Origin of the sequence: Pedobacter terrestris (genome assembly GCF_052343045.1) — a bacterium.
Taxonomy (GTDB): Bacteria; Bacteroidota; Bacteroidia; order Sphingobacteriales; family Sphingobacteriaceae; genus Pedobacter.
In genome coordinates, this window is record NZ_CP180264.1 from 344168 (window position 1) to 574853 (window position 230686).

171 protein-coding genes, 5 tRNA genes, 3 rRNA genes and 1 riboswitch (2 of these 180 cut by a window edge) are annotated in these 230686 nt (G+C 38.9%); of the genes, 123 read left to right on the forward strand and 56 right to left on the reverse strand.

Features of this window, described 5'->3' with window-relative positions:
* The 18 genes from ACJVDH_RS01675 to ACJVDH_RS01760 form a co-directional block, all read left to right on the forward strand.
* Positions 1-302: the 3' end of a TAT-variant-translocated molybdopterin oxidoreductase gene (locus ACJVDH_RS01675; RefSeq protein WP_443945842.1), read on the forward strand. Its footprint begins 2731 nt before the window's first position; the window shows 302 of its 3033 coding nt (coding positions 2732-3033); the start codon falls outside the window, past its left edge; the stop codon is at positions 300-302.
* A gap of 26 nt (positions 303-328) precedes the next feature.
* Positions 329-1801 carry an NrfD/PsrC family molybdoenzyme membrane anchor subunit gene (gene nrfD, locus ACJVDH_RS01680; RefSeq protein ID WP_443945843.1) on the forward strand — a complete coding sequence of 491 codons (1473 nt, stop codon included), beginning with the start codon at positions 329-331 and terminating at the stop codon, positions 1799-1801.
* Positions 1802-1803: 2 nt separating this feature from the next.
* The gene (locus ACJVDH_RS01685) at positions 1804-2340 is read left to right on the forward strand and encodes a DUF3341 domain-containing protein (RefSeq protein WP_443945844.1); all 537 of its coding nucleotides are present in this window, start codon (positions 1804-1806) and stop codon (positions 2338-2340) included.
* Positions 2312-2935, forward strand: a complete 624-nt coding sequence (locus tag ACJVDH_RS01690) for a c-type cytochrome (RefSeq protein ID WP_443945845.1) — start codon at positions 2312-2314, stop codon at positions 2933-2935. The genes ACJVDH_RS01685 and ACJVDH_RS01690 overlap by 29 nt, the downstream gene beginning before the upstream one ends.
* A gap of 16 nt (positions 2936-2951) precedes the next feature.
* Positions 2952-4205, forward strand: a complete 1254-nt coding sequence (locus ACJVDH_RS01695) for a quinol:cytochrome C oxidoreductase (RefSeq protein WP_443945846.1) — start codon at positions 2952-2954, stop codon at positions 4203-4205.
* A 70-nt stretch (positions 4206-4275) separates the two neighbouring features.
* Positions 4276-5511 (forward strand): cytochrome c oxidase subunit II, encoded by a 1236-nt coding sequence (locus tag ACJVDH_RS01700; protein WP_443945847.1) that lies wholly within the window; start codon positions 4276-4278, stop codon positions 5509-5511.
* Between the two features lie 117 nt (positions 5512-5628).
* Positions 5629-7416, forward strand: coding sequence for a cytochrome c oxidase subunit I (locus ACJVDH_RS01705; RefSeq protein ID WP_443947591.1), 1788 nt, complete (start codon positions 5629-5631; stop codon positions 7414-7416).
* Between the two features lie 82 nt (positions 7417-7498).
* Positions 7499-8557, forward strand: coding sequence for a COX15/CtaA family protein (locus tag ACJVDH_RS01710; RefSeq protein ID WP_443945848.1), 1059 nt, complete (start codon positions 7499-7501; stop codon positions 8555-8557).
* 10 nt (positions 8558-8567) lie between these two features.
* Positions 8568-9476, forward strand: coding sequence for a heme o synthase (gene cyoE / locus ACJVDH_RS01715; protein ID WP_443945849.1), 909 nt, complete (start codon positions 8568-8570; stop codon positions 9474-9476).
* A 17-nt stretch (positions 9477-9493) separates the two neighbouring features.
* Complete coding sequence (locus ACJVDH_RS01720) at positions 9494-10060, forward strand: cytochrome c oxidase subunit 3 (RefSeq protein ID WP_443945850.1); 567 nt, start codon at positions 9494-9496, stop codon at positions 10058-10060.
* 31 nt (positions 10061-10091) lie between these two features.
* Positions 10092-10799 carry a cytochrome c oxidase subunit 3 gene (locus ACJVDH_RS01725; RefSeq protein WP_443945851.1) on the forward strand — a complete coding sequence of 236 codons (708 nt, stop codon included), beginning with the start codon at positions 10092-10094 and terminating at the stop codon, positions 10797-10799.
* 24 nt (positions 10800-10823) lie between these two features.
* Positions 10824-11180, forward strand: a complete 357-nt coding sequence (locus ACJVDH_RS01730; RefSeq protein ID WP_443945852.1) for a cytochrome C oxidase subunit IV family protein — start codon at positions 10824-10826, stop codon at positions 11178-11180.
* A gap of 77 nt (positions 11181-11257) precedes the next feature.
* On the forward strand, positions 11258-11875 hold the full coding sequence (locus ACJVDH_RS01735) for an SCO family protein (protein ID WP_443945853.1): 618 nt from the start codon (positions 11258-11260) through the stop codon (positions 11873-11875).
* 41 nt (positions 11876-11916) lie between these two features.
* The gene (locus ACJVDH_RS01740; RefSeq protein ID WP_443945854.1) at positions 11917-12450 is read left to right on the forward strand and encodes a DUF420 domain-containing protein; all 534 of its coding nucleotides are present in this window, start codon (positions 11917-11919) and stop codon (positions 12448-12450) included.
* A gap of 327 nt (positions 12451-12777) precedes the next feature.
* A complete protein-coding gene (locus tag ACJVDH_RS01745) occupies positions 12778-13050 on the forward strand; it encodes a hypothetical protein (RefSeq protein WP_443945855.1) in 273 nt (90 codons plus the stop codon).
* A gap of 4 nt (positions 13051-13054) precedes the next feature.
* Entirely contained in the window at positions 13055-13450 is a 396-nt protein-coding gene (locus ACJVDH_RS01750) for a DUF983 domain-containing protein (RefSeq protein ID WP_443945856.1), read from the forward strand.
* A 35-nt stretch (positions 13451-13485) separates the two neighbouring features.
* Entirely contained in the window at positions 13486-14148 is a 663-nt protein-coding gene (locus ACJVDH_RS01755; protein WP_443945857.1) for a DUF2461 domain-containing protein, read from the forward strand.
* Positions 14149-14190: 42 nt separating this feature from the next.
* The gene (locus ACJVDH_RS01760; protein ID WP_443947592.1) at positions 14191-15030 is read left to right on the forward strand and encodes an OmpA family protein; all 840 of its coding nucleotides are present in this window, start codon (positions 14191-14193) and stop codon (positions 15028-15030) included.
* Positions 15031-15048: 18 nt separating this feature from the next.
* Here the strand turns inward: ACJVDH_RS01760 and ACJVDH_RS01765 are convergent, their stop codons facing one another.
* Entirely contained in the window at positions 15049-17634 is a 2586-nt protein-coding gene (locus ACJVDH_RS01765) for a hypothetical protein (RefSeq protein WP_443945858.1), read from the reverse strand.
* Between the two features lie 230 nt (positions 17635-17864).
* Between ACJVDH_RS01765 and ACJVDH_RS01770 the strand changes: the two genes are divergently transcribed.
* The 4 genes from ACJVDH_RS01770 (at position 17865) to ACJVDH_RS01785 (ending at position 37336) form a co-directional block, all read left to right on the forward strand.
* Positions 17865-31355 carry an Ig-like domain-containing protein gene (locus ACJVDH_RS01770; RefSeq protein WP_443945859.1) on the forward strand — a complete coding sequence of 4497 codons (13491 nt, stop codon included), beginning with the start codon at positions 17865-17867 and terminating at the stop codon, positions 31353-31355.
* A 40-nt stretch (positions 31356-31395) separates the two neighbouring features.
* Positions 31396-32397, forward strand: coding sequence for a PorP/SprF family type IX secretion system membrane protein (locus ACJVDH_RS01775; protein ID WP_443945860.1), 1002 nt, complete (start codon positions 31396-31398; stop codon positions 32395-32397).
* A gap of 12 nt (positions 32398-32409) precedes the next feature.
* Positions 32410-34413, forward strand: coding sequence for an OmpA family protein (locus ACJVDH_RS01780; protein WP_443945861.1), 2004 nt, complete (start codon positions 32410-32412; stop codon positions 34411-34413).
* Positions 34414-34531: 118 nt separating this feature from the next.
* Positions 34532-37336: a thiopeptide-type bacteriocin biosynthesis protein gene (locus ACJVDH_RS01785; RefSeq protein WP_443945862.1), complete on the forward strand. Its 2805-nt coding sequence runs from the start codon at positions 34532-34534 to the stop codon at positions 37334-37336.
* Here ACJVDH_RS01785 and ACJVDH_RS01790 read toward each other — a convergent pair.
* Both ACJVDH_RS01790 and ACJVDH_RS01795 read right to left on the reverse strand, forming a co-directional pair.
* Complete coding sequence (locus ACJVDH_RS01790; protein ID WP_443945863.1) at positions 37325-38242, reverse strand: sensor histidine kinase; 918 nt, start codon at positions 38240-38242, stop codon at positions 37325-37327. The genes ACJVDH_RS01785 and ACJVDH_RS01790 overlap by 12 nt on opposite strands.
* Positions 38243-38720: 478 nt before the next feature.
* A complete protein-coding gene (locus ACJVDH_RS01795; RefSeq protein ID WP_443945864.1) occupies positions 38721-39461 on the reverse strand; it encodes a LytR/AlgR family response regulator transcription factor in 741 nt (246 codons plus the stop codon).
* Between the two features lie 364 nt (positions 39462-39825).
* Between ACJVDH_RS01795 and ACJVDH_RS01800 the strand changes: the two genes are divergently transcribed.
* Entirely contained in the window at positions 39826-40197 is a 372-nt protein-coding gene (locus ACJVDH_RS01800; protein WP_443945865.1) for a hypothetical protein, read from the forward strand.
* Between the two features lie 12 nt (positions 40198-40209).
* Entirely contained in the window at positions 40210-40698 is a 489-nt protein-coding gene (locus tag ACJVDH_RS01805; RefSeq protein WP_443945866.1) for a type I restriction enzyme HsdR N-terminal domain-containing protein, read from the forward strand.
* A gap of 116 nt (positions 40699-40814) precedes the next feature.
* Here ACJVDH_RS01805 and htpG read toward each other — a convergent pair whose 3' ends face one another.
* The 6 genes from htpG to ACJVDH_RS01835 form a co-directional block, all read right to left on the reverse strand.
* Positions 40815-42701 (reverse strand): molecular chaperone HtpG, encoded by a 1887-nt coding sequence (gene htpG, locus ACJVDH_RS01810; RefSeq protein ID WP_443945867.1) that lies wholly within the window; start codon positions 42699-42701, stop codon positions 40815-40817.
* A gap of 152 nt (positions 42702-42853) precedes the next feature.
* Complete coding sequence (locus ACJVDH_RS01815) at positions 42854-43246, reverse strand: response regulator (protein ID WP_443945868.1); 393 nt, start codon at positions 43244-43246, stop codon at positions 42854-42856.
* 106 nt (positions 43247-43352) lie between these two features.
* Positions 43353-44216 carry an N-acetylglucosamine kinase gene (locus ACJVDH_RS01820; protein WP_443945869.1) on the reverse strand — a complete coding sequence of 288 codons (864 nt, stop codon included), beginning with the start codon at positions 44214-44216 and terminating at the stop codon, positions 43353-43355.
* 17 nt (positions 44217-44233) lie between these two features.
* A complete protein-coding gene (locus ACJVDH_RS01825; RefSeq protein ID WP_443945870.1) occupies positions 44234-45538 on the reverse strand; it encodes a TolC family protein in 1305 nt (434 codons plus the stop codon).
* 7 nt (positions 45539-45545) lie between these two features.
* Entirely contained in the window at positions 45546-48656 is a 3111-nt protein-coding gene (locus ACJVDH_RS01830; RefSeq protein WP_443945871.1) for an efflux RND transporter permease subunit, read from the reverse strand.
* A gap of 2 nt (positions 48657-48658) precedes the next feature.
* Positions 48659-49747, reverse strand: a complete 1089-nt coding sequence (locus ACJVDH_RS01835) for an efflux RND transporter periplasmic adaptor subunit (RefSeq protein ID WP_443945872.1) — start codon at positions 49745-49747, stop codon at positions 48659-48661.
* A gap of 265 nt (positions 49748-50012) precedes the next feature.
* Here ACJVDH_RS01835 and ACJVDH_RS01840 point away from each other — a divergent pair, with 265 nt between their 5' ends.
* Positions 50013-51845 (forward strand): M61 family metallopeptidase, encoded by a 1833-nt coding sequence (locus tag ACJVDH_RS01840; RefSeq protein ID WP_443945873.1) that lies wholly within the window; start codon positions 50013-50015, stop codon positions 51843-51845.
* A gap of 72 nt (positions 51846-51917) precedes the next feature.
* Here ACJVDH_RS01840 and ACJVDH_RS01845 read toward each other — a convergent pair whose 3' ends face one another.
* Positions 51918-52397 (reverse strand): hypothetical protein, encoded by a 480-nt coding sequence (locus tag ACJVDH_RS01845; protein WP_443945874.1) that lies wholly within the window; start codon positions 52395-52397, stop codon positions 51918-51920.
* Between the two features lie 252 nt (positions 52398-52649).
* Between ACJVDH_RS01845 and ACJVDH_RS01850 the strand changes: the two genes are divergently transcribed.
* From ACJVDH_RS01850 to ACJVDH_RS01890, 9 genes are all read left to right on the forward strand, one after another.
* Entirely contained in the window at positions 52650-54425 is a 1776-nt protein-coding gene (locus ACJVDH_RS01850; protein ID WP_443945875.1) for an AMP-dependent synthetase/ligase, read from the forward strand.
* Positions 54397-56118, forward strand: coding sequence for a gamma-glutamyltransferase (gene ggt, locus ACJVDH_RS01855; protein WP_443945876.1), 1722 nt, complete (start codon positions 54397-54399; stop codon positions 56116-56118). Before ACJVDH_RS01850 ends, ggt begins: the two co-directional genes overlap by 29 nt.
* A gap of 87 nt (positions 56119-56205) precedes the next feature.
* Positions 56206-57531: a DUF6089 family protein gene (locus tag ACJVDH_RS01860; RefSeq protein ID WP_443945877.1), complete on the forward strand. Its 1326-nt coding sequence runs from the start codon at positions 56206-56208 to the stop codon at positions 57529-57531.
* 202 nt (positions 57532-57733) lie between these two features.
* The gene (locus ACJVDH_RS01865; RefSeq protein WP_443945878.1) at positions 57734-58165 is read left to right on the forward strand and encodes a MarR family winged helix-turn-helix transcriptional regulator; all 432 of its coding nucleotides are present in this window, start codon (positions 57734-57736) and stop codon (positions 58163-58165) included.
* A 76-nt stretch (positions 58166-58241) separates the two neighbouring features.
* The gene (locus ACJVDH_RS01870) at positions 58242-60647 is read left to right on the forward strand and encodes a 3-hydroxyacyl-CoA dehydrogenase/enoyl-CoA hydratase family protein (RefSeq protein ID WP_443945879.1); all 2406 of its coding nucleotides are present in this window, start codon (positions 58242-58244) and stop codon (positions 60645-60647) included.
* 133 nt (positions 60648-60780) lie between these two features.
* Entirely contained in the window at positions 60781-61956 is a 1176-nt protein-coding gene (locus ACJVDH_RS01875; protein ID WP_443945880.1) for an acetyl-CoA C-acyltransferase, read from the forward strand.
* A 266-nt stretch (positions 61957-62222) separates the two neighbouring features.
* Complete coding sequence (locus tag ACJVDH_RS01880) at positions 62223-64016, forward strand: acyl-CoA dehydrogenase family protein (protein ID WP_443945881.1); 1794 nt, start codon at positions 62223-62225, stop codon at positions 64014-64016.
* A 100-nt stretch (positions 64017-64116) separates the two neighbouring features.
* Positions 64117-64593, forward strand: coding sequence for an FKBP-type peptidyl-prolyl cis-trans isomerase (locus ACJVDH_RS01885; RefSeq protein WP_443945882.1), 477 nt, complete (start codon positions 64117-64119; stop codon positions 64591-64593).
* Positions 64594-64773: 180 nt separating this feature from the next.
* Positions 64774-65667 carry an FKBP-type peptidyl-prolyl cis-trans isomerase gene (locus ACJVDH_RS01890; RefSeq protein WP_443945883.1) on the forward strand — a complete coding sequence of 298 codons (894 nt, stop codon included), beginning with the start codon at positions 64774-64776 and terminating at the stop codon, positions 65665-65667.
* On the opposite strand, the gene ACJVDH_RS01895 is transcribed toward ACJVDH_RS01890, so the two are convergent.
* The 3 genes from ACJVDH_RS01895 to ACJVDH_RS01905 are packed head-to-tail and all read right to left on the reverse strand — an operon-like array spanning position 65664 to position 69556.
* Positions 65664-66962 carry a cryptochrome/photolyase family protein gene (locus tag ACJVDH_RS01895; RefSeq protein WP_443945884.1) on the reverse strand — a complete coding sequence of 433 codons (1299 nt, stop codon included), beginning with the start codon at positions 66960-66962 and terminating at the stop codon, positions 65664-65666. The two genes, ACJVDH_RS01890 and ACJVDH_RS01895, sit on opposite strands and share 4 nt — an antisense overlap.
* Positions 66963-66995: 33 nt before the next feature.
* Entirely contained in the window at positions 66996-67901 is a 906-nt protein-coding gene (locus ACJVDH_RS01900) for a TIGR01777 family oxidoreductase (RefSeq protein ID WP_443945885.1), read from the reverse strand.
* Positions 67902-67939: 38 nt separating this feature from the next.
* Entirely contained in the window at positions 67940-69556 is a 1617-nt protein-coding gene (locus ACJVDH_RS01905; protein WP_443945886.1) for a DUF4139 domain-containing protein, read from the reverse strand.
* Positions 69557-69737: 181 nt separating this feature from the next.
* Here ACJVDH_RS01905 and ACJVDH_RS01910 point away from each other — a divergent pair, with 181 nt between their 5' ends.
* From ACJVDH_RS01910 to odhB, 3 genes are all read left to right on the forward strand, one after another.
* Positions 69738-71012, forward strand: coding sequence for a DASH family cryptochrome (locus ACJVDH_RS01910; RefSeq protein ID WP_443945887.1), 1275 nt, complete (start codon positions 69738-69740; stop codon positions 71010-71012).
* A gap of 206 nt (positions 71013-71218) precedes the next feature.
* Positions 71219-74014, forward strand: coding sequence for a 2-oxoglutarate dehydrogenase E1 component (locus tag ACJVDH_RS01915; RefSeq protein ID WP_443945888.1), 2796 nt, complete (start codon positions 71219-71221; stop codon positions 74012-74014).
* Positions 74015-74110: 96 nt separating this feature from the next.
* Positions 74111-75337: a 2-oxoglutarate dehydrogenase complex dihydrolipoyllysine-residue succinyltransferase gene (gene odhB, locus ACJVDH_RS01920; RefSeq protein WP_443945889.1), complete on the forward strand. Its 1227-nt coding sequence runs from the start codon at positions 74111-74113 to the stop codon at positions 75335-75337.
* A 232-nt stretch (positions 75338-75569) separates the two neighbouring features.
* Here the strand turns inward: odhB and ACJVDH_RS01925 are convergent, their stop codons facing one another.
* The 4 genes from ACJVDH_RS01925 to ileS form a co-directional block, all read right to left on the reverse strand.
* On the reverse strand, positions 75570-76085 hold the full coding sequence (locus ACJVDH_RS01925) for a DUF4269 domain-containing protein (protein WP_443945890.1): 516 nt from the start codon (positions 76083-76085) through the stop codon (positions 75570-75572).
* 116 nt (positions 76086-76201) lie between these two features.
* Positions 76202-76804, reverse strand: a complete 603-nt coding sequence (locus tag ACJVDH_RS01930; RefSeq protein ID WP_443945891.1) for a lipoprotein signal peptidase — start codon at positions 76802-76804, stop codon at positions 76202-76204.
* A complete protein-coding gene (locus ACJVDH_RS01935) occupies positions 76804-77187 on the reverse strand; it encodes a TraR/DksA family transcriptional regulator (RefSeq protein ID WP_443945892.1) in 384 nt (127 codons plus the stop codon). Before ACJVDH_RS01935 ends, ACJVDH_RS01930 begins: the two co-directional genes overlap by 1 nt.
* A 33-nt stretch (positions 77188-77220) precedes the next feature.
* Positions 77221-80622 (reverse strand): isoleucine--tRNA ligase, encoded by a 3402-nt coding sequence (ileS, locus tag ACJVDH_RS01940; RefSeq protein WP_443945893.1) that lies wholly within the window; start codon positions 80620-80622, stop codon positions 77221-77223.
* Positions 80623-80891: 269 nt separating this feature from the next.
* Between ileS and ACJVDH_RS01945 the strand changes: the two genes are divergently transcribed.
* The 7 genes from ACJVDH_RS01945 (at position 80892) to ACJVDH_RS01975 (ending at position 84999) form a co-directional block, all read left to right on the forward strand.
* Positions 80892-81161 (forward strand): isoleucyl-tRNA synthetase, encoded by a 270-nt coding sequence (locus ACJVDH_RS01945; protein ID WP_443945894.1) that lies wholly within the window; start codon positions 80892-80894, stop codon positions 81159-81161.
* Between the two features lie 176 nt (positions 81162-81337).
* The gene (gene recO, locus ACJVDH_RS01950) at positions 81338-82063 is read left to right on the forward strand and encodes a DNA repair protein RecO (RefSeq protein WP_443945895.1); all 726 of its coding nucleotides are present in this window, start codon (positions 81338-81340) and stop codon (positions 82061-82063) included.
* A 66-nt stretch (positions 82064-82129) separates the two neighbouring features.
* Positions 82130-82207, forward strand: a tRNA-Val gene (locus tag ACJVDH_RS01955).
* Positions 82208-82253: 46 nt separating this feature from the next.
* Positions 82254-82328: transfer RNA gene (locus ACJVDH_RS01960), tRNA-Val, on the forward strand.
* 147 nt (positions 82329-82475) lie between these two features.
* Positions 82476-83384, forward strand: a complete 909-nt coding sequence (locus ACJVDH_RS01965; RefSeq protein ID WP_443945896.1) for a hypothetical protein — start codon at positions 82476-82478, stop codon at positions 83382-83384.
* Positions 83385-83406: 22 nt separating this feature from the next.
* Positions 83407-84033, forward strand: coding sequence for a class I SAM-dependent methyltransferase (locus ACJVDH_RS01970; protein WP_443945897.1), 627 nt, complete (start codon positions 83407-83409; stop codon positions 84031-84033).
* 69 nt (positions 84034-84102) lie between these two features.
* A complete protein-coding gene (locus ACJVDH_RS01975; RefSeq protein WP_443945898.1) occupies positions 84103-84999 on the forward strand; it encodes an NAD(P)/FAD-dependent oxidoreductase in 897 nt (298 codons plus the stop codon).
* A 12-nt stretch (positions 85000-85011) separates the two neighbouring features.
* Here the strand turns inward: ACJVDH_RS01975 and ACJVDH_RS01980 are convergent, their stop codons facing one another.
* Complete coding sequence (locus tag ACJVDH_RS01980) at positions 85012-85176, reverse strand: hypothetical protein (RefSeq protein WP_443945899.1); 165 nt, start codon at positions 85174-85176, stop codon at positions 85012-85014.
* 213 nt (positions 85177-85389) lie between these two features.
* Positions 85390-86835 (reverse strand): amino acid permease, encoded by a 1446-nt coding sequence (locus tag ACJVDH_RS01985; RefSeq protein WP_443945900.1) that lies wholly within the window; start codon positions 86833-86835, stop codon positions 85390-85392.
* Between the two features lie 212 nt (positions 86836-87047).
* Between ACJVDH_RS01985 and ACJVDH_RS01990 the strand changes: the two genes are divergently transcribed.
* From ACJVDH_RS01990 to ACJVDH_RS02005, 4 genes are all read left to right on the forward strand, one after another.
* Positions 87048-87383 (forward strand): PadR family transcriptional regulator, encoded by a 336-nt coding sequence (locus tag ACJVDH_RS01990; RefSeq protein ID WP_443945901.1) that lies wholly within the window; start codon positions 87048-87050, stop codon positions 87381-87383.
* A gap of 10 nt (positions 87384-87393) precedes the next feature.
* Positions 87394-89010 (forward strand): PspC domain-containing protein, encoded by a 1617-nt coding sequence (locus tag ACJVDH_RS01995; protein WP_443945902.1) that lies wholly within the window; start codon positions 87394-87396, stop codon positions 89008-89010.
* 61 nt (positions 89011-89071) lie between these two features.
* Positions 89072-91522 (forward strand): TonB-dependent receptor domain-containing protein, encoded by a 2451-nt coding sequence (locus tag ACJVDH_RS02000; RefSeq protein ID WP_443945903.1) that lies wholly within the window; start codon positions 89072-89074, stop codon positions 91520-91522.
* A gap of 18 nt (positions 91523-91540) precedes the next feature.
* Positions 91541-91900 carry a hypothetical protein gene (locus ACJVDH_RS02005; RefSeq protein ID WP_443945904.1) on the forward strand — a complete coding sequence of 120 codons (360 nt, stop codon included), beginning with the start codon at positions 91541-91543 and terminating at the stop codon, positions 91898-91900.
* Between the two features lie 62 nt (positions 91901-91962).
* On the opposite strand, the gene ACJVDH_RS02010 is transcribed toward ACJVDH_RS02005, so the two are convergent.
* A complete protein-coding gene (locus tag ACJVDH_RS02010) occupies positions 91963-93501 on the reverse strand; it encodes an ABC-F family ATP-binding cassette domain-containing protein (RefSeq protein WP_443945905.1) in 1539 nt (512 codons plus the stop codon).
* Positions 93502-93638: 137 nt separating this feature from the next.
* Positions 93639-94103, reverse strand: coding sequence for a MepB family protein (locus ACJVDH_RS02015; RefSeq protein ID WP_443945906.1), 465 nt, complete (start codon positions 94101-94103; stop codon positions 93639-93641).
* Positions 94104-94443: 340 nt separating this feature from the next.
* Here ACJVDH_RS02015 and ACJVDH_RS02020 point away from each other — a divergent pair, with 340 nt between their 5' ends.
* Positions 94444-94638 (forward strand): 5' nucleotidase, NT5C type, encoded by a 195-nt coding sequence (locus ACJVDH_RS02020; protein WP_443947593.1) that lies wholly within the window; start codon positions 94444-94446, stop codon positions 94636-94638.
* 55 nt (positions 94639-94693) lie between these two features.
* Here ACJVDH_RS02020 and ACJVDH_RS02025 read toward each other — a convergent pair whose 3' ends face one another.
* On the reverse strand, positions 94694-95197 hold the full coding sequence (locus ACJVDH_RS02025) for a PH domain-containing protein (protein WP_443945907.1): 504 nt from the start codon (positions 95195-95197) through the stop codon (positions 94694-94696).
* A 133-nt stretch (positions 95198-95330) separates the two neighbouring features.
* The gene (locus ACJVDH_RS02030; protein ID WP_443945908.1) at positions 95331-95666 is read right to left on the reverse strand and encodes a hypothetical protein; all 336 of its coding nucleotides are present in this window, start codon (positions 95664-95666) and stop codon (positions 95331-95333) included.
* A gap of 501 nt (positions 95667-96167) precedes the next feature.
* Between ACJVDH_RS02030 and ACJVDH_RS02035 the strand changes: the two genes are divergently transcribed.
* From ACJVDH_RS02035 to ACJVDH_RS02050, 4 genes are all read left to right on the forward strand, one after another.
* Complete coding sequence (locus ACJVDH_RS02035) at positions 96168-98069, forward strand: MGH1-like glycoside hydrolase domain-containing protein (RefSeq protein WP_443945909.1); 1902 nt, start codon at positions 96168-96170, stop codon at positions 98067-98069.
* 259 nt (positions 98070-98328) lie between these two features.
* Positions 98329-101613: a SusC/RagA family TonB-linked outer membrane protein gene (locus tag ACJVDH_RS02040; RefSeq protein ID WP_443945910.1), complete on the forward strand. Its 3285-nt coding sequence runs from the start codon at positions 98329-98331 to the stop codon at positions 101611-101613.
* Between the two features lie 4 nt (positions 101614-101617).
* The gene (locus tag ACJVDH_RS02045) at positions 101618-103075 is read left to right on the forward strand and encodes a RagB/SusD family nutrient uptake outer membrane protein (RefSeq protein ID WP_443945911.1); all 1458 of its coding nucleotides are present in this window, start codon (positions 101618-101620) and stop codon (positions 103073-103075) included.
* Positions 103076-103088: 13 nt separating this feature from the next.
* The gene (locus tag ACJVDH_RS02050) at positions 103089-104144 is read left to right on the forward strand and encodes a LamG domain-containing protein (RefSeq protein ID WP_443945912.1); all 1056 of its coding nucleotides are present in this window, start codon (positions 103089-103091) and stop codon (positions 104142-104144) included.
* A gap of 80 nt (positions 104145-104224) precedes the next feature.
* Here ACJVDH_RS02050 and ACJVDH_RS02055 read toward each other — a convergent pair whose 3' ends face one another.
* The gene (locus ACJVDH_RS02055) at positions 104225-105028 is read right to left on the reverse strand and encodes a class I SAM-dependent methyltransferase (RefSeq protein WP_443945913.1); all 804 of its coding nucleotides are present in this window, start codon (positions 105026-105028) and stop codon (positions 104225-104227) included.
* A 133-nt stretch (positions 105029-105161) separates the two neighbouring features.
* A riboswitch (SAM riboswitch) is annotated at positions 105162-105261 on the forward strand.
* 43 nt (positions 105262-105304) lie between these two features.
* Between ACJVDH_RS02055 and ACJVDH_RS02060 the strand changes: the two genes are divergently transcribed.
* The 7 genes from ACJVDH_RS02060 (at position 105305) to ACJVDH_RS02090 (ending at position 111406) form a co-directional block, all read left to right on the forward strand.
* Positions 105305-106462: a cysteine desulfurase family protein gene (locus ACJVDH_RS02060; protein WP_443945914.1), complete on the forward strand. Its 1158-nt coding sequence runs from the start codon at positions 105305-105307 to the stop codon at positions 106460-106462.
* 302 nt (positions 106463-106764) lie between these two features.
* Positions 106765-107787 carry a methionine ABC transporter ATP-binding protein MetN gene (gene metN, locus ACJVDH_RS02065; RefSeq protein WP_443945915.1) on the forward strand — a complete coding sequence of 341 codons (1023 nt, stop codon included), beginning with the start codon at positions 106765-106767 and terminating at the stop codon, positions 107785-107787.
* A complete protein-coding gene (metI, locus tag ACJVDH_RS02070; protein WP_443945916.1) occupies positions 107780-108436 on the forward strand; it encodes a methionine ABC transporter permease MetI in 657 nt (218 codons plus the stop codon). Before metN ends, metI begins: the two co-directional genes overlap by 8 nt.
* 17 nt (positions 108437-108453) lie before the next feature.
* A complete protein-coding gene (gene metQ / locus ACJVDH_RS02075; RefSeq protein ID WP_443945917.1) occupies positions 108454-109266 on the forward strand; it encodes a methionine ABC transporter substrate-binding lipoprotein MetQ in 813 nt (270 codons plus the stop codon).
* Positions 109267-109301: 35 nt separating this feature from the next.
* Positions 109302-110738: an amino acid permease gene (locus tag ACJVDH_RS02080; protein WP_443945918.1), complete on the forward strand. Its 1437-nt coding sequence runs from the start codon at positions 109302-109304 to the stop codon at positions 110736-110738.
* Between the two features lie 8 nt (positions 110739-110746).
* Positions 110747-111055: an RNA polymerase sigma factor gene (locus ACJVDH_RS02085; RefSeq protein ID WP_443945919.1), complete on the forward strand. Its 309-nt coding sequence runs from the start codon at positions 110747-110749 to the stop codon at positions 111053-111055.
* Positions 111056-111175: 120 nt separating this feature from the next.
* Positions 111176-111406, forward strand: coding sequence for a hypothetical protein (locus ACJVDH_RS02090; RefSeq protein WP_443945920.1), 231 nt, complete (start codon positions 111176-111178; stop codon positions 111404-111406).
* A gap of 113 nt (positions 111407-111519) precedes the next feature.
* Here ACJVDH_RS02090 and ACJVDH_RS02095 read toward each other — a convergent pair whose 3' ends face one another.
* The 6 genes from ACJVDH_RS02095 to ACJVDH_RS02120 all read right to left on the reverse strand — a co-directional run bounded on the left by ACJVDH_RS02095 (position 111520) and on the right by ACJVDH_RS02120 (position 122253).
* Positions 111520-112791 carry an alkaline phosphatase family protein gene (locus ACJVDH_RS02095; protein ID WP_443945921.1) on the reverse strand — a complete coding sequence of 424 codons (1272 nt, stop codon included), beginning with the start codon at positions 112789-112791 and terminating at the stop codon, positions 111520-111522.
* A 233-nt stretch (positions 112792-113024) separates the two neighbouring features.
* The gene (locus ACJVDH_RS02100; RefSeq protein ID WP_443945922.1) at positions 113025-115466 is read right to left on the reverse strand and encodes an outer membrane beta-barrel family protein; all 2442 of its coding nucleotides are present in this window, start codon (positions 115464-115466) and stop codon (positions 113025-113027) included.
* Between the two features lie 160 nt (positions 115467-115626).
* Positions 115627-117138, reverse strand: a complete 1512-nt coding sequence (locus ACJVDH_RS02105) for an ArnT family glycosyltransferase (RefSeq protein ID WP_443945923.1) — start codon at positions 117136-117138, stop codon at positions 115627-115629.
* Complete coding sequence (locus ACJVDH_RS02110; RefSeq protein ID WP_443945924.1) at positions 117131-117736, reverse strand: phosphatase PAP2 family protein; 606 nt, start codon at positions 117734-117736, stop codon at positions 117131-117133. The genes ACJVDH_RS02105 and ACJVDH_RS02110 overlap by 8 nt, the downstream gene beginning before the upstream one ends.
* A 225-nt stretch (positions 117737-117961) precedes the next feature.
* Entirely contained in the window at positions 117962-121195 is a 3234-nt protein-coding gene (locus ACJVDH_RS02115) for a carboxypeptidase regulatory-like domain-containing protein (RefSeq protein ID WP_443945925.1), read from the reverse strand.
* 353 nt (positions 121196-121548) lie between these two features.
* On the reverse strand, positions 121549-122253 hold the full coding sequence (locus ACJVDH_RS02120; protein WP_443945926.1) for a head GIN domain-containing protein: 705 nt from the start codon (positions 122251-122253) through the stop codon (positions 121549-121551).
* A gap of 179 nt (positions 122254-122432) precedes the next feature.
* On the opposite strand from ACJVDH_RS02120, the gene ACJVDH_RS02125 reads away from it, so the two are divergent.
* From ACJVDH_RS02125 to ACJVDH_RS02165, 9 genes are all read left to right on the forward strand, one after another.
* Entirely contained in the window at positions 122433-122942 is a 510-nt protein-coding gene (locus tag ACJVDH_RS02125; protein ID WP_443945927.1) for a phosphoribosyltransferase family protein, read from the forward strand.
* A gap of 1704 nt (positions 122943-124646) precedes the next feature.
* Positions 124647-125267: a lysophospholipid acyltransferase family protein gene (locus ACJVDH_RS02130; RefSeq protein WP_443945928.1), complete on the forward strand. Its 621-nt coding sequence runs from the start codon at positions 124647-124649 to the stop codon at positions 125265-125267.
* Positions 125264-126361: a glycosyltransferase gene (locus tag ACJVDH_RS02135; protein ID WP_443945929.1), complete on the forward strand. Its 1098-nt coding sequence runs from the start codon at positions 125264-125266 to the stop codon at positions 126359-126361. Before ACJVDH_RS02130 ends, ACJVDH_RS02135 begins: the two co-directional genes overlap by 4 nt.
* Positions 126331-126987: a carotenoid biosynthesis protein gene (locus ACJVDH_RS02140; protein ID WP_443945930.1), complete on the forward strand. Its 657-nt coding sequence runs from the start codon at positions 126331-126333 to the stop codon at positions 126985-126987. Before ACJVDH_RS02135 ends, ACJVDH_RS02140 begins: the two co-directional genes overlap by 31 nt.
* A gap of 30 nt (positions 126988-127017) precedes the next feature.
* Positions 127018-127866, forward strand: coding sequence for a 4-hydroxy-3-methylbut-2-enyl diphosphate reductase (locus ACJVDH_RS02145; protein WP_443945931.1), 849 nt, complete (start codon positions 127018-127020; stop codon positions 127864-127866).
* A 73-nt stretch (positions 127867-127939) separates the two neighbouring features.
* Positions 127940-128611 (forward strand): fatty acid desaturase, encoded by a 672-nt coding sequence (locus ACJVDH_RS02150; RefSeq protein ID WP_443945932.1) that lies wholly within the window; start codon positions 127940-127942, stop codon positions 128609-128611.
* Positions 128612-128750: 139 nt separating this feature from the next.
* Positions 128751-129764, forward strand: a complete 1014-nt coding sequence (gene hemH / locus ACJVDH_RS02155; RefSeq protein ID WP_443945933.1) for a ferrochelatase — start codon at positions 128751-128753, stop codon at positions 129762-129764.
* Entirely contained in the window at positions 129761-130279 is a 519-nt protein-coding gene (locus ACJVDH_RS02160; RefSeq protein ID WP_443945934.1) for a gluconokinase, read from the forward strand. The genes hemH and ACJVDH_RS02160 overlap by 4 nt, the downstream gene beginning before the upstream one ends.
* A complete protein-coding gene (locus ACJVDH_RS02165) occupies positions 130276-130884 on the forward strand; it encodes an HAD family hydrolase (RefSeq protein WP_443945935.1) in 609 nt (202 codons plus the stop codon). Before ACJVDH_RS02160 ends, ACJVDH_RS02165 begins: the two co-directional genes overlap by 4 nt.
* Before the next feature lie 163 nt (positions 130885-131047).
* Here ACJVDH_RS02165 and ACJVDH_RS02170 read toward each other — a convergent pair whose 3' ends face one another.
* Positions 131048-132256 carry a 3-deoxy-D-manno-octulosonic acid transferase gene (locus ACJVDH_RS02170; protein WP_443945936.1) on the reverse strand — a complete coding sequence of 403 codons (1209 nt, stop codon included), beginning with the start codon at positions 132254-132256 and terminating at the stop codon, positions 131048-131050.
* Positions 132257-132319: 63 nt separating this feature from the next.
* On the opposite strand from ACJVDH_RS02170, the gene ACJVDH_RS02175 reads away from it, so the two are divergent.
* The 5 genes from ACJVDH_RS02175 to ACJVDH_RS02195 all read left to right on the forward strand — a co-directional run bounded on the left by ACJVDH_RS02175 (position 132320) and on the right by ACJVDH_RS02195 (position 136954).
* Positions 132320-133630, forward strand: a complete 1311-nt coding sequence (locus ACJVDH_RS02175) for a UDP-glucose dehydrogenase family protein (RefSeq protein ID WP_443945937.1) — start codon at positions 132320-132322, stop codon at positions 133628-133630.
* Position 133631: 1 nt separating this feature from the next.
* Complete coding sequence (locus tag ACJVDH_RS02180; RefSeq protein WP_443945938.1) at positions 133632-134621, forward strand: UDP-glucuronic acid decarboxylase family protein; 990 nt, start codon at positions 133632-133634, stop codon at positions 134619-134621.
* A gap of 1 nt (position 134622) precedes the next feature.
* On the forward strand, positions 134623-135645 hold the full coding sequence (gene galE / locus ACJVDH_RS02185; RefSeq protein WP_443945939.1) for a UDP-glucose 4-epimerase GalE: 1023 nt from the start codon (positions 134623-134625) through the stop codon (positions 135643-135645).
* Positions 135646-136206: a hypothetical protein gene (locus ACJVDH_RS02190; RefSeq protein WP_443945940.1), complete on the forward strand. Its 561-nt coding sequence runs from the start codon at positions 135646-135648 to the stop codon at positions 136204-136206.
* 76 nt (positions 136207-136282) lie between these two features.
* Positions 136283-136954 (forward strand): tyrosine-protein phosphatase, encoded by a 672-nt coding sequence (locus ACJVDH_RS02195; RefSeq protein WP_443945941.1) that lies wholly within the window; start codon positions 136283-136285, stop codon positions 136952-136954.
* Between the two features lie 25 nt (positions 136955-136979).
* Here the strand turns inward: ACJVDH_RS02195 and ACJVDH_RS02200 are convergent, their stop codons facing one another.
* From ACJVDH_RS02200 to ACJVDH_RS02215, 4 genes are all read right to left on the reverse strand, one after another.
* Entirely contained in the window at positions 136980-138209 is a 1230-nt protein-coding gene (locus ACJVDH_RS02200) for an ABC transporter permease (RefSeq protein ID WP_443945942.1), read from the reverse strand.
* Positions 138210-138272: 63 nt separating this feature from the next.
* Positions 138273-139043: an ethanolamine ammonia-lyase subunit EutC gene (gene eutC / locus ACJVDH_RS02205; RefSeq protein WP_443945943.1), complete on the reverse strand. Its 771-nt coding sequence runs from the start codon at positions 139041-139043 to the stop codon at positions 138273-138275.
* Positions 139036-140427 (reverse strand): ethanolamine ammonia-lyase subunit EutB, encoded by a 1392-nt coding sequence (locus tag ACJVDH_RS02210; protein ID WP_443945944.1) that lies wholly within the window; start codon positions 140425-140427, stop codon positions 139036-139038. Before ACJVDH_RS02210 ends, eutC begins: the two co-directional genes overlap by 8 nt.
* A 328-nt stretch (positions 140428-140755) precedes the next feature.
* Positions 140756-141109 carry a HesB/IscA family protein gene (locus ACJVDH_RS02215; protein WP_443945945.1) on the reverse strand — a complete coding sequence of 118 codons (354 nt, stop codon included), beginning with the start codon at positions 141107-141109 and terminating at the stop codon, positions 140756-140758.
* A 90-nt stretch (positions 141110-141199) separates the two neighbouring features.
* On the opposite strand from ACJVDH_RS02215, the gene ACJVDH_RS02220 reads away from it, so the two are divergent.
* From ACJVDH_RS02220 to dnaA, 3 genes are all read left to right on the forward strand, one after another.
* A complete protein-coding gene (locus ACJVDH_RS02220; RefSeq protein ID WP_443945946.1) occupies positions 141200-141730 on the forward strand; it encodes a DUF7935 family protein in 531 nt (176 codons plus the stop codon).
* Positions 141731-141793: 63 nt separating this feature from the next.
* The gene (locus ACJVDH_RS02225; protein WP_443945947.1) at positions 141794-143341 is read left to right on the forward strand and encodes an acyl-CoA mutase large subunit family protein; all 1548 of its coding nucleotides are present in this window, start codon (positions 141794-141796) and stop codon (positions 143339-143341) included.
* 451 nt (positions 143342-143792) lie between these two features.
* Positions 143793-145223, forward strand: a complete 1431-nt coding sequence (gene dnaA / locus ACJVDH_RS02230) for a chromosomal replication initiator protein DnaA (RefSeq protein WP_443945948.1) — start codon at positions 143793-143795, stop codon at positions 145221-145223.
* Positions 145224-145304: 81 nt separating this feature from the next.
* Here dnaA and ACJVDH_RS02235 read toward each other — a convergent pair whose 3' ends face one another.
* From ACJVDH_RS02235 to ACJVDH_RS02255, 5 genes are all read right to left on the reverse strand, one after another.
* A complete protein-coding gene (locus ACJVDH_RS02235; RefSeq protein ID WP_443945949.1) occupies positions 145305-145856 on the reverse strand; it encodes an NUDIX hydrolase in 552 nt (183 codons plus the stop codon).
* A 34-nt stretch (positions 145857-145890) separates the two neighbouring features.
* The gene (locus ACJVDH_RS02240; protein WP_443945950.1) at positions 145891-146277 is read right to left on the reverse strand and encodes a hypothetical protein; all 387 of its coding nucleotides are present in this window, start codon (positions 146275-146277) and stop codon (positions 145891-145893) included.
* Between the two features lie 149 nt (positions 146278-146426).
* Positions 146427-147206: a TPM domain-containing protein gene (locus tag ACJVDH_RS02245; RefSeq protein ID WP_443945951.1), complete on the reverse strand. Its 780-nt coding sequence runs from the start codon at positions 147204-147206 to the stop codon at positions 146427-146429.
* Between the two features lie 81 nt (positions 147207-147287).
* Positions 147288-147731, reverse strand: coding sequence for a TPM domain-containing protein (locus tag ACJVDH_RS02250; protein WP_443945952.1), 444 nt, complete (start codon positions 147729-147731; stop codon positions 147288-147290).
* Positions 147732-147807: 76 nt separating this feature from the next.
* Positions 147808-148389 carry a LemA family protein gene (locus ACJVDH_RS02255; protein WP_443945953.1) on the reverse strand — a complete coding sequence of 194 codons (582 nt, stop codon included), beginning with the start codon at positions 148387-148389 and terminating at the stop codon, positions 147808-147810.
* Positions 148390-148610: 221 nt separating this feature from the next.
* On the opposite strand from ACJVDH_RS02255, the gene ACJVDH_RS02260 reads away from it, so the two are divergent.
* The 9 genes from ACJVDH_RS02260 (at position 148611) to ACJVDH_RS02300 (ending at position 159825) form a co-directional block, all read left to right on the forward strand.
* Positions 148611-150152: an NAD(P)/FAD-dependent oxidoreductase gene (locus tag ACJVDH_RS02260; protein ID WP_443945954.1), complete on the forward strand. Its 1542-nt coding sequence runs from the start codon at positions 148611-148613 to the stop codon at positions 150150-150152.
* 33 nt (positions 150153-150185) lie between these two features.
* Positions 150186-150653 carry a DinB family protein gene (locus tag ACJVDH_RS02265; protein ID WP_443945955.1) on the forward strand — a complete coding sequence of 156 codons (468 nt, stop codon included), beginning with the start codon at positions 150186-150188 and terminating at the stop codon, positions 150651-150653.
* A gap of 15 nt (positions 150654-150668) precedes the next feature.
* Positions 150669-151028, forward strand: coding sequence for a CoA-binding protein (locus ACJVDH_RS02270; RefSeq protein WP_443945956.1), 360 nt, complete (start codon positions 150669-150671; stop codon positions 151026-151028).
* A gap of 1376 nt (positions 151029-152404) precedes the next feature.
* A 16S ribosomal RNA gene (locus ACJVDH_RS02275) occupies positions 152405-153924 on the forward strand.
* A 208-nt stretch (positions 153925-154132) separates the two neighbouring features.
* A tRNA-Ile gene (locus ACJVDH_RS02280) sits at positions 154133-154207 on the forward strand.
* Positions 154208-154218: 11 nt separating this feature from the next.
* A tRNA-Ala gene (locus tag ACJVDH_RS02285) sits at positions 154219-154292 on the forward strand.
* Between the two features lie 388 nt (positions 154293-154680).
* Positions 154681-157556 (forward strand): 23S ribosomal RNA (locus tag ACJVDH_RS02290).
* 141 nt (positions 157557-157697) lie between these two features.
* Positions 157698-157809, forward strand: a 5S ribosomal RNA gene (gene rrf / locus ACJVDH_RS02295).
* The 16S, 23S and 5S rRNA genes sit together here with 2 tRNA genes alongside, the layout of an rRNA operon.
* A gap of 249 nt (positions 157810-158058) precedes the next feature.
* Positions 158059-159825: a S8 family peptidase gene (locus tag ACJVDH_RS02300; RefSeq protein WP_443945957.1), complete on the forward strand. Its 1767-nt coding sequence runs from the start codon at positions 158059-158061 to the stop codon at positions 159823-159825.
* On the opposite strand, the gene ACJVDH_RS02305 is transcribed toward ACJVDH_RS02300, so the two are convergent.
* The 4 genes from ACJVDH_RS02305 to ACJVDH_RS02320 form a co-directional block, all read right to left on the reverse strand.
* Positions 159826-160599, reverse strand: coding sequence for a polysaccharide deacetylase family protein (locus ACJVDH_RS02305; protein ID WP_443945958.1), 774 nt, complete (start codon positions 160597-160599; stop codon positions 159826-159828).
* Positions 160599-161531, reverse strand: coding sequence for a glycosyltransferase family 2 protein (locus ACJVDH_RS02310; protein WP_443945959.1), 933 nt, complete (start codon positions 161529-161531; stop codon positions 160599-160601). The genes ACJVDH_RS02305 and ACJVDH_RS02310 overlap by 1 nt, the downstream gene beginning before the upstream one ends.
* Positions 161524-162714, reverse strand: coding sequence for a glycosyltransferase family 87 protein (locus ACJVDH_RS02315; RefSeq protein WP_443945960.1), 1191 nt, complete (start codon positions 162712-162714; stop codon positions 161524-161526). Before ACJVDH_RS02315 ends, ACJVDH_RS02310 begins: the two co-directional genes overlap by 8 nt.
* Before the next feature lie 316 nt (positions 162715-163030).
* On the reverse strand, positions 163031-165595 hold the full coding sequence (locus ACJVDH_RS02320) for a M1 family metallopeptidase (RefSeq protein WP_443945961.1): 2565 nt from the start codon (positions 165593-165595) through the stop codon (positions 163031-163033).
* A 121-nt stretch (positions 165596-165716) separates the two neighbouring features.
* Here ACJVDH_RS02320 and pxpB point away from each other — a divergent pair, with 121 nt between their 5' ends.
* The 14 genes from pxpB to ACJVDH_RS02390 all read left to right on the forward strand — a co-directional run bounded on the left by pxpB (position 165717) and on the right by ACJVDH_RS02390 (position 184497).
* A complete protein-coding gene (pxpB, locus tag ACJVDH_RS02325) occupies positions 165717-166424 on the forward strand; it encodes a 5-oxoprolinase subunit PxpB (protein WP_443945962.1) in 708 nt (235 codons plus the stop codon).
* On the forward strand, positions 166414-167382 hold the full coding sequence (locus tag ACJVDH_RS02330; protein WP_443945963.1) for a biotin-dependent carboxyltransferase family protein: 969 nt from the start codon (positions 166414-166416) through the stop codon (positions 167380-167382). The genes pxpB and ACJVDH_RS02330 overlap by 11 nt, the downstream gene beginning before the upstream one ends.
* Complete coding sequence (locus ACJVDH_RS02335; RefSeq protein ID WP_443945964.1) at positions 167372-168139, forward strand: LamB/YcsF family protein; 768 nt, start codon at positions 167372-167374, stop codon at positions 168137-168139. Before ACJVDH_RS02330 ends, ACJVDH_RS02335 begins: the two co-directional genes overlap by 11 nt.
* 4 nt (positions 168140-168143) lie before the next feature.
* On the forward strand, positions 168144-169319 hold the full coding sequence (locus ACJVDH_RS02340; RefSeq protein ID WP_443945965.1) for an NRAMP family divalent metal transporter: 1176 nt from the start codon (positions 168144-168146) through the stop codon (positions 169317-169319).
* A 158-nt stretch (positions 169320-169477) separates the two neighbouring features.
* A complete protein-coding gene (locus ACJVDH_RS02345; RefSeq protein ID WP_443945966.1) occupies positions 169478-170026 on the forward strand; it encodes a YciE/YciF ferroxidase family protein in 549 nt (182 codons plus the stop codon).
* A 143-nt stretch (positions 170027-170169) separates the two neighbouring features.
* Positions 170170-170436 carry a hypothetical protein gene (locus ACJVDH_RS02350; protein WP_443945967.1) on the forward strand — a complete coding sequence of 89 codons (267 nt, stop codon included), beginning with the start codon at positions 170170-170172 and terminating at the stop codon, positions 170434-170436.
* 2 nt (positions 170437-170438) lie between these two features.
* Positions 170439-170945, forward strand: coding sequence for an inorganic diphosphatase (locus tag ACJVDH_RS02355; protein ID WP_443945968.1), 507 nt, complete (start codon positions 170439-170441; stop codon positions 170943-170945).
* Positions 170942-172774, forward strand: coding sequence for a malto-oligosyltrehalose trehalohydrolase (gene treZ / locus ACJVDH_RS02360; protein ID WP_443945969.1), 1833 nt, complete (start codon positions 170942-170944; stop codon positions 172772-172774). Before ACJVDH_RS02355 ends, treZ begins: the two co-directional genes overlap by 4 nt.
* Positions 172761-176804: a malto-oligosyltrehalose synthase gene (gene treY / locus ACJVDH_RS02365; RefSeq protein WP_443945970.1), complete on the forward strand. Its 4044-nt coding sequence runs from the start codon at positions 172761-172763 to the stop codon at positions 176802-176804. Before treZ ends, treY begins: the two co-directional genes overlap by 14 nt.
* 124 nt (positions 176805-176928) lie before the next feature.
* Entirely contained in the window at positions 176929-177294 is a 366-nt protein-coding gene (locus ACJVDH_RS02370; protein ID WP_443945971.1) for a hypothetical protein, read from the forward strand.
* A gap of 318 nt (positions 177295-177612) precedes the next feature.
* Positions 177613-177987 (forward strand): hypothetical protein, encoded by a 375-nt coding sequence (locus tag ACJVDH_RS02375; protein WP_443945972.1) that lies wholly within the window; start codon positions 177613-177615, stop codon positions 177985-177987.
* 80 nt (positions 177988-178067) lie between these two features.
* Positions 178068-182426: a CusA/CzcA family heavy metal efflux RND transporter gene (locus ACJVDH_RS02380; protein ID WP_443945973.1), complete on the forward strand. Its 4359-nt coding sequence runs from the start codon at positions 178068-178070 to the stop codon at positions 182424-182426.
* A gap of 7 nt (positions 182427-182433) precedes the next feature.
* Complete coding sequence (locus ACJVDH_RS02385; RefSeq protein WP_443945974.1) at positions 182434-183576, forward strand: efflux RND transporter periplasmic adaptor subunit; 1143 nt, start codon at positions 182434-182436, stop codon at positions 183574-183576.
* Positions 183577-183597: 21 nt separating this feature from the next.
* The gene (locus ACJVDH_RS02390) at positions 183598-184497 is read left to right on the forward strand and encodes a cation diffusion facilitator family transporter (RefSeq protein WP_443945975.1); all 900 of its coding nucleotides are present in this window, start codon (positions 183598-183600) and stop codon (positions 184495-184497) included.
* Positions 184498-184588: 91 nt separating this feature from the next.
* On the opposite strand, the gene ACJVDH_RS02395 is transcribed toward ACJVDH_RS02390, so the two are convergent.
* From ACJVDH_RS02395 to ACJVDH_RS02410, 4 genes are all read right to left on the reverse strand, one after another.
* A complete protein-coding gene (locus ACJVDH_RS02395; RefSeq protein WP_443945976.1) occupies positions 184589-184957 on the reverse strand; it encodes a response regulator in 369 nt (122 codons plus the stop codon).
* Between the two features lie 3 nt (positions 184958-184960).
* Positions 184961-185269 (reverse strand): hypothetical protein, encoded by a 309-nt coding sequence (locus ACJVDH_RS02400; RefSeq protein WP_443945977.1) that lies wholly within the window; start codon positions 185267-185269, stop codon positions 184961-184963.
* A 413-nt stretch (positions 185270-185682) separates the two neighbouring features.
* Positions 185683-187290, reverse strand: coding sequence for a 7TM diverse intracellular signaling domain-containing protein (locus tag ACJVDH_RS02405; RefSeq protein WP_443945978.1), 1608 nt, complete (start codon positions 187288-187290; stop codon positions 185683-185685).
* A gap of 138 nt (positions 187291-187428) precedes the next feature.
* Entirely contained in the window at positions 187429-187599 is a 171-nt protein-coding gene (locus tag ACJVDH_RS02410) for a hypothetical protein (RefSeq protein WP_443945979.1), read from the reverse strand.
* A 310-nt stretch (positions 187600-187909) separates the two neighbouring features.
* Here ACJVDH_RS02410 and nhaA point away from each other — a divergent pair, with 310 nt between their 5' ends.
* The 10 genes from nhaA (at position 187910) to ACJVDH_RS02460 (ending at position 204905) form a co-directional block, all read left to right on the forward strand.
* Complete coding sequence (gene nhaA, locus ACJVDH_RS02415) at positions 187910-189244, forward strand: Na+/H+ antiporter NhaA (protein ID WP_443945980.1); 1335 nt, start codon at positions 187910-187912, stop codon at positions 189242-189244.
* 242 nt (positions 189245-189486) lie between these two features.
* Positions 189487-189654, forward strand: a complete 168-nt coding sequence (locus ACJVDH_RS02420; RefSeq protein WP_443945981.1) for a hypothetical protein — start codon at positions 189487-189489, stop codon at positions 189652-189654.
* A gap of 245 nt (positions 189655-189899) precedes the next feature.
* On the forward strand, positions 189900-190469 hold the full coding sequence (gene infC, locus ACJVDH_RS02425) for a translation initiation factor IF-3 (protein ID WP_443945982.1): 570 nt from the start codon (positions 189900-189902) through the stop codon (positions 190467-190469).
* Between the two features lie 404 nt (positions 190470-190873).
* Positions 190874-194989: a hybrid sensor histidine kinase/response regulator transcription factor gene (locus ACJVDH_RS02430; protein WP_443945983.1), complete on the forward strand. Its 4116-nt coding sequence runs from the start codon at positions 190874-190876 to the stop codon at positions 194987-194989.
* Positions 194990-195221: 232 nt separating this feature from the next.
* Positions 195222-198404, forward strand: a complete 3183-nt coding sequence (locus ACJVDH_RS02435) for a SusC/RagA family TonB-linked outer membrane protein (protein WP_443945984.1) — start codon at positions 195222-195224, stop codon at positions 198402-198404.
* A gap of 4 nt (positions 198405-198408) precedes the next feature.
* Positions 198409-200103: a RagB/SusD family nutrient uptake outer membrane protein gene (locus tag ACJVDH_RS02440; RefSeq protein ID WP_443945985.1), complete on the forward strand. Its 1695-nt coding sequence runs from the start codon at positions 198409-198411 to the stop codon at positions 200101-200103.
* Positions 200104-200155: 52 nt separating this feature from the next.
* On the forward strand, positions 200156-201670 hold the full coding sequence (locus tag ACJVDH_RS02445; RefSeq protein WP_443945986.1) for a glycoside hydrolase: 1515 nt from the start codon (positions 200156-200158) through the stop codon (positions 201668-201670).
* A 36-nt stretch (positions 201671-201706) separates the two neighbouring features.
* Positions 201707-203554 carry a beta-galactosidase gene (locus ACJVDH_RS02450; protein WP_443945987.1) on the forward strand — a complete coding sequence of 616 codons (1848 nt, stop codon included), beginning with the start codon at positions 201707-201709 and terminating at the stop codon, positions 203552-203554.
* Positions 203555-203647: 93 nt separating this feature from the next.
* Positions 203648-204661 (forward strand): cellulase family glycosylhydrolase, encoded by a 1014-nt coding sequence (locus tag ACJVDH_RS02455; RefSeq protein ID WP_443945988.1) that lies wholly within the window; start codon positions 203648-203650, stop codon positions 204659-204661.
* Between the two features lie 156 nt (positions 204662-204817).
* Positions 204818-204905 (forward strand) — tRNA-Ser (locus ACJVDH_RS02460).
* 90 nt (positions 204906-204995) lie between these two features.
* On the opposite strand, the gene ACJVDH_RS02465 is transcribed toward ACJVDH_RS02460, so the two are convergent.
* A complete protein-coding gene (locus ACJVDH_RS02465; RefSeq protein WP_443945989.1) occupies positions 204996-205385 on the reverse strand; it encodes a hypothetical protein in 390 nt (129 codons plus the stop codon).
* 171 nt (positions 205386-205556) lie between these two features.
* Complete coding sequence (locus ACJVDH_RS02470; RefSeq protein WP_443945990.1) at positions 205557-206465, reverse strand: helix-turn-helix domain-containing protein; 909 nt, start codon at positions 206463-206465, stop codon at positions 205557-205559.
* Positions 206466-206655: 190 nt separating this feature from the next.
* Between ACJVDH_RS02470 and ACJVDH_RS02475 the strand changes: the two genes are divergently transcribed.
* Positions 206656-206826 (forward strand): Sec-independent protein translocase subunit TatA/TatB, encoded by a 171-nt coding sequence (locus tag ACJVDH_RS02475; RefSeq protein ID WP_443945991.1) that lies wholly within the window; start codon positions 206656-206658, stop codon positions 206824-206826.
* An 80-nt stretch (positions 206827-206906) separates the two neighbouring features.
* Here the strand turns inward: ACJVDH_RS02475 and ACJVDH_RS02480 are convergent, their stop codons facing one another.
* The 4 genes from ACJVDH_RS02480 to ACJVDH_RS02495 all read right to left on the reverse strand — a co-directional run bounded on the left by ACJVDH_RS02480 (position 206907) and on the right by ACJVDH_RS02495 (position 210706).
* Entirely contained in the window at positions 206907-207728 is an 822-nt protein-coding gene (locus ACJVDH_RS02480) for a universal stress protein (RefSeq protein WP_443945992.1), read from the reverse strand.
* A gap of 33 nt (positions 207729-207761) precedes the next feature.
* A complete protein-coding gene (locus tag ACJVDH_RS02485) occupies positions 207762-209180 on the reverse strand; it encodes an inorganic phosphate transporter (RefSeq protein ID WP_443945993.1) in 1419 nt (472 codons plus the stop codon).
* 145 nt (positions 209181-209325) lie between these two features.
* Positions 209326-210054: an esterase family protein gene (locus ACJVDH_RS02490; RefSeq protein WP_443945994.1), complete on the reverse strand. Its 729-nt coding sequence runs from the start codon at positions 210052-210054 to the stop codon at positions 209326-209328.
* Positions 210055-210112: 58 nt separating this feature from the next.
* The gene (locus tag ACJVDH_RS02495; RefSeq protein WP_443945995.1) at positions 210113-210706 is read right to left on the reverse strand and encodes a GDSL-type esterase/lipase family protein; all 594 of its coding nucleotides are present in this window, start codon (positions 210704-210706) and stop codon (positions 210113-210115) included.
* A gap of 157 nt (positions 210707-210863) precedes the next feature.
* Between ACJVDH_RS02495 and ACJVDH_RS02500 the strand changes: the two genes are divergently transcribed.
* The 4 genes from ACJVDH_RS02500 (at position 210864) to ACJVDH_RS02515 (ending at position 214221) form a co-directional block, all read left to right on the forward strand.
* Positions 210864-211463, forward strand: coding sequence for an FMN-dependent NADH-azoreductase (locus ACJVDH_RS02500; protein ID WP_443945996.1), 600 nt, complete (start codon positions 210864-210866; stop codon positions 211461-211463).
* A gap of 164 nt (positions 211464-211627) precedes the next feature.
* The gene (locus ACJVDH_RS02505) at positions 211628-212983 is read left to right on the forward strand and encodes an alkaline phosphatase family protein (protein WP_443945997.1); all 1356 of its coding nucleotides are present in this window, start codon (positions 211628-211630) and stop codon (positions 212981-212983) included.
* Positions 212984-213168: 185 nt separating this feature from the next.
* Complete coding sequence (locus tag ACJVDH_RS02510) at positions 213169-213630, forward strand: PA2169 family four-helix-bundle protein (protein ID WP_443945998.1); 462 nt, start codon at positions 213169-213171, stop codon at positions 213628-213630.
* Positions 213631-213834: 204 nt separating this feature from the next.
* Complete coding sequence (locus ACJVDH_RS02515) at positions 213835-214221, forward strand: response regulator transcription factor (protein ID WP_443945999.1); 387 nt, start codon at positions 213835-213837, stop codon at positions 214219-214221.
* Positions 214222-214643: 422 nt separating this feature from the next.
* Here ACJVDH_RS02515 and ACJVDH_RS02520 read toward each other — a convergent pair whose 3' ends face one another.
* Positions 214644-215018, reverse strand: a complete 375-nt coding sequence (locus tag ACJVDH_RS02520; protein WP_443946000.1) for a hypothetical protein — start codon at positions 215016-215018, stop codon at positions 214644-214646.
* A gap of 190 nt (positions 215019-215208) precedes the next feature.
* On the opposite strand from ACJVDH_RS02520, the gene ACJVDH_RS02525 reads away from it, so the two are divergent.
* The 6 genes from ACJVDH_RS02525 (at position 215209) to ACJVDH_RS02550 (ending at position 224135) form a co-directional block, all read left to right on the forward strand.
* A complete protein-coding gene (locus ACJVDH_RS02525; RefSeq protein WP_443946001.1) occupies positions 215209-215871 on the forward strand; it encodes an energy transducer TonB in 663 nt (220 codons plus the stop codon).
* Positions 215872-215930: 59 nt separating this feature from the next.
* Positions 215931-217022, forward strand: coding sequence for a S1/P1 nuclease (locus ACJVDH_RS02530; RefSeq protein WP_443946002.1), 1092 nt, complete (start codon positions 215931-215933; stop codon positions 217020-217022).
* A gap of 121 nt (positions 217023-217143) precedes the next feature.
* Complete coding sequence (locus ACJVDH_RS02535) at positions 217144-218748, forward strand: tetratricopeptide repeat protein (protein ID WP_443946003.1); 1605 nt, start codon at positions 217144-217146, stop codon at positions 218746-218748.
* A 249-nt stretch (positions 218749-218997) separates the two neighbouring features.
* Entirely contained in the window at positions 218998-221775 is a 2778-nt protein-coding gene (locus ACJVDH_RS02540; RefSeq protein WP_443946004.1) for a TonB-dependent receptor domain-containing protein, read from the forward strand.
* Between the two features lie 29 nt (positions 221776-221804).
* Complete coding sequence (locus tag ACJVDH_RS02545) at positions 221805-223064, forward strand: right-handed parallel beta-helix repeat-containing protein (RefSeq protein ID WP_443946005.1); 1260 nt, start codon at positions 221805-221807, stop codon at positions 223062-223064.
* A 15-nt stretch (positions 223065-223079) separates the two neighbouring features.
* The gene (locus tag ACJVDH_RS02550; RefSeq protein WP_443946006.1) at positions 223080-224135 is read left to right on the forward strand and encodes a phytase; all 1056 of its coding nucleotides are present in this window, start codon (positions 223080-223082) and stop codon (positions 224133-224135) included.
* A 270-nt stretch (positions 224136-224405) separates the two neighbouring features.
* Here the strand turns inward: ACJVDH_RS02550 and ACJVDH_RS02555 are convergent, their stop codons facing one another.
* Positions 224406-225596, reverse strand: a complete 1191-nt coding sequence (locus ACJVDH_RS02555; protein WP_443946007.1) for an MFS transporter — start codon at positions 225594-225596, stop codon at positions 224406-224408.
* A 2120-nt stretch (positions 225597-227716) separates the two neighbouring features.
* Between ACJVDH_RS02555 and ACJVDH_RS02560 the strand changes: the two genes are divergently transcribed.
* The gene (locus ACJVDH_RS02560) at positions 227717-228943 is read left to right on the forward strand and encodes a hypothetical protein (protein ID WP_443946008.1); all 1227 of its coding nucleotides are present in this window, start codon (positions 227717-227719) and stop codon (positions 228941-228943) included.
* Positions 228924-230686, forward strand: partial view of an ATP-binding protein gene (locus ACJVDH_RS02565; RefSeq protein WP_443946009.1) — the 5' portion only. The gene runs 130 nt beyond the window's last position; 1763 of the gene's 1893 nt are visible here — the first part of the coding sequence; the start codon lies at positions 228924-228926; the stop codon falls past the right edge of the window. The genes ACJVDH_RS02560 and ACJVDH_RS02565 overlap by 20 nt, the downstream gene beginning before the upstream one ends.

Genomic DNA, 230686 nt, shown 5'->3' on the forward strand with positions numbered 1-230686 from the left:
TAACTACCCGTTCACGTGGTGTTATGGAGAAATGCTCAATGTGTGTACAACGTATTCAGGCTGGTAAACTGGAAGCTAAAATGGAAAAACGCCCATTGAAAGATGGCGATATCAAAATGGCTTGTCAAGAAGCTTGTTCAGCAAATGCAATCATCTTTGGTGATGCAAACGATCCAAATTCAGAAGTTTCAAAAGCGTTGCGTTCAGAGCGTATTTATTATGTTCTTGAAGAAATCAATGTGAAACCAGGTATTGGATATATGACAAAGATTAGAAACACAGACACAACAGTACAAGCGTAAGCTTTGGTATAAAGAAAATACAAATTATGTCAGGACATAACGAATCAATACTTAGAGAACCCTTAATTACCGGAAACGATATCACGTATGCAAAAATTACGAATGATATCCTGATGCCGGTAGAGAATAAGCCAAATAAGGCATGGTGGATCGGTTTCATCGTAGCTTCATTGGGTGCATTACTTTGGGTTGTTGCTGTGAGCTATACCTTTTGGAATGGTATTGGCGCATGGGGATTAAATAAAACAGTTGGATGGGCTTGGGATATTACCGGTTTCGTTTGGTGGGTAGGTATCGGTCACGCAGGAACGTTGATTTCTGCAGTACTTTTACTCTTCCGTCAAAACTGGCGTAACTCCATTAACCGTTCAGCAGAGGCGATGACTATTTTCGCGGTTATTTGTGCGGCAACATATGTTGTATCACACATGGGCCGCCCCTGGTTGGCGTATTGGGTACTTCCTTTACCAAATCAGTTTGGTTCACTTTGGGTAAACTTTAACTCACCATTGGTATGGGATATGTTTGCAATCTCTACGTATTTCTCTGTATCCTTATTATTCTGGTATACAGGTCTGCTTCCGGATATTGCAACCATCCGTGACCGCGCTACAGGTATGCGTAGAAAAATATATTCAATCTTTTCTTTCGGATGGTCTGGTAGTGTAAAAACCTGGCAACGTTTTGAGGCTGTGTCCTTAATTCTTGCAGGTATCTCTACTCCACTGGTACTTTCGGTACACACGATTGTATCTATGGACTTTGCAACTTCGGTAATTCCGGGGTGGCACACAACAATCTTTCCTCCTTACTTCGTAGCCGGAGCGATTTTCTCAGGTTTTGCAATGGTACTAACACTTTTGTTGGTTGCCCGCAAAGTATTGGGACTTGAGAACTACATCACCATGTTCCACATTGAGTCGATGAATAAGATCATCATCTTAACAGGTTCAATCGTAGGTGTAGCTTATTTAACTGAGTTCTTCATTGCATGGTATTCAGGTTCTGAATATGAGCAATATGCATTTATCAACCGTTCTACCGGTCCTTACTGGTGGTCATACTGGATGATGATGACTTGTAACGTGATTTCACCGCAGTTGTTGTGGTTCAAGAAAATTCGTTTGAGCATCAAAGCAACGTGGATCTTATCTATTGTTGTAAACATCGGTATGTGGTTTGAACGTTTCGTAATTATCGTAACCTCATTACACCGCGATTATATTCCATCAAGTTGGGCAATGTTTTATCCTACTTGGGTTGATATCAGTGTCTTTGTTGGTTCAATCGGGTTGTTCTTTACTTTATTCCTTTTATTCTTACGTGTATTGCCATCTATTGCAATTGCCGAGGTGAAAATCATCTTGAAATCTGCGTCTGAGCAAGCGAAGAAAAAAATTATTGCTGAAGGACACGAGAATAAGGAATACGTTAACGAGTATATCGAGTCGTTAGAAAAATTTGATAGTGTTAAACAAGAAGAATACGCAAAAATATAACAATGAGTAATATCAAATATATTTTAGGCAGCTTTGGCGATCCTGATGAGTTGATGCACGGCATCGACAAGCTTCAGGAAAATAACATCAGTATTTATGATGTATATACCCCAATGCCTATACACGGAATAGAGGCCAAATTAGGAGTTAAAAGATCAAGAATTGATATCGCTGCATTTTGCTTTGGTATTACCGGTACCTGTGCTGCATTCTCTTTAATTTACTATTGTGCAGTTATAGACTGGAGAGTGAATATTGGTGGTAAGCCATCATTTGCATTACCGGATTTCATTCCGATAATGTTCGAATTAACAGTATTGTTCTGTGCATTCGGTATGGTGTTGTCTTATTATGCATCAACACACCTTTTCCCGGGTCGCGCACCACGGGTTATGGATCTACGTGCTACAGACGATCGTTTTGTAATTGCAATTGATGCAAAAGACAATACAGAGCATACGGTAATTGATGGTTTATTAAAAGATGCTGGTGCTTTAGAAGTAAAGTATAATGAAAGGAAGTACATTAGCTATGAATAAGAAAAAATTTGTTTTTGCCGCGTTTCTAGCTATTGCATTCGCAGTTAGTTTTACGGCTTGTAGAGATAAACGCAGTACTGGTCTGGAGTATGCCAGAAACATGTATGATGCATTAGCTCCAAATCCTGATCAGCCACTTTCGACAACGAATCCGGATCTGGCTAGTTTTAACGGTCATACTGCACAAGTGCCACCAGCACATACGAAACCTGTAGGTTTTAAAGAATATGATGAATATCCGAATACAAAAGAAGGATATGAAGCGGCAGGTGTAAGCATGGTTAATCCATTGCCTGTTGATACCGTAAACCTTGCACAGGGTAAACATCTTTTTCAGGTGTTTTGCAGCCCTTGTCATGGTGATAAAGGAGATGGACAAGGCCACCTGGTTAAAATTGAGAAATTTAGTGGCGTGCCTTCTTATTTCGCAGGTGCATCTTCAAGAGGTGGAAACATGGCTGATCTTACTGCCGGTAAAATCTATCACACCATTACATATGGTGTAAATAACATGGGCTCGCATGCCTCACAAATTTCGCCAACAGATCGTTGGAAAGTGGTGATGTATGTTCAACAATTACAAAAAGGACAATAAGTAAAGCAGAATATAAATGGGAACTCACAATTATAATTTTAGTGAACAGTTTGAGTTTACAGGTAAAGTAAAGACCTTAAGTATGGTTGGTATCGTTTTAGGTATCGCTGCTATTGCTTATGGTTTCGTAAGTGGGCACCAAGAGCGCACTTTTGCAAACTTGTTGCTTATGGGGTATTATTTTGCATGCGTATGTATGTCTGCATCATTTTTCCTGGCTGTTCAATATGTAGCACAAGCAGGTTGGTCTGCAGCAATTTTGCGTGTACCACAAGCCATGGCTAGAACATTACCTATTGCTTCGGTTATTTTAATCGTAATCGCAGGTTCTGGATTATTGTTACATCATGACATTATAGAACACGGTCAAACGGTTAGTGCGCCGTTTCTATACAAACACTGGGCAACACCTGGTTTAGCGGAAGCTGGCTCTGAGCATTATGATGCTATTATTGCCGGTAAATCTGTTTTCCTTAATGTACCGTTCTTCTTAGGTAGAATGGTTATCTTCTTAGGAATCTACAGTTTCTTTGCTATTAAATTTGTAAATCTATCCTACAATGAAGATTTGGCAGGTGGTTTAAATTCTTACAGAAGCAGTTTTAAAAACGCTTGTATCTTCCTTGTAATTTATGGTTTTACTACACCTATCTTTGCATTTGATACGGTGATGTCATTAGAAGCACACTGGTTCTCTACAATGTTCGGTTGGTACAACTTTGCTGCAATGTGGGTAAGTAGTTTAGCTGCAATTTCAATCATCGTTATTTTATTAAGAAGAGCAGGGTATATGCAATGGGTTAGCAATAGCCACTTGCACAACTTAGGTCAGATGGTATTTGGATTCTCTATTTTCTGGACTTACGTTTGGTTTGCTCAATTCTTGTTGATCTATTATGCGAACATGCCAGAGGAGACGGTATATTTCTATAAACGTTTTGAATACTACAAATTCTGGTTTTTCTTAAATCTTGCAATGAACTTCCTGGCACCAGTATTATTACTGATGGATCGGGATAACAAACGCAGCGATAAAAAACTATTTTTTGTAGCTATAGTGGTATTGTTGGGGCATTGGGTAGATTACTACCAAATGATTATGCCAGGTACAGTAGAAGACGGACACAATGGTTTTGGAGTTATTGAGATTGGTACTGCCTTAGGTTTCGTAGGATTGTTTACCTTTACCGTTTTAACATCGCTAAGTAAAAAACCTTTGGTTGCAAAAAACCATCCGTTTTTACAGGAAAGTTTGCATCATCAACTCTAAGTGTTGATTAAAATAGCGAATATTTAATTTTTAAAATAATTAGCAGTACATCAGTACTACTTTTAAGAAAATGAGTTTAAGAAAGTTTATCACGAATAAAACGACCGCAGCTTTAGCAGTTCTATTAACTGTTTTTGCTCATACGAGTGTATTTGCTCAAGATGCGGCAGCAGGAGCTGCAGCGGCACCGAAAGTTGATATGGGTGAAGTCTACAAATCAGTAATCTTTTATGTACTGATTTTCCTGGCTGTTTGTTTGTTCATCTCCATTATCGGAAAATCAATCAGGGTTTATGAACTTAGCCGTGAGGCACAAGGTAAACCAGTAGGTATAAACTGGAACAGAGTTCATGCAAGTTTATTTGCATTGTTCTTAGTTTTGGGTTTGTATGGTGTATATTGGGAATACACGGTGCATGGCGCTATGTTATTGCCTGATGCGGCTTCGATTCATGGAGAACGTATAGATAACATGTTTAATTTAACATTGATCATTACTACGATCGTGTTTATTGCAACACATATCTTATTATTCGGATTTGCTTATATCTATAAGTATTCAGCAAAAAGAAAGGCATATTACTATCCACACAACAATACAATTGAAAAGATCTGGACAATTGTTCCTGCGTTGGTTTTAACTGTTTTGGTGTTGATGGGTTTCTTAACCTGGAGATCAATTTTCTTTAAGGAAGAAGATCCAAACAATAAACCTTTGCAAGTTGAAGTAACTTCAGAACAGTTCAAATGGACCATCCGTTACCCGGGAGCTGATGGTGTTGTAGGTAAAAGAAATTATAAATTAACGACTGCAAGCAACGTATTGGGTATCGATTTCAAAGATCTTAAGTCACGTGATGATTTAATGGCTGATGAAATGGTTATTCCTGTAAACAAACCAGTAAAATTGCTTTTAAATAGTAAAGACGTTATTCACAGTTTTTACATGCCGCATTTCAGGGTTCAGTTAAATACTGTACCGGGTATGCAGACTGTATTTGAGTTTACGCCAACCAAAACTACTCAGCAGATGCAAGAGGAAACGAATGATCCTAATTTCGCATTCCTTTTCTATTGCGCAAAGATTTGCGGATCTGGTCACTATAACATGCAGAAAGTAGTACGTGTTGTTTCTGAGAAAGAATACGAAGAATGGTTGACAGAACAAAAACCATTTTTGAACGACGATTTGAGAAAAGAATTTAATTTGCCAGGTGCCCCTGCTGCGCCAGTTAAGTCTGTAGCAGATTCTTCAGCAACTGATTCAGCTGCTGCGAAAACTAACCAAGTGGCTTTAAATAAATAATATTACTGCAGAGCGAAAAGAATTATGTCAACAATAGCATTACAAGACAACCACACACACGATCACGACGATCATGGACACCATAAGGAGACTTTGATTTCAAAGTACATCTTCAGTATGGACCACAAGATGATCGCGAAGCAATTTCTAGTTACGGGTATTATTATGGCCGTAATCGCGATGATTTTGTCTATCTTATTCCGTATTCAATTGGCATGGCCGGATAAATCTTTCCCTTTCCTTGAGACATTTTTAGGAAAATGGGCTGAAGGTGGTCGTATCAAATCTGATTTCTACCTTGCACTGGTAACCATACACGGTACCATTATGGTATTCTTCGTATTAACAGCTGGATTGAGCGGTACATTTAGTAACTTACTTATCCCATTGCAATTGGGCGCAAGAGATATGGCCTCGCCATTTCTAAATATGCTTTCTTACTGGTTCTTCTTTACAGCGAGTGTAGTTATGATGGCTTCATTCTTTGTACAAACCGGACCAGCAGCAGCAGGTTGGACAATTTATCCGCCACTTTCTGCACTTCCAACAGCCATTCCGGGATCTGGAATGGGGATGACGCTTTGGTTGGTGAGTATGGTGTTGTTCGTTGCTTCTCAGATTATGGGCGGTATCAACTATGTAAGTACAATCCTTAACATGCGTACTAAAGGTATGGACCTTTGGAAAATGCCTTTAACCATCTGGGCTTTCTTCTTGACTGCTATTCTGGGATTATTATCTTTCCCGGTATTGGTAGCAGGAGTTGTGTTATTGATCTTTGACCGAAGTTTCGGTACAAGTTTCTACTTGTCTGATATTGTTATGGGAACCAATATTTTACCAAATGAAGGTGGTTCGCCAATTTTGTGGCAACATTTATTCTGGTTCCTGGGCCACCCTGAGGTATACATTGTAATTATGCCAGCGTTGGGTATTTCATCAGAAGTAATTTCTGTAAATGCACGTAAACCAATCTTCGGTTACCATGCGATGGTGTATTCATTAATTGGTATCACTGTTCTTTCGTTCATTGTATGGGGTCACCACATGTTTGTTACGGGTATGAACCCGTTACTTGGCGGTGTGTTCATGATTACCACATTGATTATTGCGGTTCCATCGGCAGTAAAAACCTTTAATTATCTGGCTACTCTATGGAGAGGTAACATCCGTTTTACGCCAGCAATGTTATTCGCTATCGGTTTGGTATCTTTCTTCATCTCTGGTGGTTTAACCGGTATCTTCTTAGGGAATGCATCATTGGATATTAACTTACACGATACTTACTTCGTAGTTGCCCACTTCCACTTGGTAATGGGATCTGCAGCTATCTTCGGTATGCTTGCAGGTGTTTACCACTGGTATCCTAAAATGTTCGGTAGAATGATGAACGCTAAATTGGGTTATTTACACTTCTGGTTAACTTTTATCGCAGCGTACCTGGTGTTCTTCCCGCTTCACTTTTTAGGTTTGGATGGTGTACCTCGTCGTTATTATGCTTTCACTGAGTTTGAGTTCATGAAAAAATGGTTAACAGTAAACGTATTTGTTACCTGGGCTGCTATTATGGCTGCGTTGGCACAGATTGCCTTTTTGTTTAACTTTTTCTACTCTATTTATAAAGGTAAAAAAGCGACTCAAAATCCTTGGGAATCTAATACTTTGGAATGGACAACTCCAGTTGAGCACATCCACGGAAACTGGCCAGGAGAAATCCCTACGGTTTACAGATGGCCATATGATTATAGCAAACCAGGACATGATGCTGATTTTATCCCTCAGGATGTTCCTTTCTCAAAAACCATGAGTTCTAACTTGCCTCACGATTTTGAAGGAAATGAAGAAGCAGAGAAAATTCAGCAACAGTGGGAACTTGCTAATCCTGTAGAAGCGAACAAAGGCTAAGCATTAAGCTTTAATATAATTTTGGAGGGGTATCTGATTAAGTTTCTGCTTATCCGATACCCCTTCTCTTTTTAAAAAATATATGGTCAGCAGATCAGAGAATAGATTTATCAGAATTAATTTTATAACGATTATCGTTACATTACTGGTTGTTTTAGCTGGTGGTATCGTCAGAAGTACGGGGTCTGGTATGGGCTGTCCGGACTGGCCAAAGTGTTTCGATCAATACGTTCCACCTACTGATATTTCTCAGCTTCCTGCCAACTACAAAGAGAAATATGTAGCCGGCCGGATAAAAAAGAATGAGCGTTTTGCCAAAGTGTTGGAGCGGATGGGCAAAACAGAATTGGCAGATAGTATTCGTCATGATAAAAGCATTCTCGTTCCGGAAGAGTTTAATCCGGCAAGAACCTGGACAGAATATTTGAACCGTTTAGCGGGCGTACTGGCAGGGATATTTTTACTGCTTACAGCGGTTTACTCATTTACCTATCGTAAAACGGCAAAGCGTATTGTAGTATTAAGCATATTGAATATTTTTGTTGTGGGTTATCAGGCTTGGTTAGGTTCTATCGTAGTCTCTACTAATCTTGCACAATGGGTTGTTACGGTGCACATGCTTTTAGCACTTGTGTTGCTGGCAATTTCCATTTACACTTACAACTATGCTAAGCAATTGCATAAAGAACCATCGGTGATTATGTATCGGATTTTGTGGCTAAAAGGTTTTCTGTTCTTTACTGTACTATTGAGTATTGCACAGATTGTAATCGGTACTGACGTTCGGGAAGCAGTAGATCTTATAGCGAAATCTTTGGGAGACGGAAGTAAGCATCTCTGGATTTCTAAAATTGGGTCTATTTTTTCATACCACCGCGACATGGCAATTGCTGTAGTTGTTGCCAACGGCATTGTGTATAAAATGGTTATAGATCGGTTCAGTGGAAAAGCTGCGCCGTTAATTACTGCTCAGGCGATTCTAGTAGCCTTGTTTGTTCAGTTGCTTAGTGGATTTGCACTCGCCTATATTTCATTTCCGCCACTTGCCCAAGCATCGCATATATTATTTTCGACCGTGTTATTCAGTTTACAATTTTATCTGTACCTGCTGGTTTACCGCACACGTACTTATAAACAATAATTATACAGATTTGAAAAACTATCTTTCGGATTTCTCAAAACTCATCAAATTCAGACTCACCTTTACGGTGGTGTTTTCTGCGTCGATCTCTTTTTTGATCGGACAGAAGATGCAGATTGGTCGGGGTAACATTCCATCGATTGAGTGGGGAAACTGGTTCATCCTTATTGCTGGTGGCTTTTTCGTTACTGCTGCTGCAAACTGTTTTAATGAGATTATTGAAAAAGATCTGGATAAGCTGATGGCGCGTACAAAAGACAGACCAATGCCTGCCGGCAGAATGACGACCGGACAAGGTTTGATTATGGGGATTTTTATGGGCTTTTTAGGAACCTGGTTGCTTGGACAATTAAACCTTGAAACCGGATTGCTTTCTGTTTTTTCAATTTTACTCTATGCTTTTGCATATACACCTATGAAACGTAAAAGTCCGATTGCTGTTTTTGTTGGTGCGATTCCCGGTGCATTACCACCACTAATTGGTTATATGGCTGCATTTGGTAGCTTAAAAGCCGAATATTTTCATGAAGTAGATTATCTGATTGCCGTAGTACTTTTTTTCATACAGTTTGTATGGCAGTTCCCACATTTTTGGGCCATTGCATGGGTTTTGGATGACGATTACAAAAAAGCAGGCTTTCGCTTATTGCCGTCAAAGAAGAGAGATACCGTTTCTGCGGCGTTTACCTTCCTTGGAACGTTGATTCTGATTCCTGTGAGCCTTCTGCCAACTATTTACGGTTTTGGTGGTTATTACATTGCTGGAGTCTCTATAATTGCCGGTTTGGTTTTCGCCTGGTTGGGGCTTAAACTGTTACAAAACAAAGAAATTGCCGATGCCAGAAAAGTTATGTTCTGCTCGTTTTTTTATATACCACTGGTACAGCTGGTGTTGTTGTTTGATTTTATCGCTAAATAATTTTTATGGTTTTAACAATGGAGAATATTCCTACTACGTTTGATGCGAAACCAAAAAAGTTCATCGTTTGGCTATTTGTTGTTTCGTCAACAATTATGTTTGGTGGATTTACGAGTTACTACTTGGTATTCGCAGCCTCTAAAGGCAAAGGTCATGGACTGGTTTTACCAGATGCCTTTATGTACAGTACTGCTGTTATTATTTTAAGCAGTATAACTTTATTTTTAGCCAGTCGGGCTTTAAAGAAATTGCAATTTTCTACGCAACGTAGCTTGCTCTGGGTAACAATGATTTTGGCGCTAATTTTTGCCTATATTCAGTTTGACGCCTGGGGAAGTATGGTGCGCACAGGCGCTACGCTTGTTGGAAACAACGCCGCTATTTCTTTTATATACATTGTTTCTGGTATACACCTTTTGCACATTGTTGCGGGTTTAGGATTTATTATCAGCGGATTAGTGGGTAGCTACCGTAATATTCCATTGGCGAAAAGCCAGTTCCGTATGGAGGTAGCTTCTATTTTTTGGCATTTTATAGATATATTATGGATATATCTGTATGTTTTTTTACTTTTGAACCGTTAAATTTGTTAACAAACTATTATACTTTTTCCAAATGAATTCAGTATCACAATTAGATCAAGTTAAAACAGGACCATGGAATGGTGGTCGTTCGCCCTGGTCGGTAGAATATGGCAAAATCATGATTTGGTTCTTTCTCTTAGGAGATGCTTTTACCTTTTCATCTTTATTGATTTACTATGGCGCACAGCGTTTCTCAAAATTAACCTGGCCAGATCCGGATTTGGTTTTCCAATCTATCCCTGGAGTGGTAGACAGCGGCGCACCTTTGGTTTTCGTGGGTATCATGACTTTTATCTTGATCATGAGTTCTGTTACAATGGTATTGGCCGTAGAAGCTGGTCACAGACGTTCTAAAAAAGAAGTTATTGGCTGGATGATTGCGACCATCATCGGTGGATTCATGTTCTTAGGGTGTCAGGCTTTAGAGTGGACACATTTACACCACGAAGGTTTCTGGTGGGCACATATCCCATCTGCAGAAGAATTGAAACACTTCTTCAATGGCGAGGTATCATTAGTTGCAGCGCAACAATTTGCAAACTTATTCTTCACCATTACTGGTTTCCACGGTTTCCACGTATTCAGTGGTGTTATCATCAATATCATCATCCTTATAATGACCATCAATGGTACATTTGAGAAAAGAGGTCATTATCTGATGGTAGAAAAAGTTGGTTTATACTGGCACTTCGTAGATTTAGTATGGGTGTTTGTATTTACATTCTTCTATTTGGTTTAATTTATAGTTTATAAAAATATTGTCATGTCAGAACATCACACACATACAACAGACGGGCACGATCATGAAGAACATGCGGGCCTAACAAAAGGAAAAATTTGGCAGGTTTTCGGCATCTTGTTGCTGATCACAGTTGTCGAGTTTATTATCGCACTTTGGGTATTGCCACATGGCTATATGTCTCACGGTGTAGGTAACTTCGTTTACATTGCATTAACTTTATTAAAAGCATTTTATATCGTTGCGTATTTCATGCACTTGAAATATGAGAAGCTGGGCTTACAGCTTTCGTTAACGGTGTCATTTATCTTCATCATTTACTTTATTGTATTGATGTTGATTGAAGGGGGACATTTGAACCTGAATATGATTAACCATTAATGAAACGAATCCCGATAAAAAAGGTATCAATCCTGGTATGCATACTTGCTATACCGGGATTTTTATTTTTCTACTTATTGCCAAAGTTTGCAAAAAACCGGTATAAGTCTCTTCCGATTTTCGGTGAAAAATTTGTTGCTAAAACCACTCATACAGTTAGAGGTAAACAAATTCCCGATACCATTTATCATCAGGTTCCGGATTTACAATTTGTAAATCAGAAAGGCGATCGTTTATCCTGGAAAAATTATCAAGGTAAGATTATCGTGATCAATTTGTTTTATACCAAAAGCCCGATTACCCAAGTAAATGCGAGCATTGCAGATTTGGCCGAATATTATAAGAAAAATGCATTGGTCCATTTTATCAGTTTAAACATTGATCCAAAAGACAGTTTAGCTCAAATTTCAGCTTTCGCCGATCAACAAAAGGCAAAAGCCGGAAAATGGGATTTGGTTACTGCAGATACTGCGATGAGTTATCCTTTTATACGTAAAGGATTGCTTTTAGATGTTGTGGCTGTAAAAGGTGAACAAAGCAAGTTTATTTACGGAAACCAGATTTTGTTGTTAGACAATCAGCACCGAATACGCGGATTTTATGAAGCAACCAATGCTGAGGCTGTTGCTAAACTAGACGATGAGATTAAAGTCTTAATTGCAGAAGACTTGCGCAACATCAAAGACGGGCGCTAAAATTAAAGCCCATTTATCACAATATTAGAACTTCATTCAATATGAGCAACTCAAGCCCATTAGAGAAAAAATATAAAGTCTGGATTATTTTGTTGTCCATTGTAATCCCAATAGCTGTAGCGGTTTTATTTGTGGTGAAAATACCTAACGCGACGCCATTAGCAATGTTACCGCCAATTTATGCCACGATAAACGGAATAACTGCTATTCTGCTTGTTTTGGCTGTAAGGGCAATCAAGAATGGTAAAATACAGCAACATCAAAATCTGATGAAAATCGCCATCGGTTGTTCTTTAGTCTTTTTACTGATGTACATTGCTTATCATATGACTACGCCATCTACAAAATTTGGCGGAGATGGGCCATTAAAATATGTTTACTTTTTTATTCTGATTACACACATACTGCTTTCAATCGTAATTATTCCATTGGTAATGATCAGTTATGTACGTGCATTGGCAGAGCGCTTTGATGCACACCGTAAAATTGCCAGAATTACGTACCCATTGTGGTTGTATGTGGCAGTTACCGGCGTTGTGGTATATCTCATGGTTTCACCTTACTACGTGTACTAAATTAGAAATACCTCATTTTCAAACCCTCATTTCGAGGGTTTTTTGTTTCTGAAGGATTTTGCGCTTTTAAAAAGCTAAATTTCATCTGTAACTGGTTTCGTTTTCATAGACTTTTATGGGAAAATGACCAATGTTGAAGACCCTTCAATTGTAATATCTTTTAGGCTGCAGTAAATTTGTATTTCATATTTAAATCTACTGAAATAGTTCAACTCGTCTTTGATCTCCAGATTGGATCAAACCTGGAACGGTTGTGTACTTGTTCAAGGTTTTTTATGACATAATTTTTAGACCGCCCGGAGCGTTAAATCCTTATATTTGTTTCTTATGAAAAAGAAAATTGTATTCACATTATTCTTGGTGCTTTTAAGCTTTGCCATAATGCCAAGTGTTTATGCACAATGCGCTATGTGTAGCATTAATGCAGAACAGGGTGTTAAAAATGGCAACACCGTTTCTGCGGGTTTAAATACGGGTGTATTGTATTTACTTGCAGTGCCATATTTAATGGCGATGATTGTTGGAGTTATCTGGTATAAAAAATACCGTAAAAAGAACATTCAGCTTAACATGAAAAAAAATCCTTTCAACTTGAACTAAGTTAATGACTGGAAAAACGTCGAAGTTTTCTGCAATTGTACATGCAAAATGTCCGCATTGCCGTCGAGGTGATGTTTTTACAGGTAGCATGTACGGTTTTAACATTCAGCATACCAAAGAAATTTGCGGCCATTGCGGCCAGCGTATAGAAATTGAACCCGGTTATTTTTATGCAGCCATGTACGTAAGTTACGCAATGAATGTTGCAGAAATGCTAACCGTAAGCTTTCTGACGTATTTTGCTGTAGGGCCACTTACAGACGATACGTTCTGGACTTACCTCATTGCCATTTTTACCGGATGTTTTATTCTATATCCATTTAATTATCGCTATTCCAGGATAATATTGCTTCATGTTTTATCCCCAAATATAAAATATAAGCCCTATTACGATCAATAATTGCCGCGCATCAGCGCCAATCATTCCCGTTAATTATGCTAAAAAAAGAAACACTCCAATTTATAAAAGACGTTGCCGAGAACAACAATAGAGAATGGTTTGCAGAACACAAAGATACTTATGAAGAATCTAAAGCCGATATTCTGAAACTTGTTGCAGAATTAATTCCTGAACTTGCAAAAGTTGATCCTTTGATTCCGGCAACGCTCGATCCCAAAAAATGCCTGTTGCGCATTTATCGCGATGTTCGGTTCAGCAAAAATAAAGATCCTTATAAAAACAATTACGGCATTTGGTTTTCGAGCAAAAGTAAAGGCGGTAATGAACCAGGTTACTATGTACATATCCAACCGGGAAAAAGTTTTGTTGCCGGTGGATATTGGATGCCTGAAGCCGAACATGTAAAACTCATCCGCCAGGAAATAGACTATAATATCGGAGATTTTAAAGAAGTGATCAACCAGGAGGCTTTTAAGAAAAACTTTGTTCTTGGCAGAGAGAACGCGCTTAAAACTGCACCGAAAGGTTACGATGCCGATGATCCGAACATCGAATTTCTGAAACTGAAAAGTTTTGAAGCGACAATGAAAATAGATGACGCCAGTTTTTTAAAATCTACACTGGTGGATAAGTTGATAAGTTCTTTTAGAACCGTACAACCTTTAGTCGCATTTTTACGGAATGCAATCAATCCATAGCCTTGTCTATCGGATTTTAATATACCATACAAATTTTAGATGATGAAAAATATCTTTTTAGGCTTTGCCGTTTTGCTGTTTCTTACCGCTTTTAGCTCTTGTGTTGTTCTTTCTCCAAAAAAGTACAAAGCCTTATTGGGCACCAAAGATTCTCTTTATACCGCTTTTAACGAAGGTTTAATTAAAATTGAAAACCTGGAAAAAGAAGTTGCGAAACTGAAAAAAGATACTGCGATGATGGGAGAGGAGCTACGTGATATTCAAAACAGTTACAATACAGTAGATGCAAACTATAAAAAGTTGAAAAGCAACTCATCAACAGAAATTACTAAACTATCCGGCGATTTAGCCGCAAGAGAAAAAAGGCTAAAAGAGGTTGAAGAAGTGTTGCGCAAACGCGATGAAGCAACCAACTCTTTAAAAGAAAAATTACAACAGGCATTGCTAGGTTTTACCAAAAGTGGTTTAACTGTAGAAATAAAAAACGGAAAAGTTTATGTATCATTAACGGATAAACTCTTGTTCCCTTCCGGAAGTATTATCATTGATGAAAAAGGAAAACAGGCACTAACGCAATTGGCAAATGTTTTAAAACAACAACCAGAAATTAATATTGCAGTAGAAGGCCATACAGACAATCAGAAAATAAACAATCTTGGCCAAATTAAAGACAATTGGGATCTGAGTGTACTAAGAGCTACCTCTGTTGTACGTTATTTAACGGATAATGAGAAGGTAGAAAGCGTAAGGATGACAGCAACCGGAAAAGGAGAATTTCAGCCTTTAGGTCCTAACGCAACCCCAGATGGAAGAAGTAAAAACAGAAGAATAGAAATTGTACTTTCTCCAAAACTGGATGAATTGTACGATCTGATAAAATAATCGCCTTTATCGCATTTTTTAAGCGGGCCGGCGGTATGACTTTAATATTTTAAACGTATGCTCAAATTCCAGTCCGCTTAAATTTGCATAATCTGGCATTGATATTTTATTGGTGCTGAGAAAGCTCAGCAGATCTTTTATAGATGTTGATACTTCTTCAGAAGTTTCACTCGCCTTCAAGGCTTCAATTTTAATTAATGTTAAGGTAATTTCGAGCGATTTGAAATTACCGTCACGGCAAATCCTTAAGCCAGCCTCTACTTCCCTTAAGGTTTCTCCGTAATTTTGTGTGTAATTGAAGAAATTCGCTTTTAGTAAACTTAATCCCGCCAGTACGAAACGCGTGTGATAGGTATAATCGCTTTTGATAATCTTTTCCAGAAACTGGATAATGCGTAATGCCTTTTTCAGGTAGTTTAATTTCAGGTAGGTTTGCGCCAGATGCATCAGTAAGAATGGGGAGAAAACCGAATGCCTGATAAAGAAAATGTTAGGATATTTATTTAAAACAGCCATAATAAAACGGTGGCATTCTGCGTAATTTTTTTTAGAAAAAAGCGTTTGTAAAACCATTCTGTAACACAATACTTCATGGCTGCTTAACTCGTCATTCCGTAGCGGTCTGCTTCTGTCAATATCGTGGCAAAGTTTAATAATCTTATCATCAAGTACCTTACTTTCTGTAGGTTTGTTGGTAAGGTTGTTATAGAAGTACAACAACAAATCGTAAGGATTAATCGGGAACAGTTCGCCCAAACGTTTATAAGAACGTTTCAGGTTTTGCATAACATTGGCCAGTGCAATTTTATCAATATCTACCAGGTAAATATTGGCTTCAATAATGTGCAGCATGATCTGGATGTCTTCATTCAGTACATGATCAGAAATGGTGCGTATGGTTTCCTTATACAAACCACTCATGGTTCTGCCGCCAGCCATAATGTCTATAAAATCCATATTTATAGATTGTTTATTAAAGCTTGAGCCGGATCTGTTCAGTTCATATTTAGATACGCTGCAGATAAAATCAAACGATTTGTTTTTCTCTTCATTAGAGAATGAAAGTTTGAAAATATGTTTAAGTGCAGCAACCTCGTTTTTGTTGATGCAATAACGTATAGACCAATTTAAAATCGTATCACGCAGGGTTTTATCGTCTTCTAGTTTGCGTAATATGTACAGAAAGAAATCCTCGCAGGGCTGATAATCAAATTTTTCAGTAATCTGTACAAAAAGGAAATACGCATAAATATCAGTATTCAGAAAACGAACATATTCTTTAGGTATTGATGTATTGATTGTTTTTTCTTCAACAATAATTCCATTCAGTACCAAATCATCGTAAGTAGAGCCGTAGGTATTGATCGTATCCAGAATCTCTTCCTTGTCAATTCTAAAATCCTTATTGCGCTCCAAAATCAGATTGCTGATTTTTTTAAGAATAGATATTTTTTCGGTACTTTTTTTAGACTGGAAAATTTTCTTCTGAAGGAAATAATGAATAAGCTCGTAACACAACAGCGGATTGCTGAGTTCTAAGGATTCATATTCATCTTTAATTTTGAAATAAACCTGCAACCAGAATGGCGATTTGAATTGCGCCAACAGTTCTGGTGATATATCCTCAACGCAAATGGTTTTTCCTTCTATAACTGTGAGCGTATGAAGAATTTCTTCTGTATTTAATGAGGGAACATTACTAAGCGAATCTGAATCATAAAATAAACCTTTGTACCAGGCATTTGCTAAAAATGCAGAACCGTTAATTACAGGTTGCATGTTAGACCAGGTAATGGTTCTTAACCCCAAAACAATTTTTATAAAACTGGATTCTTCTATACCGTACAGAAAATCTATAAAAGTATTGAAATAAGAGGTTTTATTCAGTATTTCATCTATACCATCAATAATGACAACAAAACGGCCTTCGCGCTGTTCGGGGTTCTTCTTGAAAAAAGAAATGAGTTCGCTTAAACTTCCAAATTTAAACTCTTTTAAAAACCAATCTTTAAGCGTTAATCCGTTTTGGATCATCGAGTTTAATACGGTTGCATTAATCAATAAAACGATATCATTTTTATAAACGGCGTTTTCAGAATAAAAAAAATGCTCAACCATGTGTGCAATCAGAATTGATTTTCCGTTGCCAGGTTGCGTACTAATGGTCGTAAATTGATAATCGTTTCTTAAAAAATAATCAAAATCAGGATAGAAGAAAGAGCGGTTTGCCGTAGCATTGAAGGGCACACCGGAATTATTTTTTTTAGCTATAAGCGAAACATCTGTAATGGCGTGGGTTTTAAGGCGAAGATCTTGCCAGACACTGGAAGCCGAGATGACCTGGGTTTCTTTATCCTTACAAAAGGAATCCCAATCCGCAAAACCAATGTATTGCGATAAGCTGTTCAGAGTGAAGAGTGAGAACTTATGCAGCGTATTAGCAAAACCAAAGAAGCGTTTGATAGTGGTCTCGCTGACATAATTTTTCGTCTCTTTAAATACATACTCAGAAATAACCTTACAATGCGACGGATCAATATTGCGTAATCCCGATTTTATCAGTACAAACTTCCTGAGTTCAATAAGGAGTTCGTTAGCGTTCATTAAACTATATAGATGAAGACTGTGCTAATGTCATTAAAATTTAACAATTGCCGAAATCATTTTTAGCTAAAGCCATTCTATGAACAAAATGAACGTGGCGAACAGCGGCGATAATGAATAGTAATGGATATAAGACAGGTTAGATGTAAATGTAGATTTGTCATAATTATCTAATTGGATAATAGTACAAAGCAACAAGCTGCCTATAAGTCACCCTAATTAACGCTGACATGATGAAAACTTTTACCTCTCGTTCACTCAAACGATCTCTAAGCAACACCTACTGTGCTGCCCTCATCATTGTATTAACGCTCTTATCTTCTTTTTCGTATGCACAAACTAAAGTTTATGCTACTAACGCTACAACGACAACACCAACGCATGTGGCGAACTTAGGTAATGCGGCTACTACAGATGACAATACTTTTGCTACGCTATCCTCAAGCGGAGGTGCAGCACTCGGTCTTGGGGCATACACCGGAGACATCACCTTACAATTTCCAACCGCAGTTCCTGCAAATAAGACCACTTATATCAGGATAAATTCCAGTCAGCAATTGCTGAATGCATTGTTAGGTGGAACATTAGGAGGGACTTTAGGGAATCTGCTCCAGGGCGTTGCATTAGGGGCGCATCAAGTAGCAGTTGGGGCCAGAAATGGAACAACCGATGTTCTCGTAAACGATGGAACAACCGGTTTCGACAATTCATCAAACAATAATGGCAATGGAACTATACGGCTTGTTAAAGACAAAAACGGTTTCACTTATGTAGCAATTACCCCGACGAGAACTTACGATCGGGTTTTTGTTGTTGATAGAACACTTGCTTTATTGCTGAGTACAGTAAATACAACTGAAGTTTATTACGCTTTCCATATAGACGGTGCAGACAATTGCGATGCAAATGTTTTTGCCAATTTTGATGCTACCGGAATTTCTCTTGATGCTTTGAACCTTGGATCAAGCGAAACCAATAACTTTCAAAACCTGATTGATAATGATCCAACGAATTTTTACAATTTAAGTACCGGAGTAGTTGGTGTAGCTGCATCTAAAACCATTAATATTTATTATCCAAACTTATCCGCCACTGCAGATAATATTAACCTTCGTTTAAGGATACCACCAGCGGTTGCAAACGTAGGTTTATTAAGTAATTTAACACTTCGGGCTTTTAACGGGACCGCCGAAGTATATTCGATAAGTGGTTCAAGCATACTTGGACTAGATTTGCTTGGTTTGCTGAATAGCGGTCAGGTTGCGACAATTCCAATTGCACCAGGTGTAGCTTTTGATCGAGTGAGTTTAACTTTAAGTAATTTGGTGAGCGCAAATGTTGCGCAAACCTTAGAAGTTTACGGAATTACAAGAAGTTCTGCATTCCCAACTTTCGTTGCACCGGCATCAAATACTGTCAATATCTGTTACAATACAACGGCAAGTTTGACTGCAACAACTGCATCTACCAATCAATTGGTTTGGTATGATGTATCCGACGGCGGAACTGCTCTGGCAACAACAGCTTATAATGCGGCTTATCAAACAGCTGCTTTAACTGCAAATAAAACCTATTATGTAGCTTCAAGAAAAATCGGGTGTACGTCAGAATCTGTACGTGTGCCGGTTAATGTTGTGGTAAATCCGGCGATCATTTTTACCGGTTCTACTTTAACTAACGCTACTGTAGCTTCAATTTATTCTAAACAACTGGCCGTTGCCACAGGTGGTACACCAGGATATACGTATACTTTGGCATCAGGAAGTACCTTGCCAGCCGGATTAACGCTCTCCACCTCTGGTGTACTCTCTGGAACGCCAACTGTTGCAAATACTTATACCTTCTCGGTACTGGTTACAGATACGAAAGGTTGTACCGCAACGGCAGCATATACCATAACCGTAACTGCAGCATTGGTACTTACACCAGCTGCACTTCCAGAAGGAACAACAGGTGTGGTTTATCCTACACAAACCATTCCGGCAGCAACTGGCGGAACCGGGCCTTATACATATTTTGCTCAGGCCTTGCCTCCTGGATTATCTTTTGATCCGGTTACAAGACAAATTACAGGTACACCGACTCAGGTTGGAAATTACACGATTCCGGTTACTGTGACTGATGCCAACGGAAATTCTATTACCTCCAATTATACAATAAAAGTTGTTGACCCATTTTTATTGCCATCGGCAACTTTGGCAAATGGAACTACCGGTACAGTATATACGCCTCAAATTATCCCATCTGCAACAGGAGGTTCAACACCTTACACGTATTCTGCTACAGGATTGCCTCCGGGTTTAACATTTAATCCTACAACCCGTGCCATTACAGGAACACCAACTGTAGCCGGTCCGTATACCGTAGCGGTAACTGCTAGCGATGCAGATGGAAAAACGGTAACCACCAATTACGCGATTACAATTAATAATCCGCTGGTATTGCCAAATACTACATTGCCAAGTGGTACAGAGAACGTGGTTTATGCTGCACAAACTCTTCCTGCTGCAACTGGCGGCGTAGGACCATATACCTATGTAGCGAGTAACCTACCTGCCGGAATTACATACGATGCAACAACCAGACAAATTGCTGGTACACCAACAACTGCGGGTAATTATTCTATCGGAATTACAGTTACAGACAGTCAAGGCGCAACCGCTAGCAATACCTATGCATTAAGAGTTGCCGGTACATTAAGCTTACCAACACAAACGCTTCCTAACGGAGTTGTGAACAGTACGTACACACCAGTAACTTTACCTGCGGTAAGTGGCGGAACAGCACCTTATACATATGCTGCAACAAATCTTCCTCCGGGAATTGTTTTTGATCCTATAACACGGATCATCAGCGGAACGCCAACTCAAGGTGGAACCTTTAATATTTCAGTTACCGCCAGAGATGCAAATGGAAATAGCGCAACAACAATTTATCCTTTAACAGTAACCGTTACGGCTCCAATTGTAGCTTCTGTTACAGTTTGTTCAGGAAGCCCGGCAACTTTAACCGTAAACAACAGACAGGATAACATCACTTATAATTTATACGGATCTACCGGAAGTACGCCAATCGCTTCAAATACAACTGGTGTATTTACGACTCCGGCCGCAACATCATCAACAGTATTTTATGTAGAAGCCGTTTCAGGAACTGCCGTAAGTACAAAAACTTCGGTAAATGTTTCTGTTAATCCACCGGCAACTCTTGCTACTGTAACTACAAACAGCCAAACCATCAGCTCTGGTCAGACTGCAACGTTAACTGCAACCGCAGATGCCGGCAATACAATTGCCTGGTTTGATGCGGCCAGCGGGGGTACTCAAGTTGCAACAGGAGGTAGTTTCACTACACCTGCTTTAACAGCTACAACAACTTACTACATTGAGACCACAAGCAGTAACGGATGTAAAAGTGCTACCCGCGTTCCGGTTACAGTAAATGTAACTCCAGGTGGCGGTGCAGCTTGTAATGCAGCAAGCGCTCAGGTAAGCGGTATTAACGGTGTATGTTTATTGTGCGGAATTACAGGCGCAGGGAACTCAACCGATGCGGATGCCAGCAATTTCACCAGAATTAATCTGGCTGTAGGTGTGGGTGCAACAGGTTTCCAACAATTAATTTTCCCTACCACTGGTGTAGCTACAGATAGTATCCGTTTAGATTTGGGATTACCAAGCGGACTTGCAGATGTAGGTTTGCTAAACAATATTACTGTTACCGTATTAAATGGAACAACAGTTGTAAGAACTGTTCAAATCAGTGGTTCTGTTTTAAATTTAAGTTTACTTGGAGGCAACCGCTTCGCTGCAACAGTTGTTGCAGGTGGTGCTTACACCAGCGTTCGGGTTAGCTTCGGAGCAGTAGTTTCTGCGCTGAGCAGCTTGGATGTTTATGGTGCAACAGTTGTTTATCCAAATCCAACAATAACTGCCGGCGCGCAAACAGTATGTTCTGGCGTTCCTGCAACTTTAAGTGCAACTGCAAATGGAGGCACAACACTTACCTGGTTTGACGCACCTACAGGTGGCAACCAGGTTGGTAGTGGTTTAACCTTTACTACACCAGCATTAACAGCGACAACAACTTATTATATTCAGGTAAGTAAAGGAACTTGTAGTAATGTAACACGTGTTCCGGTTACTGTAACGGTAAATCCGGCAATCGTTTTCAACGGTGCAACTTTAACAAATGCAACTCTTGCTTCTGCATACAGTCGCCAATTGCCTGTTGCTACAGGTGGCACACCAGCGTTCACTTACGCAGTTGCTGCAGGAAGTGCATTGCCAGCTGGTTTGACCATGTCGGCTTCTGGATTAATTACCGGAACACCAACAGCAACAAGTAACGGCAGCTTCTCTGTGGTTGTTACAGACAGCAGAAATTGTACGGCAACAGCAGTATTCAACTTAACTGTAACACCTGCGTTAGCATTATCACCTGGTGCATTGCCAGACGGCGTTACCGGAACACCATATACTACGAATGGTATTCCAGCTGCAACTGGCGGAACAGGTCCATATACATATTCAGCAATAGGTCTTCCTCCGGGATTAACCTTCAATCCGGCTACAAGAGAAATTTCAGGTACGCCAACTCAGATTGGAAATTATACCATTCCGGTAACCGTTACCGATGCCAATGGCAATACCATTACATCTAACTTTACAATTCGCGTAACCGATCCATTGGTATTACCAGCTGCAACTTTAGCAAATGGAATCACAGGAACGGTATATACGCCACAAACCATACCATCTGCGGTAGGCGGAACAACTCCTTATACGTATTCGGCAACAGGTCTTCCTCCGGGATTAACTTTTGATCCGGCAACTCGTACTATTTCAGGAACGCCTACTCAATCTGGCCCATACAATGTAACGGTTACAGCGACAGATGCTACTGGTAAAACCGCGACAAACACTTACGCAATTTTGGTGGTTGATCCTTTAACTTTACCAAACGCAACTTTACCAGATGGAACTGAAGGTACTGTATATGCAACGCAAACTTTGCCATCGGCAGTTGGTGGTGTTGGTCCGTATACATATGCTGCAACAGGCATTCCAGCCGGATTAATTTTTGATCCTGCAACCAGACAGGTTTCTGGAACGCCAACTCAAGCTGGTAATTATTCAATCACATTAACGGCAACAGATGCAGAAAATAAAACTGCAACAAACAATTACGCACTTCGTGTAATTGGTGTATTAACATTGCCTTCTGCAACTTTACCAAATGGTACAGTAGGTGTAACCTATCCAACGCAAACTTTACCAGCCGTAACAGGTGGTACAGCACCATATACTTATCTGGCAACAGGTCTTCCTCCGGGATTAAATTTCAATACTGCAACTCGCGAAATTACCGGAACGCCAACACTTGGTGGTACATTCGCGGTTTCTGTAACTGCTACAGATGCATCCGGAAATAAAGCCACAACAACGTATAGCATTACGGTAAATGTAAGTGCACCGGTTGTTGCGAATGCAACAGTATGTTCTGGCAGTACGGCAACTCTATCTGTAAGTAATTTACAGGCAGGTGTTACCTACAATTGGTATGCAGCTACAGGAAGTACGCCTTTGGCAACCAGTAATACTGGCGTATTTATCACCCCTACAGTGACTTCATCAACAGTATTTTATGTTGAGGCGGTTTCCGGAACAGCTGTAAGTTCTAGAACAGCGGTGAATGTTTCGGTTAATCCTCCGGCAACACTTGCTACAGTTACCACAAACAACCAGGTAATCAGTTCAGGTCAAACGACAACTTTACAAGCAACAGCAGATACAGGCAATACAATTGCCTGGTTTGATGCAGCAACAGCAGGCAATCAGGTTGCTACAGGCGCATCTTTCACAACTCCGGCTTTAACAGCTACAACAACATATTATGTAGAAACTACAAATAGTAATGGTTGTAAAAGCGCTACACGGGTTCCGGTTACAGTTACCGTATTGCCAAATAGTGGTGGGCCAACTTGTAATGCAGCAAATGCACAAAACTCTGGAATAACCGGGATTTGTTTACTGTGTGGAATTACCGGTGCAGGAAATTCTACAGATGCCGATGCCAACAACTTCACCAGAATTACATTGGCAGTTGGTGTAGGATCTACTGGTTTTCAACAATTGATTTTCCCTAGTGCAGGTTCAGTTGAAGATAGTATTCGCTTAGATCTGGCTTTGCCAGGCGGTTTAGCGGATGTTGGTTTACTAAGCAACGTAACTGTAAACGTGATGAACGGTGCTACAGTTGTCAGAACTGTTCAGTTAAATTCATCATTGCTAAACCTACAACTTCTTTCTGGTAACCGCTTCGCTGCAACAGTTGCCGCAGGAGGTATTTACGATCGAGTTCAAATCAGCTTCGGTGGGGTTGTAAGTGCATTAACAAGTTTAGATGTTTACGGTGCCACTGTACTTTATAGAAACCCGACAATTACTGCAGGTAACCAAACCATTTGTTCTGGAAGTACAGCCAGTTTGGCTGCAACAGCCACTACGGGTACATCTTTAACCTGGTATGACGCTGCAACTGGCGGAAATCAAGTGGCTACTGGCGGAACTTTTACTACACCAGCTTTAACCACTACAACAACTTATTATATTGAAGTAAGCAGAGCAAACTGCCCGAACCCAACAAGAATCCCGGTTACAGTTACCGTAACGCCAGCGCTTAATACACCGGTATTGGCAACAATTCCAACAGTTTGTTCTGGTTCTACTGCGACTTTATCTGTTGCAAATCCAGACGCAGCAGTAACTTACAGATGGTATGATGCGGCTACAAGCGGCAACCTGTTATTTACAGGTTCGGCATTTGTTACGCCGGCACTTAATGCAAATGCAACCTATTATGTAGAAGCTGCGCAAGGTAACTGTGTAAGTGCAACACGCACAGCCGCGACAATAACGGTAAATCCTCGTCCGGCATTGCCAACAGTGAGTGCAAATGCCTCAACGGTAAATCCTGGTCAAACCGCGATTATTACCGCAAGTTCTGCAGATGCAACTAACACTTTTAACTGGTATGCTACTGCAGATGCAACTTCACCAATCTTTGTAGGCGCAACTTATGTTACACCTCCTTTATTGGCAACAACAAGCTATTATGTTGAAGCAGTTTCTACGAATGGATGTGCTTCTTCAAGCAGAGTACAAATTACAATCACTGTTGATGGCAATGGATCGCCAAATCCGGTACCTTGCGAAGCGGCAACAACACAAACCAGTGGTGTAACCGGTATTGCAGTATTGGGCGGCGTATATAACCAAACTTTGGCCATTGATAATGATACGCAAACTGCGTCTTCATTAGTCATTCCGGTTGGGTTACTAAATGCATCCGTTTATCAACGTGTAGGTTTTGGTTCACTATCTAAAGTAGGCGATACTGTACGTGTATTGGTATCTGCTCCAGGTAAATTATTATCTCTGGATTTATTAGGAAGTGCACAAATCACTACATACGCAGGATCTGCCAGCAATGGAGATTCAAGATTTTTAAATAACAATACCTTAAATATTCAATTGTTGAGTGGTAGCTCACAAGCCTTAATCACATATGTTCCAACAGCGCCATTTGATGGAGTTGAAGTGAGGTTAAATTCAGGTGTTGTAGGTGCCTTAACATCAATTGATTTCAATTATGCACAACGTATTTTGGTGGCGCCAACTGTAGTATCTCCAAATGTTACGGCTTGTGTTGGCTCAACAGCACTATTACAAGTAAGCAATCCATCATCTGGACTTACATACAGATGGTACGATGCTGCCGGTGCTTATCAAACCGGAAAAGATGGCATAACCTTCACCACTCCGGTATTAACAGGAGATACCAGGTTCTTCGTAGCAGCGGTTTCTCCAACAGGTTGTGTGAGTTATAGAACTGCAGTAAATGTGACTACAAGTCCGGCAGCAGTTCCACCGACTTTACTTTCATCAAACGTTACGACTTGCCCGAATACCGCGGTTACTTTACAGGTAAGCAATCCGACAGCCGGAAATACCTATAACTGGTACGAGTCTGCAACATCTACAGATATTCTGTTTGTAGGAACATCATTTACTACGCCGGTAATCACTGGCGCAAGAAGTTATTTTGTAGCGGCGGTTAATGCTTGTGGTATTGAATCTACAAGAACAGAAGCAACAATTACTGTAGGCGCAATCGGTGTTCCGATTTTAACGCCGCCGGCCATTACGATCACCTCAGGTTCTGTTGCAACTTTACAAGCAACATCTAATACTGCAGGCGCAGTAATTACCTGGTACGATGCTCCAACAAATGGAACGCTATTATTTACAGGTGAAAACTTTATTACACCACCATTAACCACTACAACAACTTACTATGTTGAAGCGAATGTGCCAGGCGGTTGTACTGCAACAAGCAGAGCTTCTGTTACGGTAACTGTAGTGCCTAACGGCGGTCCGGTGCCAACACCTTGCGGTGCAGCAACAATTGATGCGGCCAGCGGTATCAACGGTATAGTTGTGGCGGGCGGCGTATTCAATACAGGTCTTGCGGTAGATAACGACATCAATACCGGATCAAGTCTGGTTATTCCTGTTGGCCTATTGGGATCATCTGTTTACCATCGTGTAGGCTTTACTGCACTGTCTAGCGTTGGCGATACATTAAGGATCAAAATCACCAATCCAGCTGTGCTTCTTTCGGTAGCGTTATTACAAAACTTAACGGTTACTACTTATCAAGGCACAACCAGCAATGGCGATGCAGTTTCTATATCCAATCCATTAATCACATTGAACTTATTGGGATCGGCCAATTCTGCCATCCTAACCTATGTGCCAACGAATAGATTCGATGGTGTTGAATTGAGATTAAACTCTGGTTTATTGGGCGCATTAACATCGGTAAATTTTGATTATGCACAGCGTGTAATTACTAAACCGGTTGTTAACTCGGCAACAGCATCTGTTTGTCAGGGTTCTTCTACGAATTTAAGTGTACAAAATCCTAGGACAGGCGTAACGTACAAATGGTATTTAGGAACAACTTATCAAACAGGTAAAGACGGCGTGACTTTCGCTACCGATCCTACACTAGCTGCCGGAACTTATACTTATTCTGTAACTGCGAGTTTTGAAGGTTGCGAAACATTAGGAACTGACGTTGTTGTAACGGTATTATCTCCGCCAGCAGCACCAATTCCGGCTACTACAAATCCAGCAACAACCTGTATCAACAGCCCGGTTACGTTAAGCGTTCAGGCAGTTGCAGGTGTAACCAACAATTGGTATGATGCGGCAACTGGCGGTAACATGCTGGTAAACAATAACAGCAGCCTAACCACTTCGGCATCTCTTGCACCGGGTATATACAATTATTATGTTGAGGCTGTAAATGCGACTTCGTGTTCAAATCCAGCACGTACACTTGTTTCCATAATAGTACTTCCACCTTCAGTAGCTGTAGACATTACTGTAGCAGGTGCAACATCAATTTGTGCACCTGGAGTAGCCACCTTAACGGCTAGCACAACAACAGTAACAGATCCTGTTTTTACCTGGTACAATGATGCAGCTTTAACATCTGTAGCTTTTACAGGTGCAAGTTTCACTACACCAACGCTTAATGCAACTACTACATATTATGTTACTGTAAGCGGATCAAATAAATGTGCGAATCTTCCGGGAACCGCTGCAAGTGCAACCATTATGGTTAATCCGACAGCAACCGCCGCAGATCTTAGTGTTTCTGGTACGGGTACAATCTGTTCTGGTAACGCCGTAAGCCTTACCGCAACCAGCACAACGGTAACTAATCCGGTATTCATGTGGTACAGAGATGCCGCTCGTACAGATTTAGCTTTCACAGGTGCAACATTTAACATTGCATCGCTTACAGCAACAACAACTTTCTACGTTACCGTTAAAGGCGACAATAAATGTGAAAACGCAGCTGCAGATGCACGTACGGTAACCATCACGGTTAATCCGAGTGCAACTGATGCAGATGTTTCACTAAGCGGCTTGACGACCATTTGCAGAGGTTCGCAGACTTTATTGTCGGCATCAACAGCAACAGTAATTAATCCTGTGTTCAACTGGTACACTGATGCAAATTTATCCACTCCACCAGTTTTCACAGGCGCCAATTTCCAAACGCCGGTTCTTAATGCCACAACAACGTATTATGTTACGGTAAGAGGAGACAATAAATGCGAAAGTACAGCAACGCCTAAATCAATTACGGTAACAGTTAATGAATTTGCTACTGCTGCTGATATTACAGTTGCCGATGCACAAATTTGTTCGGGAAGCAGTGTATTGTTAACAGCATCGAGCCTTACGGTAACTCAACCCGTATTTACGTGGTACAATGATGCTTCATTAACTAGTGTAGCTTTTGTAGGTCCAATCTTCAACGTTAGTGGATTGACTGCTACAACTACTTTCTATGTAACCGTAAAAGGAGCCAACAGATGTGAAAATGCAGCTGCTGATGCTAAAACAGTCACCGTAACTGTAAATCCTCTGGCTACCACAACAGATATTATTCTGAGCGGAGGAACAGAAGCTTGTGCAGGTTCTGGTACAGTATTAACAGCAACATCTCCAACAGTTACCAATCCGGTATTTACCTGGTATTCTGATGCTGATCTAACGAATATCAGTTTCATCGGAGCTGTTTTCACAACACCAGCTTTAAATACAACCACAACTTATTATGTGACTGTTAAAGGCGATAATAAGTGTGAAAATGCAAAAGGTACAGCAAGAGTAATTACGATTACAGTAAAACCGGTTTCTACGGATGCGGACATCAACGTAGCTGATGCTACAGTTTGCGCCGGTTCTGGAACAACTTTGGTTGCCACTAGTACAACAGTGACCAATCCGGTATTTACCTGGTATAGCGATGCCACTTTAACAACATTTGTTTTCAGTGGCTCATCATTTAATACTGGTGCACTTTCTGCAACAACCAAATATTATGTGACCGTTAAAGGCGATAACAAATGCGATAATTCTGCATTAACTGCCAAAGTGGTTACGGTTACGGTAAATCCATCAGCAACCGCTGCAGATATTACTTTAACAACACCAAGTGTAGTGTGTGGAACAGGTGCAGCAGTTATTTCTGCAAGTTCTACAACGGTTACTGCTCCGGTATTTACCTGGTACAACGATGCATCACTAACCAGTGTAGCATTTGTTGGCCCGATATTTACCACGCCAACTTTAACTGCTACAACCACTTATTATGTAACCGTTCAAGGAACAAATAAATGTGCCAATGGCGTTGCCGATGCAAAACAGGTAACCATTGTAGTAAACCCAATTGCGGTAGCCGCAGATATTATTGTAAACAGCTCTACAAGTATTTGTGGAGGTACAGCTGCGGTGCTTACAGCAAGCTCTACTACTGTTACAAATCCGGTGTTCACTTGGTATACAGATGCAGCATTAACAAATGTGGCCTTCGTTGGCGCAACATTTACCACTCCGGTATTGAATGCAAATGCAACTTATTATGTTACTGTTAAAGGCGATAACAAATGTGAAAACTCTGCAGCAACAGCAAAATCTGTTAATGTAGTTGTAAATCCGGTAGCTACTGCCGATGATGTTACCGCTACTGACGCAACCGTTTGTGCAGGGAACACCACAATATTAACCGCTACTAGTACAACTGTTACCAATCCAATATTTACCTGGTACAGTGATGCTCAATTAACAACTCCGGTTCATACTGGCACATCATTCACAACACCTGTATTAACTGCAACAACTACATATTATGTTACTGTAAAAGGTGACAACAGATGTGAAAGTTCTGCAGCAACCGCGAGAGCAGTTACGGTAACTGTAAATCCGGTAGCAACCGCTGCAGACATTAACTTGTCTACACCGCCAGTAATCTGTAACACAGGTACCGCAGTAATTTCAGCAAGTTCAACCACTGTTACAGCGCCGGTATTCACTTGGTACAGTGATGCATCATTAACAAGTGTAGCATTTGTTGGCCCAACATTTACTACGCCAACGCTTACTACAACAACTACGTATTATGTTACTGTAAAAGGTACAAACAGATGTGAAAATAGTGCCGCGGATGCTAAACAAGTTACAGTGATCGTAAATCCAATTGCTTCTGCAACAGATGTTACGGTGACAGGGGGTACAACTACATGTGCAAACAGTACAGTTACCTTAACGGCAAGCAGCACAACTGTAACTAATCCAGTATTTACCTGGTACAGCGATGCTTCATTAAGTACAGTTGTCTTTACCGGAAATGTGTTCATTACGCCAGCACTAAATGCAAATACCACATACTACGTAACCGTTAGAGGAGACAATAGATGTGAAAGCAATGCCGCTTCAGCAAAAGTTGTTGCCATAACAGTTAATCCGGCACCGATAAATCCGGTAGTAGCATCCGTAGGAACAAATATTTGCTCTGGCGATGCAACAACACTAAACATCAGCAATGCGCAAACAGGCGTAACATATGAATGGTATAATGCAGCTGTTGCTGGCAATTTATTATTCACTGGTACAAGTTTTACTACTCCGGTATTAACCACCAATACTACTTACTATGTATTGGCAGTTGGAACAGGAGGATGTAACAACGCAGGTGGCCGAGTAATGGTAACCGTAACCGTAAATGCACGTCCGCAAACACCAACTGTTGCATCATCAACTGTAAATGTATGTACTGGAAATGCAGCGATACTTTCAGTTACCAACGCAGTGGGCACAGCAACATACAACTGGTATACCACGGCAATGGGCGGAACCCCGGTAGGTAGTGGAAGTACATTTACCACGCCAGCTGTAACTGCAAATATTACTTATTATGTAGAAGCCGCTTCAGGATCTTGTATCTCAACAGTCAGAACCGCATTAAATGTAATTGCACTTCCGGTTCCTGTAGCTCCGGCATCGGCAACTCCTGATAACGGAATCCTTTGTGCAGGCAGTACAGCTGTATTAACGGTTAATAATCCGGTTACGGGCTTAATTTACAGATGGTACGATTCAAATACATCAAGTACAGTATTGGCAGAAGGTATAACCTTTAGAACACCAGTGTTAACATCAACCAGAAGTTATTTTGTAGAAAGTGTAGCGGTAGGCGGTTGTGCAAGTCCAACGAGAACTCAGGTTACCATCACCGTATTGCCAATTCTTTCTGCGCCAATTGTTGCAGTGCAAACCACAACGTCTAACAGTGTAACGTTTGCATGGCCAGCAGTAGCCGGCGCTACAGCTTATGAAGTTTCTTTAGATAATGGATTAACCTGGATAGCACCTACAAATGGCCCAACAGGAACAAGTTACACCGTAATAGGTCTTAAACCAGATCAATCGGTAACCTTAATTGCCCGTGCAAAAGGTCAGTTAGATTGCCAACGCAGTGCAAACTCTAATCCGGTTGTTGGAAAAGCACAAAATCCTTTGGGTAACGAAGTATATATTCCAAATGCATTTACACCAAACAACGATGGCAAGAATGATTTCTTCCTGATCTATGGAAATACAATCCAAAGTGCACGTATGAATGTATACACACAATGGGGCCAATTGATTTTCCAATCTGATAATGTAACCAGAGGTTGGGATGGAACATATAAAGGCGTAAATCAGCCAATCGGAGTATACGTGTACATGGTAGAAATACAATTTAACGATGGAACAAGTACGATGAAAAAAGGTACAATAACACTCCTACGATAATATGAACCGATTAATTAGTAAACAGATAAAATCAAATACCATGAAATTAACATCATCAATAAAAATATTTGTTGCTGTATTAGTAGCGTTAATTTATTCGGGGAAGGTAAATGCACAAACAGACCCACACTTCTCCCAATATTACGCATATCCGCTGTGGCTTAATCCTGCGTTAACGGGTGTAATTGATGGTGATTATCGTGCATCTTTAAATATTAAACAACAATGGAGCGCCTTAAATAATTCCTTCTTAACAGGAGGCGCTTCATTTGATGTTGCACCGAAGAAAAACTTCGCCTTTGGTGCAACTATTTTGAACCAACGAGCGGGTGATTTGAATTTCAATTACCTTACGGCTTTGGTTTCCGGATCGTACAGACTTCGTTTCGGATCTACTGGTTTGCAAACCTTGAGTTTTGGTTTACAGGCAGGTATCATAAACCGTAGTTTCGACCTTTCATCCGCTCGTTTTGGCAATCAGTTTGATCCACTTACGGGTTACAACGGTGGTTTAATGAGCAATGAAACATTTTCTGGCCAATCTACACTAGTGCCAGATGTAAATGCCGGAATCATGTACTTTGATGGAAATCCCGATCAGGCAGTAAACGTTTTCTTGGGTGCAAGTGCAGCACATTTGAATCGCCCTAACGATCGCTTTTCCGGAACAAATTCTAAAATCCCGGTTCGTATAACCGGTCATGGTGGTGCAAGAGTTCGTGCATCAGAATTGCTGGATATTGTTCCCAACGCCTTGGTGATGTACCAGGGAAATACCCGCGAGATTTCTGTTGGAGCCTATGCTCAGCTTAATGTTAATCCATCCTCAAACATCCTTTTTGGTGGTAATTACCGGGTTAAAGATGCTGCAATAGCCTTTGTAGGTCTTCAACTTAAAAACATGGTTTTTGGATTAAGTTATGATGTCAACACCTCAACTTTCAATCGTGCATCAAACAGCAATGGAGGCTTGGAACTATCCATTTCACTGATTGGTCGTAACGGAATCATTGGCCCGAACTTCTTTTGTCCACGCTTATAATTAACATTCAAAATGAGAAGAATTTTACTTTTTTTATTGCTCATATCCGCCAGCTTCGCACAAGCTCAATACGTAGCGAATTATAAGAGGGTTGCAGATACGTATTTCGAAAATAAAGATTACTATGCTGCGGCAACTTTTTATAAAAAAGCGCTGAAGATTACCGCGGATACTGCGCAAGCCATTCTACCTTATGGAAAAGAAAGAAAATCTGTTGGAGATACCAAAAAACTCGAAGACGATTATGAAGAAGCCGTGTACAACCTTGCCGAATCCAGCAGATTGTACCGCGAATTCTATGATGCCGAACGGTATTATAAAATAGCAGCAGCATTTGGCAATACGCGTTATTACAAATCTTTGTTCTATTATGCAGAAGCTTTAAGAGCCAATAAAAAATACAATCAAGCTATCGATGCATTTGAACGCTTTATTGCTGCGAACCCGGGAGATAGTTTGGTAACAGATGCTAAGAAAGAAGTTGCTTCATCTAAATTTGCTCTGGAAGAAATGCGATACTCGCGAATGGTGCAAGTTAAAAAAGTACCAATGGGCATTAATGGACTTGGTTCTAACTACGCGCCAGTGAAATTTAAGTACGAGCTTTATTTCACTTCGTCCAGGCCAGTAAATGTTGCCGGTAAAAAAGATGTTGTATCTACAGAAACTGGTCAAATACAAGTCGCAACTAAAGCAAATCCCTTCATAAATAATATTTACGTAGCGAACGGAAGTCTTACTTTGCCAGAAGTTGTAGTGAGGAAAATAGATTTTGGTTTGCCGAAAGATATGGAAATTGCTGCTTTAAGTTTCAATCCAAGCGGAACGACAGTTTATTTTACTGCCTGGAAAGAGAAAGAAAAATACGGCATTTACAGTTCAAAACGTATGGGGGAGGGCTGGTCTGCACCACAGTTGTTGGGTTTGCAGGTAAACAGTAAAGATTTTAATGCGACTCAACCTTTTGTTACAGCCGATGGAAAATACCTTCTTTTCTCTTCTGACCGAGAAGGTGGATATGGAAAATATGATTTGTGGTTTTGCGTAATCCGTGAAGACGGATCTTTAGGCGAAGCCGTGAATATGGGTTCTACCATCAACACTGAAGACGATGAACGCGCACCTTACTACAATACGGCAACTAAAAAATTGTTGTTTAGTACAGACGGAAGAATAGGATTAGGCGGACTGGATTTTTTTGAATCTGAAGGTGATTTGGTTGACTGGACAAAACCCAAAAATATGGGTTATCCATTCAATTCTTCTAAAGATGATGTTTACTTTACACCAACAGATAGTTGGGGAAATACAGGTTACATTAGTTCAGATCGCGAATCATCTTGCTGTTTAGAAGTGTTTTCTGTTAAGAAAGAGTTTTTTACCATTTCTGGTACAGTACTTAATTGTAAAACAAAAGCACCATTAGACAGCGTGAAAGTTACACTTACAACTGCAGAAGGTATTCAAAAAATGACTACAGGCGTCAATGGAAAATATATGTTTAAAGTGGATTCAAGAAGGCCGGTTAAGTTGTTGCTAGCCAAAGACAATTTCTTCTCTATCACAAAAACATATGCCTATGAAGAGATGGCAAAAGCCGATACTTTAATCGACAAAGATTATTGTTTAAGTCCGTTTAAATTGGGTATTCCAATTGCGCTGGATAATGTTTACTACGAATTTAACAGCGCGGAACTTACAGAGCCATCTAAAAAAATTCTCGATGCGTTGATTCCAATTATGGAAGATAATCCTGAAATGGAAATAGAACTTGGTGCCCATACCGATGATATTGGTACAGATGAATACAATTTGGATCTTTCTAACAGACGTGCGCAATCTTGCGTAGATTATCTGGTAAGCAAAGGAATTGCTGCATCTAGAATGACGTCAAAAGGTTATGGCGAATCTATGCCAATTGCACCAAACAGCATTGGAAAAGGTAAAAGGAAAAAAGACAACCCAGAAGGGCGTGCGAAAAACAGACGTACAGAGTTTAAAGTCACCAAAAAATAATAACAAATCAACTAACCAAATGTATAAGGGCCACTTCAAGCATTGAAGCGGCCCTATTTGTTTTCCTTACCTCTGCTTTTATCATATATCTTTGTAATTTTCAGCAATTATTCGATCTATGAAACTGAGCATTCACCCAACCGTATTATTCCGTACACCAAAGTTTCCTGTTCATGCAGCATTAAAAGATTGTTGGGACGAACTGAAAGCTGCTATAGCAATTTCATCTTCTGCCTTTTATGAAACCATTAAAGATGTGTCTGCAGAAGAATTAGATGGTTTGGATAGCAAGGTTTCCTTCACCATCTGGAAATATTTCAATCGCGCAAAATACCGCGCAACACCTTACGGCACATTTGCCAGTTTTGGTTTGATCGAAAATACATTTTCAAACGCGGAATCAGAGGTCAGGATTAAAAAAGAACAAATAGAACATACTTTCGCAGATTGGCCTTACAAAAATGATATTGTTTTTGATTTCAGTAAGGCTATAGCCAACAATTCAGTTCTTTTTAGCAATACCAGTTTTTATTATGTTGGCGACAACATCAGATACATTTCCTGCGCAAATGGAATGTTCGAGCTTTCTGAGATCGGTTTCCACGAACAGGTAGATCAAATATTGAAAGTGTGCAGCTCACCGATTCCAATTGCCTCGCTGATCGAAATATTAGAAATTCCGAATGATGAATTGGAAGATTTATATGCATTGCTGACCGATATGCATGAGTTGCAAATGCTCTTCACAGAATCTGATCCCAATATTATCGGAGAAGATTATTTTACAAGAATTGGAGCAGCGCAAACTTCCTTCAACAATAAGTATTACATTTCCGAACGTTCTTTTTTGTCGGGGCAAATTAACCAAAAACTTCTTCAGCATATACCTGCATTAATTTCAATTATGCACGGTTTTTTGCCAAAAGCCGAACGTAAAGGCTTAAAAACATTTGCTGATAAATTTACAAGTAAGTTTGAACAACAAGAAGTTCCATTGCTGGTTGCTTTAGATCCTGAGTTGGGCGTCGGTTATGAAAATTTGGAACAAGCTGGTTCTGGTGGAGATTTTGTGCAACAATTTATAGAGAAACAACCGAAAAAAAATCAGCTTGATTTAAAGTCGATTCTTAAGGATCATCTAAACCATGCCTCGTTTAAACGTGACGAAACAATTCATTTAAATAAACTGCCACTGAATTTTCAGCCAACTGAGGTGGCCTTGCCCAATACGTTCAATATGCTAATGTCTGTTATTGACGATTGCATTAAAATTGAATCGATAGGCGGGGCAACAGCAAATAGTTTGATGGGGCGTTTCAGTTTGGCCAGCCAAGCTGTAGAACAGTATTGCAAAGAGAATGCGCGGTTTGAAAGTGACGCGAATCCGGATGTATTCTTTTTTGATGTTGCCTATATGGTCGAAAATTCTGTTGACAATGTCAACAGAAGAAAAAACATTTATGCCCACCAGTTGTCTATCCTGAATTTAGATACTTCAGAAAATCCACTTTCATTTGAGGATATTCTGGTTTCCGTAGTGAACGGTAGAATTGTTTTGCGTTCTAAAAAGCTAAACAAAAGATTGGTTCCGCGCATGGCATCTGCATATAATTATACCCGTTCGGATTTATCGGTGTTTAGGTTGCTGTGCGATTTACAGCATCAGGAATTACAAACTGCTCTTTCGTTTTCATTAGATACGGTTTTTGAGGATTTGGATTATTATCCGCGTTTGCAATTTCACAACATCATTCTAAACTTTCAAAAGTGGAAAATTAGAAAAGTTGATTTTCTTGCTCCAAAATCTAAAGAGCTTGAATTGGAGATGTGTATGCAAAAGCTAAATGAAATAGGAGTGAGCCAGTATTTTAAAACCGGAAACGGTGATCAAACATTATGTTTTAATCAAAAAAGTGAATGGGATATGCGGTGTTTTCTTGAATTTCTGAGCAAAAAAGGGGAGATGCTGTTAGAGGAAGTTGTGATGCCAGAGAAAAGTTTAGTTATTGATGAACATGATGCACAATATCTTTCTCAGTTTATCCTGAACTTAAATCATAACCAACAGATTTTTAAAGCTGCCAGAAAGGATGAAAATACAATCTCCGTTAAACGCAGTTTTCTGCCTGGTTCAGAATGGATATACTTTGAGATATTTTGCCATCAACATCGCGCAGATCAAATTTTGATAGAACGAATTGCTTTGTTTTTACAGGAAGAGACACCACATATTGAAAAGTGGTTTTTTATTCGTTATAATGAAAACGGGAATCATCTGCGATTCAGGATTCTGGTGAAAGATTTGAGTGTTGTACAAAAATTGACCCAATCTTTATTGAAAAACCTTTCCGGAAATATTGAGAAAGGTTTGATCTCTGATATACAAATTCGAACGTACAAAAGAGAAATCGAGCGGTATGGTGCAGATTTGATTGAGTTTCTTGAAGGTCATTTTAGCTACGATAGCAACTTCGTTTTAACCTTACTGCAAACCGGTGCAAATGATTTTCAAAAATACAGTATTTGCCGTGTGCTTGTTCTACAAATTATCAAGTCAAAGATTTTTCAGGTTGATTCTTTAATTAAATTAATAGGAAAAATTTCCGATAATTTTAATAAAGAACACCATTTAGAACCTGCTGACTTTAAGAAACTCAATATAGAATACGTGGAGTTTGCAAAGTTTGAAGATCTAATATTAAATGAAGATCAGCGTAAGGCCATTGTTCCTTTCTTTCAATCTTTTTACCAAGCATTGCAAATGTGCAGTGAAGACCGCCGGTCCAGGTTATTTGGAGATTTAATCCATATGCATATAAACCGCCTGTTTAACAGCAACCAGCGTACACATGAAATGATTATCTATTATTTTATTTTTAAAGATCTTCAGCGCAAGAAAGCTACGGGTTTGTTAACGGTTTAAATTTAATAATGGGTTGTTAATCTGTACTTTAATTTCTGTAATGTAACGGTTGGAGGGATCTTTAAAATAATCGAAGGTTGCATCATCACCATAAAATGTATGCAGTCGTTTTGATACATTTTCGATGCCGACATGATGACTGTCGGTGCTTTTACTTGCAACTTCATTGACCATGTTAATGGTGTAAACATTAAGATTGCTGCCTGTATAAGTTATTTTTACTAACGCTTCTTGAGCAGAATGAGATATATTTCCATGTTTAAACATATTTTCAACCAGTGTCAGTAAGATTAAAGGAGGAAAGCGCACACCAAATAGGTCTCCATTAACAGTTAGTTTCATATTAATAGTATTACCTGTCCTTAGGCGATGGAGGTTTATCAAGTGTTCAATTTGTTCAACTTCTTCACTTAAAGGCACCATTTCTGCCGCTTCAGGTCGTTTTAAGGCATATCGCATCATCTCAGAAAGATTCATAATGGCATCCGCAGCCATTGGAGCCTTCTTTCTGGCATCATTATAGATAAAATTCAACGTGTTAAATAAGAAATGGGGATTAATTTGGCTGCGCAGATAATTGTTTTGCGATTCAACCAGATCATTTTCCAATGCCTGTTTTTCTAATTGGGTAACAAGTCCCTGACGTTCAAGTTCTTCTATCTTTTTTCTTTCTTCAAATGATTTAATAATATAAACGTAACCTGTAGAGAAACCGATGAAATACAGCGCTCTGTAAATACAGGCGAAAACAAATTCGAGATTCAAAGTAACACGAGTTACTGTAAGCGGAAACAAAAGATTCAAAGCATATCGTATAAACAGAAAAAGCAGAATATAACCGAGTATTTCACATATAGTGATAATGGTAATCAACAGCGTTCTACCTATAGAAAATCTCTTTTTCAAGGTTTTACGGAATAAAAAAGCATGAACATAAAAAACACAAATATTCATGATGTAGGGTACGATGTAGCTTATAGGTTTATTGAAGTTATTGTCCATAAAACCAACAATAACTACTTCGTAGATTATAAAAATACACCATGTGAAAAGATGTATTTTATACTTGTTATAAAATTTAGAAAGAATCATTTTTTTTATTTTACAAATCAAATTAAAGATTTGTCTGCTAAAAAGCCCTGTTTGGTGTAAAAAAATATCTGCGATAGTAAAATCTATGCAACTTTGGTCAACAAATCAATAATCAGAATAAGTACAAAAGACATTTAAATTTATATATCATGAGAGCTAAATTGACAAAAAAAACCGTTTTCGTTTATAAAACTACAAGCAACCAGAATTTCGTTGATATTTTTCAATTAGGCAATGAGACAGGGCTTCCACAAGGAACATCTCTAGTACTTACTGGTATGTAATTTTTGCTCTACTGTCCTCGACTAGATTTCAGTAAACTACCTTGTACATATGTGAAGAATGCATCTTTGTAACCTTCACCAATTTGTATCATTTCATTATTATTAAGCCGGATAATATTTCCATCTACCTTTTTGATTGCTGATTTAGCAACAATGTTAGATTTATTTACCCGAATAAATTGATGGTTTTCTAAAGCCTTTTCAATTTCTTTCAAGGTAAGATATGTAGTGTGGGTTTCGCTCTTAGTAATAATCTGAATATAATTCTGCAATGCTTTGATGTAAAGTATTTCATCAATTGCAATGTTTGAAAATGCGTACTTATGATCTCCCTTAATATAAAGTGCCGAAATCTGTTCGGTCTCTTTAGGAGCAGAAGCCGCTGCCGCCTCCTTTTTTAGAATTCTGTCTATTCCTAAAGCAAATTTCGCAAATGAAATTGGTTTTAGAAGATACTGGTCAGACTGTACGTCAAATGCCTGTAGCGCATAGTCGGGATGTGCAGTCGTAAATACAAGATATTTTGCTTTTTCGCGAATGTTTTTGGCTAATTCCAATCCATTTATTCCAGGCATATCAATGTCCATAAACAGGATGTCAATCTCGTCTTCAATACTAATTTCTGTAAGCGCTTGTACCGGACTGGTAAATGTTTTAAAAATAGTAAGTCCCGGCATCTCTGAAATGTGATCCGTCAATACTTCGATTGCATGTTGCTCGTCATCGATAACAACGCATTTTAAATTCATGTTTTTATATTGATAAGTGTGTTTGGAATGAATTGACGCAAGTTAAATAAAAAGAATGACTTGAGTTACCGTCTACAAAAAAATGTTTTTGGTAGATTTTCATCTACTAAAATTGTGGTTTCGTGTAATAAAACGTGGGTGTTCGTGTAAAAAAATCACGGAATTCCGTTTCTTTTTCAATCTTTATACTGTTTGCCAAAAACAAATAATCAAGTCTTATTGTTACGACAATAGTTTGATGAAAACATCTACCTGCCCCGATTTGTGTAGCCTGGAAAAAGCAAAACAGGCCATACAAATGAGGGTTTAAAATTTACGGAACGAAAAACAAAAACTCTCTACACCAACTAAAAATTACCTGACGATGAAGCTCAACGATTACGAATATCTTTTGAATAAAATTTATCAAAATGGTGTTTATCAAGCCAGTGATATTGATGCCGATTTCTATAAGAAAATGCAGATGGAATACAAAAACCTGAATGTCGGTTCGCTTGGAGTGAACCAGATGGAAGGGGAATTTGCCTTCAGAAAATCTTTTCTTATCGTGCGTAATTATGTTCAAAAAGCCATTCAAGATGGTTTAAGAAATTTCAAATACACTATGAATGCTGCCGATATCAATAAATTATCTTATATGGTAGCATTATTAAATCGGAACTTCTTCGATAAAAGAGGTTTAGATCAGATCATCTCTACAGCAAATACAGTTTTCAGTCAGTATAACGTTAACTAAATATTTTTAGATATGGAACTTAAAGATGAAATCGGCCAGTTCGCCGCCAGAATTAAAAAGATGCTTCCACAGGTTCAGTCTGAAGATTTGACCCGTAATGCGTTGGTAATGCCATTTATCCAGATTCTAGGATTCGACCCATCTGAAGTTCAAACTGAGGCAGTTTTAGATTTTGGTGTGAAGAAAAGCAAGAAAGTAGATTATACCATTATGAAAGATGGTGAGCCAACTATCCTGGTAGAATGCAAACACCACGATGATAAATTGGATATTCATGATTCTCGTTTATCAAAATATTTCCGCAAAACTAAAGCGAAATATGGATTATTAACCAATGGACTGGAATATCGTTTTTATACAGAGAAAATGGTTCGCAGTAAGAAAAATCAAGAACCTGATTTTGAATTTAAAATCACAGATACTAAAGCGGCAACAATTGCAAAATTGATTGAAGAGCACAAAGATTATTTCAAAGTTGACCAAAAGGAAACTGAAGCATAAGACATCTTTCTAACCCAATATAAAGAAAGCCTTCAATTTTTAAATTGAAGGCTTTCTTGTTATAAAGCATTTTTATTTATTTTCCCCTTCAACAATTGCGAAGGGGAAATCTAAAGTTAAATTAGTTCTACACTTCTGCTTACAAATGCAGTTAGCTCTGCACCAGTAAGCATACCTTGCGCCAATAGTGCTAAATCAACAGCTTGCTTCGCCAATGTAGCTTGTTCGGCTTCATCAGCTTTTAAGATCTTACTGATCAGTTTGTGGTTTCCATTAATGGCAACTTTATAGTTATCTGGCATTTGGCCATAAAAACCCATTCCGCCACCCATTGCGGCCATTTCTTTCATCCTACGCATAAACTCGTCCATGGTAATGGTAACAGGTAATTCTTCGGGGTGAAGTGCTACAACCTCGACCTGCATTCCAGCTTTAGTTATCGCTTTTTCGAAAATTCCGGTTACTTCTTTTACCTGCTCATCATTTAGAATATGCTCATTTTGCTCTTCTTTTTCAATGAGCTTATCTACAACACTAGAATCAACACGTTTAATTGTTGTTTTTTCAAGTTTCTGTTCCAATTGGTTAATAAAGTGATTGTCAATTGGCGAGTCTAAAACCAAAACATCATAATCCTTTTTATTCGCAGATTGAATGAATGCATCTTGTTTAGCAACATCATTCGTATAGATATAGACTACGTTTCCATTTTTGTCGGTTTGAACTGGCGATACTTTGTCTTTGTATTCGGTTAAAGTAAAAAGCTCATTTTTAGTATTTCCAACAAGGGCAAAGTCTTTTGCTTTGTCGTAAAACTTCTCTTCGCTAATCATACCGTATTTTACAAATAAGCCAATATCTTTCCATTTGTCTTCAAAAGCTTTTCTGTCTTTATTAAACAATTCGGCCAATTTATCTGCAACTTTTTTAGTAATGTAGTTATTGATTTTTTTAACGTTACTATCGGCTTGCAAGAAGCTTCTAGATACGTTAAGTGGAATATCCGGTGAATCGATAACGCCATGCAACAGCATTAAAAATTCTGGTACAATGTCTTTAACTTCGTCTGTAATAAATACCTGACGGGAAAACAATTTAATTTTGTTGCGTTGCATCTCGAAATCGTTTTTCAATTTCGGGAAATATAAAACACCGGTTAAATTAAATGGATAATCTACATTTAGGTGAATCCAAAATAAGGGTTCTTCACTAAAAGGGTACAGTTCTCTGTAAAAATTCAAATAATCCTCGTCTGACAATTCTGCAGGCGCTTTAGTCCAGATCGGATGTGTGGTATTGATAATATTATCTACCTCAACATCTTTATATTTTTTCTTGCCTTCTTCATCTTCACCATCTTCAATACTCTCGTTTTTGACACCAAACTTAATTGGTACGGGTAAAAATTTCGCGTATTTATCTAAGATGCCTTGCAGTTTACTTTCTTCTAAAAATTCTTCAGAATCTTTATTTACATGTAAAATGATATCTGTACCGCGGGTAGTTCTTGTTCCTTCAGTAATTTCAAACGTTGTACTGCCATCGCAAACCCATCTTGCAGGCTCAGAACCATCCTGATAAGATAAGGTTTGAATTTCCACAAGATCTGCAACCATAAATGCAGAATAGAAACCTAATCCAAATTTACCGATAATCTCATTTGCATCTTTCGCATCTTTAAATTTCTCAACAAATTCACTCGCTCCGGAAAACGCAACCTGGTTGATGTATTTTTTAATTTCTTCGGCAGTCATCCCTAAACCATTATCACTAATGGTGATGGTTTTTGCCTCTTTGTCAACAGATACCTGAACGAGTGGATTTCCAACCTCTCCATTAAATTGACCCAGAGATCCTAATCTTTTGATTTTCTGTACGGCATCAACTGCGTTTGAAACCAACTCACGAAGAAAAATTTCGTTGTCTGAGTATAAAAACTTCTTAATTATCGGGAAGATATTTTCGGTGTGTATGGAGATATTTCCCTTTTCCTGTATGCTCATATATAAAAATGTTTAATCCGGTATAGTCTTAACAAGGTGCGTTCCAATTGCTTTTGTTTGACAAATTGACAGAATTGTTGGTGCTTTTAAGAAAATTGGGAAAAAGAAAAAGCCAGAATGTTAATTCTGGCTTTATATGCTTTAAGTTTTAGTTAGTTAACCAAAAAGCTGGGTTTATCTTCTTCCAGAGAAAGTATTTTTGTAATTTTCTTTAACAGTACATCCATTTGGAATGGTTTAGAAAGAAAATCGTCTTGTCCGTAGTTCAATGTTGTAAAATCTTTCGGATCATATAAGCCGGAGATTAAAAGAATTGGAATTTTTGCGGTGCTTTCTATGGATTTTAGCTGTTCGCAAAGTACTCTGCCATCAATATGGCCTAGAGAAATATCCAATAAAATTAAATCGGGATGAAAATTTTCTATACGGTTAAATACTTCTTCACCATCATTCAAGGCAGAAACCTTAAATCCCCCAATTTCCAATATCAATTGTATGGTTTCTAAAACCTCAATATCATCGTCAACTACCAGTATTTTCTTCATATTCGCGTGCAATTATATGCTGTTAAAATTTACAACAAAAAGGATGTGGTAAAGTTTACAATCTTAAGAATATTTTAACAATAAATTTACACCTCAGTTAAATATATCAAACTGACGTATTTTCAATATTTTCTTTTTGAATGATGTATTTAAAAAGGTCTTCTATAGGCTTTTGGAGAATTTTTCCGGCTTGGATTCCATTTGCCGCCAATACCGTACGCAATTCTTCCTGATAATAATATGCAATTGAGCCTACGAAATGGCAGGGAACATCGGTATATCTTGGATAATCTTTTACGTTGGTATCTATAAATTCCTGAAAACCTTTGGTCAGTATTTCCTGAATAAAAGGGTGAGATTTGTGGTTGGCCATAAATCGGCTAAAACCCGCTAAATAAATGTTGGGGAAAGGTTTCTGGTAAACGTTCGTGATGATGGATTCCTTTTCTGATGGGTAGGCTTTCTTAAATTCTGAAGCCAAATCAGACGGCATTTTTTTATACAGGTAGCTTAGCAGTACTTTTTTACCGAAAAAGGTGCCAGAACCTTCATCGCCCAGCACATATCCCAAACCATGATGGCCATCGTGAATTTTCTTTCCGTCAAAGTAACAGATGTTGGAACCCGTGCCCAATATACAGTTTAAACCTTCTGCGTTACCACATGTTGCATATACAGAACCTAAAAGATCGTGATCTACAGAAATGAAAGCATTTTTAAAAATTGCAGATAAACCGTTTGATACAACCTCATGTTTGTCTGGAGATGAACAACCTGCACCAAAAAAATAAATTTCTTTTACCTCATCTGCATATTGCAAAATCGTTTCATTTTTAGAAATCAGTTTACTAATATCCTGCTCACTTAAAAAATATGGGTTTATGCCTGGCGTATTAAAAGTAAGGGTTTCTCCATTGTGATAACCCATCCAATCCGTTTTTGATGAGCCACTATCTGCAACTAATATCATGGCTTTAAATATAAAAATTAATTGGATAAATTTATAGTACCACTGATTTCTTTTAACATAATTTCAGACAGTTTAGCTTGGTATTTCATCTCGATAAATCGATTTTGTGCATCAATTGCATTACGTTGTGCTTCTCTAAGTTCTAAGGGTGCAATGCTGCCCAATTTGTACTTAGCCAGGGTTATATCGAGGTTGTCATTTGCAATATCTACATTCCTTTGCTCAAGCTTTACCAAATCAAGATAAGTTGCATAGTTTTGATAAGCAGTGAGCAGCTGTGCGTTAACATCCAGCTTAGTTTTACTCAGGTTTAACGTTGCATTATCAATATCAACCTTCGCATTGCGTTCTTGCTGGCGTTGTAAAAAACCGTTAAATATATTTAAGCTTGCTGTTACTCCATAGGTAAATCCATTTGCAGAATATTTCTGATTGAAACCAGTAGGTGTTGTACTATTTGATCTACTGTAACCAGAATTGAGGCTTACAGACGGATATCTTGCGCCTTTAACCGATTTTAAATTGAGCTGCGCCACTTTTTGATTGATGAATGCATTCTGTACATTTGGATTTTGTTTTTGAGCCAAATCTGTCAATTCTGTAAGCAGCAAACCTGTATTTACATCCAACACTTCGCTCACTGAAAAAGGGATGCCAATGTCTCTGACCATTAGCTGGTTAAGGCGAACTTTTGCAACTTGCAATGAATTTTTTACCTGGAGAAAGTTTGATGTATCGGTATTGTAATCAACTTGCGCGGTTAGTACATCAAGTTTAGAACCTTTTCCCAGCTGAAGCTTTGTTTTTGCAATGGTTGTTCGCAGTACGGAGACATCCATTGCACTATCTGCGGCGATAAGCAATTGTTGTTGGCGTACAACATCATAATAGGCGGCAATAACATCAGAAACGGTTGTCATAATCGCAAGTTGGGCATTTACTTCGCCCTGTTTTTGTAATTCCTGCAATCTGTCATAATTTGCAAACATGCTAAAACCGTCAAAGATTGTCCAATTCAGGTCTACCCCGTAACTCTGGTTGTTGCTTCGCGCTCCGCGGATTACGCGATCATCGCCAATAGCGGGCGTTTGTCTCGTATTCTGTCGGCTGCCTCCGTAAGAGTAGTTTCCTTCTAAAACCGGAAGCATGCCTGCATTGCCAATATTAGCATTGTTCTCTGCAATTTTGGTGTTGTTTTTGCTGATTTTGATGTCGTAGTTGTTTTTCAATGCTAGGCCAATTGCCTCTCGTAAATCCAGGCGTTCTTGTGCCGATACGCTTAATGCCGACAAGCAAAGCAGCAGGAATATTTTAAATTTCATTTCCATTTTATTCAGCGTTTTCCATGGCTTCTTTCTCAAAACGTGCGGCATCTTTCAATTGTGCATTTGGCTTGTAAGGTTTAGCCCAGTATGAGTAAATTGCAGGAATAACAAATAGGGTTAAGATTAACGAAAACAATGTTCCGCCGACGATTACGGTTCCCATACTCATTCTACTTTTTGCTGCAGCACCCAACGCCAGTGCAATTGGTAGGGCGCCAATCGCGATAGCCAAACTCGTCATTAAAATTGGACGCAAACGGGAAACAGAGGCTTCGCGGATTGCTTCGGGAATTGCAATGCCTTTTTCTTTTAACTGGTTGGCAAATTCTACAATCAAAATGCCGTTTTTCGTTACCAATCCAATAAGCATAATGGTTCCAATCTGACTGAAAATATTCCAGCTTTGGCCACACAACCATAACGATAAAAATGCACCTGCAACAGCCATCGGTACAGTTAATATGATGATAATAGGGTCTTTAAAACTTTCAAACTGAGCGGAAAGAATAAGATAAACCAGTAAAAGTGCCAAACCAAAAGCGAAAAACGTATTGGAAGAACTTTCTTTGAAATCTCTCGATTCGCCACTTAAATCTGTTGAAAAAGTTTCATCAAGAACTTTTTTAGAAATCGCATCCATCGCGTCTATACCCTCACCAATACTTTTACCTGGCGCCAATCCGGCAGATACAGTTGCCGCGATAAAACGGTTGTTTCTGTATAACTGCGGCGGGCTGCTTTCTTCTTTTGCTGTAACCACATTATCCAGCTGAATCAATTCGCCTTTGTTATTTCGTACATAAGCCGAACTTAAATCAAGCGGCGCTTTTCGATCGCTTCGGTCAAACTGTCCAATTACCTGATATTGTTTTCCATTCATAAAGAAATAGGCAAAACGTTGACCGCTTAAACCTAGATTTAAGGTTTGGGCAATATCTGCGATAGACACACCGAGATTTTTTGCTTTTTCGCGATCGATGGTCAAATTGATTTCTGGTTTATTGAATTTCAGGTTGACATCCGATACCGTAAAGGTTGGATCTTTTGCCACCTCATCCATAAACAAAGGAACTTTTTCGCGCAGTTTTTCAAAATTCTGTGCCTGTATAATATAACTAATTGGTAAACCACCGCGCCGCCCAACAGATATTGTTGGTTGTTGGCTCACAATGGTTTTTGCTTCGGTATACTTTTTTGTAATTTTTGTTAAGGCGTCTGCAATTTCTTTTTGAGACCGCTCGCGCTGATCGGGTTCTACAAGTCCCATTCTGACCAAACCAGAATTTACTGATCCTGAACCGCCAAAACTTGGCGAAGTAATAGTGATATTCACATTTTTCTCGGGAACAGAATCAATAACCAATTGATTCAACTTCATTATAAATTTATCGGTTGATGTAAACGAAGTTCCTTCTGGCAGCGTTGCATTTATATTTATTGCACTTCTGTCATCGTAAGGTGCGGTTTCTTTAGGTAAAAGCTTCCAGAATAAGAAAATCAAGCCCATACAAACCACAATAATCGGAATGGAGAGCCAGCGTTTTTGAAGAAATTTATTGAGGTTTTCTGCGTAAGAATCGTTCAGTTTTACGAAATAAGGTTCTGTCCAATTGTAGAATTTGGAAGGTTTGTGTCCGCCTTTTTTCATCAGATATGCATTTAACATCGGCGTAAGTGTTAACGATACAAATGCAGAAATTAGAACGGCTGCGCCAATTACAATCCCAAACTCGCGGAATAAACGGCCAACAAAGCCTTGTAAAAAGATAACGGGCAAAAATACTGCTGCCAATGTAATAGAAATGGAAATAACGGCGAAAAAGATTTCGTTTGAACCTTTAATTGCCGCTTCAAAAGGTGTCATTCCTTCTTCTACTTTTTTGAAAATATTTTCGGTCACTACAATTCCATCATCAACAACCAATCCTGTGGCCAATACAATTGCTAGTAAACTGAGCACATTAATAGAGAAACCAAAGGCATACATAATAAAAAACGTAAAAACCAAAGAAACCGGAATATCAATTAACGGCCTGAAAGCGATTGCCCAATCTCTAAAAAAGAGGTAAATAATTAAAATTACCAATACTAAAGAAAGGCCTATCGTTTCAGCCACTTCGGTTACAGATCGTTTTATAAATAAAGTATTGTCCAAAGCAACTTTTAACTGGATGTCTTTGGGCATATCGGCTTTCAGTTTGTCAAACCTGTTGTAAAATTCTTTACTAATATCAAGATAGTTTGCGCCTGGCTGAGGGATAATTGCTACGGCAACCATCGGTTTTCCAGATTCGCGCAACACTGTTTCTTCATTTTCTGAACCGATTACGGCATAACCAACATCTTTCAGCTTCACAACCTGGTTGCTGTCGGTTTTAAGAATCAGATTGTTAAATTCATCTTCGCTGGATAATTTTCCTAGTGTTTTAACCGTAAGTTCTGTTGTTTCGCCGGTTATTTTTCCCGATGGAAGTTCTACGTTTTCATTGTCTAAAGCGGTAACAATATCTTGTGCTGTTAAACCATATGCACTTAATTTATTCGGATCCATCCAAATGCGCATAGAATACTTTCTTTGTCCCTGAATCTGTACACTGCTCACACCCGGAATTGTTTGTATCCTATCTGCAATTACATTTTCTGCAAAGTCAGATAGCTGCATTGTATTGCGCTTATCGCTTTGAATTGTCATCGATAAAATGGCATCAGAGTTTGCATCGGCTTTGCTTACAATTGGCAAACCATCAATATCCCGCGGAAGCGTACGCGCGGCTTGAGAAACTTTATCACGCACATCGTTCGCAGCTTCTTCAATATTTTTATCGAGGTTAAATTCTATGGTAATATTGCTTGCACCTTGATTGCTGGATGAAGAAATATTTCGGATTCCATCTATTGCATTTATCGATTTTTCGAGTGGTTCTGTAATCTGAGATTCGATAATATCCGCATTTGCACCGGGATAAGATGTACGTACAGAAACAACTGTCGGGTCGATAGAAGGATATTCCCGCACACCCAGAAAATTATAGCCAATAATCCCGAAAAGAACGATGAGCAGGTTCATTACAATGGCTAAAACCGGCCGTTTTATACTCGTGGTTGAAATGCTCATAATTAGTCTTTATCCAATTGTACTTTAACCGGACTACCTTTTTTTAGCGACATAGAACCCGATGTTAAAACGGTATCGCCAATTTTTAGTCCGGATGTAATCACGATGTTTTCATCCGTTCGCGTTCCCGCCTGGACCATAACTTCTTCCGCTTTTCCATTCTTCTGGATGTATACCATTTTGCCCTTCAATACCGGAACAATAGCTTCATTAGGAACAAGAATTGCATCCTCTACACTACTTAAAGCCAGTTTTATGGTGGCGAAAGCACCCGGTAAAAGCGATTGATTTTCGTTTGGCGCAAGCGCACGAATTTGTAATGTGCGGGTTGCTGTATTTATTCCAGGTTCAATCGCATATACTTTGCCAATGTTTATTTTAGCAGAACCATCCGTCGTAAACGAAATTTCTGAACCTATTTTTACTTGTCCGGCATACTTTTCAGGGATAGAAAACGTGATTTTGACCGGATTGGTACTCACCACGTTGGCAATTACGGTATTTGGAGTTAAATAAGTGCCCTCAGAAATGCTGCGTAAACCAACACGCCCAGAAAATGGTGCACGGATGGTAGTTTTCGCCAATTGAGCGCGGATTAATTGAGATTGTGCCTGTAAAGATTTCAGATCTGCAAGTGCGATATCATATTCTTCCTGACTGATCGCGCCTTTTGCCAACAATTGTTTTGCACGACTTTCATTAGTAGATGATAATTTTTGTTTGGTCAAAGCATCTTCCAATTGTGCCTGTATATCTCTGTCGTTCACCTTCACGAGTGTACTGCCTTTGCTCACCGTAGACCCTTCTTTAAAGAAAATGCCTGTAACCAAACCAGAAACCTCGCTGCGCAGTACTACAGATTCATTTGCTTCAATTGCACCACTTATTTCGAGGTTTGTATCGAACCTGGTTGACTTAACAACAATGCCGTCTACAACCATTGCAGAACCACCTTTATTGTCTTTTCCACCTTTGCCAGATGCAGCGCCACCGCCGTTGCCAGATACCTTTTTATTTTCGCTGATTCTGTAATAAACAAGATATGCCAGGCCAAGGGCAAGCACAATGTATACGATATACCTTTTTTTCATGTGTCAGGGAATAACTATCCGTTGTAATAGTTTTGATTAGATTTTCCGAATAGTTTGTAAAAATATTCAATTCTATTGTCGTTAAACCGTTGTATTAAGGATGTTACAGCACATCTTACTGAATGTTACAATGTCAGAAGTTTGTTATCAATCACTGGCAATATGCAGAAGTTACCCTTGCTCACAACTATTTTACAGCCATTTTTTTGAATTTAATTTTTATCCGACCCGATTAAATATATTTTTGTGGCAAAACAACTCAAGTATGTTTAATAAAAAAGCAATTTTAAGTTTAGTTGTATTACTAACAGCGGTTATGGCGGCAAAATCTCAGGTAAAAATAGGATTTGAGGTATCATTTACAGAACCACAGGCACATTACGCCGAGGTGCAAATGGATATTTCTGGATTAACAAAGGAATATGTAGATGTGAAAATGCCGGTTTGGACACCGGGCTCTTATTTGATACGTGAATTTGAAAAAAGTGTTGAAGAATTTAAAGCAACTGCATCGGGCAAAACCCTGCGTGTAGAAAAAGTTAGAAAAAATGCCTGGAGAATTTTTACCAATAAGGCGGCTAGCGTTAAAATAAACTATCGGGTTTATGCTTTTGAAATCTCTGTACGTACCCCTTTTATTGATGAATCACATGCATTTCTTTCGCCAACAGGCATTTTTATGCATCCCGATGGGATGATCAAATCGCCAAGTACGGTAAAAATAATTCCTTTCAGTACATGGAGTAAAGTTTCTACAGGTTTAACACCTGTAGCTGGCAAACCGTTTACCTACCAGGCAACAGATTTTGATATTCTGTATGATAGCCCGATTGAGGTTGGTAATCAAGATGTTTTTGAATTTATGGCGGCTGGCGTACGGCATGAAGTTGCCATGTACGGCGGTGGCAATTACGATAAAGAAAAATTAAAAGTGGATATGGCCAAGATTGTTGAAGAGCCAACAGCAGTTTATGGTGAGAATCCGAACAAACACTACGTATTTATTGTACACAACTTTAATCGTGGAGGCGGCGGTTTAGAACATTTAAACTCTACAACTTTAGGCGCTTCAAGAAATGCTTATAATACGGAGAGTGGTTATAAGGGCTTTTTGGCATTGGTTGCACATGAATATCATCACTTATGGAATGTGAAACGATTGCGTCCGGTAGCTTTAGGCCCATTTGATTATGATAATGAAAATTACACCACAAACTTATGGGTTGCAGAAGGTTTTACTTCTTATTATGAAAATAAATACATGCACAGAGCGGGCTTTAATGATGCCAATATTTTTGTAAATGATCTTGCTGGTGCAATCGGAACGGTTGTAAATACACCCGGAGCTAAATACCAGTCTGCTGCTTCAGCAAGTTATGATGCCTGGATTATTGGTTACCGACCTAATGAAAATTCAAAAAATAATTCCATTTCCTATTATAATAAAGGAGAGGTTGTTGGAATTTTGATGGATCTGGAAATTATCAATGCTACAAAAGGCATGAAAAGTTTGGATGATGTAATGAAAGCAATGTATCTGCAATGTAAAACCTTAAAACGCGGATATACTGATGCAGAATTTAAAGCGATGGTTGAGAAGGTTTCTGGAATCAGTTTTACTGATTTCTGGGCAAAATACGTTAATGGTGTGCATGATGTTGAATACGAAAAATATTTCGCCTATGCTGGTGTCAACGTAGTAACCGAGAATGCTACTCCGGGTAAACCTGTAAGCGGTGTAAACGGGCAGCTAACAAACAACGGAACAATTTCTGTAAGCTCAATTTTAAGAAATTCTGCGGCTTGGGTTGCTGGTTTAAATGTGAATGATGAAATTCTTTCTTTAGATGGTGTTACGGTGAATGATGCGTTGACAAACATTCGTTTAAAAAGCCCGGTATTATCACTGGAAACCTTGCCCTTAGTTGCACAGAAAAATATTGGCGATGTGCTAAAATTAAAAATCAAACGCGATGGATTGGAAAAGGAAATCAATTTAACTTTGAAAGAAAACCCGAACGTAAGATTAAAGGTTGCCATAAATGAAAATGCAACAGCAGCACAAAAAGCAGTTTTTGCAAAATGGACTGGTAAATAATTGAAAAAACTGAGCCATAAAAAATCCCGAAAGATATATCTTTCGGGATTTTTTATGCTATAAATTTTTGAATTATAGTGTGAATTTGAATCCGAAACCGAAACGACCAGCAGCAAAATCGCTGTCATTATCGCCAATATAGATGGTTGGTCTCCAATCAAACGCAAATGCAATTGGCGCACCAGGGATTTTAAAATCTAAACCAGTCATTGGTTTTAAAGCGAAAGTGGTGTTGTTGTATCCGTTAAAGCTAAAGAAGTTTAATGATGGACCACCACCAACAAACCATTTTAGACCAGAAGCGCCTTTAATGTTGCCATGATATTGATAAAAAGCATTAATGGTAGTTAGGTGAGAGCCAAATAAAACCTCTGCTTGTCCAGCATCATTTGCGGTAAAAAAGTGTTTAACAGATGGGCCAACTAACGTAGTTCCATCGCCAAAATCTAAGCCAAGGCCAAGCGCAGTTTTATAATTCTGTGCCTTAACAGCAGTTGTGCTCAATGCGAATAATGCCACGCAACCAAAAATTTTAAGGAATGATTTTTTCATAATAAGATTTTTAATGTTTTTAAAATTATTACCTCCTAAGCAACTATAATGCCGAAGATGTTTTTTACATAAAAGTAACAGGACGTAAAAAACAATGCTTGCATAGTAATGTTGTTATTGGTAAGTTTATTCCCATCAATAAGTCTGGAGAAGTTTGAGGAGAAAAAAAACGGTAAAAATATTTGATTTAAGCCGTATAAATCTCAAATCTTTAGGTTTGTTTTTTTAACTTAACCAAATATATCTAATCTTATGGCTGCAGAAATTAAAAGGGTTTTTGACCTCTTAAAATATAGCATGGAACGCCCACAACAACAATTCATCAACGGAAAGGTGAATGGAAAGTGGATAAATTATAGTACAGAAGCATTTTGTGAAGCTGTTGATAATTTAAGTCGTGGATTAATCAAATCTGGTGTTGCAAGAGAAAGTCGTGTTGGCGTAATGTCGCACAATAGGCCAGAATGGAACATTTCAGATTTTGCAATCAGCCAGATTGGTGCGTATCAAATCCCTCTATATCCAACACTTGCTGAGCATGATATAGAGTTCATTCTTAAAGACGCGGATATATCTTTCATATTCGTAGCCGATGAGGAGTTGTATAAAAAAATCAAACCTTGTGCAGAAAAGGTAAACTCAGAAATCAAGATTTATTCATTTAATGAAATCGCTGGTATAGAACATTGGTTGAAGTTGGTAGAACTAGGGAAAGGTGCTACAGACATTAATCTTGATGCTTTACGAAATGAAGTGCAGCCAGATGATATCCTTACCTTAATATATACGTCTGGCACAACAGGTACACCTAAAGGCGTAATGTTAACCCACAATAATCTCGTTTGTAATTTTGTAAAATCATCCGTTGTTATTCCGGAAGGACTGGCAAAAGGTTTAAGTTTCTTGCCTTTATCGCATATTTTCGAAAGGATGATTATTTATCTGTATCTCTTCAATCGAACTGCGGTGTACTATGCAGAAAGTATGGATACTATTGTTGCCGATATACAATCTGTTAAACCAAATGCTTTTTCTACAGTTCCGCGTTTGCTGGAGAAAGTGTATGATAAGATTATGGAAAAAGGCAAAGCACTTACCGGTGTTAAAAAAGCAATTTTCTTTTGGTCTGTAGCGCTTGCAGAGAAGTATACAACAGATGCCGGTTGGTGGTACAATTTTAAGCTCGGCATAGCCCGCAAGCTTGTCTTTAAAAAATGGCAAGAAGCACTTGGCGGTGAAATTGTTGTAATCGTATCCGGAGGTGCAGCACTAAATCCACGTTTGGCCAGAATATTTTGGGCAGCGGGAATGCCGGTTTTTGAAGGTTATGGTTTAACAGAAACTTCTCCCGTAATTACGGTTAACCATTTTGGAGGTACGATGTTTGGCACCGTTGGAGAAGTAATAGAAGGAGCTGAAGTGAAAATTGCTCAGGATGGAGAAGTATTGACGCGCGGGCATCAAGTAATGAAAGGATATTATAACCGCCCGGATTTAACAGCAGAAGCGATTGATAAAGATGGATGGTTCCATACCGGAGATATTGGTGAACTGGTAGATAATCGGTTTTTACGCATAACTGATCGGAAGAAAGAAATGTTCAAAACTGCCGGAGGTAAGTATGTAGCTCCGCAAATTTTGGAAAATAAATACAAGGAATCTATCTTTATAGAACAGATTATGATTTTGGGTGAAAATCGAAAATTTCCATCAGCGCTAATTGTTCCGAATTTCGAGACACTGAAAAGTTGGGCGGCCAAAAAAGGAATCTCATCATCAAGCAACGAAGAGCTGATAAAAAATGATCAGGTTTTAGCAAAGTTTGATGAAGTTATCCGTGCAGCAAGTACCGAATTTGGCAAATGGGAACAGGTAAAACGTTTCGCACTTTTACCAAAAGAATGGAGTATTGATGGAGGAGAACTTACTCCAAAACTCAGTTTGAAACGTAAGATAATTTTAGAGAAAAATAACGAAATCATAGAAAAAATCTATAAGGATGCCGAAAACTATAAAGCCACTGAATAAGTTTAGAAAAATATCTGTTTACCTTTTGTCGGCGGTAATCTTTGCAGGTTGTGCCAGCGGGCAATTGGGTAAAAATAATAGTGGCGAATATAGAAATGGGATGGTTGTTTCTGCCCATCCTGAAGCATCACAGGTTGGTATAAATATTCTTAAAAAAGGCGGCAACGCGATAGATGCTGCTGTAGCTGTACAATTTGCTTTAGCGGTAGTATACCCAAATGCGGGCAATATTGGCGGTGGTGGTTTTATGGTTTATCGGGCTGCCTCCGGCGAAATAAATACACTCGATTACAGAGAGAAAGCTGCACAAGCATCATCAAGAGATATGTATTTAGATACTTTGGGCAACCCGATTGTTGATAAAAGTCTTTATGGGCATCTCGCCGCAGGCGTTCCGGGAAGTGTTGATGGAATGGTAGAGGCGCACAAAAAATATGGTAAACTAAAATGGTCTGATGTATTGCAGCCAGCTATAGAACTGGCAGAAAATGGTTTCAAAATTACCGCTCGCCAGGCTGCAGAATTAAATAGTCTACACCGTAAATTCATGGATTTTAATCCTGACGGAACCGCCTTTGTAAATCTGGAACACACTTGGGCAGCAAATGATTTACTGGTTCAAAAAGAACTTGCCAACACACTAAAAAATATTCAAGAAAAAGGCCGAGCTGGTTTTTACGAAGGTACAGTGGCTGATGCTATTATTGCTGAAATGAAACGCGGAAAGGGATTGATCACAAAAGAAGACCTTTCTAATTATCATGCAAAGTGGCGTCCGCCTGTTACGGGCAACTACCGTGGATATAAAATGATCACAATGCCACCAACATCAAGCGGAGGAATTGCTTTAATCCAATTGTTACAATCTGTAGAACCTTACCCGTTAAAACGCTGGGGCTACAATACAGATTCTACTATCCAGGTAATAGTAGAAGCAGAGCGTCGTGTATATGCCGATCGGGCAACTCACCTTGGCGATCCTGATTTCTATAATGTTCCACAAAATGAATTGCTCAATCCGAGTTACAACAAACAACGAATGGGGAATTTCAGCTTTGCGCGGGCAACGCCAAGCAGTGCAGTTCTTGCCGGAGATATCAAAGGCAAAGAGCATGAAGAGACTACTCATTTTTCTATAGTAGATAAATCGGGCAATGCAGTTTCGATAACGACGACGCTAAATGGATCCTATGGTTCGTTAGTTGCCGTAAAAGGCGCAGGCTTTTTACTGAACAATGAAATGGATGATTTTTCTGTAAAACCCGGTGCCCCAAATATGTATGGTTTAGTAGGCGGAGAAGCTAATGCAATTGCGCCGAATAAAAGGATGCTCAGTTCTATGACGCCAACAATTGTGGAAAAAGATGGTAAGTTGTTTATGGTTGTTGGTACACCCGGCGGATCAACAATTATCACTTCTGTTTTTCAAACCATTATCAACGTAATTGATTTTGATATGGGTATGCAGCAGGCGGTTGCCGCCAAAAAGTTTCATCACCAGTGGTTGCCAGACGAAGTGTATGTGGAAAAGGACGCAATTGACACAATAACACTGCATAAGCTGGAAGTTAAAGGATATAAAATCAAAAACAGATCTGCTATTGGAAGGGTAGACGCCATACTCCGGACAAAGTGGGGTTTTTATCAAGGTGGAGCAGATCCAAGAGGCGACGATCAGGCCATTGGGTATTAATTGTTAATAAATATTTTTTAGAATAAACAATTTTGGTATGCGCATTGTCTTAATAGGCTAAACGCTTATTCTGTTAATCTAAAAAGTATGAAAACAAAACTATTAGGAGCAATTCCGGCTGTTCTCGCTGGTATTTTAATGGGTTCAGTTGCACAGGCACAGGAATCCACACCAACAACATCATCCACAACTTTCCGTACCTGGTCTATAGGTGTTAATGCCGGAGCAATGACTGCGGTTTCTCCTCTGGGTGGAAAAAACGATTTCAGTAACAATAAAGCTGGTTTTGGTTATGGTTTGTACGTTAAAAAGCAATTTACACCTTATTTCTCTCTTCGTTTAGACGGAGTGCGTGGAAAACTTAAGGGAGACAATTCAGAGCCTTATGAAAGTGGCCTGGTAAGCAGTTCACCCGTTCGCGCATATGACACGCAGTTGTCTTACTCAGCAACTTTAAGTGCTGTTGTGAATATGTTTAATATAGACATGTTTAAAAAAGAAAACGTTCTTCAGATTTATGCTTCTGCGGGTGCGGGTTTGGCCGGTTATAAACCAACCATTACTACTGCTGCCGGTACTGCGCCGTTTGGCAATGGAAATAACATTAGCGAATTGGTAATTCCTGTAGGTTTAGGTGCGAAATTCAAAATTACCGATGCGGTAAACTTTGATTTGGGTTGGACTATTAATTACGTAGATGGAGATAACCTTGATGGTTATTACAAAGCAGGTAACGATAAATTCAATTACGCATATGCTGGTTTAGAATTTGCTTTGGGTAAAGGTAAACAATTGGCTTACCACAATCCAGTTGCCTTGACGTATGACGAAGCCGTTAAAGCAAGACAAACAGCTGATGCTTTAAAATCTGATCTTGACGCTCAAAAAGCAGAAAATGCGAAATTGCGTGAAGAAATGTCTGATTTGTTGAAAGATACAGATGGAGATGGGGTTGCAGATAAATTAGATAAATGTCCGGGTACACCAGCAGGAACAGTTGTAGACGGTTCTGGCTGTCCATTAAAAGTACCTGCACCAGTTGTAGAAAAAGTAATCATCACAGACGAAGATCGTAAAGTTGTAAACGAAGCCATTAAAAATCTTGAGTTTGATTTAGGCAAAGCAACTATCCGTTCAAAATCATTTACATCACTTAACCGTGTTGCTGCGTTATTGATTCAGAAAAACTTTAGCTTGAAATTGGCTGGTCACACAGATAACACAGGCTCAAAAGAATTGAATCTGCGTTTATCTAAAGAAAGAGCAGAATCGGTTAAAGCATATTTAGTTTCTCAAGGTGCAAATGCATCAAGAATTGAAGCTACAGGTTATGGAATGGGACAACCAATTGCAACAAATAAAACTGCAGCTGGCCGTCAGAAAAACCGTCGTGTAGAGTTCACTTTATATTAATAGAAATATAAAAAAGTATGGAAGCGCCCAGATTACGATCTGGGCGCTTTTTTTTGTTCAAAAATGTAATATAGAGTGCAAAATGTGTTGATGTTGCCATTTATCAAAAGGCGGAAATAATTGACAATTTTTTGAAATTTCTGCTTGCATTAACAAAATACATTCATTAGCTTTGTTATGCAAGCATAATAATTTTAGCCAAATGAAACATCAGACCCTAGATTATCATATCAAATTCGCCTGGCAAAATATTTTTAATAAATACAACCAAATGGCCTCAAGTTTTGGGATTACCCAAGCCATAGGTTATATGCTGATTAACATAGATGATGAAGAAGGGACGGCTGTTTCAAACCTGGCCGGACTTCTCGGTGTTAAAGCAACAAGTTTATCCCGAATGTTAAATAATATGGAAGAAATGAGCCTGATTTACAGGCAGACTTCTGTTGGTGACAAAAGATCTGTGAAGGTTTTTCTAAGCGATTTTGGAAAAGAAAAAAAACAATTGGCAAAAGGCGTAGTTCGTAAATTCAATGAATACCTTGATGAGCATTTTACCAAAAAAGAAAAAGAAACATTTATTGGGCTGTTAATTAAGCTGAATGATGTAACGATGGCGTATACCATCGATTAATATGAGGTTACAGTAAGGACTTTTAAAAACCAAGTATAAGTGTCCTTACATCACTTAAAACGAAAAATATATTCTGATGAAACGAAGCATTAATAAAGTTGCTGTTTTGGGTTCGGGAATTATGGGTTCGCGTATTGCATGTCACTTCGCCAATATTGGTGTAGAGGTCTTGCTTTTAGATATTGCGCCCAAAGAACTCGCACCCGATGAACAGGCAAAAGGATTGTCGTTAGATCATCCATCGGTAAAAAACCGTATTGTTAACACCGCTTTGCAAACCGCCATTAAGAGTAATCCTTCGCCGGTATATTCTAAAAAGGTTGTGAATAAAATTAAAACCGGAAACTTCGATGATGATATGTCGAAAATTTCTGGATTTGATTGGGTAATAGAAGTGGTTGTTGAAAATCTGGACGTTAAGAAGACTGTTTTTGAACAGGTAGAACAATTTAGAAAACCTGGAACACTTATTACATCAAATACATCAGGTATTCCGATTCATTTGATGGCCGAAGGCCGGAGCGAAGACTTTAAAGCACATTTCTGTGGGACGCACTTTTTTAATCCACCTCGTTATTTAAAGTTACTGGAGATTATTCCAACGCCGCATACACAACCAGAAATTGTTGATTTTCTAATGCATTACGGTGATAAATTTTTAGGTAAAACCACCGTTTTATGTAAAGATACTCCAGCGTTTATTGCAAACCGCGTAGGGGTTTATTCGATGATGGCGCTCCTTCATCTGGTTGAAAAACTGGATCTGACTGTAGAAGAAGTAGATAAATTTACTGGCCCAGCTTTAGGTAGGCCAAAATCTGCAACTTTCAGAACATCAGATGTTGTCGGCTTGGATACCATGATTAAAGTTGCCAAAGGTTTGTACGACAACTGTCCGGATGATAAAGCACACGATTTGTTTCAACTTCCGGATTACGTTCAGAAAATGGAAGCCAATAAATGGCTTGGCGATAAAACAAAACAAGGTTTTTACAAGAAAACCAAAACACCAGAAGGAAAAACAGAAATTCTGGCTTTGGATTTAAAAACGCTGGAATACAAGCCTCAGCAAAAAGTTAAATCTGCAACTCTAGAACAAACTAAACCTATTGAAAATCTTCGCGAAAGAATGAAGGTTTTTGCGAAGGGAAAAGATAAAGCCGGAGAATTGTTTCGCCATTCTTCTTTCGGATTATTTGAATATGTATCAGATCGGATTCCGGAAATTTCTGATGAATTGTATCGGATAGATGATGCACTTCGTGCTGGTTTTGGTTGGGAACTTGGGCCATTTGAACTTTGGGATGCAGTTGGTGTTGCAGAAGCAATAGAAGGAATGGTGAAATATGGCAATAAAGCCGCAGACTGGGTTCTGGAAATGCTTGCTGCCGGCAACACTTCATTCTATAAAGTAGAAGATGGCGTTAAGAAATATTACGATATTCCTTCAAAATCATACAAGGCACTTCCCGGAACAGATGAATTTATCATTCTGGATAACATTCGCGAAAACAAAACCCTTTGGAAAAATTCTGGTGTATCTATCATTGATCTTGGTGATGGTATACTTAATGTTGAGTTTCACACCAAAATGAATACCATTGGCGGTGATGTTATTTCGGGGATTAACAAAGCGATAGATATGGCCGAAAAAGATTACCGTGGATTGGTAATCGGAAACGATGGTGCAAATTTTTCTGCCGGTGCCAATGTCGGGATGATTTTTATGATGGCGGTAGAACAAGAATGGGATGAGTTGAATATGGCTATTCGCATGTTCCAAAACACATCAATGCGTATTCGCTATTCTTCTATTCCAGTAGTTGTTGCACCGCATAACCTAACACTAGGTGGCGGCTGCGAGTTTAGTTTACATGCAGATCACGTTCAGCTTTCGGCAGAAACCTACATGGGATTGGTTGAGTTTGGTGTGGGCGTAATTCCGGGTGGCGGCGGAACAAAGGAATTTGCTTTGCGTGCTTCGGATGAATTTAAAGATGATCAGATTGTACAGAACGCACTCAAAGAACGGTTTCTGACAATCGGAATGGCGAAAGTTTCCACCTCTGGATACGAAGCTTTTGAATTGGGTTATCTCCAAAAAGATAAATTTTCTATTTCAATGAATCGCAATCGTTTATTGGCTGATGCCAAAGCGAAAGCAATCGAATTGGCTGATGCGGGTTACACTAAGCCTGTTCAACGTACAGATATTAAAGTATTGGGAAAACAAGGTCTGGGAATTGTTTATGCAGGTGCAAATAGCATGTACGCAGGTCATTTCATTTCAGAGCACGATAAGAAAATTTCTGAAAAATTGGGTTATGTGATGTGCGGCGGTGATTTGTCTTACCCAACAGAAGTAAGTGAGCAATATCTGCTTGATCTGGAGAGAGAAGCTTTCTTGTCATTAGCCGGAGAACGGAAATCTTTAGAACGGATTCAATCAATCATCACCAAAGGAAAACCTTTGAGGAATTAACGTAATCGTCATTTCAAGGTAGCAAGCATCTTACATAAGCGCTTACACTGAGAGATGCTGAAAAAAATCAGCATGACGATGCGAAAGTTTAAAACGATAATATTGGCCTTAGGCCTTAAGAAATCTTAAAACAATGGAAGCATACATTATAGCCGGATACCGTACTGCAGTTGGCAAAGCGCCACGCGGTGTATTCCGTTTTACTAGAGCTGATGATTTAGCTGCAGAAGTGATTAGAGCATTGGTGGCATCGGTTCCGAATTTAGATAAAGAACAGATTGATGATGTTATTGTAGGCAATGCCACACCAGAAGCAGAACAGGGTTTAAACATTGCCCGGATGATTTCATTAATGGGCTTGGATACAGACAAAGTTCCGGGTGTTACGGTAAATCGTTACTGCGCATCTGGTTTGGATACTATTGCTACAGCAGTTGCAAAAATAAAAGCCGGAATGGCAGATTGTATTATCGCTGGCGGTGTTGAAGTGATGAGCGGAATGCCTTTTGGCGGATGGAAACTGGTGCCAAATGCCGAAGTGGCGAAAAACAATCCGGATTGGTATTGGGGAATGGGTTTAACCGCAGAAGCAGTAGCTAAAGAATACAATGTGAGTAGAGAAGATCAGGATGCTTTTTCATTAAAATCGCACGAAAAAGCCATTCATGCAATTAAAAACGGTCATTTAAAAGATGGCGTTTTGCCCATTACTGTAAATGAAAACTATCTTGATGCAAACCTGAAAAAGAAAACCCGCTCTTATGTTGTAAATACAGATGAAGGGCCACGTGCTGATACCACGCTTGATAAACTGGCAAAATTAAAACCGGTATTTGATGCTGTTGGAAGTGTTACTGCCGGAAATTCTTCACAAACATCAGACGGTGCAGCCTTTGTTTTGGTGGTTTCTGAAAAGAAAATGAAAGAGCTGAATGCAGAACCTATTGCCAGATTGGTAAGTTATGGGGTTGCCGGCGTACCGCCGCGGATTATGGGAATTGGTCCGATAGAAGCGATTCCAAAAGCTTTAAAACAAGCTGGTTTGAAACAAGATGATATTGACCTGATAGAATTAAATGAGGCTTTCGCTTCACAATCGCTGGCGATTATCAGAACGCTTGATCTAAATCCGGAGATCATCAACGTAAATGGTGGAGCAATAGCATTAGGTCATCCTTTAGGTTGCACAGGCGCGAAACTTTCTGTACAAATGATGAATGAGCTTAAAAGGCAAAATAAAAAATATGGTATGGTTACCATGTGCGTAGGAACAGGCCAGGGCGCAGCCGGGATTTTTGAATTGCTGTAAGTATTCGGCCTATCGTCATTCTGAGGTACGAAGCAATCTATTTTGCTAGAAAGATTGCTTCGTGCCTCGCAATGACGACCGTATTAACCCTCATGCGTTAACCAACCATCACCCTGAATCAATTCAGGATCTTAATTGCAAAACGGCTTCGGCGTAAAAGATGCTGAAATAAATATAGCATGTACGGCAAATTGGGATCTAAAAATAAAAGTATTATGATTTGAATTTGAGCATGTCTCAAATCTCATTTCTCAAATCTTAGAAGAATGGAAACAACTGAAAAAAACACAATTAAAGGCGGCGAATTTTTAATCAAAGAAACCGTTTACCAGGATGTATTTATTCCTGAAGAATTTGACGAAGAACAACAAATGATTGCGCAAACATGCCGTGATTTTCTTGAAGCTGAAGTTTATCCGAATTTAGATAAAATAGACAAACAGGAAGATCCGGAATTAATGCCAACACTTCTAACCAAAGCTGGCGAATTGGGTATTCTTGGTGTTTCTGTACCGGAGGAATATGGAGGTTTTGGAAAAAACTTCAATACCTCAATGCTGGTTGCTGATGTTATAGGTGCTGGCCATTCTTTTGCCGTTGCACTTTCTGCACATACCGGAATCGGAACCTTGCCAATTTTATATTATGGAAATGAAGAACAGAAAGCTAAATATATTCCCAAATTAGGTTCAGGAGAATGGAAAGCCGCGTATTGCCTTACAGAACCAAACTCCGGGTCTGATGCAAATTCTGGAAAAACAAAAGCTAAGCTAAGCGATGATGGAAAACATTACATCATTAACGGGCAAAAAATGTGGATTACAAATGGCGGTTTTGCAGATGTATTTATCGTTTTCGCAAAGATCGATGACGATAAAAACCTAACAGCATTTATTGTAGAAAAAGAATTTGGTGGGATTACCATGAATCCTGAAGAACATAAAATGGGAATCAAGGGATCGTCAACACGGCAAGTTTTCTTCAATGATTGTACAGTTCCTGTAGAAAATATGCTGAGCGATCGTGAAAATGGATTTAAAATCGCGGTTAATATTCTCAATATTGGTCGTATAAAACTATCTGCGGCTGCAATTGGCGCATCAAAAGCAACGTTAAATACCGCGATTAATTATTCTAATGAGCGAATTCAGTTCGATCGTCCAATTTCAAAGTATGGCGCAATCCGGTATAAAATTGCCGAAATGGCCTCTAAAATTTACGCAGTAGATGCTGCAAATTATCGCGCCGGACAAAACATCGACGATACGTATGACGCTTTAGTGGCCGGCGGAATGGAATCTGGAAAAGCAAGGTTAAAATCTGTTGAGCAATTTGCAGTTGAATGTGCAATTTTGAAAGTCTGGGGTTCAGAAGTATTGGATTATACAGTTGATGAAGGTGTGCAAATTTACGGCGGGATGGGATTTAGTGCAGATGCACCAATGGATCGTGCATACAGAGATGCCAGAATTAACCGGATTTTTGAAGGAACAAACGAAATTAACCGTTTGCTAACAGTAGATATGATGCTAAAACGCGCCATGAAAGGCGAATTGGATCTGATGACTCCTGCAACAGCTGTTGCGGCGGAGTTAATGAGTATTCCGGATTTTGGCGAAGAAGACACTACATTATTTGTTGCCGAGAAAAAAGTGCTCGCGAACTTAAAAAAAGCAACTTTGATGGTTGCTGGCGCTGCGGTTCAGAAACTGATGATGACATTAAGTAAAGAGCAGGAAATTCTGATGAACATCGCCGATATGGCCGGTTATGTTTATGTACTTGAATCTGCCTTATTGAGAACGGAGAAATTGGTCAGTCTAAAAGGAGAAGAAGCTACGGCAACGCAACTTGATTTGTTAAGGATTTATTTGGTTGAGACTGTAGACGCCGTTAACAAAGCTGGTAAAGAAGCACTTTGGGCTTTCGCAGATGGCGATGAACAACGGATGATGCTGGTTGGATTACGTAGGTTTACTAAAGTTGAACCTTTTAACGTTAAAGATGCCAGACAACGCGTTGCTCAAAAGCTAATCGAAGCAAATAAATTTATTTTTTAAAATTCAGTAGAATTTTGTTGTAAAAACAACCTGATTTTACATAGCTAAAGGTTTAAAGAGGCGAAAATTTAATTTCGTTACTTTAAACCTTTTCTATTTGGTGAAAAGTAAAGAAAAAGTATTTTTGGGGATGACTAATTTCAAATATCTATCCGCCATTTTATTATTCGTCACTATTTTTTCTTCATGTAAAAAAGACAGCGACCCCGAAAAAGAAATTACTGATTTTATTGCCAACAATAATATCAACGCAGTTAAAGACAATTCGGGATTGTATTATCAGATTGTTAATCCTGGATCAGGAAACTTTACTTATCCTGCAAATACGAAAATCACCATTACTTATGAAGGCCGGTTATTGAACGGTAATGTATTTGATAATGGAGGAGGGAAATCGCAGACATTTAACCTGGCCGATTTGATCGAAGGTTGGAGAATTGGAATACCGAAAATCCAGAAAGGCGGTGAGATCAGATTAATTGTTCCACCTAACCTTGGTTATGGAAGTAGAGCAATAGGAAGTATTCCGGAAAATTCCGTTCTCGATTTCACAATCAAATTAAGCAATACACAATAAAAAAGAATTTTACTGTCCCAAAACTACGCGTTTTGGGATTTTTGGTTTTTCGCCCTTACACGCTCAAAAAGCATGTGTTAAAATAGGTTAAAAATTGTAGCATCCGTATTAAAAGCTTATTTTTGCGAACTGTGGCGTTGTTTGAAATTGCCATTGTAGACTCAAACACAATAATTTATAATGAAAAACTATACTCTAGCTTTATTTTCACTTCTGATTTCGGCTACTTTATTCAATTCCTGTAAAAAGGAATATGAAACTATTGAAAGTGTAGACGATGGTAAAATACAAGCTTACATCGCGAAGAACAATTTAACGATGACGAAGGATGCGAGCGGTGCTTATTATCAAGTATTAGAACAAGGCACAGGCGATTTATTGGTTAACCGTGATTCTGTACTTTTTACCTATACAATGGTTGGAATGGAAGACGGAGTTACTTACTATACAACACCTTCATATTCTAATTTAGGTACTTATTTCGGTTATCTGGGTTCTTATTACAACGAAGCCTGGGCTTCTGCATTTGCAGGGCAGCGCCATGGCGCAAAAGTGAGAATGCTTATTCCTTCGTATCTGGCTTTTGGAAAAAATGGAAGTACAACCTACAACATTCCATCAAATGCAGTTTTGGATACTTACGTGACTACATATAGCACCAACAAACAGTGGCAAATTGATGATCAGCGAATTCAAACCTATTTAACATCAAAAGGTTTATCCGCAGTAAAAGATGCTTCGAGAATTTACTATATTAATAATACCCCAGGTACAGGTGCAGACGTGATTACTCAATCCAGTACAGTGGTTTATAAATATACTGCTAGATTTTTAGATGGAACTGTATTTGATTCTAGCACTGATGGAACATATTCTACAACGTTAGCAAGCGTTATTGTTGGCTGGCAAAAAATTATACCAAATTACAAAGCCGGAGCAAAGTTTAGAATTTTTATTCCATCAGATTTGGGGTATGGAACTGGCGGTTCTGTAAATTCTACTACAGGCGCTACTGTGGTTCCTGCGAATGCAGTTTTAGATTTTGATATTGAAATTGTAAGCGTTACCAACTAAGCCAACGCTTCTTTAAAAACTTTTAAAACCCTTTCTCTTGCAAAAGTATGCTCAACTATTGGTTGGGCATATTTTTTTGTGCCAAATTCTGGTACCCACTTTTTAATATATTCAAACTTTGGGTCAAATTTTTTGGTCTGTAGTTCGGGGTTAAAAACCCTAAAATATGGAGCAGCATCATTACCAGAACCGGCTGCCCATTGCCATCCGCCCACATTACTGGCCATTTCATAGTCCAATAATTTTTCGGCAAAATATGCTTCCCCCCAACGCCAATCAATCAGTAAATGTTTGCTTAAAAAACTTGCTACCACCATCCTCACACGGTTGTGCATCCATCCGGTTTCATTCAGCTGGCGCATGCCTGCATCTACAATTGGATACCCAGTTTCGCCCTTACACCAGGCCTTAAATTCATCTTCATTATTTCTCCACTTAATTTTATCGTACTGTTTTTTAAATGAATCGAAAGCGGCATAAGGAAAATGCCAGATAATGGTCATGTAAAACTCTCGCCAGGCCAATTCTGAAAGCCAAACCAAACTTTTATTTTCAATGGCATCTGCTGCGGCTTTTCTGACGCTTAATGTTCCAAATCTTAAATGTAAGCCAATGTGTGTGGTGCTGTCTAATGCAGGAAAATCACGTTCTTTAGCATAGTTGTCCAATTTGCTTTTGTAGCTTATTTTCGGAAAATCTACCGCACTGTTTTCGAAATGCATTTCTTTTAAAGTAGGGCAGGGAAGGTGTTTTGTTTGGAAAATATTCTTTATGTATTTTTTTGTTGGATAAGGTTTAAGGTAAAAGTCGTTCAGTTTTGCATGCCATTGTTTGTAAAATGGAGTGAAAACCGTATAAGGAGTTTTATCGGCTTTTAAAATTTCTCCTTTTTCAAAGATCACCTGATCTTTAAATGTTTTGAATGTGATGCGTTCACTACTTAAAAATTCGGACATGGCATCATCGCGCTCTCGTCCGTAAGGTTCATAATCGTGATTGGTAAAAACTGCTTCTACCTGATATTCTTTTAAGATTTCTTGCCAGATTTTTTCGGGTTTTCCATATTTAATTAACACATCTGAGCCTAACTTGCGAAACTTTTCTTTTAGGGTTTGAATTGTTTCGTAAATGAATGTAACCCGTGCATCATCTTTGGGCAATTTATCTAAAATATTCCGATCAAAAATGAAAAGTGGCAAGACTGGATTTTCAGACTTCAAAGCATGGTAAAGACCAGCGTTGTCTTCAATTCTTAAATCGCGGCGGAACCAGAAAATACTAATTTTTTTATCCATTGATTACAATATAAAGCATCGGCTAAAGTACATCTATTTTTTGTAGAGATGCATTAGAGCATCGTCGAGATGTGTAAACTGAAATTTAAAACCTGCATCAAGAATCTTTTGAGCAGAGGTATTATTGCTCATTAAAACAGCCTCAGCACGTTCGCCCAGCAACAGTTCAATTGCCTTTTTTGGAACTTTTACGGGCCAAAACGGCCGATGTAGATGTTTGGCTATAGCTTTGGTTAAACCTTCATTTGTTACCGGGAAAGGTGCACAGGCGTTGTACTCGCCTTCCATTTTAGTATTTTCGATGGCATGAATGTACATCTCTACCATATCATTAAGATGTAGCCAAGGTGTCCACTGTTTGCCGGTGCCCAATGCAGCACCTGCAAATAAGCGCACTGGTTTATCTAGCTGCGGCAAAGCGCCACCATCATTGCTCAACACAATTCCGGTTCTCAGTTTCACTACACGTAAACTTAATTTTTTGGCTTGATCTGCGGCATCTTCCCAAAGCTGACAACAATCGGCAAGAAAGCCGAAACCCTTATTGCTTTCTTCAGTTAAAATTTCATCAACGCAATCGCCATAAAAACCGACGGCAGAAGCGGAAATAAAAGATTTAATCTGGTTTTTTGGATTGGTAGCGATGGCTTTGAGCAAGAGTTCTGTAGATTTTACCCGGCTATCTATAATCTGCTTTTTACGTTCATTTGTCCATTTTTTATCTGCTACGGGCTCACCAGCTAAGTGAATAACCGCATCAACTTCATCTACACAATGTTCATCTATATTCTGTTTATATACATCCCAAGTAAAGGTATTGGGCGCGTTACTTGGAGTCCTGGATAAGACATTTACCAGAAATCCTTTCTCCAGTAAACGCTTTTTAATTGCGGTGCCAACCAAACCGGTGGCACCACTAATCAGAATTTTCTTCGCCATATTTTACAAACACAGAAGGCGGTAAAGGGTTTTAAAATCTACAATCCCGCGAGCGGTTTGTTTTTTGGAGATTTAACCGAATAGCTCAGTTTAATGGTTTTTGTTTCATTTGGTGCCAATTTAATTTGCCAGATTAACATCGCTAATTCTTTGTTAATTTCTGCACCACTGTGATCAAGCAACTCAATTTCGATATCGCTGGCTGTAGATAAAGGATACTGATCTTTCAAAGTTACTTCTATAGCTTCCTTTTTTGTGTTTCTAATTTTTATCAAATAGGTAAAAATCTGTTTTTTATTGGTGCCAATAAACTTAGTACTGCTGAAATCTTCCTGTTTCTCTTTGGTTACAATAATTTTTCTGTCTTTACCCAAACTTAGACTCAATGTATCTGATGTATTTGTCGGATTGATATAAGATTTTCCTGTATAGGTGCCTTCAAAAATGATATTTGCATTTCCGGCTTGCAGGTTTAGCTTTTCCCAATCGGTAACATCTGCAAGCAAATATGCATCTGAGCTTAATTTTGGTGCGATGTAATACTTGTATTTCGCCGGAACAGAATATTCTTTGAAGGCAATGGTATGTGGTTTATTGTCGCTATTGATGTCATATGGAATGTCTATGTCAAAAGTTACGCCCAACTGACTTTCATTTACCGATGTATAATTGTTTACGGTAGATGGTGCCGCAATTTTAGCCTTGGCGCTGGAGTAACCTACAACAACCACTTCATTTAGAGCCTGTGCACTTTCTGAAATTTGTAAACCAGCAACCCGGCCTTGTAACTCATTCCGAACCTTTGGGTTGCTGGAAACAAACCAAGGGTTCAAGGTTGGAACTGAAATGTCATAACTCGGATTTCCTGTAGAAAGGGAAAGTTTGACTTTTTTCCAGTCTAATCCGGTATTTTGCTTAATCGCTGCTTTGTATACAAAAGCCAGCGGCGTAGAAATATTTGCCGCTTTGACATCGTAACTTGCAGTCCAGTTTGCTGCGGACGTAACATAAGAAATATTGTAACTGACATCTGTTTTTTCTTTAGACATGAGTTGAAGTACCAATTGTCCCAATTGTTGATTTGGATTGTTACGAAGCTCTGCAATCTGATTGTTTAGCCCAGCCAGCTTCAGGTTTTGTTTTTCTTCAGTTTCTGTAAGTGAAGCAATCGCGTTGCGTACTTCTACATTCTTTGTTCGGTAATAATCAGTCAATTTGGCCAGTTCTACAACGCTGGTTCCCGTTGTCGTTCCTCCAGATTTTCGGTTTTCATCCAATAAAGCTAAAGTCTGCTCTTCAATTGTTTTTGCATTTTTGGTTTTGATAAGAGCATTTAACACGCGTTTTACACTATCGTTTAACTTTATTATCGCGGGGTTCAAGTCCTCTTTGGTTAAGAAATCGCGGTTAAACTGCACAGCCAGAATGGTTACACCTGCAGAAACGCTCACTTGTATAGAGCTTTCATTTACTTGTCCGGCAATGTTCTCGATAACAACTTCAGAAGTACCGCTTGGTAACGCAACTTTTCCACTGTGTGAAAGTTGAGCGCCGCTATTGTAAACGGTAACCTGTTGTAAACTCGCTTTAGATTTTATTTGCTGCTGTGCAAATAAGGTAAATGGAAAGAGTAATGCGCAAATTAGTGTTTTCATATTATTTTCTTATACTAGATAAATGAATATTCATTTCACAAGTAGATGGAATGTTTCATGCATTTCCATAAATTATTCGCTTTTTTGTTGCCTGTATGTAAAGAAAGAGTGCTGTTTTTGATGCCTTAGAAAAATTAAGATAGATTTGTGTTGGTGTTATTTACGCTTTTTTCCATAAAAGATGTCCAAAAAAATTTTAGTCTGGTTTAGAAATGATCTCCGTTTGCATGACAATGAAATGCTTGTGGAGGCAATTTTGAAATCGGATTCTATTCTTCCGGTTTATATACTTGATCCGCGGATTTTTGGAGATACAAAATATGGAACACTAAAAACCGGTAATATCCGGACCAAATTTATTTTCGAAAGCGTAGAATCTTTGCGCAATTCTTTAAAGCAAATTGGCGGGAATTTATTGATCGCCAATGGCCAACCAGAGGAAATTATTCCGGCATTGGTAGAAGAATATGAAATTACCGAAGTTTACCACCATCGCGAAGTAGCGAAAGAAGAAACTCATATCTCTTCGCTGGTCGAAAATGCATTGTGGAAACTCCGCATTAATCTAAAACATTTTATAGGTCATACCTTATATAATAAGGAAGATTTACCTTTTCCGATTAAAGATATTCCTGATGCCTTTAATCAATTCAAGAAAAAAATAGAGCGCGATTCTATTATTAAACCTTGCTTTGCCGCACCCGATCGGGTAAATGTAGCAGAGGTAATTGACTGGGGCAACCTTATTTCTCTCGAAGATTTTGGTTTAGAACACCCGGAGCAGGATAAACGCTCGGATTTTGAATTTTTTGGGGGCGAAGCGGAAGGTTTAGCGCATTTGCAAAAAGTAATTGCAGCCATGCAACAAGCGGCCACAACTAAAAATTTAATTCTGGCATCCAAGCTTTCTGCGTGGCTGGCAATGGGTAGCTTATCACCCAGAAAAGTATACTGGGAAATCAAAAAGATGGAATCTACTCCAAATGCGAAAGCCATGTACAACCATGTATTGCTGGGTTTATTGTGGAGAGATTACTTCCGTTTTATGTTTAAAAAATATGGAAATATTTTTTTCGATCCCGATGGTTTCGGAAGCCAGGGAATAGTAGATGTAGCGCACCAGGACGAAAACTTCGCGAAGTGGAAAAATGCCCAAACTGGTTTTGCCGTTGTTGATGCAGTGATGAATGAGCTGAATCAAACCGGTTACATTTCTAATATTGCCAGACAAACTGCGGCTTTATATCTGATTAACAATCTGGAAGTAAGTTGGGTTTTTGGCGCCGCATATTTTGAAGAGAAATTAATAGATTACAATCCCGCAAGCAATTGGGGCAACTGGGCAAATGTTGCAGGAGTTGGAAATGATCAAAAATCAAAAAGTGTTTTTGATCTGGATAAAAATATTAAAAATTTAGATCCGAAAGGCAACTATGCAACAACCTGGGCATCATAATTGTGAGGATTGCTGTGTGAATAAATTTTGAATGTTTGAATATCGAATTAGCTGCACATTTCCAATATCTGAAATGTACTCGTGATCATCCCCATTTTCATCATCCACTCGATCCAAAATTTTAAATAAGTTCATTCATATTTTAATCGAAATTTTTGCCTTTTTTACAAGGTAAAAACCTAATTTTGTATAGTAAAAAGTTAATAATGGATAGATTATCTTATCTCAATGGCGCGAACGCCGAATATATAGAGTCATTATATCAGTCGTATCAACAAGATCCTGAGTCAGTAGAATTTGGCTGGCAGAAATTTTTTGAAGGTTTTGATTTTGGAAGAAATTCTGAAGCTCCTGCAGCCTCAGTAGAAACTCCGGAACAGTTTCTGAAAGAAGTAAATGTATTGAATTTAATTGATGGCTACCGTACGCGTGGCCATTTGTTTACGCACACAAATCCTGTGCGGGAACGCCGCAAACATTTACCAACTTTAGAATTGTCTAATTTCGGTTTGTCTGATTCTGATTTGGAAACTGTATTTAATGCCGGCGTTGAGATTGGCATTGGTGCAGCAAAACTGAAAGATATTGTTGAAGTTTTAAAACTTACCTATACAGGTTCTATTGGTGCAGAATTTAAGTTTTTGCGTACACCGGAGGTTTTAAACTGGATTCAACAAAAAATGGAAAGCGCACGCAACAAAGCAAGCTTTTCTATTGATGAGAAAAAACGTATCCTTAAAAAATTAAATGAAGCAGTAAGTTTCGAAAACTTTTTAGGTACCAAATTTTTAGGTCAAAAACGTTTTTCTTTAGAAGGTGCAGAAGCACTAATTCCGGCTTTAGATTCTGTTATCGAAAAAGGAGCGGAACTAGGAATTGAAGAATTTGTAATTGGTATGGCGCACCGCGGAAGACTAAACGTGTTGGCCAACATCATGCAAAAAACATATAAAGATATTTTTGCTGAGTTTGAAGGCAAAAGTTACAATGCAGATACACCTTACGGAGGAGATGTTAAATATCACTTAGGGTATTCTACAGATGTTACCACCAATTCCGGTAAAAATGTACACTTGAGCTTATGTCCAAATCCATCACACTTAGAAACGGTTGATGGAGTGGTTGAAGGCATGAGCCGTTCAAAAATTGATTTTAAATACGCAGGTGATAATAGTCGTTTAGCACCAATATTGATTCACGGGGATGCATCTGTTGCCGGACAAGGAATTGTTTACGAAGTGATTCAAATGGCTGGACTTGAAGGTTACAAAACCGGCGGAACCATTCATTTGGTTATTAATAACCAAATTGGTTTTACAACCAATTATAAAGATGCCCGTACAAGTACTTATTGTACAGATATTGCCAAAGTAACATTATCGCCGGTATTTCACGTAAATGGTGATGACCCTGAAGCTTTAGTATATGCAATTAATCTGGCAATGGAATATCGTCAGAAATACCGTAACGATGTTTTTATTGATATTCTGTGCTATCGCCGTTTTGGACACAATGAATCTGATGAGCCAAAATTCACTCAGCCATTGCTATATAAAACCATTGAAAAACACCCAAATCCGAGAGAAATCTATGTGAAACAATTGACCGAAGAAGGTAAATTGGAAGCTGGTTTGGCAAAAGAAATGGAAAAAGAATTCAGAGGGATTTTACAAGAACGCCTAAATGAAGCTAAAGAATATGTAGCGCCAAATAGTGAGGTTAAATTTGGTGGTGCATGGGCAGATTTGCGTATGGCTACTCCAAAAGATTTTGAAACCTCGCCAGTTACGGCAGTTAAAAAATCGACTTTACTTGAGATTGGCAAACGCATTACTACGCTTCCATCAAATAAAAAATTCTTCAAAAAAATTGAGAAATTGTTTGACGAACGTCGGAAAATGGTAAATGATACCAATGTTTTCGATTGGGCTATGGGCGAACAATTGGCTTATGGAACATTATTATCTGAAGGGAAACGCGTTCGTTTAAGCGGACAAGATGTAGAACGCGGTACGTTTTCCCATCGCCATGCGGTATTGACGCTTGAAGATAGCGAAGAAGAATATGTACCGTTGGCAAATATTTCAGACCAACAAGCGCCTTTCGATATTTACAATTCACATTTGTCAGAATATGGTGTTTTAGGTTTTGAGTATGGATATGCAATGGCAAATCCTAATGCATTAACCATTTGGGAAGCTCAATTTGGCGATTTCTTTAACGGTGCTCAAATTGTTGTAGATCAGTATATTGCTAGTGCGGAAACGAAGTGGCAGCGCGAAAATGGTTTGGTTATGCTGTTGCCTCATGGTTACGAAGGCCAGGGTCCTGAACATTCGTCAGCACGTATTGAGCGTTTCATGGAACTTTGTGCAGATTATAACATGCAAATCGCAAATTGTACTACACCAGCAAACTTTTTCCATGTTTTGCGTCGCCAGTTTAAACGCGATTTCCGTAAACCATTGGTTGTCTTTTCACCGAAAAGTTTATTACGCCACCCAATGTGCGTATCTAAACTGGAAGATTTTACAGAAGGCGGTTTTAAAGAGGTGATTGACGATGAAAATGTAAAGGTAGCTGATGTAACACGTGTTGTTTTCTGTAGTGGAAAAATTTATTATGAGTTACTTGAAAAACAGCAGGCAGACAAAAATACAAATGTTGCAGTAGTGCGGGTAGAGCAACTTTATCCAACACCTATCGATCAAATGGAAGCTATTCAAAAGAAATATAAAAATGCAAAAGATATTTTCTGGGTGCAGGAAGAACCTGAGAATATGGGTGCATGGCCATATTTATTCCGCAGATTGTACAAAACTGCGTTGAAAGGTATTGATGTAATTTCGAGAAAAGAAAGCAGCAGTACGGCAACAGGTTTTGCAAAACAGCATGCCACACAACAGGCTTATATTTTAGCTAAAGCTTTCGATACAGCTGTAACCGAAGAGGTGAAAGAAATTGCAAAGAAAGCAACCAAAAAATTAGTCCAAGTAGATTAAAATTTAATATGGTCAGGTTTATGGTTGGGGAATAATCTCAAAAAATAACCTGACCATACGCATATAACGACAAAAAAACATAACGTTACAAATATTATGAGTTTAGAAATAAAAGTTCCGGCGGTTGGAGAATCTATAACCGAAGTTGTTTTATCCCAATGGTTAAAAAACGATGGCGATTTTGTTGAAATGGATGAAGTTATTGCTGAGTTAGAATCAGACAAAGCAACTTTTGAGTTAACAGCAGAACAAGCAGGAACTTTAAAAACTATTGCCGCTGAAGGTGATACTTTAGCCATTGGCGCGGTGGTTTGTCAGATTGAAGATGGCGGTGCTGCTGCACCAAAAGCAGAAGCACCGAAAGAAGAGGCTGCAGCTGCTGCACCAGTTGCTGAAGCACCGAAAGCAGAAGCATCTTCAAAAGATTCTTATGCTACCGGAACACCTTCACCTGCAGCAGGTAAAATTCTTGCCGAAAAAGGCGTTGACGCCGGAGCTGTAAAAGGTACAGGTGTTGATGGTCGTATTACCAAAGAAGATGCGTTAAAAGCAGAATCTGGAAAAGCTACTAAAGAAGATTCACCAAAAGCAGCTCCAGCTGCACCAGCTGTGCCTGCAGGTCCACGTTCTGAGCGTCGCGAAAAAATGTCTCCATTAAGAAAGACAGTCGCAAAACGTTTGGTTGCTGTTAAAAACGAAACAGCTATGTTAACCACATTTAATGAAGTTAATATGAAACCAATCATGGATTTGAGAGCCAAATACAAGGATTCTTTCAAAGAAAAACATGGTGTTGGTTTAGGTTTTATGAGTTTCTTCACTAAAGCGGTTACTGAAGCCTTAAAAGATTTTCCTGCGGTAAATGCACGTATAGAAGGCGAAGAACTTGTTTACAATAACTTTGCAGATATTTCTATCGCAGTTTCTGCTCCAAAAGGTTTGGTTGTTCCGGTTATTCGCAATGCTGAAAGCATGAGCTTAGCCGAAATTGAAAAATCTGTTTTGGCTTTGGCTTTAAAAGCACGTGATGGTAAATTAACTCTTGAAGAAATGACAGGTGGTACATTTACAATTACAAATGGTGGTGTATTCGGATCTATGATGTCTACGCCGATTATTAATGCACCTCAATCTGCAATTTTAGGTATGCACAACATCGTTGAGCGTCCAATTGCTGAAAAAGGAGAAGTTGTAATTCGTCCGATGATGTATCTTGCATTATCATATGATCACAGAATCATTGACGGACGTGAATCTGTAAGTTTCCTCGTTCGTGTAAAACAATTATTGGAAGATCCTGCTAGATTATTATTAGGTGTATAATCTCCAATCAAATAAAAACAAGACCTCGGCATTAGTCGGGGTTTTTTTATGTACAAACTTTGTTGGTGTTATTTTTTCGCAATACAATTGCGATGCTATGTTTGCTCTCGTTAGAAACGGGCGCAAGTGAATTTCGCAATTTTAATATCCATCCCCGCATTATCCAATCGTTTTCAACAATCAGCAATATTGGCGAAGAACGTATTGCGAAATTTTATCTATCGTCACGCTATTACGGCAGAGATAACAGTACCTCGTAAGGATTACCAATAAGGCCAAGTAGCCTGGCAAATGCGGGCTCTGTTTTATACCCTGATCTTTTAAGTTCAATAATTTTATGGCGAAATTCAGTGCCTTTTTGATTTAATAATTGATATTCAATCACCATATGTCTGTAGCCATTTTGTTCTGTTGTTGGAATCGCTTGTCCAAAAATTTCAAATTCCTGCCCATCGATCATGAAATTAGCCTTAACAGCATCAAGCCTTTCAATATGATCAAGTTTAAAAAGATCTAAATGAGAGAAATTTTGTTTCAGGATCGCTGAAAACTTCTCCTGATCGGTGACATAACAAATAATATCAAGGTCGCTGTTTTCAAGGTCGATCTCAATCGGGATGGTGCCAACGAGAATAGGATCATATTGCTCCAATACATCCATCATTCTGTGCTTCTTAAGCAAATTATAAGTGAGTTTTTGCCTTTCGTTTCCTGTACGTAAATATGTGATGTCTTGAAAATTGATCATCGGTTAATATTAGTTGGTTTACCTTTTTTCTATTAAGCAGAAAGAAGATAACGAATTCATAAAAAAACCTCACTTCCCGAAAGGAAATGAGGTTTTAATGACTTAACTGGTTTAAGCTAATCTTCTACAATTTCGCTGTTTATGCTTACTTCATCTTTTACATCTTCCTTAAAGTAGTTTTTTTGGAAGATTAATATTAGAATAACGCCAACGGATATTGCGGCATCAGCCAGGTTAAAAACTGGTCTGAAGAAGACAAATTCTTCTCCACCCCAAATTGGTAACCAAGTTGGGAAATGTCCTTCAGCGATTGGAAAATACAACATGTCAACTACACGACCATGAAACCAGTTTTCGTATCCATAAATTTTTCCATAAAAAACAGAATCGATAATATTACCTAGAGCGCCAGAAAATATAAGCGCAACGTTAAGGATTAAACCCCGATGGTATTTATTTTTTATCAGATAATGTAAACCGTAACCAATTCCGCCAACGGCAACAATTCTGAAGAGGGATAAGGCAAGTTTTCCAAACTCCCCGCCAAATTCCATACCAAAGGCCATTCCATTGTTTTCTGTAAAATGGATAATAAACCATTTGCCCAGAATATTAAATTCCTGGCCAATGTACATGTGTGTTTTAATCCAGGTTTTCAAGACCTGATCGGCCAGTAAAACCAAAAATATTAGAAGTAAAGGTTTTGTATAGCCTTTCATTAACCTTGCTTTAATTTTGCTTCCATGCTTAATGTTGCATGTGGTACTGCACGTAAACGTTCTTTTTGAATCAGTTTTCCGGTTTCACGACAAATGCCATAAGTTTTATTTTCAATCCGCACCAATGCATTTTCAAGATTGTCAATAAATTTCTTTTGACGGGCTGCCAACTGATTAATTTGTTCTTTTTCCATCGTTGCAGAACCATCTTCCAATGTTTTGTATGCACCAGAAGTATCTTCAGTTCCGTTTGCATTAGGGTTGCTTAAAGATGCTGTTAAAGCATTAAGCTCCTCTTTTGCCATGCGTAATTTATCTAGGATTAAATCTTTGAATTCTTGAAGTTCACTGTCTGAGTAGCGTGTTTTATTGCTGTTTTCCATTTTATTTATCTAATTTTCTAATGTATGGATTCTTTATATTTTTTCCACTAAAATGCTTAACTCAACATCGTCAATAACAATTTTGTTTGCATTTTCTATAGCTTCTGTTAATTCAAATTGATCAGCCAATATCTCCGCGCAAATGTAGGCCTTGTTGGCAGCGTAAGCATCTGCTACCAAGATATCATTTTGTAATGAAACTTTAATCCTGTCGGTTACTTCAAAATTAAGTTCTTTACGTAAATTCTGAATCCGATTTACCAGCTCACGCGAGATTCCTTCTTGTTTTAGTGCTTCTGTTATCGTTACATCTAAGGCTACGGTTAAATTGCCAAGATTTGTAACCTGCCATCCCGGAATGTCTTCTGCAAAAACTTCTACATCAGTGTTTAGCTCAATCGTATAAATCGCATCATTGCTTCCGGTAACTGCAATAGAACCTTCGGTTTCTAAATGCTGGATGTCTTCCTGATTTGCTTTTTCCAGTGCATCTTTTACCAGACTCATGTCTTTACCAACTTTTTTGCCTAACGACTTAAAATTTGGTTTAAGTTTTTTCTTAACGATGCCTAGCGTATCCGTAATAAATTCAATGTGTTTAACATTGGTTTCAGAAAGAATGTAATCTGCAACTTTAGCGATTTTCTGTTCAAATTCTGCATTTAACGTCGGGATTAGAATTTTTTCTAATGGCTGACGAACATTGATGCCAGATTTTTTACGCAATGACAATACCATTGAAGAAATATTTTGTGCGTAAAGCATCCTTTCATTCAAATCGTTATCAATTAAGTTGCTATCCGCATCTTGCCATAAGGTTAAATGAACAGATTGTTCTGCGTGCTGATCTGTAACCGTCAGGTTTTTGTACAACCAATCTGCAAAGAAAGGCGCCACCGGACTCATCAGCTGTGCTAAGGTTTCTAAACACGTATAAAGCGTTTCATATGCGGCACGTTTATCATCTGTCATTTCGCCTTTCCAGAAACGGCGGCGGCTTAAACGAATATACCAGTTGCTTAGGTGTTCGTCTACAAATGATTGGATAATACGCGTTGCTTTTGTTGGCTCGTATGTGTTGTAAGCCTCATCAACTTCGTTAATCAGGTTTTGCAACAAAGATAAAATCCAGCGGTCTAATTCGGATCTGTCTTCAACTTTGCTCAGATTATTTTTATCAATTTCGAATTTATCGATATTGGCATATAGCGCAAAAAACGCATAAGTATTGTACAGTGTACCGAAGAATTTCCGACGAACTTCAGCAATTCCCTCAATATCGAACTTTAGATTGTCCCAAGGATTGGCATTGGAAATCATGTACCAACGTGTAGCATCGGCACCATATTCATTTATTGTTTGGAACGGATCTGCAGCATTGCCTAAACGTTTAGACATTTTCTGGCCGTTTTTATCCAGCACCAAACCGTTAGACACGACATTTTTGTATGCAACCTTGTCAAACACAAGTGTAGAGATGGCGTGTAACGTATAAAACCAACCGCGGGTTTGGTCTACACCTTCAGCAATAAAATCTGCAGGGAAATCCTGGTTTTGATCGATAGTGTCTTTGTTTTCAAACGGGTAATGCCATTGTGCATAAGGCATAGATCCAGAATCAAACCAAACATCAATCAAATCGCTTTCGCGGCGCATTGGTTTGCCTGAAGGAGAAACAAGCGTAATTTCATCTACAACATTTTTGTGCAGATCAATCAGATCGTAATTTTCTTCAGACATATTCCCGATTTCAAATCCTTTAAATGGATTTTCTTTCTGGAAGCCAGCGGCGATAGATTTTTCTATACCATAATACAATTCCTCAACAGACCCGATTAAAACTTCTTCTTTTTTATCTTCCGTTCTCCAGATTGGTAGAGGAATACCCCAATATCTTGAGCGGGATAAATTCCAGTCGTTCGCATTTTTAAGCCAGTTTCCGAATCGACCTTCGCCTGTAGATTTTGGTTTCCAGTTGATGGTTTCATTCAAATCGAACATTCTGTCTTTAACATCCGTTACTTTGATGAACCAAGAATCTAAAGGATAATATAAAAGTGGTTCATCTGTTCTCCAGCTGTGCGGATAACTGTGAACATATTTTTCAACTTTAAAAGCTTTATTTTCTTCTTTAAGAAGGATTGCAATTTCTACATCTACAGATTTTTCTGGAGCTTCGCCAGCAGCATAATATTCGTTTTTAACATATTTACCAGCAAAAGGGCCAACATGTTTTGTAAATTTGCCTTGTAAATCTACCAGTGGAACCGGAATGTCATTGTCGTCTAAAACCAACATTGGAGGGATTTCTGGTACAGCTTCTTTAGAAACTTTCGCATCATCGGCACCAAAAGTTGGCGCTGTATGCACAATACCAGTACCATCTTCGGTGGTTACAAAATCTCCAGAGATTACACGGAATGCATTTTCTGGGTTTTGATAAGGTAAAGCATAAGTCAGAAGTTGCTCGTATCTGATTTCAACCAAATCCGTTCCTTTACATTCTGCAAGAATCTGGTAAGGAATCTTTTTATCTCCGGATTTGAAATTTGTAAAGTCTTCAGCTTCGCTGCTTTCAAAAAATATTTTGCTGAATTGTTTTCCAACCAGGTTTTTCGCCAGAATTACATTTGTTGGCAAAAAAGTATATTGATTGAAGGTTTTAACTAAAACGTAATCGATTTTCGGACCAACAGTTAACGCAGTATTGGAAGGTAAAGTCCATGGTGTTGTAGTCCATGCCAATAGATAGATCTCTCCGAAAGAATCTAAAAATGACGGAAGACTTGATGGCAATGCTTTAAACTGGGCAACAATTGTTGTATCGGTCACATCTCTGTATGCGCCTGGTTGGTTCACTTCATGAGAACTTAAACCTGTTCCGGCTTTTGGAGAATAAGGTTGGATGGTGTAACCTTTGTAAATAAGGCCTTTATCGTAAATTTGTTTCAATAACCACCAAACCGATTCCATGTATTTCGATTTGTAGGTAATGTATGGATCGTCCATATCTACCCAATAGCCCATTTTTTCTGTCAGATCGTTCCACACATCTGTGTAGCGCATTACGGTCTTTTTACAGGCTTCATTATAGTCCTCAATGGAAATGGTTTTGCCAATGTCATCTTTGGTAATACCGAGCTCTTTCTCAGTACCCAATTCAACAGGTAAACCATGCGTATCCCAGCCTGCTTTTCTTTTAACCTGAAAACCTTTAATTGTTTTATATCGGCAAAAAATATCTTTGATAGCACGCGCCATTACATGGTGTATGCCTGGCATTCCATTTGCAGACGGCGGCCCTTCATAAAAAGTAAACGGATTTGACTTTGGACGAGAGGAAATGCTCTTTTCAAAGATATTTTCTTCTTTCCAAAAATCCAGTATTTCTTGCCCTATTTTCGCAAGATCCAATTGTTTAAATTCCCTATACATCAATCAAGTACCTTCAAAAAAATTAAGGTTGCAAAGTTAAAGTTTTTCGTCCAAATTTGGTAGTTTTGATGTAAATACTTTAGGATGAAAATATTTAATAGCGGGCTTGCCATGATGGTTATTGCTGTAATTGCCTTGCCCGTAGTCGCACTCATAAATCCAGCCAACAGAGATTTCGTTTTGTACAGCTTTTATTTTTGTGGTCTGTTAGAACTAATCGGACTTATCTTTGTTTTATTTCATATCATCTCATTAAAAAGAAAGAACCCATGATTAGGCTGTTAAAGTTACAGAACGCTGTGATTGTGATCATTGCCGGAATATTATGTTTTGTTGCATATAAAGTATTGGATAATAGTCACGTTAAAGGAGCAATTTATCTTCAAATGCTGGCTGGTGCCCTTTTAATTATTGGCGCGTTCTGGTTTTTATATCCCATTATTTTTGCAAAAAAAGATGCTGATGGCAATGCTGAAATTTTGACCGATCCGACAGTAGAAGTGCCAGAAGAGGATGAAAGCAAAGTTACAGAAGGATAGCAAAAATATATTTCAAGCTTTCTAAAAAGCAATTCATTTTTTTCTGGTTATCTCTAAATCTATTCCTATACAGCTTAATTTAACTGCGTTAACGTGTTGTTTTTATTAAAATTCTGAAATGTGCCGTTTGAGCATAATTTAGATAAATACAGTAATTTTGATCAAAAAAAGATTGCATGTTGCACAAGGTTAGGGGAATTGTTTTAAAAACTACAAATTACAGCGAAAGTAGTGTGGTGGTTCAGGTCTTTACGGATAAGTTTGGAATGCAATCTTATCTGATAAATGGCGTGAAGAAGCCAAAGGCAAAAATCAAAATGAACATGCTGCAATCTTTACACCTGTTGGATATGGTGGTTTATCATAAAACCAATAGCAGTATACAGCGGGTTTCTGAGCTGCGACAGACGCCCGTTTTTAAAAGCATTCCGTACGATGTGGTGAAAAGCAGTATCGTAATTTTTCTGAATGAAGTACTGTATAAAAGCATCCGGCAGCAATCTACTGATGAAGGTCTGTTTGATTATATCTACAATTCAATTGCCTGGTTTGATGAACATCAAGATGTTTATCCTAATTTTCATTTGTCTTTTTTGTTAAAACTTACCCGTTTTCTAGGTTTTTCGCCTAATGAACAGCGAAGATCTGATCAGATTTTCTTCGATTTGCAAGAAGGTGAGTTTCTTTCAAGGCAGCCTGTACACGCAAATTTTTTGCGCTTAGACGATGCTTTATGCTTTATTTCACTCTTTAATTCTCCGCTAGAAAAAATTTCTGAAATAAAATTAAGCAATATTCAACGTCGGTTCCTTTTAGATAAGATATTGGTATTCTACACCTTACATACGGCGTCTTTTGGCGAAGTGCAGTCGCATAAAATCCTGGAAACTTTATTGAGCTAAAAAAAATAAAAAAAGATTTGGAGAACAGTTTTATAGCGCTATATTTGCATTCCCAAACGAAGGAAGGGGAAATTAGCTCAGCTGGTTCAGAGCATCTCGTTTACACCGAGAGGGTCGGGGGTTCGAATCCCTCATTTCCCACCAACCTTTCAACTGATGTTGATTGGAATTTTGAAATACTTTTACCCCAGGGAAATTAGCTCAGCTGGTTCAGAGCATCTCGTTTACACCGAGGGGGTCGGGGGTTCGAATCCCTCATTTCCCACAAAAAACCTTTTATTGAAAAATAAAAGGTTTTTTTGTTTACGCAGTTTTCTGTTTTCGTATCTATTTAAAAATAAAAATTCAGCAGATATTACTTTTCTCGATTTCAATTTTATATGCGAAATTGCCAAAGGAAAATCAACCATAAATGCTCGGTAAAATTATCAGGTTTATATTCTTTGGGAACTACTTTGTGGGGATTTTGGCGGTTGCACTTACTGTAGAAGCTACACAGCAATTGCGTTTACCTTACAATTCGCTCAATTATTACCTCCTTCTTTTTCTTGCGCCAACCATTTATTATACTTACGCGTACCACAAGGTTTCTAACAATCCCGCATCCACAAATCCGCGAAACCGCTGGTACTATAAGCATAAAAACTTTATCAATATTAGTCAGGCTGTACTGTGTATTGCGTGTTTTGCGTTGGCAGTCAATCTGCTTTATCATAATTTTAGTAATATATTACATCTCCCAATAAGCTATTGGGTTGCAATTATCATCATTATTATTGCTGGCGCACTATATTATGGTTTATTGCCTAAATCATTTCTGAAATTCAACTTGCGCAACACGGGCTGGTTTAAAGCTTTTGTAATTGGTTTTGTTTGGGCGTGTTGTGCAAATGTATTGCCGCTAATTATGCTGAAAATAGAAACCGGCATTGGTTACCACGATTCTGTACTGTGGACTTGGCTCTTCATAAAAAACTGGATGTTCTGCACTGTTAATGCCATTATTTTTGACATTAAAGATTACCCTACAGATGCAAATAAGCACCTCCGCACTTTTGTGGTACGATATGGATTGAGAAGAACAATTTTCAATATCCTGATTCCACTGTTGATTGTAGGTTTGTGTTCGCTTGCTGTATTTGCTTATTTTAAGGGCTTCGGACTTCCGCAAGTATTGTTTAATGTTTTGCCGTTTATTTTAACCATTTATATTGCATATTCCATGCATCGCCGTCAGAATATACTATATTATCTTATGGTGATTGATGGTTTGATTTTATTCAAAGCAATATGCGGAATTACCGGTATGCAGTTTGTCTGATGTAAATTTAATTGCTAGAAAAATGCTGAATAACTACGATAAAATTGCGAAATCTTATGATGCGCTTAGTCGGCTGGTGTATTTTAAAGCACAAGTAAATGCACAAATCAACCAATTGCACATTATTCCAGAAAATGCCCATATTCTAATTGTTGGCGGTGGCACCGGATGGATTTTGGAAGAAATTGCTAAAATCCGCCCTTCAGGTTTAAAAATTACCTACATCGAAATTTCAGATCAAATGATTCAACTTTCTAAAAAGCGAAAATCCGGGTTGAACCTGGTTTCTTTTTTAAGCATTGGAATTGAAGATTTTCAGGCAACAGAAAAATTTGATGTCATACTTACACCTTTTCTTTTTGATAATTTCAACAAAAAACGAGTAGAAACTGTTTTCAACCATTTAAACGCACTATTAGAGCCAACCGGACTCTGGTTTCACGTAGATTTCTGCTTAGATAAGCGCTACGGTAAATGGTGGAAATTGCTGCTGCTAAAATCTATGTATAAATTTTTTAAATGGATGGGAAATGTCGAAGCTACAGAGCTAATTGATTTAGTACCGTATTTTCTAACAAATAAATACAGCCTGATCAAAAAGCAATATTATTACGGGCATTTCATCAAAGCAAGTATCTACCAAAAATGACATTCATTAAATGCAATGATGTTGCGTTTGATAAATTTGTTCTGTTTTTTTGTAGAAAAATTAAACGTTATGGATTTTGATATCATTATTGTTGGTGGAAGCTACGCTGGATTGTCTGCTGGTCTGGCGCTAGGCCGCTCGCTCCGCAAAGTACTCATTGTAGATGCCAACCAACCTTGCAATGCGCAAACACCGCATTCGCATAATTTTTTAACACACGATGGAGATACACCTGCACAGATTGCTGAAAAGGCACGGGTAGAAGTGCTTAAATATCCAACAGTTCAGCTCGTAAATGATACCGTGGTGTCTGCCAAAAAAAACGGCCAAGATTTTATTGTACAGCTAAAAAACGGAGACGTATTTTCTTCAAGGCGGGTAATTTTGGCAACAGGAATGAGAGATGTTTTACCTGACATAAAAGGTTTTGTAAATTGCTGGGCCATTTCAATTATTCACTGTCCATATTGCCACGGATATGAAGTAAGTGGAGAAAAAGTTGCCTTGTTTATGAACGGTGAAATGGCTTTTGAAATGGCAAAAATGATCAGCCATTGGAACAAAGATTTAAGCATAATAACAAACGGTCCAGCAGATTTTACAGCAGAACAAAAACTAAAGTTGGAATCGAAAGGTATTCAGGTTATTGAAGATGAGATTATTGAGTTTGAACATGAATATGGAAAACTGAAAGCGGTTTTGTTTCGCAATGGAAAACGCATTGAATGGGTTGCGGTCTATGCGAAGCCAAAAATGGAACAAAACCAAATGCTTTATAGTCAGTTAGGTTGTACGTTAAATGAGAATGGGTTGATAGAAGTTGATGCACAACATGAAACAACGAGCAAAGGTGTTTATGCTGCAGGAGATTGTACACTTCCTTACCGCGGATTATCTGCAGTCGCTGCGTCAGGAACAATGGCAGCTGTAATGTTAAATCGAGAAATGATTTCAGAAGATTTTTGAGTAATCATCCGGTTAGAATAAAATTGCACCGATTATCGTTGCAACAAACATTGCTGCCATAACAATCCTATCTGCGTTAATCCATTGTGCTCTGGTTAAAGGAGTTGCGCTTTTTTTAACGGTTTCAGTTTTGGTGCGGTCAATTCTAAAGGCGGTGCTGTCTAATTTAATAATCATAAGAAAATTTTTTATACGTCCGCATAGATTTGGGCAAATCCCAAGCCAAACCAATTAAAAAATGTGAAATTGTGGATAACTTACATTTTTATGTTAAATAACTGATAGATATACAAGTGTAAACGTATTTATACGGTGTGTATACACGTACAAAAGGGTGTTCTTTTCTATCGACACCCTTTTGTATCTTGTTGATAATCAATTTTGTGAATGCTATAGCGGAGTTGCTTCTTTTCTGATTTTGCTGTGCTTTTTTCCGTAAAAAAAGTAAATCGCCAGTCCAATGATTAACCATATTGCTAAACGCAACCAGGTTTCCCAAGGTAAGAAAACCATCATGGCAATACAGGTCAAAATACCTAGGATCGGAATTAGGGGAACCAATGGAACTTTGAATGGTCGTTTGGCCTCTGGATCAGTTTTGCGTAAGATTAAAATGCCTACGCAAACCATCAAGAAAGCAAGTAATGTACCAATGCTAGTCATTTCTCCAACAACATTCATCGGTACAAATGCAGCAAAAAGGCCAATGAAAAGGCACAGTAATACATTAGATTTCCATGGCGTTTTATATTTAGGATGAACATCAGAAAACATTTTCGGCAATAACCCATCACGGCTAATCGAGTAAAACATTCTGGACTGTGCCATTAAATCGATTAGTATTACTGATGTGTAACCCACTAAAATGGCTAAAATAATAGCCTGACTTAACCAACCATAAGGTGTTTTGGCAATGGCAATCGCAACCGGAGCACCGCTATTCGTAAATTCGCGATAATTCGCCAATCCGGTCATAACATGGCCAAACAATCCGAATAAAACTGTACAAACGACAAGCGAGCCAATAATACCGATGGGCAAATCGCGCGCAGGGTTTTTGGTTTCCTGGGCAGAAGCGGCAACCGCATCAAATCCGATAAAAACAAAAAATACCAATCCCGCGCCACGTAAAACGCCGCTCCATCCAAACTGACCAAAGGTTCCGGTATTCTCCGGAATGTAAGGGTGGTAATTTGCCGGATCAATATATTTCCAACCTAAAGCGATAAAAACCAAAACCACGCCAACCTTTAAGAAAACAATAATGCCGTTAACAATGGCCGAGCCTTTTGTACCTCTAATTAAGATTGCGGTCATTAAAACCACAATCAATGCTGCTGGTATATTTATAATGCCGCTTACGGTAGTGCCATCTGCAAGTTTCGCATGTTCAAACGGAGAAAGTGTAAGTTGCGCGGGCAGAAAAATATTGTAGTTGGCTAAAAATTTTGTGAGATATTGCGACCAGCTGATGGCAACTGTTGCGCAACCAACTGAATATTCCAGTACCAAATCCCAACCAATTATCCAGGCAAAAAGTTCGCCCATCGTTGCATAAGAATAGGTGTACGCACTTCCGGAAACCGGAATCATAGATGCGAATTCGGCGTAACAAAGTGCTGCAAAACCACAACCTAAAGCCGCAATAACAAATGAAAGCGTTACCGCAGGACCAGAATGATTTGCAGCCGCCAATCCGGTAATAGAAAACAAACCAGCGCCCAAAGTTAGACCAATTCCGATCAAAATCAGGTTAACCGGACCAAGTGTTCTTTTCAACGAACCCTTATCACTCTGGTTCGCCTCGGCCACAATACTGGCTAAAGATTTTTTCATAAAATGAATAATTTATTGGCAAAAGTACCAAAATTATTAAGCAATTATTTAAAGATATCTACACCTTTTAGAGCGTAAATATTCAAAAATCACAGATTAAAATTTTTTGACGAAAAATTATTCAATTGATTATTAGTTGTTTACATGTTTGTTTTGAATTATTTTAGTACTATGTATTGCATAGTACATTATAAAGCATATATCTTTGTAATATGATAGCAGAAAACACGCAAACACAAATGCGGAAGGGAATTCTGGAATACTGTGTATTGTCCATCATCGCCAGGGGAGAGATTTATGCCTCTGATATTATTGCCGAATTAAGGACGGCAAAATTGCTGGTGGTTGAAGGTACATTGTATCCATTATTAACCAGGCTTAAAAACAATGGTTTGTTAAGCTACAACTGGGTAGAATCTACCTCAGGCCCGCCCCGTAAATATTATTCTCTTACCGAGGTTGGTAAGGAAATATTGGCTCAATTAGATCAAACCTGGCAAGAACTGGCTTACGCCGTTGGCGTATCGCAAAAAGGTACCAACGCATAAAACTAAAGAAATGGAAAAGACCATCATCATAAATATAGGCAATACCATCATCCATATTGAGGAAAGTGCCTACGAACTCTTAAAAATTTACCTTATAGAGGTGAAACAATATTTTGCTAACCACGCAGACGATTTTGAAATTGTAACTGATATAGAAAACCGGATTGCAGAATTGCTTACTGAGCAATTGGAAGAACAGAAAAAACAAGTAGTAGACTCTGCAAATGTAAATTTTGTTATTGCACAAATGGGCAGAGTTCAGGATTTTGATACTGCAGAAGAAGGAGCTGAAGAAACTTTTGATCAAGCGCATGCTTCATTTCAGCCGGCAGAGAAAAAATTGTACCGCGATATGGACGAGCGCGTGGTTGCTGGTATTTGTGCCGGTATAGGCCATTACATTAATATCGAAGCAAAATGGGTTAGACTTATTGCAATATTGAGCATTTTTCTTGGCGGGTCTGGATTTTTAGTCTACGCACTTTTGTGGATTATTATGCCCAAAGCAAAATCACGTGTAGAAAAAATGGAAATGAAAGGCGAACCCGCAAACTTACATGGCTTTCAGAAAAACCTTTATGAAGAACTTCAGGCGGTAAAAGAACGTCTTTCGGAAGTAAACAGAAGTGCACAACCCTTATTTGCCCGGTTTGGGATTTTTATTGGCGAATTTTTTGAATGGTTAGCGCAGTTTATCGGCGGTACAGGTAAAGTTATTTTTAAAGCAGTAGCAGGTTTTATCGTAATTATGGGCATAATGATTTTGTTGGGGTTGCTCATTTCTTACGCTGCATTTATGGGTTTTGTAGATTCTACTGTGTACGAATCTTTTCCATTAAATATCCTCAGCGATAGCAATAGAGGAATTTTAATGTTCGGCGCATTTTTGGTTCTCTTTATACCTGTGCTGGCTTTGGTTTTATTTTCTATCCGCGTGGCATTTAATAAACAAGCCATTAATAAAGTATTCTCATTTGCATTATTAATTATTTGGCTGGTAGGTGTATCGATCACCGGATATAAGGCGGCAAAAATATCAACCGAATTTAAAGAGCATGCAGAGCTGACACAAACTTCAGAGCTTAAACCAGGCAAAACGTATATCATAGATATTGATAAAAGTAAATTTTTTAGCAAAGAAGATAGTGTTGCATACCATATAGACAGCGATTTTAAAAACCAGATTGTTGTAGATGATTTTGAAGATCATCCATTTCGTACGCCTACTTATGCACGTATTAATATTCAGAAAAGTGACGGAGGTACATCCATCACACAAACGTATGAATCGCAAGGAAAAACCTATCAAATGGCATTGCAAAATGCTCAGAATATCAGTTATAATTATGCGGTAAAAGATTCATTGTTGTTGTTTAGTCCACGGTTTCAACTTCGCAGAGGAACAAATTGGCGAAATCAGGAAGTCTGGATAACATTAAAAGTTCCGGTTGGTACAAAGCTGATTTTAAAACAAGATTCTTATCGTTACATCAGCAATTACTATGGTTGGAGTTGCAACAATAACGAAAGATACAGTGAAGATTCCAGTATCTGGATTATGACTGATGATGGTTTGAAATGCAAGTACGAGTTGGATCATCCCGAAGAAAATAATCAAAACCACTAATCATACGCAAATCCGGAAAACAATCAGTACTGTTTTTTCCGAAACTCTAAATTAAAAAAACATGAAAATCTTCTTAGTGCTAATGGCATGCTTTTTAGCGTGGGGGAATACTTTTGCTCAAAAAACAGGTAAATTATCCTCAAAAATTGTTGATGAAAAACATCAACCGGTACCATTTGCAATTGTGCAATTGCTGTACAACACAGATTCGGTTACTTTACATAAAACGGCTGCAGATGTAGATGGAAATTTCAGCTTCGCCAAAATTACGCAGGGCGATTATCGTCTGAAAATTTCTATGGTTGGCTTCGCAACGAAATTGACCGCTCCTTTTAAAATACAAGATGATACCATTTTGGATGCAATTGCCATTCAAGCCGCTGTTCAAGATTTGAAAGAAGTAAATGTACAAGCCAAAAAACCTTATATAGAACACCAGATTGATAAGACCGTTCTGAACGTAGAAAATAGCGTTTTGGCTACAGGCAGCACTGCATTAGAACTGCTTGAAAAAGCTCCGGGCGTGCAGATTGACCGCCAAAGTGATCAAATCCGGCTGAACAACAAATCCGGGATTACGGTAATGATTGATGGCAAAACAAATTTCCTTTCTGGCGCTGATGTGACAACTTTATTGAGCAATATGACCAGCGATCAGATTGCATCGATAGAATTAATTACCAATCCATCTTCTAAATATGATGCATCTGGAAATGCCGGAATCATCAATATCAAATTGAAAAGAAATAAATCGTTCGGAACAAATGGCGTAATTACCTATAACGGCGGACAAGCATTTATGCCGAACTCGCCAAGAAATGTAAACCGCACAGGTTTTAATCTTAACCTGAACCATCGCGAAGGGAAGTGGAATATTTTTGGAAATGCTGCGTTCGCGAATAAAGCAAATTTTAATAATATTGTAGTAGACCGGACAACCGCATCTGCGGGAATAAACAGTACGCTGAATCAGAACTTTGATCGTTACAGTCGTGGGAATGGTTTTCAAGGAAAAATCGGAGCCGATTACTATGCTTCAGAAAAAACTGTTTTCGGTGTAATGATTGATGCCAATACCGTAAAAACCAATCTGACCAATACCAGTAGAACCAATATTAACGAAGTGCAAAATGGTTCATCAGCTTCTAGCGCCATTGTTCAGGATGCAGGTTCTGTATCGCCTGTTGGCAACCTCACTGCAAACTTCAACATCAAACACGATTATGATAAAAAAGGAAAAAGCCTAACTTTTGACGCTGATTATTCTGGATTTAGCAATAAAAGAGATGAATTATTTCTAGCAAATTACCTGAATAGTGCGGGTAATTCTACCAACAATACCAGTTTGCGCAACAACACCGAGGCAAAAATTAACGTTTATGCCGCAAAAACAGACTTCACTTTGCCATTTACAGAGAAATCAAAAATGGAAGCGGGCTTAAAAATCAGTTATGTTGTTACCAATAATGATTTCTTATCAGAGCAATTTTTAAATGGCGCCTGGCAAAATGATTTGGGCAAATCCAATTACTTTGTGTACAAAGAAAATATTAATGCGGCTTATGTAAACTACTCGCAAGAGTGGGAGAAATGGCAATTGCAATTGGGTTTGCGTGCAGAACACACACATTCTAACGGAAATTCTGTAACCGATAATAAAGAAGTTGACCGAAATTATCTTTCGTTGTTTCCAACCATTTTTATCAATCAGAAAATTAGTAAAGATCAAAATATTCGGTATTCGTATGGCAGACGTGTAGATCGGCCAAATTATCAGCAGCTCAATCCATTTGTTTTTTATATGGATCCATTGGCTGTAGATCAGGGAAATCCATATCTGAAACCACAATTTACAGACAATTTTGAAATAGGTTATAGTTTTAAAGAAGCATCCCTTACGCTGAATTATTCCGATACACGCGATATGATTACGCAGATTAGTCAGCAAGATGATGTTACACGAATCATTCGCGTTATCCGCGAAAATCTTGGACGTGCGCAAACCTATTCTGCCAGTTTATACGTTCCTGTAAAATTTGCCAAGTGGTGGAATATGCAGAACAATGCAAGTGTGTATTACAGTAAATTTAATGACGGAAACCTTGAAGGTGCAGCCTATAGCGCAGGTAAAGTTGCTTTTAATATTTATGTAAACAACAACATTAGCCTGCCGGCCAACTTTAGTTTGGAAGTAAGTTTCTGGCTTAATAGTCCGCGCATAAATGGTGTAGAGCAAACTACAATTACGCAATATGCGCTAAATGCGGGCGTGCAGAAAACAATGCTGGATAAAAAATTAAAATTTAGATTGAGCATGGACGACATCTTTTTAACCAATAGATGGGAAGGGAAATTGGTGTACCAAAATTTGAATATGACAGTCGCTAACCGATACACGAGCAGACGAGGAAATGTTAGTATCAGTTATGCTTTCGGAAATCAGAATGTAAAGTCGGCTCGGAGCAGAGATACCGCAACAGACGATATTAAAAACCGCGCCGGTGGAAACTAAACTTAAAACTTTACGATTATGAAAACAATTTTTTATACGTTTCTTATTTTACTAAATGCCATCACTTTTGGATGCAACTCAAAAAGCGGGCATCTTTCTTTAGCCACAATAGATAATACGGAGCAATATACTTTTGAGGCCAGTTATTCAAAAGAGAAATTGCCACAGCTAAAAAATTATCTGGATAAAGAATGGCCGGCTAAAATTTCGTTAAACCAAGATGTAGATCTGATTTTGCTGTTAAACACTAAAGATAAACTGCATTTTAATGCCAGCCCCGGCAAATTAAAATTGGTGTTCGACAAAAAAGACAATTCCATTCAAGGGTATTTAAAGGCGAAGAAGCTGGCATCAGGAATTTCTGGCGCATTAAAATAAAACAAATTACTTCTCATCTGTTGTTTCTGTCGGATGAGAAGTAGTCTATGCATTATTATTTGTCAACCAATCCAAATTTCTGATTCTATGTTGATTTCTGAAAGGAACTGAATGTCATGAGAAACAACGATTAAAGTTCCCTGATATTCGTTAATTGCAGCAGTGAGGATTTCAATATTCTGAATGTCTAAATTGTTGGTCGGTTCATCCAGAATCAAAATATCTGGTGTTTGTTCGGCAATGGTTAAACAACAAAGAGAGAGACGCATTTTCTCGCCTCCACTTAATGCGTTGCAAGGTTTATCCCAATCTTCTTTTCCAAATAAAAACCGGTTTAACCTCGTTTTGATTTCATGTTCAAACAATCCGGCGGCATTAAATTTCTGCGCCTGCTCATAAACACTGAGTTCATTATTAATAAATGAATATTCCTGATCGATATAAATTGCTTTTTGTGTAGCACGGAAAATTTCACCAGATTCTACAGGCAAATCGCCCAAAATAAGTTTAATCAAAGTGGTTTTTCCCGATCCGTTGTTTCCCTTCAAGGTTAAACGGCTTCCGCTGTAAATAATTTGGTTGATGTTTTCAGTCCATAGTTTTATTTCATTATAGCTGAAATTAACTTCAGACAATTTAACTACAATTTTGCCACGGTGTAATGAAGGTGGATTAAAACCAAATTTCATTTGGTCTGCATCAGGGATTGATGCTCTCAAATCGGTTAATCCCGCAGTTAGGTTTTCAATTTTCTCCGTGTGGATGCCTTTTAGTTTTGATGTGCTATTTTCTGCATTATTTCTTAAAGTATTAATCATAATACGTGCTACACCCGCTTTTTCTTGTTTTTTCTTGCCACGCGCATCAAGCCGTTGTTGCCTTTCTGCAGTTTCTCTTTCTTTCTCTTTGGCCTTTTTAAGTGCTTTTTCTTTGCTGTGTATATCTTGGTTTAAAGCTTGCCTGGCGAGGCTTTTTTGTTCCTGGTAGAAATCATAATTGCCGCCATACACTAAAATTCCGGCAGATGTAAGTTCATGGATTTTTGGAAATAAATTAAGCAAATATCGATCATGACTTACAATCAGCAAACTGCATTTACAGGAATCAATCCATTGATAAAGCAATTTGCGTGATGCATTGTCTAAGTGATTGCTTGGCTCATCCATTAAAACCAATTCTGGTTTATGTATATCTAAGCCCGCCAGAAAAACCTTGGTTTTTTGTCCGCCGCTTAAATTGGCCATTTTGTTATTTAATGATATACTATGTAAGTCCCATTGGTCTAAAGCTTCGCGGCAACGTTCTTCAATAGACCAATCGTCACCAACGGAATCCATATTTGTCTCATTTGCATTACCTTCCAATATTTGGTGCAGCGCATTAATTTTCTCAGCAACATTTAAAGCTTCGGCAACGCTTAGATGGTTGTATTGACCAAATATTTGAGGAATGTAATATGGATTTGCATTCAGCTTAATTTCGCCATCTGTTAACATCAGTTTTCCGGCCAGCAATTTTAGTAGCGTAGATTTTCCGGAACCATTATGGCCGATTAAAGCAATTTTTTCGTTTTTATGTATACTGAGGCTGATGTTACTCATCAACACCTCTTTATTTGGAAGTATATATTGGAGATTTTGTACAAGAAGCATAATTTCTTTCTTTAAAGATGAATGGAATAGGCTTAACCGTTGGGTTTGCCTTCTTTAAAATCGAAAAGAAATTGAATCTTACATGCTTAAATACTTGTTGGCTGCAAATATAGAGAAAAATATTGCACTTGCCATTGCTGAATTTTCTGTGCTTGTTTGTTTGGTGCATTATCCCAAGGTGGATAAACTCTTATTCCGCGTTTGCCATCCCGTTTTTCATCAGAAAGAATTTTCTGTTGATGAAGAATATCTGATGGAAAGATAAAGAAACCCAACTGATCTTCTTTGCGCGCCGCAATAACGTAAAATTCTGTTGCGTCGTGTACACTACAAGGTTCTGTTATACCTTGTGCACTTCGTTTCCAAATGGTTACAAACTGGCCAGTTTTGGTGGGCGTTATTTTTGCTTTCCGGTATTTAGCCTGGTAACCATTTAGCACAACCGTATGCGCATCATACTCCAAACTTTCAGTTTCAGGGTTTACATCTGTTATACCGGTTTTTCCCTGTTGTTTTAGCAACTGATGCAGTAAAGTCAAATCTGTAGTCATAAGATTTTATAGGGTTAAAAAGTGAATACATGCTAAACAACTTCAATGCCCAATTTCTGATAGGCCTGCAACAAAGGGTTTTCTGGTGTCGTTTCAGTCACAATACATCAATGTCTGTAACCGGGCAAACGTAAAACGGTTCTACAGTATTTATTTTTTCTGATGATGAAAGTGAATTGTTTTTTGTGCCTGGTTTATCATCACCGCATTAATGGATGGTGCTGTAGAAGCTGTTAAAATTTTGATGGAAAAATACGATGTGTTTATCGTTCCGGTTTCATTATTTGAAAAAAGATAGTGTCTTGCAGAGCATTTTCCATTTATTTCTTGACACAATATTATTTTTTGTGGTGATAAAAGTATCATCGATACAGATTATCTGATTGATGACCATTGTAAAAACCTCGATGTTTGTAAAGGAAAAGCATTAATGTTTACCGCTTTTCACAATGTAAACAAAGATCATCACCAAGGGATCAGTCACTGGACTGAGATTCATGATGTTTTGGATAACTTAGAACGAGATGTAGCTTAATTGTTATGCTATACGAGATTTAGGACGAACGAAGGATTTTTTTATTGTTGGCGCGCTACTGTTTTAGATGTGAAATATGTTCCAGTGCTTTTAAGAATTGATCCGGATTATCCGGGCTGACTACAATTTTTTTTCCCTGAAATGTTTCAATCAACACCACCTGATCTTTTCTCGTGGCGTACCAGGTCATTTGGCCAAATTTTGCATTTGTGAAGTATCCATAAAAACCGAAAAGTCCGCCTACGCCAAAAGTCCGCATTACCCATCCCATCGTTTTGCGGTCTAAAACCGTTGCTCTTTTAATTTGCTGGGGGTTGATGGTTACATTAACCACAGGGCGGCGGATGAGCAGTGCAGTTTGTGTAAGTTCGTAATGTACAGGGCGAAAAATGTAGGCGCCTGCATATATTGAGATTAAACCAACAACTATAGGAATTTGAAAATTTGAATAGTGGCTTTTGCTGTCTATAAATTTCCAGCAGATGATTGCTGCAAAAAGAAAAGTTACAGCTAATGTGATGATTTTAGCCGTTTTATCGAGAGACGCTTTATAGATCATATGTTTAAATTCAACGTTTGAAGTATTGACAATTTATTGATAAAACTGCTGAAAAGCAAACTAACCTACTGAAAAGTGCGCGTTCTACAGTTTTGTACGTCAATATTTTACTATAAACAAAACGCTGTTGTAGTTATTTCGACTGCTTTTTCTGCAACTCTACAAGCTCCTGAATTTTTTTTATTCGATAATTGAATAGCTCAAGCGTATCTGCCGGTGGCAAGGTTTTATACAAAGCTTTATAACTGGCCATTATCTGCCTAACTTTCATCGTCACTTTTTCTGGAGCCATTTTATGTGTAATTCCGCTGGCAACAGTACTGTTCGCGTAATCCAATAACAATTTAGCAGAATCTAGCCTGTTTAAAGCAATTTGATTGCTCAAACTATCTGTTACTTTTTCGGTTTTCTTTTCCGTTTTGCAGGATAAAAATGCAATTGCAATACAAATTGGGATGAACTTTTTCATTGCCTAAAGGTAGTAAAAATAGGTTTAGGGCATTTATTTGCCGATTGAAAGTGAATATAAAAATCTTTACACTTCTGATATTGAGCGAATTGAGTTTTTATGCAATTGACAAAATTCTAAGCAAAACATGTAGTTTAGTCCAAATCATTTTCAGTTCCCATTTTTAATTTTCAGTCCGATTTTAATATGAGCCATATTTTAAAATGGATATTAATTATCCTTGCATTCTTATTGGTTGTACTTGGTTTATTTTATAGTCAAATGGATCATCTTATTGATATTGGAAACAAACACGGAGCGAAAGGTGTGATTGTAAAATAAAATGAAAACGTTTGGGTTTAAATTTCTCAGCTATTTTCTCAGGTAGGGTAGATAAACCGCTCCGTGGTGCCTGATCATAATAATAAAAATACGTGTATAACAAAGATCATACTATGTCGTCATTTCGAAGGAAGTGAGAAATCTATGTTTTGAAGTGTGAGAAACCTGCGCTCGCTTCCTTTGCAGTTCATCATAATTTTTTTAGTTTTAAGTATTCTAATTGATAAACTAAAACCATTTATCAATCAGAAATCTTATATGATCAACATTTCTATAACCAAATTAAACTTCGGGTTTTTTCTACTTTGTTTCATTGTATTTACCTCTTGTGCGGGCAGGAAAAATCAGGCATACACTACAGAACTTAATCGTTTACAGGAAAATGCCCGGCAGCAGTTTTCTGGTCAGATAGATGAATTTAATGCATACAAAAACAGGCCAGAGCCAGATGGCCCGTTTAACGGCAGCAACAATAAAAGTTTCCTGTTAAACAATGTGCCTTTGTTTAGCACTTCAGATCATCAAATTAATAAAGTGTACAATTACCGTTGGTGGATGATGAGTAAACACCTTAAAGAATATGAAGATCCTTATGACAATAAGAAGTATTGGGTAGTGACGGAGTTTTTCGGAGTGAAACCATGGGGATCTTTAAGTGGCGCAATTACTTGCCCGGCCGGACAACAATTTTATGATGTTCGTTGGTTGAGAGACGATAAATTTCTAAAATCATATGCCGATTATTTTATGCGTGGTTCGGCATCCAAACTACAACAAAGAGAGAATGGCAACTTCTTAACTTATTTAAGCAGACCAGAAAGTCATCATTTTTCCAGCTGGATGATTGATGGAATAGATGCTTTTCTAAAAGTTCATCCCGATAGGAAATGGACGCAAAAGATGTTACCCTATATGGAAAAACATCAGCAGGTTTGGGACAGTTTGTTTACCGTACATATACCCACTGCAAAAACTGCTGGTATGTATAAAATTCTGGATTTGTATGATGGCATGGAATTTAGCTTATCAGCTGTGATGGGATTAATCAATAGCAGTGGCGCATATAGTTTGTATACTGAAAACAATTGGAAGAAATATTATCTTGGTTGGGAAACCACAGGAAATGCGGCAGCAAGTGCTCAGGCTAAAGAATATGAGAAAGCTTTTCGAAAGGGTTATCCGGATTTTTATCTTGTTCGCCCTTCAGTAAATAGTTACGCTTACGGCAATTTACAAGCGCTTTCTGATTTATATCATTTAGAACCTGATGGAAAACAAAAATCTGAGACTTATGCAAAACGCGCAAAAGCGGTTCAATTGAAAACATTGAATGTACTGTGGAACTCGGAAGACCATTTTTTTAATACCTACAGTGCGGGCGATAACGAATATGGTGCAAAAGATTTTGAAGCCCGCGTGCGCGAGTCTGTTGGTTTTACGCCTTGGTATTTCAATATGGTGCCAATAAATGAGTATCAAAAATATGAAAGTGCTTGGGCCATGTTTGCTTCAGAGAAGGGTTTCAGGAATAATGCTGGTATGACTACTGCTGAACGCCAACATCCTTATTATAATGAAAAAGCTTATGCCTGGAACGGCCGTGGCTGGCCTTTCGAAAACTCTGTTGTGTATAAAGGTTACGCAAATTATTTACGAAACTATAAGAAAAACAGCAGCAAAGCAGAGAAAGATCTTTTGTATCAATATATTGATCAGTTGGCCAAATTACACGGTGCTCAGCCTAATATTGGCGAATGGTATATTCCTAGCAATGGTAAAACCTTTGGTGGAGAATCTGATTATTTTCACTCCACTTTCCCAGATATTATTATCGAAGATTTACTGGGATTTAAAGCGATACATGAGAATGGGTTTTCTGTTGCACCTTTATTGCCTGAAGATAAGTGGGACTATTTTTACCTCGGTAATTTGCGTTACCACAATCACGATATAGATTTGATTTGGAAAAAAGATTGGGATACCGAAAAACCGGGTTTACAGAGTAAGCTTTGCATTTGGGTAGATGGTAAGCTGATCGCACATACTGCAAAACTTAACGATAAAATTCATGTCAATTTCTAATTTGAAAGCTGCGTAAAAATAGAGTTTAGGCTAAGCTTATTTACTTGTTTTTAGAAGATAAGTAGCAAATGATTAGGTGGTTAGCTTTTTACCTGAATATATTGGGATTGTAAACGATTAAAATGTATTTACTATAGAAAAAGAGATATTTTCCACAGTTAAAGTTATCCGAATGGCTTACACGGAAAAATATCAACTTCAACAAAACATTTAGTTGGTGATTTTTGTATTGTACTTACCATCATTTTTATCGTACCCTATGAAGTTACCGTTACCAAGGAAATTTTTTTTCTTAGCAATGCTTCTCCTGGCGGCAAATGTCCAGGGCCAAACTGTTCCAGATACTGTAAAGCGACAGACTGAGCAGCCCGACAGTGTTCGAAGGCCAGTTAATCCATTAAAGCCCAGTCCGCCACCACAAAGTAACCCCAATCCCGTTCCACAGAACGCACCCAATTCTCCCTCAAAACTTCCTGCAGAAACGGCAACACCGGCACCAGCAGGTAAAAGTCCCTTAAATTCTTCAAAATCTTCGTCAGATAGCACCGGCCTATTGCTAAAAGGTCTGGTAAAGGACGAGAAAGGTTTGCCTGTGCCAGGTGCAGCAATTTTGGTTGTTGGTGGGCAGGCGAAAGCTACTACTGACAGTGTTGGTCGGTTTAGTATTAAATTACCGAATGCGACCGCTTCTATCCGTGTAATGTTTGTGGGCTATACCACAACAACTGTTCGCCCAGGTACCCAAAGAGATATAACGGTAAGTATTGTGCCCTCCAGTCAAAGATTGGATGATGTAGTCATTACAGGTTATTCTACACAACAGAAAAAAGACTTAACAGGCTCTGTTTCACAGATTCGGGCATCAGATATAGACAATATGCCAGTTGGCGGAGTTGATCAGGTATTACAAGGCAAGGCGGCCGGCGTATCGGTCACGCAGGCCACAGGAGCGCCGGGCGAAGGGATTGCAGTACGCATCCGTGGTGTGGGTACAATCAACAACAACAACCCATTATACGTAATAGATGGTGTACCCAGCACAACGGGTATCAACCAAATTTCGCCAAATGATATAGAAAGCATTACGGTTTTAAAAGATGCATCATCGGCTTCAATTTATGGCGCGCGGGCATCAAACGGAGTAGTGGTGGTAACCACAAAAAAAGGAAAGTCAGGCCGTGCCAAATTAAGCCTCAATCAATATACTGGTGTGCAGGTACATGGAGATTTGATCGATATGGCCAATACTCAACAATATGTTACTGCGTACAATATTGCCGCAGCTGCGGATGGCAGAACGCAAATCCCTGCCGACCTTGCTTCAACCTTACCAGATGTTAACTGGCAAGAAGAAATACTAAAGCCAGCAATAATAAACAATACCAATATTTCTGTAAATGGTGGTACTGAAACCAGCGATTATATGGTTTCTGCAAACTATTTTAAACAAGATGGTTTAATTAATAATAGTGGTTATGATCGTTTTAACTTGCGTACGGCGGTAAATTCCAAGCTTTCAAAAATATTTTCTACTGGTGTAAACTTAAACCTTTCCTATTCAAAAACCCGCCAGGTTGGCGCCTCAGGTGATGGTTTTGGAGATGGAAACCAAGGCGCCAGTGTTATGCGTTATGCTCTTTTCCGCACACCTGCAACGCCGGTTTATCAGGCAAACGGAGATTATGTAGATTTACCTTCTAATACCGCATTTTTCGGTGATGGATTAAATCCGGTTGGTTATGCAGATAACTTTGATCGGAATTATAGTGCTTACAGTGTATTGGGAAGTGCGTATGTAGAAGCTAAAATTACTGATGCCTTAAAATTTCGTACTACGTTAGGTGGAAACCTGGTGATCACAGATTTCAAGCAATTTTTTGCCATATGGGGAAGCGACAGATCGCTCAATTCACCAGGAAGTTTGGCCAGATCAAATGCCAATCAATTTGATTACAACTGGACCAACACATTAACGTATAACCTTAAACTTGGCGAAAAACAAAGTCTGAATCTTCTTGCCGGAACAGAAGCAATTCAAAGCCGTACCAATGGTTTATCTGCCTCGCGTTCTATTTTTCCAAATCAATCCCCAGATTTTCAATATCTCGATAACGGAATTGGCGTTCAGCAGAATGGAGAAAATGAATCGAGATGGGCATTATTTTCACTTTTCGGCCGTGCCGATTATCAATATGCCGATAAATATCTGGCCAGTTTTACTGTTCGCCGGGATGGATCATCTAGGTTAAATCCAGAAAATAGATACGGCAATTTTTATTCGGGTTCTATTGGCTGGCGCCTGGATCAGGAAGAATTTTTAAAAGGCTTCAAGGATTTATCGATGCTAAAACTTAGAGCAAGTATCGGGCAAACCGGTAATCAGGAAATCAGCAATTATGCATACACAACATTAAATTCTTTTGTAGGTTTTTATCCTTTCGGCGGTACATCTGTAATCGGAAATTCACTTACCTCCAGAGGAAATAGCAACATTACCTGGGAAACAAGTACACAAACCAATTTTGGTTTAGATGTAGGTTTTTTTAACGACAGGCTTCAATTAACTGCCGATTACTTTATCAGAGACAATTCTAATATTCTTTTTGCGAATCCGCTTCCACCAAGTGCAGGCGGTGGTGCAAGTCCATATATCAACGCCGGTAAAGTACGGAACAAAGGATTAGAACTTCAACTTTCTTATCGTGGAAACATTTCTGAAGACTGGAGTTTTGACGTAAGTGGCAATATTGCCACATTAAAAAATGAGGTACTTTCACTTGCGGGTTCTCCAATTGTAGGTGGAAGAATCGACAATGAATATTACGCTACACGTACAGCCGTTGGGCAACCAATTGGATCATTCTACCTTTTGCCAATGGAAGGTATATTTCAGAATGATTTAGAGATTTTTACCAGCGCTTACCAGGGCGAAGGTATACAGCCGGGAGATGTAAAATATAAAGATACCAACGGCGACGGTGTGATTGATGAAAATGACCGCGAATTTGCAGGCAGCCCAATACCTAAATTTACTTATGGGTTTACCGGAAACCTAAAATGGAAACAATTTGATTTAAGCATATTTTTTCAAGGTGCTTATGGAAATAAATTATACAATCAGATCGCAACAGATAGTGAAGGGTTCTATCGCGCATTCAACATCACCGAACGGGTTGCTACTGGAAGTTGGAATGGCGAAGGCAGCACAAATCAGTTTCCGAGGTTAACGTGGAGCTCTGCTTCATCTACCAACAACAAAAGACCATCTACCCGTTTTCTTGAAGATGGTTCTTACCTGAGGCTAAAAAATGTCCAAATCGGATATACGTTTAGTCCTAAGGTGCTCACTGCGCTAAAAATTGCTTCTATGCGTGTGTATGCAAGTGGCCAAAATTTATTAACGTTTACCAAATACACAGGTTTAGATCCGGAGATCTATACCAGCAGCAATAGCCAGGGCGATGGCGTAAGAGCAGTTGGTATAGATTGGGGAACATATCCATCTGCAAGGGTATACACACTTGGTTTAAACCTAAACTTCTAATCTGATGAAAAAACATTATATATTATTCGCGCTGATTTGCATTGTATCGGCCAGTAGTTGCAAAAAATTTCTGGATCAGCCTGCCCTAGGTTATTATTCTAATGAAGATTTGTTTAGTAACGATGCAACTGCAGAAACAGCCGTAAATGCGGCCTATATTCCACTTACCTTTACAGATGGCGCTGCAAATCCACTTTGGGTACTTGGAGATGTAGCAACAGATGATGTAATTATTGGAGGCAATGCCGGAGAACAGGCAGATTACACTGCAATAGATTTATACAATGTTTTGCCCGGAAATGCTGCGGTACAATCTCTTTGGAGTCGGTATTATGATGGGATTAATCGATGTAATGTAATAACAGATGGCTTAACAGAAAGCAATGCCAATGTAACCGAAGCTGTGCGCACACAGATTTTAGGACAGGCGAAATTTCTTCGGGCATATTATTATTTTATATTAACGAATTTCTATGGAAATATACCATTGCGGCTTGCCGTGACCACCTCTGCAGAGGCTGGTTTGGCTGCATCAACACAGGCGCAGGTTTACACTCAAATAGAAAAAGACCTTACCGAAGCTGCAACAGCGTTGCCAGAGCGATGGACAGATGCGTCCGATAACGGCAGAGCAACAAAAGGTGCCGCGCTGGCACTTTTGGCAAAAGCATCGCTTTTTCAGAAAAAATATACAGAGGCAGTTCAATATGTACAACAGGTAGAAGCTTTGGGTTATTCGCTAACAGCAAATTACATAGACAACTTTAATGCCTCAGCCAAAACCAATAGTGAGGTTATTTTTACTGTTTGGCATATCCGGGGCGCGCAACCGTTGCAGGGCAATTCACTAAATTATTGGTTTGCACCACGTGCTTTGAATGGTGCCGGGGTATATTATCCAACACAAAGTTTGGTAGATAATTTTGAAAGTAATGACCCGCGCTTAAATTTGACGATTGCCAAAGCTGGTGATGCATATTTCGATAATACTTTTGATGCCTCATGGTCTACAACCGGTTATTTATCAAAAAAACATGTTCAATCTACCAGTGAAGTGCCCACAACAACGAAGAACGATGGAAGTTTAAATTACGAAGCAATTCGCCTGGCCGACCTTTTATTGGTGAAAGCTGAAGCTTTAAATGAATCTGGCCAGGGCGCAGCCGCTTTGATTCCTTTGAATACGGTAAGAACACGTGCAAGAAACAATTATAGTGGTACGGCACCTGCCGGATTGTTGCCTGCAATTACGGTTACCGATCAGACTCAATTGCGCGATTTAATTCGCCGCGAACGCCGATCAGAACTAGCACTAGAATTTCAACGCTTTTTCGATGTAATGCGCTATGGACAAACCTACGCAGAAACTGCGATACGGCCAGGCGCACCAAACTTTAATTTTACCAATAACAGATTTTTCCCGATACCACAAACGGAATTAAATTCCAATAATAAACTTTAATGCAAATTGGATCATGAAGAAAAAAGAAAACAAAACAGTAGTTAAATATTTTCTCATCGTGGTTGCACTTATTGCATTTGCGGCTTGCAAAAACAATGAAATACAACCAGATTACGGTTCAAACAAAACTTCTTTAAGCCAGTTGGTAGATTCTGTCAATACCGTTTATCAGAACAGTGCAGAAGGAAATGACATTGGTCAGTTTCCGCGCCAAGCAAGAGTAGATTTGAAAACTGCAATAGATTTAGCTACAACAGTTACTTCCGGGCAATTTACACAAGCAGAAGTTAATAATGCCATTGCAAGTTTAAGGCGCGCAGCGCTTGCATTTGACGAAAGAGAGATACAAGAAGTTGCACCAGAAAGTTTAGTAGCCAAATGGTTATTTAACGGAAATGCAAAAGATGCAACAGTAAATGGCCATAATGGTACATTAATGAGTGGAATTATTGGAACCGAAACCAACCATTCTGATGGTGGCGTATTGCCTGTTGCCACAACAGATCGTTTCGGGCAATCTGGTAATGCTTACGACTTTGATAATGGCGCATATGTAGAAGTGCCTTATAGCCCAGCGCTTAATCCGGCAGTATTGAGTATTAGTTTGTGGGTTAAACCCAAATCCTCTGCAGCCGATAATTATATGCTTTCTTTAAACAAATGGAATGGATTCAAATTTCAGCTTCAGGCGGATAATTTTTTATTTATGACATTGAAGACAAATGCTGCAACTTACGATCGCGATAGCAATCCAGGTAAAATGGTGGTTGGCGAATGGCACCATGCAGTAGTAACCGCCGGAAACGGTGCGATAACATTTTATGTAGATGGCGTTCAAACCCGTACAGAAACTGCAGCGGGTTCTGCTTTCGCATTAGAAACGCCGGTGAATTTAGCCATCGGGCAGATTCTGCCAAAAGCGATCTTGAATTTTACAGATAGCAGCAGTCCGTTTTATTATTCTGGTGCCGCGTATTTCAGAGGTGCGTTAGATGATATCCGCTTTTACAATAAAGCTTTATCAACTGATGAAGTAACGCAGATTTACAACAACGAAAGGCCAGATTAGGTATCTAAAATTGTTTGGAAATATAAAAGCCGGGCAACCTTTTAAGGTTGTCCGGCTTTATTGGTTAAAAATACCAGAGGTTATAACAGCGGCGCCAGAAATAATTTAGCATCATATTCCAGTTTTACAAAGCCATTGCGCTGGTGGCGTTCAAAAATTTCTTCCAGTTCCTGAACCAGCGTTGGGTAATCTTCGTCTCCTTGCAGCGGAGCGTAAGATGCTGATCTAAAATAACCCAGTAATCCATCTTTATCCAGTTGCCTGCTGTGGTAAACCTCTTGTTCAATCCGTAGTTTAGGATCCAAAAACTGGTCGATCACCGAAATGTTTATTTTCTCCTGATAAGGTTTTTTGCTGGTGTATTTATCTTTTAAACGCTGATAATCTTGTAAAAATGAACTTCTCTGTTGCAAGATATTCCAAATGAGTAAAAGGTGTGCGCCAGGCTTTGCAATTCTTTTAAATTCTTGCCGCGTTTGCTCCGGATGAAACCAATGAAAAGATTGTGCAACAGCAATTAAATCTACACTATTATCTGCCAGTGTTGTTTGCTCTGCACTTGCATTAACGCTTGTTAAGCCGGTGTAAGAAGCAAGTTTATTCTCGGCTTTTGCCCGCATTTCTGCATTTGGCTCTATCGCCGTTACCCGGTAATTTTTCTTTAACAAAAGTTCGGTAAAAATTCCCGTTCCGGAGCCTACATCAGCAATCGATTTTTCTCGGTTTAACGAAATGTTTTGCTCCAGATAAGTCAGGATTGCTTCGGGATATCCCGGCCGATATTTTTCATAGTCGTCAGAATGCCTGGAATAGCTCGATATAAAATGTTGATTCATGCTGTATATCAGATTTTTATCCGCAGTTGCGGAAATTGTATTGGACATTATTAAAACGTAAAACCGTCTTCACGGTTGTTCAAAGGCCGAATTTGTAATTCCTAAAATCCAAAAGTAAAATTTAACATATAAAATCTATAGGAATAGTAGTTTAATTTTTTAATTTTACGCTTGTTATACATACTTATCCAGAAAGACTGAGGGAAAGGCCCGTTGACGTCTAAGCAACCTGTTGCCAAATAAGGTGCTAAATCCTTCCCTGAAAATGGGATAGATAAGAGAGGAAGCTGTTTCTGCGTAAGTGTTTGCACTAAAGTTTAAGCAATGAGCATATATTTGGACAATGCGGCTACAACGCCATTATCTGCAGAAGTGTTTGCAGAAATGAAACCTTACTTTTTTCACGAATTTGCAAATCCATCATCTGCACATGCCGCAGGAAGGCATGCGCGGCAAGCAATTGAACAATCCAGAAGTCAAATTGCCGATTGGTTGAATACATCTCCAGAACATATTTTTTTCACCTCTGGCGGTACCGAAGCAGACAATATGGCCATACTTTCTGCAATTTATACGCAAAAAATAAGAGTGGTTATTACTTCGCGCTTAGAGCATCATGCGGTTTTAAATACATTAAAAAGAGCCGAACGCGATGGGTTAATTAAACTCGTTTTTTTATCCAATGATGAAAAGGGAAATCTGTCTTTAAAAGAACTGGATCGTTTGCTGGATGCACAAGCAGAGCAAGTGCTGATTTCGCTGATGCATGGTAATAATGAAATTGCAAACCTCAATCCAATTTATGAAATAGCCGACCTGGCAGAACATTACGGCGCGGTTTTCCATTGCGATACCATTCAAACTATGGGGCATTTTAGGTATGATGTAAGGCAAATGACACCAGATTTTCTGGTCGGCTCGGCACATAAATTTCACGGCCCAAAAGGAACAGGTTTTTTGTATAGCCGATTGCCAAAGCAATTAACAACCTTAATAACCGGCGGCGCTCAGGAAAATGGGAAACGCGCCGGAACGGAAAATGTAGCCGGAATTTTGGGGATGGCTGCTGCTTTTCAGGAAGCGTATTTGAAATTGGATGAATACGAACAGCATTTAAAACATTTGAAAGCAAAATTAATTGCCGGTTTATCTGCTTACGGTGAATTTTCATTTAATGGAAATTCTGCTGAGATAGATAAAAGTCTTTCTACAGTATTGAGTATTTCGGTACCGGATGGGGTAAGTAATGGCAATTTACTACAGCATTTAGATCTCTCCGATATTTATGCTTCTGGCGGAAGCGCTTGCTCTGGTAATGGCCTCTCTCATGTAATTTCTGCATTGCAAGCACAAAATAAACGCAATACCATTCGGTTTTCTTTTAGCCGATACAATACCGAACATGAAATTGATCAAGTACTTGCTGTAATTCAGCAATATGCACGTCAGCAGGATTTTGAATCGATTTTGCGGTCTGCTTAGTTTTATTAAAATATTTCTCGTAACCATTAACTAGACTAATACCACCAAACCAACTGCTAAGCGGCGATGAATTTCGTCGCTTAGTTTTTAACTGGCAGAAATGTAGCATGTGGGCATTGTAATGGCATTTCAACTTTTTTTATCTGTTGAAACTTTGCAAATAAAGTAACCAGAGTACGCAAAAACGAATATCTTACAAGATTAAGACTACTTTTCCTGTAGGGATTGTATATATTTGCCGATTCTTTGCCAGCACGTTCAAGACGTAAAAATTTTTAACTGGTAAAAGAAATGAATTAAAGATGATCAGACTACAAAACATTACGAAAACTTTTGGGGAAGGGAGCAAGCAGGTTACTGCACTTTCTGATATTTCGCTCCATGTAAAGCAAGGTCAGATCACAGGCGTAATTGGTGCATCAGGAGCAGGCAAAAGTACTTTAATCCGCTGTGCGAATTTATTAGAAATACCAACTTCTGGCGAGGTAATTATTGATGGACAAAACCTTTTGAAGTTAACCAGAACAGAATTGGCAATTGCCAGACGGCAGATTGGGATGATTTTCCAACATTTTAATCTGTTATCATCCAGAACGGTTTCTGATAACATTGCTTTTCCGCTTGAACTAGCTGGTACACCAAAATCAAAAATTAAGGAAAGGGTTTCAGAGTTACTGCAATTTGTAGATTTAGAAGCCAAACAAAACGATTATCCTGCAAGCCTTTCTGGCGGGCAAAAGCAACGTGTAGCCATCGCCAGAACTCTGGCTGTGCGTCCGAAAGTGTTGCTTTGCGATGAAGCCACAAGTGCACTTGATCCAGAAACGACCACGTCTATACTCAATTTGCTAAAAGCCGTAAACGAACGTTTCGGAATTACCATTTTACTGATTACACATGAAATGCATGTAGTTAAATCTATTTGCGATGAAGTGGCCATTATTAGCAATGGTAAACTGATTGAACAAGGCAGTGTAGCCGATATTTTTAGTCACCCCAAAACTGCACTTGCACAGAAGTTTATCGCATCGTCTATCCAGGTTTCTCTTCCGGAAGAATACCGTATAAAGCTCAAATCAGAAGGTGAAAATCCGTTATTGCAGCTCAATTTTAATGGAGATTCTGCAGGTGCTGCTGCACTATCTGAAGTGACCAGACTGTATGGCATTACAAATCACATCTTGTCTGCACAGCTGGAAAATGCAGGTTCAGTTCAGTACGGAACAATTTTGCTCAGGGCGGAGGGAAGCGCACAGGCGCATGAACAAGCGCTTACCTATTATAAAAACCATCATATAAAAACGGAGGTTTTGGGTTATGTCTAATTCTATGATTAATTTATTGCTCTACGGCACGTTGGAAACTTTGGTGATGACTGTTTTTGCCGGCTTGTTCGGTTTCATATTGGGGCTGCCAACCGGTGTGCTGCTTTTCATTACCCGTAAAGGAGAGATTTTAGCACACCGAACAGCCAATCGGGTTTTATCTGTATTGGTTAATATTTTCAGATCTATTCCGTTTATTATTCTAATTGTCTGGATGATTCCTTTTACGCGCGCCATTGTAGGTACATCAATAGGTGTAAAAGCAGCTTTGGTTCCATTAAGTATTGGCGCGGCGCCATTTATTGCGCGAATGGTAGAAAATAGCCTGCTCGAAATTCCGCACGGGTTAATCGAAGCCGCACGTGCACTTGGTGCAAAACCTATGCAAATAATTCTTAAAGTACTCTTGCCAGAAGCTTTACCTGCAATTGTGAATAGCGCTTCTATTACGCTAATTACTTTGGTTGGCTATTCTGCAATGGGCGGCGCAGTTGGTGCTGGCGGACTTGGCCAAATCGGATATCAATACGGATATATTGGTTATGATGGTTTAGTCATGAATACGGTTTTGGTGCTGTTGGTAATGATTGTTTTTCTGATTCAGTTTATCGGCGATCGATTATCAAAACACTACGACCACAGAAAATAACATAAAAAATAATGAAAATGAAAAATACAATAATGCTGAGCACGGTGATTTTGGCTATAGCCATGTTGATTGGCGCTTGCGGAAACGATCGTAAAAATGATCCAAACCATTTATTAGTTGGCGTAGAAACAGGTCCGGAATATACTGTTGCACAGGTTGCCCAACGCGTTGCAAAAGAGAAATACAACCTCGAGGTAAAACTTGTCCAGTTTAGTGATTATGTGATGCCAAATGAATCTTTAAGTCAGGGCGATATTGATGTAAACGCTTTTCAAAATAAACCTTATCTGGATGTTCAGGCGAAACAACGCGGTTACAAATTTGCCATTGTAGGCAATACATTTGTTTACCCAATTGCAGCGTACTCTAAAAAAATTAAAAAACTAGATGAGCTGAAAGCAGAGAGTACCATAATTATTCCTAACGATCCAACCAACAGCGGACGTTCGTTACTGTTGCTGCAATCTGCCGGTTTAATAAAACTTAAAGCAGATGTAGGTTTATTGCCAACACTAAATGACGTGGTAGAAAACCCTAAAAAACTGAAAATTCTGGAGCTGGAAGCGCCACAATTACCAAGAGCTTTAGATGATGCAAATGTAACTATTGCGGTAATCAACAATACTTTTGCGGCTCCGGTAGGTCTAATTTCTACACGCGATGGTCTTTTTGTAGAAGATGCAAATTCTCCTTATGTAAATGCAATTGTTGCGAGAGAAGACAATAAAAACGAAGAGAAGGTGAAGAAATTTGTGAAAGCGTATCAATCTGCAGAGGTAGAACAAGCGGCAAAAGAAGCATTTAAAGGAAGTGCAATAAAAGGTTGGTAATCCGCATTAACGGATAATCAGAAAATACAGAATACATGTTTAATAAAAAATCAATTTCATCGCTGATAGAAGAACAGCAATCTACACAAAATGGCTCCTTGAAACGCAGTCTTGGCCCAATACAACTTGTTGCATTGGGTATAGGCGCAATTGTTGGGGCCGGTATATTTTCCTTAACAGGTATTGTCGCTTCAGAAAATGCTGGTCCGGCGGTAATTTTATCGTTTACACTTGCTGCGGTAGCCTGCGCTTTTTGTGCCTTATGTTATGCAGAATTTGCCTCCATGATTCCGGTTGCCGGTTCTGCTTATACATATACATATGCCACTTTAGGCGAATTTATGGCCTGGATTATTGGTTGGGATTTGGTTTTGGAATATGCACTCGCTTCGGCCACAGTTGCCGTAAGCTGGTCTAGTTATGCCAATAAATTACTCGCACAGTTTCACATTCATTTGCCTCCAGAATTAACGGCTTCGCCATTTGACGCGGTAAAACTTGCTGATGGGACAATGGCCCAGGTTGGTATAATTAACCTTCCAGCGGTTATTATTGTAAGTTTACTCTCCTTAATTTTAGCTAAAGGAACAAAAGAATCATCAGGTTTAAATACTATTCTAGTGATAGTGAAGATCAGTGTAATTTTATTGTTTATCGCCCTTGGCTGGTCGTTCATTAATCCTTCAAATTATAATCCCTTTATCCCGGAAAACACCGGAGAGTTTGGCCATTTTGGTTGGTCCGGTATTGTTCGTGGAGCCGCTGTTGTATTCTTTGGCTTTATTGGTTTTGATGCCGTTTCTACTGCTGCGCAGGAAGCAAAAAGACCGCAACGCGATATGCCAATCGGGATTATCGGTTCGTTATTGGTGGCAACGTTACTATACGTTGTATTTGCCCATGTGATGACTGGTCTTGTTCCTTACACAGCGTTTAAAGGCGATGCAAGTCCGGCTGCAACAGCATTTGCTGTAACCGGATACAGTTTTTTGAATAGCGCGTTAATTATTGCCATTCTTGCCGGTTACACGTCGGTAATTTTAGTGATGCTAATGGGACAATCGCGGGTATTTTACAGCATGTCTAAAGATGGATTATTGCCTGCATTTTTTAGCGATATTCATTCCAAGTTCAAAACACCCTATAAAAGCAATTTATTCTTCTTGGTTTTTGTTAGCGCATTAGCGGGTTTCGTGCCAATTTCCGATTTGGGCCACATGGTGAGCATCGGTACACTCTTTGCTTTTTCTTTAGTTGCATTAGGTGTAATTATTTTGAGGTACAAAAAGCCAGAACTTGCGCGTCCTTTTAAAGTTCCGGGTGTACCTTTTGTACCGATTTTAGGTATTGGCGTCTGCGTTTTTCTGATGACAGGTTTGCCACTAGAAAGTTGGATCAGACTGTTTATCTGGATGGCAATCGGTATTGCTTTTTACTTTGCATATGGTCGCCGGCACAGCAAGTTGAAATAATGCATTAGATGGCTGCTAAAGACAAACATTTAGATCCTGAATTAATTCTTTTGCTGAAAAAAGGAGAGGAGTCTGCTTTTGAAGAAATTTACGAACGCTATTGGGAAAAAATGGCCAGTTGCGCGTATAAGCTTACAAAGTCTGAAAGGCATGTGTATGATCTTCTATCTGATGTGTTTATTTCTCTTTGGAGAAATCGCGAGCGTTTGGGAAATATTGTTTTGGAAGATTTTTTGGTGCAGGCAACTATTAGAAAAAGTTTGGAGGTTGTTGTTAAAAAGCTGGAAGATCTGGAGACAGGCGAGAAAGCTTTTTAACGTTTTTTTGTTTCATTAATGGCTCTGCCGTTTTGCACATTTCTTGATAACTTAACATGATCTGGCATTTAAGTTAAAACGTTTTGTTTTGCTTTGCAGCATAACAAAGAACGATCTAATATGGAAAATAATCCAACCAAGATTAGTACAGACTTGCAACTATTTATAGACAAGTTTGAACCCAGCAAATTTAAGTTAATGGCGCGCGGAATCGAAATTCGAGGCATGAATGACATTCACCGCAACATTGCTTATGCCAAAGAAATTATAGAGAGAATGAAGCTTAACCTTACTGTATCGCACAATGCAGAAATGTTGTCTTACCGCGGTTTCGAGGTAAACAATGCCTAATTCGTTTTAATCATCATCCCCAAACTATACCAACATTCAGTCATTTGAAAATCCGTTCCTCCGTATTTTAGACATTAAAAAGGCCACATTTCTGTGGCCTTTTACATTTTCGATTATTTTTTCAATATCGGCGCCAGCACTTCGTGCTTTCCGTCAATACTTTCTTCATCAGTCAGTCCGAGAATATCAGCAACCAGCGGATATACATTAACATTCTCAAAAGCTGGTATTTTCTGATGTGTTTTAAATGCCGGCCCCCAAGCCAAAAATGTTGCATTCATATCTTTTACAACTGAAGGATCAAATCCGTGATGGCCAATTCCTGGTTTTCTGTTTGAGAAAACTTTAGGCCATTCCGGTACCAGTAAAATATCGCCAATTCTATTCATGCGATCATCTGTTGCATTATAATGAAAATGCGCAGGCATATTGGTTTTCAGGTAAACTTTGTAGTCTTTTTCGTCTTTTTTCAATTCTTCATACAAAGGCAATATATCTGCTTTATTTTTTGCATGAACATCCATCAGTGTACCAGAAGCGGCGATGATGTATTTTGCAGTATCAATCGCATTCGGTGTCGCAATCGGATGTTCGCGGTCTACAGCCGTCATACCGTGATCGGCTACAAAAACAAAATTAACCGGAAGTTTAGTTTCTTTTACGGCTTTAGTCAATTCAAAAATCACTGAATCTACCAGTTTTACCGCTCTTTCAGTTTCCGGTGCATCGGGGCCAAAACTGTGTCCGGCGTGGTCAGGTTCTGAAAGATAAAAGGTAATTAAGTGTGGTCTTTTTTCTTTCGGCAGGTTTAGCCAATCTTTCACAATCTGGATTCTTTTTCCGTAAGAAATCTGCTCAGAATAATTGTAATAATACGTTGGGCGAAAGCCTTTAATTTCGGCTTCAGAACCTACCCAAAACATAGAAGCAGCCAACATTTGGTGTTGTTCTGCCAATACCCATAAAGGTGTTCCGCCGTACCATTTGCCGTCTCTAACTTTATCTTTTGCGCCCATTGAGTAACGCTGGTTTTCTTGCTCATCCAAAAAGTTATTGTTGACCAAACCGTGGTGCGAAGGATACATGCCCGTAACAATTGTGTAATGGTTTGGAAATGTTACCGATGGATAACTCGGAATCATCGCTTGCGCCTGTACACCATTCTCACTCAGTTTCAGTAATTGATCTGCGTGGTATTTCCTGGCATAATCATGCCTAAAACCATCTGCAGAAATCAATATCAGATAAGGTTTTTTCTGTTGTTCAGGAGAATTTATTCTCGATGTATTGATGTGCTGTGTTGTATCTGCCTGTGCAAATACCATTTGCCTTCGGGCTGTAAAAAGCAAAGTTAAACCAAAATAAACTAGGAATTTTATGCGCATTCTGTATAATTTCTAAAGCGCAAATGTAAAATTCCAACTTTGTGTTAAAGTTAAGAAAGAAAGTTTTTACAGATGGATGGTTTTTGGATAGCTTAACATTTCGATGCACAGATACGTTTTAGCATATTGAATTTGCGGGAATCTGCGAGAAGAGAAATGGTATTTTCGCCCGCAGATTTCCGCAAATAAATGAACTATCAGAAAAGAATCAACGTGGAAAAGTTTCTGTTTCTCTAACTTCCCGATTGGCCGCCGCTGCTTTTCACATCATCATTATTGATGCTTCTTTGGCTTTTCTTAATCGAATCTTTTAGTTTTCCGAATTTCCAGTTCAGGCTTAAACTTACAGATCGGTTGTAATTTGCGCTGTTGTAACGTTGCGTAAAGTTCGATCCTTCAGTATAGGTTCTGTAATATCTGTATTTGGCGAATGGATTATTCACGTTTGCAGATAGCGTAAGTTTGTCTTTAACAATCGCTTTGCTTCCACCAAATGACATATAAAAATACTCGCCGGAGCGGCCTTGCAATAAAACATCTGCAGCACTATAACTCGCACTTGCATTTACTTTCCACTCTTTTTCGAATTTGTAATTGGTATTTATATAGGCGTAGCCCATAAAGCCTTTATTTGATGTAAGTACACCATTAATGGTGCCCTGCAACCAGGTGTAGCCAATATTTCCACTCAGGCTTGCGTTCCATTTTGCCGTTATCGGATAGTTTATATTTAAGTTACTTACCAAGCTTTTATCGCGTCCAATGTTGGCAAAAGTAGTTCGGGTAATTTTATCTACTTCATTATACACAGAAATATTTTGAACGGTATTGTTCGCGAAATTATAACTCAAACCGATATTGATTGATCCTTTTTTAAACCTACTGTAATTCAATTCAAAATTGTTGCTCAATACCGCTTCAAGATCAGGATTACCTGTCGATTCGAAATTAGGAATAGAACGGTCTACAAAAGGATTTAAGTTGTCAATTCCTGGGCGTTGGATACGCTGCGTAAAACCCAAACTTAAACTGCTTTGGTTTTCAAATTTCTTGCTTAATGATACCGATGGAATTACATTGAAATAATCTGATTTTACATTAGAACCGGAGCTAATGAAATCTGCACGTACAAAAGTTTTTTCTGCACGTACGCCAGCTTTAAAACCCCAGCTTTTTAATTTTAAATTGTAAGAATTGTATGCGCCAATTACATTTTGATCGTTGTTAAAACGGTTTGTACGTAATGGATCAATCTGGTAATCGTTCGTTGATGCATTAAAAGCACTGTATTCAAAATTACTATCGTTGGCGCGTAAAATTCCTTTAATACCGCCTTCTATATTTAGGTTTTTAAGCGGGTGCACATAATCTACCTGTATGGTTTGTTCGCGTGCTTTGCTGTCATTTTGCTGAATGTAATTGGGATCGGTAAAATTCTGGCGGTTTTCAAAACGCAAATCGTTCAATTGCGGATTACTGCCATCATTATACTTGTATGAAAAAGTAAGGAGTCTTTCTTTACTGCTTTTAAAACCAAGCTGATAATTTAACGTCATGTCTAAACCTTTCCATTCAAATCTATTGTTGCCAAACAAATCGTAATTGCTTTGTTGCCCGGCGCTGTTTAGTCTGAACATTTGGCTGGTATTGGATTTATTGTAGCCGCTGTAAGGATTGAATTCTGCAGTGATGAGGTTCAGACTATCAATTTCATAACTGATTTCTGCGCCGCCATAACGATAATTGTTGTTGAATTTTCTTTTACCGAGCACAAGTAATTCTGAAGGATTGGCACCTGTGGAGATTCTGGAATTGGTATTTTCTGTTTCAGGAGAACTAAAAAAACCTGTTCCGCCATAAGCTGTTATACCGAGTTTTCCTTGTTTAATGGTAAAGAAACCGCCAATACTTGGTCCGCCAATTGGAAATTGATGGCGCATGGTTAAACTTCCGTTATACCCATTGTCTATTTTTTTATTGGTGATGATATTGATAATTCCGGCAAGGCCTTCACTATCGTATTTTGCCGGCGGAGTGGTAATGACTTCAATTTTTTGAATGGATGAAGCAGGCATACTGCGCAATACATCTTTCGGGCTGCTCGCAATCATTCCGGAAGGTTTTCCATTGATCAATATTTTGTAATTGCCGCTGCCTTTCAGTTTAATATTGTCGTCTGCATCTAAAGAAAGCAAAGGAACTTTACGCATCATATCCAACGCAGTTAATGATTTGCTTTCCGGATCGGCTTGTATATCGTAACTGATTCGGTCAGATTCCTGAACGATAACCGGGCGCATTGCGTTTACAGAAACTTCACTCAGCGTATTCACTTGCGAATGCAAAGCAATTGTTCCTGTATTAAAGGCCGGGTTTTTCGCAGAAATTTCTATCGGAATATTTTTTGCCGTATATCCCACGGCGATTGCCGTAAGTGTATATTTCCCATGTGGAATTTTAAGTAAGGAAAATTGGCCGTTTTGAGGTGTTACAACGGTTTTAATAACCTGGTTATCTTTTTTTAGCGCAACAGTAATAAACTCAAGTGGTTCTTTACTTAGCGAGTCTGTAATTTTTCCGCTAATGGCGCCGCTATCGTCTTGGGCGTTTACAAAAAAGGGAAATAGTAGAAGTAAGCTGAAGAATGAGAGAAGTGCGTAGATTTTGGTTTTCATGAATTTGAGCTGATGCTTAGATAGGAGATGTTTTATTAGTTGCTCATAAGACGCGATATATTTTTTTATGTTGCAGCGAAATTGAATTTATTTTGCAAGTGCATTGTTTGTGAGTGTTTTAAAATGATTGAACACATTTAACCATTTCAATTCTGAATATTTACTTTCGATCATAAAGTTTGTAAATCAACACGTTTTTGCATTTTCTCCCATTTCTGTAAATAGGTGTGATGCGTGCTAATGAACAGCTTTTGAATTTAGATTGTATTGTTGCCAAAACATCTGCATTGAAGAGATTAGACGGAACAATGTAATATGCATTGTCGCCTTTTAATAAAGCTTTTTTGTTGTTATTGCTCCAATAATATTCATGTAAATCAAATATTTCTCCGATGCCAAATGTATACAGATGCGCATTAGGGCAAACATAAAAATCGAGATGTGCAGCAGGAAACCATTTGTCTATTACAACAATATCTGAAAATTGATTTCCATCTTTAAGGTGTTGCCTTTTTACAATTTCACCGGTTTCTGGCCAGCCGTACAAATCTAAAGTTGGATCGCCGGCACCAAAATGTAAATTGTCTTTTTCTGGTGCTAAACTTCCTGGATAAAAATGCACAGCATTTAGGCCAATCACAATGATGAAAAATACCAATGCCAATGCAGAAAATGCCAGTCGTTTCGCCTTGAATTGGTTTTCCATTTCTTCCAGTTTTATCGCTGCAAGAAAAATGAGCAAACTGTAAGCCGGGCCAGACCAATGCGGTAAAGTATCGCGGAAAAGGGCGAAAGTAATGAGTGTAGCAATTAATGGAATAGAACAGCATAAAATAACACGGTGTTCAGTTTTTAGTCTTTTTTGTTTTTTCGTGATGCAAGAGAATACTGCCCACCAGGCTAAGCAAAATACAATTGGATTGTTATAAAGAAACTCGCCACTAATTTCTCTAAAAAAAGAAATTGGATTAATTCCTGAACGTACAAAACTAACGCGCTTACTGTGATAGGTATATGTAATAAAATGATTGTTGAAATTCCAGAAAATTACCGGCGAAAAAAGCAACAAAGTAATTCCTGCTGAGACATAAATTCCTTTTCGAGAAAGCGTTTGTTTAATTTTTGGCAATGTGACCAACAATGCGCCAAACCACAGAAAAACACCATGTATTTTGCATAACATACATAAACCGCAAGCCAAACCAAACCAGCACCAAGTGGTGAAATGAGGCTGCCGATTAATTTTTAACAGCAAGAAAAAGCCCCAGAGCCAGAAGACCATTTGCGGACTATCGGGCAAAATAAATGTTCCGGAAATTATGCTGCAATAGAGAGATGCGGTGTATAAAAAAACTGCATACCAGGCCAGTTTGTTGCCGGATAAGAAACTGCCGATTTGAAAAACCAAAATGGTGCAGATTGAAGAAGACAGAATCGCACCAAAACGTACGGCAATCTCATTGTGCAGCGATAGATTTAAAGTACTGAAGCGAATTAGCCAGGCAATAAACGGAGGATGATCAAAATAGTTCCACTTCAGGTTTAGTGCATAAGTCCAATAATAAACTTCATCATTTCCGAAATCAATAGAGACGGCAACTATCAGTTTTATTGTGCTAACAATGGCGATAAAAACCCAAAGAGATTTGGGTAAAAACTCCCTGTTACCCAAGGCTTACTGCGTTTTTTGCACGGAGTTTCATAAACCTTTTATACCGTTTGGAAACCTTCGCCGATCTGAACATTTTTTGAATATACACTTGTCTGTAGCTGATTAATGCACAACTAACACCCAATGTAGCGCCTGCAACTACGTCCACAAGGAAATGTTGTGCAAGGTAAATTCTGGAATAACCCACCAGCAGCGCTAGAATTACGCAAGGAATAGAGATTTTGTTTTTCTTAAAAACCAACACTAAAACTGTTGATAACGCAAATATTGTTGCTGTATGGCCAGAAGGAAAAGAGTTGTGGTTGTATAAGTTTACACCATCTACAAAATGATTGTATTGAAAAGCAGTTTGTTCAAAAAAATATTTAGGCCGCGGTGAATGGAAAAATTGTTTAAGCACTTGGCATAAGATACCTGAATAGGCGTAGGCTAAAGTTAAGGTCATGGCTTTTTTCTTTTTTTTAGCCAGGATAAATGCCGCAATCAAAAGTAATGTACCTGTTCCATCGCCTAGAAAAGTAATTCCTTTAAATGCACTGTCCAGAAATTTTGGATGATAAGCATTTAGTAAAACAAAGCTTTCAGTTTTGTTAAACATCAAGATTAAAACAATTGCGGCGACCAGTAAACACAATTGGGGAATAAAAAAATAAGGTAGTTTTTTAATTCGTTTAATCATCGCTTTTGGTTTGTTATACCACAAAATTAAAAGGCGAATATATTGTTAAAGTTAAGGTTGTGTCATGTTATTGTCATGCGTCGCCAAATAAAAAGGCCTTTCTCAAATATTGAGAAAGGCCTTAAAAACGTGTTTTGTTAATGTTTAGAAACTGTATCTCAAGCCCAGTTGCATTTGGTAACGTGATCCAAAGAAATCTTTTGAATAAGAGGTTACATCACTTTGGCTAAATGAATACACCGGGTAAGTTGTTGCTGTTCCTGGAGTTGCAACTTTTACACCTACACTGGCCATTGAGTTGAACGTATTTGGAGAGAAATATTGTACGCCCCAGTTTTTGTTTACCAGATTAGTTAAATTCACAATATCATAAGTTAAGGTTAAAACATGTGGATGCTTGCCTTTTGCTACCTGAATATCTTGTGCAAAGCGGAAATCTGCTTGTACATTCCACGGTGTACGTGCACCGTTGCGTTCTGTAAACTGTCCGCGGCGGGTGCTCAAATATTTATCGCCATTTATGTAAGCATCAAATGCTGCCGCCTGTGCAATACCTGCGGTTGTAGTTGGGAAAAACTTAGTGGTTTCACCAACTGCCGGGATATACAATAAACTTACTGTTTGTCCGGTTCCGTTGATTCTTGTATTTACCAAACCTAATGAATATGGAGATCCTGATTGTCCGCTAAAGAACAATGAGAAGCTCGATACATATTTGCCGTTTTTAGCCCAATCAATTCTGTAATTCGCTGTAGATACAATTCGGTTGCGGATATCAAAGTTAGAATAAGCCAAACTTGCATTATTCGGACTTAAACTTTGATTCAACTGCCAGTTAGATTCCATTGAATTTCGGATACCGTTAGAGATATCTTTCGATTGGCCATAAGTATAACCGACCATCAAATCTAATCCCATTGGGAATGATTTATTGACTTGTGCAGTTAAGCTGTATTTATAACCTTTATCCGTGTTCGATAATAAATACGCATTGGTATATAATGGATTAATTTTTGCGCCAGAATAAATGGGTTGTTGTTTCTGCGTTTCATAAACCATATAAGTTGGATTATCTACGTAATTAATTTGCTGAAACTGGATGTCTTTAATGACTTTACTGTAAATCCCTTCAATCGTAAATTTCCATTGATCTGCAGTTTTATAATCGAAAGCAAGATTGCTTCTCCAGGCTTTTGGCATTTTAAAATTGTTATCAACCAAATCTACTTGTGTTGCACCAGAAGCATCGTTCACATTTACATTTTGTCTGCTCACATATCCAGCTTCTCCGTTTCCGGTAAGTGCATCTCTTATTGGGTCTGTACCTGCAACCTGAGAGGTTGTGGTATTGTTGTAACTTCTGTCAAATGCACCGTAGTTAACCCCATTATTATAATAAGCATAACCAATCCAGGCGAAAGGAATCCGACTGGTAAAAAATCCGGTTCCACCGCGTACAATTAAACTTTGATCTCCAAGGGCATCAAAATTGAAACCAATACGTGGAGAAACTTGAATTTTGTTCAGGAATTTGCCTGTTATTGCCGATGGTTGTGTATATGTATACGTTGTGCCATAGTTCGGATCAACTGGCGAGTTTGTCGTTTTTGAACTTAACGTTGGCATATCCGGAAGGTTTGCCATATCGAAACGTAAACCCGGCGTTAATTTTAAACGATCGCCGATTCGAATTTCATCTTGTCCGTACACGCTGTACATGTTTACGTTAAATGCTGCAGTTGGGTTATCAAGAATATAATCGCGGCTGTTGTTGTCATAGTTGTAGCTGGCGCGAACACGGTTTGGTTTGTTGGCCAGAAAATCTGCAATGCTGCTATATGCTACACGTCCATTCCATGAGTTTACAAAACCGTAATTAATTTTATAAAACTCGTTGTGCGTACCTATCGTAAATGTGTGGTTTCCTTTGCTGAATACGTAATTGTCTGTAAACTCGAACGTGTTTTGCTTCATATTGAAGATACTCGCCTCGCGATCTGTACCTAAAAAGATTGTTCCACCATTTGATGCAATTTCAATTTGCGGCAAAGCCGGATTGGATAGCGGATTGCGGTAATCGTGAACGCTAGAATATCCGAGAATCAAATTGTTTGTAGCCGAGTTTCCGAAACGTGTTTTTAAATCTGCAACAGTAGATGATTGGTTGTTATTTTGCTGAAAATCTATACTTCCAAAACGAAAGTTAGATTGATCGCGCTCTAAGTTTGTCGCTTTAGAAATAATGGTATTATTCCGGATAGTTAACTGATTGTTTTCATTAATATTCCAATCTAAACGATTGAAAAATTTGTTCGATTGAGAATAGATGTTGTAATTGCCATAAGCACCAGCATCTACACCATAATTAGATTTCATGTAGTCAGAAATCTGTTGTGCCTGCGCTGCTGTTAACAATGTCATGTCTGATGAACCTGCACCCAAAATTACAGGATCTTGCCTACGCGTGATTTCTTCATTGGTGAAGAAAAACAATTTGTCTTTAATAATTGGGAAACCAACGCGGAAACCTGTCTGATAATCATGGAATGATGATGGCAATTTTGAGTTATCACCAGTTTTATTGCGGCCAATTAATGAAGCGTTGCGTCCATATCCGTAAACAGATCCGGTAACATCATTTGTTCCGCTGCGCGTTACGGCATTGATACTTCCGCCTAAAAAGTTCCCGACTTTAACATCGTAAGGAGAAAGTAAAACAGTTACATCCTGAATGGCATCTAAAGAAACCGGATTGGTACGTGTACTGCTGCCCGGCATACCTGAACTTCCGCTTTGTCCGCCCAATGACGGACTAAACCCGATTGCATCATTATTGATTGCACCATCAATGGTTACGTTATTGTACCTAAAGTTTGTACCACCAAAAGTATTGTCTTTACTACCTTGTGGTGTAACGCGGGTTACATCTTGTAAACTGCGGTTAAGCGTTGGAAGCGCTTTAATTTGTGCCTCATTAATGCTGGTTCCTGCGCCAGACTTTGTGCCGCCTTTCTGGCCTTTTACACTTACTTCTGCAAGTTGGTTGCCTTGTTCCTCAATATCAAGATCTAATCGTACATCGTTACCTAATGTTAAATAAATGTTTTCTTTAACGAGTGGACTGTAACCTACGTAAGATACGGTGACTTTGTACGGCCCGCCAGGGTTTAAGTTTCCAATGCGGTATAAACCATTTTCGTTAGAAGATACCTTAGAAACTGTTCCGGTAGGCACATGCACCATAACAATGGTTGCTCCTGGAATAATGCCTTTGGCATCTTTTACTTTTCCGTTAATGCTTGCCGTGGTCACTTGCGCCTCAGCTGTAGCAAAGAACAGTGTTAGAATACTAAATAGTAATAGTACACGTGTTTTCATTTCTGTTGATTTGTTTGTTACAAAACAACATCGATATTGTTAATTAAATGTTAAATATAAATTAACTTTAATGTTAAATTAATGTAATGGTTATTGATTTTTAATAATTTGGAAATAGAAAAGCAATGCCGGATCATTATGACGGATAGAGCGGGTTTGGGGATAGAAAAACTGACTTTTTCAGTTGATTAAAATTGGCAATCAATTATGAAGAATGGATGAAGATTTGCATAAAGCTTTTTGATGTTGAGTTTGATATGATTCGTGAGCGCTAAAGATATGTAGTGCTGTAAACGCAACAAGCCCGACCAATTATAGTCAGGCTTATTACTAAAAGGATTTTTTAGAATTTTTTAATCTGAATGTCTCACACTGCCACTTTTAGAATTCGAGGTCTTACGTAAGCCTGCGCTTCCTTTGTATGTGATGTCACTGCCACCACTTGCACCTGCTTCAATTCCTTTTTCTACATTAACATTTACATCAGAGCCACCAGAACTTTCTACTTTTGCATATTGTGCTACCAGGTTAAATGCATCAACATCGCTGCCACCACTTGAATGAATAACCAGGTTCTGAACTCTACCACTTAAGTCAAGGTCGCTGCCACCGCTGGAAGAGATAGACAGGTCTCCACAAATCAAATCAAGCTTCAAATCAGAACCACCAGAAGAATTAATGGTCAGCTTATCTGTTTTGATTGGGTTTTGACCATACACATCAGAACCTCCAGAGGCATTTAATCCACTTAAACTCTTAACATTTACATAGGCTTTAATCGATCGATTCTTAAAGGCACGACTCCAGCTAAAACCATCTTTGAATTTAATTCTAATGCTTTGACCTTCCTGTTCAACAACAACAGAAGCCATAGTTTCTGCATCTGTTTTGATATTTACACTTTCTGAGCTGCCCTGAGTAAGGTATAAATCTATTCCACTGCTAACAGAAATGGTGTTAAATGATTTTACTGTGAAATTCTTACTGCTTTGCGCGCTTACGCTAAGTACGCCAATAGTCAACATAAGTAAGATAATCGCGTGAAATGTTTTTTTCATTTGGTTTAGGTTTGGTTTTAAATTTTGATCGGCTTTTAAGCAATTGTAAAAAATCTCTTTTCAACCTTTCTAAATTAGACGCTACAAATTTCAAAACGTTGCAATAGCTTTAAATTTTTTTTCAAATAGTTTGATTATCACCCTTAAAATCGTTCTTTTTGTATTCAACCTTTAATACCATGGCCGATTCACAATTACTGATATTAAATAAAAAGCAAATTCAACAAAAGATAGATCGTATCGCTTATCAAATTCTGGAAGATAATCTGAACGAGAAAGAAATTGTACTAGCGGGCATTTGGGATAGGGGATATAAACTGGCCATTAGATTAGAAAAAGTACTGAAAAAAATCTCTGGAATGAAAATTACACTTCTACGTGTTGATTTGCAAAAAGAGAGCAGTAAACTGGTTGCAACTACAAATCTTGATGAAAGCCATTGGAAAAATAAAGTGATCATTATCGTAGATGATGTTTTAAATAGTGGCAAAACGCTGGCTTATGGATTAGGCGTTTTCTTAAATACACCGCACAAAAAAATCAGAACTGTGGTTTTGGTAGATCGAAGTCATAAAATTTTCCCAATCGCTACAGATTTTGTCGGACTTGAGCTCGCTACAATTCTAAAAGAACATGTAGATGTGGTTATGGATGTTGATGGCGAAGAAGATCGCGTGTATATTTCTTAAGGTTTATTTCTTTTTACACCCCATCATGCGAACTGAAGCGTTGGTGGTATGATTGGCGTGAAGCAATCTATTCGACACATTTTTTACTATCTGCGTTTATCCACGTCTCGTCATTGCGAACTGAAGCGTTGGTGGTATGATTGGCGTGAAGCAATCTCTCCAACAATTTCCCCTTCTTCCATGGCAAATGTTTGCGTCTTTATGGTTTGTGTTTTTCAGCTCACCGCCGCTTGGGCTCGATCTTTTTGACAGTAAAAAGAACCAAAAACTGCCGGCTGCTATTTTTTATGAAAGTTTGTGGTTGTGCAAGATCAGTGTAATCCAAAAAATAGCTAGGCTGGTAAAAGCAGAACGTAGAGACAGTGGTTTGGCTTTAGAAAGCGCTAGATGCAAATGAATAAAGTCTTGATTTTTCGTTTTTGTTTCTGCGTTTATCTACGTTTCGTCATTGCGAACTGAAGCGTTGGTTGTATGATTGGCGTGAAGCAATCTCTCCAACAATTTCCCCTTCTTCCGTGGCAAATGTTGCGTTTTTATGGTTTGTGTTTTTCAGCTCACCGCCGCTTGGGCTCGTTCTTTTTGACAGCAAAAAGAACCAAAAACTGCCGGCTGCTATTTTTTTATGAAAGTTTGTGGTTGGGCAAGATCAGTGTAATCCAAAAAATAGCTAGGCCGGTAAGAGCAGAACGTAGAGACAGTGGTTTGGCTTTAGAAAGCGTTAAATGCAAATGAGTAAAGTCTTGATCTTCCATTTGTGTTTCTGCGTTTATCTACGTCTCGTCATTGCGAACTGAAGCGTTGGTTGTATGATTGGCGTGAAGCAATCTCTCCAACAATTTTCCCCTTCTTCCGTGGCAAATGTTTGCGTCTTTATGGGTCGTGTTTTTCAGCTCACCGCCGCTTGAACTCGATCTTTTTGACAGCAAAAAGAACCAAAAACTGCCGGCTGCTATTTTTTTATGAAAGTTTGTGGTTGGGCAAGATCAGTGTAATCCAAAAAATAGCTAGGCCGGTAAAAGCAGAACGTAGAGACAGTGGTTTGGCTTTAGAAAGCGTTAAATGCAAATGAGTAAAGTATTGATCTTCCATTTGTGTCTCTGCGTTTATCTACGTCTCGTCATTGCGAACTGAAGCCAGGCTTTTCGTGTGTTTGCGTGAAGCAATCTCTCCAACAATTTCCCCTTCTTCCGTGGCAAATGTTTGTATCTTTATGGTTTGTGTTTTTCAGCTCACCGCCGCTTGGGCTCGTTCTTTTTGACAGCAAAAAGAACCAAAAACTGCCGGCTGCTATTTTTTTATGAAAGTTTGTGGTTAGGCAAGATCAGTATAATCCAAAAAATAGCTAGGCCGGTAAAAGCAGAACGTAGAGACAATGGTTTGGCTTTAGAAAGCGTTAAATGCAAATGAGTAAAGTCTTGATCTTCCATTTGTGTTTCTGCGTTTATCTACGTCTCGTCATTGCGAACTGAAGCGTTGATTGTATGATTGGCGTGAAGCAATCTCTCCAATAATTTTCCTTTTCTTCCCTTCTTCCGTGGCAAATGTTTGCTTCTTATGGGTTGTGTTTTTCAGCTCACCGCCGCTTGGGCTTTATAAGTTGTTCTATGCATTTCTTTTTACTATCGGTATGTTCTGTAACGATAGCAAACCGTATTTCTTTCGTGCTTTGTTGCAAATCAGGGCAATTTTTCGCAACTTTCACCCATGTACCATCCGCGGCAAAACTCATTTATTTTTAGTTTTTTTTCATGGTATATCTCATTCATCCTGAAAAGAGATTTTAAAGCCCTGCATTTCAATCGAATTGATGTAGATCAGAAAGCTGGTTTATTGGTGCTTGCCAACCATTTTAGCTGGTGGGATGGTTTCATTCTCTTTCAGCTCAATAAACTATCGTTTAGAAAGCATTTTCACATTTTAGTCAATACAGAAAACTATCAAAATGTAGGGTTTTTGAAATACCTTGGTGCTTTTGCACCTCAAAGTAAAGGTAAAGATATTTTAAAAACAATAGAATATGCAGCAGCTTTGCTAAGCAATCCGAACAATATGGTTGTGATTTTCCCGCAAGGAAAACTTAAATCTAACCATCAGGCAGAAATCGTTTTTGAACAAGGTGTTGCAAAAATTATTGAAAAATGCGCGATAAAACCTCAAACGCTGTTTATAGCAAATTTTATAGATTATTTCTCTAATAGAAAGCCATCTATCTACAGTTATTTATCAACTGAACATTCTGCATATCTCAATTTAAGAATACTTAATGCAGCTTACAATAAACATTATCAGCAATCGCTTGTTACACAGAATCAACTTATTAAATGACGATTTTCATCTACACGGTACTGATATTTCTGGTTATTAGGTTTTCGGTAACGGTTTTTAATTTTCTTTCTAACCCAAAATTACCGAGAGTGGTGAAACATTACCACGATCGTGTCTCCATCTTGATTCCGGCAAGAAATGAGCGAAATAACATTTTGCCTTTATTACAATCTATTCTCAATCAGGACTATAAAGAATATGAAGTAATTATCCTCGATGACAATAGCGAAGACAATACTTTTGAACTTGTTGCCAGTTTCTGCAATCAACATCCACAGTTTAAAATTGTAAAAGGCGCAGAGCTGCCTTCTGGCTGGCTCGGTAAAAATTTCGCCTGTCATCAATTGTCTTTACTTGCAAGTGGAATGTATTTCTTTTTTGTAGACGCTGATGAAACAATAGAACGTGGCCTCATTAATGCAATGATTCAGCGTATGGAAGCCGGAAATTTATCTTTGCTGAGTATCTTTACCAATCAGAAGATGTTGGGCTTTGGTGAAAAACTAACCGTGCCACTTATGCATTTTATTTTGCTTAATTTATTGCCACTTCGGTTGGTTAGAATTTCTAAAAATCCGGCCTTTTCTGCTGCAAGCGGGCAGTGCATGTTTTTCAGCGCAAACCAGTACCGTTTACACCAATGGCATGAGAGGGTAAAAGGCCATATTGTAGAAGATATTGAGATCATGAAAATTGTAAAACAAGAAAAATACAATAGCGAAGCGCTTCTGGGCAACGGATTGATACATTGCAGGATGTACCATAATCTAAGTGAAAGCGTGCAGGGTTTTGCCAAGAATTTATTAGCAGGCTTTGGCAATAATATATTTATATTGTTAATTTACCAGCTTTTGGTTATTGTGGGACCTGTAGTTTTGATATTTAATTTTGATTTAAACCTACTTGTTTTGCCCATAATGTTAATCATATTTAGCAGAATGATGATTTCATATTTATCTGGTCAAAACGTAATTGTAAACCTCGTTTTGCATCCGTTACAAATGTTCTTTTTTCTGTTGATTTCAATAATTTCTATACAAAAACACCTATTCAAATCCAATACATGGAAGGGCAGAACGATCAAAACGACCTAAGGATAAAATATGCCAGCGTAACGGTCATCATCATCTTTCATCTGGTAGGCCTAATTGGCTTTTTACTGCCGGTAAGTCAGCCTTATTTTATTAAACTTGTGCCTTTTCATTTGTTGCTCATGTTTGCAATAATCATTTTTGCTTACAACGGTAACGTAAAACGATTACTCCTTTTTGTTTCAGGCGTTTTCTTATGCGGATTTCTCGTTGAGGTTTTGGGCGTGCACACAGGTAAAATTTTTGGCAGTTATTATTATGGGAATACACTTGGATATAAAATTGCCGCAGTTCCGTTGTTGATGGGCGTAAACTGGGTAATATTGATATTTAGTGTAGGGCAAACAATGAAAGCCCTTAAAATTCGCAATAGCATTTTGGCCTCGTTACTTGGCGCGGTAATGTTGGTTATTTTCGATTTTTTTCTGGAACCTGTAGCCATGAAATTCAATTACTGGCAGTGGGACTGGCATGAAATTCCGGTCCAGAATTTTATTGCCTGGTTAATGGTCTCCGTTATTTTGCTGAAGTTTTACTATGCACTAGACCTAAAACAACAAAAATATATTGGCCCAACCATGTTCATTGCGCAGTTCCTGTTTTTTGTTGGCTTATATATGACCACCTGATCAGATAATTTTGCTTAATTTTGCAATCAAATGAGTTACAATCTAAAAGTCAGTATCGATAAATCATCAGGATTTTGTTTCGGCGTAGTTTACGCGATAGAAATGGCAGAAGATATTCTGGATCAGGAAGGATACTTGTATTGCCTTGGCGATATTGTTCATAATGATGAAGAGGTAGAACGATTAACCAATAGAGGATTAAAGATCATAGATCATGACGTGCTAAAAGGACTAAAAAATGAAAAAGTTTTAATCCGTGCGCATGGCGAAGCACCATCAACTTATCAATTGGCACTTGAGAATAACTTAACGCTTATTGATGCATCGTGTCCGGTTGTACTAAAATTGCAAAACCGCATTAAAAATTCTCATGACGATGAAGAACAAGTGCTCATTTTTGGTAAGCACGGTCATGCAGAGGTAATTGGTTTGCAAGGACAAACAGATGGAAAGGCAATAGTTTTTCAGGATCTGGCAGAACTGGATAACGTAGAATTGCCCGCTAAATTTACGCTCTACAGTCAAACCACAAAAAGTACCGATAAATTTTATCACATAAAGGATCAACTTATTGGTAGGGGATATGAGGTAAAAGCAAACGACACCATTTGCAGGCAGGTTTCTAACCGCTACGAAGAACTGGAAGAATTTGTAGCGCATTATGATAAAATAATTTTTGTTTCAGGGAAAAAATCTTCCAATGGGAAAGTTTTGTACGATGTATGCAAAAAGCATAACCATAATTCTTATTTCATTTCCAATGTAGAAGAGCTGGATAAAAACTGGTTTATCGAAAATGATCGTGTGGGCATTTGCGGTGCGACATCTACACCAATGTGGTTAATGGAAAAAGTAAAAGCAGCATTAGAACAATACTAAGTAATTTCGGTTTTTATTCAACCAATCTTTGCCATATTATGTTTATGGAACGAACTTGCAGAAAAACCGCCAATTGAAAATTAAACAGCACCATACCGGAGTTTTAGTAGCCTGCACAGTTATTTGCTGTTGGTTTTCACTGCTATATTTCCTTTTGCGCTGGGATTTTTCTTTTGCAAATCCACTGGTGTACTTTTTCATTATCGTGCAAATGCATTTGTTTACCGGTTTGTTTATTACCGCGCACGATGCTATGCATGGCACCATTTCCTCAAATAAAAAACTAAATACCAGTTTCGGCTACATAGCAGTTTTCCTTTACGCAGGTTTCTCGTACAAACATCTCTATCGGAAACACCATCAACACCATAAACATGTGCATACACATGAAGATCCGGATTATGCTGAAGGTGGTTTCTGGAAGTGGTATTTCCGCTTTATGCGCAACTATGTAAGCATCGTCCAAATTATAATTATGGCTGTAGCTTATAACCTGTTAAAAATTTGGGTTAGCGAAATCAATTTACTTTTATTTTGGGTGTTGCCTGCACTGCTGTCTACTTTTCAGTTGTTTTATTTCGGTACATATTTGCCACATAAAGGAGAGCATAACAATGCGCACCATTCTAATACGCAAAAGAGAAATCATCTGTTTGCTTTCTTGAGTTGCTACTTTTTTGGTTATCATTTAGAGCATCATGAACAGCCACATTTGCCTTGGTGGCAACTGTATAAAACAAAATAGCGTCTGATACCGTTTAGGGCGTAATTAGAAGCCACAAACGTGATGGAAATTTGACCAAAAAATGTTCTGTGTCACATTTTTCAGATAGGTATAAAACAATAAAAAGGCGATATTTGTCGCATAAAATAGAATATTTTAAATGAGCAAAAAGGGAATTTTACTGGTAAATTTAGGAACACCAGATAGTCCATCTGTACCGGATGTAAAGAAATATTTAGATCAGTTTTTGATGGATGAGCGGGTAATCGATATTCCAAAATTTAATAGAACCCTATTGGTAAAAGGTGCAATTGTACCTTTTCGTAGTCCGAAAACCGCTAAACTTTACTCAGAAATCTGGGATGAGAACGGTTCTCCTTTACTTCATTACAGTAAGCTACAAGCCAAAATGTTGCAGGAAAAACTTGGCGATGAATACCATGTTGAGTTGGCCATGCGTTATCAAAATCCTTCCGTTTCAGCAGCTTTAGCAAACTTAAAAGCGGGTTTAGTAGAAAGTATTCAGGTTATTCCGCTTTTCCCACAATATGCTTCTGCGAGTACGGGATCGGTAATTCAGCTCGTTATGGAATTGGTAGGTAAATGGCCAACTGTACCTCCAATTTCCTTCGTTAACTCTTTTCATGATAATGAATTGATGATTAAAATTTTCGCTGAAAATGCGAGAAAATATAATATTGCAAGTTTTGATCATGTTTTATTTAGTTTCCACGGACTGCCAGAACGCCAGCTGTTGAAGTGTGACCATACCGGCAGTTACTGTTTAAAAAGTGCAGATTGTTGCCAGACGCTCAATGATACCAACAAATTTTGTTATTCTGCACAAGGACATGATACTGCAAGGTTAATTGCAAAAGAATTGAACTTAACACGAGAACAATATACGGTTTGTTTCCAATCCCGTTTGGGTAAAGAACCTTGGGTGCAACCTTATACTACAGATGTATTGAAAAAACTGGCGGGAGAAGGTAAAAAACGCTTATTGGTATTTAGTCCGGCTTTTGTAGCCGATTGCCTGGAAACGCTCTATGAAATTACTGTAGAATACCACGAAGAGTTTAGAGAATTGGGCGGAGAACACGTACAATTGGTAGAAAGTTTAAATGATAATCCATTATTTATTGAAGCATTGGAAGGAATGATAAAAGGATGAAACAAAGAACCTGCATTATAGTAATGGGTGTTTCCGGAAGCGGAAAAACGGTAATTGGTGAAAAAATTGCTGAGCAACTGGACGCAGAATTTATGGATGCAGACGATTTTCATCCTCAAACCAATATTCAGAAAATGAGTTCCGGTATTCCTCTCACAGACGAAGATCGTTTCCCATGGCTCGAAAATGTAGGGCATATGGTTTCTGAACATCTTAAAGCAGAAAAAACAGTTGTTGTAGCTTGTTCTGCGCTGAAGAAAATATATCGCGATATGCTTCGGAAAGAAATATCCGGAGAAACAAAATTTCTATATCTAAAATCTTCCTTCGCAGACATTATCGATCGGCTTGAAAAGCGAAAAGGACACTTTATGCCACCAACTTTATTGAGAAGCCAATTTGATACTTTAGAAGAGCCTACCACGCAAGAAACAGATAGTTTTAATATCGATGGATCTCAGTCTATTGACGATGTTGTACAAAGCAGCATCACAACTTTGAATAAATTAATATGAAAACCGAAATAGAAAAGCTTAACCTGTTAACCGAACGCACCAATCGCAATTACGAAGCATTTTTGTACGATTGCGACGGAACGCTTGCGGATAACATGGGCTTGCACAAGCTATCATACCAAACTGTAGCAAATCGCTATGGTGTGGATTTAGATACTGCAATTATTGATGAACTTGCCGGTTGGCCCACTGCAGTGGTTGTGCAAGAAATTGGTAAGCGTTATGGTGTAAGTTTTCCGGATACATTTGTGGCCGAAAAATATGCTGCTTTTTTCGAAGATTATATTGATCAAACGCAGCCAATTGAATTTGTAGCTCAGCATTTAAAACAACATGCGGGTAAAGTACGTATAGCAGTAGTTTCTGGAAGCGGAAGACCAAGTGTAGAAAGAACGCTTAACTTACTCGGACTTTTACCATTTGTAGAAGTTTTGGTTTGTGCCGGAGAAACTGAGCGCGGAAAACCTTTTCCCGATCCTTTTTTAGCTGCCGCAGAAAAATTAGGTGTAGATCCATCAAAATGTCTGGTTTTTGAAGATGGCCAGCCCGGTGTAGATTCTGCAGTTGCTGCCGGAATGGATTGGGTACGCGTAGATAAGATTTAGCGGAGAGCGGTTAGCGTGAAACGCAGAGCAATTGACAGGTAAGGGTTAGCGTTGAGGCGGGGATTTTATCAAAAGTACATTGCCGCTATTTTATTCTGCAAATTTCGTACTGATTACTCGCTTTTTTTACCAACAACCTGGTGCTGACTACTTGCCACTCACTCTATTCAATCTCTTTCAAAATCATATCTGTAGCACCTTTTTTTTCCTCAACATAATCTCTTGCTTTACTGCTGGCATCATTCGAGATAAAATATCTAAATGCCTCAAGTAATTCATCAGCAGACGAAATACTTTTTGCAGCGCCAACTTGCAGCAAATCTTTAGCTTCTTGAAATTTATCATAATTCGGCCCAAAAATAACAGGCAAACCAAAGGCTGCAGCCTCTAAAGTGTTGTGTATTCCGGTCCCGAAACCGCCGCCAATATAAGCGACTTTTCCGTAGCTGTACAATGCAGATAACATACCGATGTTATCAATAATCAAGATGTTTTGATCGCTACTTGGTTCTGGTTTTACTTTCCAGTCAGAAAATCTTACCGCTTTAGGGAAGAGTTTTTCTATTTCTGAAATATGCGTGCCATGAATTTCATGTGGCGCAATAATAAATTTCCATTCCGGAAATTGTGCAGGAAGCACTGTTAAAATCTTTTCATCATCCGGCCAGGTACTGCCGCACACCAGGCAATTGCGCGTTCCAACAAAAGCTTCAATTTCAGCTATGCTGCGCGGCGCCATTGCATTTTCGTACACGCGGTCAAAACGGGTATCTCCGCTAATGCTTACCTCAGAAATGCCAATCGCATTTAACAGCGTTTTGCTTTCTGTATTTTGAACAAAAAAATGGGTTACGCAGTGCAAAATATTTCTGTAAAACTGCCCATACCATTTAAAGAAAGCCTGCTTTGGTCTAAAAATTCCGGAGATTACATATAAAGGAATTTGCCTTTTTTTAAGCTCTCTGAAATAGAAATACCAAAATTCGTACTTCGTAAAAATAACCAGTTCTGGATTTATCAGATCCAGAAAGGTTGCTGCATTCCGTGCAGAATCCATTGGGAGGTAAAAAACATCCGCCAGTGCATAATTTTTACGAATTTCATATCCCGAAGGAGAGAAAAAAGTAACGATGATTTTTTTTTCCGGATGTTGTGCTTTCAGCCTTTCCAGAACAGGTCGGCCTTGTTCAAATTCGCCCAATGATGCAAAATGAAACCAAACGTGTTTATCGTTTCGGTTAATTGCCTTTGCAATCGTTTCAAAAATGTCTTTCCGGCCGTCACAGAACAGTTTCGCTTTTTTATTAAAAAAAGAAAATATCCAAATTATAAAATTGTAGAGCCTAATTCCTGAAATGTAAAGTAAAAGCATTGACGTAAATTCCTATCTTCGTGACCAAGATAAAACGAATATATTTAAAAAGCTTAAAAATATATGAAGATAGCCGTTATTGGTACCGGATATGTAGGTTTGGTTACCGGAACCTGTTTAGCCGAAACAGGAAACGATGTGATATGTGTAGATATTAATGAGGCAAAAGTTAATAAAATGCAGAATGGTGAAGTGCCGATTTATGAACCGGGATTAGACCTTCTTTTTCACCGAAATATTGAGCAGGGAAGACTTGTTTTTACAACTAAACTTGCTGATGCAGTTAAGGAATCGCAAATCATTTTTATGGCTTTGCCAACGCCTCCGGGTGGAGATGGCGCAGCAGACCTTTCTTACATTTTGGGCGCTGCAAAAGACATTTCAAAACTGATTACGGAATATAAAATTATCGTCAACAAATCTACTGTTCCGGTAGGTACTGCAGACAAGGTTAAAGCCGTGTTTACAGAAAACACAACTGTAGAGGTTGATGTGGTTTCTAACCCGGAGTTTTTGCGCGAAGGTGTTGCTGTTGATGATTTTATGAAACCAGACCGTGTGGTGTTGGGCACAAGAAGCGAAAAAGCTAAAAAAATAATGGGCGAATTGTATGGCCCTTATGTGCGCCAGGGAAACCCGATTCTGTTTATGGATGAGCGTTCTTCTGAACTCACAAAATATGCAGCTAATTCATTTCTGGCTACAAAAATTACCTTTATGAATGAAATTGCCAACCTTTGCGAACTTGTAGGTGCAGATGTTGATGCGGTACGTAGAGGAATTGGATCTGATGACCGTATTGGCAAAAGATTCTTGTTTCCGGGTGTGGGTTACGGAGGTTCTTGTTTCCCGAAAGATGTACAGGCTTTGGTGAAATCTTCTGATGATTATGCGTATGATTTCCAGATTCTAAAATCGGTGATGGAAGTCAATGAAAAACAGAAAACCATTCTGGTTGATAAAGTTTCTAAATACTATAAATACAATTTAAAAGGCAAACATTTTGCCCTTTGGGGTTTGGCTTTTAAACCAGAAACGGATGATATCCGCGAAGCGCCAGCTTTATATATTATTGACAATTTGCTTAAACACGGAGCAACTGTAACTGTTTTTGATCCTGAGGCAATGGAAAATGTTAAAGCCTTAATTGGCGATAACGTTAACTATGCGAAAAACCAGTATGAGGCGTTAGAAAATGCAGATGCGCTCCTGATCGCAACAGAATGGTCGGTTTTCCGCAATCCCGATTTCGATAAAATTGATAAAATTCTGAAAAATAAGGTCATTTTTGATGGACGTAATCTTTACGATCTGCAGAAAATGATAGACCTTGGATATTATTACAACAGTATTGGAAGAAAGTTGATAGATTAAAATGGGAAGAAAAAGGATATTAATTACCGGTGCAGCAGGTTTTTTAGGCTCGCATCTTTGCGATCGTTTTATCAAGGAAGACTACCATGTAATTGGAATGGATAATCTGATTACCGGAGATTTAGCCAATATTGAACATCTTTTCAAACTGGAAAATTTTGAGTTTTACAATCATGATGTGTCCAAGTTTGTTCATGTTCCGGGCAAATTAGATTATATTTTACATTTTGCTTCGCCTGCCAGTCCGATAGATTATCTTAAAATCCCAATTCAAACACTAAAAGTAGGTTCTTTAGGCACACACAACTTGTTGGGATTAGCCAGAAATAAAGGTGCCAGAATGCTCATCGCATCTACATCTGAAGTCTACGGAGATCCGAATGTAAATCCACAGCCCGAAGAATATTGGGGAAATGTAAATCCGGTTGGTCCGCGTGGTGTTTATGACGAAGCAAAACGTTTTCAGGAAGCGATTACCATGGCTTACCATACTTTTCACGGAGTAGAAACCCGCATTGTACGTATATTTAATACCTACGGACCAAGAATGCGATTGAATGACGGACGAGTATTGCCTGCCTTTATTGGTCAGGCTTTGCGCGGTGAAGACTTAACCGTTTTCGGCGATGGCAGCCAAACGCGTTCATTTTGTTATGTAGACGATTTGATTGAAGGGATTTACCGTTTGTTGATGAGCGATTATGCAAGTCCGGTGAATATTGGCAATCCGGATGAAATTACCATCAAACAATTCTGTGAAGAGATTATTAAGCTTACAGGTACTTCACAAAAAATTGTATACAAAGAACTTCCTCAGGATGATCCAAAACAGCGCCGGCCAGATATTACAAAAGCACAGGAATTGTTGGGTTGGGCACCAAAAGTTGGGCGCGCAGCAGGATTAAAAATTACTTATGAATATTTCAAATCACTTTCTGCAGAGGCATTATCAAAAATAGAACATAAAGATTTTACCACATATAACCGATAAGATGAGCAAAATTTTAGTTACCGGCGGAACCGGATACATAGGTTCGCATACCGTAGTTGAGCTGCACAATGCAGGTTACGAGGTTGTAATTGTTGATAACCTTTCCAACTCTAACGTCAAAATTATAGATCAGCTGCACACCATCACCGATAAATGGTTTGATTTTGTGGAGATTGATTTACAAGATGAACAGTCTGTTCAGGATTTTGCAGATGCAAATCCGGATGTTACCGGGATTATTCATTTTGCTGCATCTAAAGCTGTTGGCGAATCGGTAGAAAAACCGCTAAAATATTATAAAAACAATTTTTATGGTTTAATAAACCTCTTAACGGCATTTAACCGTAAAATTGATTTTGTTTTCTCTTCTTCTTGTACGGTTTATGGCCAGCCAGATCAGCTTCCGGTAACAGAAGCTGCGCCGGTAAAGAAAGCCGAATCGCCTTATGGCAATACCAAACAAATTGCTGAAGAGATTTTAGCCGACACTGCTGCGGTAACGCCAGATCTGAATGTGATCGCTTTGCGTTATTTCAATCCGGTAGGCGCGCACAAAACTGCATTAATTGGCGAATTGCCAAATGGAGTTCCTGCAAACCTGGTTCCTTTTATCACACAATCTGCCATCGGAAAACGTGGCCCAATTACTGTTTACGGTGATGATTATGAAACGCCAGACGGATCAGCAATCCGCGATTATATCCATGTTGTAGATCTGGCTAAAGCGCACGTTGCAGCAATAAAAAGATTGGAAGAAGGAAAATCGACTTCAAATTACGATGTATTTAATATCGGCACTGGGAAAGGATCATCAGTTTTAGAAATTATTAAAGCTTTTGAGCAATCGACCGGAGCGAAGTTAGATTACAAAATTGGACCGCGCCGCGTTGGCGATATTGTTCAGATTTATGGTGATGTAGCAAAATCCAATACAGAATTGGGATGGAAAGCAGAACTGGATATCAATGAAATGATGCGATCTGCCTGGGAGTGGGAACAATACATCAAAGCAAATCCATTTTAAATGAAACTTTCAGAGCATAAAAACTTAAAATCGGCAATTACAGATTTACCTCCGAAAGAGAAGGATAAATTATTATTGCGCCTGATTGCCAAAGATAAAGTGCTCACAGAACACCTTCATTTTAAATTGCTTGAAGATGAAAGTGATTTGGACGATCGGAAAGAACAGATAAAATCCGATGTAAGAGATCAGATTTCTGCATTAAAAACGCTTAATGCAAAGGAAGCACTGGCTATTGTGCGGAAAATGATCACATCTGTAAATCATTTTTATAAGGTTACCAAAGATCCGCTTGGAGAAGTAGAACTTAAAATATTTGTGCTTAATGCCATTCCGGTAGAGTATAAACGTTCTATTTTTGGTTACCGCGATTACCTTTTTTTGTTTTATGCATATTATATAAAAACAGCAAAGGTAACGATGACTAAATTTAAGAAACTGCATGAAGATCTTCAGTTTGATCTGAGTGCAGATTTTAATACACTGCTAAAAAAAATCTATTCATCAAAACTGGCAATATCGGCAGAAGCCGAAAATTTGCCGAAAGAAATTGGCCAATAATACGCATCTTATGTTCGGATTATTCAAAAAGAAAAAGATAGCCCCCGAATTTGATTACTCTGTTATAAAAACAGATATGCACTCGCATATTCTGCCGGGAATTGATGATGGCGCACAAAACTTAAACGATTCTATTTTGCTTGCAAAACGCTTTAGGGCGCTGGGTTTTGAACGTCTTTTTGCAACACCGCACGTAATGGCCGATTTTTTTCGCAATACACCGGATACCATAAACCGTGCATTAGATGTTTTGCGTAAAGGTTTGCTGGATGCAGAAATTGATTTGGAAGTGAATGCCGCCGCAGAATATTATTTAGATGAAACTTTAGAAAAAAAAGTGCGAGAGAAAGAAGTGCTCACATTTGGCAAAAACTATCTTTTGTTTGAACTTTCTTTTGTAAATGCACCACAAAACCTATTTGATTTTATCCGGAAAATACAAGACGCCGGTTATCAGCCTGTATTGGCACATCCCGAGCGTTATCCATATTACTACAGCTCGATGGAATATTACCAGCAGATTAAAGAAACAGGTTGTTTGTTGCAGTTAAATTCTATTGCCTTAACGGGATATTATGGTTCTGGTGCAAAACGTGTGGCTGAAGAAATGGCAGAAAGCCATATGGTAGATTTTATCGGTACAGATATGCATCACCTGAAACACGCAGCTGCGCTGGAAAATAGCTTGTCTACGCCTTTAATGCAGCAACTGCTTAGTCAGCATCAATTGTACAACACAATTATCTAATCTTTTTTACTATCCAATCTACAAATTACTCGTATCGTAAGGCTTCTACCGGATCAAGCTTAGAGGCTTTTTTTGCAGGGTAATATCCAGATCCTATACCAACCAGCACGCAAAGGATAAAGCCAAGAATAATAAATAACCAAGGGATAATAAATGCGCCGCCCATGGCCAAAGAAATGATGTTTCCAAGTACTATACCCAGAAAAATTCCTAAAGCACCGCCCATCAAACAAATCACTACGGCTTCAATTAAAAACTGTCGGCGAATAACTGAAGGATTTGCACCGATAGCTTTACGGATACCAATTTCGCGCGTCCGTTCTGTTACTGAAACCAGCATAATATTCATCAAACCAATCGACGCACCAATTAAAGTAATAATCCCGATTAAAATACCGCCGATAGCTACAGCCGCAAGCTGTTCAAACAAGGTTTGTGCAACAGCATCACTTTTGGTAATCTCGAAATTATTGGGTTGTGTAACTTTTACTTTTCTGATGTTTCTGAATAATGATGTAGACTCTCCAATTACATTATCCATCATATTGTTGTCCTGAACAGAAACGGTAATGGTATAAGAAGGATTTGCATTTGAATTGATTTGTTTTGCCTTAATTAACGGAACATATACAGCTCTATCTCCACTAAAACCAATACTTGATCCTTTTTTGGCTAAAACACCAATAATTCTGAAGCGGTTGTTCCCAACGTTAATCAGTTTTTCTAAGGGTTCTTCATCTTTAAAAAGTTTGCTCACTACTTCGCCACCAACAATACAGACATTGTTGCCACTTTGAATTTCAGATTTGCTAAAGTTTCTTCCATCAGATAGATTTAGTCCTTGTGCACCTAAACCATTCTCGTCTATGCCTTGTACACTGATGTTGGGATTGGTTTTGGTACTGCCGTATTTTACAGTAGATGCTCCACTGGCTACCACGCTCACCGCAACAGTACCGGGTGCATTCAGGTTTTCCTTAAATTTTACAGCATCTTCATATCGGATAGATTCAAAAGGTTTTGGTCGCTTTCCAGAGCCAATACGTATTCCTGTACCCCGATTTCTGATCGTAAATGCATTCGCGCCCATGCTGCTAAAGGCATCTGTCATACTTTTTTTAACCGCATCTAGCGTAGTTAAAATACCAACTAAAGCCATCAAACCAATTGCAATGATAAGCGCAGTAAGCATAGTACGAAGTCTGTTGCTTTTTATAGATTCAAGCGCAAGTCTGATGTTTTCTGTATAGTTCATTTAGCAGCAAGATAGTAAACCTCTGGCGGTTTTCGGATTAAGACAACAGCACTTGCCAATTTGTTACAGACGGTTTTCTTTTTCTATACATTTAACGGCAGACAAATCTTTAAGTTTAACACCGCTGAGTTTCAGATTAAAGGATTGACGCGTTAGATACATGATTTTTTCTACGGCTTGATGAATGTCTAAACCTTTGCTTCTAATGTTACTTACACAATTCCTGGATTCGTCAGTGGTGCCGATAATAGGTTTGTATGTGATATAACAACCTACACTATCTGCAGCTGTAAGCCCTGGTCTTTCACCAATAAATAGTATGGTAAGATCTGCGTTCAGCAAGGAACCAATTTCATCGCCAAGCGCAACACGTGCCTGTTCTGCCAGTACAACAGGACTTAAAGAAAAACCAGATTGTTTAATCTGAGGGATTAGAATCGATAAAATTTCTGAGATATATGTATTTATTCCAATTGCCGAAAGGCCATCGGCCAACACAATACATATGTTTGATGGGCGACAATGCAGTTCGGTTAGTAACCTAACAGATTCTGGATGTAATCTTCTTCCTAAATCTGGTCTTTGCAAATACACATCTCTGGTGCTTGCCTGGCTTGTAACCGATAAATAGGCTTGAGATTTTGCTTCCAGCGAATCTGCAATTGCTTGGCTACTTTGTACAGAATAGACCGCATCTTTAGCATGTGCATGCGCAAGTTTAAATTCCAGAAGTGCCTTTGTGGGCAAAGAAACGCCAGTTCTACCTAAAGCTACGCGAGCATCTGTAAGTTGCTTTAGTATTGCCCAATCATCGGTTTTTTGTAAATCAGCCATGTTGTTGGAATAAATATTGTTTGAGCTCTGCAGTTAACGATGGATTCCTAATCCTGTTTAAAGTTTGATCCATCAAACCTTGTTGTTCCATCCAGATAGAAAATTCTGGTGCAGGTTTTAGCTGCAGTACTTGGCGGAGATACAAAGCATCGTGAAAGGATGTAGATTGATAATTGAGCATAATGTCATCAGCTCCTGGCACGCCCATTATAAAATTAATTCCGGCTACGCCCAATAAAGTGAGCAAGTTGTCCATATCATCCTGATCGGCCTGCGCATGGTTGGTGTAGCAAATATCCATTCCCATTGGGATGCCCATCAGCTTTGCACAAAAATGATCTTCCAAGCCAGCGCGCGTTATTTGTTTGCCATCAAAAAGATATTCTGGCCCAATAAAACCAACAACAGAATTTACCATGAAAGGCTTGTATTTTCTGGCAAGCGCATAAGCACGGGTTTCACAAGTTTGCTGATCAACGCCGTGGTGTGCATTTGCCGAAAGAGCGCTTCCCTGGCCGGTTTCGAAATACATGAAGTTTTGGCCAATGCTTCCACGATTTAACGTGCTTCCGGCAGCATAGGCTTCATCCAGTAATTTCATGTCAATGCCAAAACTTTTGTTTGCTTTTTCTGTACCGGCGATGGATTGAAAAATCAAATCAACAGGTACGTTTTTTTCGATCAGATTTAATGTAGTGGTTAAATGACTTAGTACACAGCTTTGCGTTGGAATAGAAAGATTGTGAATCAATTCATCGAGCATATGTAGAAGTCGGCCGGTATTGTTCGGGTCGTCGGTAACGGGATTAATTCCAATAACGGCATCTCCGCTTCCATACAATAATCCGTCTATAATGCTGGCTGCAATTCCTTTTGCGTCATCTGTAGGGTGGTTGGGTTGTAAGCGTACACTCATATGGCCTTTTAAGCCCAGTGTATTTCTAAATTTTGTAATTGTGCTACATTTTTTCGCTACCAAAATAAGATCCTGATTGCGCATAATTTTAGAAACTGCAGCAACCATTTCTGGCGTAAGTCCGCTTGCAACCAGCGCTAATGTTTCTGTATCTGCCTCATCACTGAGAAGCCAGTCGCGGAAACTGCCAACAGTCAGATGTTTTATTTTAAAAAAAGCGTTTGCACTGTGGGAATCTACAATCAAACGACTTACTTCGTCTTCTTCGTACGGAACCACCAGATCATTTAAAAAATCTTTAAGCGGAACATCAGCCAATGCAATTTGTGCAGCTATGCGTTCTTCATAACTTTGTGCGGCCAGTCCTGCCAATGCATCGCCAGACCGAAAGGGACTTGCTTTGGCCAATAAGGTTTTGAGGTCTTCAAATTGATATGTGAAACTGGAAATGGTATACTGGTAACTCATTATTTTTCGGTTGAAGAAGTTCTCATTTTCGTGTTTTTATAACTGTCGTACCTGCAACGCTTCATCCATAATTCCACCCAAAATATTCGCCACTAGCAACCAATCCAATGCCAATTGCCCATAAATGCAGGCTTCCGAACATTTTTTTAAAGTTTTCGGATTGTTTTCCATCAAAGGCCGGATTTTTTTAGTAAGCTAAGCTAAAATACCTGAACATCTTGGTAAAAACAAGAATGAAATGACTGGAAAGTACTTTTTTTTAGTCTGCAAAAAAAAACGTTCCTGAAAATATCAGAAACGTTTAATGTTTTATAGAGTAATCTAGATTTTATGCCGAGAAACTGGTTCCGCAACCGCAAGTGCTGGTTGCATTTGGATTGATGAAAGTGAAACCACGAGAATTTAAGCCGTCTTGCCAATCAATCATCATGCCCATAAGGTACATTTGGTGTGCTTTATTCATGAAAACTTTAATGCCCTCGATGAAAAATTCCTGATCACCATCTTTTTTCTGATCAAACCCAAGAATATAATTCATACCTGCACAACCGCCGCCTTCAACACCAACCCTTAGGCCGTAATCTTCGCCAATCTCTTGCTGATCTCTTAATTTATGCAGCTCTCTTGAGGCACCTTCCGAAAAACTTACTGGAGCAAATGATGTTTCAACTGTTGTACTCATGATTTTAAATTTTAACTATCACAAATATAAATAATAATACACATTTTTGTTTTTTGGGGGATACAAAATTACCTTACTTAAACAAAATATATGAACATCCAACAGGTTATTACCGAGGTCGTAATTTTATTTTTAGGCTTATTTGCTGCCTTAATTGCCATTTATTTCGTTATCAATAAAGATCTTCAACATTTTTTTAGTCTCCGGAAATTAGAATTCCTCAATCAGAATAAAAAAGAATTGCTGCCTTTGCGGTTACAGGCGCATGAACGATTAATTTTGTTTATAGATCGCTTAAATCCGGCAAATCTACTGCTGCGTTTGCACCAGCAAGGCATTAAACTTTCTGTGTTGCAGGCCGCCGTTATTCAAGAAATTCGTACAGAATATCAGCATAATATTACGCAACAATTGTATGTTGGCAGTGAAACGTGGGCTGTGGTCAGAAAGTTAAAAGAAGATACCATTGCCATGGTAAACAATGCCGCACAAAGTTTGCCGGCTGAAGCAAACGGAGTTGATTTAAGTAAGCTGATTCTTCAGCATATGGCATCGATAAATGATAATCCATACGATTTAACGATGGAGTTGGTGAAAAAAGATATTCAGGCTTTGTTTTAAAACGTTAATATCGCATATTGATGAAATTGAACAACGACTTTCATCTGCCACATATAAAACGTTATGACCGCCAAAAAACACAGTACAAGTTCTGGAATAGAAATAAAAGAAATTTATACATCGGCAAAGCCGATAACAGAAAAACCCGGCGAGTTCCCGTTTACGCGCGGCATACAAAAAGATATGTATCGCGGGCGCTTATGGACGATGCGCCAGTATGCCGGTTTTTCTACGGCCGAAGAATCCAATAAACGTTATCATTATTTGTTAAGTCAGGGCACAATGGGACTTTCTGTTGCGTTTGATTTGCCTACGCAGATTGGTTACGATTCTGATCACGAAATGGCAGATGGAGAAGTTGGAAAAGTTGGTGTGGCAATAGATTCTTTAAAAGACATGGAAGTGCTTTTTGAGGGAATATCTCTTGAAAAAATTACTACTTCTATGACGATAAATGCTACAGCCTCTATTTTACTTGCCATGTATATTGCTTTGGCTAAAAAGCAAGGTGCAGATTTAAAACAAATTTCTGGAACGATACAGAACGATATTCTTAAAGAGTACGCTGCCCGCGGAACCTATATTTATCCGCCAAAGGCATCAATGCGGCTAATAACCGATATTTTTGAATATTGCAGTTTGGAAATTCCAAAATGGAATACCATTTCCATTTCTGGATACCACATTCGTGAAGCAGGTTCTACAGCAGTTCAGGAATTGGCATTTACGCTGGCTAACGGTAAAGCATATTTGCAGGCGGCTTTGAGCAAAAACTTGAATATAGATGTATTTGCCAAACGGCTTTCATTCTTTTTCAATTGCCACAATAATTTTTTTGAAGAGATTGCCAAATTCAGAGCTGCGCGGCGTATGTGGGCTAAAATTACCCAACAGCTGGGCGCAACAGATCCTAAAGCACAAATGTTGCGTTTCCATACACAAACCGGAGGTTCTACCTTAACTGCACAACAGCCTATGAATAATATCATTCGTGTAAGCAACCAGGCAATGGCAGCTGTGCTGGGCGGAACACAATCATTACATACCAATGGTTACGATGAAGCACTTTCTTTACCAACAGAGTCTGCGGCAAAAATTGCCTTGCGTACGCAGCAAATTATTGCATTTGAAAGTGGAGTGGTAGATACCGTAGATCCTTTGGCTGGTTCTTTTTTCGTAGAAAACCTGACAGATGAAATCGAAAATGCAGCCTGGCTATATATCGATAAAATTGATGCAATGGGCGGATCGGTGCAAGCCATTGAAAATGGATATATGCAAGATGAAATAGCTGCGTCGGCTTATCAATATCAGAATGATCTGGAAAATAAATCGCGGATTCTTGTGGGCGTAAATAAGTTTGTTCAGGAAGAGAATAACGATACAGAGGTATTTAATGTAGACGATTCTATACGCAAAATTCAAACGGATAAATTGAATGAACTCAAACATCAACGCGATAAAGAAGCCGTTGAAAATGCACTAACAAGTTTAGAGCACGCCGCAAGAACGGATTCTAATGTAATGCCATTTATAGTTGATGCAGTAGAATGTTACGCCACCCTTGGTGAAATTGCGGATCGACTTCGTCTGGTATTTGGAGAATACTAAAAGATTTGTATCTTGTTACAACTGGTTGGAGTATAGGGCGATAGAAGTGTAGGAGTTTCGACGATTTTAAAGAGTGCGGGAAGGGTTTCGATTTTATTCAAAAAACATATGTTTGATAATCAGTGGGGTAAGGGATTTTTTTATGCATATGAAATCTGAAACACAGCGATTGCGCAACACTGGCTTAAAAATTGCTTTTTAATGGGCGATTTGGAAAAACTGGTGTAGAATGCATAAAAAGGGGGTAAATGTGGAAAACGGATGTTAATAAATAGTTATCCACATAAAAAATTGAGGTTAACCTTGCTACTATATTCCTTATCAACGGGTTACGAATTATTTGAGATTTTTGTTTAGAATGTTGATAATTTTCCTCAAATTCGAAGTCCCGAAACGGAGCACTCCGTTAACTCATATCGGTATTGTAAATCAATAAATTATAGAAATCGCAATGGAAAAAACTTGTACAGAAGTGTGGAATAACTGTCTTCAAATTATTAAGGATAATATCCCGACCCAAAGCTTCAAAACTTGGTTCGAGCCAATTACCGCACTAAAATTGGAAGGCAAGGTTTTAACCATACAGGTACCGAGTTTGTTCTTTTACGAATGGCTTGAAGAACATTATGTAGGGTTGCTACGCAAAACAGTAAAAAAGCAACTAGGAGAAGATGGCCGCTTGGAATATAACATTGTTGTGGATAAATCATCCAACAGTGGAAATCCCTATACAACCAATATGCCTTCAAATGGAAATGGAGCTGAAGCGAAGGTACAATCTATGCCCATCCCGGTGGCAATTAATAAGGACATTAAAAACCCATTTATTATCCCAGGATTAAAGAAATTAAATGTTGACCCTCAATTAAATGGTAATTATACCTTTGAAAATTACATTGAGGGCGATTGTAACCGTTTGGCACGTTCTGCTGGTTACGCTGTTGCTGCAAAACCTGGTGGTACCTCGTTTAACCCACTTATGATTTATGGTGGCGTTGGATTAGGAAAAACTCACCTTGCTCAAGCTATCGGAAATGAGATCAAACGCAGTATGCCCGATAAATTGGTGATTTACGTAAGTTGCGAGAAATTCTGCCAGCAATTTGTAGATTCCCTTAAAAACAACACGATTAACGATTTCGTGAATTTTTATCAGGCTATGGATGTCATCATTATGGACGATGTTCACAATTTCGCAGGAAAAGAAAAAACACAGGATATCTTCTTCCATATTTTCAATCACTTGCATCAATCTGGCAAACAGGTCATATTAACATCAGACAAAGCACCAAAAGATTTAGCGGGCTTAGAAGAGCGTTTGCTGAGTCGTTTCAAATGGGGCTTATCTGCAGATTTGCAAATCCCTGATCTGGAAACCCGTATTGCTATTTTACGCAAAAAAATGTATGCCGATGGTATTGAATTGCCTGGAGAAGTTGTAGAATACGTAGCCCACAATATTGACAATAATGTACGTGAACTGGAAGGTGCAATGGTTTCTTTGCTGGCGCAAGCTACATTGAATAAAAAAGAGATTGATCTAAATCTGGCTAAACAAATGTTGAAGAATTTTATTAAAAATACTTCTAAAGAAATTTCAATGGAGTACATCCAGAAATTGGTTTGTGAGTATTTTGAAGTGCCTGTAGACATGGTAAAATCGCAGACCCGCAAACGCGAAATTGTTCAGGCTCGTCAAATTTCCATGTATTTGTCTAAAAGCCATACAAAATCATCACTAAAAACTATCGGTGCATTTTTTGGTGGCCGTGATCATAGTACCGTTATTTATGCTTGCCAAACAGTTGAAGATTTGATTGATACTGACAAGAAATTTAAAGCTTACGTACAGGATATCCAGAAGAAATTAAAAATGAGCTAAAATCTTAATTAAGCTTGTTATAAACTAAAAAAGTCTCGATTAACGAGACTTTTTTAGTTTACTGGAATAGCAAAAGAGATCTTAACCCAGTTTCTCTACCTCTGCCAAACCATAATGCAATGCCGCAACATGAAGCGCCTGTGCAATTTTATTTTCTGCCAAAAGTTGCTTTACTTCTGCTATGGTATATTCCTCAACATTTAGAATCTCGTGTTCATCTAAATGTTGATCGTGTGTTTTAACGCCTCCGGTTAAGAAAAATGTGAAGGTACGGTTATTGCCTGTCGCCGGGTTAGGATACAGCTCTGCTATTTGCTTACAGGTTTTAAAACTGTAACCAGTTTCTTCCAGTAGCTCGCGTTTTACTGCAAATTCAGGTTTTTCATCTCCATCAATTACACCACCGGGCACTTCAAGAGATACAATATCTCCGGCGTGGCGATATTGGCGCACCATAATGATTTTACCTTCTTCGGTAATGGCAATGGCATTTACCCAATTTGGATACTCCAGCACATAATAATCATCTTTAATTACACCATCCGGAAGTTTAACTTCATCAACACGTAATGTTGCCCATTTCTCCCGAACCAAATATTTAGAGGCTAATCTTTGCCACTTTTCTATAATCATGTTTAATTTATTTTATCGCAGGGCGATGTGTTTTTTATAAATATTGCTGTATGGTTTTTTGACGATGCAGATTCACCAGGTGCACAGTTTTATGTTCATCAGACAAGTAATTGTATACTACATTTAGCTTTGGTGCAACAACGACATTCCGTTCTGGACCCACACCAAGTTCGTAATACAGAAATTCACTTAAAGAATCGAGCTTTTCTGGTGGAAGATCACTTTCTTTTAGCCAGCTTTCAAAGATTGATAATTCCTGTGTGTGCAGAATGTCAAGAGGTAACCCAAAGCCAGACTCCATAGTGTTGTTGAACAAAATGCTGGCCTCATTAAATTTTCCTTCCAGCTTCAAACCCATAATTTTAGATAATACCTCTGCAAGTTTTTGGATCTCTGCTGTTATTAAATCTTTTCTATACATGTTTTTAGTTTACATTCTGAATCAGAAAGTTAAAATTAAAGATCGGACAGTGAATTTTGATCTTTTTGTCAAAATCTTTTCATCCTAGTCGAGCGTTTAATTTTAATTCAAAATTAATCAACAATGAAGTCTTGAATGGATGGCAAACTTTACCAGCTTCCGCTAGATCCGCCTCCACCAAAACTTCCACCACCGAAACCGCCAAAACCGCCGCCTCCGCCAGATGAACCTCCGCCCCAGCCACTATTTCCGCCTCTTCCTCCGCCGCCACTTCCACCAAATAGCATCGCCCAGAATAAAGCGTTAGATGCACCTCTGCCTCCAATAATCTGGCTACCGCCGCCACCACCTTTTCTAAGGATGATGATAATGATGATAACAATAATAACAATAATGGCCACGCTGCCACCACCGCCACTTTTTTGCGCTTTATTGCGCACTTTATCATTTTTATATTCGCCTTTGGTGTATTGAATAATAGAAGTTGTGGCATCGTCCAAACCCTGGTAATAATTGCCGGCTTTAAAATTCGGTTTCACATCACCATCAATAATGCGGCGAGCATAAACATCAGGTAATGCGCCTTCAAGTCCGTAGCCAGTTTGGATAGAGATTTTACGATCGCCAATGGCTACCACGATGATGATTCCGTTGTTTTTGCCATTTTGGCCAACGCCCCATTTTCGGCCCAATTCTACAGCATATTCATTAATGTCATAATCACCAACAGATTTTAATATGGCAATGGCAATTTGGGTTGAAGAGCTGTCGTCAAAAGCAACCAATTTTTGTTCAAGTGCTTGGCGTTGACTTTCCGATAGTGCACCGGCATAATCATTTACAAGTGTTGTTGGTTTCTCCGGAAAATCCTGCGCAAAGGCAAAACAGCTGAGTAAACCTAGAAAGGATATTAAAAATATTTTTTTCATTTTGAATGAGATCTGGTTTTCGGATGGATTTTATATCGCAATGCCAACAAAATATGGCACAATCCGAATATAATGTTCAGATTATTTATTGTCCTTTCGGTCCAGGTATACAATATCATTTGGAAGTTCATTAATATCGCCAGCTTGTGGCGGAAAAAATGAAGCCAGTTGTTCGCCTGCTAAAGAAATTCCGGCTACAAGGCCATCTGCCAAATCGCCTTTGGCAAAGTGAGCAGCCATAGCAATCTTTGCGGTATCCCAAAAGTCGTTTGGTACAACTTTATTGATCCCGCTATCGCCAACAATGGCAAATTTATGATCTATATGCGCAAGGTAAATTAATACACCATTGCGTAAAGCGGTATTGTGCATCTCCAGCTTTCCGAAATATTCTACTGCTTTTTCAAAAGCATCGCCTTCGCAATGTTTATCTATGGCAATTCTGATTTCTCCAGATGTTGTTTTTTCTGCCAGAGATATGGCTGCCGCGATTTTGTCCTGTTCAATTTCTGAGAATATTGACATTTTATGAATTGAAATTAAAAAGGGTAATCCATGTTAAAATATTAACATGGATTACCCTTACTTAAGGTGATGGAAATTAAAACTCTACTTTCGGAGCGTCTTTTGCTGTTGCATCGGCTTCGAAATATCCTTTCGGTTTAAAACCGAACATGCCAGATGTCATATTGTTCGGGAATGTTCTGATTTTGCTGTTGTATTCTTGTACAGCGTCATTAAAATCTTTTCTGGCCACAGTAATTCTGTTTTCTGTGCTTTCCAGTTGCGCAGAAAGATCGCTAAATTGTTGCGTTGCCCGCAATTCCGGATAATTCTCTGTAATAGATAAAAGTTTGCCGAGCGCCTGGCTTAATTGCCCTTGAGCAGCCTGGAATTTTTGAATATTTTCTGGCGTAAGGTCATCTGCCTTAACGGTCATTTGCGTAGCTTTTGCCCTGGCCTCGGTTACAGCAGTTAAAGTTCCCTGTTCAAATTTTGCTGCACCTTTTACGGTTGCAACCAGGTTGGGGATTAAATCTGCACGGCGTTGATATTGCGTTTGAACCGTTCCCCATTTTGATTTAACATTTTCATCCAGTTTAACAATGCTGTTGTAACCGCATGAACTTAAAGTGCTTACTGCAATAACAGCAGCAATTAGTCCAAATACTAATCTTTTCATGTTTATAGATTTTGTCTTATTTTTCAATTGAATAGGTCAATTTACAAATTAGATATCAAAATCTATTCCTTTGTTACAGCAGAGCGATAAAAGCTGACATTTGTACATGAATTATGGAAACAACCTGCCAGAATATTATCAGACCGACAAAATTGAGGTTTTTCGCAATTGAAAATTTGCTTTATCTTTGTAGCCATTCGGGATAAAAACCCGACAGTCTCATGCAAAAAGATATCGAAATTACATTGCTCCCACATCAGGTTGAGCAAGAAGACGTCATAAAACAGAAACTTTCTGAAGGTTTAAACATTAATCTAAACCGGGTAAAAGGATATGAAATTCTTAAAAGATCCATTGATGCACGCTCGCGCAAAGTTATTTTCAGGCTTCAGGTTAGAACATACATAGATGAAATTCCTTCGCCGGATGTACATATTGTACACTACCCAAATGTGGGAGATGCGAAACCAGTTTTAATTATTGGTGCCGGCCCCGCCGGATTGTTTGCAGCACTTCAATGTATAGAAAATGGCTTAAAGCCGATCGTAATTGAGCGGGGCAAAGATGTTAAGCAGCGCCGACGAGATTTGGCCGCCATTAATAAGCAAGGTTTGGTCAATACCGAATCCAATTATTGCTATGGAGAAGGTGGCGCCGGAACGTATTCTGATGGAAAATTATATACCCGATCAAACAAACGTGGCGATATAAATAAAGTATTGCAGGTTTTTGTAGATCACGGTGCGGAAAAGGATATTCTGATTGATGCTCGCCCACATATTGGAACAAATAAGTTGCCGCACATCATCACCGGAATTAGAGAAACAATTTTAAATGCCGGAGGTGAAGTACGTTTTGATAGCCAAATGACAGATTTATTTGTAGAGTTTGGGAAAGTAAAAGGTATTGAAATCAATTTCGAAGAAAAACTAATGGCCGATCAGGTAATCCTTGCCACTGGTCATTCTGCAAGAGATATTTATGAACTTTTGCATAAAAAGAACATTCTGATAGAGGCCAAGCCTTTCGCTTTAGGTGTTCGGATTGAGCATCCACAGCAAATTATAGATGCCGCGCAATACCATTGTGATATTAGATCGGAGTTTTTACCTCCTGCATATTACAGTTTGGTCGAACAAGTTGGTCCGCGAGGCGTATTTTCTTTTTGTATGTGTCCGGGCGGTATTATAGCACCATGTGCTACCGGCGAAAACGAAATTGTTGTAAATGGATGGTCACCTTCCAAAAGAAATAATCCTTACGCCAATTCAGGAACAGTTGTTCAGGTCACATTAGACGATGTTCAAGGCTATGATCCGCTTCGGATGTTAAATTTTCAATCCTCGATAGAAAAAATAGCTTTTGAATCTGGCGGTGGAAATTTGGTTGCGCCCGCACAGCGGATGGTGGATTTTGTGAACAACCGATTGTCTATAGATTTGCCAAAAAATTCATACCTACCGGGAACCAAAAGTGCGATGCTTGATAATATTCTTCCCGATTTTGTTTCTCAAAGTTTGCGGGCAGCATTGCCTGCTTTCGGAAAAAAAATTAAAGGTTATTATACAAATGAGGCCATTTTGGTTGGTGTAGAAAGTAGAACGTCATCGCCAGTACGCATTCCGCGGGATAAAGAAACCTATCAACATCCTCAGGTTCGGGGATTATTTCCTTGTGCGGAAGGTGCAGGATATGCCGGTGGAATTGTTTCTGCGGCTATTGATGGTGTAAATTGTGCAAATGCAATAACTAAATTGTTGTAACAAACTTTACGTTCGGCGAGTTGTTGTTCAATTATGCTTAGTCTAATACATGAACTTCAGAAAGCTTTTAATGGGGATGCATGGCATGGTAACCATGCCATGCAAATCTTGAATAATGTAGATCCATCTAAAGCATTTACCCATTTCATACCCGGTGCGCATTCTGTTGCCGAAATTGTTTTGCATTTAACCTCTTGGACGGAAGAAGTTACTGCCAGATTAATCGGGAAGTCTGCTACAGAACCTGATCTTGGCGATTGGCCCTTACCAGAAACCAAAAGTGCTGCGGGTTGGGAACAAATTATTTTCGATTTTAGGGTAGCAAATGAGGAATTGATCCGGGTATGTGAGGGATTTGATCCAAAACTTTGGGACGATAAAACTGTAGATGAGTCAAATTTGTCTCCGGGCTCTGCAGTAAGTTATGCAGAATTATTGAACGGATTAGTTCAGCACCATGCATATCATGCCGGCCAAATTTCTTTGTTGTCTAAGTTTTAAAATACATTTAAGAAGATGAAAAAGACATTAATTATTGGTGCATCGCCAGATGCCAATCGATATTCATATAAAGCAGCGCATATGCTGAAACGGTTTCAACACGAAATTGTAAATGTTGGAATTAAAAAGGGAGAGGTAGCAGGAGTAGAAATTGAAAAGCCGGGTGTTATTCATCAGGATATTGATACTATAACATTATATATCGGACCAGCACTTCAACCTCAATACCACGATTATATTTTACAGACCAAACCTAAACGTGTAATTTTTAATCCAGGTACAGAGAACTATGAACTTGAAAAGTTGCTGGATCAAAACGGTATCGAGCCTGTTGAAGCATGTACTTTGGTTTTGCTGAGTACAGGGCAGTATTGAGTTTTTTTGCTTGTTTCTCCTTAATTTATCCTTTTCGTTTTGACCCAATGAAGAAATAATGATCGTGTCTCAAATAGGTCAGGTAGGTACCAAGTTAACCCCAGGTTAACCCCTCGTTTACCTGTTGGTTACCTGTTGTTTACCTATTGGGTAAAGCGGAGGTAAAGAATAAGCGAAGGATAGGTAAAGAAGAGGCCAACAAAGGGTAAAGGAATTGGCTGTTTTGTGTTTGGTAAAGAGAATTGCTCGCGCTCGCTTTTTACTGATTGGGGTAGTAACTTTTTAATTGGAAAACTAATGGAAGAAAAATACCATCAATAAACTCTTTAAAGCTTCCTTAAAACGACTGCAATTGTTTAGTAAAGCAAAAGGTCTTCGTATTCTATATGTCTATATGGTAAAATATTATTTGCCCCCTCAAACAGTCTGAAATTTTCGTTACAAACGGGGAAAAGGTCTTCATCTCCTATATGTCTATATGGTTAGAAAAAACATTTGCCGTCTGAGATAGCTATTGTACCTGTTACAAACGGGGAAAAGGTCTTCATCTCCTATATGTCTATATGGTGAGAAAAAAATATTTACCAACTTAGATAGCTAATGTGCCTGTCAAAAACGGGGAAAAGGTCTTCATGTCCTATATGTCTATATGGTGAGAAGAAACATTTGCCATCTGAGATAGCTAATGCGCTTTGAAATCCTCTTGATAGATTGATTAGAAACGCGCGTAAACATCGTATACACTCTAACTTAATAAAAGTTTGGTTTTTGGTTTAAATTTTTCTCATTGGTAAACAGGGTTTTAAGCGATTAATAAAAGAAATAGTGTTTATTGTATTTGCGCGGGTATAATTTTTTTCTACCTTTGCACTCCGCTTCGGAAGGAAGGGGATGCCGGTGAGGGAGAAAGAGAAGAGATAAGGCAAAGAATTGAAAAGAGGATAGGAAGACGTTATATTAAAGGATTAACTGAAATACAACGAAAAGAGTTAGAGAAAAAAAATAAAAATATTTTTCTTGCGAATAACAAAAAGTTTCCTACCTTTGCAATCCCAAACGGAAACGAAAGGGAAACCGGAACGGCGGATGTCGGGAAGGAGATAAAAAAAGAATTGAATGGTTGGTGTGGATTGAAGGATGAAAAAGACCTTTAAGAGATACAAACCAGAAGATATACAAAAAGATCGGCCGTGAGGTTTAGAAGATCAATAAGTTCTTAAAAGAGATGTCAATGTAGCGCAGTGGGGTAAAGAAGTACGTATTCAAGTACAGAATACCTCAACTGAATTTTCAAGTCAAAACCTGACAGACAAAATTAAAAAAGAAGACTATTTTTAACGATAGTTAAAACTGGTCAGAATCAAAAAGAACATTTTACAATGGAGAGTTTGATCCTGGCTCAGGATGAACGCTAGCGGCAGGCCTAATACATGCAAGTCGAGGGGTAGAGGAAGCTTGCTTTCTTGAGACCGGCGCACGGGTGCGTAACGCGTATGCAACCTACCTTTATCAGGGGGATAGCCCGGAGAAATCCGGATTAACACCGCATAAAATCACAGAACAGCATTGTTTCATGATCAAATATTTATAGGATAAAGATGGGCATGCGTGCCATTAGCTAGTTGGCGGGGTAACGGCCCACCAAGGCGACGATGGCTAGGGGCTCTGAGAGGAGAATCCCCCACACTGGTACTGAGACACGGACCAGACTCCTACGGGAGGCAGCAGTAAGGAATATTGGTCAATGGGGGCAACCCTGAACCAGCCATGCCGCGTGCAGGAAGACTGCCCTATGGGTTGTAAACTGCTTTTGTACGGGAATAACCACTGGTATGTATACCAGCCTGAATGTACCGTAAGAATAAGGATCGGCTAACTCCGTGCCAGCAGCCGCGGTAATACGGAGGATCCAAGCGTTATCCGGATTTATTGGGTTTAAAGGGTGCGTAGGCGGCCTGTTAAGTCAGAGGTGAAAGACGGTAGCTCAACTATCGCAGTGCCTTTGATACTGATGGGCTTGAATGAACTAGAGGTAGGCGGAATGAGACAAGTAGCGGTGAAATGCATAGATATGTCTCAGAACACCGATTGCGAAGGCAGCTTACTATGGTTTAATTGACGCTGAGGCACGAAAGCGTGGGGATCAAACAGGATTAGATACCCTGGTAGTCCACGCCCTAAACGATGAACACTCGCTGTTGGCGATACACAGTCAGCGGCTAAGCGAAAGCGTTAAGTGTTCCACCTGGGGAGTACGCCCGCAAGGGTGAAACTCAAAGGAATTGACGGGGGCCCGCACAAGCGGAGGAGCATGTGGTTTAATTCGATGATACGCGAGGAACCTTACCCGGGCTTGAAAGTTAGTGAATTATTTAGAGATAAATAAGTGAGCAATCACACGAAACTAGGTGCTGCATGGCTGTCGTCAGCTCGTGCCGTGAGGTGTTGGGTTAAGTCCCGCAACGAGCGCAACCCCTATGTTTAGTTGCCAGCATGTAATGGTGGGGACTCTAAACAGACTGCCTGTGCAAACAGAGAGGAAGGAGGGGACGACGTCAAGTCATCATGGCCCTTACGTCCGGGGCTACACACGTGCTACAATGGATGGTACAGAGGGCAGCTAGCTGGCAACAGTATGCGAATCTCATAAAGCCATTCACAGTTCGGATTGGGGTCTGCAACTCGACCCCATGAAGTTGGATTCGCTAGTAATCGCGTATCAGCAATGACGCGGTGAATACGTTCCCGGGCCTTGTACACACCGCCCGTCAAGCCATGGAAGCTGGGGGTACCTAAAGTATGTAACCGCAAGGAGCGTCCTAGGGTAAAACCGGTAACTGGGGCTAAGTCGTAACAAGGTAGCCGTACCGGAAGGTGCGGCTGGAATACCTCCTTTCTGGAGCAGGGTTGACTACCCACTGTGCAACATGATACTCTTAAAAAAAGACAAAAAGAAGAAATACCCAAAAGATTAATGAATCAATTGTAGAGAACTATTGTGGTTAAGATACAAGGATGATATTAAGATTAGCAGGAAACAAGGAAGCGGTAGCGGTAATATACAATCTACTATATACTGCCGAATAACTACTGTTACTTATTACAGTCCCGTAGCTCAGCCTGGTTAGAGCACTACACTGATAATGTAGGGGTCTCCAGTTCAAATCTGGACGGGACTACAGAATCTTTCGGGGAATTAGCTCAGCTGGCTAGAGCGCCTGCCTTGCACGCAGGAGGTCAACGGTTCGACTCCGTTATTCTCCACATTTGAGCTATACGCTTAAAGAAGAAAGCATAAAGCTTTCAAAACAAAAAAAGGTTATCAGGATTGGTAATATACATTGACATTAAGTAAACAAGAAGAAAACGCCATAGGGGCACATAGAAACGGTTCGAGCCCGCAGTTTTTTACTAACGAAGCTGAAATAAGGCTTAGGTTAGGGCACATGACACCCTATACCTTTATACCCTTCACCTTCAGATTCAGTAAAGTTCTTTGACATATTGGAAGAAGTTAAAAAGAAGAGCAAACAACAATAGGCGACTGTTGTGTTTGTGCTCACCCGACTAAGAGGTAACTCGAGGTTTGGTATGAGACATCATAACAAGAGCAAAAAAAGCATACTATACGGCGCAAAAGGCGTATAAGTAGAAGAAAGTAAGAAAGAGTACACGGGGGATGCCTTGGCTCTCGGAGGCGATGAAGGACGTGATAAGCTGCGATAAGCCCTGGGGATCTGCAAATATGAACTGATCCGGGGATTTCCGAATGGGGCAACCCGGCTGGTTGAAGACCAGTCACAATAATGAGCAAACCTGCCGAACTGAAACATCTAAGTAAGCAGAGGAAGAGAAAATAACAATGATTTCCTGAGTAGTGGCGAGCGAAAGGGAAAGAGCCCAAACCATCCATGTTACGGCATGTGTGGGGTTGTAGGACTGTGATGTGGTTACAATGTAATGAAGTGGAACGGGATGGGAATCCCGGCGAAACAAGGTGATAGCCCTGTACACGTAAGTACCATTGACCTAACAGTATCCTGAGTACCGCGAGGTCGGAGACGCCTTGTGGGAATCTGCCGGCACCATCCGGTAAGGCTAAATACTCCCGAGAGACCGATAGTGAACCAGTACCGTGAGGGAAAGGTGAAAAGAACCCCGAACAGGGGAGTGAAATAGAACCTGAAACCGTGTACTTACAAGCGGTCGGAGCTGGCAAGTCCAGTGACGGCGTGCCTTTTGCATAATGAGCCTACGAGTTACTCCTCTCTGGCAAGGTTAAGTGTTTAAGGCACGGATCCGAAGCGAAAGCGAGTCTGAATAGGGCGCATAGTCAGAGGGGGTAGACGCGAAACCTTGTGATCTACCCATGGACAGGTTGAAGGTGCGGTAACACGTACTGGAGGACCGAACCGATAAACGTTGAAAAGTTTCCGGATGATCTGTGGGTAGGGGTGAAAGGCTAATCAAACTGGGAAATAGCTCGTACTCCCCGAAATGTTTTTAGGAACAGCGTGGATATTAAGTTTCATAGAGGTAGAGCTACTGATTGGGTGCGGGGGAGTCAAATCCTACCAAATCCAGACAAACTCCGAATGCTATGAAATATGATCTGCAGTGAGGCGCGGGGTGCTAAGGTCACGCGCCGAGAGGGAAAGAACCCAGACCATCAGCTAAGGTCCCCAAGTTACAGTTAAGTTGAACTAACGAGGTCCGGTTGCACAGACAGCTAGGATGTTGGCTTGGAAGCAGCCATTCATTTAAAGAGTGCGTAACAGCTCACTAGTCGAGCGGCCGGGCATGGATAATAAACGGGCATTAAATTGTACACCGAAGCTATGGGATTGAAATATATCGGTAGGGGAGCATTCTATATGCAGCGAAGGTATCTGGTAATGGGTGCTGGAGCGTATAGAAAAGCAAATGTAGGCATAAGTAACGATAAGGCGGGCGAGAAACCCGCCCACCGAAAGGATAAGGTTTCCTGATCAACGCTAATCGGATCAGGGTTAGTCGGGACCTAAGGAGAACCCGAAGGGGAAATTCGATGGACAACTGGTTAATATTCCAGTACTTTTTATAACTGCGATGTGGGGACGGAGTAGTGACACTGCCGCGATCTGACGGAATAGATCGTTAAAGACAGTAGGTATTAGAACGGTAGGCAAATCCGCCGATCTAGCTGAAAGTCGATAGTACCGCAAGCCTTCGGGTAAGTGGATAGCGCAGGTAATCAGACTTCCAAGAAAAACCGCTAAGCTTCAGGTTATAAAAACCCGTACCGCAAACCGACACAGGTATCCGGGAAGAGGATTCTAAGGTGCTCGAGTGAATCATGGCTAAGGAACTCGGCAAAATGGCCCTGTAACTTCGGGAGAAGGGGCGCTGTCAGCAATGGCAGCCGCAGTGAAAAGGCCCAGGCGACTGTTTAACAAAAACACATGGCTTTGCAAAATCGAAAGATGAAGTATAAGGCCTGACACCTGCCCGGTGCTGGAAGGTTAAGAGGGGATGTCAGTCGCAAGGCGAAGCATTGAATCGAAGCCCCAGTAAACGGCGGCCGTAACTATAACGGTCCTAAGGTAGCGAAATTCCTTGTCGGGTAAGTTCCGACCTGCACGAATGGTGTAACGATCTGGGCGCTGTCTCAGCCATGAGCTCGGTGAAATTGTGGTCCCGGTGAAGACGCCGGGTACCCGCAACGGGACGGAAAGACCCCATGCACCTTCACTACAATTTAACATTGACATTGGGTACAGGATGTGTAGGATAGGTGGGAGGCTTTGAAGCGGCGTCGCTAGGCGTCGTGGAGCCAACGTTGAAATACCACCCTTTCTGTATTCGGTGTCTAACTCCACAAGTTGGAGGACATTGTTTGATGGGTAGTTTGACTGGGGTGGTCGCCTCCAAAAAGGTAACGGAGGCTTTCAAAGGTAAGCTCAGTACGCTTGGTAACCGTACGCGGAGTGCAATAGCATAAGCTTGCTTGACTGTGAGACATACAGGTCGATCAGGGTCGAAAGACGGATATAGTGATCCGGTGGTTCTGCATGGAAGGGCCATCGCTCAAAGGATAAAAGGTACGCTGGGGATAACAGGCTGATCTCCCCCAAGAGCTCATATCGACGGGGAGGTTTGGCACCTCGATGTCGGCTCGTCACATCCTGGGGCTGGAGAAGGTCCCAAGGGTTCGGCTGTTCGCCGATTAAAGTGGCACGCGAGCTGGGTTCAGAACGTCGCGAGACAGTTCGGTCCCTATCTGTTGTGGGCGTAGGAATTTTGAGTGGGGCTGACCTTAGTACGAGAGGACCGGGTTGGACTAGCCTCTAGTGAATCTGTTGTTCCGCCAGGGGCATTGCAGAGTAGCTACGCTGGGAATAGATAAGCGCTGAAAGCATCTAAGTGCGAAACTAGCCACGAGATGAGAATTCCATATAGGGCCGTAGCAGACTACTACGTTGATAGGCTATAGATGTAAAGCTGGCGACAGCACAGTCGAGTAGTACTAATCACCCGAAGCTTTCAAAAGCAACATAACGTTGTTTGCTCTTCGAGCTTAACTTCTTTCAATAATATGTCATTTAAGGCTGGAAGGCTAAAAGATGAACAGGCAGAAGGTAATACCTTCCCTCCTTCAATCTTGTAACCCTCAACCTTTAATAAAAATATTCAGGTGCCTATATCGGTGGTGTCCACCTCTTCCCATTCCGAACAGAGAAGTTAAGCCCACCAGAGCCGATGGTACTGCGGTAACACGTGGGAGAGTAGGTCGGTGCCGAACCTTAAAGAAACCTTGTAGTAAACACTACAGGGTTTTCTTGTTTTATATCACTCCTCATCCCTCAATAGATAAAAACAAGAAAAGTAAAACCTGCATGTTTACCCCTATTTAATCACTATCCGCTCTCATATCATTGTTCTGCTGCTGTATTTTACAGCATAAGAAGAAATATCTTTTCGTTAAAAATTCTTAAATCATCCATACAAAATATAAGAAAACCGTATTATTGCATTTGCACATAAACACACTATGTTAGAGATCAATTCCAGTTGGCGGTATTTATTTATTGCATTTATCTTTCTACAAGTTTTTGCTCAAGCGCAGAGTAAAAAAATTGAGTTGCCTAAAAATTGGTTCAATTTAGACCTTGCTGAAAGTGGTTATTTTGGGATAAGTACAGAAAAAGCATACCGTGAATTATTAAAAGATAAAAAACCTAAAGCACGCATTATCGTTGCTGTGATTGATGGTGGTGTTGATATCAATCATGAAGACCTGAAAGCAAATCTTTGGACAAATCAAAGAGAAATTCCCGGAAATGGTATAGATGACGATAGCAACGGCTATATTGATGACATACATGGCTGGAACTTTATTGGATCTGAAAAAGGAAATCTTCAATATGATAATCTAGAACTGGTGCGGTTGTTGAAAATTTATATTCCAAAGTATCAATCTACAACAAATTTAACGCCTTTAGATAGCGCTCAAAAAGATGAATTTGCTTACTATAAAAAAATGTATGGCGATTTTGGGAAAAAATACAACGATGCCAGCGAGACTTTCCGCGTTTTAGAAATCATCAATAAGGTAATTGATTCAACTGCTAGACGGAACCATAAGCCAATTCCTTCGCTGGAGGATATCGAAAAGTACAAAGCTGACGACGAAAATGAGGAATACGTTAAAACCATTATCCGTAGAGGTTCGCGTGACGAAGGAAGCTTTGAGAAATTTTATAAAACCATTAAGGACGGTTACAAGCAATATAATGATATGCTTAAATATAACTTGAACCTTAAATATGATGTGCGAGCAGAGTTGGTTGGCGATGACTATAAAAATCCTTATCAGCGAAATTATGGAAATGCTGATGTAGAAGGGCCAGACGCAGAGCATGGTACACATGTATCTGGAATTATTGCGGCAGATCGGAAAAACGAAATTGGTATTTTCGGTGTTGCAAACCATGTAAGTATTATGGCAATTCGGGTGGTGCCGACAGGTGATGAACGCGACAAAGACGTCGCTAACGGAATCCGCTATGCGGTAGACAACGGTGCACGTGTAATAAATATGAGTTTTGGTAAAGCATATAAATGGAATAAAAAAGTTGTGGACAGCGCTGTTAAATATGCCGAAAGTAAAGGTGTTTTGTTGGTGCATGCTGCAGGTAACGATAACCAAAACAATGACTTAATAGACAATTACCCAAACAAATATTTTGAAGGGCCAGAGGCTAAAGCGTACGCTGCAAAACATAAAGATCCGCTTAAACCGGATTTTGTTCCACCGAAAGCTGTTGCACAAAACGGTATGGGCATGCGTCCACCGGTTTCAAGAAATACTGTTGTTAAAGCTAAGCCAATTGATTCTGTAAAATTTGATCTTCCACATGCCAGCAACTGGATTGAAGTAGGTGCAAGCGCATATAAGGATGACGATAATTTAAAGGCAGATTTTTCCAACTACGGGAAACATACAGTAGATGTTTTTGCACCTGGTTTTATGATTAACTCAACTGTTCCGGGAAATAAATATGAAAGTTTAGATGGAACAAGCATGGCTTCACCGGTTGTATCTGGTTTGGCTGCGTTAATTTTGAGCTACTATCCGAATCTAACGCCGACGCAAGTCCGCGAAATTCTAATTAAATCTGTGACGAAGGTTAATCATAAAATTAAATATAAAAATGATCGCGATGAGAATGTACGCGCGTTATTTTCAGAAATTTGTGTTAGCGGAGGAGTTGTAAATGCCTACAATGCATTAAAACTTGCTGAAACCTATAAATAGTTATTTATCGTCGGTAAAATCTTTAATTGTTTGAAAGGGGTAGTTTTTAGCTTTCATCCAGGCGATTAAATTGCTCATCCTTTCAATCATTTTATTGCCGGTATTTTTACGAACGTAAGCCGGAAAGCCAAAGCGGTCTTCGTCATCAAGATCTGTAAATTCCCATGGATGGAAATATATGTTCAGATATCTATCTTTTTTATAGGTCCACGATGCCAGTTTTTTGTAGATAGAAAGTGGCAGATTATGAAATGACAACCAGAATAACGGAAATCGTATCGCCGGACTTACTGATGCAGGGATTTGCAATACATTTTCTTTATAAAAATACGTTCTGGATACGTGAAAATTGTTGTATCTGCCAGGAAGATAGGTGGGATTGATCGAGCTGTTATATCTGTAACCTGCTTTTGCAATTTCTTTTTCATCAACCGGCATCATTCTCGCCATGCGATAACCAATTATTTCCTGCCCGGATAATTCTTCTAATTTTAGTTTAGAACTTAATAAATGCTCAGGTTCAAAATCAGAATGGTAATAACCATGAGAAGCCAATTCATGTCCTGCATCCACAATTCGTTTAATGAGGTCAGGAATTTGCTCTGCAAAAGTTACTGTACAAAAGAATGTCGCTTTTACAGAGAAACGATCTAAAATATCTAAAATTGCTATCGTTCCGGCTCGCGAAATGGAAATCTGGTCGTCAAAAGTAATGTCTTTCTGATACTCGAAAGGCATGTCAAATTCTTCTATATCGAAACTTAAAAGTACCACTATTTTGTATGGATGTTGGTTGAACGGATAATGTAATTCGGGCGGTTTTTAGATTGCATAAACATTTTCCCTACATAGATACCAATTATTCCGAGAATGATGAGTTGTAAACCGCCAAAAAAAACAATAGTCATAATTACAGAAGCCCAACCAGACACTTCAACATTATTTACAAATGAATAAATTACGTAAGGTACATACAATAAAGAGGCGAATGAAAATATAAAACCGAGATAAACTGCAGAGTACAATGGTTTAATACTAAAAGATGTTACACCGTGCATGGCCAAACGCATCATTTTTTTAACGGTGTATTTGCTTTTGCCAGAAAAACGTTCAGCAGGGAAATACTTAATCGCATATTGTTTAAAACCCAGCCACTTAACCAAACCACGAAGAAAAGGTTCGTTTTCATGGAAATTCCTAAACACATTTACTACTTTCTGATCGAGGAGACGGAAATCTGCTGCTCCGGGTTCAAGATCAATATCAGACAGCCAGTTTAATAGCTTATAAAACAGGCCAGAAGAACTCCGTTTCCCTTTAGAAAGTCTTTTGTCTTCTTCGCGCACCGTATACACAACCTCATAACCGGCTTCCCATTTAGCAATCATATCCGGAATAAGTTCTGGCGGATGCTGCATATCACAGTCCATAGAAATTACGCAATCTCCATACGCGTAGTCCATTCCGGCTTTTACAGCGAGCTGATGTCCAAAATTTTTAGAAAATTCAAGGAAATAAACGTTTTCTGATACGTCTGCAATATTTTTTATGTTCGAAAGCGTGTGGTCTGCACTGCCATCGTCAACCAGAATAATTTCGTAACGATAAGGTAGTTGTGCAAAAACGGCTTTTATACTTTCGAGAATGACAAAAATATTATCTGCTTCGTTATAAGCGGGAATTACTATAGAAACCAGTTTAGTCATTTGTGGCAATGGTGTATTGTTTAAAATCTTCTGTCATCATCTGATAAATAATCGCCAACCAAATCAATACGCAAGGCAAAGCCTTTAGCGAATAGAGGTGAACGAAATTTCTGAATGATTTTGGAAACAAATCTGTTGGGGATAAACTTGTTAATAGAAAGGCAAAAACGAACAATGCGATTTGCCAGTTGGCGATGGGTTTTTGTTGTGTAATAAACCAAATTGCAACTCCGGCAAAAGCAATGATATAGGTTGGAGATTCTGAGCCACTGCTAAAAATAACCGTAAGAATTAACGTTGATGCGAGCAATAATAAACGAAATGCCACAAATTGAAATTGTGCTGTTCTCAGATATGGCAAAGAAAAAAGCAGCAAGCCAACCAATAAAAATGGCCAGTTGGGCAAGTGTATATTTTGAGTTATGCGCCTTGTAATGCCCATAACAGAAATATCCTGAAGGGAAGTAAGCGAGGCATTCAACGCATTTTTTTCTGAAAGAGAATGAAACCAATCCTGATAAGATTGAAGAATGAAATCAGGCGACGAAAGCAGCATTGGAAGGGCTAAACATATCGCTAAGGCGAATATTCCGGCAAGGATAAATTTCAGCTTCTGTTTACTGAAAAAGAAAAATGCGAGTCCGACGATGCCATATAATTTGATACAAGTGCCCAATGCAATGACCCAAGCAGATTTGATTTCCTTTTGCTTTACAATATAAGAGAAACTCAGCAAAATCATCCCGGTAAGGGCAATGTTAAATTGAAAGCTAAATAGTGCCGTAAGCGTCTCATGAAGACAAATCCACGCAATTACTGATCGGTTTAGCGTAGAAATTGGTAAACTGTAAATGCCCCATAAGAGTACAGAAACATTTACCAGGTTCCATAAAATCATGCCCAAACCATCTGGAAGCAATGCAAATGGTGCAATAACAAGAGAAAAAACCGGGCCGTAATGGTTGCTGTCGTTATATTCCGGATAAGCAGAATACAGGTTTAAGGTATCAATAGTATGATAATAAACGTATTTGAAAATGGAGTAATTGTTGTAGCTGTGGTGTACATATTGTTTTAAGCCCACTATTAGTGCAAGTAACACATAAATAGAAACAACAAAAACAGGATTGGTCAGAAATGACCAGGAAATTCGCCGGTTAGGGAATACTTTGGCAATGCTCATAAACGAACGGGATGAAAAATACGTTTAATCAATTTTGAAAATGCTAAGATGTTGTATCTCGGACAGAACGATATACAAGATGAATTTTAAAGTATTTAGTTAGTTAATGATTAGTTATAAAGCCTAACTGATGTGAACTTAACCGCAAATTTTCATTTGCATATCAGTTTTCTACATTCTTAATAAAAACAAATATCCTGATTTTTTTAATCAGATTTTTATTTTGTGTAACAAAATTTTTTCAAAAATTACATTTTTTTATTATATCATTCATAATGAATGCATTACGGTTTTGTGTTTTGTGCATTTGGTAATTTTATTCGTTTTTAATCAGTTTATTTGCGCGGAACAGGTTATCAGCACTTTGCAGAATTTTTAGTCTTAATTTATTGTTATAATCTGCATGGCTGGTTAAAAAATCGTGTACAATTTTTTCGGCTTCTGGCGATTGATAGTTCCCGAATGTTGCCGACAACCAATTCTGCGGGAAAAAAATATCGCCCGTGCGTTGAATTTCCGAAAGTAAATCAAGACTTTTTGCCAGATATTTTATAGAACTTGACTGCCTTAACGGATGGTGTAAATAATACAATGCAGACGTTACATTTGCTTCTTTCTGCCGATTAGCCTTTTGCTCCAGACTTTTAAAAAACGCATCTCTGGTATCTACATTTCCGGAAAGTGCGGGCATCATAAACTCAAAGCGCATGCGTCTGTCTGGATTGATAATTCTTGCCAGCTGTTTATTTAAAATTTCTACATCGCTATCATCGCGTAGAGCAAGTGCAAATGCCATAGTCGTATAATCATCTTCCGTTAATTTTACGCCTGCCGGAGGTATTTGTTTTGCCCAGATTTCATATAAAGTTTCTCTGGCAGATTTGGATGAAAAAATATCCAGATACAATTTAAACAGTATTTTCTTATTATTGGGTAAGGTTTGGCGGTTACCCGCATTCCATGTAGATTTTTCCAGTAATTCTGAAATTTGCCCGCGCTCTTCAGCCGATAAGAAAGTCCAGTAAATGGAAGAAATATAACCACTCATGGTTTTAAGGTTTAGTTCTTCCTGTTCCTGATTTAATCCTCTTGCAAATAAAAGCAGCAAATCTTTTGGTTTTATGGTCCGCGAATTCAACATGTTTTCGTACAAAGAAACATATGCAGAAGCGCGCATTAAAGGTTTTTCAATCTCAAATAATTTTGACAGCATATCTACATCAACCGGCCATAATCCATAACCATGACCTTTGGAATTGAATAAGATGAAAAGCGGTTTTTCCAAACCTTTTGCCTCCGGAATGCTAACTTTTGCAGCATTAAAATTCACATCAATTTGTTTTACATGGTCTGGATAAAATAAACTGAGTTCAAAAAATTGCGGCCAGATACTTCCTTTACCGTATTCTGGATTTTGATTGATACTGATTTCTTCAATTTTTCCGTCTTTAATTTTAGAACTGTAATTTACAATTGGTCTGCCCGTTTCATTCACCCAGACTTTATTCCATTTTTTAAGATCGGCAGTGGTAAAGTCCGATAAAACTTCAATCAATTGTGGCCAGGTTGCATTTGTATTGGCAAATTTTTTCAAATAGGCTTGTATTCCTTGTCTAAATTTTTCTTTACCCATCAAAAGTTCCAGTTGGCGCATCATAATTGGCGCTTTATGGTAAATGATATTTCCATACATCGTTCCGGCATCCTGAAGATTATCGAGTTGCTGGCGGATTGGATTTGATCCTGTTGTTCTGTCTACGCTGTATGCAGCCGGGAAGTGATCCAAAAATTTAAGATCGAAATTGTCGTTTTTATCTGCTTCCTCATTGCTTTTATCGGCCATAAAATTGGCGAAAACCTCTTTCATCCACACATCATCAAACCATTGCATAGTTACCATATCACCAAACCACATATGCGCAGTTTCGTGTGCAATTAAATTTGCTCTGCTGTTTAGCTGGTCCTTTGTGGCGCTTGGATCAAGGAAAATCGATGAAGATTTATAATCAATTGCGCCTACATGTTCCATTCCGCCAAACTGAAAATCCGGAATGGCCACAAAGCCGAATTTTTGGAAAGGATAAGAAATTCCTGTCCACTGTTCAAAAAAGTTTAAAGATTTGGTATGGATTTTAAAAATCTCAGCCATGCTGGTTTCAATTTTTGCCTGGTCAGTTTCGCGATACAAAAACTGCGCATCCATGTTTGATACTTTATCTGTTTTTTCCTCAAATTTTCCGGCAGCAAAAGAAAAAAGATAGGTACTGATCAGGTTTGATGTTTTAAAAATATATGTAGTGCGACCGCCTGTACTTTGTTTTTCCTGCACTGCGGCATTTGCAATGGCTTTCCAACTTTCAGGTAAAATTAAAGTCAGGTTATAAGTTGCCTTCAAATCTGGTTGATCAAAACAAGGGAAAACAGTTCTGGCCCGGTCCGGAACAAAAAGTGCATACAGGTAATCTGCGTTCCTGTTCAGCGCAGATTCGCCTGCAATAAAATCTATATGGATAGTATTAGCACCTTTTAAAAGGTGCTTTTTTTCTAAAATCAGGTGTTCATCTTTAAACACAATAGGAATCTGCTTTCCGTTAGAAAAAACCGCTTTAATCTTACTTCCGTCTTCTCTAAAATCGAGCTGGAGCGCAGAATTGGTAGACGTTAAATCAAAATGAAGATTTTCTGAAGCAATTATAGAACCCGTTTTTTCTGCCGGAATATCCATTTTCAACTCATAATTCAGATTGCTCAGCACACTTTTACGGTAAACAGCAAGTTCTTTAGAAACGCCTTTTTGAATTACCGGATCACCGGCAAAAGCAGTAAAAACTGAGCATAAACAAAGGGAGAACAAATAGAATTTAAAACTGTGTTTGATCATATTGCAAACTTATGAAATGAAAGCCTACAAAAGATGGCGTTAAGTGCCTAAATTATTAGGGCATGAGCAACAATTTCGATAAGTTTGTTTAATACGATTCCAAATCAACATTTTAGCGGTAATGATTTCCTATCCACAAACAGAGTATACATTTTTGCCGCTCGGCGATTCTGCATTGCTGATTCAGTTAGAAGAAACAATCGATCCAAAAATCCTATCAAAATTAAATGCAATTGGCCACTATCTGGAAGATCACCCTTTTAAAGGTCTAATAGAATATGTTCCGGCTTTTAGTTCTATTACCATCTTTTTCAATCCACTACTTATTGGTTTTAATCAACTTACAGAATACCTGAATAGCGAGTTGAAATACATTGAAAGTAAAGTTTCTGAGGTGCCTGCGGTAATTGACATTCCGGTAGTATACGGTGGCGAATATGGGCCCGATTTGGATTTTATTTCTGCGCAAACCGGCTTGTTGCCAGAAGAAATTATCAGCATACATACCAAACCAGAATATGTGGTTTATATGATTGGTTTTGCACCAGGTTTTCCTTACCTCGGTGGTATGGATGAGCGCATTGCTGCACCAAGGAAAGAAAAGCCACGCGGCCAAATCGCAGCCGGATCTGTTGGTATTGCTGGCAAACAAACTGGAATTTATCCGATTGAAACGCCCGGCGGATGGCAGATTATCGGCAGAACGCCGCTGTCGCTATTCGATATTGAAGCAAAAAATCCAACATTGTTAAAAGCCGGAAACCGGATACGTTTTAAAGCTATAAGCGCTTTGGATTTTGAAAAACAAAATGGAGAACATGGCTATTGAAATCATAAAAACAGGATTATTAACAACCATCCAAGATTTGGGGCGGTTTGGTTTCCGCAAAGCGGGAATTATTTGTTCTGGTGCAATGGATGTTCTGGCATTACGTTTGGGCAATCTTCTGATTGGAAATGCCGAAAATGAAGCGGGTTTGGAATGTACATTGTTGGGTCCGGAAATAAAATTCAGAACAGCAACAAGCATCAGTTTAACCGGCGGAAACCTTTCTCCAAAACTGAATGGTTTACCTGTCAAAATGTGGTCGCCTTTGAGTGTTAAAGAAGGCGATGTTCTACAATTTGGAAAAGCAGTTTTGGGTTGCCGGACATACATCTGTTTTTCGTCAGGTTTTGATATAAGCGATGTTATCGGCAGCAAATCAACCTATTTGAAAGCGGCTTTTGGGGGATGGAAAGGCCGGCGTTTACATAAAAACGATATCATTCCGATTAAAGACGTCACATTTAAAATGCCCGAAAAAGAAAATTGGTATTTAGGCAATGCAATTTATCCAGATCTTAAACAAAATTGTATTCGGGTAATAAAAGGGCCAGAATTTGATTGGTTTACAGAGAAAAGTTTGGCAGAGATTTCATCAACAAATTTTTCAATCGGTTCAGATTCTGATCGTATGGGATATCGGCTTAACAGCTATCGTTTAGAAAGAAGTAATCCAAAAGAATTGTTGTCGTCTGCCGTGACTTTCGGAACGGTTCAGGTGAGCAACGATGGGCATTTGATTCTCTTAATGGCCGATCATCAAACAACCGGCGGTTACCCACGTATTTTGCAGGTGGCTTCGGTAGATTTTTCCGTTCTGGCACAGGCGCAAGCCGGAAAAGAATTTCGATTCGAAATGGTATCAGAAGAAGAGGCGCGCCAACTTTTAATAGAACGAGAACAGGAAATCAACAAATTAAAACAAACTCTTCAACTTAAATTTGACCTCAATGGAGCATAAATTTTCAATAGACTTAAACTGCGATATGGGCGAAAGTTTCGGTGCATATACACTCGGAAATGATGAAGCCATGATGCCTTTTATTACTTCAGTTAATATTGCCTGTGGTTTCCATGCCGGAGATGGTTCTACCATGCGGCAAACTGTTCAAAAAGCGCTTTCGTATAATTTATCTATTGGTGCGCATCCGGGTTTTGATGATTTGCAAGGCTTCGGACGGCGTGAAATGCAGCTTTCTGCAACAGAGGTTTTCGATCTGGTAACGTATCAAATTGGTGCACTTTGGGCTTTTACAAAGAGCGAAGGCGCACGTTTAAAACATGTTAAACCACATGGTGCGTTATATAATATGGCTGCAAAAAATGAAAAACTTGCTTTAGCCATTGCCAGTGCAATTTTAAAAATAGATGAAGAACTGATTATCTACGGACTATCCGGAAGCAAATTGATTGATGCCGCAAAACAGCTTGGCTTACGTTATTGCAGCGAAGTTTTTGCAGATAGAACCTACACTAAAGATGGAAACCTTACACCCAGAACAGAAGCGGGTGCGATGATTAAAGATGAACTTCAATCCATTAATCAAGTGTTGAAAATGGTAAAAGAAGGCAAAGTAAAAAGTTTAGATGGCTTGGATGTTTCCATTAAAGCAGAAACAATCTGCCTACATGGAGACAATCCACACGCAGTTGCTTTTGCAGAAAAAATACACCATCAATTAAAAGAGGAAAGCATTTTATTACAAGCGCCAAAATGAACATATGGAGATAAAAAATAAATGGACAGTACTGCTGGGCGCGGCATTTTTAATGGCTACATCTGCAATTGGCCCCGGTTTTTTAACGCAAACTACGGTATTTACACAATCATTGGGTGCTAGTTTTGGCTTCGTCATTCTGATTTCTATTTTAATTGATATTGTAGTGCAGCTCAACATCTGGCGCGTAATCTGTATTTCAGAAAAGCGTGCACAAGATATTGCCAATCAATTGATTCCGGGTTTAGGATCGTTTATTTCTGTTTTAATTGTTTTGGGCGGCCTCGCCTTTAACATTGGCAACATTGCTGGTGCAGGTTTGGGATTAAATGCACTTTTCGGTATTCCTGTGCTGTATGGTGCAATTGCTTCAGCACTTTTGGCCATTTGCATTTTCTTGATTAAAGAAGCCGGCAAAGCGATGGATCGTTTTGCACAATTGATGGGTTTCATCATGATTTTTGTAATCATTTATATTGCTATAGTTACCGCTCCGCCTGTTGCAGAAGCGGCATTGCGTACCATTGCGCCAATAAAAATTGATCTGGTTACCATTATTACACTTGTAGGCGGAACGGTTGGCGGATATATCACTTTTTCTGGCGGACATCGATTGCTTGATGCTGGTGTAAAGGGCAAAACTGCATTAAAACAAGTTACAACCAGCGCGGTTGTGGGAATTTCTGCCGCATCTATAGTTCGCGTATTTTTGTTTTTAGCTTCGTTGGGTATTATCGCGAACGGATTAAAAATTGATGTTACAAATCCCACAGCATCAGTTTTTCAACTCGCTGCAGGTAATCTCGGTTATCGCTTGTTCGGTTTGGTTATGTTCTCTGCAGCAATTACTTCTGTTATTGGTTCTGCCTATACCTCGGTTTCTTTTGTCAAGTCCTTTAGTCTGAAAATTATTGCATTTGAGAATAAAATTACAATTGGCTTTATTCTGATTTCCCTGCTTGTATTTATTGTAGTTGGCAAACCTGTTCGTTTACTTATTGCAGCCGGCGCGGTTAATGGGTTCATTCTCCCGATCACCTTAACCACTATTTTATTTGCTGCGTATCAACCAAAAATTGTAGGAGATTATCAACACCCCAAATGGTTGACAGCTTTAGGTATTTCTATGGTTGCAGTGATGGCATACATGAGTATTCGTGTTTTAGCTGATGTTTTCTAAGACATTACGGCTAACGCTACTTCGTCGCAAAAGTTTGTTTGGACTTCCGTATTAAATACATTAATGGGTGTTTTTATACCCTTTCTGCTATTCATCCACTTTCTGATCAAACCAATAGGGCAAAAATCGGGTTCTTTCCATATATAACCTATAATAACATGGCAACTAAGAAAAAAAATACCTCGAAACCTGTTGGAAAAACAGGTAAAATGGAAGATTCAGAATTTCATAAATTTTTTGTAGATGAATTAAAAGATATTTATTGGGCAGAGAATCATCTGGCTAAAGCTTTGCCGAAGATGCAAAAAGCGGCAACGAGTCCGGAATTGGCCGCTGCATTTGAAAAACATACTGAAGAAACCAAGCAGCACATAGAAACACTTGATAAAATTTTTGCCCTGTTGGATGAAAAAGCATCAGGTAAAAAATGCGATGCAATGGCAGGTTTGCTGGAAGAAGCTAACGGAATTATTGAAGAAACAGATAAAGGAACTATGATCCGCGATGCAGGATTGATTCTGGCGGCTCAAAAAGTTGAACATTATGAAATTGCAACATATGGTACCTTACGCGTATTTGCAGAAAATATGGGACATTCTGATGTAGAAGCTTTGTTGTCTCAAACCTTAGAAAATGAAAAACAAACCGATGTAGCTTTAACGGAAATTGCAGAAGGACTGGTGAACGAACAAGCGGCGGCAGAATAATTAGTCGGTATTAAAACTTTAAGGCGTTCTGCTCTAACAGAACGCTTTTTTTGTTGGCTAGATTTTAAATTTTGGGATCAGAAAGCGCGGTCTCATCTGTTAAAACATTTATTTTATAAAGATGTTGTTTAGAAAAATACACTATGGAACATTTGGCACAGGCTATTGAGCAAGAAATTAAACGGCGTTTATATGAAGAGCATGAGGGTTTAATGCTTGCACTGCGAAGTTTTGTTTGCTTTTCAGCCAAAGACCCTTCAGAACAGCCAAAGTTTGATGAGAAACACGCTCTAAATATTTTCAGTGAGCGCATTCGTGTTTTTTCAGAAATTTTAGTGCGTACACATGGTGAAGTTGTCCGGGAAATGGTTGCACCACAGAAGGCAATCGGCAAGAAAATTATAGGGTAATTATGGAGAGAATTTTGGATGTGGTGATTGAAACACCAGGGGGAAGCAGACAGAAGTTTGATTGGGAACCCGAAACCAAAAGCTTTCGCTTAAATAAAATTATGCCACTTGGTTTAGGTTTTCCATACGATTTTGGTTTTATACCTGGAACTTGCGGTGGAGATGGCGACCCCATTGATGTAATGGTTATTTCAGAGTTTCCAACTTTTACCGGTTGCCGAATAAATGCACGCTTAATTGGAGGCGTTAGCATTTTACAGCAAGAACGCGATGGCGCAAAAATGCGTAACGATCGGTTTTTTGCTGTTCCGGAGATTTCGCAACTCTATGCAAACGTAGAAGAACTGCAGCATTTGCCAGAAGGTTGTTTGCAGCAAATTCAACAATTTTTTATCAGTTATAATGAGCAAGCCGGAAAAGAACTTCAGATACTGGACAAAATGGACGCCGAATCTGCATATAAACTTATCCGGGAATCGATGATCGACTTAAAATCAAAAGAACTATGAACGACGTGTTTACGCCGGAAATAAACAAACGCCGTATTGGCTTAAATTTTACAAATGCACAAGCAGAAATCTGGCTTTGGGCGCCAAATGCAATTGGAGTACAGCTGCTTTTCGGAAATTCAAATGCCATCGCACTGGAAAGCAAACCTTACGGATATTGGTTTTTAAGTACACAGGAAATTAAACCCGGAGATGAATATTGTTTCGAAATTCAACTGAAAGACCAAAATTTTGTTCAACGCGCAGATCCCGCTTCGGTATATCAAAAAAATGGAATTGCCCACAATTCTACAGCTTTTGATCTTCAAACTTATCAATGGTCAGATCAAGACTGGAAAGGAATAGACCGCCAGGATTTAATCTTTTACGAAATTCATGTGGCTGCATTTACTGCAGAAGGTACTTTCCAAAGTTTGCAGAGCAAGTTGGATTATTTGGTAGAATTGGGTATTACTGCAATAGAAATAATGCCAGTTGCTCAATTTTCAGGGAACCGAAACTGGGGTTATGATGGCGTTTTTCCTTTTGCTGTTCAAAATAGTTACGGCGGTCCGCAAGAATTTCAGGAATTTATAAATGTCTGTCATCAAAAAGGACTTGCAGTAATTTTAGATGTGGTTTACAATCATATCGGCCCGGAAGGAAACCATCTGACAGATTTTGGCCCGTTTTTTACCGAAAAGTACCACACGCCTTGGGGCGATGCTATTAATTTTGACGATTCTGGAGCAGACGGTGTACGTAATTTTTACCTCGAAAATGCATTAATGTGGCTTCGCGATTTTCATATTGATGGTTTAAGGCTCGATGCTGTACATGCCATTAAGGATTTTAGTGCGAAACATTTTCTTGAGGAACTTCGCATTTTAGTTGATCAACTTGCAGAACAAACGCAAAGGAAATATCACCTGATTGCAGAGTTGGATTTGAACGACAACCGTTTTATCAATCCGATAGAAAAAGGTGGTTATGGTATGCATGCACAATGGATAGATGAATTTCATCATGCTTTGCGTGTTTCGACCGGACAGCAAAAACATGGATATTACGAAGATTTTGATGGCGTTGCAGATTTAGCGCGCGCTTATCAAAATGCATACGTTTACAACGGGCAATTTTCCAAACACCGAAACAGAAATTTTGGAAGATCTGCAAATGAAAATACCGGAGATCAGTTTGTGGTTTTTTCGCAAAATCACGATCAGGTAGGCAATAGAATGAAAGGTGAACGCAGCAGTGTATTGGTGCGTAAATCTCAGCAACAACTTATGGCGGCAGCGGTTTTGTTGAGCCCGTATTTGCCCTTAATTTTTATGGGCGAAGAATATGCAGAAACCAATCCATTTCCTTTTTTCGTCAGTTATTCCGATCCGGATTTGATAGAAGCCGTTAGAAAAGGACGCAAAACTGAATTTGCTGCCTTTGCCCAAGATGAAATGCCAGATCCGCAGAGCGATGGAACTTTTAATTCTGCAAAATTGGATTGGACGAAACTGAAAAAGCCAGAACATGTGGAAATGTTTGATTTCTATAAAAAGCTGATTCAACTGCGCAAAGAAAATACAGTTCTCCACACATTAAACCGCAATTCACTTGAAGTAAAGATTTGGCCTTCTGATGCATCTGTCTTGTTGCTGAGAAGATGGAATGCGGATCAGGAAGTGTTTATTTGGTTTAATTTTTCCAGTCAGGATCATGAAATTGCACGTCCGGATGTTGTAGGCCCGCTAGATATTCTGGTCAGTTACTCAGAACAAAATCCAATAACAAATCATTCCATTTACTTACCTGCAGAAAGTTTTATTGTATTCAGTCATGCCAAAATTTAATCCCCTCGCTACGTACCGCCTTCAATTTAATAAACAATTTACTTTTTCAGACGCGCAACAAATTGTGCCCTATCTTTCAGAATTGGGTATAGATACCGTATATGCTTCGCCGATATTTGCCGCCGTTCCGGGAAGTAATCACGGTTATGATGGTACAAATCCTTTAAAAATCAATCCAGAGATTGGCACAGAAGAAGAGCTGATTAATCTGTCTGATGCCCTGAAAGCCCACAATATTTCCTGGTTGCAGGATATTGTTCCCAATCACATGGCTTTTCATCCGGATAATCATTGGTTGATGGATGTTTTAGAGAATGGTGCATCATCGCCTTACAAGCGTTATTTCGATATAGACTTGCAACCGGGAGAAAAATTAATGGTGCCTTTTTTGGGTACATCATTAGACGAAGCAATTGATTGCGGCGCAGTAAACATCCGCATTTCGGAAAATAAACATGTTCTTTTTGATGGAAATACATGCTGGCCAGTAAATCAGGAATCGATAAAAGCGGATGAAAATTTAGATGAAATAAATGCCAATCCAGAATTAATCAGGCGAATTGCAACCGCACAACATTATCGGCTTTGCCATTGGAAGGAAACAGAAAACAGAATCAATTACCGGCGTTTTTTTACAGTTAACGGGTTAATTTGTTTAAATATTCAATTGCCAGATGTGTATGCATCATATCATCAATACATTTTTGAATTGGTAACCCGAGGGATTTTTCAGGGTTTGCGAATTGATCATGTAGATGGATTGGCTAGTCCGACCGATTATTTAAGCCATCTGAGAAAAAGCGTCGGCACAGATATTTACATAGTTGTAGAAAAAATTCTGGCCGGAAATGAAGAAATTCCCCGCTATTGGCCTATTGAAGGCAGTACAGGGTACGAGTTTCTGGCGATGGTAAATAACGTGATGACGCGTAAAAAAAGTTTGCCCGATTTTGATCGTGCATATCATGATTTTACTGGAAAACGTCAGCAGGCCGAAGAAAAGAAAATAGAGAAAAAACAACGGATACTGAGCGATCAGATGAATGGCGAGCAAGAGAATCTGGCAGAAAGATTAATCGCGTGTAATTTTCCGGCTGTTGCAGAAATGCAAAAAAACGAAATTAAAAATGCTATTGCAGAATTACTTGTTGCTATGCCGGTTTATAGATTCTATGACGTTGTATTTCCATTGAAGGGCAATGCAAAAACCGAAGTAGAAAAGCTGCTGCAGGGCATGAATTTTTCTGCAAATCCGGGTACATCAATCGGTTTTTGGAAATCTTTGTTTTTCGATTTCCCCGAAAATGCAACTTCGTCTGATTGCCAAAAATTATCAGATTTCTTCCAAAGATTAATGCAGTTTAGCGGTCCGGTTATGGCTAAAGGTGTGGAAGATACGCTTATGTACAGTTACAACCGTTTCATTGGCCATACAGAAGTAGGTGATGATGCCGAAGCTTTTGGTATTGAAATAGCGCAGTTTCACACGCAAATGATTGCACGTGCACAATTTGCGCCTTTAGCAATGAACGCGACGTCTACACACGATACCAAAAAAGGCGAAGATGTACGCGCAAAACTGAACGCGTTGAGCGATGTTCCGCAATTTTGGATGGAAGCACTGAATGCAATTGACGAGTGGTACGCGAATAATAAAAGCTACCAAAGCATTCACCTTAATGATTTTTACCTGTTGCTGCAAGCGGCAATTGGCGGTATGCCATTTGAAAAACAGGACATGGAAAATTTGCCGGCAAGATTAGGTAATTTCATGGAAAAAGCTCTTCGGGAAGGTAAAAAGCGTTCTGAGTGGTCTGATCCGGATGTAGAATATGAGCAAATTATAAAAGAATTTGCAATTCGTTTACTGGATGATGCCAATGCGGATGAACATCCAATCGCCAGAATTTCAAAACGTATCAAAGACTTCTCCATTTTAAATTCACTTCATCAGCTTTTGCTAAAAGCAACGTGCCCCGGCATACCTGATTTTTACCAGGGAACAGAAATTTTCGACCTCAGTTTCGTTGATCCCGATAACCGCAGACTTGTAGACTTTGAAAAAAGGGGAGAGATGCTGCAACATATTGAAGAAGAAAATGCAAGCTTTCCGGTACTTTGGAAATCACGTGAAAATGGTGAAATCAAAATGTGGCTGACGCAAAAAATACTCGGAATTAGAAGAGACTATGCAGAGTTATTTGCCAATGGCGAGTATTTGCCTTTAAAAGTAGAAGGGAAATTTGCTGCTCAGGTGCTTGCATTTCTGCGCCATTTTCAGGATCAATATATGTTGGTTGTGGTTCCTTTGGGTATGGCAGCTTTTTTGGAAAACTTAGAATTTTCCCAAGATGTAGATTGGGCCGATACGCATATTATTTTACCACTCGAAGTACCTAAAGGTTGGAAAGATTTGATTCACGATGAAGAGGGACATCAGGATATTTTACAGCAGGGATTAAAACTTAATACACTTTTTAAAAATGCGCCGTTCGGTGTTTTTCTGTTACAAGAAGCTCATCCAGACAGAAAATCTGGTGTTCTGCTACATTTGAGCAGTTTGCCCGGCCAGTTTCCAATTGGCGATATGGGCAAAGAAGCTTTTGATTTCGTAGATTTTCTGGCTCGTACAGAACAATCCTACTGGCAAATCTTGCCCATTACACCTGTTCAACGTGCGTTGGGTTACTCACCCTATTCTGGTAACTCTGCTTTCGCAGGAAATATTTTGCTCATTTCGCCTACTTTGTTAATAGAGGATAATTTGCTGACGGTTGAAGATGTAGAAACAACTGTAAATACCGGCAAAATGGTTGATTTGGAGCAGGCAGAAAAATGGAAAACATCTGTTTTAAACCGTGCCTATCTTCAATTTTTAAAATTGGATAAAAACCACAATCTGCATCAGGAATATCGGCTTTTCGTCGAAAATGAAAAATTTTGGCTTCAGGATTTTAGCTTATGGTCTGCATTAAAAGAACATTATGAGGGAAAACGTTGGATAGATTGGCCAGAAGAATTTAAAACCAGAAATCCATCGGCTTTGCTGAAATTCAATAACCTGCATCAACAAGATATTGACCGTTACAGCTGGCAACAGTTTATCTTTTATCGGCAATGGTTTTCATTAAAAAAATATGCCAATCAAAAAGGCATTAAAATTATTGGCGATTTACCGTTTTATATCGATCAAGATGCCGTCGAAGTTTGGTGTAAACCCGAATATTTTAAGCTTGATCAAGATTTGAAACCTGCATATATTGCCGGCGTTCCGCCAGATTATTTTAATGAGAAAGGACAGCTTTGGGGAATGCCGGTGTACAATTGGACAAGATTAGCCAGCGATTCCTACCAATGGTGGATAGAAAGAATACAACACAATCTTCGCCTTTTTGATGAGCTTCGTCTTGATCATTTCCGCGCTTTTCTGGGCTACTATCAGGTAAATGCCAATGATAAAGATGCCACAGATGGCGAATGGCAGCCTGGTCCCGGAGATTCTTTTTTTGAAGAATTGAACAGGAAACTTCCACACTTTAATCTTATTGCAGAAGATCTTGGAGAAATTACGGCAGATGTCCGTAAAACGATGAAAAAATACAATTTGCCGGGAATGAAGGTTTTGCAATTCGCTTTTGGTGATGATATGGTATCTTCAGAACATGTTCTTCATGCCGATTCATTTAGCAACAATTTTGTTTACGCCGGCACGCACGACAACAATACTGTAAAAGGTTGGTTCGATACCGAAGCAGACGATGAAAGCAAAAAGCGGTTTTCTTTATACACGGGTAAAGAGATTAATTCTGGCAATGCAGCTTTAGAGATGATCAGACTGTGCCTGGCCTCTAGTGCAAAAGTTGCCATTATACAAATGCAGGATATTTTGGCAAAGGGCGCGGAAAGTAGAATGAATATTCCGGGAGAAGCTTCCGGAAACTGGACATGGCGTTTGCTGAAAAAAGAATTGACGGAAGAAAACTTTAGCCATTTTAAATTGCTTACGCAAATGTACGGTCGCGGGAAATAATTTACGGTTTGAGGCATAAAAGCTCTTTTTTTAAAAAACGTTAAACCATTTGTTTTGGCTTGTGTTGGTTTTTATAGGCGGGATTTTACAAATAAAACGGCCATTTAACCTATAGAATATCGATATGAAAATACGCATACCTGTAAATGAAGAACGGAAAAGAGATTTTGTTGAAACTGGAAGTTGGATGTTAGCCAAGCGTATATTAGGCGTTTCTTACTACGTTTTAGCAAAAAGGCTTGGTGAGAACCTGGTTAAGATAGACAATGGTTTGAAAACCGTTTTAGCCGAAAAACCAACAAGTGGTAAAGTAAATAAATCTGACGTAGAAGTAATTGCGCTAGGCACTTTGGCTGCAATTAGTTTGTACTCTGGCTTAAAAAAGAACAAACGGATGTTACTGGCGGAAGGCATCGCCTTAACAGCTGCTTTTGGGGGTTTTTTACTGATGAATAGCAGAAAACCAAAACGAAAAGTCAGCCCGAATTAAGTAGAAACCAAAGCCGGTGTTTTTGCACCGGCCAATTTCAGTTCTATTTTATCTCATGGATATGAAAAGAGCATAGGTTTACCGTGTAAGACACTTTTTCCAGCAACATCCCGTTATGCTTATCAGAATGCCGGATCATCGTCATCTGGGTTGGAAGGTGACTATTGACTCCAAAATCTTATAGATAAATTAATCGCAATACAAACTTCAACATTACATTAACCACAACAAAGATTTTTCTGCGATTTACAAATACATGTAACAGACATAATATTTATCCCGATTGGAAATCAGGCCCTCAAGGGCTATATTTGTGGCGTGAAAAAAATCTGTCTGGTTTTTCTGTTTCCTATTTTGATCTTAAATGCATCATTTGGCGAGCTGCTTAAAGCACCCAGACTGATCTCTCATTTTCTGCATCACCATAAGATAAATTCTAATGTGGGTGTTTTAGATTTTCTGGAAATGCACTATCTCGGCAAAGATATTGATGACAATGACCAGGATGAAGACATGAAACTGCCGTTTAAAAAAATTGATGGTAGCCATTCACTTTCATTAGCCATTCCTCAAAGCAGAGTGGTTTTGCAGGATGCTGAATACCGGGATTTGTATACCCGTTCTCCCTTTAAATATTATTTTGCCTTTTCAGAACCTGCTTTCGGCAGTTTGTTCAGACCTCCAATCGCTTAATGCAGACTACCTGAAACATTCTTTTTGGCCGCCAGAATTTTTGGTCGGCCTTGTATTCTTTTAATCCTAAAATTATTTTTATGCTGAATAAGATAATCGGCTTTTCCATCCGGAATAAGCTGATTGTAGCCTTGTTCGTATTTGCCCTCATGATATGGGGAGCATTCGAGGTTACAAAATTGCCTATTGATGCCTTGCCCGATATTACAGACAATCAGGTACAGGTAATAACGGTTTCCCCATCGTTGGGCGCGCCAGATATTGAACGTTTAATCACCTTTCCCATTGAGCAGGCCTGCAGCAATATTTCCGGGCTTAAACAAATCAGAAGTTTTTCCAGATTTGGGCTTTCACTCGTAACTATTGTTTTTAACGAAGAAACAGACGTGTATTGGGCGCGGCAACAAATTGCTGAGCGCTTGCAACAAGTTCAACAGGATATTCCTCAAGGAATTGGTGCGCCGCAAATGGCTCCGGTATCTACCGGTTTGGGCGAAATTTACCAGTATGTAGTGCGTGCCGAAAAAGGTTACGAAGGGAAGTATGATGCTACGGCACTGCGAACCTTGCAAGATTGGGTAGTGCGCCGGCAGTTAATGGGTACACCCGGAATTGCAGAAGTGTCCAGTTTCGGTGGGAAATTAAAACAATACGAAATTGCAGTTCGGCAAGATCAATTGAAATCCTACGGTCTAAGTATTTCTGATATTTTCGATGCACTCGAAAAAAACAATGAAAATACAGGCGGTGCTTACATAGAGAAAGGGCCAACGGTTTTGTACATCAGAAGTGAAGGACTAACCAAGAGTTTGGATGACATCCGAAACATTGTAGTGAAAACGCTCTCCAATGGAATGCCGGTGCTTATGAGCCAGGTTGCCGAGGTGGGTTATGGTTCTGCCATTAGATATGGTGCAATGACGTATAACGATAAAGGCGAAGTTGCCGGTGCAGTTGTGATGATGCTGAAAGGCGAAAATTCTTCTGTTGTAGTAAAACGAGTTAAAGATAAGGTTGCAGAAATTCAAAAAATGCTGCCTCAGGGTGTTGTAATTGAACCTTTTCTCGATCGTACAAAGATGGTAGACAATGCGATCCATACGGTAGAAACCAATTTAATGGAAGGCGCATTGATTGTTATTTTTGTTTTGGTTTTCTTCTTGGGAAACCTGCGTGCAGGATTAATCGTGTCGTCGGTTATTCCCCTTTCTATGCTTTTCGCAATCATTTTAATGAATCAATTTGGTGTGGGCGGAAATCTGATGTCGCTTGGCGCAATAGATTTCGGTCTTATAGTAGATGGCTCCGTAATTGTTGTCGAAGCCATTTTACATCGGTTTTCTCATTCAAAGAACTTTAGATCCGTTAACAAAATAAATCAAAACCAGATGGATGATGAGGTAGAGAAATCATCTGGCTCGATGATAAAATCGGCGGTATTCAGTCAGATTATCATTCTTATCGTGTATTTGCCAATTTTATCTTTAGAAGGCATTGAAGGTAAAATGTTTAAACCCATGGCTTTTACTATTGCATTTGCCATTCTTGGTGCTTTTATCCTTTCAATCACTTATGTGCCGATGATGTCTGCACTGTGTTTAAATAAAAAGATTTCTCATAAGCAAAACCTTACAGACCGATTGATGATATGGCTTGAACGCCGTTATCAGCCTATTTTAAGTAAAGTGCTCAAATTTCCGAAAACGATATTGGCGGTTACCCTTTCTTTATTTGCAATTGCCATATTTATTATGGGAACTTTAGGCGGGGAGTTTATTCCGCAGTTGGAAGAAGGCGATTTTGCGGTAGAAACGCGTTTACTTACCGGTAGCAATCTGAACAATACGATAGACAATACGCAAAAAGCATCTAAAATTTTGCTTGAGCAATTCCCTGAAGTGCAAAAAGTGGTTACCAAAATCGGAAGTGCTGAAATTCCTACAGATCCAATGCCTTTTGAAGCAGGTGATATGATGGTTATCTTGAAGGATAAGAAAGACTGGACTTCGGCTACAACCTTTCCAGATCTTAGCGCCAAAATGACAAAGGCGCTCGAAGTAATTCCGGGGATTACAGTTGGTTTTCAGTTTCCTGTGCAAATGCGCTTTAATGAATTGATGACCGGTGCGCGACAAGATATTGTATGTAAAATTTTTGGCGAAGATCTGGACACGCTTGCAAACTATGCACATCGTTTAGGCACAATAATAGGTACTGTAAAAGGAGCAATCGCAGTATATGAAGAACAAGTAACCGGAATGCCGCAAGTGGTAATTCAATACAACCGGCAGGGAATGGCGAAGTACGGCTTAAATGTTAATGACATTAACCGAGTAGTAAATACGGCTTTCGCCGGCCAGGTTGCAGGTCAGGTATATGAAGGAGAGAAACGGTTCGATATGGTGGTCCGTTTGGCATCTGGTGCAAGAAAAAATATTCACGATGTTCAAAACCTGATGGTGGCAACGCCGGCTGGAATTCAAATCCCATTAAGTATGGTTGCAGAGATTAGCGAAGTTGAAGGCGTAAACCAAATTCAACGGGAAAATACACGCAGACGGATCATTGTAGGATTTAATGTTAAAGACCGCGATGTGCAATCTATAGTAGAAGAGCTGCAGGCCAAAGTTGGTAAAGATCTGAAATTATCTAAAGGTTATACCATTACTTATGGCGGTTCTTTTGAAAATATGACTGCAGCAAAATCAAGGCTGGCCATTGTGGTGCCCATTGCATTGCTATTGATTTTTTTACTGTTGTATTTCGCATTCAGTTCTGTAAAACAGGGTTTATTGATTTATACCGCCATTCCACTTTCTGCAACGGGCGGCATATTTGCCCTTTGGATACGCGATCTTCCTTTTAGTATATCTGCAGGTGTTGGTTTCATCGCTTTGTTCGGTGTAGCCGTTTTAAACGGAATCCTTCTGGTTTCAGAATTTAACAGATTAAAAAAGGAAGGCTGGACAGATGTTAAACGCATTGTCATTCACGCCACAAAATCGAAGCTGCGCGCTGTAATGATGACTGCGCTGGTACCATCGTTGGGTTTTATCCCAATGGCGATTAGCACAGGTGCCGGCGGTGCTGTTCAAAAACCGCTTGCAACGGTGGTTATCGGCGGATTAATTATCTCCACTTTATTAACACTTTTTGTACTCCCGATGTTATACATTCTCTTTGAGAAAGGTTTCGGATATTTCCGTCAGAAGAAAGCTTTTCTTGCACTCGTAATTTGTTTTTTTGCTGCACAGACATCTGTTCAATCTCAGGAAAAAATAACACTTAAAGCCGCTTTGGATTCTGCCTTAAAACATAATTTAAGCGTTCAGATTGCAGAAAACGATGTGCTTTACAACCAGAAAATCAAAGATTCGGCTTTTGACGTTGCGAAAACAGAAGTTAGTTTTGAATATGGAAAGTTTAACAGTCTGGCAAATGATAATAAGATTTCAATTGGGCAAACGCTTGATTTTCCGACCGTTTATGTACGCCAATCGGCCATTTACAAAAGCAATATCCGCATTAGCGAAAGCAAGTTAGAAGACCGGCAATTGCAGATCCGGATGCAAGTTAAATCTGCTTACTACCATTTGATGATTTTGTCCGAAAAACGACGCTTGCTTTTAGAAGCAGATAGCCTGTATTCGGCCTTTCTGGATAAATCTAATCAGCGGTTTAAATCTGGTGATGTGGATGTTTTGGAGTTGCGCACTGCAGACAACCAGAAACATCAAATCAGCAACCAACTGCAATTGCTGGAAACAGATTATGAAATGGCGCTTAACAGGTTCAATCTATTGTTGAACAGTGGGGCGAAATTTGTTCCTTTTGGCACATCAGAATATGCATCAGAACTTTCGTTAGGAAATACTACAAGCGATCATCCGCTGATTAAACTCCGCGAGCAGGAACTCGTTTTAGCTGGCGAGCAAAAAGCACTGGAAAGCAGCAAACTCTTGCCCTCCCTTAATCTGGGTTATAACAATTCCAGCATCATTGGTTATCAAACTAACGGATCTGGCGTTAACCAGTATTTTGGCGGCGGCAATCGTTTTTCGTCCGTGTCAATTGGAATCGGGATCCCCGTATTTTTTGGCGCTCAAAAATCACGGATCAAAGCCGCAGGTATTTTAAAACTGCAAAAAGAACGCGAGTTGGAGCTTACCAAAAAAGAGTTGAATTTAGAGATGGAAAATGCTTCTGCCAGGTACAAACAATACCAAAAGCTGATCCAGAAGTACCACAGCCTGCTGTTGCCAAATGCAGAAGATATCATTAAAACATCGACCTTAAAATTGAATGCCGGCGAAATTGGCTACCTCGATTGGGTAATCTTAATGAACCAGTCTATTCAGCTGAAGAGCGAATACTTTGATACTCTACAACAACTGAATGAATCTATATTTGAAATTGAACGATTGAATGCCATCAAATAATAAAATAATGAAAATAACGATAAATTTAAGTCTTGCAGTGGCACTTTCCATTTTGCTTTTTTCTTGTAAGGAAGATGTTAAACAAGATCAAAAACCGAAAACGGAACACGTAGCTGTGCCGGTGGATGAAGTTCATCTAACTGCTGCACAAATTAAAAATGCAGGCATAGCGTTGGGAATTGCCGCAAAAAAGCCAATTCATGCCACTATAAAGGTTAATGGTGTTGTAGATGTACCACCAGAAAACATTTTTGCTGTAAGTGTGCCTATGGGCGGTTATGTTTCTAAAATGGCTATAATGCCCGGAATGTTCGTGAATAAAGGCAGCGTCTTAGCTTTAGTAGAAGATCAGCAGTACATTCAGTTACAACAGGATTATCTTACCGCAAAGAATAAACTGAAATTCTATGAGGCAGATTATATCAGGCAGAAAGGGCTTAATCAAACCAAAGCCACGAGCGATAAAATTTTCCAACAAACAGAAAGCGAGTTTAATAACCAAAAAGTTATGATTGGTGCGCTTGCAGAAAAGCTGCGTCTAATTTCCATTAACCCGGCAGGTTTAAATGAACGCAACATTTCCCGCACTATTCGGGTATATGCACCCATTTCTGGCTATGTTTCTAAAGTCAACATCAATACTGGGAAATATGTAGCTGCTGCAGATGTTCTATTTGAGGTGATTAATCCTAAGGCTTTGCATGTAAGCTTGACTGTATTTGAGGGCGATGCCGCAAACCTTAAAATTGGTCAGAAAATATTGTGCAGTACGAGTTCAAATCCGGATAAAAAATATGCGGCTACCATCCACCTCATTACACCGAATATCGAAAACGACAGAACAACAAGTGTCCATTGCGATTTAGAAAACTTTGATAAAGGTTTGTTACCAGGTACTTTTTTAAACGCCGAAATACAATCCAGTCAGAATGATGCTTTAGCCGTTCCTGATGATGCAATCGTGAAATGGGAAAATAAATTTTATGTATTTTCAAGTGTCGGTGCAGATCAGTTTAAGATGGTTAATATAACGCCTGGTTTATCGCTTGATGGTTTCACTGCCATTACATCTAATCAGGAATTGGGAAAAATAGTGGTGAAAAATGCATATGCCGTATTAATGAAGCTAAAGAATAGCGGAGAAGAATAATTAAATTTAAAACATTAGCTTATGGGATCATTAAATAAAACGGCCTCAGAAGAAGCGCTCAGAACCACCCAGCTCGGTATCGGAATCAGTATTATTCTCATTTTTGTAAAAGGAATTTTCGGGCATTTTGGACATTCTTATGCATTGATTGCAGATGCTACAGAATCCTGTGCAGATGTGATCAGTTCTGGCTTTTTGTGGCTTGCGTTAAAATATGCGCAAAGACCGGCAGATAAAGGCCATCCTTATGGGCATGGCAAAGCCGAGCCGGTAGCCGCAATATTAATTGGTATTTTTCTTTTGGCTGCTGCTGGACTGATATCTTATCAAGCCATTGGTTATATCAGAACACCGCATGAATCTCCAAAAGCTTTCACGCTCACGGTTTTGATAATTGTAATCCTGACGAAAGAAATTTTATTTAGGTATGTTTTTTCTGTCGGGAAAAGAATAGACAGTAATGCGGTAAAAGCTGATGCTTACCACCATAGAAGTGATGCAATTACCTCGGTAGCTGCGTTAATAGGTATTAGTATAGCTTTAATTTTTGGTAAAGGGTATGAAGGAGCAGATGATTGGGCGGCTTTATTTGCGTGCTTATTTATTGTGTACAACGCATTTAAAATTATCCGTCCAGCCTTTTCAGAGATTATGGATGGCGCACCGAGTGATGAATTGATTTTAAGAATTACTGAAATTGCTTCTGTAAACCCAGCCGTTAAACGTGTTGAAAAATGTTACGTTAGAAAAATGGGGCTAGATTATTATGTGGATATGCACATTGAGGTTGATGGGAATATTAATGTTTTTGAAGGACATGAGGTTGCTCATCGCGTAAAAGATCAATTACTGGCCTCAAACCTTAGAATTAAGGATGCGTTAATTCACGTAGAACCTTTTTTGGATAAGATGACGTTCTGATAACCACAAAAATCCCCTAATTTTTAGGGGATTTTTATTTATACATAGGTGGGTGGTATTCGCGTTATAATTAGATTGCTCATACATTGCTTTATTCCACTTCTCGCGGAAAGCAGTTAGAAACTATCCGCAAGAGTTTTCCAATGTCAAAAGGTTTCTCCAAATAGTCATCTGCACCGGCATCGTGACTTATTTTTTGAAGATAGGGATGAGTAGACAAAAGTATCACCGGGATATGTTTAGAAATCGCTTGATTTTTGAGTTTTGAGCATAAGATATGACCATTGTACGCATCTAGTGAGTGGTCAATCAAGATGAGCTCAATAGCTGTCCAATCTACAAACTTTAGTGTATCCAGATGTTGAACTGATTGGGTTTTATATCCTTCATGTGCGAGAGTTAATTCTAAAGCTTCCAATATAAATCGATCATTCTCAATAATGAGGATTTTCTTATGCATATTTTAGTTACACTTAAGACGCTTTTTAATCAGGAAATCGAACATGGCCGGGTTAGTTCGGGTAACGCTGTCTAGAGAAGACCTTAAACTCTGATTTACCAGGCTTAAATTTGTAAACATTGTTCTAAGCTTTTCGTTTTCATCTTTTAATTCAATCAGCTCACTTGCAATTTCCCCGTATTCTCTTATCAATGCGTGCAGTTCTATAGTACTAATTCCAAGATCAGCACAAATAGTATCTGCATCTCTACCGATAAAAAACTCCTGGAGTTTGATGATGACCACCGATGACGCTAGTTTGGGTTTTTTCATTTGCTATTTCCGTTAATTCTTTCCCTTTATCATTTAGCAGCCCAATGCCTTATGCATATTTAGCTTGTTCGTGTTTTTTGTAGAGTTATCATGCTTATCTTCTCTTTCAAAAGAAATACACTTTTAAAAGATGAAAGAGAAAAAAGCCATGCCGTCAAGTCGTTTATAAATCATCCCCTATTTAGAAAGAGCATGCGGCATGGCTAAAGTAAAAGCCACTGAATTATCATATAATAATTTCGTGTTCGAGTCACATCCCTAAGACTCTTGTTGCTTTGATGCGAAACTAGGTAAACCCACAATGTTTGACAACTTATGCATCTACGCAATTCTACGCAGGTGTATTAACATCTTGTTTTGTAGTGTTTTAAATATTGTTTTGCAGTGCGGTAAAAAATGCCGGTTAACAGAAATTATTTTGGAGAGTCAGATTTTATATCTTTTGCAAGTTCCAAAATCCATAGGTACATGTTGGTATCTGAGCTTAAGCCGAGTTTTTTTCTTACCCGATATTTCCGGCTTTCAACAGCACGAACACTTAGTTTGGTTACACGTGCAATTTCTTTAGTTTCAAAACCCAGTCGCATATAAGCGCAAAGTTCTCGTTCAGGTTGAAGCAGGCCAGGATCTCTGGAAAGGATCTCCTGCATGAAATCATTTTCGACCTCAGAAAATCTGGTCATGAATGATGGATCTGCTTCATGTGCCAACTGTACCAAATCTTTCAAACCCGAAGAACGGGAAACTACCTGTTTTTTACTTAACTCTTCCTGATAGCTTTTTGCCTGGTCAAAAAACATTTTACCCTGGTGGCGTACGTGGGCATTGTGCCGCGTAAGCAACCTTAACCGTTGTCCAAAAAGGCCAATGCTAATTATTGCGCCTTCGATTAAACAAGCTATTGTAAGGAGATCAAAAGAGTGGTCCTCTAGGTTGAGCCAATTTTGAAGACAGCAAACAATATAAATGGATAATACGGCAACAGGAATCCATCCAATAACAAAGAGTCGTATCCCGGGTACACGTTTTCCATATCCCAAAGAAATGATAATTTTAAAACTACTGTAAAAAATCAATACAGAAGTTAAAAATGACAGACCAAGTGTTGCCTGGTTGGTGAAACTGAGATTAAAGGCAATAGACATAATCAACACCAGGCTCCAAAAACCGATTAGGATTTTCGAAACCAGGTAAACATTTTTTAAATGCCGGTGTACTTTTAAAAAGTGATTGCTGAATAAAATTGAGGATATAAATCCTAAAGAAAGAAACGAATGTGCATAACGCAATATAAAGCGACCTATATCCTGACCGAGAAGCAATCCAAAACCCTGAAGATAAAGCACCATTCCTATATAATACAATAAGATTATCCTGCCAATATAAAATCCAAATAGCCGACTTCTGGTGAATATCCACATCAGTAAATGAAAAATTAACATCATGAAGGTGATGCCTACAAAAATAAGTTGGGGCGTATTGTCTTTTAAAACACGATTGTTTAGATTTCTGCCGGTTAATAGTTTTACTGGAACAATTAATGTATTTACTGCACGAAGGCGTACATAAACCTCATGTACTCCATCATTTTCTATAACATTTCCCAGGCCAAAAGAGTAACCTGTACTGGGACCAAGTGTATTGGCATCTGATGCATACATACCAGATTGTATATGAACAGTTTTGCCTGCTTTTGAGGTATAAAAGACATCAATGGTATCAATATTTGTATAATCGATAAGAAGAATTGGAATCACTTCAGCGGGTTGTTGAAATCTGAGTTTCATCCACCAGACATCTCCAACAATTCCGCCATTAAAGATTTCTGACCGCCCAAGCTGAAAAGAATCTGCAGGAAATGTTACAAGTTGATCAAATGAAGCATTCTTGCGTTTGTCTTTCCAGAAAAAAGCCTTATTAGCAACGTTTTTATAATTGCTTTTATCAACGCGTATAATAGGTTGCGCGTTGCTTAAGAAATTACCCGCACAAAGAGCAATAAAAAAAAGGATTATTCTCATATAAGATTTCCGATTTAGCCAAATGTGGGATGATTCATTTAAGGCCAAAAAGTATAACTTTAGAAGAAGTTTTCCAAATTTATATGATAAATAATTGTTGGGAATATCCTGTTTGATTTAGCGCTAGAAACAGCGAATTTAAGAACTCGTACGTGTTCCCAAACCTTTTGCCAAAGTGAGCCAAATATAAAATCCCCAAAAGATGGCTGCAGTTGCATAGCCCAACTCCGGATCTGCTAATTTTGTGGAAATGAATATCGCGATAGCCGAAAAAAGACTTACAAGCAGGAATAGTAGGATATTTTTCATAACATTCTGGTTTATTGGTGCTTGAATGTTTCTAATATAGAAAAAATTCGGCAAAAAAGTCTCTAAAATGGTAGTGTTATTCAGAATGTGGGATTTTGTTGACTTTTCAGGCATTTTTATATTTTATAATAACATATTTCGATAGATAGCGAAATTTTGATCCGTATTTAGTACTTGCTCGTAGCTTTGATAACTTAAAGATTGCATTTTAAACAAATAGAATGATACAGGCTGTTTAAATCAAATCCTACATTTATCTGGAGGCATTAAACGAAATGATTACCTTTAAAAAAATTGCAAATACCGACTAATGATTACACCGAAAAAGACTCCCATTGAGAAAATTATTGCACCAGTAAACCGGTTTATCCATCTTGAATATACGAGTGGAATTGTTCTGCTAATTAGTGTTGTTGTGGCAATAGTTTGGGCAAACTCCAGTTATGTTGATGCTTTTCATCATCTGTGGGAAACCAAGCTTTCTGTTGGTTTTGGAGAACATATACTGGATCATCCATTGCATATCTGGATTAACGATGGCTTAATGGCCTTGTTTTTCTTTGTGATTGGTTTGGAATTAAAAAGAGAATTTATGGATGGCGAACTTTCTTCATTCAAAAAATCAATCTTGCCAATGACAGCCGCACTGGGCGGAATGCTTGTTCCTGCAGCAATTTACCTCATTCTAAATATTGGTCACGATTCTGTTAATGGTTGGGGAATCCCAATGGCAACCGATATTGCTTTTGCCCTGGCGCTTTTGTCTATGGCAGGGAAACACATTCCCTCATCCGTAAAAGTGTTTCTGTCGGCATTGGCTGTCGCAGACGACCTCGGAGCCGTATTGGTGATCGCTTTTTTTTATACGGCAAGTGTCAACTTCATGGCATTGGCTATAGCGGGTATTTTTCTGGTCATTTTATTGATTGGTAATCTTCTGGGCATACGCAGTACAATTTTCTATCTTATACTTGGAATCTGTGTATGGGCGGGTTTCCTTTTTTCTGGAGTTCATGCAACTATAGCCGGGGTATTGGTGGCTTTTACAATCCCAGCAAAGACACGTGTGGATGAATTATTTTATTCGGATAAAGTGAAAAAGCTTATCGTAGATTTTGAAAACGAAAAACCAAGTAGCAGTTCGCTTAAAACTCCACAACAACACCGCACTTTACAACAGGTTAAAATTTTAAGTGATGCGGCAGAAACGCCTTTACAAAAAATAGAACATAGCTTACATCCTTGGGTTGCATTTCTGGTAATGCCTCTTTTTGCTTTATCTAATTCTGGAATTGTTATCGGGGCAGATTTTTTTTCTGCACTGATGAATCCGGTATCACTTGGCGTAACCTTAGGTCTAGTTCTTGGAAAATTTATCGGTATCTTGTTGTTTACCTTTTTTATGGTTTATTTTGGGTTTGCAACGCTCCCGAATGGCGCTACCTGGAAACATATCATCGGAGTCGCTTTTCTCGGTGGTATTGGTTTTACCATGTCTATGTTTATCAGTGGTTTGGCTTTCACAGATGATGCTTTCGTAGAAAAGGCTAAATACGGAATACTCATTGCTTCTATAATTGCTGGATTACTTGGCACTACTGTACTTAAAAGTACCGCTCCGAAGTCAGCGCCTGAACCTGAGTAATCCACTTTTGGTAGAAATTTTACGGATTTTAGTGTGAATGCAGCACTTGTCAATTATTCATCACGCATGAACTATGTAGTAGACATCTTTGGTCCAACAGATATGAACAAACTCTTCAGAGTGGAAGCGCCAGGGTTTCTGATATCACTTTATAAGACTTTTAAGCCAGAGAATCCTATCATCTTTGCCAATCCAAGATCAAAGACACTTTCGGACTAAAAGACTCTGCAGGCCGCAATACCTTGTTCCGTTACGGCATTAAATATTCTCCATTAACATATGCGAAAAAAAGAGGCGTAGCGACGTTGATCGTGCATGGCAATATAGGTGAAGTTGTTCCACTTGCACAATCAAAAGAACTTTCGGAGATATTGGCTGATGGTGGCATTCCACAACTTAGTTGTTTTTAAAGGTGCCGACCACGCTTTTCATCATTTAGAACCAAAGAATCTTGCCGATATGGTCAACCAGATTGCTGCCTTTATCCGCAATTGGGAAAGTAAGAAATAGCTCCGAGTTAAACTTAAATTAAATCTAACATTAAAGTCATCATGCAATTTAATTGAACAAAACGCGATAAAATTGCTTATATTAGAAGTTATCGTTAATTAACGGACAATCAGTCCATTTATCATTCACTAAAATTTTATCAAATTTGGCATTAAAAAGAGCAGGATTTTATAGAGGGCCACGGATGCCCTTCAAGAAAAAAGAAGCAGAACACAAAATCAACGAATTTATTATCTCGCCAGAGGTACGTATCGTTGGGGAAAACGTAGAGTCAGACGTTTATCCTTTAACAAAAGCCTTAGAATTGGCTGCAGAACAAGGACTCGACCTTGTAGAGATTTCGCCAAATGCACAACCGCCGGTTTGCAGAGTTGTAGATTACAGCAAATTTCTTTACGAACAGAAAAAAAAACAAAAGGAAATTAAGGCAAAAGCCAAACAGACCGTTATTAAAGACATTAGATTTGGCCCGAATACCGATGATCATGATTTTCAGTTTAAGTTGAAGCATGCAATTGATTTCTTAAAAAGCGGCGAAAAAGTGCGTGCGTTTGTACATTTCAAAGGACGTGCAATTGTGTATAAAGAGCGGGGAGAAATTTTACTGTTAAAATTTGCACAGGCATTAGAAGAAGTAGGAAAGGTTGAACTTTTACCTAAGTTGGAAGGGAAACGGATGTTTTTAACACTCGGCCCTAAAACTGCGAAAAAATAGTGCAGAAAGTCGAAAATGATCTAACCAGATCTGATCTTTTCGGTCTACAACTACACGCCTATTTTATTTATAAATCAATAAAGAGGATGTCCCGCAGACGTTCTCTTTTTTTTGTTTAACAGGGTTTTGATGCTTCCTGAAGCATGCTTTGCCATACAGGCAAAACTGTCACTCTGTTGAAAAAAATTCTGTTCAAAATTATTAATTGTTGAAATGACGTTTAATACTTAGTTTTGTTTAACGCGAAAGATAAATTACTGGTGTAATGCGCATTTGTATAATCTGTATCGTCAGGAGATATTAAAATCAGAAATTCCTATCAGCAAGCACCAGAAATCCGTTATCTTAGCGAAACAATGCTTCAACTAACAAAGTGTTGTACATAACCAAATAATAACTAATTCATGTTCCCAATCAGATTCTTTTGGTGTATTCTCCTTTTAACCATTTTGGTTTCGATAGGGAAGGCGCAACAGTTTGATGAACAGTGGGCAGTTACGCCAAATTTCGGTTTCAAAACCTACACCATAAATGAAGGTTTGCCGTCTAAAAATACCACCAGTACCATACAAGATAAACGCGGTTTCATTTGGGTTGGTACAGAAAATGGCTTGTGCCGATTTGATGGGTATAGTTTCAAGACCTTTGTAAATGTTCCGGGCGATAGCAGCTCGATTACTAACAATTATATAAATGCATTGATGCAAGATCGATCGGGGAAAATCTGGATTGCGACAATGGATGGATTAAATCTTTTTGATCCACTTTCTGAAACCGTTACGCGCTTTTACCACGCCGATAAAAATCCTCGTTCTTTAAGCAATAACAAAGTATGGTCTTTGTATTGCGACTCTAAAGGGCGCATTTGGGTGGGTACAGATGATGGTTTTAATGAATATTTGACTAAACAAAAGTACTTTGACGTTTACCGCCCCAATGCAAAATCTAAAACCGCAATGGTAGGTAAATCTGTTAATTCTATTGTAGAAGATCAATCCGGAAACCTTTGGTTGGGGAACTGGAGTGGTGGTTTAAATAAATTCGACTACCAATCTAAACGTTTTGAAAATTTTCAGCAGGCACATCCTGCAAATGCTAAAAATCCAAACGATGTTTGGGCACTAGAATATGGAAGTGATGGTAATATTTGGGTTGGAACGTATTGGAGTGGTTTGTTTAAATTCGATCCACAACGCGAAACATTTACAAAAGTTCTTATTCCTGATCGCGAGAACACTGCAGTTTTTAGCATTATGCAAGTAAATTCTGATAGGTTTCTTATTGGAGGAAACAATGGTTTTTTCTGGTATAACCTAAAAGAACAGAGCTGGGAGAAATTAAATGGTATACAAAATTACGCCTTCGGCGATTCTTATCAGGATAAAAACGGAATTGTTTGGGTCAACTCCAGAAATGGCCTTCAAAAAATAGACCGTAAGCAATACAAATTTCAGTTGTCTGCACTTAACCTTGCCGCCCGCGAAGTAAAAAGCGTGGTTGCTGACGATCAATTTGTCTGGATTGCCACCAATAATGGTCTGTTTAAAATAGAACAGAAAACCGGCAAACAAACAAAATTTACCAAAACAGCCAACCAAAATAGCTTGACCAGTAATGATATTAATAAACTTTATTTTGATGGAAAAGGCGTACTCTGGATATTAACAGAAAATGGATTTGACCGGTACAATCCTCAAAACAATACTTTTTCACATCATTATCACCATTCTGCCATCGGAAGTTTATTTAACGAAGATGTTTTTCGGGATATTCTGGAAGTTGATCCAAGTATTTATATGCTGGCTACAGACGCAGGTTTAAAAATTTACGACAGCAATACCAATCGCTTTGCACATTATTACAACCAAAGTAATAATCCAAATTCCATAAGCAATAACCACGCGTATTGTTTGGCGAAAGCGCCGGATGGAAAAATCTGGATCGGTACATACGGCGGCGGCATCAATATTTTCGACCGGAAAACAAATCGCTTCCAATCTATACAAGCAACAGATCGAAATAACTCCGGTTTAAGCAGCAACATTATCCGCGATATTTTTGTAGACAGCAAACAGCGCATTTGGGTATGTACACCAGACGGTTTAAACCAATACCATGCGGAAAACAATAATTTCGAGATTTTTACCAGAAGAAATGGCTTTGCAAGTAATGTTTTTAATGAAATAACCGAAGATTTTTCTGGCAATCTTTGGGTAAGAACAGAAACCGGAGCTTCGGTTTTTAATCCGGTAAATAAACAAGTCAGGAATTTTGATGAGGCAGATGGATTGTTCGTAAACGCTGCGATATGCAAGTTTGAGAACCAGATTTTTTTGGCAGGCGCTAAAGGTTACCTCTCCTTTAATCCAAAATCTATAAAATTTAATCCGCTTGCGCCCCCGGTTTACCTTACCGATTTTCAATTGTTTAACAAATCTATCACTGCGGGTAAAAACAGTCCGTTAACGGAAAACCTGAATACCGCACAAAATGTGCATTTACGGTATGATGAAAGTGTATTTTCAATAGAATTTGTTGGCCTTAACTATACCTATTCGTGGAAAAATCAATACGCCTATAAATTGGTGGGTTTTGATAAAAAATGGAACTATGTTGGCCGGCAACGCAAAGCAACATACACCAACTTAAACCCCGGCACGTACGAGTTTTGGGTAAAAGCATCTAACAATGACGGACTTTGGAATAGTAAAGGCAGAAAAATTACCATCATAATTCGTCCGCCATGGTATTTAACCTGGTGGGCATATTTAATGTATACCATTTCTACGGTTGCTGCCATTTATGTATTTGTTCTTTATCGAGACAAGCAAAAAGCCTTGCAATACAAGGTGCAGATTGCAAACCTGGAAAGCGAAAAAGAGAAAGAACTAAATGAGAAAAAACTTTCGTTTTTTACCAATATTTCGCATGAATTCAGAACGCCGCTAACGCTCATTATCAATCCGGTAAAAGAATTGTTGTATGAGAACGATAAAAATATAGATACCAGCAGTTTACATATAGTATATAGAAATGCCAAAAGGTTGCTTAGCCTGGTAGATCAGTTGTTGTTGTTCCGCAAAGCGGATGTACAGGCAGATACTTTAAAAGCCGGCAGTTTAAATGTGATTAATTTATGTAAAGAAGTATTTCTGTGTTTTAGTCACCAGGCCAGAACAAAAAATATTGAATACGATTTTATTGCGCCGGATGAATCTTTAGATATATATGCCGACCGCGAGAAGCTCGAAATATCCATTTTCAACCTGCTTTCAAACGCATTCAAATTTACGCCAAATGGCGGAAAAATTACTTTTGAGATTACCGAGCATAAGCATCAGGTAGAAATTAATATTACAGATAATGGCTGCGGTATTCCGGATGATGCCAGAGAAAAGATCTTTAACCGGTTTTATCAAGGTACAGATTTAAGTAAAGTTTCTGGCGGAGGTTTCGGTATCGGCTTATATCTGGTAAAAAATTTTATCGAAATGCATGGCGGTTCAATTGAGTGTAAACCTGCACTTTCTGGCGGTTCCGCTTTTCAAATCAAGCTTCTCAAAGGTATGGAGCATATTAAATCCGGGCAGATTATCCAGGATCCGGAGCGGAGTTCTGTATTTTTAGAAGAACTTTTTGATGAACAACCCATCCCGAAAAAACGCGATGCTAAAAAGAGTAAACCGCTGGAAACTATTCTCAATTCGGAAAAGAAAACAATTTTAATTATTGATGACAATCAGGAAATCAGTGATTATTTAACCGAAGTATTTCTGGATAAATATGAAATTTTATCTGCAGCAGATGGTGAGGAAGGTTTGGTGATTATCCGCGAGTTGTTGCCAGATGTAGTTATCAGCGATGTAATGATGCAGCGTATGGGCGGAATTGAATTGTGCAGTTTGGTAAAAGATGATCCCGCACTTTGCCACATCCCGATTGTGCTGCTTACGGCGAGTACATCGGCAGAAATAAAATTAAAGGGAATAGAAAGCGGTGCAGACGATTACATTAGTAAACCTTTTGATAAAGAACTGCTGGTTGCGCGTATTGCGAGTATTCTGAAAAGTAAAAACAGCTTGCAGAAATATTTCTATGGCGAGATTACACTAAACCCAAGTAAGGCGAAAATATCGCCAGAGTATAAAGATTTTCTGCTGAACTGCATTCGCGTTGTAGAAGAAAATATAGAAGATCCGAATTTTAACATCAAAATTCTGGCCGATCAGATTGGCATGTCCAGGTCCAATCTGTTCAATAAAATTAAATCCATTTCCGGTCATTCGTCTAACAGTTTTATCCGTTTCATCCGCTTACGTAAAGCCGCAGAAATTTTCATCAATACCGATAACACGATTCTACAAACCATGTACATGGTAGGGATGAATGACATCAAATACTTTAGAGAACAGTTTTTCAAAGTGTTTGAAATGAACCCATCAGATTATATTAAAAAATACAGGATAACCTTTTTACACAAGCATACACTAGATCCGGAAATTAAGAAAGTTAAGGTTTAGTACATATTAGGAGCTGGAAAATTAAAAACAGTATAAATTGCTTTTAAACACGGTTTCTGTATGTAAAAATGTTTGTTTACCCCTCTAATATTGGCTATTTGCCCCTTTAATTTCCCATACATTTCACTCAATTTAGCGTTTGCTATCTCTTTCTGCGCGGCCACAATTGAACCATTCAATTTGCCTTCCCGTCTGGAGTTAAGCAATGAATATTAACCAAATTAAATCAACAATGAGAAAAGTTTTACAGAATGCTTCAATGTCATTTTGTGTTCAGGCGAAGCGTGGCCTGGTGGTGTTAACACTCGCCAATGCTTTCGTACTGTGTGCGCAAAATGCCAGGGCAAATGAAGTCTCAAATTCATTCCCAACCATCCGTTTAGCACAAGACGTTACTGTTACGGGTACCGTTACAGACGAAACCGGCGGTCCTATTCCGGGCGTTAGTGTTACGGTAAAAGGTACAAACCGCGTTACGGTAACAGATGCAAAAGGAAAATACAGCATAAAAGCGCCAAATGGAAATTCGGTTTTAGTCTTCAGTTATATAGGCTACAATACTTCAGAAATGGCTACCGACGGCAAAAATACCATTAACATTAAATTGAGTTCTGATTCAAAATCGCTGGATGAATTGGTTGTTGTAGGATATGGAACACAAAAAAAAGCCACACTGGCAGGTTCTGTATCGCAGGTTAAGGGTGCAGATTTAGTGAAAAGCCCGCAGCCGAATTTATCCAATTCATTAGCTGGTCGTTTCTCTGGTGTAGTTATTAACAACCGTGGTGGCGAGCCTGGTTATGATGGTTCAGGAATTTTAATTCGCGGAATGTCTACCAACACGAACAATAGTGCATTGATTGTTGTAGATGGTATTCCGGGGCAGCTTGGCGGTTTGGAACGTATAGATCCAAATGATGTGGAAAGTATTTCTGTATTAAAAGATGCTTCTGCAGCAATTTACGGTAACCGCGCGGCCAATGGTGTAATTTTGATTACAACTAAGAAAGGGAAGTTGGGCAAACCAACCATCAGTTACAGTTTTAATCAAGGTTTCAGCTCGCCAACCCGTTTGCCGAAAATGGCAGATGCAGCAACATATGCAGAGATTATGAACGAAATTAATTTCGATTCTAATCCTGCAGGCGGTTTAAACCAAGCATATACTTCGGCGCAAATCCAAAAATTCAGAGATGGGTCTGATCCGTTATTGTACCCAAATACCGATTGGATTAAAGAAACGCTAAAAAGCACAGCACTTCAGAATCAACACAGTTTATCCATTAATGGCGGAACCGAAGATGTCAAATATTTTGTGTCTATCGGAAAGCTTTATCAGGATGCGATTTACAAAAATGGAGCAACTAAATACAATCAGTATAATTTCCGCTCCAATATTGATGCGAACATTTCAAAGCGTTTAAAAGTTGGTTTGGCATTATCCGGTAGGGAAGAAGACAGAACATTTCCTCAGGCGGGTGCCGGCGGCATTTTCAGATCAATATATCGTGCAAAACCAATTGTTTCTGCATTTTATCCTAATGGTTTGCCAACAACCGGAATTGAGAACAGCAACCCGGCAGTTCAGGTTACAGATGCAGGCGGAACCGTAAAAAACCCAACACAGGTTTTAAATGCCATTTTGAGGGGAAGTTATCAGATTCCGGGTGTTGATGGTTTATCGCTTGATGGATTTTTCTCTGTTGATAAAACTTTCGCGTTTAGCAAAAACTTCAGTAAACCATACAATTTGTACAATTACGATCAGGTCTCTGGAGCATACAATGCGGTAATTGTTGGCGGTAGTAATGGCAAAGCAACGTTATATGAATCGCACAGCAATCAAAGTTTACTTACAACCAATATTAAACTGAACTACGATAAACGTTTTGGCAAACACAGTATCAATGCATTTGTAGGTTATGAGCAAAGTTCAAATAAATACGAATTTTTTGATGCACAACGTTTCAATTTTATTGCCACAACGTTGCCAGAGCTTTCACAAGGTGGAACTGCAGCTACAGATTACAGAAATTCTGGTTACAGCACAAATTATACCCGTAGGAGTTATTTGGCAAAATTGAACTACAACTTTGATGAGCGATATATTTTTGAAGGTCAGTTGCGTGCAGATGGTTCATCGCTTTTCCCGGCAAGTGTACGTTTCGGATATTTCCCATCTGCTTCAGCAGCATGGAGAATCAGTAAAGAAAGATGGTTTGGCGATAATGTGAAGTTTTTTGACGATTTAAAAATCAGAGCTTCATACGGATCGTTGGGTAGCGATTTAATTAATGCTTTCCAGTATTTTGACAATTATACTCTGGTAAATAATGGTTTTGTAGGCAGTAATCCAGGTAGCGGAGCAAATATTATCCAGCCGAACTTAAATCTGGTTAAACTGGCCAATCCAAACATTACCTGGGAAGCAGCAAAAAAACTGGATTTGGGTATTAATGCAACCTTCCTTAAAAACTTCACTTTTGAGGCGATTTACTTCCAGCAAAAACGCAGCGATATCCTGATGACCAGAAATGCATCTATTCCGGCAACATCGGGTATTGTAAATCCATATGGATCAGATCCATTGGTACCGGCAGAAAATATCGGACGTATCAACAGCGCAGGCTTTGAAGGTACTTTAGGTTACAGCCACGCAGGGGAGAATTTTAGCTGGGGCGCTTCAGGAAATATCACTTATGCAAAAAGTAAAATTGTTTATGTAGATGAAGCCATTGGTACATTAGATTATCAACGCATTACCGGCGGGCCTTTAGGCACTTATCAATTGTATAATTCAATCGGAATTTTCCGTACACAACAAGAGTTGGATGCTTATCCACATGTTACCGGCGCAAAAGTTGGCGATTTAAAATATCTGGATTATAACGGCGATGGTGTAATTGATTATAAAGATCAGACCCGTACAAAATATGGCAATATCCCGCAAATTACTTACGGATTTAGTTTAAACGCCGCATATAAACAGTTTGATGTATCCGTTCTTTTTGCCGGGCAGGCAAAAGTAAGCCAGTATGTTCTTCCGGAATCCGGAAGCGTAGGTAACTTTTACAGCACCTGGGCAGATAACAGATTTAGTCCGACAAACAATGCGGGCACATTTCCAAGAGTAAGCGAGCGTGCATCAAATGCCATTAGCGGTGGTGCATACAACAGTACATTCTGGTTAAACGATGCTTCTTTCCTCAGATTGAAAAACGTAGAACTGGGTTATAATTTTAAGAAAGAATTGCTTTCAAAGATTAAAATTTCGGGTTTAAGATTATATGCAAACGCATTTAACCTGTTTACCATTACCAAAGTAAAAGATTACGATCCGGAAGGTGATAGCAGCAGCGGCCAATTTTATCCGCAACAAAGAATTATCAATATAGGCGCGAACGTTAAATTTTAACCCAATGAAAAGATTTTTAAAACCTTTATATATAACACTTGGTGCAGCCATGATATTTTCATCCTGCAAAAAGGATTTTTTGGATGTAGAACCCACCGATCGGATTTCTACAACTGCGGTAGAAAGTGATACCACCATTTACGAAGCTTATGTACTTAACCGCTACATTGGGCCCAAACTCCAAGACAAAGAAGCCGAAGGTTCAAACCCTGGTTTTGGCCGTGCTTTTGAATACAGTATGATGAGTTCTTATACTGATGAATCTATTTACAATAATGATGACGGAAGCTGGTTGATACAACGCGGTCAGATTTCTCCGGATAACCTGGGCAGTACAGGTTCTTTCTGGGCGAGAAGCTATCGTGGCATCCGCGAGTGCAATTATGCATTAAGTATTCTTCCGAATCTGAATATGAGTGCCGGACATAAAAAACTGATTGAAGGCGAACTGAAATTTATCCGCGCTTACCGCTACCACGATCTTATTCGCAATTATGGCCGCGTGGTACTAATCAACGATAAAGTCACTCAGTTAACCGATAATTTACAAGATGAATCGCTCTTCAAACGCGCAACATTAAAAGAAAGTGTAGATTATACTTTGGCACAACTAACAGATGCCGCCAATTTACTTCCGCTAAATAATAGTGGTACCTGGCTTTTAGGTCGTGCTACAAAAGGTGCAGCATTGGCATTAAAAGCAAGATTGGCTTTGTATTCTGCGAGTCCGCTTTATGCAACAGGTACCTGGGCCGATGCCGCAACTGCAGCGCAAGCCGTAATCAGTTTAAACAAATATGGTATTTACACCGGCGGATACAATAAACTGTTTACCACCAATGAAACCAACGAGATGATTTTCGAAAGGTTATTTGCTATTGGTGCACGTCATGTTTGTATGGAAATTGCAAACGGACCAAACGGTTATGGCGGTTGGGCCGGAAACACACCATTGCAGAATCTGGTTGATGATTATGAAATGAATAATGGAAAGGCCATCACCGATCCAACTTCTGGTTATGATGCCACAAAACCTTATGTAAACCGCGATCCGCGATTCGGATTTACTGTTTTGTACAATGGCGTTGCATACAGAGACCGCAATATCGAAACATTTATCCCGGGAGGAAAAGACAGTAAAGACGGAAATTCCAACTGGAATACGACCAAAACGGGCTATTACATGAAGAAATTTATGGATGATGCCAATCCGATAGATAACCCTTGGGATGTTGCCGGATTGCAACCGTGGATTTACATGCGTTATGCAGAGGTTTTATTAAACTTTGCCGAAGCGGCAAATGAAGCCTATGGGCCGGATGCGGTACCTGCAGGTTCAACTTTAACGGCAAGAGCAGCAGTAAATTTAGTGCGTGCAAGGCCAGATGTAAACATGCCAGCGCTTGCTACAGGTTTAAGTCAGTCGCAAATGCGCGATGCAATCCGTTACGAGCGCAGAGTAGAACTGGCTTTTGAAGAGCATCGTTTCTATGATGTACGCCGTTGGAAAATTGCCGATGTTACTGAAAATAAAGCAGCCGGAGGTGTAATCATTACCAAAACCGGAAACAACTTTACATACGAAGCCAAAGTTGCACTTGATGGCCGCTTATTCCAAACCAAACATTATTGGTTGCCTATCCCTCGGTCAGAAATTTTGGCTTCTGGTGGCAAGCTAGAGCAAAATACAGGATATTAATCTCATTTCGGAGGTAGCATTTTCTACCTCCGCTTTTAAAGTTTAAACAGATATGAATACATTCTCGCGGGCATTAAAGGTACTTGTTCTGCTCTCTTTTTGCAGCGCAACTGCGCTAAATGCACAAGAAAGCCAAACGGTAAAAGTTACAATAGATCTGAAAAATCCGATGCAAACGATCGAAGGATTTGGTGCTTCTGATGCTTGGACATGCCAGTTTGCAGGCCTTTGGCCAGATGCAAAACGCAATAAAATGGCCGATCTCCTTTTTAGTAAAAAACTAGATAAAGATGGAAAACCGATCGGTATCGGCTTAAATTTCTGGCGCTTTAGTATTGGCGGCGGTAGCAGCGAACAAGGAAAAGAAAGTGGCATTAAAAGTGAATGGCGCAGACAACAATCTTTTTTAAAACTAAACGGACAGTATGATGAGCGCGCAATGCCTGGCCAGATGTGGTTTTTTAATGCGGCTAAAAGCCGTGGTGTTAAACATTTTCTCGGTTTTGTAAATAGTCCGCATGTTAATTTTACGCTCAACAATAAAGCATTTTCGTCTGATGGGAAAGGGAATCTGGACTTTAGTAAAGTACAGGGTTTTTCTAATGATCTGGCGAAAACCATTCAAATCATAAAAAATAAATCGGGCGTAGAGCTCGAATATTTAAGTCCGATAAATGAGCCGCAGTGGAAATGGAATGAAGGCAATCAGGAAGGCTGTCCTTATGATAACGAACAGATTTCTGCACTGGTAAAAAATTTAAGTCAGACACTTAAAACCCAAAACCTTAAAACCAAAATTCAGATTGCAGAAGCTGGGCAGTTAGATTATTTGAGCACACATAAAGACAGTTCAAAAAGCCAGCAGGTTTCCTATTTCTTCAATCCAACCTCTGCAGGCTACATCGGAAATCTAAGCAATGTAGACCACAGCATTTCTGGCCACAGTTATTTTACGACAAGTCCGGAAGCAAGAGCCATCAATATTCGCCAATCTGTAGCATCAGAAGTTTCTAAAGTTAAAGATTTACGTTTCTGGATGTCTGAGTATTGTGTATTGGGCGATAGTTTACTTCAAGGCGGCGGCCGCGATTTGGGTATGGTTACTGCACTGTTCATCGCAAAGTTAATTCATCATGATATTACTTATGCCAATGCAACTTCCTGGCAATGGTGGCTGGCCATTTCTTCCGGCGATTATAAAGATGGCTTGGTGTATATTGATGACAACCAGAAAGATGGCGAAGTATATGAAAGTAAATTGCTTTGGGCTTTTGGAAATTACAGCAGATTTATTCCTGAAGGTAGTAAACGTTTAAAAGTCAATGCAGTAAATGATCAGGATTTGTATGTGAGCAGTTATGTTCACAAAAAGAAAATCATCACGGTAGTGGTTAACTATCGAAAAACAAAAGCAAATTTTGTTCTGGAAGGTTTAGAAGCGGTAAAAAATCAGGTTCAGCTGTATACCACATCAGCAACTGCATCACTTACCCCATCTGTAGCTAAACTTTCTGAATTGATCCTGCCTGAAGAATCGGTTACAACCATTATTGCCGATCTGAATTAACAGCCTTACAAAAACCTATTAAAATCAAAACTCCAAATGAAATTATACAGAAACCTTTTTTCAGTAGCCGTTATTTTACTTATCACTTTTTCTGCCTGTAAAAATAAAAGCAGCGGAGAACATACTTTTGCATTAGGCGACAGCACCTTTTTATTGGATGGAAAGCCTTTTCAAATCATCTCAGGCGAATTGCATTATCCGCGTGTTCCGCGCGAGGCCTGGCGCCACCGCATGCAAATGGCAAAAGCAATGGGTTTAAATACCATTGGTACTTATGTTTTCTGGAATGTACACGAGCCAGAGAAAGGTAAATTTGATTTTTCAGGAAATAATGACATTGCAGAGTTTGTGCGCATTGCCAAAGAAGAAGGCCTTTGGGTGGTTCTTCGCCCAAGCCCGTACGTTTGTGCAGAATGGGAATTTGGCGGTTATCCATATTGGTTGCAAAATGAAAAAGGTTTAGTCGTACGGAGCGAGGAAAAACAATATCTGGATGAATACCGCAAATACATTAATGAAGTGGGTAAACAACTTGCGCCATTGCAGGTAAACCACGGCGGCAATGTCATTATGGTGCAGGTAGAAAATGAATATGGATCTTACGGCAAGGATAAAGCGTATTTGGAAACCAATAGGAAGATGTTTGTAGATGCTGGTTTTGATGGATTACTCTACACTTGCGATCCGGAAAAAGATATAGAAAAAGGACACCTTAAAGGATTAATGCCTGCGATAAACGGACAAGACAACCCGGCCAAAGTTAAGTCTATTATTAAAAATTTAAACGAAGGAAAAGGGCCATTTTTTATTGCAGAATGGTATCCTGCATGGTTTGATTGGTGGGGAACGCCACATCACAAAGTTCCGTCTGCACAATATACAGGTAAATTGGATTTGGTTTTAGCAGCAGGAATTTCCATTAACATGTATATGTTTCACGGCGGCAGTACCCGCGATTTTATGAACGGCGCAAATTTTAGAGATAGCATTCCTTTTGAACCACAAACCAGCAGTTACGATTACAATGCACCTCTTGATGAAGCAGGTAATGCAACAGAAAAGTTTATGGCTTTCAGGTCGGTTATTCAAAAATACCTTCCGGCAGGGCAAAACCTTCCGGAAGTACCTGCAGCAAAACCATCTGCAATATTGCCTGCAATAACGTTAAACCAATCGGCAGCAGTAATGTCGCATCTTGGCAACGGAAAAAAGAACATCGATCCACTAAGTTTTGAAGATTTAAACCAAGCTTACGGTTACGTGCTTTACCGAACAAAAATTAGTGGCGGCAAAAAGGCAATCCTTAAAATTGATAGTCTGCGCGATTATGGTATTGTATATATCAACGGGAAGAAACAAGGTGTTTTGGATCGCAGGCTTGGTCAGGACAATTTGACTGTAAACGTCCCGGCAGGAGAAGCAACGCTTGATATTTTTGTTGAAAACATGGGCAGAATCAATTTCGGCCCAAATTTATTACACAACAAAAAAGGAATATTGGGCGCCGTGCATTTTGATGGCAAAGCATTGAAAAACTGGACAATGTTTTCGCTTCCGTTTACTGCTGTTAAAAAAGAACAGCTTGTAAATACCTCAAATAATTTGGATGGACCAGTATTGAAAAGTGGGAAATTTACACTTTCTGATGCAAAAGACACTTATTTGGATATGCGTAAATGGGGCAAAGGAATGGTTTGGGTAAATGGCCACAATTTGGGTAAATATTGGAGTATTGGCCCGCAACAAACCTTATACCTTCCGGCAGAATGGTTACGCAAAGGCGAAAATGAAGTGGTGGTTTTGGAATTGATTAAAAATGATCAAAACATTTTAACCAGTTTAGACAAAGCTATTCTGGATCAGGTAACAGAAATAAAAAAATAATCAATCAACACCGGAGCGGGAAATCGTTCCGGTGTTTTTGTATACAGGTAAAAGGAATTTAACGATTCTGTATGTCGATGAAAAGAAATGCAAATGAAGCGTATTCAAATTTTTGTAGCGGCTTTGCTGGCCCTTGTATATTTTGGTTGTAGTAAAACAGCGCAAGAAATTACACCAGCATCAACAGATCCGGTTGTGCAACCCGTAGCCATTTCTGGAGTAAACTGGGCAGATGCACGGGATAATTTTGTAGATGGATGGGTAATTCCGTCGGGTTTAACCGCCGGCGATGATTATACCGCCGCCGCTGCGAAAGCGAATGCCATTTACAGCGGTTTTTTAGCAAATATGAAAGGCGTAAACGCGGTTCGTTTGCCTGTAAACCCGCCAAGTGTAACAGAATCCTGGTGGAACAGTTATCAGGCGGTGATTGATCAGGCATTGGCAAAAAACCTCAAAGTCATTCTGGCTTGTTGGGAAGGGACATCTAAAAAAGATGGAAAAATTGATGATCTCGCGGCTTTCTGGCAAATGTGGAAAATCTTGACGGATAAATATGGAAACCAATCTAACGTTTATTTTGAAGTATTTAATGAGCCTTATGGTTACACACTTTCAGAACTGTCTGATGTGTATGTACAGTTTTTAATTAAATTTCCTGGCATACCAAAAGGCCGGATTTTACTAGGTGGAACCGGATATTCTGAAGATGTGACTGGTGTGGGTGCAGATAAACGTTTTGATGGTTGTTTGCTGGCGCTTCACAATTATGCCTTTTGGAATACGCGTACACAAACAGAATGGGAAACCAATTGGCGTGTACGTTTTGGCGCTTATGCTTCCAGAACTGTGGTTACAGAGTTTGGTGCTGCCATGACAACCGGAAAAAATTATGGCGGAAGTGCAGCCAGCGATAACGAAATCGCTTATATTGTAGGATCCACAAATGTTTTCCGGAACAGTCAGATTTCAAGTGTTTATTGGCCAGGTTTGCGAGATGGCGACAGCTACAGTATGCAGATTAAAAGCGGAGAAGGCGCAAATATCATGTTAACGACAAGCAACGCAAGCGGACTTGCCCGTTTAAAGTTTGGCTGGGGAAACTGAAACCATACCGATTTCTTGACCAAAAATCTAAAGTTTGACAAAAATGAATCCGTTTGTAGAATTTTTTCTGCCTGACAATCTATGAGTTGGAAGAGAATATGGTTTTAAAGCAAATTAAAGTTTGGTTATTGCCGCCACATTACTACTTTTGCCTCCGGAAAGCTGGCAGAGTGGTCGAATGCGGCAGTCTTGAAAACTGTTGACTGTAACAGGTCCGGGGGTTCGAATCCCTCGCTTTCCGCCAAACGAAAAAAGCTACTCATTTGAGTAGCTTTTTTCGTTTTTATGCCTTTTACCTGTCAAAATCCTAAACAGATAAACCGCAGAAACATGATCAGATGCTTTTCTTTTTATAGGTATAACCCTGAGATTTGAAAGACTTTCTATCTTCACTCATCTCAAAGAATACAGTTTCTTTTTGCTTGCCTTCTTTTGCTTCAATAGAATTTCCTTTCCAGAGGTTTCCGCTTTGGTGTTTCAGGTTTTTGAGTTTGAAGATTATTGCAGAAGTATTTTTTCCTTCATCATCATTTACCGCTGATAAAATGGCATCTCCGCCTTCCACAATAGTACCAATGCCAAGAATATTCAGCATTAAACCATCGCTCCGACGCCAGGTTCCGTTTAAATCACTTGCGGCAAATTGATCATTATTTTTTGGGCGAAAGATAAACATCACCAAAAGGAATACGATGATGAGCCCAATGTTGTTATTTGTTGCCATAACGAGAACGAAATAATTGACTAGTAATAACAAAGTTAAGGCCGTGTTTTTGTATTTACAATACTATAATTTGAGTATATTTTGTTGAGGTTTTTACGCGTTTTATCTCATCTTTATAATCGGGGAGATTTTATTTTAATGGCATTGAGTACCTTTTCGTCCGCCAATAAATCAACCAAAAGATTCCCTGAAATCTATAGGAGATAGATTTGTTTTAGTCTTGAATAGTTTACTGAAAGATTGAGGATGTTCAAAACCCAGTTGATACGCAATTTCGCTAACCGATAAACTGGTTGAACTAAGTTGTTGTTTGGCCGTTTCAATCAGTTTATCGTGTATGTGCTGTTGTGTACTTTTACCTGTAAGCATTTTAAGTAAACCACTCAGATAATTGGGCGAAACGTTCAATTGATTGGCAACTTGTTGTACCGTTGGCAAACCCTCAGCAGTTAAAGTGATTTGACTAAAATGATCGGAAAGCAGTTTTTCCAATCGATGCAAAATTTGATGGTTGCTTATTTTACGGGTAATAAACTGGCGGTGGTAAAACCTTTCTGAATAGGTGAGCAGAAGTTCTATCTGCGCGATAATTACACTTTGACTAAATGTATCCATATTAGAACGGTATTCCTGATCAATGTTTTGCATCAATGAAATAATGGTTTCTTCTTCCTTTTCGGATAAATGAAGTGCTTCATTTACAGCATAATCAAAATATTCATACTTTTTGATTTGTGTAGCCAGCGCCGTATTCCACAAAAAATCTGGATGGATAAATAACATCCAACCGGATTGTTTCAAACGTTCTGCCGGATTAAATTCTATTCCGAAAATCTGCCCTGGAGACATGAACGTCATTAATCCCTCATCAAAATCGTAAGATTGCTGACCATATTTCATCTTGATATTAAAATGTCTTTTTAAGGCAATTGCATAAAAATCGAACATTAGGCTAACAGGTTCATCAAGTTGCAGGTATTTAATCTGCTCTACGTTAAAAACGCTAATCAGCGGATGGGCAGGTTTAGGTAAACCCCTAAAGCGATGGAAATCTGCAATGCTTTTAAAACGTAATGGCATGGTGTTGGGCATAAAACAATATCGTTAAAAATTACTGGAACAGCACTTAGCATTAAACAAAATTGACCATTTTAGATGATTAATACTTAACCAAATCTACTTTTAATGTAGCCGCTTTTGATGCAACAACTTTGTTGGCTAAAACCAAATCTCAGTATTATGCGTAAGTTTAAGTAAAATTAGAATCGAAATGGTAAACACAACAATTGCTGCCTTACTTGGTGGCCCGGAAGTAATTATATTGGTGGTGGCAGTTCTTTTGCTGTTTGGAGGAAAGAAAATTCCGGAATTGATGAAAGGGCTTGGGAAAGGCGTAAAGGAATTTAAGAACGGTCAGCAAGGTGTTGACGATGCCAAATAGAAGATTCTTCTAAAAAACCAACCAAGAACGTATTGATGTGCCACAACTCTGTTTAGGTGTTGCGGCACATTTATGTTTTTTTACTCGTGTAAAACCAAAATTGCTTTTACCGTTTTATTCATAACATGGTTTACCGTGCTGCTGGTAAATAAACGATATAATATATTGTGCTGGTGTTTTACCAAGCATAAAATATCTGTATGGTTGTTGTTGATGAAATCTATAATACCATTTGGTGTACTATTTGCGCGGATGTAATTAAATTCCAATTCTGCATTGGGCAACAATTCCCGTATCCTTTTTTCTCCGGTTTGAATGTGGATTTCATCCGATTTTTCTGCCACATAAAGTACCTGCATTTTTTTGGTTTCTACAGCCATCAGCAATTCCTTTAATGCATTAACATCGCTATGCGACAATTTGGTCTCATAATCTGTAGCGAGTGTAATAATTGGTGCAACCGTAAAACTGCTGCCCAGCGGCACAAACAACGTAGGCATCCTCAATTTGGTAACGGCCATACTGGAGTTACTGCCAACAATTCCAGTAATACCGGTAGATCCTGTAAGTCCCATAACCAGCAATTCTACAGAATTTTCTGCAGTGTATTTGGCAATAACATTTTTAAGGAAACCAACATCACATAACGTATGTACATGAATGTCGTCCAGATTTTGTTGCGTTTGTATATTCTTCGCCCACTGTTCTAAAGCGGCTTTTTTGTTGTCATAATAAGACTCAATGAAAATGGCATTGTATGTACTGTTGTTTATGCCTTCTGTTGGATGGATGGCATGAATGGCCACAACTTCCATTTTAAGGATTTTAGCCATTGCAAGCGCGTAAGCAAATGCATTGCCGGCGCTTATTGAAAAATCTGTTGCAACGAGTATCTGTTTCATTTCCTGGTAAATAAGGTAAATTTAGCGAATAGATTAAATGAATAGGTGAAAAAACATAAACAATGCAATAGAAAGTGCAATAGATACTGGTAAGGTCAGAACCCAGGCCAGGCCAATGTTTTTTAATGTATTGTTGTTCAGGTTTTTTGTACCTCCTGATGCCACCATTGCACCGGCAATTCCGCTGGATAAAACATGCGTTGTACTTACCGGCAATCCGAAAGCTGTACTTAAACCGATTGTAGATGCAGCAACAATTTCTGAAGTTGCACCCTGTGCATAATTTAAATGTTCATTTCCTATTTTTTCGCCTATAGTTACAACAATTCTTTTCCAACCAATCATAGTGCCCAAACCTAAGGCTACAGAAATCGTTAAGATTACCCAAATTGGCGCAAATTCTACCAGTTTAGATAAATTGTTTACACCATCGGAAAGGATTTTTTCATCGGCCTTGCTGAATTTAGCAGAAGGTTCAGTTTTTAATGCTTTAACATCTTTTGTAATTTCTTCAATTTGTTTACGGAAGGCGTAGGTATTTTCTTTATCCTGATCGCTTTTTAATGCCAGGTGGTATCGTGCTTTATCTATTTTTTGTAGCAGCATATTAACATCTAAATGTTGGCTTCCGGATGTGAAATTCGTTTTTTTAATCACCTGCTCAACCTGATACAAATCTTTGGTTACCGTTTCATTCGGGATGGAATGATTTAAGGCAAATCTTGCCGGTAAAAAAGCAATCAGAATCAGCATCATTAAACCAACACCTTTTTGTCCGTCGTTACTGCCGTGAAAAAAACTGACCAAGGTACAAGTCAATATCAGTAAACCACGGATTAACAATGGCGGCCGATCATTTTCGCCTTGTGGTATGTGAAATAAAGCGTGGTATTTTACAATGTGTTTTAAGAAATACATTAGTGCAACGGCCAATCCGAAACCAATAATTGGCGAAAGGATTAAAGAGAGTCCAATTTCTTCAGCTTTGCCCCAGTTTACACCTTTGCCACCGTAGTACCAGGTAAATGCAAGTCCGGCGCCAATCATTGCACCAATCATAGTATGCGAGCTGGAACATGGGATACCAAAGTACCAGGTACCTAAATTCCATGCAATCGAGGCGAGGAGAACAGCTAAAACCATACAAGCGCCAACGCCAATAGGTAAGCTCATTAAAGCATCAAGCGGTACGAGTTTAAGAATGCCCATGGCAACCGCAATACCGCCAGTAAATACGCCCATAAAATTCCAGAAACCTGACCATGGAATGGCAACAATTGGTTTTAGCGCTTTAGTATAGATAACGGTTGCTACAGCGTTAGCAGTATCATGAAAACCATTTACAAATTCAAAACCAACTACTGCAACAATGCAAACCAAAAAAACAATTAATAAAGGCGTGCTTAGATCTATATTCCCTAAAAAGGGAAGGGTGGTACAAAGAGATGACATACGGTATTTGTTATGGGCCGGATCACGATATCCGCCAGCCTAAATTACCGCAAAAGAGGTGCATTCAATGTTCTGTATTTGTTAAGTTATTGTTAATCTGCATTCTGTAATTAGGACTGGTTATTACAGATTGCAATTGTTGCGCTTAAATATACAATGGTGCCATTTTTCGCCAGTAATGTGGCCTGTGGGCATTGCTTTCCCACGTGTAGAAATGGTTAGGGATTTGCTTAGACCACAAAATATGACTTAGCTGTTGATTAACATGCAGGAAAGGATCAGTTTCACCTACAGCCAAAATAATTTCCATTTTTTTTAGAGCTTCTAAAAAACTGTTGTCGTCTAAATTGGCCATAAATTGTGCGGGCATATTAAAATACACTTCATCATTTCGAAAACCATTTAACAGATCTTTAAAATCGCCCTGCGCATTTGTTAAATCATATCGCCCGCTAATGCCAACTGCTTTTTTGAATTGCCATGGATGGCGCAAAGCGATGTTAATGGCATGGTAAGCGCCCATGCTGCAGCCGGCAGTTTCAATATAATCATTCGGGTTCATGCGTTTGATTAACGGGATTACTTCATCCAGAATGTATTTTTCATATTGCAAATGACGGTTTATTCTAACCGACGGAAAAACCGATTCGTTGTAAAAGCTCTCGCCATCTATACTGTCTACACAAAAAACCTGAATGTCTCCGGCTTCAATTTGCGTGCTCAAAGATTGGATAATGCCCCAGTTTTCATAGTCAAAAAAGCGAGCCATACGTGTTGGAAAAAATAAAACTGCGCGGCCATCGTGGCCAAAAACCAGCAATTCCATATCCCGCTGTAAAGTAGTACTGAACCATTTGTGATATTCCCTGTTCATGCCGGCAGATCTTTTTTGGAAATTAATGAGCGGATGTTATCTATGCATTAATAAAAGATTAATGATTCCCTATTTTTTGCGACACAATTTCTGCCCAAAGGCGGTATCCTTCTGCACTTAAATGTAAACCATCTTCTCCATAATATGAGGGATTTGGCATGCGGGATTTGTCCAGCATTTTTGAAAATACATCTATAAATTTCCAGTTACCATTCAGCCGGATAATTTCACTTTCAATCAGGTTATTGGTGTATTTAAACTGATCTGCCATGTGCCAGCGTACCAAACTCGGTTTCAACGAAATAAAGTAGCAGGGGAGGTGTTCATATTTTTGATTCACTTTAACCATCAGTTGCTGAAAAAAGATAAAAATTTCTTCAGGGTTTCTGCCATCGCCCAAATCATTATCTCCGGCATAAATGATTAATTTTTCCGGATAAAGATCCGTCATAATCCGTTCAAAAAACCAAACACAGGCAGCAAGCGTAGAGCCGCCAAAACCCAGATTGGTTACCTTTTTTTCTTTAAAATCTTCTTGTAAGCTTGTCCAAAGCCGGATGGATGAACTGCCGTAAAACACGATTCCGGGATTGTGCCTGTTTTTGAGTTGTGTGCGCTCCAGCTGTTTAATGTCTTCTTCATACCAGTACATATCTTTTAAAGATAGCACATCATATTGATAAAGAATGGTTAATGCATATTAAGTTTTAACATCAGGTAATTGTACTTGTAGGCATGCGTTTTATTAACATAGATCAATCTGGTGAAAAAAATAAGCTTATACCTTAGCAAACATAAAATTTAAAACGATGTCCAAAATATTAAATATCATTTCAAGCCCGCGTGGCGAAGCATCAAACAGTATTAAACTGGCAAATGCGATTATAGATAAGCTAAAGGAGCAGGATCCTGCAGCAGCTGTAGAAACCAAGGATTTGACAAAATCTCCATTTCCGCATCTTGAAGAAGCTCATTTGAATGCATTTTTTACGCCGATTGAACAACATACAGAAGCAAACAAAGAAGCGATCAAACATTCTAGCGAAGCCATTCGTCAGATTATGGACGCAGATGTTTTGGTTATTGGTGCGCCAATGTACAATTTCTCAATTCCATCTGTTCTGAAATCATGGTTTGATCATATCGCACGTGCTGGTATCACGTTCAAATATACTTCAGAAGGTCCGGTAGGTTTATTAACAGGTAAAAAAGCATATATCGCTGTTGCAACTGGTGGCGTTTACAGTTCTGGTCCTGCTGCAGCTTATGATTTTGTTACACCTTACGTAAAAACCATTTTGGGTTTTATCGGTATTACAGATGTAACTGTAGTAACTGCAGAAGGTTTTGCTGTTCCGGATTTGCAGGCAACAGCTTTAGATAAAGCGGTAGATAGTATTGTGTTGTAAGCAAAAATAATTTATAGAGAGCGGTGTTTATTTTGTGATAAACACCGTTTTTTTATGCCCGAAATCCTGGCAATTCCAACCAAATTTTTACTTGCCTTTATATTTTCTTAACATGCAGAAAACCTTAAAGGCATGTGCTGTAAATACCTTCGCATCAAAAAAAGATGAAGAAGATATTTGCCTTAATGGGTTTGTTTTGCCTTTCTTTTGGGGATGCAAACGCCCAAGAGAACCACGTTGTGCTGATTAGTGTGGATGGTTTACGACCAGAATTTTACCTCGATCCGCAATGGGGAATGGTTAACGTACGGCAGGGCATGCAAAAAGGCTCGTATGCAGAAGGTGTTCGTGGCAGCTTTCCAACGGTAACTTATCCATCACATACCACAATTGTAAGTGGAGTTTTGCCTGCAAAACATGGTATTTACTACAATACACCTGTAGAGCCTTTGGGTATTTCTGGCAAGTGGTTCTGGTTTTATAAAGATGTAAAAGTGCCAACCATATGGACAGCAGCAAAAGAAGCAGGTTTAAAAACCGCCGGTGTAAGCTGGCCTGTAACTGTTGGTGCGCCTATTGATTACAATTTGCCTGAATATGTTATTCTTCCACAAGGTAAAGGCGAAAAAGCCGATGAAATTAAAGCTATGTTTCAAGAGTCCAATCCGAAATCGCTTTTTCAGGAAGTAGAAGATAATGCCATAGGAAAGTTTGGAGAATATGGTGCAAGCATTGATTATTTTACCAGCGATCAGAATAAATCAAGAATGGCTGCATATATTCTAAAACGCTACAAACCCGCGTTTCTGGCGGTGCATATTGCGCTTACAGATCATTTTGAACATGAAGAAGGCCGCGATGGAAACAAAGTGCGTTCTGCCGTTGCTGGTGCAGATGTGGCCATCAAAACCATTTTAGATGCTGCAGAAGCTGCCGGAATTGCCAGAAACACGACATTTATTATAACCGGTGATCATGGTTTTGTAGATATTCATACACAGTTCAAACCAAATGTGATTCTAAGCAAATTGGGTTTATATGATGATGCCAATAAAGAAGGCTGGAAAGCTTATTTTCAACAAAGTGGAGGTTCTTCTTTTTTACATTTGCGAGATCCGAAAGATAAATTATCATTAGATAAAATCAAAAAAGCTTTCGCAGAACTGCCGGAAGGTATGCAACGCATGTTCCACATATTGGATAAAGATGCCATAGCAAAAGCACAGGGCGATCCTACTGCATCAATGGCTTTGGCCGCCAATCAAGGATTTTGTTTCGGCGCATCGGCAACAGGCGATTTACTTGCGCCTGCAAAAGGTGGTACGCACGGCTATCTGCCAACAGATTTTAAAGAAATTCAAACCGGTTTTGTAGCCTTTGGGAATGGAATAAAAGCCGGAACAGTGATTCCGCTTATGGGGCAGGAAGATATTGCACCCTTAATTTCCAAAATTCTAAACCTGAATATGAAAACCGACGGAATATTGTATCCGGGTTTACTTGCGCCAGCCAAAAAATAACTTTTAGTATTTTTAAAAAGCACCTGGAGAAGTGATTATATACACCTATTCAGGTGCTTTTTTGTATGAAATATTCTTGTATCGGCTACGTTTTAAAAGATTTTGGCCTCTGCCTAAAACTTTTAAAATAAGCAAAACCTTGTAGCAGAAAAACATGTTGTCTAGTAAACTACATATATAAAAACATGGAAAATCAAGAAAAAAAAGTTGGTATATTAAATGACCTGATACAGATTAATAATGACAGAGCTGATGGATTTGATAAAGCTGCTGCCGATTTAAAAGAAGAAAATATTGACTTAAAAGCTACGTTTGATAAGTTATCTTCTGATAGCCGTAAAAATGTAACTGAACTTGCCGCTTTGGTAGGAAGATCTGGCGACCAGCCTGATACCGGAAATACCATTTTAGGCAGTTTACACAGAGCATGGATTGATATCAAAGCAACTTTCGGCGGAGATGATCGCCACAGTATTCTTGCAGAATGCGAACGTGGAGAAGATGCCATTAAAAAAGCATATAGAGATGCACTTCAGGAAAACGAACTTGGCGAAGAAGTTAGAGCTGTTTTGTTAAAACAACAAGATGGGATTAATGCAAGTCATGATGCAATTAAAGCATTAAGAGACGCGCATAAAGCATTGTAATATATCATAATGTTAAAGGCCACCCGTATCATTGAATATTGGTGGCTTTTATGTATTTGGCTGTTTGGAGTTGGTAAAAGTTTGCAACACCGTAAATTGTTAGGATTTATTACAACACGCACAAAACAAAACATTCATCTTCAGGTTGTTTAATATGAAAGGTGATATAGATCGGTTAAAAAGGAAACATCAGAAAATTAAAAAATGGGAAAAAAAGTAATTGTTTTGGAAGATGATTCTTCTATTCGGGAAGTTATCCAATTAATCTTGGAGGATGAAAACTATGAAGTAGAAGGGTTTTCTGATATTCAAACCTTTATGGCAGCGTATCCAACACGCAGTGCAGATCTTTTTTTACTTGATGTAATGCTGCCCGACGGCAATGGCTTTGACGTTTGTGGGAAGTTGAAAAACGGAGGCCTGAAGAATCGCGTGCCAGTGCTTATGATGAGCGCACATGCAAAACCAGCAGAAATGCTGACAAAATGTAATGCAGACGGATTTATTGCAAAACCTTTTGATATTCAGGATTTAGTTGTAAATGTTCAGAAACAAATGCAATTGGCTACCGCACAAAACCGGAATCTCTAATAGAGTGCAGTCTGAGTTCGTTTAACCTTTCGTATATATAAGCTGTTTTTTAAAGCAATTTTGATTTTATGCCTAGTTATTCTGCTGTTCAAATTGTTTTTGGTTTGTAAATAAATCCTTTTGTGACAAATTTGTTTCCTCAATATTTATGTTGGATGCTCTTTTTTTAAGATTTTACAGAAAAATAGAAGGTTAAAGATTTATTTCTCTTTTAATAAAAAAAATATGCGTGTATACGGAGTAAAATTAATTATGTTGAAGCAGATTCGGAGTATATATCTGTTGGCAGCGCTGTTGTTTTGCGTAGGTATATTTATAAATAGCTTCTGCAAATGCGATTCTCCTAAAAATTCCAAAAATTCTTTAACAATCAAAACAAAGTAAACTTACTTTGCTTTGATCTTCCGCTATTTCCACTTGGTTTAATCCTCTCGTATAAAACGCAATCCGCAGCCTTCAATGCATTGCGGGTTAATGGTTAGTGTTTTTTGTGTTACTTTATAATAAAAAATTACAGCTTGTATTTTATCTGCGCTCAATTCCAAACGTGTACTATCCAGTACTTTATACTTCGTAAACGGACTTAAAATATCTCCGGTTAAGTTTCCAGAGCGTTCAAATTTCAGAATTCTGCGTTCCTTAACTTTTACGTATTTTCCGCTGCCATTTCCAGGATCGGCAAGTGTTTCCGTTAGTTTCCAGCTTCCATACAATTCGCCGGGGCCGTCATTATTTTTTTTGCAGGCGCTATACACCAGTGCCGTAACGGCGAAGAAGATTAGCAATGATCGTTTCATAAAGCTTTAATTTTTTAGTTGATACGAAAGCATTCAGAAAAACGCTACATCAATTTCCTTCGTTGCAGAAAAAATAATAATCAATATGATAATGAGTGGAATACAGCCGGTTCTCGGTGTTGAAAATATTATTAAATTAACTTCCCGTTTGATAAAAAAAAGTTACTTTCATTAATCTAAAACGCTTCTTATGAAAAGGCTTTCCGTATTCCTCTGCTTAATTTTCTGTAGTTTTTTGCTGCAGGCACAGGACTTGAAAAAAGTGAGAACCAGCAAAAAATTCAATGGCTTCACTATAAAAGAAAATTACACCGTGCTTCAGTCAGATGAAAATATAAAACAAGGAGAATATAAACGGGTAATTGAGCGCTCTGTGCTAACCGGGCAATACAGCAACAATTTACGTAGTGGTATTTGGCAGGCTTTTGATGAAAATAAACTGGTACAACAAATAAATTTTGATACCGGCGAAGTAATCCATTATCAACAGGGTAAACTATTTTATAAAGTATATATTTTATCCGATGATGGGAAAGAAAAAACAGAAACCGAGCAAGAACCGATAATGGTTGGCGGTTATCCGGTAATCTTTTCGGTGTTCAGCAAAAACATTCGGCTTAGTGATGCGTTTAAAATGGCAAAAAAAAATAGTCTTCTGATTTTATCAGGAATAGTTACCAAAGAGGGAAAAATGATCGATCGTAAAATTGTTCAGCCAATGGGGTATAATATGGACAACGCAGTTTTGGATTTATTTAGCCAACTGCCAGCGGATTGGTTGCCCGTAAAAGTTAACGGAGTACCGGTAAACGTACAGGTAGAGTTTCGTTTTAAGGTGAACGTAATGCAGTAGCACATTCTTTTTACAAATATGCATCTGGTAATTTAACATGCGGAAAGTATATTCGCGCCATGAAAAAAATCATCCTCATCCCATGTTTTCTTGTACTGTCTGTCGTATTAATTTCCTGGGGATTTAAAGGCCATCGTGCCGTTGCAACCATCGCAGAAAAACATTTGGATGCTGGTATTGCCAAAACAGTTTCTATATTGCTTCAAGGCCAAAATATGGCTGCGGTAAGTACCTGGGCAGATGAAAATCGAGATAGCAAAAGTGCGCCGTGGCATTATATTAATCTCCCTTTGGGATTAAATCACGATCAGTTTGTTGCCGCTGTAAAAGCGCAAGGTGCAGACAATGTATACGGCGCAATACTGATTACAGAAGCAAAACTTCAGGATAAAAACCGTTCACAGGCCGATAAAAATGAAGATTTAAAATACCTTATTCATTTAATTGGAGATGCACACCAACCGATGCATGTAAGTGGTAAGGAAGATAAAGGTGGCAATACCATTCAACTTCGTTTTGACGGAAAAGGCACAAATTTACACAGTTTATGGGACAGCAGATTGATTGATCACGAAGGTATCAATGAAGCAGAAATTCCCTTGAAGTACGATCAGGCGAGTGCAAAAGAAATAAAACGCTGGCAAAATAGCACGCCAATGGATTGGATTTGGGAGAGCTACCAAATTAGCTCGGTTTTGTACGGTGAAATTAAATCCGGACAAGAAATAGACGAAGCGTACTATCAAAAATATATTCAAACCATTCAGAAACGCATTAACCAGGCAGGGATTCGTTTATCGGGAGAACTTAACCGCATTTTGAAAAATGTACAAGTGAAAGAAAGGGATCTGGCTAACCAAACAGAAACGAAAAGTGTAGCCATCAATATTAGCGAAATCAATAGTTTTATTGGCAAACAAGTTTCAGTACAAGGAAAAGTGTATGGTACTAAAGATATTGGCAGTATGGTATTGGTAAGTATTGGTGCGGCCTATCCTGATCAGTTGTTTACGTTGGCTTTAAAAGGAACGGCAAAAGAAAAAGCGGCAGATCTTGATGGAAAAACACTTGCAATTGAAGGAACAGTAATTGATTTTAAAGGCAAACCAGAAATTGTGGTAAGCGATCCGGAATTGGTTAAGGTACTTTAATTCCTACCATTTAAAATCTGCTTCTTTATGCGATAAGTCATCATGTATTTAAGTTAACAATTAGTTAACAATAAAACAGTTCTTTTGCGGCGGCTAGTTCTAATAACAAGTCGCCGCTGGCATGTTCAATCGCTTTACAATCATACTTTTAGCTGCTTTATTTTGGATGCCGGCATATGCGCAGACACCAGAATTGAAATCTGCCAGTTTACTGGGGCATAAACAACCCAACTCTTCTCTGGTTGCACTTAAGGAACTGCACGCAAAGGCTGTAGAAAAAAATGATTTGCCAGCTCAAGGCAAATTTTTACAGCAAATGGGGCAAATTTGCTATAACCAGGGCTATTATGCCCAAGCTATGGAATTTTACCTGCAGTCTGATCAGTTGTTTACCTCCATTGGTGATGCCAATCTTCTGGCTGAAAATATGGGGCAGATGGGTATTTTATTGTACTACAATAAACAATCTAAAGAAGCACATCAAGCGTATAACAAAGCGCTGGCACTCTATAAGCAGACCAGAAATTTAAAAGGCGAGGCCAGTATTCTTGGCGGAATAGGCCATTTGTATGAAAAAAGCCACCGTTATGATAGCGCATTTTATTACCAGAAACAGGCGTTAAAGAAATATACGGAAGCCAGTTTTCCTCAGGGCGCTGCAAAAATTTACGAAAATTTGGGTAGTATTTATGAAGATCTGGAGCGATATGATTCTGCTTACGTTGCCTTTAATAAATCTCTGGCGTTATATAAGACAGAGAACAACGAAATTGGTGCAATAGAAGTGGTTAATAATCTGGGCGATATTCTGCGCAAAACTGGTCGTTATCCAGAAAGTATTGTTTTATCGCGGCGGGCAATGGCAATGGCCAGGCAAACAGATAATTTATATCAGCTTGCTGCATGTGCAAAAGACTTAGGAAAAGCGTACGGGCTTTTAAATCAGATGGATAGTGCTTACCATTATGCAGAGGCCAGCCGGAAATTTTCATTAGAAGCGTATTCTAAAGAAGGTGTAGATCAAACTGCTTTTCTACAGGTATTGTATGATATAAATAAGAAAAGCGCAGAAATAGACCGATTGAATAATGTACGCAAAATGAATGCGATAGTTGCAATTGGCGTTGTAATCATTGCAGTCTTACTCGTGGTTTTGGGTATCGTTGTCCTTAGTCGTTATCGCCTTAAAATTAAAGATCAGAATATTCTGGCCAAACAGAAAGAAGTTGAGCATAATCTAGTTCAACTTGAGCTTAAAAACCAGCAACTTCAGGAAGAAGGCCTTAAACAAGAGCTCGAACTTAAAAGTAAAGAGCTTTCTACGCATACTTTAAATCTGATTAAAAACAATCAGTTTCTGGAACAACTGCGCAGTACTTTACAGGCGATGGTGAAAGATGAAAAACGCGATCAGAAAAAACAAATGCAACAGATTATAACGGAGATAAACGAAAGTTTTAATCATGAGCAACACTGGCGCGAATTTACCCAGGCATTTGAACAGGTGCATCAGCAATTTTTTGACAGTTTAAAGCAATACAGCACAGAACTTACCTCAACAGATTTGCGTTTGGTAGCCTTGCTTAAAATGAATTTAGATTCTGCTGATATTGCTACGTTGCTGGATATTTCAACAGATAGTTTGCGGGTTTCCAGATACCGCCTGCGCAAAAAACTAAACATCCCGCAGGGCGATAATTTGTCTGCTTTTATACAATCTCTGTAAACATTTGTAATGGTTTTTGCCAGTTGAATGTACACATTAGAAAATCATGAAATACGCTTAACATTTTCTTAATGTAACGGTAATAAAAACGTAATGGCGGTTTTTAAATTAAATAATTAATTGATTATTAGTTTTTTATGTTGTTGTGTTGCCTTTTAATTTACGGGTGTTGTAACGCTGTTGCTTTTCTGTAACTACACATTTTCTAAATGCTATACATCTTTGAGCCGTCAAATCAAATGAACATCAATGAACAAAATTTTACAAATCCTATTGCCCCTTTTGTTTTGTGTATCTATAGCAAATGCAACAAAATTAAAAGGCCACGTGTACGATAAACAATCGGGTGAAGCCCTTGTTGGTGCAACGGTAATTTTAGAAAAATCTGGCAAAACAGCCAATACCGGCTTAGACGGTTCTTTCGAGTTTAAGGATGTTACACCGGGTACAGCAACCATTCGCGTAACGTATATTACGTACCAAACTGTTGTACAAACTATCACCATCTTAAAAGAAGATACACCACATGTTAAAATTTACATGGAAAGTGCTTCAAATGACCTTGGCGAGGTTGTAACACGCGCTACAGCAAGTGGTTCAAACGATCGCGATGCGCGCCGGATTGAGCAGAATGCCACACAGATTATGAATATCGTTTCTGGTAAAGCCATTGAGGTTTCTCCGGATTTAACTGTTGCCAATGTTTTGCAACGCGTATCTGGCGTATCTATAGAACGGAACAGCAATGGAGACGGGCAATATGCCATTTTAAGAGGTATGGATAAACGTTACAACTACACGTTGGTTAACGGTGTGAAAATTCCGAGTCCGGATAATAAATACCGTTACGTGCCTTTAGATTTGTTTCCTTCAGATTTATTAGACCGTTTAGAAGTTTACAAAACCCTCACACCAAATTTAGAAGGAGATGCGGTAGGTGGCGCTGTAAATATGGTTATGAAAAACGCACCCTCTCGTTTGCAGATTAATGCGAACCTGGCCAGCGGTTACAATCAAATGTTTTTCGACCGTAATTTTACCAGCTTCAATTCGTCAGGTATCAACAGTAAATCGCCTTATGAACTTAATGGCCGAAATTACAATGCTACACAAGCCGATTTTACCAAAGGAACTTTAGATTACACATCAAAAAAACCAGCACCAAATGTAGTTGGCAGTCTGTCTATCGGTCAGCGCTTTCTGAATGATAAGCTTGGCGTTATTCTTGCCGGCAGTTATCAGAATACTTATCGCGGCAGCAACAGTACATTTTACAACTCTTCAGTTACAGGTACAGATGCTTATGCTGTAATTACCAGCAAAAGCTATCGCGAATATTCTGAGCAGCAAAAACGTTTGGGTTTACACGGTAAAATTGACTACGTTTTTGATCAAAACAACAAAATCAGTTTATACAATGTATATGTAAATCTAAAAAATGAGCAATTGCGCGATGCGGTAAGCACCAGTTACAACGGCGTGTACGATCCGGCAAAAGGAAATGCAGAATTGAGTTATACAACGCGTAGCCGTTTAACCGAACAGCAGATTTACAACAGCACATTGAATGGAGAGCACAAATTCTTCGACAATAAGTTTAAAGTGCAATGGTCTGCAGTATATTCTTCGGCAAAGAACGAAGTGCCAGACAATACCACCATTAGTTTAAACGGCGTTGAGCAGAACTTTGTAAGCAAACGTACATCTTTGGTAAACACTTCTCCGGTACAACGCCGTTGGGAGCGCAATACAGATGAAGATAAAGCCGGATATTTAGATTTAACCTACAAAATATTTCAAGGTTCAGAAAATTTAGATGTAATGGTTGGTGGTTTGTACCGCGATAAACAAAGAAGCAGTTTCTACAACAATTATACTTTGGCGCCAACTGCTGCCAATGCAGGTTTATTGTATGGCGTAAACTTTAACAACTACAGCGATCTCAATTTGATGGTTACCAACCCAACAGGTGCAGTAAGTAATCCCTTAACTTACGATGCAAGTGAGAAAATTGGCGCAGGTTACGGAATGTTGAAATACAATAACGATAAGTTTGAAGTATTGGGCGGCGTGCGTGTAGAGCATACCAACCAAGGATATAATTTACTTTTTGCTGCAGGAGAAACTAACCCTGCCGGAAGCCAGATTTATACAGATGTATTGCCAAGTGCTACTATTAAATACCATCTAACAGATAAAGCACAATTGCACACTTCTTATTACAAAGCACTAAACCGCCCAGGTTTTTATGAAATTGTGCCTTCGAAAATTGTAAATGAAGAATATCAGGAACGCGGAAATCCAAATTTAAAACGCGCATTGGCAGATAATTATGATTTGCGTTACGAGCTTTTTCCGGGTGCTTCTGAACAATTGTTGGTGGGCGCATTTTACAAACGTATAAAAGACCCGATTGAATATACTTTTCAGGCAGATGCGGTACGCGGACAAGATATTTATTATAGTCCGGGTAATTTCGGGACAGCCAAAAACTACGGTGCCGAAATTGACTACATCAAATTCATCAGCAAACTGGGATTCAAAGCAAATTATACTTACACACACTCGCGCATTACTACGCCAAAAACTTCAAGAAGAATTAATGCCACAACAGGCGATATCGAAGCTTTTTCTGTAGATCAGTCTCGTCCTTTGTATGGCCAGTCAGAACATATTGCCAATTTATCTTTATTGTTTAAAGACACTAAAAAAGGTTGGGACGCACAAATTGCCGGTGCATATACAGGTCCGAGGATTAACACTGTTTCTCAATTCTTAAATAACGATTTGTGGCAAGAAGGTTTCGTGCAAGTAGATGTTTCTGCAGAGAAACGTTTCAAGAGCGGTTTAAGTGTATTTGTCAAAGCCGGAAACATTTTAAATACACCAACCAAATTGTTTATTAAAGGTACCAATAACGAGAATTTGAAGATCAATGAAAATTTGGTTTCCAATGGGCGCACTTTAATCCGTTCAGATTACTATTACCAAAGTTACTTACTTGGATTGAGATACAAATTCAACTAAATATTAACGCATTTTTCAATTATAAAACGATGAAATTAAAACAACTTTTAGCTTTGGCCTTTGTGGCTGTTGCATGCGCAGCATGTGAAAAAGCGAACATCAGTGTAGATACGACATCTGCAAGCGGATCTGCAATTGGCGAGGTTTCCGGTATTTGGGCAAAAGGAAGTGTACACGAGATTAAAGGAGATATTGTTATCCCGGAAGGGAAATCTTTAACGATAGAAGAAGGCGTAACCGTTTTAATGGATACTACCGCAAAACCGGAAATTGTGGTAAAAGGTAATTTATATTCTCTAGGTACGGTTGATAACCCCGTTAGATTTACCGTAAACGATTTGTATAAAACTACAACCAAAAAATTTGGTAAAATGTGGGGCGGTATTCTTGCTGGTCCAACTTGTACAGAATTGGTTTTGGATCATACAATCTTGGAGTACGGAGGTTCTACTACTTCAGATGCCTCAACATCGGTAAAAATGGGTTTGTACAAAGCCGTTGCCGGCGAAAACCTGCCTGCTTTATGGTTTTCTAACGTAAATGGTAAACTCATTGTTCAAAACAGCATCATCCGGAATTTTCAGGAAGACTGTACCTATATTGAAGGTGGGAAAATCATTTTTGCCAACAATCTTTTTTATACAACAGGCGTAACCGGCGGCGAAGCCATGAACTTTAAATCTGGCTGCCTTGCAGATGTTGCCTATAATTTAGTGTATTCTGCCAATACAAACGCACTGAAATTATCAAATGCCGGAGATCGCAGTCCGCAGGCTTACATTATTGCTTACAACAATACCATGATCAACACCGGTTGGAGAAGGCCAACTGCGAAAGGTGGTTCTGTATGGTTAGAATCTACGGTACGTGCAGATTTGTACAATAATTTATTTGCGAATACCCGTTTCGGTGTAAAACGCGATCCAAAAAAACCAGAAGATACCCGTTCTGTGTACAGCAACAACTGGTATTACGGATACGATCAAACTACGGTAAACCAGTTTCAGGTTGGTAGCAATGATGTTGTTGGCGGTACCAATGATACGCGTGGAAAAACTGCTGCAGAAAATGATCCGAAATTTGTAAACTATCCGGTAAGTACCAGCGTAAACAATGCAGATTTTAGCACCAACTGGGATTTTCACCTTCAGGGCAATTCACCTGCATTAACCAAAGGCATTACTACATTTAGTCGCCACCACAAAGCAGGTTTAACTACGGCCAATGGAATCACATATGTATCACCAGAGCCAGCATCCTATGTGGGTGCTTATGGTATTAAACTTTAAATTTTATAGATATAAATGAATATAATCAGTACAGTTTCCTGGGCTTTACTTGCTTTAAACAGCGTGTGCAATCCCAAAACAGATACCTCAAAAGTGAAACCGGTAATCATTACTGAACCGGTAAAATACGATACAGATGATCCTGCAATTTGGGTAAACAAAGCCAATCCGGAGAAAAGTCTGGTTATCGGAACGGATAAAGATGCAGATGGTGCTTTATATGTTTTTGATCTGGATGGAAAAATTGTTCAGGATAAAGTAGTACGCGGTTTAAAACGCCCAAATAATGTAGACCTTGCTTATGGTTTAAAACTAAATGGCAAACCTACAGATATTGCCCTTGCTACAGAACGGATGACGCATAAGTTGCGTATTTTTTCTCTGCCTGATATGAAACCTGTTGATGGCGGAGGAATAGAAATTTTTGTGGGAGAAACCGGAAATGAATTTCGCGATTTGATGGGTATTTCCATCTACACTGCAAAAAACGGTAAAATGTATGCAATTGCAGGCCGTAAAAACGGACCAACGAATGGCGGTTATTTGTGGCAATATTTATTGGAAGATGATGGAACCGGAAATGTAAAAGCCACATTGGTGCGTAAATTCGGAACGTTTAGCGGTAAAAAAGAAATTGAATCTATCGCTGTAGACAATGAACTGGGTTTTATCTATTATTCTGATGAGCAAGTTGGCGTTCGGCAGTATTATGCAGATCCGGAGAAAGGCGATCAGCAACTTGCCTTATTCGCAACTACCGGTTTTGCTGCCGATCATGAAGGGATTGCAATTTATAAACTGTCGGATAAAACAGGTTATATTACGGTGTCAGATCAGGGCGCAGATCGTTTCCAGGTGTTTAGTCGGGAGGGGAGTAAAGCAAATCCTTTTGAACATAAATTGCTCAAAGTAGTTAACGTGCAGGCACACCAAAGTGATGGTTCTGATGTTGTGAATGTACCTTTAAACAAAACTTTTAAGCACGGTTTATTTGTAGTCATGAGTGATGATAAAACTTTTCATTACTATCGTTGGGAAGATATCGCCGGTAAAGCACTCAAAGTAAAATAACATCTTAAAGGATTTCGGTACAACAGAAGATTTTTTAGACCCGGATGTTAATCCTTTAACAGCAAGTTTACACAAAGGTGAAATTAAAAAGCGAAGTTTGAACTGTAGAAAATTCTATTCAAAAAACTTAGTTTATATTATTCAAATAGCCGCGGCGGATGCTGCGGCTATTTGAATTTTTAGAGAAAAATAGATGTAAGGTTTACTCCAGTTTTACAAAGAAAATAATCGCTCCGGCAAGTATGCATGGAATAGCGAACAACAAGAAATTCAGCTCTGTAGAAAACCATGAGAAATGAATATTCCGCCAGCAATTGGACCTAAAATAGCACCAAACCTACCCATACCAATTGCCCAACCAATACCAGTACTGCGAATAGTTGGAGGATACACATTTACAGAAATTGCATATAAACCTATTAAACCACCCTGAATGCCAAAACCAATGCAGGCAAACAGGCAAAGCAAGAGTACCTGGTTGGTAAATAAACCAAATAAAGACATGAGTACTCCGCCCACAATTAAGTAAAAACCAATTACTCCCTTTATACCCAATTTGGTAGATAAATAGCCTTGAGACAGTACACCCAACATAGAACCAAGACTAAAGATTAGACCGGCGTAAATGGCCAGGACATCAGAAAACCCGAAGTCTGAAGCCAGTTTGGGAATCCAGCTTGTTAAAAAATAAAAAGAGCCAAAACAACAGAAAAATGCAGCCCACATAATAATGGTAGAGCGTTTTAATCCCTTTGAAAATAAATTCAGGATAGACGATTTTGATTTTACTTTGTTTTGCGGCGGAAGCGCTTTTAGCTCTTCAACATGCATAGATCTATAGATTTTATTTAACCGTTCTAATGCATTTTTTGGTTGCTTCTTCAATAGAAAATCGAAAGATTCTCTGATGAAAATCATCACCAGCGGAACAACTAAAAGCGTCAAAACACCAACAACAACATAAAATGCACGCCAACCATATTCTATAATTACGTAATCTGCAAAAAAACCAGAAAGCATTGCTCCGGCAGGGTAACCCGATCCAACAAAACTTACCCAAAAATTTCGATTTTTAGCAGAAGAATATTCGGCGGCAAGTACATTGATACAAGCCAGTAGACAACCCAAACCAAGGCCGGTAAGTACACGTGCAGCAATAAGAATAGCCATAGAATCTACCAGACTGGTTAATAAACTGGTAATTCCCATCATACTCAGGCTGATTAAAATTAGCGCTTTTCGCCCTGCACGATCGGCAAGTGGTGCAAGTATTAATGCGCCCAATCCCATGCCAATTAAACCGGCGCTAAAAACCAGTCCAAAAGTTTTGGGCGAAACACCCCACTCTGTAGAAATTTCTTTTGCTGTGTAAGAAACGGCCATTACATCCATTCCATCACACATATTCATCACAAAACACAAGAATATAATCCCGTATTGAAGTGCAGACATTCGGTTCATAACAAATTATCTAAAAGTCTAATAACTTCTAATGCAAGGGATTTTTCTTCGGGATGGGAATTTGTATTGCTGCGGATTTCTGTAAAAATCCTTTTTGTATGTCTACATGGTTAGTCGGTTTACATACAGAGAACTTAATGTAATTTAGGAAAATCTGGGCAATTAACCAATATTTATATGTTTGAAGTTTATTTCGCGACAACATTGTAAGGCTAAGATTTAAGGCTTTGATAACTTTGTTTAAGTAAGAAAGATATGGCTTCATTAATTTTTTCACGCAACATGATCACATTGTACATTAAGCCCACAAAATATGCTGCTGTTGATAGAACTATGCATGTTAAGCTAATAAATTCCAGAAGCAAGTAAAGCCACTACGGCGCGGTAAACTTCCGCATGATCTCCAAAAGTTCTGCCTGTTCGTATGTAAGTTTTTTTAGCGAAGTTCTTTCTTCAGATAAACGCCACAACAATACTTTTTAAAGTTCCTTGTTTTTGGAAACATAATCGAATTGCGCTCATCCAACTGCTTCTCAGAATTGTTTTATCTTCTCTATGGTTCGTATGTGTGTTTTGAGCGTTGCGATTTCGGCACGATTTCTTAAAAGAGGAAGTTAAATACAATAGAGGTGTGTTAATGCATATTATATAAATGATTGATATTGAGTTGTTTGTGTTGTATTTGCAAGCGTATGGCTTATTGTTATGAGAACTTATGATTTTTAAAATGTGCTGCGATGAGTCGATGTCCGAAAAAACTGTAAACCACCCAGATTGACCCAAAAAAGACTAGTTGGTTACCCCTTGTTAACCTTTTTATTACCTATTTATTACCCCTTAGGTAACCAATAGGTAACCAAGGGGTAAACAAAGGGTAATGTTGGTGTAAACCTGGTATCAATCAGGTCTAAGAATAAACACCCATTCTTTTGAACAAGAGTTGAATAAATTTTCTTTGGACTTGAGTACACCTATGGGGAAAAAATACTTAAGATTTGCAAATATGCTTTACCAGTTTTGACATCACAGATAATGCGTTTGCCGGGAAAAGGAGTTTGTCCTTGATACGGGGTTCGAACTTATCTTGATTTACTAATAGCGCAGGTCGCAGCTACTTTTAATCAACTTTCAGAAAATAGAAAGGATGATTTGATGGAACCTGAAAATCAGCACAGTGAAATCAACCGGAAGATAAACAAGCTCAAGGAAAAGTATATCGAAGAGGAACTGGATCAGATACTTTAAAGGAAAAGCTATTAAAAGTAAGCTTTAGAGAAGTCTGAAATTGAACGCACATTGGTTACCCTGTTTAGTAAAAGTTTGAACATTCTGAAATGCACTAAATTAGCGGTAGAATATGCCCTTGAGTTGCCTTTAAAGTGGGGTTTCAGGCGATTATCATACTAAGCAACAAATCCTCTTCCCTAGGGGTATAACTTATGAAAAAAAAAATTGATAAGGTTCGAACTTGTGAAATAAATTTTGTGTTTTTTATGTCGCTCATTTTCAGCAGATTATCCTTAAAAAGAAAAGAGGCATACCAGATTTAGATCTAGATTATGCCTCTTTCGCTGGTTTGGTAGAGTCGACCATACGTCGATCTAACTTCTATACCGACTTTGAAGACACGATTCACAGGGTAGAGGCTTACTATGAAAAATATGGTAAAGAAAATTTGTATCCGTAGTTAAATTTACGATGTGTAGAAGCGAGAAAAAACTGAATAAATTTAAACAAGAGATGGTATTCTATGGTTCACTAGATGAAATAGATTAGATTGCCTCCACCTTACCTGAAATAAATTTAGTCTGAAATATTGCTGGGCTTTCATTTAGTGATTTGCTCAAAAGAGATCCAGTTAAGTTGATTTTTTCAACGGCTTCCAATTCTTGCTAAATAGAATAAGCATTTTGGTCGTCGCTTAAATTTCGATCAAATTTTATCCCTTATTATATAATGGTTTGGACTATGACAGTAGGCATACTTTCCTTCGTTTGATCAGCAGACGTGCGTTTTATTTGGGTGATTAATTTATTTCCTTAAAATTCTTAGCTTTAAGAATCCAAAAAAGGAATTGTAGACTTGTCTTTACAATTCCGATATTTTTATTAAACGCACTCATGGATAACGAAAGAATATTAAAAATAATAGAGAGCAGCCATTTCAATTTTTTGATTGGTTCTGGCGCTTCAAGGAATTATCTCGAGACCTTGAAGAATATCGAAGAATTGTTGACTTTCCTCGACGGAGAGACAGATGCAAATAAAAAGGAAGCCTGGTTCAGGATATTGGATGTCTCCATCAAAAATTGGTACTTTCAGAAATGCATCAAGGGAAATTTGAAACTAGTCGATGATACTTTTACCCTAGAAGAGGGAAAGGTTTCAGTTTTCACTGAAACCAATGACAATTATTCTAGGTTTCTACAATCTCTAAATATTTTACTGCTTAAACGAAGGAACAAGTTGCTGCCAAAAGAGATCAATCTTTTTACCACGAATATGGATATATTCATCGACGTCTGGCTTGATAATTTGGGGCTAGAGTTCAACGATGGTTTTTCGGGCAAGTTTGTTCCTACCTTCAACACATCGAACTATCAGAAATCGTTCTATAAGAGCAGTTCACAGTACAATATCAGTTCTGAGCTTCCGCTTTTCAACCTTTTCAAGCTACATGGGTCATTAACATGGGACAAATCAATAGAGGGCGAGATCAGGTACAATTCCAGTCTTACGGCTATGAAGGCCCTAAATAATATCACTTTTCCGGAAGAGTACCTCAGTGCCCTTACCAAAGATATAGGAGGGGAATGGACACTGAAGACTTATGACGAGCTCAAGACCGAAACACAGGCGATGGCGCTGGTAAGGGGTGAAAATGCAGCACTGACAACTTTTTCTGTCGAGTACGATAAATTGGTTATGATCAATCCTACCAAAGAAAAGTTCGAGAACACTACGCTTAGGTTGGAGTATTATGAGCAGATGCGCATGTATTCCAATATCCTTGAAAGAGAAAATTCGGTTCTGTTTGTGACTGGATTTTCGTTTGCCGATGAACATATCCGTCAGATTACCTACCGAGCACTGAATTCCAATCCAACACTCCTTGTTGTCGCATTCAGTTTCAACGATCAGGATAAATCGCAGTTGGAAAAACTCTTTCCAAAACTCAAATATAAAAATCTGTTCACTGAGTTCGTTGGTTATGATTTCAAAAAGGTGGTGGAGTCAATCTTCCAACCGCTGGCTAATCAATTTGAACATTCAGCAAGCACAGTTTCAAAAGAGGACGCACCAACACCAGAAACAAAGGAGGCCGAGAATGGAGAACGAGCGCAGTAAGGATCATTTTACGGCAGATTCGATCCTTAGGATTGGGGCAGTGAGTGAGGTAAAGGGAAAGAACATCTTAGTTAAGGTCGATAAGAATAAAAATGCACCTCACCTACTTTTTGACGGAAAAGTTGTAAAGAACGTTTCGGTCGGTTCTTATGTGAAAATCGCAAAGGGATATAATGAAATAATAGGAAAGATTGAAGGAGAATTCATTTCTGAGGACAAGGATATCGAGGATAACAATTATTTCAATAATAGGAACAAGATTAAGCGCTTTCTGAATGTGATATTGGTCGGTTATGTGGAAAAATCCGTTTTCCGGCAAGGATTGAAAGAACTACCTCTGATAGACAATGATTGCTACCTGCTCGACAATCGGGAGTTTGATTGCATACACAGTTTCGCCAAGCCAGAAGATGATAAGATCCTCTTGGGTTCTTTGTTAAACGAAACCAACACAAAGATTGAAATTGGGGTGGATAAGCTATTTGCCAGTCATATAGGTATCTTTGGAAATACAGGAAGCGGGAAATCCTATTCGCTATCTAAACTTTACCACCAATTGCTATCTAAGTATAAGTCGCATGACAGGTTCAAGGAGAATGCGAAGTTCGTGCTTATTGATTTTAATGGTGAATATGCCGTCAAGGGTGACAATGATAATATTATCATTGATAAGGAGCTTAAAACTAGATTTTTTCTTTCCACCTCAAAAAGCGACGGAGACCGTTTTCCTATTCCAGAAAGTGAAATAAATGACTTGACCTTTTGGTCTATTCTGCTAAAGGCAACTGATCAAACGCAGAAACCATTTTTGAATAGCTGTCTTACCAAAAAAAGTCTAGTCACTAATTCTTCTTCGGAAGACGGAATAAGAAACCTGATTTTTGCTTCGATTGCCACAGTATTAACCCAAGGATCCAAATCACTTGATAAGGATTTCCATATCTATTTTTTGGATGAACTTTTAAAACTGAGTGTTTCCTCTGGAACATTGTTTCCAAATATCAGGGATGTCAGGAATCGACTGAAGAGTGGATTGGTTGTTAAATATGGAACCCAACTTGTGCTAGAAAAAATTGACCACAATGCAGATGCTACTTCTTTTCTTGAGAAATTAAGGGAAATCGTATTTCTTATTACCGTCGATGTTACAAAACTCAATGCGTTCACTAGGATTCGGATGCAGATTATTCTTAACTACTTTGATGTGATAGGTAAGGGATACTATTCCAAAGAGCATATAGGTCCATTGTATAATCGCTTAGAAGCTAAGTTCAATGAGATAACGAAAGTTTTCGCAGTAGTAAACGATGATAAGGTAATCAATAATGGCAGGCCACTGATCATCATCAATCTCAACGATGTCAATGTCGAGATGAAAAAAATTATCCCGTTGGTAATCTGCAAATATTACTATGAGTATTACAAGTTCAAAAATCTTAAAAGAGAGAAATACTTGAACATTATCGTCGATGAAGCACATAATATTCTCTCCCGAAACTCTATCAGGGAAAGCGAAACATGGAAGGACTATCGTTTGGAAACGTTTGAAGAAATTATCAAGGAAGGCCGTAAATTTGGTGTTTTTTTAACCATTTCGAGCCAAAGGCCCTATGACATCTCAGATACAATTATTTCGCAGCTCCACAATTATCTTTTGCATAGGCTTATCAATAACAAGGATATTGAGGCCATTGCCCGTACAGTTTCTTACCTTGACAAGATCTCGTTTGACAGTCTCTCTAT

Bases quoted from the DNA above. Each gene is read 5' to 3' on its own strand.
- ACJVDH_RS02520 (WP_443946000.1), bottom strand. From the start codon at position 215,018: ATGAAACGATCATTGCTAATCTTCTTCGCCGTTACGGCACTGGTGTAT.
- ACJVDH_RS02250 (WP_443945952.1), bottom strand. From the start codon at position 147,731: ATGTCAATATTCTCAGAAATTGAACAGGACAAAATCGCGGCAGCCATA.
- ACJVDH_RS01740 (WP_443945854.1), top strand. From the start codon at position 11,917: ATGAGCAACTCAAGCCCATTAGAGAAAAAATATAAAGTCTGGATTATT.
- ACJVDH_RS02030 (WP_443945908.1), bottom strand. From the start codon at position 95,666: ATGAAAAAGTTCATCCCAATTTGTATTGCAATTGCATTTTTATCCTGC.
- ACJVDH_RS01820 (WP_443945869.1), bottom strand. From the start codon at position 44,216: ATGATATTAGTTGCAGATAGTGGCTCATCAAAAACGGATTGGATGGGT.
- ACJVDH_RS02175 (WP_443945937.1), top strand. From the start codon at position 132,320: ATGAAGATAGCCGTTATTGGTACCGGATATGTAGGTTTGGTTACCGGA.
- ACJVDH_RS02330 (WP_443945963.1), top strand. From the start codon at position 166,414: ATGGCTATTGAAATCATAAAAACAGGATTATTAACAACCATCCAAGAT.
- ACJVDH_RS02345 (WP_443945966.1), top strand. From the start codon at position 169,478: ATGGCAACTAAGAAAAAAAATACCTCGAAACCTGTTGGAAAAACAGGT.
- ACJVDH_RS02440 (WP_443945985.1), top strand. From the start codon at position 198,409: ATGAAAAGATTTTTAAAACCTTTATATATAACACTTGGTGCAGCCATG.
- ACJVDH_RS02430 (WP_443945983.1), top strand. From the start codon at position 190,874: ATGTTCCCAATCAGATTCTTTTGGTGTATTCTCCTTTTAACCATTTTG.
- ACJVDH_RS02300 (WP_443945957.1), top strand. From the start codon at position 158,059: ATGTTAGAGATCAATTCCAGTTGGCGGTATTTATTTATTGCATTTATC.
- ACJVDH_RS02260 (WP_443945954.1), top strand. From the start codon at position 148,611: ATGCAAAAAGATATCGAAATTACATTGCTCCCACATCAGGTTGAGCAA.
- ACJVDH_RS02560 (WP_443946008.1), top strand. From the start codon at position 227,717: ATGGATAACGAAAGAATATTAAAAATAATAGAGAGCAGCCATTTCAAT.
- ACJVDH_RS02380 (WP_443945973.1), top strand. From the start codon at position 178,068: ATGCTGAATAAGATAATCGGCTTTTCCATCCGGAATAAGCTGATTGTA.
- ACJVDH_RS02010 (WP_443945905.1), bottom strand. From the start codon at position 93,501: ATGAGTAACATCAGCCTCAGTATACATAAAAACGAAAAAATTGCTTTA.
- ACJVDH_RS02310 (WP_443945959.1), bottom strand. From the start codon at position 161,531: ATGACTAAACTGGTTTCTATAGTAATTCCCGCTTATAACGAAGCAGAT.
- ACJVDH_RS01800 (WP_443945865.1), top strand. From the start codon at position 39,826: ATGAAGCTCAACGATTACGAATATCTTTTGAATAAAATTTATCAAAAT.
- ACJVDH_RS02025 (WP_443945907.1), bottom strand. From the start codon at position 95,197: ATGATCTATAAAGCGTCTCTCGATAAAACGGCTAAAATCATCACATTA.
- pxpB (WP_443945962.1), top strand. From the start codon at position 165,717: ATGATTTCCTATCCACAAACAGAGTATACATTTTTGCCGCTCGGCGAT.
- ACJVDH_RS02370 (WP_443945971.1), top strand. From the start codon at position 176,929: ATGAAAATACGCATACCTGTAAATGAAGAACGGAAAAGAGATTTTGTT.
- hemH (WP_443945933.1), top strand. From the start codon at position 128,751: ATGAGCAAAAAGGGAATTTTACTGGTAAATTTAGGAACACCAGATAGT.
- dnaA (WP_443945948.1), top strand. From the start codon at position 143,793: ATGGAAAAAACTTGTACAGAAGTGTGGAATAACTGTCTTCAAATTATT.
- ACJVDH_RS02085 (WP_443945919.1), top strand. From the start codon at position 110,747: ATGGCTGCTAAAGACAAACATTTAGATCCTGAATTAATTCTTTTGCTG.
- ACJVDH_RS02445 (WP_443945986.1), top strand. From the start codon at position 200,156: ATGAATACATTCTCGCGGGCATTAAAGGTACTTGTTCTGCTCTCTTTT.
- ACJVDH_RS01785 (WP_443945862.1), top strand. From the start codon at position 34,532: ATGAAACTGAGCATTCACCCAACCGTATTATTCCGTACACCAAAGTTT.
- ACJVDH_RS02200 (WP_443945942.1), bottom strand. From the start codon at position 138,209: ATGAACTATACAGAAAACATCAGACTTGCGCTTGAATCTATAAAAAGC.
- htpG (WP_443945867.1), bottom strand. From the start codon at position 42,701: ATGAGCATACAGGAAAAGGGAAATATCTCCATACACACCGAAAATATC.
- ACJVDH_RS02195 (WP_443945941.1), top strand. From the start codon at position 136,283: ATGCACTCGCATATTCTGCCGGGAATTGATGATGGCGCACAAAACTTA.
- ACJVDH_RS02000 (WP_443945903.1), top strand. From the start codon at position 89,072: ATGAAAATCTTCTTAGTGCTAATGGCATGCTTTTTAGCGTGGGGGAAT.
- ACJVDH_RS02355 (WP_443945968.1), top strand. From the start codon at position 170,439: ATGGAGAGAATTTTGGATGTGGTGATTGAAACACCAGGGGGAAGCAGA.
- ACJVDH_RS01985 (WP_443945900.1), bottom strand. From the start codon at position 86,835: ATGAAAAAATCTTTAGCCAGTATTGTGGCCGAGGCGAACCAGAGTGAT.
- ACJVDH_RS02470 (WP_443945990.1), bottom strand. From the start codon at position 206,465: ATGCCATTACGTTTTAAAAGCATTGCAGATTTCCATCGCTTTAGGGGT.
- ACJVDH_RS01795 (WP_443945864.1), bottom strand. From the start codon at position 39,461: ATGAATTTAAAATGCGTTGTTATCGATGACGAGCAACATGCAATCGAA.
- ACJVDH_RS01860 (WP_443945877.1), top strand. From the start codon at position 56,206: ATGAAAACAAAACTATTAGGAGCAATTCCGGCTGTTCTCGCTGGTATT.
- ACJVDH_RS02235 (WP_443945949.1), bottom strand. From the start codon at position 145,856: ATGATTATAGAAAAGTGGCAAAGATTAGCCTCTAAATATTTGGTTCGG.
- ACJVDH_RS02060 (WP_443945914.1), top strand. From the start codon at position 105,305: ATGAGCATATATTTGGACAATGCGGCTACAACGCCATTATCTGCAGAA.
- nrfD (WP_443945843.1), top strand. From the start codon at position 329: ATGTCAGGACATAACGAATCAATACTTAGAGAACCCTTAATTACCGGA.
- ACJVDH_RS01910 (WP_443945887.1), top strand. From the start codon at position 69,738: ATGTCCAAAAAAATTTTAGTCTGGTTTAGAAATGATCTCCGTTTGCAT.
- ACJVDH_RS02130 (WP_443945928.1), top strand. From the start codon at position 124,647: ATGTACCATCCGCGGCAAAACTCATTTATTTTTAGTTTTTTTTCATGG.
- ACJVDH_RS02210 (WP_443945944.1), bottom strand. From the start codon at position 140,427: ATGAGTTACCAGTATACCATTTCCAGTTTCACATATCAATTTGAAGAC.
- ACJVDH_RS01755 (WP_443945857.1), top strand. From the start codon at position 13,486: ATGCTAAAAAAAGAAACACTCCAATTTATAAAAGACGTTGCCGAGAAC.
- ACJVDH_RS01805 (WP_443945866.1), top strand. From the start codon at position 40,210: ATGGAACTTAAAGATGAAATCGGCCAGTTCGCCGCCAGAATTAAAAAG.
- ACJVDH_RS02340 (WP_443945965.1), top strand. From the start codon at position 168,144: ATGGAGATAAAAAATAAATGGACAGTACTGCTGGGCGCGGCATTTTTA.
- ACJVDH_RS02540 (WP_443946004.1), top strand. From the start codon at position 218,998: ATGAACAAAATTTTACAAATCCTATTGCCCCTTTTGTTTTGTGTATCT.
- ACJVDH_RS02215 (WP_443945945.1), bottom strand. From the start codon at position 141,109: ATGAGTACAACAGTTGAAACATCATTTGCTCCAGTAAGTTTTTCGGAA.
- ACJVDH_RS01880 (WP_443945881.1), top strand. From the start codon at position 62,223: ATGGAAACAACTGAAAAAAACACAATTAAAGGCGGCGAATTTTTAATC.
- ACJVDH_RS02335 (WP_443945964.1), top strand. From the start codon at position 167,372: ATGGAGCATAAATTTTCAATAGACTTAAACTGCGATATGGGCGAAAGT.
- ACJVDH_RS02320 (WP_443945961.1), bottom strand. From the start codon at position 165,595: ATGATCAAACACAGTTTTAAATTCTATTTGTTCTCCCTTTGTTTATGC.
- ACJVDH_RS02490 (WP_443945994.1), bottom strand. From the start codon at position 210,054: ATGAACAGGGAATATCACAAATGGTTCAGTACTACTTTACAGCGGGAT.
- ACJVDH_RS02435 (WP_443945984.1), top strand. From the start codon at position 195,222: ATGAGAAAAGTTTTACAGAATGCTTCAATGTCATTTTGTGTTCAGGCG.
- ACJVDH_RS02190 (WP_443945940.1), top strand. From the start codon at position 135,646: ATGAAACTTTCAGAGCATAAAAACTTAAAATCGGCAATTACAGATTTA.
- ACJVDH_RS01750 (WP_443945856.1), top strand. From the start codon at position 13,055: ATGACTGGAAAAACGTCGAAGTTTTCTGCAATTGTACATGCAAAATGT.
- ACJVDH_RS01890 (WP_443945883.1), top strand. From the start codon at position 64,774: ATGAAAAACTATACTCTAGCTTTATTTTCACTTCTGATTTCGGCTACT.
- ACJVDH_RS02145 (WP_443945931.1), top strand. From the start codon at position 127,018: ATGAGTTACAATCTAAAAGTCAGTATCGATAAATCATCAGGATTTTGT.
- ACJVDH_RS02400 (WP_443945977.1), bottom strand. From the start codon at position 185,269: ATGAAAAAACCCAAACTAGCGTCATCGGTGGTCATCATCAAACTCCAG.
- ACJVDH_RS02455 (WP_443945988.1), top strand. From the start codon at position 203,648: ATGAAGCGTATTCAAATTTTTGTAGCGGCTTTGCTGGCCCTTGTATAT.
- metQ (WP_443945917.1), top strand. From the start codon at position 108,454: ATGAAAAATACAATAATGCTGAGCACGGTGATTTTGGCTATAGCCATG.
- ACJVDH_RS01745 (WP_443945855.1), top strand. From the start codon at position 12,778: ATGAAAAAGAAAATTGTATTCACATTATTCTTGGTGCTTTTAAGCTTT.
- ACJVDH_RS02475 (WP_443945991.1), top strand. From the start codon at position 206,656: ATGGTAAACACAACAATTGCTGCCTTACTTGGTGGCCCGGAAGTAATT.
- ACJVDH_RS02485 (WP_443945993.1), bottom strand. From the start codon at position 209,180: ATGTCATCTCTTTGTACCACCCTTCCCTTTTTAGGGAATATAGATCTA.
- ACJVDH_RS02385 (WP_443945974.1), top strand. From the start codon at position 182,434: ATGAAAATAACGATAAATTTAAGTCTTGCAGTGGCACTTTCCATTTTG.
- recO (WP_443945895.1), top strand. From the start codon at position 81,338: ATGTTGCACAAGGTTAGGGGAATTGTTTTAAAAACTACAAATTACAGC.
- ACJVDH_RS02390 (WP_443945975.1), top strand. From the start codon at position 183,598: ATGGGATCATTAAATAAAACGGCCTCAGAAGAAGCGCTCAGAACCACC.
- ACJVDH_RS01725 (WP_443945851.1), top strand. From the start codon at position 10,092: ATGAATTCAGTATCACAATTAGATCAAGTTAAAACAGGACCATGGAAT.
- ACJVDH_RS01695 (WP_443945846.1), top strand. From the start codon at position 2,952: ATGGGAACTCACAATTATAATTTTAGTGAACAGTTTGAGTTTACAGGT.
- ACJVDH_RS02245 (WP_443945951.1), bottom strand. From the start codon at position 147,206: ATGAAAAAAATATTTTTAATATCCTTTCTAGGTTTACTCAGCTGTTTT.
- ggt (WP_443945876.1), top strand. From the start codon at position 54,397: ATGCCGAAAACTATAAAGCCACTGAATAAGTTTAGAAAAATATCTGTT.
- ACJVDH_RS02480 (WP_443945992.1), bottom strand. From the start codon at position 207,728: ATGAAACAGATACTCGTTGCAACAGATTTTTCAATAAGCGCCGGCAAT.
- ACJVDH_RS01700 (WP_443945847.1), top strand. From the start codon at position 4,276: ATGAGTTTAAGAAAGTTTATCACGAATAAAACGACCGCAGCTTTAGCA.
- ACJVDH_RS01980 (WP_443945899.1), bottom strand. From the start codon at position 85,176: ATGATTATTAAATTAGACAGCACCGCCTTTAGAATTGACCGCACCAAA.
- ACJVDH_RS02055 (WP_443945913.1), bottom strand. From the start codon at position 105,028: ATGTCCAATACAATTTCCGCAACTGCGGATAAAAATCTGATATACAGC.
- ACJVDH_RS02160 (WP_443945934.1), top strand. From the start codon at position 129,761: ATGAAACAAAGAACCTGCATTATAGTAATGGGTGTTTCCGGAAGCGGA.
- eutC (WP_443945943.1), bottom strand. From the start codon at position 139,043: ATGGCTGATTTACAAAAAACCGATGATTGGGCAATACTAAAGCAACTT.
- ACJVDH_RS02515 (WP_443945999.1), top strand. From the start codon at position 213,835: ATGGGAAAAAAAGTAATTGTTTTGGAAGATGATTCTTCTATTCGGGAA.
- ACJVDH_RS01905 (WP_443945886.1), bottom strand. From the start codon at position 69,556: ATGAAAACACTAATTTGCGCATTACTCTTTCCATTTACCTTATTTGCA.
- ACJVDH_RS01780 (WP_443945861.1), top strand. From the start codon at position 32,410: ATGAGAAGAATTTTACTTTTTTTATTGCTCATATCCGCCAGCTTCGCA.
- ACJVDH_RS01930 (WP_443945891.1), bottom strand. From the start codon at position 76,804: ATGAAAGGCTATACAAAACCTTTACTTCTAATATTTTTGGTTTTACTG.
- ACJVDH_RS02395 (WP_443945976.1), bottom strand. From the start codon at position 184,957: ATGCATAAGAAAATCCTCATTATTGAGAATGATCGATTTATATTGGAA.
- ACJVDH_RS02465 (WP_443945989.1), bottom strand. From the start codon at position 205,385: ATGGCAACAAATAACAACATTGGGCTCATCATCGTATTCCTTTTGGTG.
- ACJVDH_RS02220 (WP_443945946.1), top strand. From the start codon at position 141,200: ATGAACATCCAACAGGTTATTACCGAGGTCGTAATTTTATTTTTAGGC.
- ACJVDH_RS01975 (WP_443945898.1), top strand. From the start codon at position 84,103: ATGGATTTTGATATCATTATTGTTGGTGGAAGCTACGCTGGATTGTCT.
- ACJVDH_RS02350 (WP_443945967.1), top strand. From the start codon at position 170,170: ATGGAACATTTGGCACAGGCTATTGAGCAAGAAATTAAACGGCGTTTA.
- galE (WP_443945939.1), top strand. From the start codon at position 134,623: ATGAGCAAAATTTTAGTTACCGGCGGAACCGGATACATAGGTTCGCAT.
- ACJVDH_RS02240 (WP_443945950.1), bottom strand. From the start codon at position 146,277: ATGTATAGAAAAGATTTAATAACAGCAGAGATCCAAAAACTTGCAGAG.
- ACJVDH_RS02005 (WP_443945904.1), top strand. From the start codon at position 91,541: ATGAAAACAATTTTTTATACGTTTCTTATTTTACTAAATGCCATCACT.
- ACJVDH_RS02530 (WP_443946002.1), top strand. From the start codon at position 215,931: ATGAAAAAAATCATCCTCATCCCATGTTTTCTTGTACTGTCTGTCGTA.
- ACJVDH_RS01710 (WP_443945848.1), top strand. From the start codon at position 7,499: ATGGTCAGCAGATCAGAGAATAGATTTATCAGAATTAATTTTATAACG.
- ACJVDH_RS02525 (WP_443946001.1), top strand. From the start codon at position 215,209: ATGAAAAGGCTTTCCGTATTCCTCTGCTTAATTTTCTGTAGTTTTTTG.
- ACJVDH_RS01915 (WP_443945888.1), top strand. From the start codon at position 71,219: ATGGATAGATTATCTTATCTCAATGGCGCGAACGCCGAATATATAGAG.
- ACJVDH_RS01825 (WP_443945870.1), bottom strand. From the start codon at position 45,538: ATGAAATTTAAAATATTCCTGCTGCTTTGCTTGTCGGCATTAAGCGTA.
- ACJVDH_RS01935 (WP_443945892.1), bottom strand. From the start codon at position 77,187: ATGGAAAACAGCAATAAAACACGCTACTCAGACAGTGAACTTCAAGAA.
- ACJVDH_RS02505 (WP_443945997.1), top strand. From the start codon at position 211,628: ATGAAGAAGATATTTGCCTTAATGGGTTTGTTTTGCCTTTCTTTTGGG.
- ACJVDH_RS01900 (WP_443945885.1), bottom strand. From the start codon at position 67,901: ATGGCGAAGAAAATTCTGATTAGTGGTGCCACCGGTTTGGTTGGCACC.
- ACJVDH_RS01895 (WP_443945884.1), bottom strand. From the start codon at position 66,962: ATGGATAAAAAAATTAGTATTTTCTGGTTCCGCCGCGATTTAAGAATT.
- ACJVDH_RS02255 (WP_443945953.1), bottom strand. From the start codon at position 148,389: ATGAAAAGATTAGTATTTGGACTAATTGCTGCTGTTATTGCAGTAAGC.
- ACJVDH_RS02450 (WP_443945987.1), top strand. From the start codon at position 201,707: ATGAAATTATACAGAAACCTTTTTTCAGTAGCCGTTATTTTACTTATC.
- ACJVDH_RS01815 (WP_443945868.1), bottom strand. From the start codon at position 43,246: ATGAAGAAAATACTGGTAGTTGACGATGATATTGAGGTTTTAGAAACC.
- ACJVDH_RS02040 (WP_443945910.1), top strand. From the start codon at position 98,329: ATGAAGTTACCGTTACCAAGGAAATTTTTTTTCTTAGCAATGCTTCTC.
- ACJVDH_RS01990 (WP_443945901.1), top strand. From the start codon at position 87,048: ATGATAGCAGAAAACACGCAAACACAAATGCGGAAGGGAATTCTGGAA.
- ACJVDH_RS02170 (WP_443945936.1), bottom strand. From the start codon at position 132,256: ATGCTTTTACTTTACATTTCAGGAATTAGGCTCTACAATTTTATAATT.
- ACJVDH_RS02165 (WP_443945935.1), top strand. From the start codon at position 130,276: ATGAAAACCGAAATAGAAAAGCTTAACCTGTTAACCGAACGCACCAAT.
- ACJVDH_RS02315 (WP_443945960.1), bottom strand. From the start codon at position 162,714: ATGAGCATTGCCAAAGTATTCCCTAACCGGCGAATTTCCTGGTCATTT.
- ACJVDH_RS02265 (WP_443945955.1), top strand. From the start codon at position 150,186: ATGCTTAGTCTAATACATGAACTTCAGAAAGCTTTTAATGGGGATGCA.
- ACJVDH_RS01850 (WP_443945875.1), top strand. From the start codon at position 52,650: ATGGCTGCAGAAATTAAAAGGGTTTTTGACCTCTTAAAATATAGCATG.
- ACJVDH_RS02050 (WP_443945912.1), top strand. From the start codon at position 103,089: ATGAAGAAAAAAGAAAACAAAACAGTAGTTAAATATTTTCTCATCGTG.
- ACJVDH_RS02095 (WP_443945921.1), bottom strand. From the start codon at position 112,791: ATGCGCATAAAATTCCTAGTTTATTTTGGTTTAACTTTGCTTTTTACA.
- ileS (WP_443945893.1), bottom strand. From the start codon at position 80,622: ATGTATAGGGAATTTAAACAATTGGATCTTGCGAAAATAGGGCAAGAA.
- ACJVDH_RS02500 (WP_443945996.1), top strand. From the start codon at position 210,864: ATGTCCAAAATATTAAATATCATTTCAAGCCCGCGTGGCGAAGCATCA.
- ACJVDH_RS02535 (WP_443946003.1), top strand. From the start codon at position 217,144: ATGTTCAATCGCTTTACAATCATACTTTTAGCTGCTTTATTTTGGATG.
- nhaA (WP_443945980.1), top strand. From the start codon at position 187,910: ATGATTACACCGAAAAAGACTCCCATTGAGAAAATTATTGCACCAGTA.
- ACJVDH_RS01865 (WP_443945878.1), top strand. From the start codon at position 57,734: ATGAAACATCAGACCCTAGATTATCATATCAAATTCGCCTGGCAAAAT.
- ACJVDH_RS02270 (WP_443945956.1), top strand. From the start codon at position 150,669: ATGAAAAAGACATTAATTATTGGTGCATCGCCAGATGCCAATCGATAT.
- ACJVDH_RS01685 (WP_443945844.1), top strand. From the start codon at position 1,804: ATGAGTAATATCAAATATATTTTAGGCAGCTTTGGCGATCCTGATGAG.
- odhB (WP_443945889.1), top strand. From the start codon at position 74,111: ATGAGTTTAGAAATAAAAGTTCCGGCGGTTGGAGAATCTATAACCGAA.
- ACJVDH_RS01835 (WP_443945872.1), bottom strand. From the start codon at position 49,747: ATGAAAAAAAGGTATATCGTATACATTGTGCTTGCCCTTGGCCTGGCA.
- ACJVDH_RS02510 (WP_443945998.1), top strand. From the start codon at position 213,169: ATGGAAAATCAAGAAAAAAAAGTTGGTATATTAAATGACCTGATACAG.
- ACJVDH_RS02140 (WP_443945930.1), top strand. From the start codon at position 126,331: ATGGAAGGGCAGAACGATCAAAACGACCTAAGGATAAAATATGCCAGC.
- ACJVDH_RS02410 (WP_443945979.1), bottom strand. From the start codon at position 187,599: ATGAAAAATATCCTACTATTCCTGCTTGTAAGTCTTTTTTCGGCTATC.
- ACJVDH_RS02135 (WP_443945929.1), top strand. From the start codon at position 125,264: ATGACGATTTTCATCTACACGGTACTGATATTTCTGGTTATTAGGTTT.
- treY (WP_443945970.1), top strand. From the start codon at position 172,761: ATGCCAAAATTTAATCCCCTCGCTACGTACCGCCTTCAATTTAATAAA.
- ACJVDH_RS02015 (WP_443945906.1), bottom strand. From the start codon at position 94,103: ATGACTACAGATTTGACTTTACTGCATCAGTTGCTAAAACAACAGGGA.
- ACJVDH_RS01945 (WP_443945894.1), top strand. From the start codon at position 80,892: ATGATTAGGCTGTTAAAGTTACAGAACGCTGTGATTGTGATCATTGCC.
- ACJVDH_RS02090 (WP_443945920.1), top strand. From the start codon at position 111,176: ATGGAAAATAATCCAACCAAGATTAGTACAGACTTGCAACTATTTATA.
- ACJVDH_RS02405 (WP_443945978.1), bottom strand. From the start codon at position 187,290: ATGAGAATAATCCTTTTTTTTATTGCTCTTTGTGCGGGTAATTTCTTA.
- ACJVDH_RS01875 (WP_443945880.1), top strand. From the start codon at position 60,781: ATGGAAGCATACATTATAGCCGGATACCGTACTGCAGTTGGCAAAGCG.
- ACJVDH_RS02115 (WP_443945925.1), bottom strand. From the start codon at position 121,195: ATGAAAACACGTGTACTATTACTATTTAGTATTCTAACACTGTTCTTT.
- ACJVDH_RS01705 (WP_443947591.1), top strand. From the start codon at position 5,629: ATGGACCACAAGATGATCGCGAAGCAATTTCTAGTTACGGGTATTATT.
- ACJVDH_RS02110 (WP_443945924.1), bottom strand. From the start codon at position 117,736: ATGTTTAACAAAACTGAAAGCTTTGTTTTACTAAATGCTTATCATCCA.
- ACJVDH_RS01995 (WP_443945902.1), top strand. From the start codon at position 87,394: ATGGAAAAGACCATCATCATAAATATAGGCAATACCATCATCCATATT.
- ACJVDH_RS02120 (WP_443945926.1), bottom strand. From the start codon at position 122,253: ATGAAAAAAACATTTCACGCGATTATCTTACTTATGTTGACTATTGGC.
- ACJVDH_RS01760 (WP_443947592.1), top strand. From the start codon at position 14,191: ATGAAAAATATCTTTTTAGGCTTTGCCGTTTTGCTGTTTCTTACCGCT.
- ACJVDH_RS01770 (WP_443945859.1), top strand. From the start codon at position 17,865: ATGATGAAAACTTTTACCTCTCGTTCACTCAAACGATCTCTAAGCAAC.
- ACJVDH_RS02550 (WP_443946006.1), top strand. From the start codon at position 223,080: ATGAATATAATCAGTACAGTTTCCTGGGCTTTACTTGCTTTAAACAGC.
- ACJVDH_RS02100 (WP_443945922.1), bottom strand. From the start codon at position 115,466: ATGAAAACCAAAATCTACGCACTTCTCTCATTCTTCAGCTTACTTCTA.
- ACJVDH_RS01840 (WP_443945873.1), top strand. From the start codon at position 50,013: ATGTTTAATAAAAAAGCAATTTTAAGTTTAGTTGTATTACTAACAGCG.
- ACJVDH_RS02495 (WP_443945995.1), bottom strand. From the start codon at position 210,706: ATGTACTGGTATGAAGAAGACATTAAACAGCTGGAGCGCACACAACTC.
- ACJVDH_RS02555 (WP_443946007.1), bottom strand. From the start codon at position 225,596: ATGAACCGAATGTCTGCACTTCAATACGGGATTATATTCTTGTGTTTT.
- ACJVDH_RS02225 (WP_443945947.1), top strand. From the start codon at position 141,794: ATGACCGCCAAAAAACACAGTACAAGTTCTGGAATAGAAATAAAAGAA.
- ACJVDH_RS01730 (WP_443945852.1), top strand. From the start codon at position 10,824: ATGTCAGAACATCACACACATACAACAGACGGGCACGATCATGAAGAA.
- ACJVDH_RS01965 (WP_443945896.1), top strand. From the start codon at position 82,476: ATGCTCGGTAAAATTATCAGGTTTATATTCTTTGGGAACTACTTTGTG.
- ACJVDH_RS01970 (WP_443945897.1), top strand. From the start codon at position 83,407: ATGCTGAATAACTACGATAAAATTGCGAAATCTTATGATGCGCTTAGT.
- ACJVDH_RS02180 (WP_443945938.1), top strand. From the start codon at position 133,632: ATGGGAAGAAAAAGGATATTAATTACCGGTGCAGCAGGTTTTTTAGGC.
- ACJVDH_RS02045 (WP_443945911.1), top strand. From the start codon at position 101,618: ATGAAAAAACATTATATATTATTCGCGCTGATTTGCATTGTATCGGCC.
- ACJVDH_RS01925 (WP_443945890.1), bottom strand. From the start codon at position 76,085: ATGATCAATTTTCAAGACATCACATATTTACGTACAGGAAACGAAAGG.
- ACJVDH_RS02080 (WP_443945918.1), top strand. From the start codon at position 109,302: ATGTTTAATAAAAAATCAATTTCATCGCTGATAGAAGAACAGCAATCT.
- treZ (WP_443945969.1), top strand. From the start codon at position 170,942: ATGAACGACGTGTTTACGCCGGAAATAAACAAACGCCGTATTGGCTTA.
- ACJVDH_RS01830 (WP_443945871.1), bottom strand. From the start codon at position 48,656: ATGAGCATTTCAACCACGAGTATAAAACGGCCGGTTTTAGCCATTGTA.
- ACJVDH_RS01845 (WP_443945874.1), bottom strand. From the start codon at position 52,397: ATGAAAAAATCATTCCTTAAAATTTTTGGTTGCGTGGCATTATTCGCA.
- metN (WP_443945915.1), top strand. From the start codon at position 106,765: ATGATCAGACTACAAAACATTACGAAAACTTTTGGGGAAGGGAGCAAG.
- ACJVDH_RS01690 (WP_443945845.1), top strand. From the start codon at position 2,312: ATGAAAGGAAGTACATTAGCTATGAATAAGAAAAAATTTGTTTTTGCC.
- ACJVDH_RS02125 (WP_443945927.1), top strand. From the start codon at position 122,433: ATGGCCGATTCACAATTACTGATATTAAATAAAAAGCAAATTCAACAA.
- ACJVDH_RS02545 (WP_443946005.1), top strand. From the start codon at position 221,805: ATGAAATTAAAACAACTTTTAGCTTTGGCCTTTGTGGCTGTTGCATGC.
- ACJVDH_RS01720 (WP_443945850.1), top strand. From the start codon at position 9,494: ATGGAGAATATTCCTACTACGTTTGATGCGAAACCAAAAAAGTTCATC.
- ACJVDH_RS01870 (WP_443945879.1), top strand. From the start codon at position 58,242: ATGAAACGAAGCATTAATAAAGTTGCTGTTTTGGGTTCGGGAATTATG.
- metI (WP_443945916.1), top strand. From the start codon at position 107,780: ATGTCTAATTCTATGATTAATTTATTGCTCTACGGCACGTTGGAAACT.
- ACJVDH_RS01775 (WP_443945860.1), top strand. From the start codon at position 31,396: ATGAAATTAACATCATCAATAAAAATATTTGTTGCTGTATTAGTAGCG.
- ACJVDH_RS01765 (WP_443945858.1), bottom strand. From the start codon at position 17,634: ATGAACGCTAACGAACTCCTTATTGAACTCAGGAAGTTTGTACTGATA.